The sequence below is a fragment of the Streptomyces sp. NPDC055243 genome (assembly GCF_044544025.1).
Classification (GTDB): domain Bacteria; phylum Actinomycetota; class Actinomycetes; order Streptomycetales; family Streptomycetaceae; genus Streptomyces.
Window position 1 is genome coordinate 309,792 of record NZ_JBITWR010000004.1, and the last position, 226,218, is coordinate 536,009.

The following is a 226,218-nucleotide window of genomic DNA, read 5'->3' on the forward strand; positions in this document are numbered from 1 at the left end:
AAACCCCCTGGATCCTCCCGTCGGGCAGCTCCCTGCACTACCAGGGGACCGTGCGCATGGGCGCCGTCGACGACGGCACCAGCGTCTGCGATCCCAGCAGCCGGGTGTGGGGGGTCGACAACCTCTACGTCGCGGGAAACGGCGTCATACCGACGCGGACGGCCTGCAACCCCACCCTCACCAGCGTCGCGCTCTCCGTCCTGGGGGCGCGCGACATCGCGCGCCGCATCCGGCTGCGGCCCGGCACGGCCGACGCGGCACAGGCACCAGAGGCACGAACCACACGGGCCCAGGCACCAGGGGCACAGGCGGCACGGACAACACGGGCATCGGAGACACGGATGCGGGACGAAGGGGACCACGCGTGATCCACACTCAGCTGGGCCGCACCGGTCTGCGCGTCAGCAGGCTGGCCCTCGGCACCGTCAACTTCGGCGGCCGGGTGGAGGAACCGGAGGCGCACCGCCTCATGGACCATGCCCTGGAGCGGGGCATCAACCTGATCGACACCGCCAACACCTACGGGTGGCGGGTCCACAAGGGCCACACGGAGGAGGTCATCGGCCGCTGGCTCGACAAGGGCCCGGCCCGCCGCGACCAGGTCGTCCTGGCCACCAAGGTGGGCGACCCGATGGGCGAGGGCCTGAACGACCGTGGCCTGTCGGCCCGCAACATCGTCGCGGCCTGCGAGGCGTCGCTCAAACGTCTGGGCACGGACTGGATCGATGTCTACCAGATGCACCACATCGACCGGTCCGTGGCCTGGGACGAGGTCTGGCAGGCGATGGACCTCCTGGTCACCCAGGGCAAGGTGCGCTATGTCGGCTCGTCCAACTTCGCGGGCTGGGACATCGCCTCCGCCCAGGCGGCCGCACAGCGCAGGAACACCCTGGGCCTGGTCTCGGAGCAGTGCGTCTACAACCTCGTCACCCGCTATCCGGAGCTCGAGGTCATGCCCGCGGCCCAGGCGCACGGACTGGGCCTGCTGGTCTGGTCACCGCTGCACGGCGGCCTGCTCGGCGGCGTGCTCCGCAAGAAGCGGGCCGGCTCCGCAGTCAAGTCGGCGCAGGGCCGTGCGGCGGCGGCCCTGGACGTGCACCACGCCACCATCGAGTCCTACGAGAACCTCTGCGCCGAGCACGGCCTCGACCCGGCGGTCGTCGGCATGGCCTGGACGCTGGCGCGCCCGGGTGTGACGGCCGCGGTGATCGGGCCGCGCACGGAGCAGCACATCGAGGGCGCACTCGAAGCGCTGGAGTGCGACCTGCCCGAGTCCCTGCTGACCCGGCTCGACGCGCTCTTCCCGCCGGTCGGCCGCGGCGGCCCCGCCCCCGACTGCTGGCTGACCTGAACTCGCCTGACCTGCCCCGTACTTGACCCGACCCGACCCGACCCGACCCGAACTTGAACTGACCCAACCTGAACTGACAGACCGGGCCAGACCTGAACTGACCTGACCAGACCTGAACTGGGCTGAAAGGAAACCACCCATGGCCGAGAACAGCTACACGGACCCGCGGATCGTCCCGCACGAGTCGGCGCAGGACCGCGAGGCGCGCGAGCGGCTGACCAAGCTGCTCGTCGAGTCCCCGATCCCGCCGGAGTACCTGATCGACAACCTGTCGGTCTACATGCGAAGGCACCAACTGGCCGACCTGCTGTCCATGGACGCGCTCTACCGCATGCTGCCCGAAGTCCCCGGCACCATCATGGAGTTCGGCGTGCTCCACGGCCGCCACCTGGCCACCATGACGGCGCTGCGCAGCATCTACGAGCCGTACAACTCGCTGCGTCGCATCGTCGGCTTCGACACCTTCACCGGCTTCCCCGACGACATCAAGGACGTCGACAAGGTCAGCACCAGTGCCGTCCCGGGACGTTTCGCGACGCCCGACGGCGAGGTCGACCACCTGCGCGAGGTCCTTGCCGCCCACGAGGCCACCGAGCCCTTCGGACACACCCAGCGCTCCTTCGTCGTCCAGGGCGACGTACGCGAGACCGTGCCGCGGTATCTGGAGGAGAACCCGGAGACGATCATCGCCATGGCCTACTTCGACCTGGACCTCTACCAGCCGACGAAGGAGCTCCTCCAGGCGATAAAGCCGCACCTCACCAAGGGCAGCATCCTCGCCTTCGACGAGCTGGCCCACCCCAAGTGGCCCGGCGAGACGACAGCCCTGCGGGAGGTCTTCGGCCTCGACCACGCCCCCCTGCGTCAGCTCCCCGGCCGCGAGCCGCCGGTCATCTACATGAAGTGGGGCGAGTGACGGGAGACGGGAAGCGGGCCGGCGCGACAGAGGGGTGTCCCCCTGTCGCGCCACCGGTCGCCGCGATCGGCGCATCCGCGATCGGCGCGTCCGCGGTCGGCGAATCCGGGACCGGCGCCGCTAGGCGGTTGTGGAGCGGGACCACTGCCGGAGCACCGAGTGCACCGCTGCGACGGTCTTGCGCCAGGACGCGTCGAGGTCGCGCGGATGCCCGAACCCGCCGACCGCCTCGATGTTGATGAAGCCGTGGAACGTGCTGCGCATGAAGCGCACCGCGTCGGTCAGATCGGGCTCCTTGAGGTCGTAGGCGCGCAGCACCGCGTACGTCAGCTCGATGTTGAGGAGGAAGCCCTTGGCGTCGGCGATCTGCTCCAGGTCCATCCGCATCTGTGTCGCCGCGTACCGGCCCGGACAGCGCAGGGCGAAGTCGCGGTAGGCGTCGGCGAAGGCCGCCAGCGCGTCCTCGGCCGAACGGCCGGCGATGGCGGCGGCGAGTTCGGCGCCCATCTCCTCGGCTGCCAGCAGTGCCACCCGCGTTCGTACGTCCTGGAGGTTCTTGACGTGCGAGTACAGGCTGGCGTCCTTGACGCCGAAGCTGCGGGCGAGCGCCGAGAGGGTGACCGCTTCGAAGCCGCGCTCGTCGGCCAGGGCGGCAGCGGCCTGGATGATTTTGTCGACGGTCAGGCCCGCGCGCGTCTTCATCCACTCTCCTATTGTGTGTAGCTTGCTCCCTTGGACAATAAGGCATGTGCCGCTAGGCGTTAGCCATCCGTCCAACTTTTGTGATGCCGGTCACCCACGCTGGTGAGGCCGGTTTTCCACAGACAGCGGGTTGTCCACAGGTGCTGATGCCGATCGGCACCCCGGCGGTACCTTCAATGCCAGGCGAGGCCCACAGGGGCCGCCTGGACGTTGGGGGTGGGTCATGGCGGAGTTCAAAGGTGCACGGCTGCCGCACGTGAAGGGGTTCGGGCAGTGGTCTTCGCAGGCCTCGCAGCCGTCCCGGACCTCGCCGAAGCAGGAGGGCAAGGCGCTGCGTCGACGCGTCTGCCGCGCTTCGCACGAGCGGTTCACCGTGGACGACGGCCGCCCCGACCCGGTCGAGGCCGTGGAGGAGTCCAACCGCACCAGGCTCCCCGAGCTCACGCCGATCCGGATGGGCAGGATGGCCGCGTCGCCCTTCGCCTTCCTGCGCGGAGCCGCGGGGCTGATGGCGTACGACCTCGCGCGGACCCCCGTGACGGGGATAGGCGCCCAGATATGCGGCGACGCACACGCGGCGAACTTCGGCCTGTACGCGGACGCGCGGGGCGGTCTGGTCATGGACCTGAACGACTTCGACGAGACTGCGCACGGACCCTGGGAGTGGGACGTAAAGCGCCTCGCGGCCTCCCTCGTGCTCGCCGGGCGTGAGGCGGGTGCGAGCGAGGACGTCTGCAGGGAAGCGGCGTTCGACGCGGTGGGCGCCTACCGCCGCACGATGCGGCTACTCGCGAAGCTCCCGGCACTCGACGCGTGGAACGCCATCGCGGACGAGGAGCTGGTCTCGCACACGGACGCCCGGGACCTGCTCGGCACCCTGGAAAGCGTCTCCGAGAAGGCCCGGCACAACACGAGCGCCCGGTTCGCCGCCAAGTCGACCGAGCGGGTCCGGGACGAGGCCGGCCACGAGGGGCGGCGCTTCGTCGACGCCCCACCGGTGCTGCGGCGAATACCGGACGCGGAGGCGGCCGAGGTCGCCTCCGCCCTCGGGGAGTACGTGGGCACGCTGTCCGAGGACCGGCTGCCGCTCGTCGCGCGGTACGCGATCCAGGACGTGGCGTTCCGCGTCGTGGGCACGGGCAGCGTCGGCCTGCGGTCCTATGTCGTGCTGCTGCTCGACCACCGGGGCGAGCCACTGGTGCTCCAGGTCAAGGAGGCGCGGCCCTCCGCACTGCTCCCGCATCTGCCCACGGCGGGCTTCGCGGTGCCGCGGGTCGCGCACGAGGGGCACCGGGTCGTGCTCGGGCAGAAGCGGATGCAGGTGGTCAGCGACTTCCTGCTGGGGTGGACGACGGTCGCCGGGAGGGCCTTCCAGGTACGGCAGTTCAGGAACCGCAAGGGCAGCGTGGACCCGGCGGCTCTGGCCGCCGACCAGATCGACGACTACGGCCGGATGACCGGCGCCCTGCTGGCCCGCGCGCACGCCCACAGCGCCGACCCGCGGCTCATCGCGGGGTACGTCGGCAAGAACGACGAGCTGGACACGGCGATGGCGGCCTTCGCGGTGGCGTACGCGAACCGAACCGAGGCGGACCACACGGAGCTGGTGCGTGCGGTGAAGGAGGGGCGGGTGGCGGCGGAGGCGGGGGTGTGAGGGGGCGGGGGGAGGAGGGGAGGGAGGGGGAGGGAGGGGGGAGGGGCCCCGGAGCTGTGCGGCGAGGGCGTGGCGGGGCCGGGCGGTCCGGGACGCCGCTCGGTCGGGGCGGTGGCGCGGTGGCCTAGGCTGGACGGGTGACGACCCCGGAAGCCGAGCCGACGCAGCCCCAGACGCCCGATCCCGATCCCGTGACCGCTGGTCACGAAGCTCCTGGCGGGGCGGCGGGGCAGGGCGGCGCCGCGCGGCCCGAGGACCGGCTGGAGAAGGCGGTCCGGGCGGCCGAGCAGGCGCTGATCGAGTACGAGATCGCCGTCGAGACGTTCCGGGTCGAGGTGGAGAACTTCTCCCGGCTGCACCATCAGAAGCTCGGCCCGATGTACGCCCGGCTCGACGAGCTGGACGCGGAGATCGCCGAGGCCCTGGCGGCCCGCAGCGGTGACCCGGAGGACCGGCGCAAGGCGGACGAGGCACGGGCGCGGGTCATGCCGATGCCGGGTGTCGAGGAGCTGTTCCACGGCTGGATGGACGGCGAGGGCCTCTATCCGGAGGCCGCCGCGATGCTGACCGATCAGTCGGTGCGGCCGCCGCAGCGGGTGCGGCCCAGCGACGAGGCCCGCAAGCTCTACCGCGAGCTCGTCCGCAAGTCCCACCCGGACCTGGCCCAGGAGGACGAGGAGCGCGGCCGCCGCGAGGAGTTCATCACGCGGGTGAACGCCGCGTACGCCCGTGGGGACGAGCCCCTGCTGCGTGAGCTGTCCGCGGAGTGGGCCGCCGGTCCCGTGGCCGAGCAGCGGTGGCCGAACAAGAGCGAGGAGCTCTACGCCCGCCTCGAGTGGCTCGCCCAGCGCAAGGAGCTGCTCACCGTGGTCGCCCGTGAGCTGGAGGAGGGTGCGATCGGCGCGATGCTGCGGATGGCGCCGGACGATCCGGACCAGCTGCTTGAGGAGATCGCCGAGCAGCTGCTCGCGCAGGTCACCGAGCGCGAGGCGGAGCTTGCGAGGCTGACGGCCTAGGCCGTCGGGTAGCGTCGGGGGCATGGCTTTCGGATCACAGGTGCCCACGGTCGGTATCGGCGAACTCGCACCCGACGACTTTCTCCTCGACGTGCGCGAGGACGAGGAATGGCAGGCGGGCCACGCCGCCGGCGCGCTGCACATCCCGATGAGCGAGTTCGTCTCGCGCTACGGCGAGTTGACGGAGGCCGCCCCGCAGGACGGCAAGGTCAATGTCATCTGCCGGGTCGGCGGACGTTCGGCGCAGGTGGCGATGTACCTCGTCCAGCAGGGCATCGACGCGGTGAACGTCGACGGCGGCATGCAGAGCTGGGAGGCCGCGGGCCGCCCCGTCGTCGACGACAAGGGCCAGCCGGGCACCGTGATCTAGTCCTCGGGTCTCCTCGGCCGCGGTTTCAGCCGAGCGGGTGGGCCGCGAGCAGGTCGCCCAGTGCTTCCTCGTGCGCCGCTGCCGGGCCGAGGGACAGCTCAAGCTGTTTGGCCCACGCGTGGTACCGGTGCAGGGGGTAGTCGGTGTCGGATCCGAAGCCGCCGTGCAGATGCTGGGCTGTCTGCACCACCCTGCGTACGCCGTCCGACGCCCAGATCTTGGCGACGGCCACGTCTCCCGCGGCGGGCAGGGCGCCGCTCGCGCCGGTGCTGATGCGCCAGGCGGCCTGCCAGAGGGTGACCTCCATCGCGCGCAGGTCGATGTAGCGGTCGGCTGCCTGTACGGCCACGGCCTGGAAGGTGGCGACGGGGAAGCCGAACTGCTCGCGCTTGCTGGTGTATTCGCTGGTCATGCTCAGTACGCCCTCGCCGAGGCCGAGCGCGAGGGCGCAGGTCCCGGTGGCGAGCAGATCGCGCAGCCAGTCCCAGGCCCCGTCGGCCTCGATGACGTCGGCGCCGTCGATCCGTACGGATTCCAGGTTCAGCTCGGCGAGGCGCTCGCCGCTCGTGGACACCTGATCGGCGAGCGTGAGGCCTTCGTGTACGCGGGGGATGAGGGCGAGGAGGGACCGGCCGGCTGATGTGTGGGCGGGCACCACGATGAAGTCGGCGTTCTGCGCCCAGGGCACGGCTGTCTGGGTGCCGTCGAGCAGCCAGCCGTCGCCGTCCTGCCGTGCGGTGACGGCGAGTTCGGCGGGGTCGTGGCCGCTGCGGCCGTTCGCCGCGACGGTCAGGACGAGCTCTCCGCGGGCGGCCTTCGGCAGGATCCGCTGCTTCAACTCCGCGCTGCCGTACGTCTGCACGGCGTAAGCGGCGGCGCTGCTTTCCAGGAGCGGGACCCGGGCGAGCCGTTTCGCCGACTCGCGCAGGACCAGGCACAGGGCGATGGCGTCCAGGCCCGCGCCGCCGTGCCCGGGGTCGAGGAGCAGGCTCAGGAGGTCGGCTTCGGCGAGCTTGGCCCACAGTGCGCGGTCGAAGTCCTCGGCGACGGCGCCCGGCACGAGGGCGGGGCTCGGTACTCCGTCGGGTGCGACGGAGGCGAAGAGTGCCTTCGCCGCCTCGACGGCCGCCTGCTGTTCCTCGGTGAAGGTGAAGTCCACTGCTTGTCCTCCCGTGCACCGGCCCGACGGCTCTGTCTCCACTGCGACGCCCGCCGTTTCTGACGGGTCGTCAAGATAGAACAGGTTCTACGGGAAGGGAACAGCGAAGGTCTCAGCGGTCGAAGTCCAACTCCACCGTGTCCGTGGCCGGATGCGACTGGCACGCGAGCACATACCCCGCCTCGGTCTCCTCCGGCTCCAGCGCGAAGTTGCGGTTCATCCGCACCTCGCCCGAGACCCGGAAGGCCCGGCAGGTCCCGCACACCCCGCCCTTGCAGGCGTACGGCGCGTCCGCGCGGTTGCGCAGCACGGTGTCGAGGAGGGACTCCCCGTCCTGGACCGGCCAGGTGCCCGAGCGCCCGTCGAGCGTCACCGTCACGGTGCTGTGCGCGGGGGCGGCTGTCGCGGCGGCGGGCGTGGCGGACGTGAGGCCGTCGTCCACGTGGAATATCTCCTCGTGGATGCGCTGACGCGTCACGCCGAGGCGTCGCAGTGTCTTCTCCGCGCCCTGCACCAGGCCGAACGGACCGCACAGGAACCACCCCGCGACCTCCTCGACGGGCAGCAGCGCCGGCAGCAGCCCGGCGAGCCGTTCCTCGTCGAGCCGCCCGGAGTCGAGCCCCGACTGCTGCTCCTCCCGGGAGAGCACCGTGACCAGCTGGAACCGGTCCGGCCAGCGGTCCTTGAGGTCGGCGACCTCCTCCAGGAACATCGTCGACGCGGCGGTGCGATCGCTTCGGATGAGACAGAACGTGGCGTGCGGTTCGCGCTCCAGGAGCGTCGTGACGATGGAGAGCACCGGCGTGATCCCGCTGCCGCCGACCACGGCCGCATAGCGCCCTGGTGCCGGTTCCAGCGTGAAGCGCCCGGCCGGGGTCATCACCTCCAGCTCGTCGCCGACGGCGACTTCCTTGAGGGCGTACGTCGAGAAGGCGCCGCCTTCGACGAAGCGCACCCCGACCCGCAAGGTCTGCGGCTCCGAGGGGCGTTCGGGGTGGGGCGCGGGGGCGCAGATCGAGTACGTCCGCCGGATCTCCGTGCCGTCGACGAAGCGGCGGATGGCGAGGTGCTGGCCCGGTGCGTACCGATACTCCTGCCGCAGGGCGGGCGGCACCTCGAAGGTCAGCGTCACGGAGTCGTCGGTGAGCTGCTCGACCGCCGCTATCCGGAGCTGGTGGAAGCGTGCCATCACAACTCCTTGAAGTGGTCGAAGGGTTCACGGCAGGCGACGCACCGGCGCAGGGCCTTGCAGGCCGTGGACGAGAAGCGGCTGAGCAGTTCGGTGTCGGTCGAGCCGCAGTGCGGGCAGCGGACCGAGAGGGTGAGGGGTATCGGCCCGCCGGCGCTGTGGGGGCGCGGGGGCGCGATGCCGAACTCCGCCAGTTTGCGGCGGCCCTCGGCGCTGATGTCGTCCGTCGACCAGGCGGGGGAGAGCACGGTGCGTACGGAGACCTCCGCCATGCCGCGCTCGTGCAGCACCTGCTCGATGTCGGCGGTCATGGCCTCTATGGCCGGACAGCCTGTGTACGTGGGGGTGAGCTCCACGTCGACCTTGCCGATGCCGCGGACGCGGACGCCGCGCAGTACCCCGAGCTCGGCCAGCGTGATGACCGGCAGCTCCGGGTCGGGCACGGAGCCCGCCAGGGCCATGAGCTCGTCCTCCAGGGCGGTGGTCACCATGACGCCCCCGGGTGGCTGCGGTGCAGATGCTGCATCTCGGCGAGCATCCGTCCGAAGGATTCGGTGTGCAGCCCCTGGCGGCCCGCGCCCGCCGCCCAGGCCCCTTCCTGGGGGCCCGAGGGCACGGTCAGGGTCGCCTTCTCGATGACGGCGGTGACCGAAGCCGTCCACCTCTCGCGCATCGCCTGCCGGTCGACGCCGTCGGAGCCGTCCGCTCCATGTGCGCCGTCGAGGCCCTCCACCGGTTGGAACATCTCGCCGGTGAACCGCCAGAGAGCGTCGAGTCCGCGCTGCATCCGCTCGTGGCTCTCCGCCGTCCCGTCGCCGAGCCGCAGCGTCCACTGCTCCGCGTGGTCCTGGTGGTAGGCGACTTCCTTGACCGCCTTGGCCGCCAGCGGGGCGAACGTGCTGTCGCCGCTCGCCAACTGGCCGTACAGCAGGGTCTGGTAGGTGGAGAAGTAGAGCTGGCGGGCGATGGTGTGGGCGAAGTCGCCGTTCGGCTGCTCGACCAGCTGGAGGTTGCGGAAGGCGCGCTCCTCGCGCAGATAGGCCAGTTCGTCCTCGTCCCCCGCCAGGGAGAGCAGGACGCGTGCCTGGCCGAGCAGGTCGAGGGCGATGTTCGCCAGGGCGACCTCTTCTTCGAGGACGGGTGCGTGCCCCGCCCACTCCCCCAGCCGGTGCGAGAGCACCAGTGCGTCGTCGCCCAGGGCGAGGGCTGAGGCGGTGGCCGTCGGGGTCAGGGGCGCGGTCACAGGTGCTTCACCCCCTCCGGGATGTCGTAGAACGTCGGGTGGCGGTAGGGCTTGTCGCCCGCCGGTTCGAAGAAGGAGTCCTTCTCGTCGGGCGAGGATGCGGTGATCTGGGTGGACGGCACGACCCAGATGGAGACGCCCTCGCTTCGGCGGGTGTACAGATCGCGGGCGTTGCGCAGGGCCATCTCCGCGTCCGGCGCGTGCAGGCTGCCGGCGTGGGTGTGCGAGAGCCCGCGGCGGGAGCGCACGAACACCTCCCACAGCGGCCAGTCGGTCGAGCTGCTCATGCCGTCGCCTCCCCGTGCTTGGCGGCGAACGCCGCTGCTGCCTCGCGCACCCACGCGCCTTCGTCGTGCGCGCTCTTGCGCTGGGTGATCCGCTGTTCGTTGCAGGGGCCGTTGCCCTTGAGGACCGCCCAGAACTCGGTCCAGTCGATCGGGCCGAAGTCGTGATGTCCCCGCTCTTCGTTCCACACCAGGTCCGGGTCGGGGAGGGTGAGTCCGAGGGACTCGGCCTGGGGGACGCAGATGTCCACGAAGCGCTGGCGCAGCTCGTCGTTCGAGTGACGCTTGATCTTCCAGACCATCGACTGCTCCGAGTGCGACGACTCGTCGTCCGGCGGGCCGAACATCATCAGGGACGGCCACCACCAGCGGTCCACCGCGTCCTGTGCCATCGCGTGCTGCGCCTCGGTGCCCCGGCTGAGGGCGAGCAGCGATTCGTACCCCTGGCGCTGGTGGAACGACTCCTCCTTGCAGACGCGGACCATCGCGCGGGCATAGGGGCCGTACGAACAGCGGCAGAGCGGGACCTGGTTCGTGATCGCGGCGCCGTCCACCAGCCAGCCGATCGCGCCGACGTCGGCCCAGGTCAGCGTCGGGTAGTTGAAGATCGACGAGTACTTCTGGCGGCCCGAGTGCAGCTTGTCGAGCAGTTCGTCACGGCTGGTGCCGAGGGTTTCGGCCGCGCTGTACAGATACAGGCCGTGGCCGGCCTCGTCCTGCACCTTGGCCATCAGGATCGCCTTGCGCCGCAGGGAGGGGGCGCGCGTGATCCAGTTCGCCTCCGGCTGCATGCCGATGATCTCGGAGTGGGCGTGCTGCGCTATCTGCCTGACCAGTGAGGCGCGGTAGGCGTCGGGCATCCAGTCCCGCGGCTCGATGCGCTCGTCGGCCGCGACCGCGGCGTCGAAGGCGGATTCGTGCGCCGCTGTGCGTGCGGCGTCGGCCGCTGCCTGGTCCGGCTCGGACCGGGCCGTCTGATGCTCGGCTGCTGTCGCCATCGCGGTCCCCCTCGACCTTTAGCTAGCTACCGACCGATCGTTCGGTTCGTGGAATTCAATGGTGCGGCTCAGCGCCATAAGGTGTCAACCCTGTGGATAACTTCACGGACGCTGTGCCTGGCGCGCAGGCATGAGTACCGTTCCGGTGCGAAGCGGGCGGTAGAGAGCGGTAGAGAGCCGTGTGACGGGCGGGGCCTATGGGCGCACCCCCGTGCGGGATCGGGAATCGGGGCGGAATGGACGCGAACGACAACAACGCGAACGAGTCGCCGTCCCCACCCCTCAACGCCGTCCCCGCGCCCCCACTCCACAACGCCGCCGCCGCGCCCCCACCCGCGGACGCCGACGCCGTTGCCTCCGCCGCGCCGCCCCGCGCCGCCCCGCCGTCTCCCACCGCCCTTCCGCCCCCCGCCGCCCCGCCGCCCCCCGGCACCGCGTCCGCGTCCCCGCCCCGCGCCGGCATCGCCGCCCTCTCGCCGCGCTGTCAGGTCGTGGCCGCGCTCGCGCTGGCGCTCATCGCCGTCACGGCCTGCGTCCACGTCGGGATGCTCTTCCTGCACGTCGCCCCCGCGAACACCATGACCAAGCAGCACGGTCAGGCCGTCGACGACTGGATCTATCCCGAGTTCGAGCAGAACTGGAAGCTCTTCGCGCCCAACCCGATGCAGCAGAACATCGCGGTGCAGGCACGCGCCGAGATCCGTGGGGACGACGGAACGACCCGGACCACCGGCTGGTACGACCTCTCCGCGCGCGACGGCGCCGCCATCGACGGCAATCTGCTGCCCAGCCACACGCAGCAGAACGAACTGCGCAGGGCCTGGGACTTCTACGTCTCCGCGCACGACGCGCAGAATCGTCCCCGCGGCCTGCGCGGACAGCTCTCGGAGCGCTACATCCGCCGCATCGTCGTGATGCGCGTCGAGCGCGAGGAAGCCATGGGCGCAGGCGCCACCATCGAGCGCGTCCAGGTCCGCTCCAGGACCACGAACGTGCCCGCCCCCGAGTGGAGCGACGAGAAGGTCAGCACCAAACCGGTGCTCCGCCAACTGCCCTGGTGGTCGGTGACGCCCGACGACCTGCCCCTGGGCAAGGCTCGGAAGTCCGAGGGGGACGCCCGATGAACCGCTTCGGCCCCGCGCTCGGGCGCGGCATCGAACGGATCACCGCATCCGCTCTCGGCCCCCATCAGACCGCCGTGGTCCGCATCGGGTTCGCCGCCACCTGGCTGCTCTTCCTGCTGCGCGAACTCCCCAACCGCCATGAGCTGTACGGGCCCGACAGCCCGTGGAACTGGGACATGGCCCAGCAGCTCATCGCGGAGAACGACGCCTTCACGGCCCTGATGTGGTCCGACGGGCGCATCTGGTTCGAGGCCTTCTACGCGCTCGCCGTCCTGAGCAGCGTGCTGCTGATGCTCGGCTGGCGCACCCGCACGATGTCCGTGCTCTTCATGATCGGCGTGCTCTCGCTGCAGAACCGGTCCATCTTCATGGGCGACGGCGGCGACAACGTCATCCACCTCATGGCCACCTACCTGGTGTTCACGCGCTGCGGCCAGGTCTGGTCGCTCGACGCCCGGCGTGCGGCACGCGCGCGTGCGGCGACGGTCGGCCCAGGGCAGATGGCTCAGCCCGCCGACCGGGTCGGGCCCGTGCTGTGGTGGGTCCTCGGTCTCGGCCTGTCCGTGGTGACGTTCATGGGGGAGCTCAGCGGCGGCTGGCTGCTGGTCTTCTGGGGGCTGTGGCTGACGCACGGCCTGTGGTGGGCCGTCGGACGGCGCGCGCCCGACGGTGAGGCGCTCAAGCTGCTCGACGTCGTCGTGAAACTCGCGCACAACGCCGCACTGCTGGTCATCATGGTCGAGGCGTGTCTGATCTACGCGACGGCGGGCTGGTACAAGATCCAGGGCAGCCGCTGGCAGGACGGCACGGCCGTCTACTACCCGCTCCAGCTCGACTACTTCTCCCCCTGGCCCGTGCTCTCCGACCTGCTCACCTCGCACGGCCTCATGGTGATGCTGGTGACGTACGGGACGGTCGCCGTGCAGGTGGCCTTCCCCTTCACGCTCTTCAACCGGCGGGTCAAGAACGTCCTGCTGGCCGCCATGATCTTCGAGCACGCCGTCATCGCGGTCGTCCTCGGCCTGCCGTTCTTCTCGCTCGCGATGATCGCGGCCGACGCGGTGTTCCTGCCGACGTCGTTCCTGCGGCGCGTCGGAGGCTGGGCGGCACGCGCGCGTGGAGCGCTGTACTCGCGGTTCTCGCGCGGCGGTGCGGTGCCGGGGCAGCGCGGAGCGGACCAGGAACCGGCCTCGGAATCCACCGAGCACGCGCGCGTAGGCTTCCCCTCATGAACGGGACGTACCAGGGATGAGCAGGACGTACGCGGGATGAACGGGACGCACCGCCGACGTGATCCGGACGATGCCCTGCGTGCCTGGCGCGAGGTCGCCGACACGTCCGTGCTGCTCGACGGCTTCCACGCCGTCAAGCACGCGCTGCGCTTCGGAGCGACGATTCCCTCGGCGCTGGCCGTCGACAGGGCCGCCGTGCTGGCCCTGGCCGACGAGCTCGCACCGGACGTGAAGGACGCCCTCGACGCGCTCCTCGTCCAGGTCCCGGACGGCATCCTGCGCGCCCTTGTGCCGCGTCTGCATCCCACGGGGGTGGCCGCTCTCGCGGTCCGTCCTTCTCGTGCGGCCAACCTCGACGCGCTGGCCCACAGGCCCAGGACCGCGCCGGTCGTCGTCCTCGACGACCCCCGCAATCTGGGCAACGCCGGGGCCGTGATCCGGCTCGCCGCGGGGTTCGGGGCGACCGGGGTCGTCACGACCGGCACGCTCGACCCCTGGCACCCCACGGTCGTACGCGGTGGCGCGGGTCTGCACTTCGCCACGGCCGTCGAGCGGATGGACGTCTCCGAGCTGCCGCCGGGGCCGGTGTTCGCGCTCGACGCGGAGGGCGAGGACATCCGCGGCCTCAAGCTGCCGGACGACGCCGTGCTCGCGTTCGGGTCCGAGCGCAGCGGTCTGTCCGCGCGGTTGCGCGAGCGCGCCGACCACTTGGTGTCCCTGCCGATGCGGCCCCAGGTCTCCAGCTACAACCTGGCCACCAGCGTCGGGATGACGCTCTTCCACTGGTCGGCGGGCAGGCCCCCGGGCTCGGAGGCCTGAACCCGCCGCCGGATGTCAGGCGTCCCTGCGCACCTCCACCACGCGGAAGCGGTTGGCCACGAAAGCGCCGTCGCACAGGGCGGCGTTCGCAGCGGGGTTGCCGCCCGAGCCGTGGAAGTCCGAGAACGCCGCCGTCTGGTTCACATAGACGCCGCCCGTGAGGTTCAAGGAGAGCTGGGCGCATTCCTCCAGGCAGGTCTCCTCCACGGCCGCGGACACCTCGTCCGACGTGGTGTACGCGCCGACCGTCATCGCGCCCTTGTCGCGCACCGTGCGGCGCAGCAGCTCCACGGCGTCCGCGGAGGAGTCGACCGCGACGGCGAAGGAGACGGGGCCGAAGCACTCGTTCAGATAGACCGCCTCGGCGTCCGGCTTCGCGCCGTCCAGCTTGACGATGACCGGGGTGCGGACCACGGCGCCGGGGAACTCCGGGTTGCTGATCTCCCGTGAGGGCAGGGCCACCTCGCCGAGTCCGGCAGCGGCCTCCAGGCGGGACTGCACGTCCGGGTTGACCAGCGCGCCCAGGATGCCGTTCGCCCGGGCGTCGTCGCCGAGCAGGCCGTTCACCGAGGCGGCCAGGTCGGACACCACGTCGTCGAACGACTTCGCTCCGGCGTCCGTCGCGATGCCGTCCCGGGGGATCAGGAGGTTCTGCGGGGTCGTGCACATCTGGCCGCTGTACAGCGACAGGGAGAAGGCCAGGTTGGACAGCATTCCCTTGTAGTTGTCCGTCGAGTCCACGACGACCGTGTTCACGCCGGCCTTCTCCGTGTAGACCTGCGCCTGGCGGGCGTTGGCCTCCAGCCAGTCACCGAAGGCCGTCGACCCCGTGTAGTCGATGATCTTGATTTCGGGGCGGACGGCGAGGGTCTTGGCGATGCCCTCGTCCGGTCGCTCGGCGGCCAGGCACACCAGGTTCGGGTCGAAGCCCGCGTCGGCGAGGACCTCGCGCGCGATGCGCACCGTCAGCGCGAGCGGCAGCACCGCGCGCGGGTGGGGCTTGACCAGGACCGGGTTGCCGGTGGCCAGGGAGGCGAACAGGCCCGGATAGCCGTTCCACGTCGGGAACGTGTTGCAGCCGATCAGGAGCGCGATGCCGCGGCCGACGGGCGTGAAGCGCTTGTCCAGGGCGATCGGGTCGCGCTTGCCCTGGGGCTTGGACCACTCGGCGGCGTCAGGGGTGCGCGCCTGCTCGACGTACGCATACGCCACCGCTTCGAGGCCGCGGTCCTGGGCGTGCGGTCCGCCCGCCTGGAAGGCCATCATGAAGGCCTGGCCGCTGGTGTGCATCACCGCGTGCGCCAGCTCGTGCGTGCGCGCGCTGATGCGCGACAGGATCTCCAGACAGACCATCGCGCGCGCTTCCGCGCCCGCCTCGCGCCAGGCGCGCATTCCGGCGCGCATGGCGGGCAGCAGCGTGTCGATGTCCGGGTGGGGGTACGTGATGCCCAACTCAGGCCCGTACGGAGAGACTTCCGCGCCGGTCCAGTCGTCCGTGCCCGGCTGGTCGAGGTCGAAGCGGCTGCCCAGGAGGGCGTCGAAGGCGGCTTTGCCCTCGGGCAGGCTCAGGCTGCCGTTCTCTCCGTAGGCCTTGGGGTGCTCGGGGTGCGGCGACCAGTACGCGCGCGTGCGGATCGTCTCCAGCGCCTGGTCGAGTGTGGGCCGGTGCGTTTCGATCAGCTGGTGCGCGGTGAGTTCGGCGGCCATATCGGACCAACTCCTCGTCGAGCCGGCTCTTCGTCGAGCCGGCGAGCTGGGCAGGGCGGTGGGCAGGAACAGACGGACAGAGCTAGAGTAACCGAACGATCGGTCGGGACAAGGGGGTCCGCCGAACCTGTGGACAACTTCTCGCCGGGCACCCCGCACCCTCCGGCGGACACCTCGTGCGGGAGGATCGCGAGCATGACAGCACTCGAGCTCAGCAGCCCCGTTGCCGTGGTCGGCACCGGCACCATGGGGCAGGGCATCGCCCAGGTCGCCCTGCTGGCGGGCCACCCCGTGCGGCTGTACGACGCCGTGGAGGGCCAGGCGAAGACCGCGGCAGCCGCGATCGGCGCGCGCCTGGACCGGCTCGTCGAGAAGGGCAGGCTCACGACCGACGACCGGTCCGCCGCGGGAGACCGGCTCGCACCGGTCGAGAGCCTTGCCGGGCTCGCCGGGTGCGGACTCGTCATCGAGGCGATCCTGGAGCAACTGCCCGTCAAGCAGCGCCTCTTCGAAGAGCTGGAAGAGATCGTCGCCGCGGACTGTCTCCTCGCCACCAACACGTCCTCCCTCTCCGTCACCGCCATCGCGGGCACGCTCAAGAAGCCCGGCCGCTTCGTCGGCCTGCACTTCTTCAACCCCGCGCCGCTCCTGCCCCTCGTCGAGGTCGTCAGCGGCTTCGCGACCGACGAAACGGCCGCCACGCGCGCGTACGAGACGGCGCACACCTGGGGCAAGACGCCGGTGCGCAGCGCGGACACCCCCGGCTTCATCGTCAACCGGATCGCCCGCCCCTTCTACGCCGAGGCGCTGCGCCTCCACGAGGAACGGGCCGCCGACCCGGCCACCATCGACGCCGTCCTGCGCGAATGCGGCGGCTTCAAGATGGGCCCCTTCGAGCTCACCGACCTCATCGGGCAGGACGTCAACGAAGCCGTCACCCGCTCCGTGTGGGAGTCCTTCTTCCAGGACCCCAAGTTCACGCCGTCGCTCGCCCAGCGCCGCCTCGTCGAATCGCGCCGCCTGGGCCGCAAGTCGGGCCAGGGCTGGTACGCCTATGGGGACGACGCCCCGCGCGCGGAGCCGCACACGGCGGCGCCCGCACCGGCTCCGGCGTCCGTCGCGGTGCACGGGGAGCTGTTCCAGGCGCAGGCCCTGGTCGAGCTGATCGGCGCCGCCGGGATCGACGTCGCCCACGAGGACCCTCTCGACCCCGACTTTCCCGGCTGGATCGAACTCCCCAGCGGGGTGCGGCTCTTCCTGGCCGACGGTTCCCCCGCGGACGACGCCGAGGCGCCAGTGATCCACTTCGATCTCGCGCTGGACTACGGGTCCGCGACCAGGATCGCCCTGGCGCCCGCCGCGCGGGTGGGCGAGGACCAGCTCCACGAGGCCGTGGGCCTCTTCCAGGCGCTGGGCAAGCAGGTCAGTGTCGTCGCCGACGTCCCGGGGATGATCGTGGCCCGTACGGTCGCCATGCTCGTCGACTTCGCCCAGGACGCCGTCGCGCGCGGTGTCGCCGACAAGGACGACATCGACACGGCGATGCGCCTGGGCGTCAACTACCCGCGCGGACCGCTCGCGTGGGGCCAGGAGCTCGGCGCGTGGTGGGTCCTCGACACCCTGGAGCGCCTGCACCTGGAGTACCCCACCGGCCGCTACGCGCCCTCCCAGGCGCTGCGCCGCGCGGCAGCGCGAGAGGACCACTCATGAACACCACCAGGCGCGACACGTACACCCCGGAGACCCTCCTGACGGTGGCGGTCCGGATCTTCAACGAGCGCGGGTACGACGGCACGTCCATGGAGCACCTCTCCAAGGCGGCCGGCATCTCCAAGTCCTCGATCTACCACCACGTCTCGGGCAAGGAGGAGCTGCTGCGCCGCGCGGTGAGCCGTGCGCTCGACGGGCTCTTCGGGATTCTCGCCGAGGAGCACGCGCGCGTGGGCACCGCCGTGCAGCGCCTGGAGCACGTCACGCGCCGCACCGTCGAGGTGCTGATCGCCGAACTGCCCTATGTGACGCTGCTGCTGCGGGTGCGCGGCAACACCGACACCGAGCGGTGGGCCATGGAGCGGCGCAGGGAGTTCGACCAGCAGGTCGCCGATCTGCTCAAGGAGGCCGTCGCCGACGGCGACCTGCGCTCGGACGTCGAGCTGCGCCTGGCGACCCGGCTGCTCTTCGGGATGATCAACTCCATCGCGGAGTGGTACCGCCCGGACGCCCGTGGCGCCTCCTCGGGGCAGCAGGTCGCCGACGCCGTCGTCCAGATGGCCTTCGCGGGGCTGCGCAGCACCGGCTGACGGGTCAGCTCTCCGGATCCAGGTCGTCCTCCTCGAAGACCAGCAACGTACGCGTGCTGAGCACTTCGGGGATGGACTGAAGGCGGGTGAGGACCAGCTCCCGCAGGGCGCGGTTGTCCGGCGTGTGCACCAGGAGCAGTACGTCGAAGTCGCCGCTGACCAGCGCGATGTGAGAGGCGCCAGGCAGCGTGCGCAGATGCTCGCGGACCGTGCGCCAGGTGTTCTGGACGATCTTCAGCGTGATGTACGCGGATGCGCCCTGACCTGCCCGTTCGTGGTTGATGCGGGCGCCGAAGCCGCGTATCACGCCGTCGTCGATGAGCCGGTTGATGCGTGCGTACGCGTTGGCCCGTGACACATGGACGCGCTCGGCCACGGAACGTATCGACGCGCGACCGTCCGTGTGCAGGATGTGCAGGATGTCGCGGTCGATCGGGTCCAGCGGGCGGGGCAGGCCCTCCTGGCGGTCGCCGGACCGGCTTTCCGGACGATCACCGTCACGCCCGTCGGCCATTCGTTCAGATGCCATGTCCCCCCGCCTCCCTACCATGGACGTACTGCATCCATCCCAGGCTGTGGAGAACCGTTTGTCCACAGCCTGGAGGTGCCTGTAGCCAAAATGTGCCGACGACCGAACAATCGGTAGGTGAGGCGCCTCACATTGCCGCGCCTCTTTTGCCGCTCCCACGAGGAGACCGCTTCCACATGGAGGTGCCGACATGACGGTCATGGAGCAGCGGGGCGTCTACCGGCCCACCCCGCCACCCGCATGGCAGCTCAGGACCGACCCCGCGCCGCTGCTGCCCGACGCGGAGCCGTACCGCGTCCTGGGCACGGAGGCCGCCGGCAAGGCCGACGAGGACCTCCTGGGCCGCCTGTACGCCCAGCTGGTGCGCGGACGGCGGTACAACACGCAGGCGACGGCCCTGACGAAGCAGGGCAGGCTCGCCGTCTACCCGTCGAGCACCGGCCAGGAGGCGTGCGAGGTGGCCGCCGCGCTGGTCCTGGAGGAGCGCGACTGGCTCTTCCCCAGCTACCGCGACACGCTCGCCGCGGTCGCCCGCGGCCTCGACCCTGTCCAGGCACTGACCCTGCTGCGCGGCGACTGGCACACCGGGTACGACCCGCGCGAGCACCGCATAGCGCCCCTGTGCACCCCCCTGGCGACCCAGCTCCCGCACGCCGTGGGCCTCGCGCACGCCGCCCGCCTGAAGGGCGACGACGTGGTCGCGCTCGCCATGGTCGGCGACGGCGGCACCAGCGAGGGCGACTTCCACGAGGCGCTGAACTTCGCGGCCGTCTGGCAGGCACCCGTCGTCTTCCTGGTGCAGAACAACGGCTTCGCGATCTCCGTGCCCCTCGACAAGCAGACGGCCGCCCCCTCCCTGGCCCACAAGGCCGTCGGGTACGGAATGCCGGGACGCCTGGTGGACGGGAACGACGCGGCGGCGATGCACGAGGTGCTCAGCGACGCGGTGTCCCGCGCACGCGCGGGCGGCGGCCCCACGCTCGTCGAAGCGGTGACGTACCGCATGGAAGCCCATACGAACGCCGATGACGCCACGCGCTACCGCGGGGACGCCGAGGTCGAGGCCTGGCGCGAGCACGACCCGATCCTGCTCCTGGAGCGGGAGTTGACCGAGCGCGGCCTCCTCGACGAGGACCGCAGGCAGTCGGCCCGGGACGACGCCGAGGCCATGGCGGCCGACCTGCGCGCACGCATGAACCAGGACCCCGAGCTGAACCCCATGGACCTGTTCAGCCATGTGTACGCCGAGCAGACCACCCAACTGCGCGAGCAGGCCGCACAGTTGCGGGCCGAGCTCGAGGCAGCGGAAGAAGACGGCACGGCCGGCCCGGTCGGCGCGGACGGCGAGGAGAACGCGCGATGAGTACGGTCGCGGCCGAACGGGCCACCACGAAGACAGCCAAACCGGCCACCATGGCGCAGGCGCTCGGGCGCGCGCTGCGCGACTCCCTGGCCGAGGACCCGTCCGTGCACGTCCTAGGAGAGGACGTCGGGGCGCTCGGCGGAGTCTTCCGCGTCACCGACGGACTCACCAAGGAGTTCGGCGAGGACCGCTGTACGGACACACCGCTCGCCGAGGCGGGCATCCTGGGGACGGCCGTCGGCATGGCGATGTACGGGCTGCGGCCGGTCGTCGAGATGCAGTTCGACGCCTTCGCCTACCCCGCCTTCGAGCAGCTGATCTCCCACGTGGCGCGGATGCGCAACCGCACGCGGGGCGCGATGCCGATGCCCATCACGGTACGCGTGCCCTACGGCGGCGGCATCGGCGGCGTCGAGCACCACAGCGACTCCTCCGAGGCCTACTACATGGCGACTCCGGGGCTCCATGTCGTCACACCCGCCACGGTCGCCGACGCCTACGGCCTGCTGCGGGCCTCCATCGCATCCGACGACCCGGTCGTCTTCCTGGAGCCCAAGCGCCTCTACTGGTCCAAGGCCGACTGGAACCCGGACGCGCCGCAGGCCGTTGAACCCATAGGCAAGGCGGTGGTGCGGCGCACCGGCCGCAGCGCCACGCTCCTCACGTACGGCCCGTCCCTGCCCGTCTGCATGGAGGCCGCTGAGGCGGCGGTCGCCGAGGGCTGGGACCTCGAAGTGGTCGATCTGCGCTCCCTGGTGCCCTTCGACGACGAGACGGTGGCCGCTTCCGTGCGGCGGACCGGGCGCGCGGTCGTCGTGCACGAGTCGGGCGGGTTCGGCGGCCCCGGTGGGGAGATCGCCGCTCGCGTCACCGAGCGGTGCTTCCATCACCTGGAGGCGCCGGTCCTGCGCGTCGCCGGATTCGACATTCCCTATCCGCCGCCGATGCTCGAGCGGCATCATCTGCCGGGAGTGGACCGGATCCTGGACGCGGTCGCGCGGTTGCAGTGGGAGGCGGACAGCTGATGGCGCAGGTGCTCGAGTTCAAGCTGCCCGATCTCGGCGAGGGGCTCACGGAGGCGGGGATCACCCGCTGGCTCGTGGAGGTCGGCGATGTCGTCGCCGTCGACCAGCTCGTCGTCGAGGTGGAGACGGCCAAGGCGCTGGTGGAGGTGCCCTGCCCGTACGGAGGCGTGGTGACGGCCCGCTTCGGTGAGGAGGGGTCGGAACTGCCGGTGGGCGCACCGCTGTTGACGGTCGCCGTCGGCGCCCCGGACGGGAACCCGGCTCCGGCCTCGGCCCCGGCTCCGGAAGAGCCGGCGGAGCGGGCCCTGCAGGCGGCAGCCGCCGAGGAGTCGTCCGGCAACGTGCTGGTCGGGTACGGCACGGCTGCGGCGCCCGCGCGGCGCAGGAGGGTGCGTTCGGCGGGGCCCGTCACGCAGCCCGCCCCGAAGCCTGCCGCACAGCCGGTGCCGGTGCCGCACGCCGTGCCTCAGCCTGCGGCACAGAAGCCCGCCGGGTCGTCCGGGGCCTCGGGTTCGGGCGGCGCATTGCCGCACACGGACGGTCCGATACCGGTGATCTCACCCCTCGTGCGCAAGCTGGCGCGGGAGAACGGCGTGGAGCTGCGGGCGCTGACGGGCACGGGTCCTGACGGGTTGATCACGCGGGCCGACGTGGAGAGCGCCATCGCGGCGCAGCGGCCGGCCGCGCACGAGCCCACACTCACGCCCACACTCACGCCTACGCCTACGCCCACGGCCACGCACGCGCCCACGCCGGTCGGAGCGGTCAGCGGGGAGCCGCGCGATGCGGGGGCGGAGGTCCGCTATCCGCTGACCGGCATCAGGGGCCTCGTCGCGGACAAGATGTCCCGCAGCAGGCGGGAGATACCGGAAGCCACCTGTTGGGTGGACGCCGACGCGACGGAACTGCTCGCGGCGCGCGCCGCGATGAACGCCGCAGTGAAGGAGGGCGAGGGGCAGAAGATCTCGCTGCTCGCGCTGTTCGCCCGCATCAGCGTGGCCGCACTGGCCCGCTACCCGATGCTCAACTCCACGGTGGACATGGAGGCGCGCGAGGTGGTCCGGCTCGCCGACGTCCACCTCGGGTTCGCCGCGCAGACCGAGCGCGGTCTGGTGGTCCCCGTGGTCCGGAACGCGAACACGCGGACCACCGACTCGGTCAACGGCGAGCTGATCCGGCTCACGGAGTCGGCGCGGGACGGAAAGCTGACGCCGGCGGAACTGACGGGCGGCACGTTCACGTTGAACAACTACGGGGTGTTCGGGGTCGACGGCTCCACGCCGATCATCAATCACCCCGAGGCGGCCATGCTCGGCGTCGGCCGGATCGTGCCCAAGCCGTGGGTGCACCAGGGGGAGTTGGCGGTGCGGCACGTCGTGCAGCTCTCGCTCACCTTCGACCACCGGGTGTGCGACGGAGGCACGGCGGGCGGGTTCCTGCGGTTCGTGGCGGACTGCGTGGAGCAGCCGGCGGTGTTGCTGCGGGCGGTGTGAGGAGGCTCCGGGCAGAGGGTCGAGCCATGGCGCGGTGATGTGAGTCCTCGTACAGAGGGGCGGGAGCTCCGTACAGAGGGGTGGCATTGATCCTTCGTACGCCCATACTCGGGGGATGACCGCGCAGAGGGCCCCGGACGGCGCCGTGTCCGCCGCCACGAACGCAGCCCCGACCGACTCCACGAACGCAGCCCCGACCGACTCCACGAACGCAGCCCCGACCGATGTCCCGCACGCCACGCCGCGGGACGCCCCGCACGCCACCCCGTCCGACGCCCCCTGCGCCACGTCGTACGACGCCGTGGTGCTCGCGGGCGGCGGCGCGAGGCGGCTCGGCGGCGCGGACAAACCAGGGGTGCGGGTGGGCGGCCGGGCGCTGCTCGACCGGGTGCTCGGCGCGTGTTCCGGCGCGGGTACGACCGTGGTGGTGGCCGCGCCCCGCCCGACCGCGCGCCCCGTGGTGTGGGCGCGCGAGGAACCCGCGGGGGCGGGGCCGCTCGCCGCGCTCGACGCGGGGCTGCGGTGCACGGGGGCGGAGCAGGTGGTGGTGCTCTCCGCCGATCTGCCGTTCCTGGAGGAGCGCACCGTCCGGGGCCTTCTCGCCGCGCTGCGGGAGAGCGGCGCGGACGGCGCCGTGCTGAAGGACTCCGACGGCCGGGACCAGCCGCTGGTCGCGGCCTACCGCAGCGCGTCGCTCAAGCGCGAGATCGCCCTGCTCACCGCCGAGCACGACGATCTGACGGGGCTTCCGCTGCGGTCGCTCACCGCGCGGCTCGCACTCACCCGGGTCGCGGATCCCGTAGCGTCCTTCGACTGCGACACCTGGGACGACATCGCGGCCGCTCGGGCCCGTATCAGGGAGCATGGGCACGTGTTGGATGAATGGATTTCCGCAGTCAAGGACGAACTGGGCATCGAGCTCGACGTCGACACCGGCTTGCTGCTCGACCTCGCCCGCGACGCCGCACATGGCGTGGCCAGGCCTGCGGCTCCGCTGACCACCTTCCTGGTGGGGTACGCGGCGGCGCGGGCCGCGGAGGGCGGTGGGCCCGAAGCGGTGGCCGAGGCGGCCCGCAAGGCGGCGGCGCTTGCCACGCGGTGGGCGGAGGAGGGCGTCTCCGAAACGGCACCCGGCGGAAAGCCGGGTGCGGTCCCTGACGCCTCTGCCGCCCCCGACCCGGGGCAGGGTGTGGTTCCCGACGCCTCTGCCGCCCCCGACCCGGGGCAGGCCGCGCGGGACGACATGCGGCCGGATGCCGGATGAGTGGGCAGCCCGCGCCGGACGCCGAGCTCGACGAGGCTCTCGCCCTGGTGAACGACGACCATGGCCGCAGGACCGGCAGGCGCGCCGACGGTGAGCCCGCGGGGGGCGACCCTCGGAGCGCGGCGGCCGCCTCGGGCGGCGGGGAGCACGAAGCCGTGCCCCAGCCGCCGTCCGCGCCCGCGGCACCCCCCGCCCCTGCGGCGGCACCGGCTCCCCGCAAGCAGGGCGCGACGCCGAGCGGTCACACCCCCGCGAGCGGGCACCCTGCCCCCGGCAGCAGCGGCGGCGGCCTCGGCAGCGGCGGCCCCAGCAGCCACGGCACCCCGACCGCCCCCGGCACCCCGACCGCCCCCGGCACCCCGACCGCCCCCGGAACCCCGACCGCTCCCGGCACCCCGACCGCTCCCGGCACTCGCACCCCAGCCGCCCCCGGCAACCCCACTCCCAACCCCACCCCCACCAAGCACCGCAACATCACCCCCTGGCCCGCCGCGCGCAACCTCGCCGCTCGCGCCCCCCGGCCGGTCCCCACCGCCTCCGCTCCCGCCGCCGTCCCCCTGGGGCAGGCGCTCGGTCTCGTTCTTGCCGCGCCCCTCGTCGCCCTCACCGACCTCCCCTCCTTCGACACCTCCGCGATGGACGGCTGGGTCGTCGCGGGCCCCGGGCCCTGGGACGTGCGGGCCGACGGGATTCTCGCCGGGCACGGGCAGCCGGAGCCGCTCGCCGACGGGGAAGCCGTGCGGATCGCGACCGGGGCGCGGATTCCGCGGGAGGCCACCGCCGTCATCCGCAGCGAGCACGGCCTCACCGACGACAAGGGACGACTGCACCCCCGGCGCGACGTCACGCAGGGGCAGGACATCCGGCCGCGCGGCCAGGAGTGCCGGTCCGGCGATCAACTCCTGCCGCCCGGCGCCCTGGTGACCGCGGCGGTCCTTGGCCTCGCGGCAGCAGCCGGTTACGACGAGCTGCAGGTGGTCCCACGGCCCAGGGCCGAAGTGCTGATCCTGGGCGATGAGTTGCTGACCGAGGGGCTCCCCCACGAGGGCCTCATCCGTGACGCGCTCGGGCCGATGCTGCCGCCCTGGCTGCGCTCACTCGGCGCGGAGGTCATCGCCGTACGCAGGCTCGGTGACGATGCCGAGGCGCTCCACCAGGCCATCACCACCTCCGCCGCCGACCTCGTCGTGACCACCGGCGGCACCGCGTCCGGACCGGTCGACCACGTCCACCCGATCCTGCGCCGCATCGGCGCCGAACTGCTCGTGGACGGCGTCGCGGTGCGCCCCGGGCACCCCATGCTGCTCGCGCGCATCCGCCCCGACCAGCACCTCGTCGGCCTGCCCGGCAATCCGCTCGCCGCCGTCTCCGGCCTGCTGACCCTGGCCGAGCCCCTGCTGCGTACGCTCTCTGGGCGCCCCGCGATGCCGCCGTACACCGCTGTGCTGCGCGAGGACGTGCACGGGCACCCGCACGACACCCGTCTCGTCCCCGTCACCCTCCGCGGCGACCAGGCGGTGCCGCTGCACTACAACGGCCCGGCGATGCTGCGGGGGATCGCGGTGGCCGACGGGCTCGCGGTCGTCCCGCCGGGTGGCGGGCGTCAGGGCCAGGAGCTGGAGGTCCTCGACCTCCCGTGGGCCCTCTCGGAAACCGGCATGGACACCGGCACGGCAACAGGCACGGCAACAGGCATGGAAACCGGCACGGGAGCAGGCACGGAAACAGACATGGCATCAGGCACTGGGGCGGGCACAGCCACAGCCACGGGCACAGGTACGGCCACAGCCACGGGCACAGGTACGGCCACCGCCACGGGCACAGGCACAGCCGGGGAGTGTTTCACGTGAAACTTCCCGGCCACGACGCCATCGCCCGCAACCCCGACGAACACCTCGTCACCCACCGGATCAAACTGCCGCGCCGGGTCGTCGAGCGCCCCCTGCTGCAGGTCGGCAAGCGGCTCCTGATGGCGCTCGCGGTGCTCGCCCTGACGACCTTCATCGTCTGGATCGACCGCGACGGCTACCACGACAACTCGGACAACGGCCTCGACTTCCTCGACGCCGCCTACTACTCCACCGTCACGCTCTCCACCACCGGCTACGGCGACATCGTCCCGTACAGCGACAGCGCGCGGCTCTGCAACATTCTCCTGATCACGCCGCTGCGCGTGCTCTTCCTGATCATTCTGGTCGGTACCACCCTTGAAGTACTCACGGAACGTACGCGCGAGGAATGGCGTCTGAACCGCTGGAGGTCCAACTTGCGTGAACACACCGTCGTCGTCGGCTTCGGCACGAAGGGCCGCTCCGCGATCCAGACCGTCTGTGCGACCGGTCTGAAGCCCGAGCAGATCGTGGTGGTCGACCCGAGCGCGAAGGTCGTCGACGCCGCCACGGCGGAGGGCTACGCGGGCGTCATCGGCGATGCCACGCGCAGCGACGTGCTGCTCCGCGCCGAGGTGCAGCGCGCCCGGCAGATCATCATCGCGACCCAGCGCGACGACACCGCCGTCCTGGTCACGCTGACCGCCCGGCAGATGAACCGCGGGGCGAAGATCGTGGCCGCGGTGCGCGAGGAGGAGAACGCGCCGCTGCTGCGCCAGTCCGGCGCCGACGCGGTGATCACCAGCGCCAGTGCGGCGGGACGGCTGCTCGGCCTCTCCGTGCTCAGCCCCAGCGCGGGCATGGTCATGGAGGATCTGATCCAGCAGGGCAGCGGGCTCGACCTCGTCGAGCGGCCGGTGATAAAGGCCGAGGTGGGCCTCGGCGTCCGCGAGACGGACGACCTCGTGGTCAGCGTCGTACGCGGGCACCGAGTGCTCGGGTACGACGATCCTGCCGTGGGGAAGCTGCAGTTGATGGACCGGCTGATCACCATCGTGCGGGCGACGACGACCTCGCCGATGGCGCCCGACACCCGGTCGACTCCGCCACGTGGCGGTCTGCGGACGTAGTCGAACCGCCTGGAATCCGCAGGGAGTAGCCTCGCCCGCATGCATGCGATCACGATCCCCGAAGCCGGTGGACCCGAAGCGCTCGTGTGGGCCGAGGTCCCCGATCCCGTACCCGGCGAGGGTGAGGTGCTGGTCGACGTCGTGGCCAGCGCCGTGAACCGCGCCGACCTGCTCCAGCGCCAGGGCTTCTACAACCCGCCGCCCGGCTCGTCCCCCTATCCGGGGCTCGAGTGCGCGGGCCGCGTCACCGACATCGGTCCGGGCGTCTCCGGATGGCAGATCGGCGACGAGGTGTGCGCGCTGCTCGCCGGCGGCGGCTACGCCGAGCAGGTCGTCGTCCCCGCCGGGCAGCTGCTGCCCGTGCCCGAGGGCGTCGACCTCGTCACGGCGGCAGCGCTGCCCGAGGTGACCTCGACGGTCTGGTCCAACGTCTTCATGATTTCCCACCTGCGGCCCGGCGAGACGTTCCTCGTGCACGGCGGCTCCAGCGGCATCGGCACCATGGCGATCCAGCTGGCGAAGGCCGTCGGCGCCAGGGTGGCGGTCACGGCGGGCACCAAGGAGAAGCTCGACTTCTGCGGGGAGCTCGGCGCGGACATCCTCATCAACTACCGCGAGCAGGACTTCGTCGAGGAGATCAAGAAGGCAACGGACGGCGCGGGCGCGGACGTCATCCTCGACAACATGGGCGCCAAGTACCTGGACCGGAACGTGCAGTCCCTGGCGACCAACGGCCGTCTCGCGATCATCGGCATGCAGGGCGGAGTCAAGGGCGAGCTGAACATCGCCACGCTCCTGAACAAGCGGGCCGCCGTCACCGCGACCTCGCTGCGCGGCCGTCCCGCCAAGGAGAAGGCGTCGATCGTCGCGGCGGTGCGCGAGCACGTGTGGCCGCTGATCGCCGCGGGCCAAGTGCGCCCGATCGTCGACCGGACGGTGCCGATGAACGACGCGGCGACCGCCCATCGCGTACTGGAGGAGAGCTCGCACATCGGGAAGGTGCTGCTCGTCCGCTAGGGCCCGGGAAGGACCCGCCCGCTCTGGGGAGGGGCCCGCCCGCTCTGGGGAGGGGCCCGCCCGCTCTGGGGAGGGGCCCACCCGCTCTGGGGAGGGGCCCATCCGCTCTCGGGCGGGGCCCATCCGCTCTCGGGCGGGGCCCACCGCCACCGGGTCACCAAGACGGTCGAGATGCCGGAGTTGTGTCACTGTGTGACGCTTGATGCAGCTTCAGTGATCTTTCCTGATCTTGGCGACCCGGTAGCGGGAGGGGGTCAGCGCGATGACTCCATGGCTTCGCCCTTTGTTGATTCTGACGGTGCTCCTGGCCGTCTCATCTGCCTCACCCGTCTCACCCCGTTCCCTCGTCCCGACCTCGTACGCCGTTGACCCCTCCCCCGGCGAGACCCGCGCCGGCAGCGTCCCCGGCGACGGCCGGGCCCGGCCGGGGCGCGCGGATTCACAGCCGCCACCGCCACAGCCGCCGCCACCACCGCCCGCGTCCCCCTCCGCGTCCGTACCGGCCCGTAGTACGCCGAAGCCGCCCCCCGTCGAGCTGGCCGACAGACAGCCCGCCACCAGGACCACGGCGTCCCACGCCACCCGGCGGACCGCCTCCGAGCCCGCCGTGCCGGGCCTGCGCGTCCTGCCGCTCGGCAGCGGCCTGGTCCTCATCGGCCTCGGTGTCGCGTTCTTCGCCGTACGACTGCGCCGCGGCTGACACGACCGCTGACACGACCGCTGACACGACCGCTGGCACGACCGCTGACGCGCATGCCGACACGACCGGCCCCCTCGTACACGGTGGATCAGCGGCAAATGGGGGCACCACCGATGTGTGACGTACGCGTGCGAGAGAATGGCGGCATGGAGATGCCGAGGAACGAACGGTCGCCGGAGAGCCCCCAGGTCCTGGTTGTCGGACAGGACGGAATGGCGCTCGGCGGAGGCGGAGACGACGACTCCCGCGAGGTCCCGGTGACGGAGATGGTCGAACAGCCGGCGAAGGTGATGCGCATCGGCAGCATGATCAAGCAGCTGCTCGAGGAGGTGCGCGCGGCTCCTCTCGACGAGGCGAGCCGGGTGCGGCTCAAGGAGATCCACGCAAGTTCGGTCAAGGAGCTCGAGGACGGTCTCGCCCCCGAGCTCGTCGAGGAACTGGAGCGCCTCTCCCTGCCCTTCACCGACGAGGGAGTGCCCAGCGACGCCGAACTGCGCATCGCGCAGGCCCAGCTCGTGGGCTGGCTGGAGGGACTCTTCCACGGGATCCAGACGACCCTCTTCGCGCAGCAGATGGCGGCGCGGGCACAGCTCGAATCGATGCGGCGCGCGTTGCCGCCCGGTGTGGGCGGTGGCGAGGAGGACGAGGACGGCGGTATCGCGGGACGGACCGGAGGGCCCTACCTCTAAGACCTCTGAGACCTCTGAGGCTTCTGAGACCTCTGACAGCTCTAAGACCTCTGAGATCTCTGAGCGGTCACCGAGAGAACGCGAAGGGCCCGGTCACCAAGTGACCGGGCCCTTCGCGTCAGGTGCTGACTCGGATGCCGCGACCGCTCAGGCCGGGTTGCCCGTGGAGATGGTGATCTCGATGTCCACGTCGTCCGGGTCGACGTCGGAACCCTCCTTGGGGGACTGCGACATGACGGTGTCCTCCCCGTAGGTGTTCTCGTCCGTCGTGCGCTTGTCGTACTGCCAGCCCGCCGCCTGAAGGCACTTCTGCACGGACTTCCAGTCCCTGAACGTGAAGTCGGGGACCTTGATCTTGTCCTCGTCGTTGTACGCCGTGTCGGGCTCGGTGCACTCTTCGGTCTCGATCGTCTTCGTCCGGTCCGGACCGCGATGTCCCGCCACCGGCGCCGCGCTCGATTCCTTCTCCTTGGGGTCCTTGTCCCCGTCGTCGCCGCTCAGCGACACCGCCGCGATCACGCCGCCGATGGCGAGCAGCGCGACGACGATCGAGCCGACGACCACCGGCATGTTCCGCTTGCCACCGCCCGAACCGCCCGAACCGGAGCCGCCGCCCTGCCCGTGCACCGACGTCTGCGCCTGCTGCGGCGAGAGCATGTACGGCGGCGGGGTCTGCGAGGCCTGCGGGGCGTACGCGTTCGTGGGCGCCGGGGTCGGGTAGCCACCCTGCTGCGGGTAGCCGTAGCCCGGGGTGACGGGGCCCGGGGTCGGCGTGGCCGGGCCGTAGGGACCCGGCTGGTACGGCGTCTGGACGCCGCCCTGCTGCGGGAGCGAGGAGTCGACCGGCGGGAAGACCGCCGCGCCGACGCCCGCGCCGCTCGCGGTCTGGGCGCCCGGCACGATGCTCGGGGCGGCCGCCTGGAAGGACTGGGCGACGCGCAGGCACTCGTCGCGCATCGCCTCGGCGGTCGGGAAACGCTCGTTCGGGTTCTTCTTCAGCGCGCGGGCGACGATCGCGTCGACCGCCGGCGGCAGGGAGCGGTTGATCGAGGACGGAGCGACCGGCTCCTCCTGGACGTGCGCGTACGCGATGGCCAGCGGCGAGTCCGCCTCGAAGGGCAGCCGCCCGGTGGTCAGCTGGAACAGCATGATGCCGACGGAGTACAGGTCGGACCGGGCGTCCACGCCGCGGCCAAGTGCCTGCTCCGGCGAGAGGTACTGGGGGGTGCCGACGACCATGCCGGTCTGCGTCATGGAGGTGACGCCGGACTGCATGGCGCGGGCGATGCCGAAGTCCATGACCTTGACGACGTTGCGCTTCGTCATCATCACGTTGCCGGGCTTGATGTCGCGGTGGACCAGGCCCATCTCGTGGCTGATCTCGAGAGCGGCGAGCACATCGGCGGTGATCTTCAGCGCCTGGTCGGACGGCATCGCGCCGAACTGGGCGACGGACGCGTCGAGGACGGAGCCGAGCGGCTTGCCCTCCACGTACTCCATGACGATGTACGGCATCGTCGCGCCGTCGAGCTCGTCCTCGCCGGTGTCGAAGACCGAGACGATGTTCGTGTGCGTGAGCTTGGCCACCGACTGGGCCTCGCGGCGGAAGCGCTCGCGGAAGGACTGCTCGCGTCCGAGTTCGGTGTGGAGCGTCTTGATAGCGACTTGACGGTCGAGCACGGAGTCGTACGCCAGGTGCACGGAGGCCATGCCGCCTTCACCGAGAAGATCGCGCAGCTGGTACCGGCCACCGGCCAGCGAGCGCCCCGCATACCGTCCCTGTGCGCCGTCCTGGCTGCTCATGTCGTGCGTCCCCCATCGGCGCGGTGTGCCGGACGGCTCCGCGATCGGTGATCGATTCCCGCTATTCCTGGCCAAGTCTGCCCGAGGGCAGTGACACGTCAAGCTCGATGCCCGTTCCGTGACCGTACGCGCAAGAAGCGTCTCGGAAGCGTTACAAGTTTGCGCGTGAGGGCGCCCGGCGGGTTTGATGTCCGGTCCACCTCGAACCGCCGCGCCGCGCGGAGGCTGTAGCGTGGCCCGGCGGGGATCCCCCAGTACCACCAAGCACCACGACCAGAAACGACGGCGAGGACTGATGGCACAGACGCAGCGCGCTCAGGGCCCGTCCGACCCCGAGGCGACTGGCGGCGGTATGTCAGACGCCCCGGAGTTGTGGGGTAATGGCGGGCTTGTAGGGGATGGCCGATATCGGCTGACCCACAGACTCGGCCGTGGCGGCATGGCCGAGGTGTTCGCGGCCGAGGACGTACGTCTCGGCCGTACGGTCGCCGTCAAGCTCCTGCGCTCCGATCTCGCGGAGGACCCGGTCTCCAAGGCCCGCTTCACACGCGAGGCCCAGTCGGTGGCGGGGCTCAACCACCACGCGGTGGTGGCGGTCTACGACTCCGGCGAGGACGTCGTCGGGCCGAGTGTCGTCCCGTACATCGTCATGGAGATCGTCGAGGGCCGGACGATCCGCGACCTGCTGCTCAACGCGGAGGCGCCGGGTCCCGAGCAGGCCCTGATCATCGTCTCCGGGGTGCTCGAGGCGCTCGCGTACTCGCACCAGCACGGCATCGTGCACCGCGACATCAAGCCCGCGAACGTGATCATCACCGACACCGGCGCGGTGAAGGTGATGGACTTCGGCATCGCCCGCGCCCTGCACGGCGCGCAGTCGACGATGACCCAGACCGGCATGGTCATGGGCACGCCCCAGTACCTTTCCCCGGAGCAGGCGCTCGGCAAGGCCGTCGACCACCGTTCCGACCTGTACGCGACCGGCTGTCTGCTCTACGAACTTCTCGCGCTGCGGCCCCCGTTCACCGGTGAGACGCCGCTCTCCGTGGTCTACCAGCACGTCCAGGACATCCCCGTGCCGCCGTCCGAGACCTCGGACGCGTCGCCGCCGGAGCTGGACGGCCTCGTCATGCGGTCGCTCGCCAAGGACCCGGACGACCGGTTCCAGACCGCCGAGGAGATGCGCGGTCTGGTCCAGTACGGGCTGCAGATGCTGCACGAGCAGGGCAGCCACACCGGGACCTGGAACACCGGACCCGTCGACGTCGCGGGCATGCACGCGGGCGGCAACACCCCGGCGATGGGCGTCGCGGGCACCTCCGCGATGCAGCACCCGGGCGACTCCGGCACCGCGCAGATCCCGGGCGCCATGCTGCGTCCGCCGGGCGGCGACGACGGCGGCTTCGAGGGCGGTCACCGCGACGGCAACGGCAAGGGCCGGGGCAAGATGTGGATTCTCGCGGTGCTCGCGGTCATCGCGATCGCCGTGGGTGTCGCGTTCGCGCTGTCGGCGAACGGCGACAAGCAGAAGGAGAAGGAAGGCCCGACGAAGGCGCCGACCAAGCAGTCCGAGACGAAGAAGCCGAGCAAGAGCTCGGACGAGGAGACCTCGGACGAGGACACCACGGTGCCCGGCGACGGCTCCGGCGGCCAGGGCGAGTACACGCCTTCGGCGCCGCCCACCACCGACTACGACCCGACGCCCACCGAGAGCCAGCCGACCGAGCCGACGAACGAGCCGACGGACGAGCCGACCGAGCCGACGGACGAGCCGACGACGCCCACCGACGACCCCAGCACTCCGACCAGCGAGGACCCGCCGGTGACGAACGGCGGCACCGGCGATGTCGCCGGCGGCGAGGGCGACGGCTGAGCAGGGGCGAGCACCCCGTAGAACAGCCTGTCAGCGAGACGCACGCGCGCGTGGAGCCCGAAAGGGCGCCACGCGCGCGTGCGTCTGCGTCTGTGTATGCGTCTGCGGTGTACGGGCTCTAGAAGGTGCGCTGGAGCTGGCGCTGCCGCCCGCCCTGGAGCGTGTGCACCGTGGCCAGCTGCGGCTCTATGCGCATGTAGACCGGGTCGTAGAGCTCGCCGTCCACGTAGTGCGGGCCGGGGCCGAAGAGCTGCAGCTCGTCGTTGGTCGGTTCGATCGCCTCGCAGAGGCCGACGAACTGGACGGTCCACTGCCCCGTCTGCGCGGTCTCGGCGCTGAGGTTGTCCGCCCCGTAGGCGACGACACTGCCGAGGCAGGCCTGGTGGTAGCCGTATCCCTTGTGCATCCGCAGCAGGATGCGCCCGTCCACGACGACGTGGCGGGCAGCGGCGAGGAAGGGCAGCGCGCGCATGCTGGTCGCGACCCGGCCGTAGTCGGTGCGGCCGAGCAGTTCGAAGGCGAGCCGTTCGTCCTGATCCTGAGCGTCGGAAGGCATGCGTCCACCCTCTGGCACCGGCGGGGGGCCGGGGAAGGGGATCTCGCCCCTGGGGGACGGGGACGTAAGTCCCGTTTCAGGACACGAACCGTGACGGAGCGTGGCCGACCACCAACGACCGACCACCAACCACCAACCGCCGACCACCAACCGCCGACCGTGACGGCTCAGTGCTGCTGTTCCGCCTGCATGCGTGCCACGTACGCGGCCGCCTGCGAGCGTCGCTCCATGCCGAGCTTGGAGAGCAGGCTGGAGACGTAATTCTTGATCGTCTTTTCGGCGAGGTGCAGCCGTTCGCCGATCACCCGGTTGGTCAGGCCCTCGCCGATCAGGTCGAGGATCTTCCGTTCCTGATCCGTGAGGTTCGACAGACGGTCGTCGCCCTTGGGGGTGTTTCCGTCGCGCAGCCGCTCCAGGACCCGGGCCGTGGCGACGGGGTCGAGCAGGGACTTTCCCGCTGCCACATCACGGACGGCGGAGAGCAGTTCATTGCCGCGAATGGCCTTCAGGACATAGCCGGAGGCGCCCGCCATGATCGCGTCGAAGAGGGCCTCGTCGTCCGCGAACGAGGTGAGCATCAGGCATTTGATGTCCTCGTTCTGCGAACGGATCTCGCGGCACACCTCGACGCCGCTGCCGTCCGGGAGCCGCACGTCGAGCACGGCCACGTCCGGCCGGGTCGCAGGGATCCTGACCAGGGCGTCTGCCGCCGTTCCCGCTTCGCCGACGACCTCGATATCGGACTCCACGGAGAGCAGCTCATGGACTCCACGGCGCACCACTTCATGGTCGTCGAGGAGAAATACCGTAATTTTTCCGTCTTCGCGCACGGAGCCAGTCTCACACACGATCTCTCGCAGTGCCTGAGCTGAACTCTTCCCGTGCGCGGGGTGGCCGGGATAACGTGCCGGTGTTCCGGCCCCCTGCCAGGCTGTGATCAGTGCTGTGACCAGGAACTGTTCCCGACTTTCTGGATTTACTCGGTAATCCAAGCAGTCAGATACTTGGAAATCCAAGCAAATTCGCAGGTCAGATGGGGTTTCACAGAATTGGGAAGCACTGGGTAACGTGCATTGTGCAGGGCGCTCGCCGGGGCACCTGTCACGCCTGTTCCCGGCCGAGTCGCACCCACCCCGTGCGCGGGCACGGATCAGGCGAGCCGCACTGGCTTACCCGGTAATCCCGGGGGCCGGACCGACGGAGGAGCACACGTGACCGTGGAGAGCACCGCCGCGCGCACACCGCGCCGCAGCAGTACCAGCGGCGGCAAGCGCGCAAGCGCCAAGAAGGCCGCGCCGAAGAAGAGCACGGAACCCCAGCTGATCCAGCTGCTGACCCCTGAGGGCAAGCGGGTCAAGAACGCCGAGTACGACGCGTACGTCGCGGACATCACCGCCGACGAGATGCGCGCCCTGTACCGCGACATGGTTCTCACCCGCCGCTTCGACGCCGAGGCCACCTCCCTGCAGCGCCAGGGCGAGCTGGGCCTGTGGGCCTCGCTCCTCGGCCAGGAGGCCGCCCAGATCGGCTCGGGCCGCGCCACCCGCGACGACGACTACGTCTTCCCGACCTACCGCGAGCACGGCGTCGCCTGGTGCCGCGGGGTCGACCCCACGAACCTGCTCGGCATGTTCCGCGGCGTGAACAACGGCGGCTGGGACCCGAACACCAACAACTTCCACCTGTACACGATCGTCATCGGCTCGCAGACGCTGCACGCGACCGGGTACGCGATGGGCGTGACCAAGGACGGCGCGGACTCGGCCGTGATCGCGTACTTCGGGGACGGTGCCTCCAGCCAGGGCGACGTCGCCGAGGCCTTCACCTTCTCCGCGGTCTACAACGCTCCCGTCGTGTTCTTCTGCCAGAACAACCAGTGGGCGATCTCCGAGCCCACCGAGAAGCAGACCCGCGTGCCGCTCTACCAGCGCGCGCAGGGCTTCGGCTTCCCGGGCGTGCGGGTCGACGGCAACGACGTGCTCGCCGTGCTCGCCGTCACCAAGTGGGCGCTGGAGCGGGCGCGTACGGGCGAGGGCCCGGCGCTCATCGAGGCGTTCACCTACCGCATGGGCGCGCACACCACCTCCGACGACCCGACGAAGTACCGCAACGACGACGAGCGCGAGGCCTGGGAGGCCAAGGACCCGATCCTGCGCCTGCGGACCTATCTCGAGGCCGAAGGTCACGCGGATGAGGGATTCTTCGCGGAACTCGAGGCGGAGAGCGAAGCGTTGGGAAAGCGAGTGCGAGAGGTGGTGCGGGCCATGCCGGATCCGGACCTGATGGCGATCTTCGAGAACGCGTATGCGGACGGGCATGCGCTGGTCGACGAGGAGCGCGCGCAGTTCGAGGCCTACCAGGCGTCGTTCGCGGTCGAGGGCGGTAAGTGACCATGGGCGTACAGAAACTTCCCCTTGCCAAAGCGATCAACGAATCGCTGCGCACGGCGCTGGACACCGACCCCAAGGTCCTCATCATGGGCGAGGACGTCGGCAAGCTCGGCGGCGTCTTCCGGGTGACGGACGGGCTCCAGAAGGACTTCGGCGAGGACCGTGTCATCGACACCCCGCTCGCCGAGTCCGGCATCGTCGGCACGGCCATCGGCCTGGCCCTTCGGGGCTACCGCCCGGTGGTGGAGATCCAGTTCGACGGCTTCGTCTTCCCGGCGTACGACCAGATCGTCACGCAGCTCGCGAAGATGCACGCCCGCGCGCTCGGCAAGATCAAGATGCCGGTCGTCATCCGCATTCCGTACGGCGGCGGCATCGGCGCGGTCGAGCACCACAGCGAGTCGCCCGAGGCGCTGTTCGCGCACGTGGCCGGTCTCAAGGTCGTCTCGCCGTCGAACTCCTCGGACGCCTACTGGATGATGCAGCAGGCCATCCAGAGCGACGACCCGGTGATCTTCTTCGAGCCGAAGCGGCGCTACTGGGACAAGAGCGAGGTCGACACGGACGCCATCCCGGCGCCCCTGCACAAGGCCCGGGTCGCCCGCGAGGGCACGGACCTGACCCTCGTCGCGTACGGCCCGATGGTGAAGGTCTGTCTGGAGGCCGCGGCGGCCGCCGCCGAAGAGGGCAAGTCCCTTGAGGTGGTGGACCTGCGCTCCATGTCGCCGATGGACTTCGACGCCGTGCAGGCCTCGGTCGAGAAGACGCGCCGGCTGGTCGTGGTCCACGAGGCCCCGGTCTTCCTCGGCACGGGCGCGGAGATCGCGGCCCGCATCACCGAGCGGTGCTTCTACCACCTCGAGGCTCCCGTGCTGCGGGTCGGCGGCTTCCACGCGCCGTATCCGCCGGCGCGGTTGGAAGAGGAGTACCTGCCGGGCCTCGACCGGGTGCTCGACACTGTCGACCGCTCGCTGGCGTACTGAGGGAGAGGGTCGTGACGACGATGACAGACGCTGCGCTGGCCGAGTTCAAGATGCCCGACGTGGGCGAAGGGCTCACCGAGGCAGAGATCCTCAAGTGGTTCGTGGCTCCCGGTGACACGGTCACCGACGGGCAGGTGGTGTGCGAGGTCGAGACGGCCAAGGCCGCCGTCGAACTGCCCATTCCGTTCAACGGTGTCGTACGGGAACTGCGCTTCCCCGAGGGCACCACGGTCGACGTCGGCCAGGTGATCATCGCGGTGGACGTGTCCGGCGGAAGCGCCCCCGCGGAGCCCGCCGCGCCTGCGGAGACCGAAGCGCCCGCGGAGACAGCCGTCGCCCCGGTGCGGGAGGCCGCTCCTGCGGCTGCCTCCGAAGCCGCCCCCGAGGAGGAGGCCGCTCCCACGGGCCGCCAGCCCGTGCTCGTGGGCTACGGGGTCGCCGAGTCCTCGACGAAGCGCCGCGCGCGCAAGTCCGCGCAGGATCAGGCCGAGGCCGCGGGCACGTACTACGCGGCTGCGGTCCAGGCCGAGTTGAACGGCTCGGGCGCGGCTGACGTCGCGGCCGAAGCCGCCGCCCCCGCGCCCGCCCGCGTCGGCGAGCGCCCGCTGGCGAAGCCGCCGGTGCGCAAGCTCGCCAAGGACCTGGGAGTCGACCTCACGGCCGTCGTCCCGTCCGGCCCTGACGGGATCATCACGCGCGAGGACGTGCACGCGGCGGTGGCCCAGGCCTCCGCCCAGGCCGCCCAGACCGCCCCCGCCCAGGCCCCCGTGTCCGCGCCGCAGCCGGTGGCCGCCGAGGCTGCCGCTCCTGCCGCCGCCCCGGCGGCCGGCACCGACGCCCGCGAGACCCGCATCCCGGTCAAGGGCGTCCGCAAGGCCATCGCACAGGCGATGGTCGGCTCGGCCTTCACGGCGCCGCACGTCACGGAGTTCGTGACGGTGGACGTGACGCGGACGATGAAGCTGGTCGAGGAGCTCAAGCAGGACAAGGCTTTTGCGGGCCTGCGGGTGAACCCGCTGCTGCTCATCTCCAAGGCGCTGCTCGTGGCGATCCGGCGCAACCCGGACGTGAACGCGGCCTGGGACGAGGCGAATCAGGAGATCGTCCAGAAGCACTACGTGAACCTGGGCATCGCCGCGGCCACCCCGCGCGGCCTGGTCGTCCCGAACATCAAGGACGCGCACGCCAAGACGCTGCCCGAACTGGCGGCGTCGCTGGGCGAGTTGGTCTCCACCGCCAAGGACGGCAAGACGACCCCGGCCGCGATGCAGGGCGGCACGGTCACCATCTCGAACGTCGGCGTCTTCGGCGTCGACACCGGCACGCCGATCCTGAACCCTGGCGAGTCCGCGATCCTCGCGGTCGGCGCGATCAAGCTCCAGCCCTGGGTCCACAAGGGCAAGGTCAAGCCGCGTCAGGTGACGACGCTCGCGCTCTCCTTCGACCACCGCCTGGTCGACGGCGAGCTCGGCTCCAAGGTGCTCGCCGATGTGGCGGCGATCCTGGAGCAGCCCAAGCGGCTCATCACCTGGGCGTAGGCAGTACGACGAGGGGGCCCGTCGCATCACGCGGCGGGCCCCCTCGTCGTATCCCCGCAGGGGCTACTTCTTGAAGCCGTAGTCCATCAGCTTCTTCGCGTCCTTCGTGCGGTTGTCGGCGGAGGTCGAGGTGAGGACCGTGCCGATGACCGTCTTGCCGTTACGGGTCGCGGCGAAGACCAGGCAGTACTTGGCCTGCGGGCCGGAGCCCGTCTTCACGCCGATGGCGCCGCTGTAGCTGCTGAGCAGGTTGTTCGTGTTCGACCACGACATGTAGCGGTAGCCACCGCTCTTCGTGGTGACCTTCTGCTTCGTCGACTTCGTCTTCACGACCGTACGGAACGTGGAGCTCTTCATCGCGCTGCTGGCGAGCTTCGTCAGGTCGCGGGGCGTGGAGTAGTTGCCCGCGCCGCCGATGCCGTCGAACGAGTCGAAGTGGGTGTTCGTCAGGCCGAGGCTCCTGGCCTGCGTGTTCATCTTGCCGATGAACGACTTCACGCGTGCCGAGCGGGTGGTGCCCTTGCCGAACTTGTCCGCGAGCGCGTACGCCGCGTCGCAGCCGGACGGCAGCATCAGGCCGTACAGGAGCTGGCGGACGGTGACCTTGTCGCCGACGATCAGCCGGGCGGACGAGGCCGTGTTCCTGACGATGTAGTCGCTGTAGGCCTTCTCGATCTTGACCTTGGAGTTGAGGTTGAGGTTCGGCTGCGAGAGCACCACCTTCGCCGTCATGATCTTGGTGGTGGATCCGGTGGACCGGCGGGTGTCCGCGGCCTTGGTGAACAGGGTCTTGCCCGTGCCGTTGTTCATCACGAAGCCGCCCTTGGCGGCGATCGACGGCTTGGGCAGCGCGGCCGCATGGGCCGGGGTCGTGAGGGCTCCGCCCGCGAATACCGCACCCGCAGTGACGATTACGGCCGATGCGCGTCGAATGCCCTTAATGGGGGTGTTCAAGTTCAATGCTCCAAATGCCCCTGGAATACGGCCACATGAGGGTGCCGCTTGATGGTGAGACGCACGAGAGGGGCGAATGGATGTGCTCTGAGAGGGGTGAAGTCCGGATCGTGGACTGGACGACCTCATGGGTACGTGTTGTATCTATGCTGTGCGCATGCCTGTCGCACCCGCCTCTCCCCTCACACCAGCCCTGAAGCAGCCGCCCGCGGCGGAGCGTGTGTACACGCACGTCAAGCAGGGCGTGCTCGACCGTCGGTACGAGGGCGGCACGCTGCTCACCGAGGGCGAGCTCGCCGAGGCCGTCGGGGTGTCCCGCACCCCGGTGCGCGAGGCCCTCCTGAAGCTGGAGGTGGAGGGCCTTCTCCGGCTCTACCCGAAGAAGGGGGCGCTGGTCCTGCCGGTGTCCGTGCAGGAGATCGCCGATGTCGTCGAGACGCGGCTCCTGGTGGAGACGCACTCGGTGCGCAAGGCGGTCCCCGCGCCGCCGGGTCTGGTCGCCCGCCTCGAAGAGCTCCTCGGCCGGCAGCGCGAACAGGCCGCCGCCGGTGACCTCGCCGCCGCGGCCGTGACCGACCGCTGCTTCCACGCCGAGATCGTGCGGAGCGGCGGGAACGAGATCCTGGCCCGCCTGTACGACCAGCTCCGCGACCGGCAGCTGCGGATGGGCGTCGCCGTGATGCACTCCCACCCCGACCGGATCGCCAAGACGCTGGCGGAGCACGAGGAGATCCTCGACGCGCTGCGCGCCGGGGACGCGGAGGGGGCGGTCGCCGTGGTCACCCGGCACGTCGGCTGGTTCCAGAACCTGGCCAGGGGCGAAGTCCGATGACCTCCGCCGCCGCACCCGTCTCGCTCCCCGGTGATCCCCCGGGCGGCAAGAAGGCCATGCTCGTCTGGGGCATCGGCGTCGCCGTCTACTTCGTCGCCGTCATCTTCCGGACCTCCCTCGGCGTCGCCGGGCTCGACGCCGCCGACCGCTTCCACGTGAACGCGTCCGCGCTCTCCACCTTCTCGATCCTTCAGCTGCTCGTGTACGCGGGCATGCAGATACCCGTCGGCCTGATGGTCGACCGGCTCGGCACCAAGCGCGTGCTGACCATCGGCGTCGTCCTCTTCACGCTCGGGCAGCTCGGCTTCGCCTTCTCGCCCTCGTACGGAATGGCGCTCGCGTCCCGCGCGCTGCTCGGCTGCGGTGACGCGCTGACCTTCATCAGCGTGCTGCGCCTTGGCACCCGCTGGTTCCCGGCCCGGCGCGGACCGCTGGTCGCCCAGCTCGCCGGTCTGGTGGGCATGGCGGGCAACCTCGTCTCCACCCTCGTCATCGCCCGGCTGCTGCACTCCGTCGGCTGGACCGCGGCCTTCGCCGGCAGCGCGCTCTGCGGTGTCGTCGTCCTCGTACTGATGACGCTGTTCCTCAAGGACCACCCCGAGGGCCACGAACCGGCGCCGGTGCGGCACACCGGCGGGGCCTTCGTGCGCAAGCAGATCGCCCTGAGCTGGCGCGAGCCCGGCACCCGGCTCGGGCTGTGGGTGCACTTCACCACGCAGTTCCCCGCGATGGTGTTCCTGCTCCTGTGGGGCCTGCCGTTCCTCGTCGAGGCGCAGGGGCTCACGCGCGCGAGCGCCGGGGCGCTGCTCACCCTCGTCGTGCTGTCCAACATGGTGGTGGGCCTGGTCTACGGCCAGATCGTCGCCCGGCACCACGCGGCGCGCACGCCGCTCGCCATCGGCACGGTGGCGGCGACCGCCGTGATGTGGGCGGTGACGATCCACTACCCCGGCGACCACGCCCCGATGGGCCTCCTCGTCGCGCTCTGCGTCGTGCTCGGCTCCTGCGGCCCCGCGTCCATGATCGGCTTCGACTTCGCGCGGCCCGCGAACCCGCCGGAGCGCCAGGGCACCGCCTCCGGCATCGTGAACATGGGCGGCTTCGTCGCCTCCATGACGACGCTGCTCGCCGTCGGCGTGCTCCTGGACGCGACCGGCGACAACTACCGGATCGCCTTCTCCGCCGTCTTCGTCCTCGAGGCGCTCGGCCTCAGCCAGATCCTGCGGCTGCGGACGCGCGCGGTGCGCAGGGAGAAGGAGCGGCTCGTCGCCAGCCGCGTCGAGGCCGTGCACGTGCCCGTGTGAGGGCGAGGCGGCCGCGGGGGAGCTACGGCGTGACCGCGAACTCCCGCAGGATGGCATCGGCAAGGCCGTGATCGCCCTCGATCTTGATCCGGTCGGCCACCGACGCGTACGAGACGCGGCCGCACGCGAGGCGGAAGTACGTCTCCCAGTCCAGGCCGAGCGTGGCGAGCGGGCCGAGCGAGGGGGAGCTGTCGACCGTGGCGTGGCCATCGGCGTCGACGCGGACCGTGCGCAGGAACTCGACGGGCCCGCTCACGTCGAAGACGACCGCCGAATTGACCGGCGCCGCCGCCTTCTTGGCGACGACCTTGGGCAGTCCCTGCAGCAGGAGGTCCCGCGCGACATACGCACCCGGGGAGTCCAGGTCGCCGGGCTTCTTCAGGGTCGTACGCAGATCCTGCTCATGCACCCAGACGTCGAACGCCCGCATCCGCATGGCCAGTTCGAGGGTCTGCTCGGTGCCGAGCGGACCGCGGATCTTGTGCGAAGGGTCGCGCGACTCGTTCCGCAGCTGCCGCGAGCGGCGGATGATCGTGTACTCCAGCTCGGAGGTCATCTCGGGCGCGGTGTGGTGGCGCCGGACGTCGACCTGCACCTCCATGTACCGCTGGCCCTCGGTCTGTACGTGGTACAGGTCGCGGGGCAGGGTGTGGATGGGGCGCGGGTCGCCCAGCATCTCGCAGTCCAGGCCTATGACGTGGGAGACGACATCGCGCACCGACCAGCCGGGGCAGGGCGTGGCCCAGCTCCACTCTCCCTCGGCGAGCGGTGACACCAGCTCGGATATGGCTGATACGGATTGGGTCCAGGCGTCGGCGTAGGTTTGCAGGCTGGGATGGAGACTCACGGGACCCCTCGACGGTCGTACGCGGGCGGTGGGTGTCTGAGACGCGTCTGTGGGGGTCCGGGGGGCTCCCCCGGAAAATCACAGTACGCTGCCCGCAGGCACCCCTGCAGTGCTTTCGTGTGACGATCGTAGGCCTGCATTGACGGCTCGAATGCCAGGACGGTGGTAGTGTGCGCGCCTCCCTCATCCAGATCGCCGTAGACGAGGGCGAATCGGTCAATTCCCGTCGCTCGCGGGTCTCTTCACTGGTCCGTGAGGTCGCCGGGCGGGAGCGGCCGGATCTCGTCGTTCTCCCCGAACTGTGGACCACGGGCGCCTTCGCGTACGAGTTGTTCGCGAGCGAGGCGGAGCCCCTGGCGGGGGCGACGTACGAAGCGATGGCCAAGGCCGCGAGTGACGCGGGGCTCTGGCTGCACGCGGGGTCCATTCCGGAGCGGGACGCCTCGGGGGACCTCTACAACACCTCGCTCGTCTTCTCGCCCGAGGGTGAACTCGCCGCCTCCTACCGGAAGATCCACCGGTTCGGCTTCGACAAGGGCGAGGCCGTGCTGATGGGTGCGGGCAGCGAGCTGGTGACGGTGCGGACGCCTGACACGGCGATCGGGCTCGCCACGTGCTACGACCTGCGCTTCCCCGAGCTCTTCCGGGGGCTCGTCGACGCGGGCGCCGAGATGTTCGTCGTCCCCGCGGGGTGGCCGGCGCGGCGGCGTGAGCACTGGACGCTGTTCGCCCGGGCGCGGGCGGTCGAGGACCAGGCGTACGTCCTTGCCTGTGGCACCGGCGGCACGCACGCCGGCGTCCCCCAGGCGGGGCACAGCGTCGTCGTCGACCCCTGGGGCGAGGTGCTCGCCGAGGCCGGGGACGGTGAGGAGGTCCTCACCGTCGACCTCGACCTCTCCAAGGTGGCTGCAACGCGGGAGCAGTTCCCGGCGCTGAAGGACCGGCTGCTGGGGATGGACGTCCCGCGGCGCTGAGTCCCCCGGCTGAGTCCCTCAGCCGAGTCCCGCGGGGGCTAGTCGTCGTCGCGTTCCTTTTCCGCCAGGCGGATCACGCAGACCGTGACGGCAAGGAGCAGGGCCGCGTCGGCGTCCTCGCGGGTGACGTGCAGGCCGTACGTCTCGCGGACGCGGAACCAGCGGCGGGAGATGTCGGCCAGGAGTTCGCCGTCGTACTCGATGGCGAACTCGCGGTCCAGGATCTTGCCGCTGACGTCGAGTTCGGTGCCGTCGACGAGGTCCACGCGGTAGTGGTTGCGCAGCAGCGAGAGGCGTTTGCGCTTGACCGTGGCCAGCGTGTCCCCGTCCCGTTCGATCACCATCGTGTCGCGCAGCGCCAGCATCTTGGCGCGGATGTCGATGAGGACGCGGCCCTGCATGTCCTTGAGCTCGAAGGTGTCGCGCAGGCGCATCGCCTTGCCGTCGACGAAGAAGACCTTCTGGCCCTGGTCGTCCTCGATCCAGTAGTCGTCGCCGATGCCCAGCAGCCGGTCGCGTACGAGAAGTTTCATGGGGCCATGACTACCCCGCGGCGGGCGCGGCACCGGGGAAGCCGGGGGAGTTCACCGTGACGTGGCGGTGCGCCGACGGGCCCGGCAGCCCTGGGGGTGGCTGCCGGGCCCGTCGGTGAGTGGTGGTCAGTGGTGTTCGTCGTCCGTCCTGATCACCGTGGCACCCGGCGGCACGACCGTCTTGCGGCGTGCGTTGGTGAACGCGGCGACACCGATCACGCCCACGGCCATCATGATGAGACCGGTGACGGTGAGGTTGATGCCTTCCATCTCCCAGTCGGTGGCGAACGCGAGGATGGCGCCCGCGGCGATCAGGATGATGCATCCGCCCAGGCCCATGAGGACCGCCTCCCTAAGTCGTGAAGTCGTGGCGTGCACCCGGGTACCCGGACCCGCCGCGATCACACGGAGAAGCGGAAATCGTCCTTCAGCCCTCGAGGAAGGCCACCAACGCGTTGGCCAGCAGGTGCGGATCGTCGGCACCGCACAGCTCGCGCACGCTGTGCATGGAGAGGATCGCCACGCCGATGTCGACGGTCTTGATGCCGTGCCGGGCGGCGGTGATCGGGCCGATCGTCGTGCCGCAGGGCATCGCGTTGTTCGAGACGAAGCTCTGGAAGGGCACGCCGGCCTTCTCGCACGCGGCGGCGAAGACGGCACGTCCGGAACCGTCCGTGGCGTACCGGTTGTTGACGTTGACCTTGAGGATCGGGCCGCCGTTGGCGCGCGGGTGGTGCGTCGGGTCGTGCCGCTCCGCGTAGTTGGGGTGCACGGCGTGGCCCGTGTCGGAGGAGAGGCAGACGGTGCCGGCGAAGGCGCGGGCCTTGTCCTCGTACGCGCCGCCTCGCGCGAACACGGACCGCTCCAGGATGCTTCCGAGGAGCGGTCCGTCGGCGCCGGTGTCGGACTGCGAGCCGTTCTCCTCGTGGTCGAAGGCCGCGAGCACGGGGATGTACGGGAGGGAGTCGGCGTCGTCCGCCGTGGCGACGGCGGCGAGCGCGGCCGTACAGGCGTGCACGGACAGCAGGTTGTCCATGCGGGGGCCCGCGATGAGGTCGCGGTCGCGGCCGAGGTAGGAGGGGGCCTCGATGGGGTGCGTCATCAGGTCCCAGCCGGTGACGTCGCCGGGGGCGAGTCCCGACTCCTCCTCCAGGAAGCTGATGAGGTCGCCCTCGTGCACGTCGTCGCCGAGCCCCCAGATGGGCTGCATGTGCTTCTGCTTGTCGAGCTTGAGGCCGTCGGCGACCACGCCGCGGTCCATGTGGATCGCCAGCTGCGGGACGCGCAGCAGGGCCCGGTCGATGTTCACCAGGCGGGTGGAGCCGTCCCGCAGCGAGAGCCGGCCCGCGAGGCCGAGGTCGCGGTCGAGCCAGGAGTTGAGCAGCGGGCCGCCGTAGATCTCGACCGCGACCTGCCGCCAGCCGTGCGCGCCCGCGTCCGGCTTCGGCTTGACGCGGAGGTTGGGGGAGTCGGTGTGGGCGCCGACGATGCGGTACGGGGTGTGCGCCAAGGCACCTTCGGGGACGAACCAGGCGACGATCGCGCCGCCGCGCTGCACATACTTGCCGCCGGTCGACCCGTCCCAGGCGTCGGTCTCCTCGACCTGCCGGAAACCGGCCTTCTCTAGCCGCTCCGCGGCGCTCGCCACTGCGTGGTACGGGGAGGGGCTTGCCGCAAGGAAGGTCATGAGGTCGTCGGAGTGGCCGCGGTCGAAGCGGGCAAGTGTGCTCATGGCTTCCAGCCTAGCTAGCGGTTCCTCTGGGCGAGGGGGGCCATTTCTGGGAGGTTCTGTACCGGATCTGCCCGTATCCCGGGGGCCTGTACCGCCGCTCGCGCGGAATCTTTCCCGCCCACCCACCCGATCACCCCGCAGACGACAGTGGCCCGCCCCCTGAACGGGAGCGGGCCACCACCTGAAGTGTCGCGAAGGCTAGAACGCGGCCTCGTCCAGCTCCATCAGGTCCAGGTCCACGCCCTCGGCGAGCTTGCGCTCGTTGGCCACGCCCGGCAGGACGTTCGCGGCGAAGAACTTGGCCGCGGCGATCTTGCCCTCGTAGAAGGACTTGTCCTTGGCCGAGGCGGAGCCCGACTCCAGCTTCTCGGCGGCGACGGCCGCGCCCCGCAGCAGGAGGTAGCCGACGACGACGTCGCCCGAGACCATCAGGAGGCGGGTCGTGTTGAGGCCCACCTTGTAGATGGACTTGACGTCCGACTCCGTGGCCGCGAGGTCCGTCAGCATGACGCCGACGATGGCCTCCAGCTCGACCGCGGCCTTGGCCAGCTCCTCGCGGGCCCCGGCCAGGCTCTCGCCGCCGGTGCCGACCGCGAGGAACTTCTTGATCTCCTCGGCGAGGCCGTTCAGCGCGGCGCCCTGGTTGCGGACGATCTTCCGGAAGAAGTAGTCCTGGCCCTGGATGGCCGTCGTGCCCTCGTAGAGGGTGTCGATCTTGGCGTCACGGATGTACTGCTCGATCGGGTACTCCTGGAGGTACCCCGAGCCGCCGAACGTCTGGAGCGACTGCGCCAGCTGCTCGTACGACTTCTCCGAGCCGTAGCCCTTGACGATCGGCAGGAGGAGGTCGTTCAGGGCGATCAGCGCCGACGCGTCCTCGCCCGCCGCCTCCTTGATCTGGATGTCGTCCTGGACGGCCGCGGTGTGCAGGACCAGGGCGCGCATGCCCTCCGCGTACGCCTTCTGCGTCATCAGCGAGCGGCGGACGTCCGGGTGGTGGGTGATCGTCACCTTGGGCGCCGTCTTGTCCATGAACTGGGCCAGGTCCGGGCCCTGGACGCGCTCCTTGGCGTACTCCAGGGCGTTCAGGTAACCCGTCGAGAGCGTCGCGATGGCCTTCGTGCCGACCATCATGCGGGCGAACTCGATGATCATGAACATCTGGCGGATGCCGTCGTGCTTGTCGCCGATCAGCCAGCCCTTGGCGGGGTGCTGGTCGCCGAACGTCATCTCGCACGTGTTGGACGCCTTGAGGCCCATCTTGTGCTCGACGTTCGTCGCGTACACGCCGTTGCGCGCGCCCAGCTCGCCGGTCTCCCAGTCGAACTCGTACTTCGGGACGAGAAAGAGCGAGAGGCCCTTCGTGCCGGGGCCGTGGCCCTCGGGGCGGGCGAGGACGTAGTGGAGGATGTTCTCCGACATGTCGTGCTCACCGGACGTGATGAAGCGCTTCACGCCCTCGATGTGCCAGGAGCCGTCCTCCTGCTTCACCGCCTTCGTGCGGCCCGCGCCCACGTCCGAACCGGCGTCCGGCTCGGTCAGGACCATCGTCGAGCCCCACTGCTTCTCGACGGCGATCGCGGCGACCTTCTTCTGCGCTTCGTTGCCCTCGTCGTGCAGGATGCCCGCGAACGCCGGACCGGAGGAGTACATCCACACGGCCGGGTTGGCGCCGAGAAGCAGCTCCGCGTAACCCCAGATCAGGGAGCGGGGAGCGGTCGTGCCGCCGATGCCCTCGGGCAGGCCGAGGCGCCAGTACTCGGAGTCCATGAAGGCCTGGTAGCTCTTCTTGAAGGACGCCGGGACCGGCGCGGTGTTGGTCTCGGGGTCGAACACCGGCGGGTTGCGGTCGGCGTCCTCGAAGGACTCGGCCAGCTCGTTCTCGGCGAGGCGGCGCAGCTCGTCGAGGATGGTCTTGGCGGTGTCGACGTCCATCTCCGCGAACGGGCCGGTGCCGTACAGCTTGTCGCGGCCGAGTACCTCGAAGAGGTTGAACTCGATGTCGCGGAGATTCGACTTGTAGTGCCCCATGGCGACGGCTCCGTAAGCAGAAAAGGGATCAACAGGATCAGTACCAGCTAGTAGCTACGATGATGCTACCCGCCAGTAATAAGAAGCAACCCCTAATAGGTCATCTGTGACTCAGTACTCGTGCGCGGTGCGGGTGCGGGCTCAGTACTCTTGCGGACATGTACGGCTACGACCAGAGCCCAGGCGCCCAGCAGCAGTACGCCCCGCCCGGGGCGCAGCCGCCGCCGCAGCAGATGCCGGGCGGCGCGGGCGGATACGCCCAGCAGCCCCCGCTCTACCCCGAGCCGTCTCCCCCGTCCCTCGCGGACGCGGTGCGCGCCTTCACCACGGGTTCGATGTCCGCGGAGGACTTCCAGCAGACCTTCGCCACCTCGAAGGTCTACTGCCCGCGCGGCGACAACCCCGGCTTCCTCGCCCTGCACAACACCCAGCAGCCCGTGATTCCGATGTTCACCTCGCTCAAGGAGCTGCGCCGGTACGCGGGCAAGGAGTCCAAGTACTTCGTGATCACGGGCGCGGAGGTCATCGACCTCCTTCCCACCGGGTATGGCTTCGTGCTCGACATGGAGGGCGAGCACCGCATGGTCTTCGACGCCAAGGCCGTCGAGCAGATGGTCGACTTCGCCATGCGCCGGATGTACGGCTAGGCGCCGCCGCGCGGCCACAGGCGGCCGTTTCCGGCCAGACAGGACGCCCGGAGGGAATTCCCTCCGGGCGTCCCGCGTTCCCGGTGGCAAGAAGTTCTACGTTCAACTAAAGTGGACGTACGAAGAAGGAGGCACCGACATGCCCGCTGTGACCGTCGAGAACCCGCTGACCCTGCCCCGTGTGGCCGCGTCCGGCGACGCCGTGGCCCGCCCCGTGCTCGCCGTGACGACCGCGCCGAGCGGTTTCGAGGGCGAGGGCTTCCCGGTGCGCCGGGCCTTCGCGGGGATCAACTACAAGCACCTCGACCCGTTCATCATGATGGACCAGATGGGCGAGGTGGAGTACGGAGCCGGGGAGCCCAAGGGCACGCCCTGGCACCCGCACCGCGGCTTCGAGACCGTGACGTACCTGATCGACGGCACGTTCGTGCACCAGGACTCGAACGGCGGCGGCGGCACCATCCAGAACGGCGACACCCAGTGGATGACCGCCGGGTCGGGCCTCCTGCACATCGAGGCCCCGCCGGAGTCCCTCGTCCAGTCCGGCGGCCTCTTCCACGGCCTCCAGCTGTGGGTGAACCTGCCCGCGCGGGACAAGATGATGGATCCCCGCTACCAGGACATCCGCGGCGGCCAGGTGCAGCTCCTGACCACCCCCGACGGCGGCGCGCTCCTGCGGGTCATCGCCGGTGAGCTCGACGGCCACGACGGCCCCGGCATCACGCACACGCCGATCACGATGATCCACGCGACCGTGCGCCCCGGCGCCGAGGTCACGCTGCCCTGGCGCGAGGACTTCAACGGCCTCGCGTACGTCCTCGCCGGGCGCGGCACGGTCGGTGCCGAGCGCCGTCCGGTGCACATGGGCCAGACCGCGGTCTTCGGCTCCGGCTCCTCGCTGACCGTCCGCGCGGACGAGAAGCAGGACGGGAACACCCCCGACCTGGAGGTCGTGCTGCTCGGCGGGCAGCCGATCCGTGAGCCGATGGCGCACTACGGACCGTTCGTGATGAACAGTCAGGCCGAGCTCCAGCAGGCGTTCGAGGACTTCCAGAAGGGTCTGCTCGGCACGGTTCCGGCCGTGCACGGCATGTAGCCGTACATAAGGTGCGGGGCCGCACGGCCCGTGCTCGGGTAGGAGGGTGAGCACCCTCCTGCCCGAGCCCGCACGTCGTACCGCCGCCTGGTGCGTGGTCCTCCTGCTCGTCGCCGGCGTGGCCGCCGTGGCGATCTGGCTGTTCGTCATCCTCAAGACGGCCGTCACGCCGGTGCTGCTCGCCCTCCTCGGCACGGCACTCCTGGGGCCCGTCTACCGCTGGCTCCTGAAGATGAAGGTGCAGCGCTCGCTGGCCGCGGGGCTCACCTGCGCGGCCGTCGTCGCGGTCGTCGGCGGCGCGATGTACATCGTGGTCAAGGCCCTGGTCGACACCGGCGACCAGATCATCGCCTCCGTGAAGCAGGCCGCCGCCGACCTGTCCGAGCACTTCGGTGCCGCGGGCACCTCCCTGGACGACATGGCGTCCAACGCCAAGGAACTCCTGGGCAAGTTCGGCGGCTCCGCCGCGTCCGGGGTGATCAGCGGGCTCAGCGTCGTCGGCGAGATGATCGCCATGGCCGTCCTCGCGCTGCTGCTCGTCTTCTTCTTCCTGCGCGACTCCGACCGGGCCATGGGCTCCATGCGCTCGCTCGCCCCGCGCGGCACCGCCGACACCGTCGAGGCGATGGGCCGCCGGGCCTTCGAGGCCGTCGAGGGCTTCATGCGCGGCACCACGTTCATCGCGCTCATCGACGCCATCTGCATCACGATCGGGCTCCTGGTGCTGCGGGTGCCGGGGGCGTGGGGGCTCGGCGCGCTCGTGTTCATCGGCGCCTACATCCCCTACCTGGGCGCGTTCATCTCCGGAGCCGTCGCCGTCCTGGTCGCGCTCGCCGACCGGGGCTTCGTCATCGCGCTGTGGGCGCTGGGCGTCGTGCTCGCCGTGCAGGTCCTGGAGGGGCACGTGCTCCAGCCGGTGATCCAGTCGCGGACCGTGCAGATGCATCCGGCGGTCGTGATGCTGGCGATCACCGCCGGGGCGTCGGTGGCCGGAATCCTCGGGATGCTGCTCGCCGTGCCGGTGACGGCGGCGGCCTTCGGGGTGATCTCGGAGCTGCGGGAGCGTTACCCGGCGGGCTCCGCCGGGCCCTCCTCGGCCTCGGACAGCCCCGTGGAAGGCCCCGCGTCCCCCTCGTAGAGCTCGAACCAGATGCTCTTGCCCTCGCCCCTGGGGTCCACCCCCCACTCGTCGGCGAGCAGCTCCATCAGGACCAACCCCCGCCCGGACGAGGCCAGTTCACCGGGGTGGCGCTTGTGCGGCAGGTCGTCGCTGCCGTCCGACACCTCGGCCCGCAGCCGGCGCGAGCCCGGCTCCCCGATGACCTCGGCGACCAGGAGGGCGTCGCCGTCCGTGTGCACCAGTACGTTCGTGATCATCTCGGAGACCATCAGGACCGCCGAGTCGACCTGATCGGCGACCGCCCAGTCGTGCAGCAGCTCCCGCACATGGCGCCGCGCTCCCGCGATCCGCTCCGGCTCGGCCTGCGCGACCGTCAGGACGGTGCGCCGTGCGGGCGTGCGGTGGGCGGGGTGACCGGCTCTGCGCAGCAGCAGGACCGCTATGTCGTCCTCGCGGCGGTCCACGAGCGGCCCGGTGGTGTGGTGCGAGGAGGGCCCGTGCACGGCCTGCACGAGGGTGTCGGCCAGCTCTTCGAGGCCGTCGTCGCCGTCGTCGCCCCCGTCCTCCTCCAGGATCTTGCGAATCCGCTTCCAGCCGCTGTCCAGGTCGTGGCCGCCGGTCTCGATGAGGCCGTCCGTGCAGACCAGCATCGTCTCGCCGGCCTCCAGGACGAGGCGGGTCGTGGGGTAGTCCGCGTCCGGGTCGATGCCGAGCGGCAGACCGCCGGCCGTGGGGCGCAGCAGGACCGTTCCGTCACTCATGCGTATCGCGGGCTCCGGGTGGCCCGCGCGGGCGATCTCCAGGACACCGGTGGCCGGATCGGCCTCCACGTAGAGACAGGTCGCGAAGCGCGGGTCGGCGGGGTCCCCGCCGGGGTCGCCGTCCGAGCCGATCGTGATGCCGTCCGTGATCCCCGAGAGGAAGCGCGTCGCCCGGGAGAGCACGGCGTCCGGGCGGTGGCCCTCGGACGCGTACGCCCGCAGGGCGATCCGCAGCTGTCCCATCAGGCCCGCCGCCCGCACGTCATGGCCCTGGACGTCGCCGATGACGAAGGCGATGCGGCCGTTGGGCAGCGGGATCATGTCGTACCAGTCGCCGCCCACCTGGAGCCCGCCGCCGGTCGGCACGTACCGCGCGGCCACGCTCATCCCCGGGATGCGCGGCCCGAGCAGCGGCAGCATCGAGCGCTGAAGACCCTCCGTCAGCTCCCGCTCCGACTCGGCGACCCCGGCCCGGGAGAGGGCCTGGGCCAGCATCCGGGCCACCGTCGTCAGGACGGAGCGCTCGTCCGGCGTGAACGAGACGGGGTAGGCGAAGGCGGCCAGCCAGGCGCCCATCGTGCGGCCCGCGACGGTCAGCGGCAAGAACGCCCACGACTGCCGCTCGAAGGGCCGGGCCAGCGGCCAGGTGGCGGGGTAGCGGCGGTGGTACTCCTCGGGCGAGGAGAGATACACCGCGCGGCCCGTGCGGACCACCTCGGCGGCCGGATAGTCCGTGTCCAGGGGCATCGCCGAGAAGGGCAGGTCGTCCCCCGGCTGGTGGCCGTGATGCCCGATGACCTTGAGCCGGTCGCCTTCAAGGCCGAAGACACCGAGCCCGTCCGGCGAGAACCCCGGCATGGAGAGCCCGCCGGCGACCCGGAGCACCTCCTCGGTCGACCGCGCCTCGGCGAGCGCGCGCCCCGCGTCGAGCAGGAAGGCCTCGCGGGAGCGCCGCCAGTCGCCGGTGACGGGGGAGCGGGCGGCGGCGCCCGGCGGGGGCTCGCTGACCTCCTGGAGGGTGCCGATGAGCTCGTACGAGTGCGTGGTCTCGTCCACGATCGGCTTGGAGCGGCTGCGGACGATGCGCAGGACCCGGCGCCCCTGCTCGTCCATGATCCGCAGGCGGGCCTCGGCGAGGGTGCCCTCGGCGACGGCGAGCTGGACGATGCCGTCGATCTCGTTCCAGTCGACGGGGTGGAAGCGGGAGCGCACACCCGCCTCGGTGAGGCTCTGGGCACGCGCGGGGAGCCCGAGGAGCCGGGACGCCTCGGCGTCGAGCGTGACGGTGCCGGTCGCGTTGTTCCAGCGCCACAGGCCGGTCGCGATGGCGGCAAGGACGTCCCGCACGGGAGGCAGGGGTTCGTCCCCCGCCTGCTGCAAGGGATCGTCGGTGCGCATTGACCCACTTTAGGAAGATCCACGGACAAGGCGCCACCGCCGGGGGTGGCGAAGAGCCCTCCGGGGGTGATCGGGAAGTAATCCGGAAAGCGATCTCCGCCCGGACGGTAGCCTTGGGGCCTGTCTGCTCTCTCCCCTATTCGCGAAGACTGGATGAACGAAGATGCATCGGTACAGGTCCCACACCTGCGGCGAGCTCCGCGCCTCTGACGTCGGCTCCGACGTCCGGCTGAGCGGCTGGCTGCACAATCGCCGAGACCTGGGTGGCATCCTCTTCATCGATCTGCGCGACCACTACGGAATCACGCAGCTGGTGGCCCGCCCCGGCACCCCCGCCGCCGAGACGCTCGACAAGCTCTCCAAGGAGACGGTCGTCCGTATCGACGGCAAGGTCGTCTCGCGCGGCGCGGAGAACGTGAACCCCGAGCTGCCCACGGGCGAGATCGAGATCGAGGCCGCCGACGTCGAGGTGCTCGGCACCGCGGCCCCGCTGCCCTTCACGGTCAACGCGGACGACGGCGTGAACGAGGAGCGCCGCCTGGAGTACCGCTTCCTGGACCTGCGCCGCGAGCGCATGCACCGCAACATCATGCTGCGCTCGTCCGTCATCGCCTCGATCCGCTCGAAGATGGTGGCCCTCGGCTTCAACGAGATGGCGACGCCGATCCTCGCCGCGACGTCCCCCGAGGGCGCCCGCGACTTCGTGGTGCCCTCCCGCCTGAACCCGGGCAAGTTCTACGCCCTGCCGCAGGCCCCGCAGCAGTTCAAGCAGCTGCTGATGATCTCGGGCTTCGACCGCTACTTCCAGATCGCGCCGTGCTTCCGCGACGAGGACGCGCGCGCCGACCGCTCGCCGGGCGAGTTCTACCAGCTCGACGTCGAGATGAGCTTCGTGGAGCAGGAAGACGTCTTCCAGCCCATCGAGAAGCTCATGACGGAGATCTTCACGGAGTACGGGGGCGGCCGCGAGGTCACATCCCCCTTCCCGCGCATCCCGTTCCGCGAGTCGATGCTGAAGTACGGCAACGACAAGCCGGACCTGCGCGCGAAGCTCGAACTGAGCGACATCACGGACATCTTCGCCGACTCCGAGTTCAAGGCGTTCGCGGGCAAGCACGTGCGCGCCCTGCCGGTGCCGGACACGGCGTCGCAGTCCCGCAAGTTCTTCGACGGCCTCGGTGACTACGCGGTCGAGCAGGGCGCGAAGGGCCTGGCCTGGGTGCGCGTCGCCGAGGACGGTTCGCTGACGGGCCCGATCGCGAAGTTCCTGACGGAGGGAGACGTCGAGGAGCTGACGAAGCGTCTCGGCCTGGAGGCCGGTCACGCCGTCTTCTTCGGCGCGGGCGAGGTCGACGAGGTCTCCAAGATCATGTCGGCCGTCCGCGTCGAGGCCGCCAAGCGTGCGGGCCACTTCGAAGAGGGCGTCTTCCGCTTCTGCTGGATCGTCGACTTCCCGATGTACGAGAAGGACGAGGACACCGGGAAGATCGACTTCTCCCACAACCCCTTCTCGATGCCCCAGGGCGGCATGAAGGACCTGGAGGAGAAGGACCCCCTCGACATCCTCGCCTGGCAGTACGACATCGTCTGCAACGGCATCGAGCTGTCCTCCGGCGCCATCCGCAACCACGAGCCCGAGGTCATGCTCAAGGCCTTCGAGATCGCGGGCTACGCGCGCGAGACGGTGGAGCAGGAGTTCGCGGGCATGCTCCGCGCCTTCCGCCTCGGCGCCCCGCCGCACGGCGGCATCGCCCCCGGCGTCGACCGCATCGTCATGCTCCTCGCGGACGAGCCGAACATCCGCGAGACGATCTCGTTCCCGCTGAACGGCAACGCGCAGGACCTGATGATGGGCGCGCCCTCCGAGCTGGAGGAGAGCCGCCTGCGTGAGCTGAACATCGCGCTGCGCAAGCCGGTGGCCTCCGCCAAGGGCGAGGACAAGTAGCCAAGCAGCCTCGAGAAGCAGGCGAGTTGAGGGCCCGGAACCGATCATCTGGTTCCGGGCCCTTTCCTGTGCGTACGCACAGTCGGTGCACACGCCGGTGACAGGTGGGGTCCATAGCGTCCGGTTCATGACAGAGAACAGGAACCACCAGCCGGAGAAACCCCAGGGCCCGGCCCACAAAAGGGACGTGACGCGCCGTAAGGTCCTGATCACGGGCGGGGCCGCGGTGGCGGCGGTCGGCGTGGGCGGCGCGGTGGCGGCGAGCGCGTCCGCGGAGGGGACGGGCACCTCGGCATCCGGCGCCTCGACTGCGGAATCGGCCTCCGAGACGTGTTACCGCCTGACCGGCGAGACGACCGAGGGCCCGTACTACATAGACGCCGACAAGATCCGCGAGGACATCACGGAGGACAGGGAGGGCATCCCCTTCACCCTCCGCCTCAAGGTGATCGACGCGGACACCTGCAAGCCGCTGAAGAAGGCGGCGGTGGACATCTGGCACTGCGACGCGCTGGGGATCTACTCGGGGTACGAGTCGATGAGCGGCGGGGGCGGAGGCGGCGGCACCCCGCCGACGGGAGCACCGACCGGAAGCCCAACCGGCACCCCCACCGGCACCCCCACCGGCACCCCGCCCTCCGGCGGCCCTGGCGGGGGCGGCGGAGGCCACCAGGAGCCGACTGACGACGAGCGCTACCTGCGGGGCACGCAACTCACCGACAAGCACGGCTACGTGGAGTTCAAGACCGTCTTCCCCGGCTGGTACCAGGGCCGCGCCGTGCACATCCACACCAAGGTCCACGTGGGCGGCACGATGACGGACACCGGCTACGAGGGCGGCCACACCTGCCACACGGGCCAGTTCTTCTTCGCGGAGACGGCGGTGCTCGCCTCCGCGGAGGTGTCCCCGTACTCCACGAGCACGACCGAGCGCACGACGCTGGACGAGGACACGATCTACGGCGGGGGCGGCACCCAGGACGGCCTCCTGAAGCTGACGTACCGCAAGGGCCGCATCAACAAGGGTGTCGTCGGATCGATCACGATGGGCGTCGACCCGGACGAGACGCAGGACGGGACGTCGTAGCCCGGCAGGCGCCGCAGGTCAGCTGCTCGGGACCAGCCACGGCTTGTCCGGGAGCGGGGAGCCCGTCTCCAGGAGGGACTTGAGGTTGGAGAGGACCGCGGGCCAGCCCGAGCCCACGTCGTTGCGCTCCTTCTCGTCCGCGAGGTTCTCGTGGGTCACCGTCAGGCGCACGATCCCGCCGTACGGCTCGATGTCGAACGTGACCTGGGAGGGGTCGGCGGAGTCGGCTGCCGCGTTCGGGTACCCCCAGGTCGTCACCAGGCGGGTGGGCGGGGTGCTCTCGACGACCTCGCCCACCACGTCCGCGATGCCCGAGCCGTCGGTGCGCCGGTGCTCCCAGGGTGAGCCCTGCCGCCAGTCGGAGACGTTGGCGTGGCCCCAGTACGCGGCCGTCAGCTCCGCGTCGGTGAGGGCGTGCCAGACCTTCTCCGGGGTGCTCTCGATGTAGGTGACGTAGACGTACGTCGGCTTCGCCGGGTTGGTCGGGTTCGTGGTCATGGTGGCCTCCGCCTGTTGTTTCAGTGCGCTGAGGGCTCGCAGCCGCGGGTGTTCGAACTTGTCGATCCATCGTTCCTGGATCTCGTGCAGCGGCACGGGATTCAGGTAGTGGAGCTTTTCGCGCCCTCGCCGGACGGTGCTGACCAGGTTCGCGGCCTCCAGGAGGGCCAGGTGCTGGGTGGCCGACTGGCGCGTCATCGCGACGCGCTCGGCGAGCTCACCCAGCGTCTGGCCGTTCTCGGCGTGCAGCTGGTCCAGGAGATAGCGCCGCGTGGGGTCGGCCAGGGCCTTGAAGACCTTGTCCACCGACTTGTCCAGCGCGCTGCCTGCCCCGGGGCTAGGACTCTTGCTCGTACTCACCCCTCCATCATGCAGGTATTTACCTGCATGTCAAAGTCCGGAGCCTCGGGTCCGGCTCGTGCCCGTCCGGCTCGCGTGCTGTCTATGCTGGCCGTACGGATGTGATGCGGCGGAGGCCCTCATGGCGAAGAGCGACGCGCTGATCGACATGTGGCACGAACTAGAGGTGCCCGACGGCCTGCGTGTTGAGCTGCTCGACGGCGAACTCGTCATGCAGGTGAATCCTGGCCACATCCACGACCTGCCCGGCCGCAGCCTCGTGCGGCACACCCCCGAGCCGTTCGAGGCGTGGTCGGAACGCGGTCTGCTGGTGGCGGACGACTACCGCCCCCGTGCGGACGCCGTCATCATCCGTGGCGACGACCGCCCCGCGGAGGACAAGCGCGAGCGCTATGCCGGATCGGCATCCCCGTCTACTTGATCGTCTACCCGAACGACGCCACGTGGCACCTCCTGCGGCTCGACGGCCGGTGCTACGTCGAGACGGACAAGGGCATCTTCGGTCAGCCCATCGCCCTGCCCGACCCGCTGGGGTTCACGGTGGAGACGCGATCGTGGCACCCGTACCCGGCGGACACGGCCCGCTAGCCCGCCGGTGGAGCCGGCTTGATCAGCGGTTCCCCAGCAGCCCCACGATGCTGGAGAAGCTGTCCGCCGCGTGGCCCGCGTCCATGCCGCGGCGGAACAGGTCCGCCACCGCCGACGGCAGCGCGGCGTCCACGCCCGAGTCCCTGTGGGTGTCCACGACGTGCTGCATGCTGGCCAGGCCCATGGCCAGGCGGTCCACGTCGCCCTCGTGGTTGCCCGCGTCGATGCGCGCCGCGTAGAAGGACAGGAACTCCGGCATCCCGGTCATGTTCTCCGAGGCGTACGGCAGGATGTCCGTCGCCGTCAGGCCGTTGGCCTTCGCGAGGGCGACCGCGTACCAGTAGCTGGAGACGCTCGTCCAGAAGATGACCATGTTGAGCTGGTACATCAGCGCCGCGAGGCCCGCGTCCTCGCCCCGGTAGTCCGTCTGCCCGGTCAGGACCTCAAGGGTCGCGCGGTGCTTGTCGTACGCCGCGCGCGGGCCGCTGTAGAACGTCGAGAACTCCGGCTTCCCGATGCCGTGCGGCGGCGCGAGCACCCCGCCGGTGAGGTGCGCGGCGCCGTGCCCGGCGGCCCAGGCCGCCGCCTCGCGGGCCTTCTTGGGGGTGTCCGAGCTGAGGTTGACGAGCACGCGGCCGGGGAGCGCGGACGCGGCCGGTTCGAGCACGGCGTACATCGCGTCGTAGTCCGTGAGGCTCAGGATCACCAACTCGTTGGCGGCGACGGCCTCCTCGGGGGTGGCGGCCAGGATCGCGCCGCGCTCCACCAGCGCGTCCGCCCGGGACGCGGTGCGGTTCCAGAGGGTGACCTGGTGGCCCTTGTCGAGCAGGGCGGTGGCCATCGCGTGGCCCATGGGGCCGAGGCCGATGAGGGTGACAGGGGTGGCGTTCATGTGGCTTCTCCCGGACTAGAACGATCGCTCTATCTAGAGCACGGGGAGAACGTAGCACGACTCTGGAACGAACGCTCTAATTAGTGACGGAGGTAGAGTGGCGCCATGGCCCAGACCCCCGCCCCGACCTCCACCGCCGACTCCGCCGCCCCCGTCGGCACCCGCGACCGCATCGTCGCCGCCGCCGCACGCCTGCTGCAGCGCCAGGGATACGTCGGCACCGGCATCAAGCAGATCGCGAAGGACGCGCAGGCCACGCTCGGCTCCGTCTACCACTTCTTCCCCGGCGGCAAAGAGGCCGTTGCCGTGGCCGCGATCACGCACAGCGGCGAGGAGTTCGCCGTGCTGCTGCGCCAGGCGCTGACCACGGTCGACGACCCCGGCGCCGCGATCGAGGCCTGCACGGCGGAACTGGCCGTGGGGCTGCGGGAGTCGGGCTGGATCGACGGCTGCCCCGTCACCGCCGCGGCCCTGGAGACGCTGGGCACGGACTCGGAGATCCAGCGGGTGTGCGCGGTCGCGCTGGCGAGCTGGGAGCGGCTCGTCGAGGAGAAGCTGCTCGGCTCCGGCTTCGCCGCGCGGGACGCGCGGGAGCTGGCGACCACGGTGATCAGCGCCATCGAGGGGGCCGAGGTGACCGCCCAGGTCAACCGCAGCGAGGAGCCGCTACGGGCGGTGGGACGTCAGCTGGCGCGGCTCGTGGGGTCGTACGGGGCGGAATCGTCGTACGAGGCGGAATCGACCGCCGCCGGGCGATAGCTCAGGCGGCCGGCGTGTGCGTCGCCGACACGGCCGTCGCCTCGGCCCATTCCGCGACGAGGCGTTCGTACTCCTTGTGTTGCTCGGGTCGGAGATACCCGCCTGTCCGCAGCCAGAGCGCACGTATCTCCTCGTTCACCTCGGCCGCTGAGCGCGGCCGGTCGGGGGTGTCGGGAGTCGTGGTCATACAGTGAAGCGTACGTACGAAGTTGTGAAGACGGCGTGAGTTCTGGTCGAATGTGATCGGTATCGCTATTTCAACCGCATGAATCAGCCAAGTTGGGCAAGAAGAAAGGGCCCGCGAGTTCAATCGCGAGCCCTTTCAGGTCAGTTCGGGACGGTCGGACCGACCGGTTACGCCTGCTTCGTCTCCTCCAGGCGCGGGAACAGCACCGCGCCCTTCGTCACCGTCGCACCCACCGGCAGCTGACCCCACGTACCCGCGTCCTGGACCTTCTGGTCGGCGAGCGCGCCCAGTGAGGCCTCGGCGCCGAGCGAGTCCCACAGCTTCTGCGAGGTCTCCGGCATGATCGAGTTCAGCAGGACGGCCACCGCGCGCAGCGAGTCCGCCGCCGTGTAGAGGATCGTCGCCAGGCGGGCCTGGCCCTCCGGGGACTCGTCCTTGGCCACCTTCCACGGCTCCTGCTCCGTGATGTAGCCGTTGACCTGCTTGACGAAGGCGAAGATCGCCAGGATGCCGGCCTGGAAGTCGACCTCCTCGCCGATCTTCAGGTCGGCCGTCGCGACCGCCTTGGCCAGGCCCTCCCGCACGGCCTGCTCCGCCGGGCCGGACGCGGTCGCCTCGGGCAGCGCGCCGCCGAAGTACTTGCCGACCATGGCGGCCAGGCGCGACGCGAGGTTTCCGTAGTCGTTCGCCAGCTCGCTCGTGTAGCGGGCGGTGAAGTCCTCCCACGAGAACGAGCCGTCCTGGCCGAACGCGATGGCGCGAAGGAAGTACCAGCGGTACGCGTCCACGCCGAAGTGCGAGGTGAGGTCCTGCGGCTTGATGCCCGTCAGGTTCGACTTCGACATCTTCTCGCCGCCGACCATCAGCCAGCCGTTCGCCGCGATGCGGCCCGGCAGCGGCAGGCCCTGCGCCATCAGCATCGCGGGCCAGATGACCGCGTGGAAGCGCAGGATGTCCTTGCCGACGAGGTGCACGTCGGCGGGGAAGGTTGTCCTGAACTTTTCCTCGTCCGCGCCGTACCCGACGGCCGTCGCGTAGTTGAGGAGGGCGTCGATCCAGACGTAGATGACGTGCTTGTCGTCCCACGGGACCTTGACGCCCCAGTCGAACGTCGAGCGCGAGATCGACAGGTCCTGAAGGCCCTGCTTGACGAAGTTCACGACTTCGTTGCGCGCCGACTCGGGCTGGATGAAGCCCGGGTTCGCCGCGTAGTGCTCAAGGAGCTTGGGGCCGTACTCGCTCAGCTTGAAGAAGTAGTTCTCCTCCTTGAGGAGCTCCACCGGCTTCTTGTGGATGGGGCAGAGCTTCTGCCCCTCGAACTCGCCGCCGGCCTCGCCGTCGATCAGGTCGCCGGGGAGCTTGTACTCCTCGCAGCCCACGCAGTACGGGCCTTCGTAGCCGCCCTTGTAGATCTCGCCCTTGTCGAAGAGATCCTGGACGAACTCCTGCACGCGGTCCGTGTGACGCTTCTCCGTCGTGCGGATGAAGTCGTCGTTCGCGATGTTCAGGTGCTCCCAGAGAGGCCGCCAGGCCTCGTCCACGAGCTTGTCGCACCACTCCTGTGGCGTGACGTCGTTCGCCTCGGCAGTGCGCATGATCTTCTGACCGTGCTCGTCCGTGCCGGTGAGGTACCACACCTTCTCGCCGCGCTGACGGTGCCAGCGCGTGAGCACGTCCCCTGCAACGGTCGTGTAGGCGTGGCCCAGGTGAGGAGCGTCGTTGACGTAGTAAATGGGGGTCGATACGTAGAACGCCTTTGCGCCTTCGCTCGTCCCCTGCTTCTCGGATCCAGTGGCCGCCATGGTCGAAATCCTAACGGCCCCGGAGCGGGCGATTCACCTCGATTCCAGGGGGTGGACCCGGGGTGGACCCCGAAGGGCCCACCCCTTGGGGTTACGGGCGCCAGGCCGCCAGCAGGCCGTCGTACAGCTCCGCGTCCGTGAGCTCGCGGGGGGTGGGGCCCGCGTGGAAGAAGGCGGCGTTGTCGGCCTTCAGCTTGCGGAGGTAGTCGAAGCCCTTCGCCTCGTGCTCGCCGAACGCGACGAACTGGAAGAAGAGGGGGTGCTTGGCCGCGTCCGCGAGGGCCTGGTTGGCGGGGCCCTTCGCGTCCGGGGGGCCGTCCGTCTGGAAGACGACGAGGGCGGGGCCGCCCTTGTGCTCCGACTTCTCGTAGTGGCTCACGACCTCTTCGATCGCGCGGTGGTAGCTGGTGCGGCCCATGCGGCCCGCTGCCGCGTGCAGCTCGTCGATACGGCCCTCGTGCCGGGGGAGCGTGAGGGTGCCGGTGCCGTCGATGTCGGTGGAGAAGAAGACGACGTGAACGGTGGCTTCGGGGTCCGTGTGGGCGGCCAGGGCGAGGACCTGCTCGCCCAGGCTCTGGGCGGAGCCGTCCTTGTAGTACGAGCGCATGGACCCGGACCGGTCGAGTACGAGGTACACGGGGGCGCGGACCCCGGCGAGGTCCCTCTTGCGCAGGGCCTCGGCGGCTGCCTTGTGCGCGGTGGCGAGGCCGGGGGGCAGCTCCCCTGCGGCTTCGGGCTCCGCCGGGCCGCCCGGCTCCACCGAAGCTTCGGGCTCCGCGGCGGCTGTGACGTCCGCCTCCACCTCGGCAACGGCGGCTTCGGGCTCCGCCGGGGGCGTGGTGGTCTGCGCCTCTTCCTCGGCAACGGCGGCTTCGGGCTCCGCCGGGGGCGTGGTGGTCTGCGCCTCTTCCTCGGCAACGGCGGCTTCGGGCTCCGCCGGGGTCACGTGTACTTGCGCCGCTTCATCGGCCCCCGGCGTCGAGGTCTGTGCCCGCCCTTCCCCAAGCTCTCGGCTCCGCTCGAGCAGGGGAGACCCCAATCGCCCAGCGGGACGATTGCCCACAGCAGCAGCGTCAACAGCGGGCTCTTCCACCGGCTCCGCTTCGGGGGCGGCAGCGGCGGGCTCCTCCGCCGGTTCTGCCTCAGGGGTGGGGATGGTCGCGGTGGGTTCCACTGCGGTGGGGGCGACGGCTACCGGGGTGTCGTCCGGGGCTTCCTGCTGCGGCTCGGCCTCTGCTGCCGGGGTGGGCTCTGCGGGGGCCTCCTGTTGTGGGCATTCGTCCCGCTGGGCGGGACGGGTGGGCACAACTGACGGTTCCGATGCAGCAGCGTCAGCCACAGCCTCCGGCTCCGGGGCGTCAGCCACAGCCTCCGGCTCCGGGGCGACAGCCTCCGGTTCCGGCTCCGGCTCCGGGGCAACAGTCTCCGCCTCCGGAACCGCCGGCTTCGGCTCATCGGCCACAGCCTCCGGCTCAGGAACCGCAGGCTCCGCTTCAAGCGCCGCAGGCGTCGGCTCCGGGGACGGAGAAGGCACCGTCACCCGGTCGCGGTCGAACGCCGCGGCGACGAGATCGTCCACCGCCGAAGGCGAAGGCTCGCTGCTGGGCGACGGCACCGTTGCCTTCGGTTCCGCCGCCGCAGGCGACCGCTCGGAGGATGGCGCCGGCACCGACGCGGAGGAGGGGGCGGCAGCCGCAGGGGCCTCCGGGGCCTCCGAAGCCTCCGAGGTCACTGCCTCAGGCTCCGGAGCCCGCTCCTGGTTCCCCTTACGTGACGACAGTCCGAACGCGTTCCGCAGGACACTCAGAATGCCCATGGGTGCACCCCTTCGCGTGAGTTGATTCCCGATAACCCCTGGCCAGGGCGGACACGTAAGGTTAGCCGCCGCAATACGCGATCTTCGTGAGGGTCGTCCCACCGCCCCTCCACCGTCACCCTTACCGCGCACACGCACGACAACCGCACCTCAACTGCCCTATGTGCGCCCCCGGTTCACCTCCCGTTCACCCTCAGGCCGTCGCCCTGCCGACCTCCGCGCCTAGCGTCACGGCGGTATCAAGCCACGCCAGGACAGACGCCCGGACACACGCCAGGCGCACGCCGGGCACACGTGGCACACGCCCACACACCGGAGGAACCGTGCGCAAGCTGCTGCCGATCATCACCTCGCACCAGGGGAGCGGCGGCCGTTCCGCCATGACCTGCCGGTTCCGTTGTGGTGATGCCTGCTTCCACGAGGTGCCCAACACCAGCGACAACGAATACGTCGGTGACGTCATAGCCGGAGCGCTCAGCCGCCGCTCCATGATGCGCGCCGCCGCGGTCGTGACCGTGGCGACCGCCGCGGGCGGCGCCGTCGTCGCGGGTCCCGCCGCCCCGGAGGCACAAGCCGCCGCCGCGGCCGGGAAACCCTCGTCGCACAAGAGCAAAAAGGGGGCGCGCGGTCTCCGCTTCACGCCCGTCGCGCCCAACACCACCGACGCCGTCACGATCCCGGACGGCTACGCCCAGAACGTCGTCATCCGCTGGGGCGAGCCCATCCTCCGCGGCGCCCCCGCCTTCGACCCGGACAAGCAGACCGCGAAGGCGCAGGCGGGCCAGTTCGGCTACAACAACGACTTCCTGAGCCTCCTGCCGCTGCACCGCGAGCGCGGGCGCCAGGTCCTCGTGGCCAATCACGAGTACACCGACGAGATCCTGATGTTCAAGGGATACGACGCCGCCAACCCCACCCGCGAGCAGGTCGAGATCGCCTGGGCCGCCCACGGCCTCTCCGTCGTGGTCGTCGAGGACGAGCGCAGGAGCGGCAAGCTGACCGCCGTCAGCCGCCACCAGCTCAACCGCCGCCTCACCGCCACCAGCGAGTTCCGGCTCACCGGCCCCGCCGCGGGCAGCGCGTACGTCCGTACGAAGGCCGACCCGCGCGGCACCACCGTCCTCGGCACCCTCAACAACTGCGCCGGCGGCACCACCCCGTGGGGCACGACCCTGCACGGCGAGGAGAACTTCAACCAGTACTTCGCCAACGCGGAGAAGGTCACCGAGCCCACCGCCGCCGCGCGCCTCAAGCGCTACGGCGTCATCGGCGCCGCGTCCGAGCGCAAGTGGGAGCGGTTCGACGACCGCTTCGACCTCGCCAAGGAGCCCAACGAGGCCAACCGCTTCGGCTGGGTCGTCGAACTCGACCCGTACGACCCCGAATCCACCCCGCGTAAGCGCACCGCGCTCGGCCGCTTCAAGCACGAGGCCGCGCAGCCGCGCCTCACGCACGACGGCCGCCCGGTGGTCTACATGGGCGACGACGAGAAGTTCGACTACTTCTACAAGTTCGTCAGCAGCAAGCGCGTCGCCAAGGGCAGCTCCCGCGCCGCGCACCAGCACAACCTCACGCTGCTCGACGAGGGCACCCTCTACGTCGCCAAGCTGACGGGCGACTCCCCGGCCGCCGAGATCGACGGCACCGGCAAGCTCCCCGCCGACGGCGAGTTCGACGGCAGCGGCGTCTGGATTCCCCTCGCCACCGCGGGCCCCAAGGGCCACGCCGTCTCGCACGTCGACGGCATGAGTGCCGAAGAGGTGTACGTCTTCACGCGCCAGGCCGGTGACAAGGTCGGCGCCACGAAGATGGACCGCCCCGAGGACATCGAGCCGTCCCCGCACACCGGCAAGGTCTACGTCGCGCTGACGAACAACTCCGACCGCGGCAAGGCGGGCAAGGCCGGTGCCGACGAGGCCAACCCGCGCAACCTCAACAAGCACGGGCAGATCCTGGAGCTGACCGAGCGCCGCAACCGCCCGGAGTCGACGACCTTCGCCTGGTCGCTCTTCCTCGTCGCGGGCGACCCCGAGGACCCGGCCACGTACTTCGCGGGCTTCCCGAAGGACAAGGTCAGCCCGATCTCCTGCCCGGACAACGTCGCCTTCGACCCGCACGGCAACCTGTGGATCTCGACGGACGGCAACCAACTGGGCTCGCACGACGGCCTGTTCGGCGTCGCGACCAAGGGCGACCGGCGCGGTGAGCTCAAGCAGTTCCTGACCATGCCGAAGGGCGCGGAGACCTGCGGCCCGCTGGTCCAGGACCGCCGCGTGATCGTCTCCGTGCAGCACCCGGGCGAGATCGACGGCGCGTCCGTCGAGAAGCCCGCGAGCGTGTGGCCCGACGGCCCCGGCAAGATCGTCCGTCCGTCGGTCGTGTCCGTGTGGCGCAAGGACGGCTGCGACATCGGCGTCTGAGCGGTAGAGCGGTAGAGCGGTAGATACGTAAGCGGTACGACGCGTGGGGCACCCCCGGGGGAGGGGGCGCCCCACGCGTCGTTACTTCCGCCTCCGTGAGGTCAGTTGTTCTGCTTGCGGCGGTAGAGCGCGAAGCCGAGACCCGCCGCGCCGAGCGCCGCCATGCCGCCGCCGGCCGCGATCAGCGGGGTGCTCTCGCCCGCGGGGGACATGCCGTCGGCGCCCGCCTTGACGCCGCCCTTCGGCACGGCCTGGGAAGTGCCGTTCTTCGGCTGCGTGTGCGTCTGGGTGTGCGTCTGCGGGTCCGGCTTCGGCTGGGGCCGCGTCTTCTTGCCCTCGGTCCAGCCCTTCATGGTGCCGTCCGGGTCGAGCACGAAATGCGCGCCGTTGTGCCGGCCGTACGCGGGCTTGCTGCCGGACTGCTTGATCGTGTCCCAGACGACCTTCTTGCCGGTGTCGGGAGCCTTGGCGATCATGTCCGCCTCGTACCCGGCCTTGGTCCTGTAGACCTTCGCGTCGAAGCCGGTGCCGCCGAGGTCCGCGTACTGGTGGACCAGGGTGCGCTTGTGGTCGGGCGTCGGCTTGGGCTCCGGCTTCGGCGGGGCCGGCTTGGCGCCCGTCCTGGTGATGGTGCCGTCGGCGGAGAGCGTGAAGGTGCTGCCGTCGATCTTGGTGCTCGCCGGCTTGACGTACGCCTCCAGGGAGCCCTTGGCGGCGCCGTCGTGCGAGATGGCGGCCTTGGCGGTGCGGGCGGAGGCGTTCACGTCGACCTTCGCGGACCAGCCCTTGCCGAGGTCGGTGGTGCCCTTGGAGACCCAGCCGCCGGGGACGGGCTTGTCCTTGTCTTTCTCCTTGTCCTTGTCCTTGTCCACGAGCTTGGCGGTGACCGTGCCGTCGGGCGTCAGGGTGAAGGTGCTGCCGTCGATGGTGGTGCTCGCGGACTTCTCGTACGCGGTGAGCGAGCCCTTGGCGGCGCCGTCGAGGGAGATGGTGGCCCTGGCGGTGCGGGCGGAGGCGTTCACGTCAACCTTCGCGGACCAGCCCTTGCCGAGGTCCGTGGTGCCCTTCGACTCCCAGCTGCCGGGCTTCGGCGTCTCCGTGTCGTCCGTCCCCTTGTCCGTGTCCTTGGACTTGTCCTGACCCGTCTGATCCTGGCCGGTCTGGTCCTGGCCCGTCTGGTCCTGGCCCTGATCCGAGGTGCCGGGCTGGTCGTCGGGGGCGGTGACCTGGCCCTGCGGGTTCGACGGGGCTTCGGCGGCGAAGGCCGCCGTCGTCGGGACGGCGAGAGCGGCGATCGCTCCGGTGGCGATGGCGGCGGTGCGGAAGGTACGGCGGGTGGCGCGCATAGCGGATCCCTCGTGGCTGGTCGGTCGAACTGTCCGTCTTTGTGCCTCTTTGCGGCGGCGACAGACATGAAGCTACGGGCGCCGTGTGTGCGTCATCCGTAGAGAACGTAACAACCGGCCGCATACGCTGACGCGGAACCGTAAAGCGGGCAAAAGTGCAGGTCAGGGGTGGTGAGGCCAAAGGTCACCGGTTGGTGGGGACCTAGGTCACGCGGCCCTGGGTCACGCCGCCGTCGCCCGCCCCGCGAGCCACTCCCCGTAAGCGGGCGCCTGCCGCGCCGCCTCCCAGTACGCGGCCTCCAGCTCCCCGTACACCGCGTCGAGCTCCCCCTCCGTACGCGCCGCCACGAGCAGCCGCACGCCGAGCGGGTCGCCGTGCAGCGGCCGGACCGCCATGTCGGGTCTCGCGCGCGAGGTCGGCTGGCAGACGGTGACGACCTCGCCGGTGGCGACGAGGGAGGACGCGGTGAGGTAGTCGCCGTGCAGGACACGGGGGTTGAGCCCGGCCGCGCGCAGCACTCGAAGCAGTCCGTCCCACTCGCCGTCCACCGTCGGGTCCACCATCCACCGGTCGGCGGCCAGATCGGTGAGGTGGACGACGGGCTGCGCGGCGGCCGGGTGGTCGGCCGACAGGAAGACGAACTGCGGCTCGCGCTCGACCAGTACGCGCCGCCGAAGACCCTCCGGCATCCGCAGCGGGCTCCCCTCCACCTCGTGCACGAAGGCCACGTCGAGCTGCCCGCCCGCGACCATGCGCAGCAGCGCGTTGGCGGAGACGTCCATCTGGAGCGAGGTCTCGGTGCCGGGCAGGCGCAGCCGCAGCCTCCGCAGCCAGCCCGGTATGGCACGGCTCGCCGTGGAGCCGATGCGCAGCTGCGGCACATCGGAGGTGCGGGCGGCCGCCGCCTTGGTCTCGTTGATCAGCGCCCGCATCTCGCTGACGAGGGGGCGGGCGCGGCTGAGGGCGACGCGGCCGAGCGGCGTCGGGCGGCAGCCGGTGCGTTCGCGGTGGAAGAGCTGGCCGCCGATCTCCAGCTCGATGCGGCGTAGCTGCGTCGTCAACGAGGGCTGGCTCATGCCGAGTTGGCGCGCGGCCTTGTGCAGGCTGCCGGTGTCGGCGATGGCGCACAGCGCGCGGAGGTGCCTCACCTCGAGCTCCATGGCTGTGAGCGTAGAGCGGCGGGCGTCGCCGCACCAGACTCACAAACCCCACGGGAACCGGCCGAGTTGGGCACCGGGCGGAGATGGCCGAAGGGTCACCGAACGGCCGACGGAAGATCGGCGGAAGCTCGGGGGACGGCAGGCGATAGCCCGGCACTATCGCCACTTGCCATCATCCCCGGACGCCCCCGGCTCCCTGAGACTCCCGGTACCGAACCGTTCACCTTTCACAGAACGAGTAGGGAGCCCCCCACATGAACAAGCGTTACCTGTCGGTCGCGGCCGTCATCGGCCTTGCTGCCGCTGGTCTCGGCACCTCATCCGCGACGGCCGCGACCCCCACCGCGCCGTCCGCCGGCTCCGCGTACGCCAACTACGCGGGTTCCGGCGAGGAAGCCGCCGCCAACAAGGCGTTCTTCGAGGCCGTCCTGAAGTCGGTCGCCGAGAAGCGCGCGGCCAACCCGGGCGCGAAGCAGGTCACGGTGGTGTACGACGCCTCCGGTGCCCCGACCTTCGCGCAGCAGATAGCCAGCAGTACCTCCATCTGGAACAGCGCGGTGTCCAATGTGAAGCTCCAGGAGGGGAGTGGCGGTGCGAGCTTCGAGTACCGCGAGGGGAACGACCCGCGTGGCTCGTACGCCAGCACGGACGGCCACGGCAGCGGGTACATCTTCCTGGACTACGCGCAGAACCAGCAGTACGACTCGACGCGTGTGACGGCGCACGAGACGGGTCACGTCCTGGGCCTTCCCGACCACTACGAAGGCCCGTGCAGCGAGCTGATGTCGGGCGGCGGACCGGGCACTTCGTGCACCAACGCGCAGCCGGACGCGAACGAGCGAGCCCAGGTGAACCAGCTGTGGGCCAACGGTCTCGCGAAGGCGCTGGACAAGCTGGACAGAATGGAGAAGGTCGGCTGAGTCCCGGCCGGACCTCACCGCTGTGCCCGTCGGCGCGCTCGACGCCGACGGGCACAGCGGCGTTCAGGAGCCGGAGACCTGCTCGACCTGCTCGGCCTGCTCGGCCTACGCGTCCTTCTCGCTCGTGTAGTAGCGGTAGAACATCACCGCGAACACCCCGGCCGTGACGGCGAGGGCCATGCCCGTGGACCGCAGGACCGTCGCGTCGGTCAGGCTGTACAGATAGCCGAACGCGATGCCCGCGAAGCCCGCCCACGCCGCCGCGCGCAGTTCGCGCGGCAGTCCGGGCGCCGCCCTGCGCAGCCCCATGAAGACCGCGGCGATGACGACCCCGGCCACGACGCCCAGCAGGACGTTGCCGGTGGTGATGGGCCCCGCGTCGCGCGCGATGCCCGCCACCCAGATGCCGTAGACGATGCCGAGCAGTACGGCTGCCGTCGCGATCCTGCTGACGGCGGAGCCGCCGAGCACGCGGGGTGCCGTTGAGGTGGGTGCCGCATGAGCCATGACGGTTCCTCCAAACCCGTTCGCCCCCGGGCCGGCGCCGCGCGCCGCCCCACATCCAGGGCACACCCGCCCGCGCCGCCCGGCAACTCGGCGGCATCAGTGGTAGCGGTTGTAGCCGCCATCGCACGTGTCCCAGCACGGCTTGTACTCCTGGCACGGGTCCGCGGATGCGCAGCTCGGCACGTGCTGTCCGCCGACGTCGACGTACTCGGCGCTCGCCCAGCCCTGCACCCCGCCCAGCCAGTACCAGGACGTGTTGCCGTAGACGCTCGAACCGTGCGTCACGCACTCGACGCGGTCCTGGCTCTCCGCGGGCAGCTTCGCGACGATCGAGGCGCCGGTGGACGGCATGTCGCGGATCTTCAGGTCGACGGGGGCCACGATCGTCCCCCAGACAATATTGCGGTTGTGCGCGGGTGGCGCCGCGGCGGATGCTGGTGCAGCACCTCCGAGGGACAGCGCGCCCGCGGTCAGGAACGCGGTGGCGAGAGTTGCCAGAGCGGCCGGAGTGGTTCTCAGGGCCGGAGTGGTCCGCATGATCGACCTCCTCTTACCCCCCGGTTTCCCCATCCCGCCCCTCTTCTCCCACCTCCAGCAAACACCCGTTCGGACCAAGGCTCCACCGGACGATGAGTTTGCGCCTCCGCGACGGTCTGCCCTCGTAACGGACGACCACTGAAGTGGAGAGGGCGTACGACATGAACAGCGTGGCCATCGAGACCGCGGGCCTGGTGAAGACCTTCGGCGACAACCGTGCCGTCGACGGCGTGGACCTCACCATCCCGTCCGGCACGGTCTACGGCCTGCTCGGCCCGAACGGCGCCGGCAAGACCACCACCGTGAAGATGCTCGCCACCCTGCTGCGCCCGGACGGCGGCGACGCCCACGTCTTCGGCCACGACGTCGTGCGCGAGGCCGACGCCGTACGCAGCAGGGTCAGCCTCACCGGGCAGTACGCGTCGGTCGACGAGGACCTGACGGGCACCGAGAACCTGGTGCTCCTGGCCCGCCTCACCGGTCACGGCAAGAAGGCGGCGTACAGCAGGGCGGGACAGCTCCTGGAGGCCTTCGGCCTGAGCGACGCGGCCGGCCGCCAGGTCAAGAACTACTCCGGAGGCATGCGCCGCCGCATCGACATCGCGGCGTCCATCCTCAACACCCCCGACCTGCTCTTCCTCGACGAGCCGACCACGGGGCTCGACCCGCGCAGCCGCAACCAGGTCTGGGACATCGTCCGCGCGGTCGTCGCGCACGGCACGACGGTCCTGCTGACCACGCAGTATCTGGACGAGGCCGACCACCTCGCGTCCCGCATCGCCGTCATCGACGACGGCAGGGTCATCGCCGAGGGCACCAAGGGCGAGCTGAAGGCGTCGGTCGGCGCGGGCTCCGTGCACGTACGGCTGCGGGACGCGGACCAGCGGGCCCAGGCCGCCGACGTGCTGCGGATCGCGGTCGGCGCGGAGGTCCAGCTGGAGCCCGACCCGGTCGCGCTCACCGCCTGCGTCGGCAACGGCGAGGCGAACGGCACGGGCGCCGCCGAGAAGGCCTCGCGCGCCCTGGCCGAACTGGCCCGCGCCGGGATCACCGTGGACAACTTCTCCCTCGGCCAGCCCAGCCTGGACGAGGTGTTCCTGGCCCTGACGGGCACCCCCCATCACGCGACGGACATGGCGGAGAAAGAGGCAGAGGCATGAGCACCGCGACCACCACATCCGAGGCCCAGGACCTGGCGCCCGTAAGCACCGAGTCCCTGGCCGAACTGCTCATCGCCGGTGAACGGCCGCAGCGCCCCAGCGCGATCTCCGCGTCGCTCACCTTCGGCTGGCGGGCCATGCTCAAGATCAAGCACGTCCCGGAGCAGCTCTTCGACGTGACGGCGTTCCCGATCATGATGGTGCTGATGTACACGTACCTCTTCGGGGGCGCGCTCGCCGGATCGCCGAGCGAGTACATCCAGTACCTGCTGCCGGGCATCCTCGTGATGTCCGTCGTCATGATCACGATGTACACGGGAGTCTCGGTCAACGTCGACATCGAGAAGGGCGTCTTCGACCGCTTCCGTACGCTGCCGATCTGGCGCCCCGCGGTGATGGTCGGCTACCTCCTGGGCGACGCCCTGCGCTACCTCATCGCCTCCGTCGTCATGCTGGCCGTCGGCATGATCATCGGCTTCCGCCCGGACGGCGGCGCCCTCGGCGTCCTCGCCGGAGTGCTCCTGCTCCTGGTCTTCTCGTTCGCCTTCTCGTGGGTGTGGACGATGTTCGGTCTGCTGCTGCGCACCGAGAAGTCGGTGATGGGCGTCAGCATGATGGTGCTCTTCCCGCTGACGTTCCTCAGCGACATCTTCGTGAAGCCCGAGACGATGCCGGGCTGGCTCCAGGCCTTCGTGAACAACAACCCGGTCACCCATGTCGCCTCCGCGGTCCGCGACCTGATGGCGGGCACGTCGCCGGGCTCGTCGCTGATGTGGTCGCTGGGCTGGGCGGTGCTGCTCGTGGCGGTCTTCGGCCCGGTGACGATGCGGCTCTACAACCGCAAGTAGGAGGACTCCCCCGCCCCATATGCAGCCATATGCAGTCGCCCCGGTCGCGCCCCGCGTGACCGGGGCTTTGCGTGGGGGACGTGCTCAGACGCCCGCTGTCCGCCGCCCTGCTGGTCATCGCCGTCCTCCTCGTGCCGCTCGGCGCGCTCTCCACCTGGGCGAAGTACGAGATCGAGGACGCCGACCAGTACGTCGCCACGATGGCACCGCTCGCCTCCGACCCCGACGTGCGGGACGCGGTGTCCGGTGCGGTCACCGACTCGGTGATGAAGGAGATCGACGTGGGCCCGCTCCAGGGCACCGTCGAATCGTTCGTACGGGACGCGGTGAAGTCCTTCACCGAGACGAAGGCGTTCAAGGCGGCCTGGAACGCGGCGAACCGTGCCGCGCACGACGCGGTGCAGGACGCGCTGAGCGACCGGTCGGACGGCGGCGCCGTCACCATCGACCTCGCGCCGATCACCGAGCAGGTCAAGAGGCAACTGACGGACGACGGCGTGCCGTTCGCGGACAACATCCCCGTCAGGCACACCGAGGTGACGCTCATGGAGTCGTCGGACCTCGGCCCCTTCGGGAAGGGATTCCACATGCTCCAGGTGGCGGGCCTCTGGCTCCCGTGCGCGGCGGTCGTGCTGGCCGTGGCAGGCATCCTCCTGGCGGTGCACCGCCGCCGAGCGGTCGTCCGCACGGCTCTGGGCGCGGCCCTCGCGGGGGCGGTCCTCGCGGCGGCGGTCGTCGTGGGCCGGGGCCTGACCCTGGACGACCTCCCGAAGGACGTGTCGAGGGCGGCGGCAGGCGCGGTCTACGACGCGCTGACGTCGTCGCTGAGCGTGGCGGCGTGGGTGATTCTGGGCGTGGGTCTCGCGGTCGCGCTCGCCGCGTGGCTGCTGCGGCGCCGCGGATCACCGGCTCCGCCGGGCAGTGGCGGGTCCGGGGCCGGGTCCGGACCCGGCGAAATGCAACCCTCCTCCGCCCCTCGCCGTCTCTAGGGGAGGATTCGCGCAGGACCCCAGACGGAGAGGCCGGCCTTGGACAGCGCAACGGCAGCGAGGACGGCACCCCAGGAGGACTGGCCCGAGCCGCAGGCGAAGAGGCGCCCCCGGCAACGCCCCTCCGCCTGGCTGGCGGCCCTCCTCCTGGCCGGGGTGAGCACCCTCCTGGGCTTCCGCGTCGCCGACTCCGACGGCGTCACCCCCGTACCGCAGCTCCTCGCGTTCCTCCCGCTCCTCCTCGCCCCGACCATCGCCGGACTCCTGCTCGCGGCACTCGCCCGCTGGCGCGTCGGCCTCGTCTGGGGCGTCCTCGCGCTCGGCGGCGTGGCCTGGTTCCTGGAGCCGTACGGCAAGGCCGACGACCCGAAGGGACCGGCGGTCGCCGACGTCCGCGTCATGGCGTCGAACGTGGAGTTCGGCCAGGGAACCCAGGGCCTGGTCAAGGCGGTCCGCAAGGAGAAACCCGACCTCCTCTTCGTCCCGGAGTGCGACTACATCTGCTCGGACACCCTGCGCGACGAACTCCCCCGCGCCGACTACCCCTACCGCTCCGCGAGCGAGGCGGGCGGCGCCGAAGGCTCGGTGATCGTCAGCAAGCTGCCGCTGAAGAGGGCGAGCGGCCTCGCGGGCACGCTGGGCATGCCCGGCGCCGTCGCCGAGCTGAAGGACGGCCACCAGGTCCGCGTCCAGCTGGCCCACCCCATGCCCCCGCTGCCCAAGCAGCTCGGCACCTGGCGCACCGAACTCGCCGAACTCCGCGACTACGCCGCCGAGGGCAGGCACGGCAACCGCTCCACCATCATCGCGGGCGACTTCAACGCCACCCAGGACCACGCGGCCTTCCGCGACATCCTCGACACCGGCGGCGTACGCGACGCGGCCCGCCTGGCCGGCTCCGCACGCACCCCCAGCTGGCCCGCCGGCCTGATCTCGCCGCTGGGCACGCAGATCGACCACGTCCTCGCCACCCCGGACTTCTCGGCCCGTGACGCCCGCTTCCTGGAGATCGGCGACACGGACCACCGGGCCCTGGTGGTGGACCTGACGCTGCACAGGCCGAGCCGCTAGAACGCAGGTCAGGGCGGGCACAACGACACCAGGAGTGGCAATGGGGACGGACATAATGGCCGCATGCGCCGCCGTGAGTCACCTGCACCACCGGGCCCTCTGAGCGCCCTCGCCCCACCTCCCTGGCTGGTCAGGACGCTCAAGCCGCAGTCGGCGCCGATCCCTTGGGCCGCCGTGGCGCGCGCGTCCATCGGCATGACGCTGCCGCTCCTCATCGGCCTCGCGGCGGGGCAGCCCGCGTACGGCGCGCTCGCCTCGATGGGCGCCCTCTCCGGAGTCATCGGCGACACGGCCGACGCGTACCGCATGCGGATCTTCAACATCGCGATCCCGCAGCTCTTCGGGGCGATCGGCGTCACCGTCGGCTCGCTCGTCTTCGGGCACGGCTGGGTCGCGGTCGGCGTGGTCACGCTGGTCGCGCTCGTCTCCGGGATGATGTCGACGATCGGCGCGGTGGCGTCCGTGTCGGGCCTGCTCCTGCTGCTCAACTCGGTGGTGGGCGCGGGCCTTCCGATGCCGGGGGAATGGTGGCTGGCTCCCGTCCTGATGACGGGCGGCGGCCTCCTGGTCCTCACCCTCGGTCTTCTCGCCTGGCCCCTGCGGTCGGGCATCCCGGAACGGGCCGCCGTCGCGGCGACCTACCGCAGCGTGGCGGCGCTGCTCGAAGCGGCGGGCACCGAGCGGTACGACGAGGCGCGCACGGCCGTCACCGCGTCCCTGAACCAGTCGTACGACCTCGTCCTCGCCCGCCGCACCCGCGCGCACGGCCGCAACCCCGATCTGGTGCGCCTGATCGCCCAGTTGAACGCGATCACGCCGGTCGTCGAGGCCGCGCCCGCCGCGCACCAGTGCGGGGTCCCGATGCCGCCGGAGTTCCCGGCGGAGGTGCGGCGCCTGGCGGAAACGGTGGCGGGCCGCGCCCCGGCCCCGATCCGCGACCCCCTCCTCCCGCCTCCCCCGGACCCTTCGGCGGACGCGGTGGCCCACGCGCTACGGCACGTGACGGAACTCCTCAACGACCCCGACCCGCACGGCATCGTGAACGTGGACGACCGCCTGGGCCGCCCGGCGGCGCTGCGGGTCCGGGCCCGCAGAGCGGCCCGCAACGTGATCCTGTCGAGCGCGTCCTGGCGCTACGGCCTGCGCCTGGCGCTCTGCATCGGCATCGCGCAGTCCCTGGTGTCGCTGATCGAGGTGCCGCGCTCGTACTGGGTGGCGCTGACGGTCACGTTCGTCCTGAAGCCGGACTTCGGCTCGGTGTTCTCACGGGCGGTGCTGCGGGCTCTGGGGACGGCGGCGGGCCTGGTGGTGGCGGCAGCGGTCCTCTCGCAGGTGCCGAGGGGCTGGTGGGACGTACCGGTGATGCTGGCGCTGGCATCCTTGATCCCGGCCCTCACCCCGAGGGGCTACGGCTACCAGACGGCCGCGATCACCCCGGTCATCCTGCTCCTGTCGGACGTCCTGAACCACCAGGGCTTCGGTCTCGTGGTGCCCCGCCTGGTGGACAGCCTGATCGGCTGCGCGATCGCGCTGGTGGCGGGCTACTTGCTGTGGCCGGAGAGCTGGCACACGCGGATCGGCGACCGGCTGGCGGACGCGGTGGGGGACACGGCGTCGTACGTCGAGAGTGCGTTCGGCACGGCGGTGGGCGCGGCGGAGAGGGCGCGGATGCGGCGGGGCCTGTACCGCGACCTCTCCGTCATCCGCACGGAGTTCCAGCGCGCCCTGACGGAACCGCCCCCGATGGGGGCGAGGGCGGCGGCCTGGTGGCCCCTGGTGATCGCGGTGGAACGCATCGTGGACGCGACGACGGCGGCGCGGGTGCGGATACGCCACGGCGCGGGCGAACCGAGCCTGACGGAGGTGGGCGAGGTGGCCCGCCAACTCCGCGAGCTGGCAGAGGGCTTGAGGGACTCGGAAACCCTGGAGGAGGTCCCGGCGACGTTCACGGGCCCTCAGGAGAGCGTTCTGGAACCCTTGCGCCAGGAGGTGGTGGCGGCGAGAGCAATCGCCTCGCCACGAAGCTGAGCTGGGGGCTCCGCCCCCAGACCCCGAAAAGATGGCCGGGCTGGAGTATCCAGCCCGGCCGGAATCTTCCAGCCCGTCCGGCGTTTGAGGACGAACTCGGCGGAGCCGGTGATTGCGGCGCCCAAGGCCCCCGCGCCGAGCGGGTTTGTGGGAAGGGGCGGGGTCGGGGACTAAAGATCCGCCAGGTCCACCGCCCGAGCCATCGCCCGATACCCCGCATCGTTCGGGTGCAGATGATCCCCACTGTCGTACTCAGGGGCGATCCGCTCCCCGTCCTCGGGGTCCGCCAGGGCCCGGTCGAAGTCCACGTACGCGTCGTACTCCCCCGACGTCCGCACCCACTCGTTGAACTCGTCACTGACCTTCGCCGCCCGCTCCCCGTAGTGATCGGAACCCCCCAGCGGCAGCAACGTGGCCCCCACCACCCGCACCCCCTTCTCGCGCGCGGCCCGGATCAACTTCCGGTGCCCCGCGATCAGTTCCTCCGCGCTCACCTTCGGCGCGGGCTTGTAGGTAGGCGTATCGCTCTCGCTGAAACCGATGTCGTTCAGGCCCTCCAGGACCACCACCGTCCCCACCCCCGGCAGGTCCAACGCGTCCCGCCCGAACCGGGCCGTGCTCCGCTCCCCGTACCAGGCCGAGTCGTTGAGGACGAGATTGCCGCCGATACCGGCGTTCAGCACCGGCCGCGGCTTCCCCGCCTTGGCGAGCCGCTCCGCGAGGGCGTCGGACCAGCGGCGGTTGAGGTCCGTGGAGGAGGCGAAGCCGTCGGTGATGGAGTCGCCGAAGAGGACGATGCCGCTGTCACGGCGGGCGGCACGCTCACCGCCACCACCCTCACGGCCGCCTCTGACATCCACCCCCGACAGGAGGTACCAGGACTCCGTCGACTCGTCGAAGGCCGCCGCCCCCGCATCCCCGAGCCGATCCCCCTCCGCCCGGTAGCTCGTCGCGAACGACTGCGCGTGGAACGTCACGGGCCCCGTCGTCCGCGCGAGATGCAGGGTCACCGTCACCGACTCGAACCGCTTCAGGTTCAGGCCCGCCTCATCACTCGACAACTGCCCGTGCGCCGGGATCTCCACCGACCCCCTCCCCCCGAACGTGAGCCGCCGCACCGATCCCTCCTCGACCGCCGCCCCCTTCTTCGTACGCGCGATGGTCGCCCCGGCGATGTGCAGCGGCGACGTCCCGTACGCGTTGGAGAGCCGGATACGGGCCCTGTCACCGCCCTCGGTGACACGCACGACCTGGCGCAGGGTCTGGCCGGAGAAACCGTCCTCCGACCAGTTGGGCTTGAACCCCGCGCTGGCCCGCTGCGGCGACGCCGCCCAGGCGGCGGTCCAGGCGGGACCGGAGGACTTAGAGCCTGACGACTTCGAGCCGGCCGCCTGAGCCCCCGTCACGGCGAGACCGGCCGTCACCGTCAGAGCGAGCGCGGCAGCGACAGCGACGGCAGAGGAACGAGTACGCGAAAGCATGGGAATCTCCGAGGAGTTGGGGTGGTGGGAGGAGGACCGGAGGCCTCCGTGAACCTGACTCCTCCAAGATCCGCCCTCACTCACCCCCGATCAACGGCGATCCGTGAAACGATTGGCACGCTCAGGCTTATAGATGCAGGTCAGAGACCGACGGGGTGGCGGACGACCATGGAACGGCAAGAGCTGGAGACCTTTCTGACCCTCGCCGAAGAACTCCACTTCGGCCGCACCGCCGAACGGCTCCTCCTCTCCCAGGCCCGCGTCAGCCAGACCGTGAAGAAGCTGGAGCGCAAGATCGGCGGCCCGCTCTTCGAGCGCACCAGCCGCAGGGTGGAGATGTCCCCGCTGGGGCGTCAGCTGTACGACGACCTGGCGCCGCTGCACCTGCGGATGGAAGCCGCCGTCGCCCGCGCCAAGGACACGGCCCGCGGCGTCGACGGCGAACTCACGGTCGCCTTCCTCGGGTCGGGGGCCGGGTCCCTCACCTCCGCCATCCTGGAGACGTTCCGCGGTCGCTGCCCCCGCTGCGACATCCGGATGCGCGAGACCCAGGTCGGCGATCCGCTCGGCGCCCTCCGCAGCGGGGACGCCGACGCGCTGTTCACCTGCCTGCCCGTCGAGGAGCCCGACCTGACCGTCGGGCCCGTCGTCATCAACGAAGCCCGCATGCTCGCCGTGCCTCTTGGCCACCGCCTGGCCGGGCGCGACAGCGTGTCCCTCGAAGAGCTCGCGGGCGAGACCTTCTTCGGGGCCGTGAACGGTGCGCCCGCCTACTGGTGGGACTTCCACATCCCGCCCCGCACCCCCAGCGGCCTTCCCATCCGCCGCGGCCAGTCCGTCGCCGGGTTCCAGGAGCTGATGACGCTGGTCGCCACCGGGCAGGGGGTGTCGCCGGTCGTCGCGTCCGTGGAGAAGTACTACTCGCGGCCCGACATCACCTTCGTGCCCCTCACCGACGTGCCGTCCGCCGATGTCGCCCTCATCTGGCGTACGGCCGCCGCGGGGACGCCCCGTCTGGAGGCCTTCGTCCGCGCGGTGCGCGACACGGTGACGGCGAACGGCGGACCCGCCGCGTTCTAGGGCGCGGCGCGGCAGGATGCCGTGCGTGACCGCTGCCCTGACCTACTCCGCCGCCTTCATCACCTTCTTCTCCGTCGTCGGCCCGCCCAAGGTGCTGCTCGCCTTCGGCGGCCTCGCGCAGAACCATCCCGTCCGCGAGCTGCGGATGATCGCCCTCGTCTCGTCCGGGGCCGCCGTCGTGGTGGGCCTGCTCGCGGGGTTCACCGCACCATGGCTGCTTGAGCTCTTCCACATCTCCACGCCCGCGCTCCAGCTCGCGGGCGGCGTCATCTTCTTCATCTACGCCGTGGGGCTCGTCCTCGGCGTCCACCTCGGCTCGGACCGCGCGAACCTGGACGCTCCCGATCTCGTCAGCGGCGTACGCGAACTGCTCATGCCGTACATCGTCAGTCCGCTCGCCATGACCGCCGTGCTGATCGAGGCGGCGGCCCGCGACACCTGGTCCTGGCGCTCCACGGTCGTCGGCGCGTACGTCACCGTGATCGCCCTGGACCTGATCTGCGTGGTCCTGCTCGCGCGCGTCCTGCGCGGCACCCATCACGCCACGGTCGAGCTCTTCAGCCGGCTCCTGGGGCTGCTCCTCGCGGCGGTCGGCGTCGACCTCGTCCTGGACGGCCTCGCGGCCCTTGGCGTGCCGGGCCTGGACCGCACCTGAGCCTCTAGCGCGCCGTCTGCGGCTGGTCCGCCCCCGGCTCGCCCGCCCGCGGCTCCTCCGCCTCCTTGATCAGCATCTCTGGGCGGCCCGTCACCAACAGCCAGGCGGGCAGCGCCGCCACGCACAGGACGGGGATCAGGGACAGGTCCATCACCACGACCGCCGCCGTGAACAGGCTCAGCCAGCCCTGCCGCGTCGTCGCGAGCAGGATGCCGAGGATGGCGCAGGTGATCGCAAGCGCGGGCGGCACCGCGTCCACCAGCGCGTGCGCGAGCATGCCGAGCGCCACGCCGACGAAGACCGCGGGGAAGATCCGCCCGCCCCGGAACCCGCAGGTGGCTGCCACACAGAGCGCGAGCAGCTTGACCAGGGCGAGCAGCAGGAGGTTGCCCGCGTCGTGGTCGGAGGCGTGCGTGGTCAGCTCCTTCATCTCCTCCAGGCCCTTGAAGAGGGTGAGCTGACCGCCGAGCGCGCCCAGGGCGCCGAGCACCAGACCGCCCACCGTCAGCATCAGTACGGGGTGTCCGAGCTGGCGGAAGACGCGGTGGAGGTAGGGGAAGGCGTACACCGCGCACAGGCCGATCGCCGCTGCCGCCGTGCTGATGACCATCGCGGAGAGGATGTCGCCCCAGTGCGGGCCCGTGTACGCCTCGACGTCGATCTGGAACGTCGGGTGCGCGATGAGCACCGTCGTCAGCGCCCCCGCGCCCGCCGCGACCAGCGGCGCGAACAGCCGGTCCCACAGCGGACGCCGGTCGGCGCCCTCGGGGCCGGGATCGGCGAGGGTCTCGGAGAGGATGAGCGCCGCCGCGACCGGCGTACCGAAGAGGGCGCCGATGGTGCCCGCCGCCGCGAGGGCGACCCAGTCGAAGACGGGTGTGCGGGGCATGGCCTTCATGCCGAGTGCGTAGGCGAGGGCGATGTTGATCGCCGTGATCGGGTTCTCGGGGCCGAGGCTGACGCCGCCCGCCAGGCCCACGACGACCGCGAGCGCGATGCCGGGGAGCACCCGGACGGGCAGCGGCGGGTCGACCAGGCCGAGCGTCGCGGGGTCGGGCCCGGCGTGCCCGGGGACCTTCCACACGATCAGGCCGACGACGAGCCCCGCCACGGTCAGTACGGCGATGATCCACCCCGCCGACGTCCCGGACACGTCGAGCGCGTCCGGCAACGTGTCCCACAGCAGGTCCTGCAACCGCTCGGCGACAGCGCTGAGCAGCAGCAGGACCAGGCTGGACCCGACGCCGACGAGCAGCGCGGGCAGGACGAGCGGGAGCAGGGCGCGGGCCTGCGGTGTCATGGACCCTCCGGTCGGCCTCGGCAGCCTCTGCCCTTGCCTCTGCCCTTGCCTCTCCGGTCAGGGAGCGGCGGGCGGTGTGCGGTCGGGGCCGCCGGGGGCGCCAGGGGTCCCGGGCGCTCCGGGGGTACCGTGGGTTCCGGGCGCTCCGGGAGCCGAGGCTCCGGAGCCCTCGGCGAACGGGCCGGGACCGCTGGAGGTGCTGCGTGCGCCCCATCCGCCACCCGCCGCCGCGTCACCGCTGTGCGATGCGCCGTGGCCGTGGCCGGAGTGACGGTCCGGGTGGTCCGTGCAGAGCGCCCAGATGATGAAGATGCCGATCGCGATCGAGATCAGCGCCCAGATCGGCTGGTACGGCAGCCACAGGAACTGCAGGATCACGGCGAGCGACGCCAGCGCGATACCGCTCGCGCGGCCCCAGGCAGCGCCCTTGAGGATTCCGTAGCCGGTGATCGCGACCAGGATGCCGAGGATCAGGTGCAGCCAGCCCCACGTGGTGAGGTTCAGCTTGTAGACGTAGTCGCCGATGCGTGCGTAGACGTCGTCCTTGGCGATGCCCGCGATGCCTTCGAGGATGCCGAGGACGCCGTAGACCAGCATCAGGACACCCGCGAACATCGTGCCGCCTGACGCCCAGAGGCTCTCGCCCCGAGGGTTGCTCGTGCCGCTGCTCATGGGCACCTCTTCTCTGTCGACAGGAATTCACAGCGTGTGACAGCGGTACGGGGCGCGCGAGCGGGCTTGGGCCGTATGGGTGAGCCCCGCCGCAGGCAGGTGGGGAGGGGGAGATACGTGATTCATGGCACCGGAGTGGAGTCGGATGGTTACTCTGGGCTACAGAGCGAGAGCAACGTGAACAGAGCGTTTGAGCCTGGGGGTGACCGTCCCATGGTCCGCATCAACGAACTCGATCCCAGCGCGTCCCCGCTGGACTACTACGGCTCGGAACTGCGGCGCCTGAGGGAGGCGGCGGGCCTCAACCAGGGCCAGTTGGGCGGCTGCATCTTCTGTACGGGTTCGCTGGTGGGCCAGATCGAGACAGCGAAGAAGGTGCCGACGAGGGACTTCTCCGAGCGGGTGGACGCGGCGCTCGGGACTGACGGGGTGTTTTCGCGGTTGGTGGGGCTGGTGTTGAAGAGCCAGTTGCCACATTGGTTCCAGCCGTTTGCGGCGATGGAGGCGCGGGCGTCGTACATCTCCACGTATCAGGCGCAGGTCGTGTACGGCCTGCTGCAGACAGAGCAGTACGCAAAGGCCGTGCTGAATGCTGATCGCCCAGCCAATCTCGAAGAGTTGCTGGCGGCGCGGATGGAGCGGCAGCGGATCCTGAGGAGAGAGTTTCCGCCAGCTCTGTGGGTGGTTCTCGACGAGGCGGTGCTGTACCGAGAGGTGGGCAGTCGCAGCGTCATGCGCAGCCAGCTGGCCCACTTGCTGACCTTCCGAGACCAGCGGTGGGCGCAGGTCCAAGTTCTCCCCTTTGCCGTTGGCGAACACAGCGCCACGCGCGGTTCATTCACCCTCCTGCGCTTCGAGGACGACCCCGACATCTTCTACGCGGAGAGCTACGACATCGGCCACCTGACCGCCAACTCATCAGTGATCAGGGAGCGTTCTGTCAGTTACGCTCGCTTGCAGGCCGCCTCGCTCTCCGTGGAGAGGTCGGCGGAACTGATTGCCCGCGTAATGGAGGAGCGCTATGGAGATCACCCAGAAGCTGGCGGGGGCCCAGTGGCGTAAGTCGTCTTACAGCGGCTCCGGCGGCGGCGAGTGCGTTGAATGCGCCCCGTTCAACGGCACAACGTGGCGGAAGTCGACGCACAGCAGCGACACCGGCGGCGATTGCATCGAATTCGCCCCCCGCCAAGGGACCATCGCGGTCCGCGACAGCAAGAACCCCGAAGGCCCCGCCTTCACCACCACCCCCCGCGCCTTCGCCACCTTCGTCGAAGCCGCGGCCAACGGCACGCTGAGGTAAGCAGCCCCGCGGGCCCCGCGGCGATGACCCCTAGGACGCGTCGGCGACGGCGCGGGTGATCTCGGCGGCGATGCGCCGGATGCCGGGTGAACGGACCGGGCAGGGCTGGGACTTGGGCGTGGTCGGCGCCAGGCAGAAATGCAGGGGGTCGTCGCTGCGGTGCAGGGCGGTGCGGCCGCTGCCCGGCTCGGTGCAGTACGCGGGGTGGTTCCGTTCGTACGAGGTGCACGGCAGCTTCTCGACCCAGGTGTGCCGGTCCGCCGCCGGGGCGACCGCGCGGCCCGCTTCGGCGACGATCCCGCCCGAGGCCCGCGCCTGCGCCTCGTAGATGGCGTTGACGCGGCGCACGCGGTCGGGCGTCATCGGGTCGGGGCCCTGCAGCACCCACACGATGCGTGGCCGGTCCGCCCCGCCGGCGGCGTGGATCTGCGAGGCCAGCGCCTTCGCGTCGGCGGCGTACCGGTCGAAGTACTTCTGCCGCGCCTTGTCGTACGTGATGCCGTTCATGCACGGCGTGTAGCCCCACGCGTTGCCCCAGAACTGGAGCACCACGTAGTCGGGCCGCTGCTCGCGGACGAGCGTGGCGGCCTTGTCCTTGTCGGGGACGAGGGAGTCCTTGCCGGTGCCGTCGAGGTAGTCGCACAGGGTGGTGCCGGAGTAGGGCGCGCTGCGGTAGCGGGCGCCGAGCCCGGAGCGGAGGTGGTCGCCGAGGACGGTCTGGTTCTCCATGGCGAGGGAGTCGCCGAGGTAGAGGACCTTGGGGGCCGTCTTGGCCCGGGGTTTCTTCGCGGCGCGCTGGCGGGTGGTCGAGGAGGGCGGCGACGCGGAGGGCTCGTCGCGCGCGGCAGGGGCGTCGGCGGATCGCGGGGCGGTGGGGGTTTCCGGGGCGGGGGCGGGCGAACCCTCGGACCCGGAACCGGGGTCACCGCAGCCCCCCAGGAGCAGAACAGCGGCCAGCACCGCACCGATCCACGGCTTGCGCGGCTTTCGCATGTGCCAACTCCCACCCCAGCGACCGAAAGAGCCCCCTAGGCAAGCACAGCCGCACGCCCATGAGAAGGCACCAACCGGCCCAAGTCCTTTACCGCCGACTCGCATTACCCCGGGCGTAATCGCCCATTGGTCCGCGCTCAGGCAGGCTGAAGTCATCGCCCAGCCGGACGATCACCCTTCAGGAGGCTGATTCACCGTGTCCGCACACGAGACATCCACGTACGAGACCGCCGTCGCCCGCTACTTCGAGGCCTGGAACGCCCAGGACGCCGAGGACCTCGCCAAGGCCGTGGCCGCAGCCTGGAGCGAGGACGGCAGCTACACGGACCCGATGGCCGACGTCTCCGGTTACGAGTCCATCGCCGCCATGATCGCGGGGGCCCACGAGCAGTTCCCCGGCTTCGAGTTCAGGCTGCTCGGCTCGGTCGACGGTCACCACGACATCGCGCGCTTCGGGTGGGAGCTGGTGTCGGTCGCGGACGGTTCCGCGCCCTTCGCCGGTTCCGACGTCATCGCGCTCGCCGACGACGGCCGCATCCGCCTCGTGCACGGCTTCCTGGACCGCGTGCCGCAGGCCTGAAGCCGCCGACGAGCTGCCCAGGGGCTTCGGCGCACAGGAGAGAGGGGCGCCGACGTCGGCGGCTGCGGGCTGCTGCTCTTAGCGGGCCACGTACTGCGTGAGGATCGCCTGCACCTCGTAGATGTCGACGCCCTTGGTGAAGGTCTTCTGGATGGGCTCGTGGGTGCCGGAGATCCAGATCTTGAGCTCGGCGTCGAGGTCGAAGTGACCGGCGGTCTCCACCGAGAAGTGGGTGATGCTGCGGTACGGAACCGAGTGGTACTCGACCTTCTTGCCCGTTATCCCCTGCTTGTCGACGAGGACGAGGCGGCGGTCGGTGAAGATCATCGTGTCGCGGATCAGCAGGAACGCGGCCTGCACCTGCTCGCCGTGGCCCAACAGCCGTGCGTAGTCCTGCTGTGCGGCCATCGGATCGATCGTGTGCGCGTTTCCGAACAGTGCCATGAGAGACCCCCCATTACTCGAACTCAACCGGACCAACCGGATCTTCAGACTAACGCTCGGCCCCTGGCTCCTGGTTCCTGTCACATCTGGGCGGGCTCATCCGTCAGACAAGTGAAGGCAACGAAAACGGCAGCAACCGCGGCCTCGGCTTCGGCTTCGGCATAGGCATAGGAGAACACCATGGAAGCTCGTCTGAACCTCTTCGGCAGCCCGCTGGCGGGCAAGGTCCTCAAGCACCTCAACGCGGCGGGCAAGGCCGTGTCGGACTCCACGCTTCCCGCCGCGACGCAGGAGCTGGTGAAGATCCGCGCCAGCCAGATCAACGGCTGCGGTTTCTGCACCGACATGCACACCAAGGACGCCACGCACGCCGGTGAGACCTCCGTGCGCCTCAACCTGGTCGCCGCCTGGCGCGAGGCGAAGGTCTTCACCGACGCCGAGCGCGCCGCCCTGGAGCTGACCGAGCAGGGCACCCGTATCGCCGACGCGGCCTGCGGTGTCACCGACGACGTCTGGGCGAACGCCGCCAAGCACTACGACGAGGACCAGCTCGCCGCCCTGGTGTCGCTCATCGCCCTCATCAACACGTACAACCGCGTGAACGTCATCGTCCAGCAGCCGGCCGGCGACTACCAGCCGGGCCAGTTCGGCTAAGGGCGGCCGGCCGCACTCCCCAGACCCGCGCCCGGTCCCGATGGGCCCGATAGCATCGCGACTGGGGAGTGCTCCCCGCTTGTTCCCTCGGCGGGAAGGCTGAGAACGACGATGACCGGCGACGCAGACCGCTCGCACCGTCCGGCGCCCCCACGGCGCCGCGACGCGCGGCGGAACTGGGATCTCCTGGTGGGGGCGGCCCGCGAGGTGTTCGCGGAGCAGGGGCTTGAGGCGCCGCTGGACGTGATCGCCCGCCGGGCGGGCGTGGGCAACGCGACGCTCTACCGGAACTTCCCCACCCGCGCCGCCCTGATCGACGCCGTCTTCCACGACCTGCTGACGGGCACGATGACGGCAGGCGAGGAGGCCCGCACGGCCCCGGACGCCTGGACGGCGCTGAACGCTTACCTGCAGGCGGTCTTCGTGACCCTGGCCGCGGACCGCGGCACGAACGACCTCATGACCACGCACCTGCAGGGCATCGAAGCGCTCCAGACCGTCCACGCGCACAACCGCGAGACGATGGAGATCCTGCTGAGCCGGGGCCGCGAGCAGGGCACGGTCCGCCCCGACGCCACCACGGAAGACGTCCTGTTCGCCCTGGCGGCCCTGGGCCGAGCCATCCCGGCCCTGACGACGGCAACGACCCCGGAGTCCTGGCGCCGCCCCCTGACCCTGCTCCTGGACGGCCTCCGCGCATCCCGGACGACATCACCGCTCCCGCCCCCCGCCCTGACGCCCACCCAACTGGCCGACGTACTAACAGAACTGGGCCCCCACCGAGCCCACCCGCCCCTATGACGTCCGCTGAACTACAGCGCAGACTCAGGGAGCGCCGCGAGACACAGAAACTCAACCGAGTACGGCTCGCCGCCGCCGAGATCATCACGACCCGCACACTGACGCACGCGGAGGTGCCCGCCGCAGCCCTGGAGACCGTACGCGGATTCTGGAACACGACCACAGAACCAACCGCGACACGAGGGATCTCTCAGGAAGGCTTGGACCCCTGGGCGGAGGAACTCCTGACCCACCAAGGCTTCAACACCAAGGCCTACCTGCTCACGGACCTGGACCTCGCCCCCTGGATCGAGTTCCGAATACCCCCCACCCCCTGGTTCGCCACGATCCGCCGGGCCCAGGACGCCTCATGGGTGTTCCTCAGACACGACTTCGGCGCGGTGGCAGCGGTGAGCGAGCAGGAACACAACTTCGAATTCTTCGCGGCACAGTTGCCGTAATCGCGGGCACCAGGGCAGGCCTCAGGCCCTGACGACACAGATATGCCCCACACCAGGTACATGGACTACCCTTGGTACATGTCTATGAAGCGGACCAACGTCTACGCCGACCCCGAGGACCTGGCGATCATCAAGGAGGCCGCCAAGCGCAGGGGGATAAGCGAGGCCGAGATCATTCGCCAGGGCATCCACCTCGCGGCCATGGCGAACCGGGTCTGGGACGAGCCGCTGTTCTCGCGAACCTTCGAGGGGCGGGGCCGTACGCCGTCCAAGGCCGAGGTCCGTGACACGGTCGCCGACGCGGTGGTCCGTGAGACGGACTCCGGAACCGCCGCGTGATCATCGTCGTCGCCGACACCTCCGGCCTGCTGGCCGCGCTCGACTCCACTCACCCGGAGCACGGCGCGGCGAACGAGGCGATCCTGGCCGCCGGCCTCCTCATCATGTCCCCGCTCCTGCTCGCCGAACTCGACCACGTCGCGACGCGCGAACTGGGCCGGGAGGCGGCGTTCAGCGCGGTCGACGACATCCGGCACTGGATGCGCCGGGGCCGCGTCGTCGCGCCGGAGATCACGGAAGACCACCTGGACGCCGCCCAGTCCGTCCGCACGCGCTACAAGTCGCTGGACCTGGACCTCGCGGACGCGGTGAACGTGGCACTGGCCGCCGACTACGACACGGACGCGATCCTCACACTCGACCGCCGCGATTTCCGAGCCGTACGCCCCCTCGGCCGCCACAAGGCCTTCCGAGTCCTGCCGGACGATCTCCCGCTCTGACGCAGACGAGAATCGAACTCGCAAGAGCGTGAGCGATCGTGCTCGTAGGCGGGCACGTTGTCAGTGCTGATGGTTAGAGTCTCGGACGCGCGGTCGACTTCCGAGGTGTCCAGCTCCATAGAGCAGCTGCATCCCCGACTCTGTATGGGGGCGGCCCGGGTACAGCCCGGGACCTAACCAGCGGTCGGGCTTCGTCGATGGCCAAGGAGAGACCTGTCAGCGTCGGCCGCGCACCGAGTCCCGTCTGAACGGCCGTGAACGGCACCGAATGAGACGGAGGCTGAGACGGAAGCGTGCCCCCGCCTTCAGGGCCTGAGCTGGTTCTGCTGAGGGTCGAAGCAGACCAGCCCCATGGAGTCCGCGAGGGTCGCCGCGTAACTGGAGGCCTCCTCAGCCATGCTCCAGCGCATCGGGAAGTAGACGAGCGGGCCGCGTGCCTCTCCGATCAATGGCCCCGTCGACCAGGGAGAGGTGTCCTCTTCATCCTCGGTCACGTCACACCACTGTTCCAGGAGGGCAGCAACGTAAGCCGCTATGCGTTCGGTCGGTGGATGCTCCGCATCTGTATCGATGTAGCGCTCATAGAGGGTGGTGAACGCTCGCGCGGCCGCCTTGCCGTTCGCAGGGCGCTCGCCCTCCCACACAGCCAAGTCGTAGCTCATGCCCGGAGGCTTTCATGCTGCAGCAAAGAGCCCCCGGGTCCATGACCTGGGGGCTTTCCATGGAGCGGGTGACGAGAATCGAACTCGCACTCTCAGCTTGGGAAGCTGATGTTCTACCACTAAACTACACCCGCGAAAGACACCGTCTGTGGCGGTGTCGTAACGTCGCACACTCTACCTCATCCCAGGCCCCGGGCGCTTTTGCCGTGGGGTCTGTGTGCTGTCCGGGGCTTGGATGGCGCTTCGGGACGCGGGAGTTGGGGCGTACGGTGAGAGACCGGAGTGCCGCCTGGAGGGGCGCCCCTTTCGTCCCGTAATGTGGCCTTTCGTCGTCAGCTCGCGTACGAGCAGAGTGCGGGACGCTACGAGTTCAACTACGGCTTTGGGGAAGGGACTCGAGGACTTGATGGAGCGCACCGTCGTCCGATGTGCCGAAGGGCACGTGTTCAGCACTGCTTCGTTCCCGATGCAGAAGGCCGACCGGCTCGGACCCGGCCGGCTCATCCGCTGTCCGCGATGCGCCCGATTGCGGCATGCCGTGCCGGTCGCGTCGCAGAAGCGGTAGCGGTAGCGGGACAGCAGGGCAGCAGGCCAGCAGGACAGCAGGACAGAAAGTGGAGAACCGGAGCGCGCGGGGACGTCCGATTGGGGCGGGCCCGCGCGCTCTGCGTATCCTCGGTGCGTGCTTCTCTCAGACAAGGACATCCGGGCCGAGATCGACACCGGACGAGTACGGATCGATCCGTACGACGAATCCATGGTGCAGCCCTCCAGCATCGATGTGCGGCTCGACCGCTACTTCCGGGTGTTCGAGAACCACCGCTACCCACACATCGACCCCTCCGTCGAGCAGGCCGACCTGACGCGGCTCGTGGAGCCCGAGGGCGACGAGCCGTTCATCCTGCACCCGGGCGAGTTCGTGCTCGCCTCGACGTACGAGATCATCAGCCTCCCCGACGACCTCGCCAGCAGGCTTGAGGGCAAGTCCAGCCTCGGGCGGCTCGGGCTCGTGACGCACTCCACCGCCGGCTTCATCGACCCCGGCTTCTCCGGGCACGTGACGCTGGAGCTCTCCAACCTGGCGACGCTGCCCATCAAGCTGTGGCCCGGCATGAAGATCGGGCAGCTGTGTCTGTTCCGGCTGACCTCGCCCGCCGAGGAGCCCTACGGCTCGGAGCGCTACGGGTCGCGTTACCAAGGGCAGCGCGGGCCGACCGCCTCCCGTTCCTTCCTCAATTTCCATCGGACCCAGGTGTGACATCCAGCATGAGTGACGTGCGCGAGAACCTTACGTACGAGAAGTTCGGCGGTGCGGTGCGCGAGCTCGCGCAGACGATCGCCGACGACGGGTACCAGCCCGACGTGATCATCTCCATCGCCCGAGGTGGCGTCTTCGTCGCGGGCGGGCTCGCGTACGCACTCGACTGCAAGAACATCCACCTGGTGAACGTGGAGTTCTACACGGGGGTGGGGACGACGCTGGAGATGCCGGTCATGCTCGCGCCCGTGCCCAACGTCATCGACTTCACCGACAAGAAGGTGTTGATCGCCGACGACGTCGCCGACACCGGCAAGACGCTGAAGCTGGTGCACGACTTCTGCCTCGACCACGTCGCCGAGGTGCGGTCCGCCGTCATCTACGAGAAGTCGCAGTCGCTCGTGAAGTGCGAGTACGTCTGGAAGCGCACCGACGACTGGATCAACTTCCCGTGGAGCGTCGAAGCGCCCGTCGTGCGGCGCGCCGGGCAGGTTCTCGACGCCTGAGGCAGGACGAGGGGTATGACGAGGAAGGGCCTCGGCGGAAGTGATTCCGCCGAGGCCCTTCCTCCGTCTCAAGTACTAGAGCTACTAGAACGTACCCAGCTTGATGATCGCCAGCAGCGCGAGCAGCTGGATCGACGCCGCTCCCAGCGCCTTCGGCCACGGCAGGTCGTGCGACTTGCTCACCATCGTCGTGAGCAGCGCGCCCGCCGCGATCCAGGTCACCCAGCCGAGCAGCTGGACGAAGGGCTGGCCGCCGCCGAGGAACATCGCGACGACCACGCGGGGCGCGTCCGTGATCGACATGATCAGCATGGAGAGGCCGACCGTCGGCTGCCAGGCGCCGTCGCCGCCGAGCTGGCGGGCGAGGGTGTGCGTGACCACGCCCAGGATGAAGGCACTGATCGTGATCGCTACGCCGGTCGTCAGGACGTACGGGACGGCCGTCGAGAGCGTGGCGTTGATGGCGTCCTCGCGGGCGCCGTCGAAGCCGAAGATCGCGAGCAGGCCGTAGAGGAACGTCACGACGACGGCCGGGGCCCACATCGCGTAGTCCCGCATCTGGAGGAAGGTCGGACCCGGGCGCAGCACGATGCCGCGCAGGAGGTCCTTCCAGTGCAGGCGGGGTCCCACCGGGGCGGGGGCCTGGCCTGCGCGGTAGGTGTCGCCCTGGTTGTAGGGGTCCTCACCTACGGAGAAGGCCTGGGTGTGACCGGGGTTGTTGGCGGCGTACGGATCGAAGCCGCCCTGGCCGCCCTGGCCTCCGTGTCCCGGGCCTTGCGGCCCGCCGAAGTACTCCGGCTCGCCGTGGTTGCCGTGGTTGCCGCCCGCCTGCGGCCACTGCTGCCCGCCGTATCCGCCCTGGCCTCTCTGCCCGCCCTGGCCCTGGCCGTACGGCGGCTGACCGCCGCCGTACTGCTGGGAGGGCGGCTGAGGGTAGCCGTACGGCGGCTGCTGGCCCTGGGGGGCCTGCTGCCCGTACGGCTCCTGCCGCGGTCGTTGTTGGGGTCGCGCTTGCGGGGTGCGGTTGTCCCGGCCGCGTCCGATCCTGAATCCAGCCACGAATCGAACGTACCTGGTCTCAAGGGCCCGGGTCGTCCCTCCTCGGGAGGAGAGAGGCTTTGCCGCTGACCTGTGACAACCCTTAGGGGGACCCTGAGGGGTTTTCCCCAGGGTCCCGGTGAGCGGCTGCGTCAGGTGTGACCGGCTACTTCCCGAGCACCGCTCCGTACGCCCACGGGTCCAAAGAGGCAGGCAGGCCAAGGGAGTTGGGGGTGACGACCGAGCCGCCCGCCTTGGCGCCGGGCAGGTTCCAGACGCCGCCCGAGGAGGCGTTCTCGCCGGGCGCGGCGACGGAGAGGTCCGGGACGCCGTCCCCGTTGTGATCGGCGAAGGCGAGGGCTCCGCCGAAGAGGTCGCCCGCCTGGGCGACGCCCAGGATGTCGGGGGAGTTCTGCTGGTAGGCGGCCACCCCCGGGTTCGCGGCGCCCGCCGGGTCGAGCAGGCCCATCTCGCCGCCCTTCAGGACGGTGATGCTGCCCGCCTTGGCCGCGCTGCCGATGGCCTCGCCGGGGGCGCCCGCGATCAGGTCGTCGTGGCCGTCGGCGTCGATGTCCGCCGCCGTGAGGGCGTCGCCGAAGCCGTCACCGGTCTCGGCGACTCCGGGCACGCCCGCGGTGTCCTGGTTGAAGGTCTGCTGCTCCCAGCCGAAGCTGCCGTTCGGGCCGCCGAAGCGGATGTGGATGCCGCCGCCCTTGGTGAGTTCCTCCGGGCCGCACGGGTCGTCGATGTTCTCGTCGGCGATCTCGCGGCAGTTGCCGACGGCGAGGTCGTCGTAGTTGTCGCCGTTGAAGTCGCCGGAGACGAGGGCGTTCGCGGCGCCGTTGGAGTTGTTCCAGAAGTTGGCCATGGAGCCCTCGTCCTTGTTCCAGCCGTAGAGGCGGAGGTGGGACTGGGTGTAGGGCTGGTTCTTCGTGTAGTAGGCGAGGGCCAGGTCGGGCAGCCCGTCGGTGTCGAAGTCACCGGTCGTCATGACGGGGGCGCGGCCGCCCATGCGGTCGGCCATGAGGGGCTGGGTGTCGGCGGCGAGCGGATTGAAGTTGGCGACGACCTTGTCCTTGCCGCCGATCGCGAGGTCGACGTCCGTGTCACCGGTGAAGTCGGCGGCGACCAGGGAGTTCCCGTACACGTCCCCGGCCTTCGCGCCTCGGGCGGCGGTGTTGGCGAGGGCGAAGCCGTCGCCGGTGCCGTACAGGACGGTGACGGACCCGGCGTCGGCCTTGTCGTCGATGTCCTCGCCCGGAGCGCCGATGACGAGGTCGGCGTACTTGTCGTCGTCCACGTGCGCGGCCGTGACGGACCCCCCGAAGCGGTCCCCGCTCTCCGGGGTGCCGGGCACCTCGACGGTGGCCTGGGTGATGCGCCGCACACTGTGCGGGCCGGGCCCGTTCTCCCCACCGAACACGACACTCACGTATCCGGCCTTGGCCTTGCCTCCGACACTGCCGTTGGGCACGCCGACGAAGAGGTCGTCGTACCCGTCGCCGTCGAAGTCGCTGGTGAGGGGCGCGGGGGAGGGAGCGGCGGTCGCGGCGCCGGCGAGGGGAAGGGCGAGACCGGTCGCGGCGAGGGCGGTCGCGGTGGCGGCGACGGCGAGGGTACGGGTGCGTGCGCGCAGGGGCACTGGAAGCTCCAACTGGGAAGTGAACACAGGGATCTGACGGGATCTGACCGCTGGGACTGCCCAGCTTCACTGCTACAAACGCGTTCGATTGACCCAGTCGCTTCGACCGGTTCACCTGTGTGACACCTGGGATTGGCCAAGGGTTGCCCTCCGGGCCGCAGGCCTGGTGTCCCGGTGCATGGGCCGGGCCCGCACGGAGGGGTGCGGGCCCGGGGTCGGTGAGGGTTGTGCCGGGAGAACCGCGCGGCTAGTCCGCGAAGTTGGTGCCCAGGCGGGGGGTGCCTGTGGACGAGATGCCCACCGTTGACGTGTAGGTGCCGGACGTGCCCGCGAGGGTGCCGTCCGGGAGGGCGTCCAGGAGGTAGAAGGCGCCGTTGGAGCCGTTCTCGCCCTGGGCGCCGACGGCCACGTCGCCGCGGCCGTCCGCGTTCAGGTCGTCGATGTGGACGTCCGAGCCGAAGTAGTCGTTCTTCTCGTTGGCGTTGGGGATGCCCGGGGTGTCCTGGCTGTAGAGGACCGCGCCCTGCGTGGAGAGGCCCGAGCCGTCCGCCGCGCCGTAGATCAGCGTGACCGAGCCCGCGTCGGCGACCCCGTCCAGGTCCTCGCCCGGGGAGCTCACGACCAGGTCGAGGTGGCCGTCACCGTTGACGTCGCCGAGGTCGAGCTCCGAGCCGAAGGAGTCGCCGCTCTCGCCGCCGCCCGGGATGCCCGCCGAGTCCTGGGTGATCGCCTGGCTGTCGCCGTACGGGCCGTTCGCGTTGCCCTTGACCACGTACACCGTGCCGCCCTTGTGGGCGCCGTCGATGCCCTCGTCCCAGGTCAGGCCGATGATGACGTCGCCGTAGCCGTCGCCGTCCGTGTCGCCCACGTCGGTGATGTAGCCGGCGGGCAGGCGCTGGACGCCGGTCGTGGTGACGCCGTTCGCGCTGCCGGGCAGCCAGAGGTTGGCGTTGTAGTCGTCGGCGGTGGAGTAGCCGTCGACGATCAGGTCGTCCTTGCCGTCGCCGTTGACGTCACCGGAGTGCAGGTTGAAGGGGCCCGCGCCCTCGCCGCTGTGGATGGGCGGGAGCACGGTGTAGCGGCCGCCGGTCGCCCCGGTGCGCTTGATGCCGCCGTCGAAGATGTCGATGGTCGCGGCGCCCGACGCGGCGCCGACCGCGAGGTCGTCCTTGCCGTCGCCGTCGAAGTCGCCCGCCTGGAGGGGGCCGCCGAACCGGTCGTGCTTGGTGGGGCGCGGGTCCTTGACCGTGGAGCCGCCGGACAGTCCGTTCGGGGAGCCCCACAGGACCTGGACGGTGCCGCCGTCGACGTCCGTGCCGACGTCCTCACCGATGGCTCCCACGGCGAGGTCGTCGTAGCCGTCGCTGTCGAAGTCTCCGTACGCGGTGTCGGCGCCGAAGACGTCGCCGGTCTCGGCGGTGCCGGGCACGCCCGCGCTGTTCTGGCTGTAGGTGACGTGGCGCTGCTCGGCACCGCCGTACGTGACGACGACCTGGCCCGCCTTGTCCTTGCCGCCCACGTTGGCGTGCGGGGCGGAGGTGGCGAGGTCGGCCGCGCCGTCGCCGTTGAAGTCGGCGTCGTCCGGCTGCGTGGCCGCGGGGGCCGCGGTCGCGGAGGTCGCCGTGAGGGTGAGGAGTCCGCCTGTGAGGGCCGCGGCGGCAGCGGTCGCCACGGCCAGGCGGCCGGGTCTGTGAGAGGTGGTGCGCTTGTGCTTGGGCACGGAGGCTCCTGGGTCGTTGTCTGATCAGGAGGTCTGATCAGGGGTCTGCTCAGGGGGGTGGTCGAACCCCGGGACAGGTGGAGAACCTCCCGCCCGTCCCGGGAAACTCAGCTGGCTGAGCCTGCTACCGGCTCAGCCCACTACCGGCTCAGCACCGCCCCGTACCCACTGGCGCCCGAGAGCCCCAGCTTTCCGGGGGTCACCGACGTCACCGTCGAGGAGGGGCCGTACGTGGGGGTGCGGGCGTACCAGACGCCGCCCGACTTCGCGTCCTCGCCGGCGGGCTTCCGCAGGTGCTGCGGGACTGGAAGCACTGGCTTTCTCCAACTCTCGTACACGTGAAGGCGGGTGAGGGTGAGGCGGCGGACGGTCAGCGCAATGTCGTGCCGAAGCTCACGCCGCCGAGCCCGAAGTCGGTCCCGTTGAAGGAGGCGGCGTACGACGAGGTCAGGCCCGTCGACGTGCCGCGCAGGACCCAGACGGCGCCGACGTCCACCTTCGTGCCGATGTCCTCGCCGGACGCGCCCACGGCCAGGTCCGCCCTGCCGTTCTTGTTGATGTCCTTCAGGCGCACGGACGTACCGAAGCTGTCGCCCGCCTCGGCGACGCCGGGCACGCCCGCGGTCTCCTGGTGCCAGGCCTTGCCCGAGGTGAACCTGCCCGCGGTGGACTTGAGGAGCGTCACGCTGCCGGCCCCGTCCACCGTGTCGACCTCCTCGCCGGGCGTGCCCACCGCGAGGTCCGCGAGGCCGTCGCCGGTGACGTCGCCCGCGGCCACGGACGCGCCGAAGCCGTCGTCCGCCTCGTCGGCGCCGGGGATGCCCGTGCTGGCCTGGTCGTACGTCACCGGGGCGGCGAACTTCCGGTCGCCGCCGAGCCGCACGGTGACCGAACCGCCCCTCGTGGCACCCGAGTTGCCGGTGATCAGATCGTCGTAGCCGTCGCCGTCGACATCACCGGCGGTGGCCGCGTCGCGCGTGGCCGTCGGATCGCCGCCCTCGGCGAGGACCTCGGCCTGGTAGCCGTAGTCGCCGACGCCGCCGCTCATGAACGCGGTGTAGGCGCCGCCGTCCGCGCGCTCGCCGTACAGGACGAAGCCGTACACGTCCTTGTACTTGAAGTGGCCCGCGACCATGCCGTCCAGGTGGGCGCCCTCGGGGATGAAGTCGACCTCCAGGCCGTACGCCCGGCCTTGTGCGCCGGTGTAGTACCACCAGTTGTCGCCGCTGATCACGGCCAGCTGGGGCGAACCGTCGGTGTCCAGGTCGTTCCAGGTGGTGGCCTCGCCGAAGCGGCCCGCGGTGTCCTCGGGGGCGTTCAGGACGTGGGCGCCGGAGGTGAAGCCGTTCTTGCCGCCCTTGATGACGGTGACGGAACCGGAGGGCTTGCCCTCGACCTGCTCGCCGGGGGCGCCGACGATCAGGTCGGCGTAGCCGTCGCCGTTCGTGTCGCCGCTGGTGATGTTCTCGCCGAACTCGTCCTCGGCCTCGGTGACCCCGGGTATCCCGGCCGTGTTCTGGGTGAGGGTGACGGAGCGGCGCTCGGAGACCCCGGAGGCCGAACCGAACGTCACCGTGACGGAGTTGGACCGGGGGGTGCCGATCGCCAGGTCGCGGTATCCGTCTCCGTTGTAGTCGTCCTTGAGCGTCGAAGCGGCACTCGCCGTGCCCGCCAGCGGCAACGTCAGCCCCGCCGCGGCAAGGGCCGCGACACTCGCGGCGATGGCCAGATTACGTACGCGCACGTGGGACTCCCGGGAGTGGGGAAATGCTTCCGGGGGTGTGACATGTGGGGCGTACGAATGGTTGTGCGACGGAGGAGGGGAGGTGAAGCCCGGGTGAACGGTAGCTCTCCGGCGGACCTCCTACGCCCCGTCCCCCAGGGCGAGGAACTCCCCCGTGGAGAACGTCAGTTGCGGCTTGCGTGTGACCAGGTCGAGCTTCACCCCCGGATACACCCCCACCGTGTCCTTGCCCTCTCCCTCGTACGTCCGCAGGACCAGATCGGCCCGCTTGTCGCCGTCGAAGTCCGCGATGGCGAGGACCTGGGTGGTGCCCTTGGCGGAGGGGATCACGTTCGCCGACGCGTTCATGTCCAGCTTGCCGGTACGTCCCCTGAAGACCCGCACCTCACCGGTGCCGCCCCCGTTCCCGCTGCTTCCGCCGCTCATGATCAGCTCGCTCAGGCCGTCGCCGTCGAGGTCGCCGGTGTCCACGGCCACGTTCTTGGACTCCATGGTCCCGCGCTGGGTGCCGGGCACGTCGTAGCGCAGGGCGACCCCGTTCGGTCCCGCGACGGCGGCGTCCGTGCCCTTGCCCCCGCCGAAGCGGCCGAAGGCGGTCTCCGTGCCCGCGGGGAAGAGCACCCCGGTCTCTGCGGGGCCCTTCGGGCCGCCCAGGACGAGGGCGCCGGCCGCGGTGCCGGACGCGTTCGCGGCCTTGCGGACCAGGAGGTCGTCGTAGCCGTCGCGGTCGACGTCCGTGGCCCTGCCGGTGACGAGGTCGTTGCCGGGCGCGGCCAGCGGCTTGCCCGCGGCGCGCGGGGCGCCGGACCGCTTGAACGGGCCGCGCAGGAAGGTGAGCCGGGCGCCGCTCGCGTGCAGGACGAGGTCGCTCGCGCCGTCCCCGTCGAAGTCCCCGCACACCGGCTGGTCGGACCAGTCGTTGCCGATGCGGGACTGCGCGGGCACCTTCACCTTCACGGCCTTGCCGGTCAGGCCCTTGGGCGAGCCGAAGAGGATCTGCAGCGGCACGGGCGGCTGGCCCAGGCCGTCGTACGGCGGATCGGTGGAGACCAGCAGATCGGTGAAGCCGTCCTTGTCGAGGTCGCAGGCCGCCTCCGACTCGAAGGACGCGGGCAACTCGCCCTTGGTGCGGGCCCCGTTGGCCCGCGCGCTCAGCAACTGCCGCGCGCCGGGCCGCAGTCCGCTGCCGGAGCCGTAGACGACGCCGATGCCCGCGTCGTCGCCGTGGCCGCTGTGCACCAGGTCGTCGAGTACGAGGTCGGGGGCGCCGTCACCGTTGAAGTCGTCCTCGACCTTGCTGCCCTTGCCCTGGGGGACGGGCTGCTGGGGTGCGCCCTTGCCCGCCATGCTGACGGGCCGGTGGCGTGCGTCGGGCTTGCCCGCGGCGTCGTCGCTGCCGCCGCCGCATCCGGCGAGCAGCAGCGCGCAGCCGACCACGGCTGCCGTGCCCATGACACCCCCGCGCCTCGCGACACCGCCGTGTCTGACGTTACGAACGCCACGTATCCCGGCACTCCGCATGCCCATCACCCGCCCCGACCGCCCCACCCGACAACAACCAGCACATGATGCCCCCCTTCCGCGGGACACGAAAGGCCGGTCCCGCCCTGAGGGCGGAACCGGCCTTCGAGTCGCGCTACGGGTGTTACTTCACCGGCTCGGGCTCCGGCTCGTCCGCGGTCTCGGACTCACCGGCGGGGTCCACCGGGGTCTTCACGGAGTCGAGCAGCAGCTGGGCGACGTCCACGACCGTGAGCGATTCCTTCGCGGCGCCGTCGTTCTTCTTTCCGTTGACGGAGTCGGTCAGCATCACCAGGCAGAACGGGCAGGCGGTCGACACGATGTCGGGGTTGAGGCTGAGCGCCTCGTCGACCCGCTCCGTGTTGATGCGCTTGCCGATCCGCTCCTCCATCCACATCCGCGCGCCACCCGCGCCGCAGCAGAAGCCGCGTTCCTTGTGGCGGTGCATCTCCTGCTGGCGCAGGCCGGGGACGGCGGACATGATCTCGCGCGGCGGCGTGTAGATCTTGTTGTGCCGGCCCAGGTAGCACGGGTCGTGGTAGGTGATGAGGCCCTCGACGGGCGTCACGGGGATGAGCTTGCCCTCGTCGATGAGGTGCTGGAGCAGCTGCGTGTGGTGGATGACCTCGTAGTCGCCGCCGAGCTGCGGGTACTCGTTGCCGAGCGTGTTGAGGCAGTGCGGGCAGGTCGCGACGATCTTCTTGGCCGTCTTCGGCTTCTTGGTCGACTCGTCCTCGTCATCCTCGCCGAACGCCATGTTCAGCATCGCCACGTTCTCCTGGCCGAGCTGCTGGAACAGCGGCTCGTTGCCCAGGCGGCGGGCGGAGTCACCGGTGCACTTCTCGTCGCCGCCCATGATCGCGAACTTGACGCCCGCCATGTTGAGCAGCTCCGCGAAGGCCTTGGTGGTCTTCTTCGCCCGGTCCTCCAGGGAGCCCGCGCAGCCGACCCAGTAGAGGTACTCGACCTCGGTGAGGTCCTCGATGTCCTTGCCGACGACCGGCACCTCGAAGTCGAGCTCCTTGAGCCACTCCAGGCGCTGCTTCTTCGCCAGGCCCCAGGGGTTGCCCTTCTTCTCCAGGTTCTTGAGCATCGTCCCGGCCTCGGACGGGAACGCGCTCTCGATCATCACCTGGTAGCGGCGCATGTCGACGATGTGGTCGATGTGCTCGATGTCCACCGGGCACTGCTCGACGCAGGCGCCGCAGCTGGTGCAGGACCACAGGACGTCGGGGTCGATGACGCCGTTCTCCTCGGCGGTGCCCACGAGGGGGCGCTCGGCCTCGGCGATGGCGGCGGCCGGAACGTCCTTGAGCTGCTCCTCGGTCGCCTTCTCGTTGCCCTCCATGTCCTTGCCGCCACCGGCGAGCAGGTACGGGGCCTTCGCGTGCGCGTGGTCGCGCAGCGACATGATCAGGAGCTTCGGGGAGAGCGGCTTGCCGGTGTTCCAGGCGGGGCACTGCGACTGGCAGCGGCCGCACTCGGTGCACGTACTGAAGTCGAGGAGCCCCTTCCAGGAGAACTGCTCGACCTGGCTGACGCCGAAGACGTCGTCCTCGCCCGGGTCCTCCCAGTCGATCGGCTTGCCGCCGGACGTCATGGGCTGGAGCTCGCCGAGCGTCGTGGTGCCGGCCGCGTCGCGCTTGAACCAGATGTTCGGGAAGGCGAGGAAGCGGTGCCAGGCGACGCCCATGTTGGTGTTGAGCGCGACGGTGATCATCCAGATGAAGGACGTCGCGATCTTGACCATGGCGAAGAAGTACGTGAGGTTCTGCAGCGTGGACAGGTCCATGCCGCCGAACCACGAGACGAACGGGTACGAGATGAAGAACGACGCCTCGTAGCTGTCCACGTGGTGCTGGGCACCCTCAAGGGCGTGCAGCGTGAAGATGCAGACGCCGACGATGAGGATGACGGCCTCGACGAAGTACGCCTGGCCCTTCTTCGAGCCCGCGAAGCGGGACTTGCGGCCCGGCTTGTCGGGGTTGCTCAGCTGCCGGATGACGATCAGCGTCAGGATGCCGACGACGGTCATCGTGCCGATGAACTCGACGAACATGTTGTACGGCGCCCACTCGCCGATGATCGGCAGCATCCAGTCGGCCTTGAAGAGCTGGCCGATGGCGTTGACGATGGTCAGGAGCAGCGAGAAGAAGCCCACCGCCACGAACCAGTGCGCGACGCCGACGACGCCCCAGCGGTTCATGCGGGTGTGGCCGAGGAACTCCTTGGCCACGGTGACGGTGCGCTGCACGGGCTGATCGGTGCGGGTGCCTGCCGGGACGGACTGGCCGAGCCGCATGAACTGGTAGATCTGCACGATGGCACGGCCGAACAGCGCGACGCCGACCGCGATTAGGACCAGCGACACGATGATCGCGGCGAGTTGCATTTGGGGGCTCCTCGGGCCTGCGAGGCGAACTATTACTAAGCGGTAACTTATGCAGTCCGTCTGAGACTACCCACTTACTCAGCCGCACTGTAGCCAGCACGGCGGTGATCTGCGTCGCTCAGGCAACCCTTGCCGCGTCGGCGCCGTCACTTCGCCCGGGGGAGCGCCCCGCAGGGGCGCGGGGCTGGCGACATGGAGGCTCCGCCGCGTGGGCGCGACCAGCCGCGACGGACCGGCAGCCGAGCGCCGCGCCCCCGTTTGGGGGCCTCCAGGTTGCGCGTAAGCCCGGGATAAGAGTTGAGTGCCCCCGACTCAGCTCTGTTGACTCCAGCGAAGCGCTCATGCATCCTTGAGCCAGATCCACTCAAGAAGTACATCTGGAGGAATCGAAATGGCACGTGCGGTCGGCATCGACCTGGGCACGACTAACTCTGTCGTCAGCGTTCTTGAAGGCGGCGAGCCCACCGTCATCACCAACGCCGAGGGCGCCAGGACCACGCCGTCCGTCGTCGCCTTCGCGAAGAACGGCGAGGTGCTGGTAGGCGAGGTAGCCAAGCGCCAGGCGGTCACGAACGTCGACAGGACCATCCGTTCGGTCAAGCGCCACATGGGCACTGACTGGAAGGTGGACATCGACGACAAGGGGTTCAACCCCCAGCAGATCTCGGCGTTCATCCTGCAGAAGCTGAAGCGCGACGCGGAGTCCTACCTGGGCGAGAAGGTGGCCGACGCGGTCATCACCGTCCCGGCGTACTTCAACGACTCGGAGCGCCAGGCGACGAAGGAGGCCGGCGAGATCGCGGGCCTGAACGTCCTGCGCATCGTCAACGAGCCGACGGCCGCCGCTCTCGCGTACGGCCTCGACAAGGACGACCAGACGATCCTCGTCTTCGACCTCGGTGGCGGCACCTTCGACGTGTCCCTCCTGGAGATCGGCGACGGCGTCGTCGAGGTGAAGGCCACGAACGGCGACAACCACCTCGGTGGTGACGACTGGGACCAGCGCGTCGTCGACTACCTGGTCAAGCAGTTCAACAACGGCCACGGCGTGGACCTCTCCAAGGACAAGATGGCGCTCCAGCGCCTGCGCGAGGCGGCCGAGAAGGCCAAGATCGAGCTGTCCTCCTCCACGGAGACCTCGATCAACCTGCCCTACATCACGGCGTCCGCCGAGGGCCCGCTGCACCTGGACGAGAAGCTCACCCGCGCCCAGTTCCAGCAGCTCACGTCCGACCTTCTCGAGCGGTGCAAGAACCCGTTCAACAACGTCATCAAGGACGCGGGCATCCAGCTCTCCGAGATCGACCACGTCGTTCTCGTCGGTGGCTCGACCCGTATGCCCGCCGTCGCGGAGCTCGTCAAGGAGCTGACCGGCGGCCAGGACGCCAACAAGGGCGTGAACCCGGACGAGGTCGTCGCCATCGGCGCCGCCCTCCAGGCCGGTGTCCTCAAGGGCGAGGTCAAGGACGTCCTGCTCCTCGACGTCACCCCGCTGTCCCTCGGCATCGAGACCAAGGGAGGGATCATGACCAAGCTCATCGAGCGCAACACCACGATCCCGACCAAGCGCTCGGAGATCTTCACGACGGCCGAGGACAACCAGCCGTCCGTCCAGATCCAGGTCTACCAGGGCGAGCGCGAGATCGCGGCGTACAACAAGAAGCTCGGAATGTTCGAGCTCACGGGCCTGCCGCCGGCCCCGCGCGGTGTCCCGCAGATCGAGGTCGCCTTCGACATCGACGCCAACGGCATCATGCACGTGACGGCCAAGGACCTCGGCACCGGCAAGGAGCAGAAGATGACCGTCACCGGCGGCTCCTCGCTGCCGAAGGACGAGGTCGACCGCATGCGCCAGGAGGCCGAGCAGTACGCGGACGAGGACCACAAGCGCCGCGAGGCCGCCGAGTCCCGCAACCAGGGCGAGCAGCTCGTCTACCAGACGGAGAAGTTCCTCGCGGACAACGCGGAGAAGGTCCCCGGTGACGTGAAGACCGAGGTCGAGTCCGCCGTCGAAGAGCTGAAGGAGAAGCTCAAGGGCGAGGACACGGCGGAGATCCGCACGGCCACCGAGAAGGTCGCGGCCGTCTCGCAGAAGCTGGGCCAGGCCATGTACGCGGACGCGCAGGCCGCCGGTGCCGAGGGCGCTGCCCCCGGTCCCGAGGGCGAGGCCCCGAACATGTCCAAGGACGACGACGTGGTCGACGCCGAGATCGTCGACGACGAGAAGCCGAACGACGCGAAGGGCGGCGCCGCATGACCGAGGAGACTCCGGGCTTCGGCGAGAACGCCGAGAAGCCCGACGTCCCCTCCGGCGCCACCCCTGATGACGCGGCGCCGCAGGCCGCCGAGCCCTCCACCGAGGAGGGCCCGGCGGCCCCGGCCGGGGACGCAAGCAAGACATCCGCCCAGTCGGCTCAGTCCGCCCCGTCCGCTCAGGACGTGGGTCTGGTCGCTCAGCTGGACCAGGTGCGCACCGCGCTCGGCGAGCGCACGGCGGACCTCCAGCGGCTCCAGGCGGAGTATCAGAACTACCGCCGCCGTGTGGAGCGGGACAAGGTCACGGTCAAGGAGATCGCCGCGGCGAACCTCCTGTCCGAGCTCCTCCCGACCCTGGACGACGTCGGCCGCGCCCGTGAACACGGCGAGCTGGTGGGCGGGTTCAAGTCGGTCGCGGAGGCCCTGGAGACGGTCGTCGCCAAGATGGGCCTCCAGCAGTTCGGCAAGGAGGGCGAGCCCTTCGACCCGACGATCCACGAGGCCCTGATGCACTCGTACGCGCCGGACGTCACGGAGACGACCTGCGTCGCGATCCTGCAGCCGGGGTACCGCATCGGTGAGCGCACCATCCGCCCCGCGCGGGTGGCCGTGGCCGAGCCGCAGCCGGGCGCGCAGACGGTCAAGGGCGACGCGGAAGCCTCTGGGACCGCTGCTTCCACGGACTCCGCCGAACCGGCGGAGGACAAGGAGACCGGTGGCCCGGACGAGGGCTGACGTAACGGAGCTGTTGTGAAGCGAGAGGAGGGACGTCGGGGATGAGCACCAAGGACTTCATCGAGAAGGACTACTACAAGGTCCTCGGCGTCCCCAAGGACGCCACCGAAGCCGAGATCAAGAAGGCGTACCGGAAACTCGCCCGCGAGAACCACCCGGACGCCAACAAGGGCAACGCGAAGGCGGAGGAGCGCTTCAAGGAGATCTCCGAGGCGAACGACGTCCTCGGGGACCCCAAGAAGCGCAAGGAGTACGACGAAGCTCGTGCTCTCTTCGGCAACGGCGGCTTCAGGGCCGGCCCCGGAGCGGGCGGCGCCGGCGGTTCGTTCAACTTCGACCTGGGCGACCTCTTCGGAGGCGGCGCCCCGGGCGGTGGAGCGGGCGGCGCGGGCGGTGCCGGTGGCTTCGGGGGCGGTCTGGGTGACGTCTTCGGGGGCCTGTTCAACCGAGGCGGCACGGGCGCGGGCGGCGCGGGCACGCGTACGCAGCCCCGGCGCGGCCAGGACATCGAGTCCGAGGTCACGCTGAGTTTCACGGAGGCGGTGGACGGGGCCACGGTCCCGCTCCGGATGTCATCGCAGGCGCCCTGCAAGGCCTGTTCCGGCACCGGCGACAAGAACGGCACACCGCGCGTGTGCCCGACCTGCGTCGGCACGGGCCAGGTCACGCGGGGAGGCGGCGGCGGTTTCTCCCTCACGGACCCCTGCGTGGACTGCAAGGGCCGCGGGCTCATCGCCCAGGACCCCTGCGAGGTCTGCAAGGGCTCGGGCCGGGCGAAGTCGTCGCGCACGATGCAGGTCCGCGTTCCCGCGGGAGTGTCGGACGGCCAGCGCATCCGCCTGCGCGGCAAGGGCGGCCCCGGTGAACGGGGCGGTCCGGCGGGCGACCTGTACGTGGTCGTGCACGTCGACACCCACCCGGTCTTCGGCCGCAAGGGCGACAACCTGACGGTGACGGTGCCGGTGACGTTCACCGAGGCGGCACTGGGCGGCGAGGTGAAGGTCCCCACGCTGGGCGGCCCCGCCGTGACGCTGAAGCTGCCGCCGGGCACTCCCAACGGTCGTACGATGCGGGCGCGGGGCAAGGGCGCGGTGCGCAAGGACGGCTCGCGGGGCGACCTGCTCGTGACGGTGGAGGTAGCGGTTCCGGCCGAGCTCTCCGACACGGCGAAGGAAGCCCTGGAGGCGTACCGCAAGGCGACTGCGGACGACGATCCGCGGGCAGAACTGTTCCAGGCCGCGAAGGGAGCATGAGATGGACGGCCGTCGTCGACAGTCCAATTTTGGGCGGGCGTACCAACTGACAGACGAGACGCCGGTCTACGTCATCTCGGTGGCCGCCCAGCTGAGCGGGCTCCACCCGCAGACCCTGCGCCAGTACGACCGCCTGGGCCTCGTCTCCCCCGACCGCACGCCGGGCCGGGGGCGGCGTTACTCCGCCCGCGACATCGAACTGCTGCGCACGGTGCAGCAGTTGTCGCAGGAAGAGGGCATCAACCTCGCGGGCATCAAGCGGATCATCGAGCTCGAGCATCAGGTCGCCGCGCTCCAGTCGAGGGTGGCGGAGCTGTCCTCGGCGGTGGAGGGCGCGGCGGCGGCGATGCAGCAGCGCGAGGCCGCGGTGCACGCGTCGTACCGCCGCGACCTGGTCCCGTACCAGGACGTGCAGCAGGCGAGCGCGCTGGTGGTGTGGCGCCCCAAGCGGGCGACGGAGCAGTAGCGCGGTAGCTCTTAGGGGCTTAGTAGTCTGAGCAGGGGCCGGGAGGTGGCAACCTCCCGGCCCCTGCGCGTAGTCGGACGGTTTCTCCGGGGGAGTTGAGCGACGATGGCCATGGTGGGCCTGTTCTGGATCGCCGAGGGCGATGTGTACGTGGGCGCGAAGCCGTCCGGCCTGGCGGCGGGGGTGCGGCTGACGCCGGAGGGCATCGTGGCCCTCGGCGACAAGCAGTCGGGGTTCTACCCCTGGGACGAGGTGAGCGCCCTGACGGTGGAGGACGTGCCGGTGAAGTCCCTGAAGGGCCAGGGCGCCGTGCTGCTCAAGTCCGTGAAGCGGCAGGTGGTCACGCTGGTGGACCTGGCCCTCACCGTGGGCCTCGGCGGCGCGGACGAGGCACCGCTGATGACGGTACGTCTCGCATCACCGTCCGGCGAGACCGAGCTGGCGGCCTACATCGCCGCCACAGCCGCCGGCTACTCCCAGACGGAGTACGACCTGTCCCAGACGCTCCTGACCCGCATGACGCAGGGCGAGGCCACTCTGCGTACGACGCTGGCGACGATGGCGCAGTGGGGGCGGGCACGGGAGGGGGGCTCGCCGCGGGCGGCGGATCGCGAGAGGCTGCTGCGGGAGTGGACCGACGGGGGCGCCGCCTAGCCCTCTTCGGAGAGGGCGTTCAGCAGCGCGGCGAGGGTGCCGGGGCCGGTGGTCAGGATCGTCTCCGGGGTGTCGCTCTCGCGCAGACGGATGGTTCCGTCGGGGGCGGTGGCTATGTAGAGGCAGTTCGCCTGGTCCTCGCTGAATGTGGACTTCTGCCAGTCGAGTTGGGGCATGTCAGATCTCCTGGAGGCTGTAGAGCAGGTGCTGGATCAGACTCAGGGTGTCGCGTGAGTCGTGGGCGGACGCGGGTACCTTCGCGTCCAGGGGCGGCAGGGCTGTGGAGGAGAGGCGAGCGAATCGCGTCGTGTACTTGTCCACCGCCTCGCGCTCGTGCACGTAGAGAGAGGACGCCGGGGTCTCGACGAGAACGGTGTCCAGAGCAGCCCCGTGCGAGCCGATCAGCAGGAACGGGGTGCTGAAGGCGGAGAGCCCCTCTGCCGTGAACGGCAGCACCTGGATGGTGACATGGGGCATTTCGGCCATGCGGATCAGGTGCAGCAGCTGTTTGCGCATCACTGCTGTGCCGCCGAATCGCACGTGCAGCGCGGCCTCGTGAATCACCGCATGCAGGGTCGGGGGCCGCTCTTGGGTGAGGATCTTCTGCCGCTCCATCCGGAACTGGACCGCACGTTCGAGTTCGCTCGTGGAGCGTTCGCTCTGGCTGGACATGAAGATCGAGCGTGTGTACTCGGCGATCTGGAGAACGCCGGGGATGAACAGTGACTCGTACGAATGCAGAGCATCGGCAGCTGCCTCCAGCTCTGCGAGGTCCAGCACGGGTTGAGGGAGGACCTGGCGGTAGGCGGTCCACCAGCCCTTGCCGCTTTCCTCGCTCATGGTGACCAGAGCTTCGACGAGGGGTTCCCGTGTGCACCTGTACGAGCGGCAAAGGGTCCGCAGCTTGTCCGAGGGAATGGCCGTGCGCCCAGCCTCGACATGACCGAGGTGGGCACGCCCCATGCCGATGAACTCGCCTCCCTCCGTTACGGAGTAGCAGGCCTGCTCACGCATCTTCCGCAACTCCGCGCCCAGGCGGCGCTGTCGCTCAGTGGTGCTCGTGCGGAGTGCCAACGTAAGTCCTCTTTCCGCGGGTTGCCGTCAGTGTGCCCCGTCTGAGCTGCGGGGTCCATTGAATGTGACGAATAGGTTGCACACGGTAACCCTCACTCCCTACTGTAAGTGTCGCGCCAGTCACCCACTGGAGCCCCTGAAGCCCCCTGCCCACAAGCCGAAAGGCACCCACCGCACCCCCCAGGCACGCGTGGGCAACGCCATCGTCGCCCGGCAGGGCCCCTCACCCCCTCCCGACGGGAGCAACCGTCATGCCACCAGACCGCCCCCACGCCACCGCCTACCGCCCCGCCCAACTCGCTTACGACTACAGCCTGTTCACCCCGGGCGACGCGACATCACCCAAGGTCTGCCGGGACTTCGTACGCACGGTGCTCCACACCCTGGACCGAGAAGCGCTGGCCATGCCGGCGACCCTCTGCACCTCGGAACTCATCACGAACGTGCACCTGCACACCAAGGGCTCCGCGATGCTCCGCATCCTCCTGACCCTCACCCGCCTGCGGGTAACCGTCTTCGACGAGAGCCCGGACCCCCCGATCGTGGTGGCGCACCCCGCAGCCGGGGCGGCCGCCTGCTGGGGGCGGGGGCTCGCCCTGGTCGCGGACCTGTCCGACACGTGGGGCGTCGCGGACGACAGGGCGGGGCGGTACGCGAAGGGGGTCTGGTTCGAGCTGGGGGAAGCCGGGGCCGGGGAACCGTTCCGCCCTCACCGCATCGGGTGACCGGGGGAGATTCCCCTGGTCGGCCCCACCCACGTACCTACTGTGATCGCGTTGCTTGTGCCGCGAGGATGCCGAGCCCGCACTGGAAAGGTGGTGCGCCATCATGACCGCTCTTGCAGCTGAGAGGCCCAAGACCATGCCTGACACCGAGACCGAGCCGGCCCCGTCCGCCGTCGAGCTGGACGAGGTGCTGTGGCAGGCATGGAAGGCGATGGAACTCCCCGAGGGCTACCGCGCTGAAATCATCGAGGGAGCCATCGAGGTGTCGCCCACCGGTCGCATCGCCCATGCCCAGATCGTCAACCGGCTGCGAGATGCCTTGGCGTTGACCTTGGCCGAGTCAGTACGCGTCTTACAACGACACGAATGTGGTCCACGGGCGCAAGACGTGGATCCCGGACTGCCTCGTCGCTCCCAGGGAGTTGGAGCCCCATGTCGACGCCGAAGGCATCGGCGTCGAGGTCGCCGGGGTGAGTCTCGTCGTCGAGGTCGTCTCGCCGGGCCGCGAGCGCCGCAGGCGTGACCGGGCGCGGAAGCGCCGCGAGTACGCCCGCGCCGGGATCCCCGTATACGTGATCATCGACGACTACGACGGCGACGGCACCGTCACCATCCTGACCGAGCCGCAGCCGGAGAAGGCGGATTGGATCGGCGTCCACCGAGTCCCGTACGGGACGGAGGTCGCGATCCCCGAGGGGCCTGCCAAGGGGTTCACGATCAGCGAGGCGATCACGGGGGCGCGGCGGGGGTAAGGGGACGGGGCTATGGCCGAGTCGGCCATCGAGCCGGTGCCACCCCGAGTGTTCCTCGATACGGCATCGTGAGGGGCGACTGCGCGACCCTCACCGTCCGCGATGGCGCAATCGTGAGGGGATAGTTCGGGCGGGGGCAAAATGGTGCAGATGTGGGCGCACGGGTGGGCTGGTTGTTCGCGTCTGCGGCGACTCAGGCTTCCGGGTCGAGGATCGCGGACTGGCTTATGAGATAGCCGAGTTGAGCCCGGCTGCGGCTTCCGAGGGTGGTGGCGAGTTTGGCGATGTGGACGCGGGCCGTGCGGATGTTCATGCCGAGTCGGGCGGCGACTTCGGCGTCGGTGAGGCCCTCTACGAGGAGGGTGGCGATGGCGCGTTGGCGGGGCGTGATGCCGTTCTCGGAGGGCTGGGGAGCGGCCTGGGGCCACATGGGGGTGGCCAGGCGCCACAGGCGGTCGAAGGTGGTGGCGAAGTACTCGACGAGGCCTGGATGGCGTAGTTCGAGGGCCATGCTGCGGTCCCCGCTGGCCGGGATGAAGGCCACCGTTCGGTCGAAGACGAAGAGCCGCTCGGTGACTTCGTCGAGGGTGCGGGCCTCGGCATCTCCGTCGAGCTGCTCGAAGTGTGCGAGCACGGGCAGGGCATGACGCGTCGTGTGCTGGTAGAGCGTGCGCATGCGGCAGCCGCGGCTGAGGATCGCCTGGTCTCGAGGAAACGCTTCGGCCAAGGCCTCCGGAGGGCGGGTGCCGCCGGGCTGGACGGCGAGGAACTCCTCGGTGACGTCACGCATGGCCCGCTCGATGGCCGCGTTGATGCGCTCGAGCCCGTCGAGGACGGTGATGGCGGGAGCCTCTTCGACGGATTCTGGCTCCGCGTCCAGAGCGATGAAGGGCTCGAGCGCCGAGGTGAGCCGTGCCTCGAGCTGTCGCTGGTCTTCGATGTGGTCCTCGAAGGTGCGAAGCAGGCGGGGCAGGGCGACGGCGGGAGCAGTGGGGTGCAGCCACCGAATGTCGTCCAGGCTCGGGTGAAGGAGGCTGAAATCGACGAGGCAGGGGGTTTCCTCGGCGTCCTCGCTCCGGATGCGGCCCGCACGCAAGGCGCGGGTGTAGACGTCCAAGCCGGTCCCACAGAGCTGCTCGACGGTGTGCGGTACGTGCTGCACGGCCATGCGCGCTCCCTCCTGTCCTGGTTGAAGCGACGCGATTCTATGCAGGGGCCAAGCGCTTTTCGGAGGCGGCGGCACGGTTGAAGTGTGTTTTTCTCCGGGCTTCCGTTCTCGTGGCTAGCGGTCGAGAATCCCGGACTGGCCTATGAGATAGCCGAGTTGGGCGCGACTCTCACTGCCGAGCGTGGTGGCGAGTTTGGCGATGTGGACGCGCGCTGTGCGGACGTTCATGCCGAGGCGGGTGGCTATCTCGGTGTCGGTCAGGCCCTCGATGAGGAGAGTGGCTATGGCGCGCTGGCGGGCGGTGATGCCATTCTTCGTGGGCTGCGGTTCCGTGTTCGGGAACATGGGCGTCGCAAGACGCCACAGGCTGTGGAACGTCGTGACGAGGAAGTCGATGACGGCGGGATGACGCAGTTCCAGGGCGATGGAGCGGTCCGTAGTGGCGGGAATGAACGCAACGGTGCGGTCGAAGACGAGCAGCCGATCTGTCACCTCGTCCAGAGTGCGCACTTCGACGTCGCCATCGAGCTGCTCGAAGTGGGCCAGGGTCGCCAGGGAATGGCGCGTCGTGTGCTGGTAGAGGGTCCGCATCCGGGCCCCTCGGGTGAGCATCGACTGCTCGGGTGGGACGGCGTTCGGCAGCAGGTCTGCCGGCCGGGCACCACCGGGCTGGATCGTGAGGACTTCCTCCGAAGTCGCCTCCACGGCCCGGTCGATGGCTTCGTTGATCTCGGCGAAACTCCTCAACACGGTGATGGCGGAGTCGTGCGCAGCCGGGACGGTGCCTGTCCTGATCGTCATGAGCGGCTCGAACGCCGCGGCCAGCCGGGCCTCGCGGCGGCGGTGGTCCGCGACGCGTTCGGCGGCCGTCGCCAGGAGCTGTGGCAGGGCGACGGCGGGGGCCCTGGGTTTCAGCCACTGCGGGTCCGACTCGTCCGGGTACAGAAGGCCGAAGTCGACCAGGCATGGGGCCGGTTCCGCGTCCTGGCTCGCGACGCGATTCTCCCGTAGAGCCCGGATGTACAGCTCTGACCCCACGTCGCACAACTCACCGGGGGCGTGGGAGTGGGGTTCCGCCGTCATCTGGGACGGTCCTGGTCCAGGATGCCGGACTGGGCGATCAGAAAGCCGAGTTGGGCGCGGCTGCCGCTGCCCAGGGCGGCGGCGATCTTGGCTATGTGGGCGCGGCAGGTACGGACGTTCATGCCCAGGCGGCGGGCGATGGCCTCATCCACGTGACCTTCGATGAGGAGCTTGGCGATGGTGCGCTGCACGCCGGTGATGCCGTCGGTGGAGGGAGCGTACGGAACCTCGTCGAGGAGCGGGGTAGCCGACTGCCACTGCTGCTCGAAGACCTTGGCGAGGTACTCGACCAGGGCGGGATGGCGGAGTTCGAGGGCGACGTCGCGATCGGCGCGGGCGGGGATGAGCGCGATGGCGCGATCGAAGATCATCATCCGGTCGATCACCTCCTCCAGGGTCCGTATCTCTACTTTCTCCTGGGCCATGCGCGCCGCGTAGGCAAGGGTGCCCTGGCTGTGCCGCATGGTGTGTTGGTAGATGGTGCGCATGGAGACGCCGCGGTCCAGGACGCTCTGCCCGCGCTTCAGCGCGATGTTGAGGGTCTGCTCGCTGCGGCCGCCGCCCGGCTGGACGGTGAGCACCTCCGTACGGCACTCCTCCGTCGCGCGTTCGATGGCCGCGTTGATGCGGGCCTCGCCCTCCAGGACGGTTATCGCGTGGGTAGCCGGTTCCTCACGTGCTGTGATGGCCATGAATGGCTCGAAAATATCGGCCAGTTGAACGGCCAGGTTTCGGCGGTCCTTGATTTCTTGCTCGATGGGGTGGAGTCGCTGTGCGAGTGCCGCGGACGGCGAAACGGGCCGCAGCCAGTTCGCGTCGTCCGGATCCGGGTGGAGAAGAGCGGATTCCAGTAGGCAGGGAGCGTTCTCGGCCTCCTCGCGCGGCAGACGGCCATTGCTGAGAGCACTCGCGTACAACCTCGACCCCTCTCCACAAAGGGGGACGGCAGGGTGAGGATGTGTCGGTTTCGCACCTGTTGTAAGCAAATCTCCACCCCCCAGGGTCCTGTACGTGCAGGAACATGATGCATCCACCCTGTGGCTTTGACGTGCTCGATTGAGACATCGTCTTGTTGTGCCGGGGGAGAGGAACCTACCAAGTGAGGACGAAGCCGACCATGTTTAAGCGCATGCTTCGCTCGGTGCTTGTCACCACCTTCTCCGCAGGGCTGACGTTGGGTGTGCTGAGCACTCTCGATCTCGGGTGGCACAGCGAGCCGTCGAGTACGAATTCCGTTTCAGCTCCGCCGACGGATCTGGGTTGGCACGTCGCCCCGGCGGGAGCAGGCGCATGAGTACTCCCCCCGACGACCGCACCTTCCGTCGAGAAATGGCCACCGCCTACCGCTCCGGTTGGCACTTCATCGATCTCGCCACCGCGATACCCCACGCAGGCGACTCGTTGATGGTCACGCTCCTCGGTGAGCCGGTGGTCGTCACCCGTGACGACGAGGAGGAGATCCGGGCCTACCGGTGCCTCCGCAAGCCGCGGGGCGCCCCACAGCCCGTGCGGTGCGCCATTCGGTACGGGATGGTCTTCGTCAATCTCGACCGGCGTGACCACCAGGTGGTCGGTGAGCCCGGCCGGCCCGGCGAGCAGCAGGATCAGCAGAGTTCCAGCACCACCAGCACCACCACCAGCACTACAAGAGCCATCACAGCCACCCCCCGCAGCGCCTGACGCGATCCCCCGTCGTTGTACATCGCGCAGGTGCTTCCCCCAGCAGCGGCGCCACCGTGGACCTGAACACGGTGGCGCCGCTGTGGTGTGTGCCGAGAAACTGTGTGCCGAGGAACTGTGTGCCGAGGAAACCTCGGGGCGCTATGCCTCGGCGCCGGCCTCGATGCCCAGCGCCGCCCTGCTGCCCATCGCCCGCGTCAGCCTGATCTCGATCACCACGCGGTTCGGATTCACCCGGGGAGCCCTCTCGTACCGCTCCTTGTAGCGCCGCTCCCCCTCCGCGATCTCCGCGGCCTCCGTACGCACGCTCGCGTACCCCTCCAGCGTCGCCCAGCGCCGCCCGTCGACCTGGCAGACCGCCACCCGTGCCCCCTCCGGGGCCCCGGCCGTCGCCCGGAGGACGTGGGCGACCTTCGCGCTCGTCCTGCTCGCCAGGACGCGGGCCACGCCCGCCTCCGGGTCGTACGTCACGCCGACCGGCACGACGTGCGGTGTGCCGTCGGGGCGCAGCGTCGTCAGCGTGCACAGGTGCCGTTCGCGCCAGAAGCTGAGGTAGGTGGGGGTCGGGTGGTGCGGGTCCATGGCCATGGAGCGAACCTAACCGCCGGCCCGCGGCGGCCGCCTCCGCCTCCCTTGAGTGGAATAGACTCAACTTTATGTACGCTGTTTAAGTCAGGTGGGCGAGGGCTACCCGATTCGTCGGGGCCACCCGAGCCGCCGGGCCACCCCAGCCGCCAGGCCGTACGAACCGCTAGGAGGAGACGACTCACGTGGACGCCGAGCTGACCAACAGGAGCCGGGACGCGATCAACGCGGCCAGCAACCTCGCCGTGAAGGACGGGCATCCCGACCTGACCCCCGCGCATCTGCTGCTCGCGCTGCTCGAGGGGCAGGACAACGAGAACATCACCGATCTGCTCGCCGCGGTCGAGGCCGACCAGGCCGCCGTCCGCGCCGACGCCGAGCGAGGACTCGCCGGACTGCCCAGCGTCACGGGCTCCACCGTCGCGCCCCCGCAGCCCAACCGCGACCTGCTCGCGGTCATCGCCGACGCCTCGCAGCGGGCGAAGGAACTGGGCGATGATTACCTCTCCACCGAGCATCTGCTGATCGGCATCGCCGCCAAGGGCGGTCCCGCCGGTGAGGTCCTGGGCCAGCACGGGGCCACCGCCAAGAAACTGCTCGACGCGTTCGAAAAGGCAAGGGGAGGACGCCGGGTGACCACACCGGACCCGGAGGGTCAGTACAAGGCCCTGGAGAAGTTCGGCACCGACTTCACCGCAGCCGCCAGGGAGGGCAAGCTCGACCCCGTCATCGGGCGGGATCAGGAGATCCGGCGCGTGGTGCAGGTCCTGTCCCGGCGCACGAAGAACAACCCCGTCCTGATCGGCGAACCCGGCGTCGGCAAGACCGCCGTCGTCGAAGGGCTCGCGCAGCGCATCGTGAAGGGCGACGTACCCGAGTCGCTGAAGAACAAGCGGCTCGTCTCGCTCGACCTGGGGGCCATGGTCGCGGGCGCCAAGTACCGCGGCGAGTTCGAGGAGCGGCTCAAGACCGTCCTCTCCGAGATCAAGGAGAGCGACGGGCAGATCATCACCTTCATCGACGAGCTGCACACCGTCGTGGGGGCGGGGGCGGGCGGTGACTCCGCCATGGACGCCGGGAACATGCTCAAGCCCATGCTCGCCCGCGGCGAGCTGCGGATGGTCGGCGCCACCACCCTCGACGAGTACCGCGAGCGGATCGAGAAGGACCCCGCCCTCGAGCGGCGCTTCCAGCAGGTCCTCGTCGACGAGCCGAGCGTCGAGGACTCCATCGCCATCCTCCGCGGGCTCAAGGGGCGCTACGAGGCCCACCACAAGGTCCAGATCGCCGACAGCGCGCTCGTGGCCGCCGCCGCGCTCTCCGACCGGTACATCACCTCGCGCTTCCTGCCCGACAAGGCCATCGACCTCGTCGACGAGGCCGCGTCCCGGCTGCGCATGGAGATCGACTCCTCCCCCCTGGAGATCGACGAGCTCCAGCGCGCCGTCGACCGGCTGAAGATGGAGGAGCTGGCCCTCAGCAAGGAGACCGACCCCGCGAGCAAGGAGCGCCTCGAACGGCTGCGGCGCGACCTCGCCGACAAGGAGGAGGAGCTGCGCGGGCTCAACGCACGCTGGGAGAAGGAGAAGCAGTCCCTCAACCGTGTCGGTGAGCTGAAGGAGAAGCTCGACGAGCTGCGCGGCCAGGCCGAACGCGCGCAGCGCGACGGCGACTTCGACACCGCGAGCAAGCTCCTCTACGGCGAGATCCCCGCCCTCGAACACGACCTGGAGGTCGCGTCCGAGGCCGAGGAAGAGGTCTCCAAGGACACGATGGTCAAGGAGGAGGTGGGTCCCGACGACATCGCCGACGTGGTCGGCGCCTGGACCGGCATCCCCGCGGGCCGCCTCCTGGAGGGCGAGACGCAGAAGCTCCTGCGCATGGAGGAGGAGCTCGGCAAGCGGCTCATCGGCCAGACCGAGGCCGTGCAGGCGGTGTCGGACGCCGTGCGCCGCACGCGCGCCGGGATCGCCGACCCCGACCGCCCCACCGGCTCCTTCCTCTTCCTGGGCCCGACCGGCGTCGGCAAGACGGAGCTGGCGAAGGCCCTCGCGGACTTCCTCTTCGACGACGAGCGCGCCATGGTCCGCATCGACATGAGCGAGTACGGCGAGAAGCACAGCGTGGCCAGGCTGGTCGGCGCCCCGCCCGGGTACGTCGGCTACGAGGAGGGCGGCCAGCTCACCGAGGCCGTACGCAGGCGCCCGTACAGCGTCGTCCTGCTCGACGAGGTCGAGAAGGCGCACCCGGAAGTCTTCGACGTGCTGCTCCAGGTCCTCGACGACGGGCGGCTCACCGACGGACAGGGGCGGACGGTGGACTTCCGCAACACCATCCTCGTCCTGACCTCCAACCTGGGCAGCCAGTACCTCGTGGAGCCGACGACGTCACCGGAGGAGAAGAAGCAGCAGGTCCTGGACGTCGTGCGGGCCTCTTTCAAGCCGGAGTTCCTCAACCGGCTCGACGACCTCGTCGTCTTCTCCGCGCTCAGCAAGGACGAGCTCGCGCACATCGCCGAGCTGCAGATCGACCGCCTCGCCAAGCGCCTCGCCGAGCGCCGGCTGACCCTCGAGGTCTCCCCGGACGCGCTGGCCTGGCTGGCGGACGAGGGCAACGACCCGGCGTACGGCGCAAGGCCGCTGCGGCGCCTCATCCAGACGTCCATCGGCGACCGCCTCGCCAAGGAGATCCTCTCGGGCGAGGTGAAGGACGGGGACACGGTGCGCGTGGACACCTTCGGCGATGGCCTGATCGTCGGCCCGGCGACAGGAGGGTCAGCCGGACAGACAGCCGGAAATACAGCGGGAAAGTCGCTGTGAGGCGCTCCAGGAGGGCATAACCCGGTCACATCGGGGGCGGGGGTTGCGGGCCCCCGCCCGACATGGGGCAGGATGGCGGAATCCGTACGAAGGGACTAAGCACGTGAGCATCGACCCGTCCTCGATTCCGAATTTCGGGGGACAGCCCGAACCGCAGCAGGGCGATGGACCGGCGGGCCCCGTTGTCCCCGACCAGGACCTGGTCAAGCAGCTCCTGGACCAGATGGAGCTCAAGCACGTCGTCGACGAAGAGGGAGACCTCGCGGCGCCGTGGGAGGAGTTCCGCACGTACTTCATGTTCCGTGGCGAGGGTGACCAGCAGGTCTTCTCGGTGCGGACGTTCTACGACCGCGCGCACGGTATCGAGGAGAAGGCCCAGATCCTCGAGGCGATCGACGACTGGAACCGCCGCACCCTGTGGCCGAAGGTCTACACGCACACCCACGACGACGGCACCGTCCGCCTCATCGGCGAGGCGCAGATGCTGATCGGCACGGGCGTCGCGCTGGAGCACTTCGTGTCGTCGACGGTCAGCTGGGTGCGGGCCGCGATCGAGTTCGACAAGTGGCTCGTCGAGCAGCTCGGCCTCGAGGCCGAGGTCGACGGCACCGAGGGTGAAGAGAAGCCCGAGGACCAGGCCTAGTCCACGCGACTGGTCACGTCACGACGAGAGCCCGGCCGGGACACCCCGGCCGGGCTCTCGCACGTGCACCGATGACTAGACCGACTCGCCCATACGACGGCTACAGCGACTTCAGCCGGGAGACCGCCTCCGCCAGGACCTCGTCCTTCTTGCAGAACGCGAAGCGCACGAACGGCGCACCGGCCTCCCGGTGGTCGTAGAAGACCGCGTTCGGTACGGCGACCACGCCGACGCGCTCGGGCAGGGCCCGGCAGAAGGCGAAGCCGTCGGACTCGCCGAGGCGGCGGATGTCGGTGGTGATGAAGTAGGTGCCCGCCGGGCGGTAGACGTCGAAGCCCGCCGCCGTCAGGCCCTCGCTCAGCAGGTCCCGCTTGGCCCGCATGCCCGCGCGGAACGACGCGAAGTAGGAGTCGGGCAGGGCGAGCGCCTCGGCGATCGCGTACTGGAACGGGCCCGACGACACGTACGTGAGGAACTGCTTCGCCGAGCGGACCGCCGTCACCAGCTCGGGCGTGGACGTGATCCAGCCGACCTTCCAGCCGGTGAACGAGAACGTCTTGCCCGCGGACCCGATCGCCACCGTGCGCTCGCGCATGCCGGGGAAGGAGGCGAGCGGGATGTGCGCCGTGTCCTCGCCGTCGTCGAAGACCAGGTGTTCGTAGACCTCGTCCGTGACCACCAGGAGGTCGCGCTCGACGGCGAGCTTCGCGATCTCGGTGAGTTCCGCGCGGGTCAGGACCGTGCCGGTCGGGTTGTGCGGGGTGTTCAGGAGCAGCAGTCGGGTGTGCGGCGTGATCGCGTCGCGCAGTTCGTCCAGGTCGAGCCGGAAGCGCCCCTCGGCGGCGTCCGGGCGCAGCGTCACGGGGACGCGCTTGCCGCCGGCCAGGGCGATCGAGGCCGCGTACGAGTCGTAGTACGGCTCCAGGGCGATCACCTCGTCGCCGGGCTCGACCAGGGCCAGCAGGGACGCCGCGATGGCCTCCGTGGCGCCCGCGGTGACCAGGACCTCGCGGTCGGGGTCGTACGTGAGGCCGTAGTGGTGGCGCTGGTGCTCGGCGACGGCCGTGCGGAGCTCGGGGATGCCGGGGCCCGGCGGGTACTGGTTGCCGCGGCCGTCGCGCAGGGCGCGGACCGCGGCCTCGCGGATCTCCTCGGGGCCGTCCGTGTCCGGGAAGCCCTGGCCGAGGTTGATGGCGCCCGTTTTCACCGCAAGGGCGGACATCTCGGCGAAAATCGTCGTACCGAACTCGGCGAGGCGGCGGTTGAGCAGCGGGCGCCCGCTCCCGGATGTGGAGGTCATGGCCGCCATCCTGCGCCGAACCTCCGGACTTCCTCAACTCATGCACGGCGAGTGGGAGAAGCACGGGGCTCTCCGGGGAGAACCCTCTGAACTTCCTCAACTCTGCTTTGGGCCGGCATACGCGAGGGCATTCCCCTTTCACACACGCACAACATGCAAAAAGAACGCGGACCCACGGGGGGCCTGCTTCGGGGGAACGGAAAGGGGCGTGAAGGTCATGATCCTGGTCTTCGTGTTTGTCGCAGTGGTTCTGATCGTCGGACTCGCGGTCTACGCCGGAAGGCGCGGCAGCGGTGGCCGGTCGTACTCGGGGGCATCCGGTGCGGCGGGTTCCGGCGGTGGCTGGTGGGCCGGCGGCGGCGACAGCGGCGGCGGCAGCTCCTGTGGCGGCGGGTCTTCGTGCGGCAGCAGCTCTTCGTGCGGCGGGGGTGGCGGAGGCGGTTGCGGCGGTGGCGGAGGCAGCTGACACGGGGCAGCTGGTCCGTCCATCTGTTGAAGTGCCCGGCGGGAGGCAACTCCTGCCGGGCACTTTCTCGTTGAGCCATTGAACAGTTGAACTGTGCAGCCCCCGAGGGGATGGAAACCCTCCGAAGTTGGGTAAAAACGCTGTGGCAGTGCAGCAGTCCATGATTCCCTCTTAACCGTCAGCACCGCCCTCGTGCGGACGTCTTGGACATACAGGTCGTTCGCTCTCGTGGGCACGAGCCGGCATTCCGACCTCCCGGTGTTCCGATCGGGTGCGCCGGCACCACCTCCATTGCGTGTTAGCGGAGCCGACCCATGCTCACGACCCTGAAGACTGTCTATACCGACACGTGCGCCGCGGACCTCGCCTGGACCCTGGGGCGCGAGCCGCTGCCCGCGCTCGCCACGCTCGAACTCGAACTCGCCGGTGCGAGAATGGAGTTGCGGCTCCTGGGGGCATCGCACCAGGTCATCCTCGAAGAGGAGCAGGGCACCTGCTCCGAGACCGTCGCCTGCATCCCCGGCAGCAGTACGCCCCTTCCGCTCGGCGTCTCCAAGCGGCTGGGCGAGTGGGAGTACGAATTCGCGGCGCGCGTCGAGACCCTCTCGCGCGGCCAGTTCGCGGGCCGCGCACAGGAACTGCTCGCCCTGGTGGCCGAGCATCCGCACGGCCTCGCCGGGGTCTTCCCCGGCAGCCCGCACGCGTTCACGGCGATGCTGGCGCAGCGGCACGAGGGCTCGGTGCAGTGGCGCACCTGGCACGCCTACCCCCAGGACGGGCAACTCGTGGCGACCCGCACCCGAGTGGGCGTTCGGATGCCGGCGGTGCTCTGACCGCGGGCCGACCGAGGCGCGACCAAGTGCCCCTTGCCGCGCCCCTTTTACACCTCTGACGTCGAGGTGCACCCTTGTGGGTGACTGGACGTGAGAGTTCGGTGACGTAGCGTTCCCAAGGTGATCGAGCCGTCAACGCAGTTACCCGTGACGCCCAGGACGGGGCGGTTCCTCGTCCTGGCGGGCGTCTTCATCTGCGCGGCCTGCGGTCTGGTGTACGAACTCGAACTGGTCGCCCTCGCCTCGTACTTGATCGGTGACTCGGTCACCCAGGCGTCGGTGGTCCTCTCGGTGATGGTCTTCGCCATGGGCATCGGCTCCCTGCTCGCCAAGCGCCTGCGATGCCGGGCCGCGGTCGGCTTCGGCCTGGTCGAGGCCGCGCTCGCGCTGGTCGGCGGGCTGAGCGCGATGGCGTTGTACGCGGCGTTCGCCTGGACCGGCGACCGGGGCGAGGTCTGGGCGGGCGGCTCGCGCTATCTGCTCGTCGCGTTCTCGCTCGCCATCGGCCTGCTCATCGGCGCCGAAGTGCCGCTCCTGATGGTGCTCATCCAGCGGATCAGACGGCAGGACCCCAGCGGAGCCGTGTCGGACCTGTTCGCCGCCGACTACGTGGGCGCGCTGGTGGGCGGCCTCGCCTTTCCCTTCCTCCTGCTCCCCCTGCTCGGCCAGCTGACCGGGGCGCTGATGACCGGCTCGGTCAACGCGATCGCGGGCGGCGCGCTCGTCTTCGGCCTGTTCCGGCACGACCTGAGCGTGCGCGGCCGCTGGGCGCTGCTCGTCGCGAACGTCACCGTCCTCGGCGTGCTCGCCGCCGCCGCCGTGCTCGTCGGCGACTTCGAGGCGGCGGCGCGCCGGGCGGTCTACGGCAAGGACGTGCGGGTCGCCGTGCAGACCGACGTCCAGGAAGTGGTCCTCACCGGCGGCAGGCACGATTCGCTCGACCTCTACCTCGACGGGCGGCTGCGCGTCAGCGGCCGCGACGAGCACCGCTACCACCGGGCGCTCGTCGGCCCCGCGATGAACGGCCCCCGCGCGCGCGTGCTGATCCTCGGCGGCGGCGACGGCCTCGCGGCGCGCGAGGTCCTTCGGCACCCGGGGGTGCGGCGGGTGGACGTCGTCGAACTCGATCCGGGGGTCGTGCGGCTGGCGCGCCGCGATCCGGCGCTGAGCGAGCTGAACGAGCAGGTGTACCGCGACCCCCGGGTGCGGGTGGTGCACGCCGACGCGTTCCGCTGGCTGCGCTCGCCCCCGCGTACGTACGACGTGGTGATCTCCGATCTGCCCGACCCCGGCATCACCGCGAGCACCAAGCTCTACTCCCAGGAGTTCTACGGCCTGGCGTGCCGGGCCCTGGCCGCGGGCGGACGCCTCGCCGTGCACGCGGGCCCGGTCGCGGCCAGGCCCCGCGTCTTCTGGACGGTGGAGGCGACGCTGCGGGCGGCGGGGCTGCGGACCGAGCCCTACCGCGTGGGCGGCCGGATCTCCGGGTTCGCGGCGGGCCCCGACCGGACGGCGGACGGTGCGTCGGCGCCGCGCGACTGGGGCTTCGTCCTCGCGGCGAGATCCGGCCCGGTCCTCGCACCGCACCGGACGGCCGCGCTGCTGCGGGTGGGCGTGGCGTCCGCCGAACGGACCAGGGTGCGGGGGCTGGCCCCCTCCACCCTGGTGCACCCGCGGTACGCGAACTGACGAACTGACGTACATGGTCTCGGCCACGTGGGTAGGCTCGACTGCCATGGAGCATGAGGTGTTCGTTCCGGTTCCCGCCGACCGCCTGCAGCAGGTGCTGAGCGACCCCGAGCAGGTCGCCGGGGCGGTGCCCGGCCTGCAGCGCGACGCGGACGAGTCCGCGTCGCCGCTCTCCGGCCGCCTCAAGGTGCGGGTCGGCGGCCACACGATCACGTACCGCGGCGCCGCGCGCGTGGCCGCGCGGGGCGACGGGTCCTTCGCGATCGAGGGCGAGGGTGTCGAGGTGCGGGGCGGCGGCTCGGTGAAGCTCTCGCTGTCGGTGCGGCTTGCTTCCCTCGATTCCGCCGAGGACGGTTCCGGGACCCAGGTGGTCTTCTCCGGTACGGGTGCGGGGGAGGGCCGCGTCGCCGAAAGTTCTCCACAGGCTGTGGAGGGCGCGGTGCGGCGGCTGCTCGACCGTTTCGGGGAGGGCCTGGGGCGGATGGCTTCGCCGGAGACCGAGCCGGAGCCGGAGCCGGAGCTGGAACCGGAGTCCGTGACGCTGGAGACCGAGATCGTCGAGGCGTCCTCCGTCTTCGAGACGGATGTGCCGCCGTCGTCGTTCGACGCGGAGTCCGACGAGGGCCTCGGGGACGTCGAGGAGATCCTGGTGCCGCCCGCGGAGGCCGCGCATGCCCGGCGGACGATGATCGGCCGGAGCGCGGAGGAGGTCGACCACGCGCCGCCCCGGGGGCGGTACGCGCCCGCGCCCGCCGCCGAGTCGATGTCCACGAGGGCCACGCTGCGCTGGGCCGCGCCCGCGGCCGCGGTGGCGGTGGCCTCGGCGATCGTGGTGGGCCGAGCACTTCGCCGCAGGCGCTGATTCTGGCGCGGGGACCTTGGCCGCCGTCAATCACCGGCTCCGCCGAGTTCGTCCTCAAACGCCGGACGGGCTGATAGTGGTGGGCCCCCGCGCCGAGCGGGTTTGTGGGAAGGGGTGGGGTTGGGGAAGAAGAAAAGCCCCTGCCCGTAGGGTCGACCCCGTGAGTAGCGAAGACGTGACACTGACCGCGGGTGACGCGGAAGTCACCGTGCAGCCGGGGAACGGCTGCCGGGTGGGAAGCCTCAGGATCGGCGGCGTGGAACTGCTGCGGCAGGGCGAGCGCTACGGCTGCTTCCCCATGGCCCCCTGGGCCGGCCGCATCCGCGAGGGAAAGTTCCGCAACGGCGGCACCCTCCACCAGATGCCCCTCAACTCCCCGCCCCACGCCATCCACGGTTTCGCCAGGGACGCGCCCTGGCGCACCGCCCGCGCGGGGAAGACAGAGGCCGCGTTCACGTACGACCTCACCGACCCCTGGCCCTACGAAGGCCGCGTCACCCAGCTCGTCGAGCTCACCGAGGACTCCCTCACCCTCACCCTCGGCATCGAGACGTACGGCGACTCCTTCCCCGCCCAGGCCGGCTGGCACCCGTGGTTCAACCGGAACCTCGAGCAGCAGGACGTACGCATCGGCTTCGACCCCTCCTGGCAGGAGGAGCGCGGCGACGACCACCTGCCCACCGGCCACCGCGTCGCCCCCACCCCCGGCCCCTGGGACGACTGCTTCGGCATGCCCGACGGCGTCGACGTCACGCTCACCTGGCCCGAGCGGATCGAGCTCAACGTCAAGAGCCGCGAGCAGTGGGTCGTCGTCTACGACGAGCAGGAAGCCGCCGTCTGCGTCGAGCCGCAGACCGGCCCGCCGGACGGGCTCAACACCCTGCCCCGCCTGGTCACCCCCATCGACCCCCTGGAGACGTCGACGACCTGGACCTGGACGCGGCTGAAGCAGCTTTAAGCTGGCAGGCATGACTGACGACGTACGTGGCGCCCTGCTTCAGCAGATCAAGGACAAGGCCGTGGTGCACGGCAAGGTGACCCTCTCCTCGGGTCTCGAAGCCGATTACTACATCGACCTGCGCCGCATCACCCTCGACGGCGAGGCCGCCCCCCTGGTCGGCCAGGTCCTGCTCGACCTCACCGCCGACCTCGACTTCGACGCCGTGGGCGGCCTCACCATGGGCGCCGACCCCGTCGCCGGCGCGATGCTGCACGCCTCCGCCGCCCGCGGCAAGCGGCTTGACGCCTTCGTCGTGCGCAAGGCCGCCAAGGCGCACGGCATGCAGCGCCGCGTCGAGGGCCCGGACATCAAGGGGCGCCGCGTTCTCGTCGTCGAGGACACCTCCACCACCGGCGGCTCCCCGCTGACCGCCGTCGAGGCCGTGCGCGAGGCCGGTGCCGAGGTGGTCGGTGTCGCGACCATCGTGGACCGCGCCACCGGGGCCGGCGAGAAGATCACCGACGGCGCCGGGGTGCCGTACCTCTTCGCGTACTCCAAGGACGACCTCGGCCTCAGCGACTGAGGACCCGCGTCCGGGCGGAGCCGCCCGGCACATCTGGAAAGATGGGGGCGACGATGACGTCGCCCCCTTAGGTCAGGGCCAAGCACACACCCGCACATCACAAGGAGCGGACACATGCCCATCGCAACCCCCGAGGTCTACGCCGAGATGCTGGACCGGGCGAAGGCAGGCAAGTTCGCCTACCCGGCCATCAACGTGACCTCCTCGCAGACCCTGCACGCCGCGCTGCGCGGTTTCGCTGAGGCCGAGAGCGACGGCATCATCCAGATCTCCACCGGTGGTGCGGAGTTCCTGGGCGGCCAGCACAACAAGGACATGGTGACGGGCGCCGTGGCCCTCGCCGAGTTCGCGCACATCGTCGCCGCGAAGTACGACATCACCGTCGCGCTGCACACCGACCACTGCCCCAAGGACAAGCTGGACACCTACGTCCGTCCGCTGATCGACGTCTCCGCCGAGCGCGTCAAGGCCGGCCGCAACCCGCTCTTCCAGTCGCACATGTGGGACGGCTCCGCCGAGACCCTCGCCGACAACCTGGCCATCGGCCAGGAGCTGCTCGCGAAGGCCGCCGCCGCGAAGATCATCCTCGAGGTCGAGATCACCCCGACCGGTGGCGAGGAGGACGGCGTCACGCACGAGATCAACGACGAGCTCTACACGACCGTCGACGACGCGCTGCGTACGGCCGAGGCGCTCGGCCTGGGCGAGAAGGGCCGCTACCTGCTCGCCGCCTCCTTCGGCAACGTGCACGGCGTCTACAAGCCGGGCAACGTCGTCCTGCGTCCCGAGCTCCTCAAGGACCTCCAGGAGGGCGTCGGCGCCAAGTACGGCAAGTCGGCGGGCGCGCAGCCCTTCGACTTCGTCTTCCACGGCGGCTCCGGCTCGACCGCGCAGGAGATCGCGACCGCCCTGGAGAACGGCGTCGTGAAGATGAACCTCGACACGGACACGCAGTACGCCTTCACGCGTCCCGTCGCCGACCACATGTTCAAGAACTACGACGGCGTCCTGAAGGTCGACGGCGAGGTCGGCTCGAAGAAGACGTACGACCCCCGCACCTGGGGCAAGGCCGCCGAGGCGGGCATGGCCCAGCGCGTCACCGAGGCGTGCGCGAACCTGCGCTCCACGGGCACGAAGCTGAAGTAGGCACCACCGCGTCCGCGTACGGGCCCGGCATCCTTCCCTGGGTGCCGGGCCCGTCCGCGTATGGAGCAGACTGGAACCCATGGCCATTCACAAGGATCTGCTCGGGGGACCGCCCCCGACCCACCTGCCCGACGACCCGGAGCCGCGCGAGCTCCTCGCGAACGGCGCGGCGCCCGCCGACGTCGCCGCGAAGTACCCGACCTCCTCGCTCGCCTGGGCGCAGCTCGCCGACGAGGCGTTCGAGCGCGGCAGCGTCATCGAGTCGTACGCGTACGCCCGCACCGGCTACCACCGCGGCCTCGACTCGCTGCGCCGTGCCGGCTGGAAGGGCCACGGCCCGGTGCCGTGGGAGCACGAGCCGAACCGCGGCTTCCTGCGCGCCCTGCACGGCCTCGCGCGCGCCGCGCAGTCGATCGGTGAGCAGGAGGAGTACGAGCGCTGCTCGGGCTTCCTGCGGGACTCCTCCCAGACGGCGGCCGAGACCCTGGGCTGACCGCCGGAGAAGCGCTCGACCTGCCTGGACGCCACTGTGACCAGGCAGGTCTTGCCGTTTCGTGGGATGTTGCGGAGGATGCCGGTGGGGACCGGGGCCCCCGTGTCGGTAACGGCAGGGGCGGACCGCTACCCGGAGTACGTATCAAGGAGATCGCGATGTCCCAAGAGGCGGACACCCCGAACCTCGACTTCGCAGGAACCACCCCTTACGAGGACTACGTCCAGGCGGACGTCCTCACGCACCTCCAGCACCTGCGCTCGGACGACCCCGGCGAGATGGTCTTCCTGGTCACCACCCAGGTGATGGAGCTGTGGTTCACGGTCATCGTGCACGAGTGGGAGACCGCGTCGCACGCCCTGCGCCGCGACGACATCCCCACCGCCGTGGCCGCGCTCAAGAGAAGCCTCCGCGAGCTGGAGGCGCTGAACGCCTCGTGGCGCCCGCTCGCCCAGCTGACCCCCGGGCAGTTCAACTCCTACCGTTCCGCGCTCGGCGAGGGCTCCGGCTTCCAGTCCGCGATGTACCGCCGCATGGAGTTCCTGCTCGGCGACAAGTCCGCGTCCATGCTGGTTCCGCACCGGGGCGCGCCGCGCGTCCACGCGGAGCTGGAGAAGGCGCTCCAGGAGCCGAGCCTGTACGACGAGGTGCTCGCCCTGCTCGCCCGCCGCGGCCACGCCGTCCCCGCCGCCGTGCTCCAGCGCGACCTGACGCAGAGGTACGAGCCGTCGCCCGAGGTCGAGAAGGTGTGGACGGACCTCTACGCAGGGGACGAGCACGACGAACTCGCCCGCCTGGGCGAGACGTTGACGGACGTCGCCGAGCTGGTGTGGCGCTGGCGCAACGACCACCTGGTGGCGACGCGCCGCGCGATGGGCTCCAAGACGGGCACGGGCGGCTCGGCGGGCGTGGCCTGGCTGGAGAAGCGCGCGACGAAGAACGTGTTCCCCGAGCTGTGGACTGCGAGGAGCCATGTCTGAGACCGGCCTCAGGGCGCGGGCGGCACAGCGGGACGCCGAGGACGAACTCCGCGCGAAGCGCAAGGAGTTCGTCCTGGACGACACCGTCTACCTGGACGGGAACTCGCTGGGCGCGCTGCCCGCCGTCGTCCAGGAGCGGGTCGCGGACGTCGTCTCCCGCCAGTGGGGCCGGCTGCGCATCCGGTCCTGGGACGAGAGCGGCTGGTGGACCGCCCCCGAGCGCATCGGCGACCGCATAGCCCCCCTGGTGGGGGCCGCCCCCGGCCAGATCGTCGTCGGCGACTCGACGAGCGTGAACGTCTTCAAGGCGCTCGTCGCGGCCGTGCGCATGGTCCGTGACTCGGACGAGGGGCGCGACGAGATCGTCGTTGACGCGACGACCTTCCCCACGGACGGGTACATCGCCCAGTCCGCCGCGCGGATGACCGGCTGCCGTCTGGTGCCGGTAGCGCCGGGCGAGGTGCGCGGTGTTCTCGGCCCGCGCACGGCGGCCGTGCTGCTCAATCACGCCGACTACCGCACCGGACGCCTGCACGATCTGCCCGGCCTGACGTCGGCCGTGCACGACGCGGGCGCGCTCGTGGTGTGGGACCTGTGCCACACCGCGGGAGCGCTGCCCGTCGGGCTCGACGCGCACGGCGTGGACCTCGCGGTCGGGTGCACCTACAAGTACCTGAACGGGGGGCCGGGCTCACCCGCGTACATCTACGTACGGGCGGATCTCCAGCCCCGCTTCGACTCCCCGCTGCCCGGCTGGAACTCGCACGCCGAGCCCTTCGGGATGCGGCCGGAGTTCGAGGCGGCCGACGGCGCGGTGCGCGGGCGGGTCGGCACGCCCGACATCCTCTCGATGCTGGCCCTCGACGCGGCGCTCGACGTCTGGGACGGGGTGTCCATCGAGTCCGTACGGGCCAAGTCCCTCGCCCTGACGGACTTCTTCGTCGAGTGCGTGCGGGCCTATGTCCCCGAGGGCCGGGTCGAGGTGCTCACCCCGGCCGCCCACGCGGAGCGCGGCAGCCAGGTCGCCCTGCGGTGCGAGGACGCGGGCGACGTGATGCGGCGCCTGGTCGAGCAGGGCGTGGTCGGCGACTTCCGGGCGCCGGACGTGCTGCGGTTCGGCTTCACTCCGTTGTACGTCGGCTTCGCCGATGTGGAGCGGGCGGCCGGTGTGCTGGCGCGGACGTTGGGCGAGGCGAAGGGCCTGTAGCCCGGCACGGATTCCGTCCCGGATTCCGCCCTGGGTTCCGCCCCTTTCCGGGCGGGATCCGGGGTGGCTCCCCGGTATCGGGAAGGGGCGGGGTAGGGGAAGATCAAAAGATCAGGACCCCCCAGCACATCCACTGCCCCCGCCCCCACCCGCAGAGAGGTTGTCGCATGCCGGACGACGCCGCCGCAGCCCGCGTTGCCGCCGTCGAGGCCGATGCCGCCGAGGCCGACGCCGCCTTCTCGCACCCCGCGGTGCCGCCCGACGCCACCGCCGCGTACGGCGAACATCCCGACCAGGTGGTCGACTTCTACGGACCCCGGATCGCCACGGAGGCCCCCGCCCCCCTCGTCGTCGCCCTGCACGGCGGCGCCTGGCGCGCCCCGTACGACCGGCAGCACCTCACGCCCTTCGTGGACTTCCTGGCCAGACGAGGCTTCGCCGTGGCCAACGTCGAGTACCGGCGGGGCAGTTCGATCCCCGCCCAGGGCGGCGGCCCCGCCGCGGGCCGCTGGCCGGAGACCTTCGACGACGTCGCCGCGGCCTTCGACGCGCTGCCCGCGCTCGTGGCCGAGTTCCTGCCGTCGGCCGACATCCGCCGCACCGTCGTCACCGGCCACTCCGCGGGCGGCCACCTCGCCCTCTGGGCCGCGTCGCGGCACGTGCTGCCCACCGGCTCCCCGTGGCGCATCGACCGGCCGGCCCCCTTCCGGGGCGTCGTGGCCCTCGCGCCGATCGCGGACCTCCGTGCCGCGCGGGAGCTGGACGTCTGCTCGGACGCCCCCGTCCAACTCCTCGGAGGCGAGGGGAAGTTCGAGGAGCGGCTCGCGCACGCCGACCCGGCGGCCCTGCTGCCGACGGGCATCGCCACGGCCATCGTCCAGGGGCGTACCGACATCGTCGTGCCGCAGGCCGTCTCCGAGGCGTACGCCGACGCCGCGGCGAAGGCGGGCGAGGTCGTCGGGGTCACGCTCCTCGAAGACGTCGGGCACTTCCCGCTGATCGACCCGGCGGCCGACGCGTGCGCGGTGGTCGCGGAGGAGATCGCACAGCTGGCGTTCTGAGGCCGGGCTACGGGACTCAGACCTCTACCAGGAGCTCCCGTAGCCCCCGGATCACGAAGTTCGGCCTGCGCTCCGGCTCCGCGGCGAGCTTCAGGTCCGGCGCCCGGCGGATCAGCGCGCCCAGCGACGCCGCGAGCTCGATGCGGGCCAGGGGTGCGCCGATGCAGTAGTGGATGCCCGCGCTGAAGGAGATGTGCGGGTTCTCGGCGCGGGCCAGGTCCAGTTCGGCGGGGGCGGTGAACACCGCCGGGTCGTGGTTGGCCGAGCCGAAGAGGAGGGCGACCTCGCTGCCGCGCGGGATCACGGTGCCGTCGATCTCGATGTCGTCCAGGACCCACCGCTCGAAGAGCTGCAGCGGGGTGTCGTAGCGCATCAGCTCCTCCACGGCGGTGGGGATCAGCGCTCCGGGGTCCGCGCGCAGGGCGGCCAGCTGGGCCGGATGACGGAAGAGCGCGTGCCAGCCGTTGACGGTGGCGTTCACCGTCGCCTCGTGCCCCGCGTTGAGCAGCAGCACGCAGGTGGAGATCATCTCCTGCTCGCTGAGCGACTCCCCGCCCTCGTACGCGGCGATGAGCCCCGAGATCAGGTCGTCGCCGGGCTTCTCGCGCCGCACGGCGATGAGTTCGCGCAGGTACGCGGAGAATTCGAGCGAGGCGGTGACCGCGCGGGCGGCGGTCTCCTCGGAGGGGTTCAGCTCGTACATCCCGCAGATGTCGCCCGACCAGGGCCGCAGCTGGTCCCGGTCGGACTCCGGGATGCCCAGCATCTGCGCGATGACGGCCACCGGCAGCGGCTCGGCGACGCGCGCCGCCAGGTCCCCGCCCCCGTCGGCCACCAGATCCCGTACCAGCCGGTCGGCCAACTCCTCGACGTACGGCTTGAGTTGCTCCACGGTGCGCGGCGTGAAGGCCTTCGACACCAGGCGCCGGATGCGGGTGTGGGTCGGCGCCTCCAGGTCGAGCATGCCGTTGTCGTTCAGGACGTGGAACGGCTCGTGCTCGGGCGGCGGCGCCTGCCGCCCGAATTCCTCGTGCGTGAACCGGTGCAGATAGGTCCGCCCGAGCCGCCGGTCCCGCAGCAGGGCCGACACGTCCGCGTGGTGCGGGACGAGCCACTGGTCGGTGGGCTCGAAGTGGTGCACCCGCCCGGCGGCCCGCAGCCGCGCGTAGGCCGGGTAGGGGTCGGCGATGAACTCCGGCGACCAGGGGGCGAAGGCGGCGATGGAGGCGACGGGAGCGGAGTGGGCGTCCATGAGGGGACGGTAGTCGGGGTCAGCCGGGGGTGACCAGCCTTGCCTCGTACGCGAAGACCGCCGCCTGGGTGCGGTCCCGCAGGCCCAGTTTCACCAGGATGCGGCTCACGTGGGTCTTGATCGTGGACTCGGCGACCACGAGGCGCGATGCGATCTCCCCGTTGGACAGGCCCTGCGCGATGAGGACGAGGACCTCCGTCTCGCGCTCGGTGAGCTCGCCGTACTGCTGGGCCTGGACCGTGGCCGACAGGCGTGGCGTCTCGCCGAGCTTGGAGAACTCGGTGATGAGGCGGCGCGTGACGGAGGGGGCGAGCAGGGCTTCCCCGGCGGCCACCACCTTCACCCCGTCGGCGAGCTGGCGTGCCGAGGCGTCCTTGAGGAGGAAGCCGGAGGCGCCCGCGCGCAGCGCCTGGTAGACGTACTCGTCGAGGTCGAAGGTGGTGAGGACGAGGACCTTCGACGTGACGTCCGCCGCGACGATCTCGCGGGTCGCCTCGATGCCGTTCAGGACGGGCATGCGGATGTCCATCAGGACGACGTCCGGGGAGAGTTCGCGGACCCGGTCGACCGCCTCGCGGCCGTTGACGGCCTCTCCGACGACCTCGATGTCCGGCATCGCGTTGAGCAGGACGGAGAAGCCCTCGCGGACCATCATCTGGTCGTCGGCGATCAGTACGCGGATCGTCATTCCTGGCCTCCGGTGGGCTCCGACGCGGACGCGACGGGCAGGAACACGGTGACTTCGTAGCCGCCGTCGGCGGTCTCGTCGGTCGTCATCTCGCCGTCCAGCATCGTGACGCGCTCGCGCATGCCGGTGATGCCGTGGCCGGCCCCGGGTGAGGGCTTGACCATGCCGGTCGCGGGCCCGTTGACGATGCGCAGACCGAGGCCTCCCAGCACGTATCCGACCTCGACGCGGGCCGTGGCGCCGGGGGCGTGGCGCAGGGTGTTGCTCAGCGCCTCCTGGACGATGCGGTACGCGGAGAGCTCGACGCCCTGCGGGAGTTCGCGGACCGCGCCGGTGACGACCTTCTCGACGTCAAGGCCGGTCTCGCGGACGTTCGCGATGAGCCGGTCGAGGTCGCCGAGGGTGGGCTGCGGGGCGTCCGGCGCCTCGTAGTCCTCCGCGCGTACGACACCGAGGACGCGGCGCAGCTCCGTCAGCGCGGCCACGGCGTTCTCGCGGATCGTGACGAAGGCCTGTTCCAGCTCGGGGGGCGGGTTCTCGACGCGGTAGGGCGCGGCCTCCGCCTGGATGGCGACCACCGACATGTGGTGGGCGACGACGTCGTGCAGTTCGCGGGCGATCGTCGTGCGCTCCTCCAGGAGCGTGCGCTTGTCGCGCTCGATCGCGGTGACCGTCCGCTGCACGGTGACCTCGCGGTGGGCCTCGCGGCGGATGTGCACGAGGGAGGCGGCGAGGAGGAGGAGGGCGGAGAAGAAGAGCATCTCCGGGAGGTTCGTGGTGTAGCCCGGGCTGAGGAAGACCTCGGCGGCGACGCCGTAGAGGGCGGTGCCCACCCACATCCACGCGGCGGTGCGGGGGCGGGTCCGCAGGGTGATCACGGTCATCACGGCGAGGTGCGCGAGGAAGAGGCTGGCGGTCCACGGATAGCCGTCCCAGCCGCCGCTGAGGGCGCCGGCGAAGGGCGAGACCGCGATCAGGGCCCACCAGGCACCGACGGGCCTGAGGAGGGTCATGCCGACGGCGGCGGCCGGGACGAGGCCGGTGACGATGTAGTCGAGGCCGCCGGATTCCTCGGAGTAGGCGATGGCGAAGGTGAGGAAGGCGGCGGCCATGACCGCGGCGTGCGGGGCCCAGCCCGCGTACTGGCGTATGCGGGCGGGAAGACGCCGGATCACGGGTCCGTCCGTACGCATCATGGGCAGCGGTCGGTAGGCGAAGGCGCCCCGGAAGAGATCCTGCCGAAGCCCTCCGAGCGCACCCACGGCCAGCTGGACCTCTGGGCTGCGGGTACTGCTGGGGGCGGTCTTGGTCGCATCAGTCACGCTTACGAAGGTACGGGGGCGGGCAGGGGCGGTCGTCCCCTCAGGGACGGGTTCTCCGGGGTCCGTCGCAGGTACTACGCGGGGACGCGGGCGCGGGGCAATCGGGCGGGCGGGCGGGAAAGGCCTGTTCGTCCAGGGGCGGATGCGGGGCAATCGGGCGGGTGGGCGGGAAGGGCCTGTTCGTCCAGGGATGGATGCGGGGTGATCGGGCGGGTGGGCGGGAAGGCCTGTTAGGGCAGGAGACTGCGGGGCTACGTCGTCAGGTCACGGCGGCGCAGGCCGGCCAGACCGAGGGAGGCCAGCGCCGCCGCAAGGGCGAGGAGCGCCCCCACTGGGCCCCAGGTCACCGCGGAGCCCGGCAGCTTCGGCAGGTGGCCGAAGGGCGACAGGTCCAGCACCAGCTCCGGAAGGTCCAGCGCGGGGCCGAGCCAGCCGATGGCCAGGCAGACCCCCGCCACCCCCCAGGCAGCCACCGCAGCCCGCGGGAACGCCCCCACCAGGAGCACGGCGAGCCCGCCGAGCGCCCAGATCGCCGCCACCTGCACCAGGCACGCCCCCATGATCGGCCCGAGGTCATCCCCGTACCCGAGAGCCAGTCCCGCCCCGCCCACCAGCATCAGCAGCAGCGCGCCGCCGAAGGCGATCAGCAGATGGCCCGCGGCCCACCGCAGCCGGCCCACCGAGCCCGCGAGGACCGGCTCCGCCCGCTGCGACGTCTCCTCGCCGTGCAGCCGCAGCACGGAGGCGACGACGTACAGCGAGGCGACCATCCCCAGCATGCCGACCATCGTGGCGAGGAAGGCGTCCGTGAGGCCGGACTGGCCGCCCATGCGCTCGATGACGTCGCGGGTGTTCTGGTTGTCGCCCACGATGTCCGCCGCGCCCTCGGTCATCCCGCCGAACACCACCCCGGCGATCAGGAAACCGAGCCCCCAGCCGAGCACGCTGCCCCGCTGCAGCCGCCACGCGAGCCCGCCCGCGGTGGCGATCGAGCCCTGCGCGGGACCGGGCCGGGTCGGCAGGAAGCTCATGCCGACGTCGCGCCGCCCCGCAAGCGCGTACGCGACCGCGCCCTGCGCCACGATCGCGGCGGCGGTCAGGAGCAGCACCCACCACCGCTCCCCGGCGAAGGCCCGGACGTTCTGCGCCCACCCCAGCGGGGAGAGCCAGGTCAGCACGGATTCGCCGCCCCGCGTTCCCGCGTCACCGGCCGCCTTGAGCACGTACGCGGCGCCCAGCAGTCCCGCGGTCAGCCCCTTGGCGAGCCGCGCGCTCTCCGTGAACTGGGCGACGATCGCCGCCATGGTGGCGAAGAGCATGCCGGTGCCCGCGACGCCGAGCCCGAGAGCGAGCGCCCCGGCCGAGCCCTGCCCGGCCAGGCCCCCGGCGATGAGCAGCCCGACGGCAGCGTTCGCCACGAACGCGGCGAGCAGCGCCGCGGTCAGCGGCGCGCGCCGCCCCACCATCGCGGCGGAGACCATCTCCTGGCGCCCCGTCTCCTCCTCCTCGCGGGTGTGCCGTACGACGACGATCAGGCTCATCGCGGCGGCGAGGATCGCGGCGTACACGCCGATGCGCCAGGCGGAGAGCGCGCCGGTGGAGTCCCCGAACACCGGCGAGTAGAGCGCCCGCATCGAGGAGTTGGCGTTCATCGACCGCATGGCGTCGGCCCGCTCGGCGGCCGTGCCGTACGTCTGCTCCAGGGCGCCCGGCATCGAGAGGACCACCCCGGCGACGACGAGGACCCAGACGGGCAGCATGACGCGGTCGCGGCGCAGGGCGAGCCGCAGCAGGGCGCCGGTACCGGCGAGGTGACGCGCCCCGCCGGGGCGCGGGGTGAACGCGGAGGCCGCGGCGGTGGCGGTCATCGCGCACCCGCCGCTTCGGTGACACCGCCGGCCCGCACGTCGTCCTGGTAGTGCCGCAGGAAGAGTTCCTCAAGGGTGGGCGGCGTGGAGATCAGCGACCGGACCCCGGCCTCGGTCAGCGCCCGCAGCACCGCGTCCAGCTTGTCGGTGTCGACATGGAGCTTGACGCGGTTCCCGGACACGTCGACGTCGTGCACGCCGGGCAGCCGCCCGAGCCCGTTGGGCGGCCCCGCGAGCTCGGCGGTGACGCTGGTCCGCGTCAGATGGCGCAGGTCGGCCAGCGAACCGGTCTCGACGGTCTGCCCGTTCCTGATGATGCTGACGCGGTCGCAGAGGCTCTCCACCTCGCTGAGGATGTGCGAGGACAGGAGGATCGTGCGTCCCCGGTCGCGCTCCTCCTCGACGCACGCCTGGAAGACCTCCTCCATGAGCGGGTCGAGCCCTGAGGTGGGTTCGTCGAGGATCAGCAGGTCGACGTCGGACGCGAAGGCGGCGACGAGGGCGACCTTCTGCCGGTTGCCCTTGGAGTACGTACGCCCCTTCTTGGTGGGGTCGAGTTCGTACCGCTCGACGAGGTCGGCCCTGCGCCCCTGGTCGAGGCCGCCGCGCAGCTTCCCGTACAGATCGATGACCTCGCCGCCGGAGAGGTTGCGCCACAGGGTGACGTCACCGGGCACGTACGCCACCCGCCGGTGCAGTTCCACCGCGTCGTTCCACGGGTCCTTGCCGAGCAGCTGGGCGGCGCCGGAGTCGGCGCGGAGCAGGCCGAGGAGGACCCGGATGGTCGTGGACTTCCCCGCGCCGTTGGGGCCGAGGAAGCCGTGGACCTCGCCGGTCTCGACGTCGAGGTCCAGGCCGTCAAGCGCGTGCGTCCGGCCGAACGACTTGTGCAGTCCGGAGACGGTGATTGCCTTCGTCATGTTTCGGAACGTACGCTACTTTCACAAACTTGTGAAGTTAAGGAAGCGTATAAACTTGACCACGTCCGGCGAGCAGGGGAGATGATCGGCAGATGCCCAAAAGGTCCGACGAAGAGGCGGTACGTGACGACGAGGTCGTCTCACGTTTCGTGGAGCAGTTCGCCGCGCAGCTGGTCGAGGCGGGCATGCCGAGGATGCCCGCGCGGATCTTCGCGGCGCTCCTCGCGTCGGACTCGGGCGCACTGACCTCGGCGGAGCTGGGCGAACGGCTTCAGGTGAGCCCGGCGGCGGTGTCGGGCGCCGTCCGCTACCTCACGCAGCAGCACATGGTGGCCAGGGAGCGCGACCCCGGCTCCCGGCGGGACCTCTTCCGGGTGCACAGCAACCAGTGGTACGAGGCGCTCGCCAACCGTGACGGGGTGCTCAAGCGCTGGGAGTCGGCCCTGCGCGAGGGCGTCACGAGCCTCGGCCCCGACACTCCGGCGGGCCGGCGCATGGCGGAGACGCTCGCCTTCTTCGAGTTCGTCGAGCACGAGATCGCGGGAATGCTGGTGCGGTGGCGGGAGCACCGGGAGACCTTGTTCGGCAAGTAGGCCGCGCTGCCCCGCCCCTTCGCGGCTGCGGGACCCCCGGCGGTCACCGAGGCAGCATCAAGCCCCAGGCATCGGTCCGCACCGCCCAGGTCCGGGTCCGCACAGGGCCCCCGACCATCGCGTCCGCCCGGTAGCGGAAATCGGGCCCGGACACCGTTATCGTCCGCGCCCGCACCCGCAGGGCCTCCGCCGCCGCGCCCACCGAGGTGGGCCGGACCTCGACCTCCGCGAGGCCGTCGGCCCCCGGACGCACCGAGACCCCCTCCACCGGCTGGTCCAGGTCCACCACGACCACCCCGTCCGCCTCCACCCGCAGCCGCGCGGGCGCGGGACCGGGGGCGGACGCGACGCGCGAGGGGCGCGCGAGGGTGCGGACGAAGGACTGGCACGTACGCAGCCAGGGGTGGCCGTCCACCGCCGTGCTCCCGGACGCCGACGCGGTGACGGGCGGGATGCGCAGGGTCCCCAGGACCACGCCGTCGCTGTCGTCCACGAGCAGATCAAGCCGCCGCTCGACCCCTTCGAGCACCGCACGGGCCGCCGCGACGGCCCCCGCGGGCACTCCGAGGGACCGGGAAAGCAGCTGGGAAGCCCCCACCGGAACGACCGAAACCGCACACGAATCGAGCTCCCGCTCGCGGTGCAGGACCGTGACGGCGCGCAGCAGCGCCCGGTCGTCGCCGATCACCACGGGACGCCGCGTACCCCTTCTGGCCAGGGCTTTCGCGAAATCCTCCGGCCCTTCCGGCAGGCAGATCCGGACGGCCGCACCCGCGCCGAGCACGTCCTTCGCGATCCGTACCGACTCACCGTCCGTGCGCCGGGCGACCGGGTCGATGACGACTAGCAGCTGGTCGCGAGCCGACAACGTGCGCCCCTTTTCTGAGTCCTCGGGTAGCATCTTTGTGCAAGAGCCCCTTGCGCTATTGCGCCAGGGGCTTCGTCTATTCCGGGGCAGCATCCAAGGCACACCCATATGGCGGCTACGGCCCCTGACCTTGGACATGCCCCGCCCGGAAGGGGTGTACGCCTGTGCCCGCACTTGTGCTGCTCGGTGCTCAGTGGGGTGACGAAGGCAAGGGAAAGGCCACCGACCTGCTCGGTGGCTCCGTGGACTATGTAGTGCGATACCAGGGCGGCAACAACGCCGGCCACACGGTCGTCGTAGGCGACCAGAAGTACGCGCTGCATCTCCTCCCTTCCGGGATTCTCTCCCCGGACTGCGTGCCTGTCATCGGCAACGGAGTCGTCGTCGACCCGTCGGTCCTGCTCTCCGAGCTGAGCGGTCTGAACGAGCGCGGCGTCGACACGTCGAAGCTGCTGATCAGCGGTAACGCGCACATCATCACGCCGTACAACGTGACCGTCGACAAGGTGACGGAGCGCTTCCTCGGCAAGCGCAAGATCGGCACGACCGGCCGCGGCATCGGCCCGACGTACGCCGACAAGATCAACCGCACCGGCATCCGCGTCCAGGACCTCTACGACCAGTCGATCCTGGAGCAGAAGGTCGAGGCGGCCCTCGAGGTCAAGAACCAGCTCCTCACCAAGCTCTACAACCGCCGCGCCATCGAGGTCGGCCAGATCGTCGAGCAGCTCCTGGAGCACGGCGAGAACATCAAGCGGTACGTCGCCGACACCACCCTGATCCTCAACAACGCGCTCGACGAGGACAAGGTCGTCCTCTTCGAGGGCGGCCAGGGCACGCTCCTGGACGTGGACCACGGCACGTACCCCTTCGTCACCTCCTCGAACCCGACCGCGGGCGGCGCCTGCACGGGTACGGGCGTCGGCCCGACGAAGATCAGCCGCGTCATCGGCATCCTGAAGGCGTACACCACGCGCGTCGGCGCGGGCCCGTTCCCGACGGAGCTCTTCGACCAGGACGGCGAGGACCTGCGCCGCATCGGCGGCGAGCGCGGTGTCACCACCGGCCGCGACCGGCGCTGCGGCTGGTTCGACGCGCCGATCGCGCGCTACGCGACCCGCGTGAACGGCCTGACGGACTTCTTCCTGACGAAGCTGGACGTCCTGACGGGCTGGGAGCAGATCCCGGTCTGCGTCGCGTACGAGATCGACGGCAAGCGCGTCGAGGAACTCCCGTACAACCAGACCGACTTCCACCACGCGAAGCCGGTCTACGAGATGCTGCCCGGCTGGTCCGAGGACATCACCAAGGCGCAGACCTTCTCCGACCTGCCGAAGAACGCGCAGGGTTACGTGAAGGCGCTCGAGGAGATGTCGGGCGCGCCGATCTCCGCGATCGGCGTCGGTCCGGGCCGCACGGAGACGATCGAGATCAACTCGTTCATCTAGCGGCTCAGTTCTCCCCGCACATCCGCAGTCCCACGGGCGTCTGGCACGGCAGGTGCCCGTGGGTGCGGACCACGTCCTGCCCGCTCCCGCGGATCGCGTACGCGAGGAAGCTCGACGCCAGCGAGTCGGCGGGCGGGCTGCCGTAGGTGTAGGCGTACTCGATCTCGCGGTACGGGTAGCCGCTGGACTGGATGTGGTCGATGGACGGGGTGTGGCCGTCCAGGTTCAGGCGGTGCACGCCCTTGAGGGCGGCCGTGTTGCGCAGCTCGCTGTAGCCGACCGCGCCCGGTGTCGCGGCGACCGTGTCCAGGACCTGCTCCGTGGAGTCGAGTTCGCAGCGGATCACCGGCGCCCGGGGGCCGATGTCCTTCGTCAGGCAGTCGCTGGAGGACTCCTGGATCTCCGGGGCGCCCTTGAGGACCCGCTGCTGGAGGGTGACCCGCGTGCCCGAGCTCGACCCCCGGCTGACCAGGACCACCGGCAGGTCGGGGCCGCCCCGCAGCTCCTTCCAGTTGCGGATCTCGCCGGTGAACAGGCGGCGTACGTCCTTCGTGGAGAGGTTCTTGACCGGCACCCTGTCGTTCAGGACGAGGGCGAACAGGGAGACCGCCACCCGCGTCTCGCTCAGCTGCGTGTAGCTGCCGGGGCGCGGCCCGTCGGAGAAGGCGATCACCGGCGGTGCGCCCTCGCCGGGCCCGGCGTCCGCCGCGGCCATCTCCCGCACGCCGCCCCGGCTTCCGTGCGCGCTCACCTCGATGTGCGAGCCCTCGCAGTCCTTCATGTACTTGTCCGCGAGCTCGGTGGCCACCGGCTCGAACGCGGTCGACCCGGTCAGGGTGAGGCCGCCCGTCTGGCAGTACGAGGGCGGCGGCTCGGAGTCGGGGCGCAGGATGAGGCCCGCGAGGCCGAGGATCACCAGGCTCAGCGCGATGGCCACCCGCTGCGAGAGCCTGCTGAACACCGGCGGCTTCTCGTCGGGGGCCGCGCTGTGGTTCTCGTGCGTCTCGCCGCCCTGGATGCCGCCGATGATCGTGTAGCCGCTGTCCACGGGGCCGCCGGTCAGCAGCACGAGGAGCTTGTAGTACTCGCCCCGGTTGAGCGGCACGCGCGGGATGTGCAGCCTGCCGGACTCGTAGCCGAGGCCCGTGCCGGGCGCGAAGTGCTCCATCAGGTGGTCGGCCTCGGGCGGCAGCGTGACCGCCACGGCGCGGATGATGCGGTTCTCGAACACCGCCGTCAGGCCGTGCGGCGAGCGGCCCGTGTAGTCGGCCACGTCGATGGGCAGCGAACCGTCGTTCTCGACGCGCAGCAGCACCAGTGTCGCGTCCGACATCTCCGGGGCCTCGTCGAAGAGACCGAGGCGCGCGTTCGCGTCGCCCGTACGGACGTTGTCGCCTATCGCCGTGTCCATCTGCTTGCGGTGGCCGATGCGCTTGCGGCGCGGTACGCGGCGTTCGAGCAGCACGGGGACGAAGGCGCCGGCGATGCCGACCAGGATGGCGAGCACGGCGATGGCGTTTTCGGTGCCCAACCAGTTCATGGGCGGGACGGTAGACGCCGGATGCGGCCATCGGGCGGTGCTTGTCCGGGCGGACGGCAGCTGTTCGCCCGGCGTTCAACTACCAACGTAAAGCGCCTGGTCGGGCCGTGGATTCGGCGTAGAGGAATAGGGGGCTCACCCCTCCTTGTCGTAGGTCAGCCCCTTGTCCGTGCCCGTGTTCTCGCGGTGCAGCCTGCCGTTCGAGAGCAGCGTGACCGTGCTCGCCTGGCCGGGCCTGCAGGAGGTCGCGGGCTGTCCGACGATCACGTCCGTCGGTCCGATGCGCAGGGTGTTGCCGCTCGCGGACTCCAACTTGCCCTGGAACACGCAGTGGTACGTGCCCCCGGTGTCCGTCGGGCCGTCCGCCGTGATCGAGACGACGGTGTCGCCGACCTCACCCTGCTGGAGGACGAGCTGACGGGAGTTGTGGCCCAGGTTGTTCTGGATGGAGCCGCTCCAGGTGCCGAGGAACTTGTCCGGGACCGCGCCCTCCTTGCCCTTGTCGTCGTCCTTGGACGCGGGGGAGGTCGGCGGGGTCTCGGGGTCCGACTTCTCCTCGTCGGACGGCGTGCCCGGGGTCGAAGGGGCGCTGCTGGAGGGGGAATCGGAGTTCGTGCCGCCCGCCTTCGTGCTGCCCTCGCCCTTCATCACCGCGTACACCGTGCCGCCCGCTCCTATGGCCACTATGACGGCCACCGCGATGAGCGCGGCGGTGGACCGCCCGCTGCGGCGCGGGGGCTCGCCCTGGGGGTGCACGAGAGGGCCGTACGGAGGAGTGGGCCCGTACGGAGGTGTGGGCCCGTACGGGCCCTGCTGGGGGTAGCCGTAGCCGGGCTGGGGGTGCTGCTGGGGGTAGCCGTACGCCGAGCCCGGTGGGGGAGTCGGCGGTGGGGCCTGGCCCGTGATCATCGTGGGGAGGTGGTTGAGCGGGGCGGCCTGGCCCGGTCTGCCGGGCGGCGGCGGTGTGTCGCCGTCGGCGGGGCCCGGCTCGGGTCCGGCTGCTGCGGCAGCGGCGGCCCCGGCGCCCGCGGCGGCCCCGGCCCCGGCAGCCTTGGGCGCGTCGCCCGCGCCCCCGGCGGCCAGCTCCTTCGGCGGTGCGAGCGACACCGGCGGGACCGGTCCCTTGGCGGAGGACGTCTGGGACCCGCCGCTCTCGTCCGGGTTCTCCGTGTCCAGCAACTGCACCGCGTGCCGCCCCAGTTGGGCGACAAGGGCCCCCGGCAGCCAGGGATCGCGGGTCCGGCCGCCGTCGCCGAGCGTGTCCTCCGCGCCCGTCCGCTCCAGGAGCTGCTCCAGCGAGGGCCGGTCCGCGGGGTTCTTGCGCAGGCAGTCGCCGACCAGCTCGGCCAGCTCCTCCGGCAGCCCCTCCAGGTCCGGCTCCTCCTGTGCGATGCGGAACATCAGCGCGTGCACGCCGCTGTTGGCCGTGCCGAACGGCAGCGCGCCCGAAGCCGCGTACGCGAGGACCGACCCCAGGCAGAACACGTCGCACGCCGGGGTGATCCGGTCGCCCCGCACCTGCTCGGGCGCCATGAAGCCGGGCGAGCCGACGAGCGCGCCGGTGCGGGTCAGACCGCCGTCGGTGACCGTCTCAAGAGCGCGGGCGATGCCGAAGTCGATGACGCGCGGGCCGTCGATCGTGACGAGCACGTTCGACGGCTTGAGGTCGCGGTGGATGAGGCCCGCCGCGTGAATGTCTTTGAGGGCGTTGGCGAGCCCCGCCGCGAGTATCTTCACGGACCGCTCGGGCAACGGCCCGTGGTCGTGCGAGACGACGCTCTGCAGAGAGGGTCCCGCGACATATCCCGTGGCCAGCCAGGGGATCGCCGCCTCGGTGTCCGCGTCGAGCACCGGCGCTGTCCACGCGCCGCCGACCCGCCGTGCCGCCTGCACTTCCTGCCGGAAGCGGTTCCTGAACTCCTCCTGCTCGGCGAGCTCTTCACGCACCAGCTTCACCGCGACCGTACGTCCCCGGTCGGAGCGCGCCAGATAGACGTGTCCCATGCCGCCCGCTCCGAGCCGCGCGAGCAGCCGGTAAGCGCCTATTCGCTGTGGATCCCCGGGTCCGAGCTTTTCCATCGCCGCGCCGACCTCCCCCGTTGGTGTGCAACAGATCGAGGATAGTGGGGCGGTAGGACATCGGGGCACGGACTGCCTGCTACGGCTCCGTAACGGGTTGTTCCGTATCCATGTCGGACAGCACGCGGGAAAGCCGCTCCAACACCCGCACGGTCTGGGCGAATTCCTCGTCGCCCAGCGCGGCGGCGAGCCGTGCGGCCACCTCCGCATGGCCGGGACCGATCTTCTCGACGGCGGCCAGGCCCTCGTCCGTGGGGCGCAGGAGCTTGGCACGCCGGTGGGCGGGGTTGGGCACGTACTCGGCGAGGCCGCGTCGCACGAGGAGGTCGGCGATGCGCTGCACGCTCTGCCGGGTGATGCCCATCGCCCGTGCGATCCCGGCGACGGGCAGGGGCTCGCGCAGGACCGCGCCGAGCACCTGCCACCAGGCGGCGGTGAGACCGCCGGGCTTGGCCAACTCGTCCGCGATGGACAGGAGTTGGCCGTTGAGCCGGAAGGTGCCGAGGGCGGTGCGGGAGAACAGGTCCTGCTGCTCCCGCACCCGGTCCTGCTGCTCCCGCACCCGGTCGTGCTCGGTGCTCATGATTCGAGCACCTCGTACGCGGACGCGTCCGAGTCGTGGAACAGCCGGTACCAGGCATCCAGCTTCTCGCCCTCGAAGGCGCCGAGCCGCCCGAGGATCTCGCGGGCGAAGGCCACGGGCTCGGTCGGCCCCGCCGTGGTGAGGCCGCCGTCCGTGACGGCGTCGGCCTCCACGTACCGCTCGCCGCCCTTGTATCCGGTGGCCGCGAGGTAGAACGACACCGCGCTGGTGTGCGCGCGGTCGTCGAGCAGCCCCTCGCGGGCGACCCCGGCGGTGGCCCCGCAGATCGCGGCGACGGGCACGTCCGCGTCGAGGAAGGCGCGGGCGGTGCGGCCGAAGGGAGCCAGGTCGTCGCCCGAGTCCCACAGGTCGGCGCCCGGCAGGATCAGCAGCGCGCTGTCCTCGGGCCGCAGGTCGGCGAGGGTCAGGTCGGGCTGGATGCGGACGCCGCCCGCCGTGGTGACGGGGTCGAGCGAGCCGGCGGCGACCGTGCGGATCTCGTACCCGTCGCGGGCGAGGAACGCGGTGGCGTATCCGGTCTCCCAGTCGGCGAGCGTGTCGTAGACGGCGAGGTGCACGGGCAGGGGCTTGCGGGTCATGACTGCCTCCACTGGGTGGGGTGCCGCTGAGCTCTTATGTGAGCATGCTGTCAAATCGACAGCATGCTGTCAAGAGGATGATGCTCCTGGGTGGGCCGGCGCCCGGCTCGTTAACTCCCGCTGGGGGCGGCCTTAACCCGCCGTTCCCTAGCGTCCTGGTCATGGACAGCGCAGAGAACCTCGGACAGATGGCCGCCCACCTCGGACTCGACCTGGTGGCCGTGACCCTCCTGACCTTCGGGGTCTTCTATCCCCGGCACCGCAGGAGGGAGCTGGTCCCCGCCTATCTCGCCCTGAACGTCGCGCTCTTCGCCGTCGTCTCCGCCCTCGCGAGCGCCGGCGGCAACGGTGGCCTCGCGCTCGGGTTCGGACTCTTCGGAGTGCTCTCGATCGTGCGGCTCCGCTCGGACGCGCTGGCGCACCAGGAAGTGGCGTACTACTTCATCACCCTCGTCCTCGGCCTCCTCTGCGGACTTCCGGGCCTCGACCTGCCGGTGGCCGCCGGGCTCGCGGCCGTGCTGCTCCTGGTGATGTACGGCGCCGACCACCCCCGCCTCTTCGCCGGTGACCGGCGCGCGGTCATCACCCTGGACGCGGTGTACCGCGAGGAGGCCGCGCTCCGGGCCGAGTTGGCGCGGCGCCTTGGCGAGCCGCTCGGCTGGACCGTCCAGGAGGTGGACTACGTCCGTGACCTGATGGTTCTGGAAGTCCGCTTCCGGCAGCCGGAACCTTCCGAGCGGGCCGGGGAGTTCACACGGACAGCACCACGACGCCGCACGACCCGGTCCCGCACGCCTGCCGTCCCCCACCAGAAGGAGACCGTGTGAACCCCGCCGTACGCGCCATCGGACGGGCCGCGCTCGCCGCGCACCCCATCTCGCTCGACGAGGTCAACGCGCGGGCCGAGCTGCTCGCCCGCTACGACAACAGCTATCTCGTGCCGGTCGAGATCTTCGACGACCTGGCGGCGCTGCTCACGGACCCGCGCCGCGCGTCGGGCCCCTTCCGGGCCCTGAGCATCGGCGGAAAGCGCTGGTTCAGCTACCACTCGACGTACTACGACACCCCCGAGCTGCTCACCTACCACCATCACCGGCAGGGCAGGCGGCTGCGCTACCGCATCCGGGAGCGGGTCTACCAGGACAGCGGAGAGCGGCAGTTCGAGATCAAGCTGAAGAGCGGCCGGGGCGAGACGGTCAAGCACCGGCAGCGGCTGGAGGGCGACGACTGCGTCCTGGACGCCGAGCGGCAGGGATTCCTCGCGGGCGTGCTGAGCGGTTCGTACGGGATCGAGGCGCCGGGCGGTCTGACGACGGCGCTGGTCACGGAGTACCAGCGGGCGACCTTCGTCGCCGACGGGCAGCGGATCACGTGCGATGCCGGGCTCGTGGTGCGGGACGTGGCCACGGGGCGTTCGGTGGCGGCGGACTCCGGGCTCGTCCTGGTGGAGACGAAGACGCAGGGGCATCTGACGGCGGCGGACCGGGTGCTGCACCGGTACGGGGTGCGGGCCGCGGAGTTCACGAAGTACTGCGGCGGGTTCGCCGCGCTGCGGCCGGAGTTGGGGGTCAACCGGTGGGCTCGGGCGGTGCGGGTCGCGTTTCCGCGGGCGGCGGGGGCGGCGTCTGCGGGAACGTGAGGGTGACCCGGGTGCCGCGGGTCGCGTCCGACGCTATGGCGAAGGTGCCGCCCGCGTCCTCCGCGGTGCGGCGGGCGATGTCCAGGCCGAGGCCGGTGGAGCCGCCGCCGCTGGTGCCGCGTTCCGCCGCGTACGTCGGGGGGAGGCCGGGGCCTTCGTCGGCGACGGTGAGTTCGGCGTGGCCGGTCGGGGTGGTGCCGACCGTTCGGACCGCGATGCGGAACGGGGTGCCCTGGGGGGTGTGGTCCAGGACGTTGCCGATCAGGGCGTCGATGGCTGCGGTGAGGTCGTCCTGAGGGACGGGGACGGGGGTTGGCTCGTGGGGGGTTGATGTCTGTGTTGTGCGGCCCTGGTCCTCTGCCAGCGGCTGCCAGAATTCGGCGCGTTCGCGGGCCACTGCCGCCAGGTCGGCGTGCGGGGCGTCGCGGAGCGGGCGGCGGGCCTTGCGGATCACGTCGTCGACGCTGCGTTCCAGGGCGGCGACGTCCGCGGCGATGCGGTGCGCCTCCTCCGTGTCGCGGAGGGTCTCGGCGTCCAGGCGGAGGGCGGCCACGGGGGTGCGGAGACGGTGGGCGAGGTCGGCGGCGTTCTCGCGTTCGGCGGTGAGGAGCTCGTCGATGCGGGTGGCGAGGTGGTTCAGCTGGCCCGCGACCAGGCGGAGTTCGGGCGGGCCCTCGGGGGTGGCGCGTGCGGTGAGGTCGCCGGCGGCGAGGCGGTCCGCGGTGCGGGCGAGGCGGCGGGTGGCGCCGACCAGGCGGGCGCCGAGGCGGTCGGCGAGGAGCAGACCGATGAGGACGAGGCCGACCCCGATCCCGGCGAGCACGAGCCAGGAGGTCATGGTGCCCGCGTACAACTGGCGCTCGGTGAGGGTGACTTGGACGACGGCGGTGCCGTCGGCTGCGCCCTGGACGGGGACGAGGACCTGGCGGCCGCCGGTGGAGGGTTCGTAGGTGAAGGCGCGGCCGGTGCGGGCCAGGCGGATGGCGTCGGTGATGTGGGATTTTCCGTGGTGCTGGGGGCTCGGGCCGATGACGGTGTCGTCGGCCAGGACGAGTGAAGTGGCGGGTATCGCCTGGGTGTTGACGCTCTCCACGGTCTGCTCGGCGGTCTCGCGCTCGTCCGGGGTGGCGAGGGCGGGGCCGATGGCGTGCGCGACCCACTGGGCTCGGGCGGTGGCCTCGGCGGTGGTGCGGTCGGCGGCGTGGGTGCGGGTGAGGAGGGTGAGGGGGACGAGGAGGGCGGTCAGGACGAGGGCGGTGGTGGCGGCGGTGAGGAGGAGGAGGCTGCGGCGCATCAGCTGGCCCCTGGGCCTTGGGTGGAGTCCTGCTCGCCGCCGCCGCCGGTGCCGGTGCCGTTGTTGCTGCCGTCGCCGTCGCTGCTGTCGCCGCTGTTGCTGGTGTGGGGCGCCTCGCTGATGTGGGGCGGGGCCGCGCCGGTATGTCCGTCCTCGCTATCGTCCGGTGGCCGCCTTGCTGCTTCGGCTCCGGAGTGCCGCGAGCCGTGCTCCGGGCGGACATACCGGCACGTCCCCTCAGGTGCGTCGCGCGGCTGCGGGAGCGTGGGGGCCGGGCGTTCTTCGGGGGGTGTCAGCTTTACGCCCACCGTGCGGACGGTGTGGAGGTAGCGGGGGGCCTGGGCCGTCTCGCCCAGTTTTCTGCGGAGCCAGGAGAGGTGGACGTCGACCGTCTTGTCGGCGCCGCCCAGGGGTTGCTGCCATACCTCGGCGAGGAGTTCGCGGCGGGAGACGACCTGGCCGGGGCGGTGGGCGAGGTAGGCGAGGAGGTCGAACTCGCGCGGGGTGAGGTCGAGGGGGTGGCCGTCGAGGGAGACTTCGCGGGAGGCGGTGTCGAGGGTCAGACCTCCTACGTGGAGGGGCTCTTCGGCTGTCTCGGTGGCGCCGAGGCGGCGGAGGACGGCCTTGATGCGGGCGTCCAGTTGGGCGGCGCCGAAGGGCTTGACGATGTAGTCGTCGGCCCCGTCCTCGAGGATCGCCACCATCTCGGGTTCGTCGTCGCGGGCGGTCGCGACGATGACGGGTACGTCGCTGACGGAACGGAGCATGCGCAGGATCTGGGAGCCGTCCACGTCCGGGAGCCCCAGGTCGAGCACGACGAGGTCGGGACGGTTGGTGACCGCCGCGTCCAGGCCTGCCATGCCGCTGGGCGCGGTGGCGACGGCGTGCCCTTTGTCGCGCAGGGCCCGCACGAGGGCGCCGCGCAGCTGGGGATCGTCCTCCACGACGAGAAGATGGGCCATACATCCACCGTAGTCAGGTGCTTTGGGCAGCCCTTAACCGGGCGTTAGGAAACTGTGCGGCACAGTGGCCGGATGAGGAAGTGGCGGAGCGCGGTGGTGACCGCGGCATGGGTGGGCGTGGGCACGGCCGCGGGAGCGCTGGGCGCTTGGCAGTTGGCCACGGCGGACAGCGCGGGCGGCGCGGCACACAGCCGTCCCCTGGACGAGGGAGCGGTGGAGAGGGCGCTGGCGGCGACATCGGCGACGCCAAGGGCATCGCCATCCCCATCCCCCTCGCCATCCGGCTCATCGAGCACGCCGAGCACACCGAGTACGCCGTCGGAGAAGCCGTCCGACCGGTCGACCCTGAGGTTCACGGGCGGGACGGCGACGGTCGAGTGCAGGGGAGACGGGACGGTGTACCTGGTCTCGTGGAGCCCGGCGGACGGTTTCCACATCGACGAGGACGTGGAACGGGGCCCGGGCGCGGTGGCCCGCCTGGAGGCGGAACCGAGCGATGACGACGACGAGCGGGACGATCTGCCGTACGAGATCAGGTGCGGGGAGGAGGGCCCGGGGGCGAGGGTGGTGGCGGACGCGGACGACTAGCCGGTGGGATTCTCAGCCTGTCCGGCGTTTGAGGACGAACCTGGCGGAGCCGGTGATGGCGGGGTGCGGGGCTCTGGGTCAGCTGGTTTTCGGGGTTCTCAGCCTGTCCGGCGTTTGAGGACGAACTCGGCGGAGCCGGTGATGGACGGCGGCCAAGGCTCCCGCGCCAGAGCGGGTTTTCGGGAAGGGGCGGGGTTGGGGACAAATCCCTCACCCTGTGCCCGGCCCCGGAGGGGCAGACACACTGTCCAGTACCCCCCACCCCCGCGAAACAGACCGCCCATGTCCAGTCCACACCGTGGACACTTACCCTCGCCCACATGACCCCTCAGCCGAACCCGAACCCCCAGGTCGGCGCCGCCGTAAAGGCGGCGGACCGCGCGCACGTGTTCCACTCCTGGTCCGCACAGGAGCTGATCGACCCCCTCGCCGTAGCCGGCGCCGAGGGCTCGTACTTCTGGGACTACGACGGCAACCGCTACCTCGACTTCACCAGCGGCCTCGTCTTCACGAACATCGGATACCAGCACCCGAAGGTCGTCGCCGCGATCCAGGAGCAGGCGGCGACGATGACGACCTTCGCGCCCGCCTTCGCCGTGGAAGCCCGCTCCGAGGCCGCACGCCTCATCGCCGAGCGGACCCCCGGCGACCTCGACAAGATCTTCTTCACCAACGGCGGCGCGGAAGCCGTGGAGAACGCGACCCGCATGGCGCGTCTCCACACCGGCCGCCCCAAGGTTCTCTCCGCCTTCCGCTCGTACCACGGCGCCACCTCCACCGCGATCAACCTCACCGGCGACCCCCGCCGCTGGGCCTCCGACAACGGCTCGGCGGGCGTCGTCCGCTTCTGGGCGCCGTTCCTCTACCGCAGCGCCTTCTACGCCGAGAACGAGCAGCAGGAGTGCGAGCGCGCCCTCCAGCACCTCGAGGACACCATCGCGTTCGAGGGCCCGCAGACGATCGCGGCGATCATCCTGGAGTCCGTTCCGGGCACGGCGGGCATCATGATCCCGCCGCCGGGCTACCTCAAGGGCGTACGCGAGATCTGCGACCGGTACGGCATCGTCTTCATCCTCGACGAGGTGATGGCGGGCTTCGGCCGTACGGGCAAGTGGTTCGCCGCGGACAACTTCGACGGCGGCATCGTGCCCGACCTCCTGACCTTCGCGAAGGGCGTGAACTCGGGTTACGTCCCGCTGGGCGGGGTGGCGATCTCCTCGGCCATCGCCGAGACGTTCGCCCGCAGGCCCTACCCGGGCGGTCTCACGTACTCCGGCCACCCGCTGGCCTGCGCGGCGGCCGTGGCGACGATCAACGTCATGGAGGACGAGGGAGTCGTCGAGAACGCGGCCCGCGTGGGCTCGGAGATCATCGCCCCGGCCCTGGCGGAGCTGGCCGAGCGGCACCCGAGCGTCGGCGAGGTCCGCGGCCTGGGCATGTTCTGGGCCCTGGAGCTGGTCAAGAACAAGGAGACCCGCGAGCCCCTGGTCCCGTACAACGCCACGGGTGAGGCGAACGCCCCGATGGCGGCGTTCGGCGCGGCGGCGAAGAAGCAGGGCCTGTGGCCCTTCATCAACATGAACCGCACCCACGTGGTCCCCCCGTGCAACATCACGGAGACGGAGGCGAAGGAGGGCCTCGCAGCGCTGGACGCAGCGCTGACAGCAGCGGACGAACACATCTCCTGACCCCGGCTTCGGGTCTCGGGCCCGAGGCCCCAGCCTCCGGCCCGAGACCCCAGCGGCGAATCACCCCGGCCCCCCGGAACCCCGACCGCGTAGTCTGACGTGCTCGTACGTAAGAACGAACAAGAACGAAGACGTCGACCCAGACTCCGCGGGGGAACCCAGATGCCCGGCACCGACGGCTCCGCCGTCATCCGCAGCACTCTGCGCCAGCAGATCGCCGACGCGCTGCGCGACGAGATCCTCGGCGGCCGTCTGGAGCCCGGCCAGGAGTTCACGGTCAAGGAGATCGCCGAGCAGTACGGCGTCTCCGCGACCCCGGTCCGCGAAGCCCTGGTGAACCTCGCCGCGCAAGGCCTCCTCGACGCCGACCAGCACCGCGGGTACCGCGTCCACGAGCACACCCTCGCCGACTACCGCGGCATGCTGGAGGCCCGCGGCCTCGTCGCCGACGGGATCTTCCGCGACCTGATCACGAAGGGCACCCCGCTGGGGCCCGGGGGCCAGAAGGAAGCCGCCGCCGCCCTCATCTCCGTACGCCGCCGCGGCGAGGAAGCCGCGCGCGCCGCCTGCGCGGGCGACCTGAACGTCCTCATCGGCTACGACCTGCGCTTCTGGCGCGAGCTCAGCGCCCTCTTCGGCAACCCCTACCTCTCGGACTTCCTGCACCGCATCCGCGTCCAGTCCTGGGTCTGCGCCGTCACCTACCTCCGCCGCGCCGTCGAACGCGGCGACGGCGACCTGCGCGGCACCCTGTGGGCCCGGCACACCGAGCTCGTCGACGCCCTCGCGCACCGCGACCCCAAGGCCGCGCACGCGATCGTCGCCGAGTACAACGCCCACTCACTCGAACTCATCGAGCGGCTGGCCGCTGCATGAGTGTGGATCTGACCGTCGTCGTCCCCGCCTACAACGAGGAGCGGCGCCTGGCCCCCACGCTCGACGCGATACGGGCATACCTGGACGAGGGAAGCGACGAGGGAAGCGACAGGGCAAACGAGGGCAACGGCGGCGAGCGGCCCCGGTGGGAGCTGATCGTCGTGGACGACGGCTCCAGCGACGGAACGCTCGACATCGCCGCCGACGCCGAGGCCGCCGACCCCCGCGTCCGCCTCGTCCACTCCGACCGCAACCTCGGCAAGGGCCACGCCCTGCGCCTGGGCGTCCTCGCCTCGCGCGGCGACCGCGTCCTGATCACGGACGCCGATCTGGCCACCCCCATCGAGGAGCTGGAGTGCCTCGACAAGGCGCTCGCCGACGGCCACGCGGCGGCGATCGGCTCCCGCGCCCGCCCCGGCGCGACGATCGAGAGCCACCAGCACCGCCTGCGCGAGCTCCTCGGCCGTACCGGCAATTTCCTGATACGCACGGTCGCCGTCCCCGGAGTCCGCGACACTCAGTGCGGCTTCAAGCTCTTCGACGGCGACCGTGCCCGCGAGGCCTTCGCCGCGTCACGCCTGCGCGGCTGGGGCATAGACGTCGAGATACTGCAGTACTTCCGCCGCTCCGGCTGGCCGGTCGCCGAGGTGCCGGTGCGCTGGGCGCACCAGGAGGGCTCGAAGGTCCGCCCGTTCGACTACGTGAAGGTCCTGGCCGAACTGACCTCGCTCAAGGCCCGCACCGTCCGCCCGAGGGACCTGCTCGTCGCGGCGCTCTTCCTGGCCATGGCGGTCACCCTCTACTCGGGCCGCCTGATCGCACCGGGCGAGCGCTATCTCCCGGACTCCCTCCAGGACCAGAACCAGTGGGAGTGGTTCTTCGCGGTGACGGCGGACAACGTCCGCCACCTCCAGAACCCCCTCTTCACCACCCTCCAGAACGCCCCCGACGGCGTGAACCTCATGGCCAACACGGTCATGCTCGGCCTCTCCGTCCCCTTCGCCCCCGTGACCTGGCTCTTCGGCCCCGCCGTCGCCCTGAACGCGGCGATGACGCTGGGCCTGGCCGCGACCGGGGTCGCCTGGTACTGGCTGATCCGCAGGCGTCTCGTACGGCACCGGGGCGCGGCGGCCGTCGGCGCGGCGCTCGCGGCCTTCGCGCCACCGATGATCAGCCATGCGCACGCGCACCCGAACTTCATGGTCCTGTTCATGATCCCGCTGATCATCGACAGGGCGCTGCGGCTCTGCGAGGGGGAGAGCACGAAGGTCGTACGCGACGGGGTCGTGCTCGGGCTCTTCACGACGTACCAGATCTTCCTCGGCGAGGAGCCGCTGCTGCTCGCGGCCGTGGGCATGCTGCTGTTCGCGGCGGCGTACGGGGTGGTGCGCAGGGATGTGGCCAGGGCGGCGTTCCGGCCCCTGGCGCGCGGTCTGGGAGTGGCCGTGGCGGTCACGCTCCCGCTGGTCGCCTTCCCGCTCTACTGGCAGTTCTTCGGGCCGCAGAGCTACACGAGCGTGCTGCACGGCGACAACGCGGGCAACAGCCCGCTCGCGCTCATCTCCTTCGCCGAACGCTCGCTCGCGGGCAGCGAGAAGACCGCCGATGCGCTCTCCCAGAACCCCACCGAGCAGAACGCGTTCTACGGCTGGCCCCTGGTCGCCCTCGCCTTCGCGATCGTCGTACGTCTCTGGGAGCGGGCCCTGGTGAAGGCGCTGGCCTTCACGGTGCTCGCGGCTGCCTTCCTCTCCCTGGGCCCGAAGTTCCGCATTCCGCTGACGGACGTCGTGCTGCCCGGCCCGTGGGCGCCCTTGGCGCACGCACCCCTCTTCGAGTCGGTCATCGAGTCGCGGGTGGCGATGGTGTGCGCCCCGGCGCTCGGCATGCTGGTGGCGCTCGCGCTGGCCGGGCTCCTTGCTTCCGGGCGCCGTTCCGCGCACGGGATGACGGCCGCGCGGTACGCGGGGGTGGCCGCGGTCGCGCTCGCGCTGCTGCCGATCGTGCCGGCGCCGCTGCGGGCCGTGGAGCGGGCGCAGGCCCCCGAGTTCATCGCGCAGGGGACCTGGAAGAAGTACGTGGGGGAGGGCGAGTCCCTGGTGCCGGTACCGCTGCCGGACCCGGCCGACGCGGAGGCGCTGCACTGGCAGACCACCGCCGGCCTGGGCTTCCGCCTTCCCGGCGGCTACTTCAACGGGCCCTGGGGCCCGGACCGCATCGGCATCTACGGCGCCCAGCCCCGCAACACCTCGAACCTCCTGCGGGACATACGTTCGTCGGGCCGCGCCCCGCAGATCACGGACGCGTGGCGCCGGGCGGCCCGCGAGGACCTGGCGTACTGGAACGCGGGCGTCCTGGTCCTCGCGCCGCAGGAGCACGACGCCGAACTGCGGGCGACGGTGGAGGAACTCCTTGACCGGCCCGGAAAGTGGGTAGACGGGGTGTGGATCTGGGATCTGCACAGGGGCAGCTAGAGGGCATCCGCCCGGACTACGCTGCCTGAACGCAAGGAACGTCCGACGTCCGACATGCCGTCCGATATGCCGTCCGCCATGCCGTCCGAGCATGAGTCTGAACCGACCTGACCTGAGGAGCACCCTTGGCCTGTGACCTGTGGCTGGTCCCGCTCGTCGACGTGCTGTGCCACAGCCCCGACAATCCCTTCGCGGAGGAGATCGCGGCGTACGACAAGGCGCTGCACGAGGCGGGTCTGCCCTCCGTCCCCGTCTTCGCCTACATGCCGGGCCTGTCCGGGGACGTGGCCCCGGTGGCGGGCTTCGACTACGACGCGCTGCATTTCCTGCGCCGGGCGTATCTGCTCCAGGTCTGCGGCCTGGAGGTCACGCCGGTGGACGAACTGGGCGGGGACTACGAGCAGTTGCTGGAGATGTTCGACACGACGGCTCAGCAGTCGCACCTGGTCTGGCACTACGACCACGCGGGGGCGTACGTCCCCGTCGACTTCCCGGCGCCTCTCTCCAACGACGAACTTCTGTCCGGGGGCGGGCCGTTGGGCTCGGCGCAGGCGTTGCTGAGGGAACTGGAGTTCGTCGCTCCGTCCATCGGCATAGACGCGGCGAACCCTCCGCGTCCGCCGACGCCCCCCGAGGCGCCCACGTCCCTGGAGGAACCGGCCGCCCCGGCTCCGCCGGACGACAGCCCCTTCGCGAGGGAGCGGCACGTGTGGCTGGGCCTGCACGCGGCCACCACCCGAAGCCTGGCGCAAGGCTCAATGATCATCTACAGCTGACCGCCGCCGCGCCCCTGACCCCGCCGCCGGGGGCTTTTCCGGCGCGTCCGGCCGAGCGGGTCGTCGGGAAGGGGCGGGATCGGGGGAACCCCCGCAGGGACCCCGCCCCTCACCGCGGCTCCGGTGGCCGTTGGCGCGGCATGTTGGGGCGGGCCCCCGGCGGCAGCGCGGCCCGGGCGGGGGCGGTGCCTGCCTCTCCTCGGGAGGCCGGGACCACCGCCTGCATGGCCAGCGGCGCAGGACCCGACCGGAACTCAATCATCCAGTCCGCGGTCTCGGCCCGCACAAGCTCCGTCACGTCCTCCGAGAATCGCCGCAGCACCCCGAGGCACCGCTCGGCGGCCTCACTCGCCGTCCCCTCGGTGGGCCCGAGAACCTCCCGCACGCTCTCCGACGCCCAGTCGAACTGGAGCACCTGAAGCCGCCGCTGCACCGCCTGCGCCGTCGCCACGTCCCGCATCCACCCGGACGTGAGCCCGAAGAACCGGTCGCACCCCACGCACGCGGCCCCCGCGAGCAGCGAGACGAACCCCCACGTGGCGACACCCCCCACCGCCCCCGCCAGATCGAGCAGCGGAAACACCCCCGCGCCCACGGCCCCCGTCGCCGCCCCCACCCGCGCGAGCCGCGCCCCGCGCCGCTTCCAGGACCGGTCGGACAGGTACCACTCCGCGGTGTTGAGCGCGCCCCGCTCCACCCACCGGTACAACTCGTCGAGCCGCTGAGCGGGCTCACCCCAGTCCCCGAGAGGGAACGCCCGCCCCGTCAGATCCCCGAGCCGGAAGCCGTCCCCACCAGGAACACCACGCTGGGCACCCGAACCAGAACCAGCACCGGAGCCGGACCCGGCACCCGCCCCCGCACCCGCCCCGGCACCCTGCCCCTCATGGGGCACCCCCTCGGGCTGCATATCCGGCTGGCTCACCCGGCACTCCCTCTACCTCTACGAGATCCCTGACGTGTTCCCTGCGGCGGTTCCGTACGGTGCGCGCCCTGTGACAGCTGGTACTGAAGCGACAGATGTCATCTGCTCATGCGCAGCCCCAGTCCTACCGCCCAATGGGTGGCCGTGAGCCCGGTTTCGCGGTATTTCCGCCCGGAAGAGGTGCTTGATCAGGTATAGGAGGACGGCCGATCTCACTCGAAAGAGTGCTGGGGCGAGGGCACCCCCGACCACGTAGGCTCATTCCAGGTGGAAAATCCGCCGTAAATACCTCCACGGACCGTCCCAGAACGTCCCAGAATCATCCGAGACAGGAGCTGATCGTGATCCCCGGTGGTGGCCAGCCCAACATGCAGCAGCTGCTCCAGCAGGCCCAGAAGATGCAGCAGGACCTCGCGACCGCGCAGGAGGAGCTCGCGCGCACCGAGGTCGAAGGCCAGGCGGGCGGCGGTCTCGTCAAGGCGACGGTCACCGGCTCCGGTGAGCTGCGCGGCCTCGTGATCGACCCCAAGGCGGTCGACCCGGAGGACACCGAGACCCTCGCGGACCTGGTCGTCGCGGCGGTCCAGGCGGCGAACGAGAACGCGCAGGCGCTCCAGCAGCAGAAGCTGGGCCCGCTCGCGCAGGGCCTGGGCGGCGGAGGCATCCCGGGCCTTCCCTTCTAAGAGGGCCGCAGGCCAACTACCGTACGTACCAAAGTGTGATACTCGGCAAAAGCAGGAAAGGCACCCCGTGTACGAAGGCGTGGTTCAGGACCTCATCGACGAGTTGGGCAGGCTGCCCGGCGTCGGTCCCAAGAGCGCGCAGCGGATCGCCTTCCACATCCTGCAGACGGAGCCGACGGACGTACGCCGCCTCGCGCACGCCCTCCTTGAGGTCAAGGACAAGGTCCGCTTCTGCGCGACCTGTGGCAACGTCGCGCAGGAAGAGCTCTGCAACATCTGTCGCGACCCCCGCCGCGACCTCAGCGTCATCTGCGTGGTCGAGGAGCCCAAGGACGTCGTGGCGATCGAGCGTACGCGCGAGTTCCGGGGGAAGTACCACGTTCTGGGCGGAGCGATCAGCCCGATCGAAGGGGTCGGCCCGGACGACCTGCGGATACGAGAGCTGCTCGCGCGGCTCGCGGACGGCACGGTCACCGAACTGATCCTCGCCACGGACCCGAACCTGGAGGGCGAAGCCACGGCGACGTACCTCGCGCGCATGATCAAGCCCATGGGCCTGAAGGTCACCCGCCTGGCCAGCGGGCTCCCTGTCGGGGGAGATCTGGAATACGCGGACGAGGTCACCCTGGGCCGCGCCTTCGAGGGGAGACGACTCCTAGATGTCTGAGAACCAGCCCGAGCAGTCCACGCAGCCGGAAGCGACGCTCGCCCCCGAGCCGATCGCCGTCCCGGAACCGATCGTTGTCCCCGAGTCGCTCGTCACGGCCGATTCGACGGTCCTCCTGCACGCGTCCGCCCAGGACCCGGACTCCTTCGCCGTGCAGATCTCCGACCAGATCGAGAGCTTCATCGTCGCGGTGACGGAGGTGGCGAAGGGCGACGAGCCGGACTCGGCGGTCCCCTTCCTCCTCCTGGAGGTCTCCCAACTCCTCCTGGCCGGCGGCCGCCTGGGCGCGCACGAGGACATCGTCCCCGAGGACCGCTACGAGCCGGATCTCGGCCCGGAGCGGGACGTGGACGACCTGCGTCAGCGCCTGGCCGCCATGCTGGAGCCGATCGACGTCTACTCCGAGGTCTTCGATCCGTACGAGCCGCGCAAGGCCCCGGTGGCCTGCCGCATCTCGGACGACCTGGCAGACGTCGTCGCCGACCTCTCCCACGGCCTGGCGCACTACCGCGCGGGCCGCACGGTGGAGGCCCTCTGGTGGTGGCAGTTCTCCTACTTCTCGAACTGGGGCTCCACCGCATCGGGCGCCTTGCGGGCCCTCCAGTCCCTGGTCGCCCACGTCCGCCTGAACCAGCCCCTCGAAGACCTCAACGGCCTGGACACGGACGAGGACCTCGCCGAGGACGCGCTGGCCGAGGCGGCGGGCAAGGTCATGGCGGAGGAGATCGCCGGTCCCCTGGGGCTGCGCTCGGTGCAGTGACCGCCGGGCGCGGACCCCTCCCGGTCGCCGTCCGTCACCCCTCGGTGACACGCCCCGCTCTGTGAGCCGCCCCACTTTCCGGAGTGCTCCACTCCCCAGCGGGCATGTGCCAAGCCGAGCGGTCGAAACGTACGCCCCGAGCAGCGGGAGCGTATGCCGGTGGATGATCACCTAGTGGGCGGGACATCTCACGATGTGATATCTGCGAGGCGAATTTCGGCCGCTCGTTAGACTGAGCCGACCGCAGCAGTGCGGTAAGAGACGGACTGAGCGAGGAGCGCACGTGAGCCTTGTCGTGCAGAAGTACGGAGGCTCCTCCGTAGCCGATGCCGAAGGCATCAAGCGGGTCGCCAAGAGGATTGTCGACGCCAAGAAGAACGGCCATCAGGTCGTTGTCGTGGTGTCCGCCATGGGTGACACGACGGATGAGTTGATCGATCTTGCCGGGCAGGTATCCCCGATCCCTGCCGGGCGTGAATTCGACATGCTGCTGACCGCCGGGGAGCGGATCTCCATGGCCCTCCTGGCCATGGCGATCAAGAACCTGGGTCACGCGGCCCAGTCGTTCACGGGCAGCCAGGCCGGTGTCATCACCGACTCCGTCCACAACAAAGCGCGGATCATCGATGTCACGCCGGGCCGCATCCGGGCCTCGATCGACGAGGGCAACATCGCCATCGTCGCCGGGTTCCAGGGCGTCAGCCAGGAGGGCAAGAACATCACCACGCTCGGTCGTGGTGGATCCGACACGACCGCTGTCGCCCTCGCGGCCGCGCTCGACGCGGAGGTCTGCGAGATCTACACGGACGTGGACGGCGTTTTCACCGCCGACCCCCGTGTGGTGAAGAAGGCCCAGAAGATCGACTGGATCTCTTTCGAGGACATGCTGGAGCTCGCGAGCTCCGGGTCCAAGGTGCTGCTCCACCGCTGTGTGGAGTACGCCCGCCGATACAACATCCCGATCCACGTCCGCTCGTCCTTCTCGGGACTGCAGGGCACGTGGGTCAGCAACGAACCGCAAGGGGACCGCAAGGTGGAGCAGGCCATCATCTCCGGTGTCGCGCACGACACCTCGGAGGCCAAGATCACGGTCGTCGGCGTGCCGGACAAGCCGGGTGAGGCCGCCTCGATCTTCCGCGCGATCGCGGACTCCGGGGTCAACATCGACATGATCGTCCAGAACGTGTCGGCGGCCTCGACCGGTCTCACGGACATCTCGTTCACGCTGCCCAAGTCCGAGGGCCGCAAGGCGATCGACGCGCTGGAGAAGACCCGCGCGAACATCGGCTTCGACTCCCTGCGCTACGACGACCAGATCGCCAAGATCTCCCTGGTCGGCGCGGGCATGAAGACGAACCCCGGCGTCACCGCCGCCTTCTTCGAGGCGCTCAGCGACGCGGGCGTGAACATCGAGCTGATCTCGACCTCCGAGATCCGCATCTCGGTCGTGACCCGCGCCGACGACGCGAACGAGTCCGTGCGTGCCGTGCACACCGCCTTCGGCCTCGACTCCGACACGGACGAGGCCGTGGTCTATGGAGGCACCGGGCGATGACCGGAAAGCCGACGCTCGCGGTCGTCGGAGCGACCGGGGCCGTCGGCGCGGTCATGCTCCAGATCCTGTCGCAGCACGCCGACATCTGGGGCGAGATCCGACTCGTGGCCTCACCGCGCTCGGCCGGCAGGAAGCTGGCCGTGCGCGGTGAGGAGGTCGAGGTCCTCGCGCTGAGCGAAGAGGCCTTCGACGGCGTCGACGTGGCGATGTTCGACGTGCCCGACGAGGTCAGCGCGCAGTGGGCGCCCGTCGCCGCGTCCAAGGGCGTCGTCGTCGTGGACAACTCCGCCGCCTTCCGGATGGACCCGGACGTGCCGCTGGTCGTCCCCGAGGTCAATCCGCACGCCGCGCGCGTACGCCCGCGCGGCATCGTCGCCAACCCGAACTGCACGACCCTCTCGATGATCGTGGCCATCGGCGCGCTGCACGCCGAGTTCGGGCTGCGCGAGCTGATCGTCTCCTCGTACCAGGCGGTGAGCGGTGCCGGACGCGACGGCGTCGAGACGCTGCGCCGCCAGATGAAGCTGGTGGCGGGCTCGGAGCTCGGCACCAGCCCCGGTGACGTACGACGTGCTGTCGGCGACGACACCGGGCCCTTCCCGGAGCCCGTGGCGCTGAACGTGGTGCCGTGGGCCGGGACGCTGCGGGACGACGGCTGGTCCTCCGAGGAGATGAAGGTGCGGGACGAGTCCCGCAAGATCCTCGGTCTGCCCGACCTGAAGGTCGCGGCCACGTGCGTACGCGTGCCGGTGGTGACCACGCACTCCCTGACCGTCCACGCGCGCTTCGAGGACGAGGTCACGGTGGACCGCGCGCGCGAGATCCTGGCCACCGCGCCGGGCGTCGTGCTCTTCGACAATCCGGCCGCCGGGGAGTTCCCGACCCCCGCCGACGTGGTCGGCACCGACCCCACGTGGGTCGGCCGGGTGCGGCGCGCCCTCGACGATCCGACGGCCCTCGAACTCTTCGTGTGCGGGGACAACCTGCGCAAGGGGGCCGCGCTGAACACGGCCCAGATCGCGGAGCTGGTGGCGGGGGAGTTCACCGGCCGTCACTCCTGAAGGGCTTGGCCTCGTCAGTCCTGACTGGCTGCATGCGTCAGTCCTGACGGCGCATACGGGCCCAGACGGGGGCAGAAGGGTGCAGGCGGAGGAGCAGGTCCGGACCTGAGGGATCCCCGCCGTGAAAGCCGTTGTGGGATCTGTGTAAGTTCTGTGTCCGACTTGGTGGCCAGGATCGCTTGAACTGGACCATTGCCGCGTTCGAAGATTCGCAATATTCGTCCCCGTCCACTGCAACCGGCAGTAGGGCGGGGCGCGTCTTTGCGATCGCCCTCCAGGGGGCATGACCTGAGCGCTGCGAAAATTGGGCATAGGGGAAGAGCTGGTACGCATGGGGGCATTTGATGCATCGTCACCGACGGCGACGATGCCTGCCGCAAACGCGCTGCGCGATGCGTACAACCCTCAAGGGGGTAAGCGTGTCCAACAGGCGTGGCAGAGGTACTCGATTTCACAGCGGTTCAGGCGAGGGGCGCGGCCCTGCGTCCGCCTCGCCGTCCCCGTGCGCCCGCCGGCATGCCGGTGATCGCCCCCATGCCCACCACGAGATCGGCCCGCATCCCGACGCAGCGCGAGGGCGCTGAGGAGACGATGAGCGCGGGCACCACAGTCGACCACCTGACCGAGACCTACCGCGCCCACTACAGGTCGCTCCTCGGCCTCGCGGCGCTGCTTCTCGACGACACGGCCTCCTGCGAGGACGTCGTGCAGGAGGCGTTCATCCGGGTGCACTCGGCGCGCAAACGCGTGCGGGACCCGGAGAAGACGCTCGCCTATCTGCGGCAGACGGTCGTGAACCTCTCGCGGTCCGCGCTGCGGCGCCGGATTCTCGGCCTGAAGCTTCTCTCGAAGCCGATGCCGGACATGGCGAGCGCCGAGGAGGGTGCGTACGACCTCCTTGAGCGGGACGAGCTGATCAAGGCGATGCGCGGCCTCCAGCGCCGTCAGCGCGAGGTCCTGGTCCTGCGGTATTTCGCGGACATGACCGAGGCGCAGGTCGCCGAGACCCTGGGCATATCGCTGGGGTCCGTGAAGGCCTACGGCTCGCGCGGGATCGCGGCTCTGCGGGTCGCCATGGAGGCACCGGCATGAGCAAGCATGAGTACGGGCGCGAGCACGAAGAGCGCGCCGAGTTTGAGCGGCATGCTGGGGACGAAACTGTGAAACACGGCCAGGGCGAGGAGCCCACCGCGTCAGAGGACGGGTCCGGGGCCGAGATCGAGTCCTCCGGGGCGGAGGTCGGCGCAGGGTCCGGCCCCGAGCCGGATGCCGAGGCGGGCGCGGAGACCGGCGCCGAGACCGGCGCTGCTTCACCCCTGGGGGCGGGTGCCCTCTTCGGCGGCGAGGAAGGCTCCGACGAGCTGGCGCTGCGCAGGCTGATGCGTTCGGCCGTCCAGGAGATCGAGCCAGGGGATCAGGCCCTGGAGCGGCTGCGGCACGCGGTGCCCGCCCGGCGGGCGCGCAAGCGCCAGGCCGTGGTCGGCATGGCCGCCGCCGCGCTCTTCATCGGCACCGCCATCCCCGCTCTCGTGCACGTGACGAACTCCGGCGGCGGCTCGGACGACCGGCCGTCGATCGCCGGCAACAGCGAGCAGACGCAGGGCGGTTCGAGCCAGGGCAAGGGCCCTGACGGCGGGGAGAAGGGCGCGGGCAAGGACTCCGGCCCCTCCAAGTCCAAGGACAAGAAAGACAAGAAGGACAAGAAGGACGGCAAGGGGAAGGGCGAGGCCAGCGGCGGCGCGACCGGCGGCCCCAACCCGGAGGGCACCGCATCCGCCGACTCGCCCGCCTGCACGGTGGACCAGCTCGGCAACGCCAGCGGCAGCGCGGGCACGGCGGAGGCCGACGGCAAGGTGTACGGCAGCTTCCGCGTCGCCAACATCTCCACGAGCAGCTGCACGGTCAGCGCCGCGGGCAGCGTGAGCACGTCGACGACGGGGGCGGCCGACCCCGCGAAGATCGGCGTCACCGACCATGTGGCGGGCGACGCGGCCACCGGCCTGCCGGACCCGGCCCAGGCGGTCAGCTCACTGGTCCTCCAGCCGGGTGCCGCGTACGAGGTGAAGTTCGCCTGGGTGCCGTCCGAGGCGTGTCCCACCGACAGCGGCGAGCCCTCGCCCGACCCGACGCCCACGGAGGGCGGCGGCACGGACGGCGGCGTACCGGGCGGCACGGAGCCGCAGATGGTGCGCGAGGACGGCGGCGTCCTGGACGGCAGCGTGACGGTGTCCCTGACGGCGCCCCTGGGCTCACCCGCGGCGGGCGCGACGATCAGCAACGCGTGCGCGGGGACGGTCTACCGGACCGGGATGCTGTCGGCGTCGTAAGCGACGCCGGCGCCCGCAGTCGAAAGCCGGTCGGGCTCCAGCCCGACCGGCTTTTTCGAGGCGTGGGGGGGAGAGTCCTACTCCTCCGGCAGGAGCCCCAGCTCGGCGTCCCGAGCGAACTCCCGCTCCCGCCGGAACAGCCGGAACCACATGAAGACGACGAACCCCGCGAAGACGAACCACTCACCGGTGTAGCCGAGGTTCTGGAAGGCCTTGAGGTCGAGCCCGGAGTTCTCCGGAGTGGCCGCGGGCACCGCCTTCATGCCGGAGTCGCCCTTCTCCAGGGTGACCCAGGCGTCGTACACATCGCTGCGGACCACGTTCACCAGCGAGGCCGCGCTGATGGCGCCCAGCTGCCCGTCCGGCAGCCCTCCGGCCGCGCTGACCCCGTTCGACCCCGGGCTCTCGGAGGCCTGTAGCGCGCCCGTCACGGTGACCTCGCCGGACGGCGCCGCGGGAGCCTTCGCCGCACTCGCGTCACCGGGGAGCCAGCCCCGTACGACGGGCAGGTCCTTGCCGCTTTCGGTGCGCAGGAGCGTCAGGACGTAGTACCCGGACTTGTCGTCCAACTCCCGGTCCGGGACGAGCAGTTGCTTGCCGTACCGCCCCGTCGCGGACGCCCGTTCCCCGGACGTCTTCTGGTCCACGGGGAGCAGCGAATCCAGCGGCTTGGCCTTGGCCTCCGAGCGGGACGGCGACGCCTGCCGGTCGGCCTGCTCCTGCGCGGCGTCATGCGCCTCGACGCGGTCCTCGAACCGCCCCAGCTGCCATGACCCCATGAAGACGCAGACGGGGATGGCCAGCAGTACGAAGACGTTGATCCCCCACCAGCGGGGCGTCAGCAGGAACCGGTACACACCCCCACGGTACGGGGACGCCCCGGGGAGACGGGCCGCGGGGTTGGCGAAGCCACCGCCTCCCCCGCGGGCGCACCTCGGAGCCCTGCCCCGCGGCCGGGCCCCCGGCTAGCGGAGGTGGCGCTCGGCGAAGTCCAGTTCCAACCGCACCTGCTTGATCCGCTCGTCCACGACGAGCGAGCCGTGCCCCGCGTCGTAGCGATACACCTCGTGCACCGCGTCCCGCGCCTTGAGCCGGTCCACGTAGTTGTCGACCTGGCGGATCGGGCAGCGCGGGTCGTTCACACCCGCCGAGATGTAGACCGGAGCCTTCACCGCGTCCACGTACGTCAGCGGGGACGAGGCCTCGAAGCGCTCCGGGACCTCCTCGGGCGTACCGCCGAGGAGCGTGCGGTCCATGGCCTTCAGGGCCTCCATCTCGTCGTGGTACGCCGTCACGTAGTCCGCGACGGGCACCGCGGCCAGGCCCACTGCCCACGCGTCGGGCTGGGTGCCGACGCCGAGCAGGGTGAGATACCCGCCCCAGGAGCCGCCCGCGAGGACGATGCGGGCCGGGTCCGCCAGGCCCGACGTCACCGCCCACTCCCGGACCGCCGCGATGTCCTCCAGCTCGATCAGGCCGACGCGGTGCTTGAGGGCGTCCGTCCACTGCCTGCCGTACCCCGTCGAGCCGCGGTAGTTGACCCGCACGACCGCGTACCCGTGGTCCACCCAGGCCGCCGGGCCCGCCGCGAACGCGTCGCTGTCGTGCCACGTCGGGCCGCCGTGGATCTCGAAGACCGTGGGGAGCGGTCCTGTCGCGCCGGCCGGCTTCTGCACCAGGGCGTGCACCCGGCCGCCGGGGCCCTCCACCCACACGTCCTCCACCGGCACGGAGGCGGGGGCCTTCATGCCCGGCGGGTCGAGCACGACGCCGCCCGTCGTGGAGCGCACCACCGGCGGCTCGGCGGCCGACGACCACAGGTACTCCACGCTGCCGTCAGGCCGCGCCGTCGCCCCCGAGACCGACCCGGCGGGCGTCTCGACCCTGACGAGCTCGCCCGCGGCGAATCCATACCGGAACAGCTCGCTGCGGGCCTCGAAGCTGTGCGCGATGAGCAGGGCGGAGCCGTCCGGATACCACTCGGCGCTCACGTCACCCGGCAGGTCGAGCGCCAGGTCCGTCTCCTCGCCCGACGCGACGTCCCACACCATCGGCTCCCAGCGGCCCCGCCGCTGATGCCCGACGAGCAGCCGCGTGTCCCCGTCGACCGGCGCGAAGCCGAGGACCTCCAGGCCCAGCTCGACCGTGCCGCCCTCGGTGTCGTCGAGCTCGGCGACCGTGGAGCCGTCCGGCCTGATCACCCGGAGGGTGGAGTGCATCGCGTCGCCGTGCTCCGTGTGCTCGACGGCGATCAGCGAGCCGTCGTAACTGAGGTCGCCGACGCCCGCGGACTCGCGGTGGCGGTAGATCTCGACGGGGTCGGCGCCCGGGGAACGGACGACATGGATCGTCGAGCCCTCGTCGTCCGTCGAGCGGCCGACGACGGACATCCGCCCGTCCCGGGAGAGGGCGAGGCCCGCCGGATACGACGCGTCGAGCCCCGCCACCGCGGGCTCGTCGGGGCCGCCCGCGAAGGGCTGGCGCAGCCATACGCCGAATTCGTCGCCGTCCGTGTCGTTGAACCACCAGATCCACTCGCCGTCCGGCGAGAGGAGTCCGTCCGTCGTGCCGTTCGGCCGGTCCGTCACCTGGCGCTGCTCGCCGGTGGCGCGGTCCCATGCGTACAGCTCGTACGTCCCCGTCGCGTTCGACACGAACAGGGAACGGTCGGGGGCGTCCTCCGCCCAGTCGGGCAGCGACACCCGCGGCGCACGGAACCGCTTCTCCCACTCCGGCATCTCCGCTCCCGCACCCGCACCCGACGTGTCCACTGCACCCGCACCCAAGTCGCTCATGGACCCCATAGTGCACGCACGCGCCGACAATCCGCTGGCGAGGGTCCCCAGCCTGTGGATAACTTTCTGGACATGTACTCACCGACCCCCTCCGACTGGCGCGAGGCCAACCGAAAACGCTGGGACGAGCGCGTCCCCCTCCACCTCGCCAGCGACTACTACGACCTCGAGGCCTTCCGCTCCGGCCAGGACCCCCTGCGCGGCTTCGAGCTCGCCGAGGTCGGTGACGTCACCGGGCGCTCGCTGCTCCACCTCCAGTGCCACATCGGCCTGGACACCCTCTCCTGGGCGCGGCACGGCGCATCGCGCGTGGTCGGGCTCGACTTCTCCGAGCCCGCCGTCGACGCGGCCCGCGACCTGGCCGCCGAGCTCGGCCTCACCGCCGACCGGGCGTCCTTCGTCGCAGCCGACGTGTACGACGCCGCGGACGCGGTGCCCGACTCCTCGTACGACATCGTCTACACCGGCGTAGGAGCCCTCTGCTGGCTCCCCGACATCCAGCGGTGGGCCGAGACGGCTGCCGCGCTCGTCGCGCCCGGCGGCTTCCTCTACCTCGCGGAGTTCCACCCGCTCTCGGACATCCTGGACGACGCGACGGGCTCACGGATCGAGTACGACTACTTCGCCCACGACGCCTGGATCGAGGAGACGCCGGGCGGCTACGCGGACATGACCACCCCCACGGTCCACAACCGCAAGGTGGAGTGGCAGCACCCGGTGGGCGAGGTCATCACGGCGCTCGCGTCGGCGGGCCTGCGCATCGACTTCCTCCACGAGCACGACACCACGCTCTTCGAGCGCTTCGGCACCCTCGAACTCCGTGACGGCGCCTACCGGTTCCCCGCGGACCGCCCGCGCATCCCCCTCATGTACTCCCTCAAGGCGAGCAAGGCCTGACGACCAGCACAGGACACACCCGGCTCACGGCATCGGCCGCATCCACCCCTCCCACACGAGCCCGTCCGGCAGCGGCCCCTCGGTCTCCCCCCGGCGGGGCGGTGCCGTCGATCCCGGGCCGCCCGGATCGAACTCCCCGAGCTTCGTCCAGCCCCATGACCGCAGCACTTCCCGCCCCAGGTCGTCGTCCCGCTTGATGACCGCGACGACCAGGTCCGTGGCGTGCCGGATGAGCAGCAGCGTGCGCAGCCGCTCCGAGATGCCCCGGCGCCGGTAGGCGGGCACCACCATCAGCTCGGTGAGGATGAAGACCCGGCCCGATGCCGTGCGTTCCTCGACCTCCGGGGGAAGGACGCCCCGGAACCCCTCCCACCACTCGCCGGTACGCGCGGCGCGGTAGCCGTACAGACAGCCGACCAGTCCCGCCGCGTCGGCGACGACCATGTCGAAGTCGGGCCGCTGCACGGTGTTCTCGAAAAGGCGCAGAAACCCCTGCCGGTCCCGGTACTCGGCGCCGGCGTCTCCTTCGTAGGCCTCGACATAGACGTCGGCGACCGCTTCCCGCTGCTGCTCCGCCTGCCAACGGGTCAGCCGTCGCAAGAACACCTCTGCCATTTGTTCCTCCACCCGCCCCTGTCGAGGGAACCCTCGGCACCCCTCGACACCCCTGGACTCCGCATGGTGGCACCACGAAACCGTGAGCGGAACGGCTTCCCCCGAAGTCAGGGGCGCTTGAACACTCCGGTCAGCCCCGCGATCAGCATGGCGGCGAGTGCCCACCCGGCCAGTGTGTAACTGGCGGCCCAGACGGCGGTGCCCTCCGTGGCCAGAAATCGCGAGCGCTCACCCAGATTGGCACCCGGGATCAGGAGGTCGGCGGTGTATATCGCCCCGCTGAACTCCACGTCCGGATCGAGAGTTCTGGCCCGGACGATGTCGTCGTGTTCGTAGGCACGGGAGAACCAATAGCAGCCGAAGGAGTAGAGCACCGCGATCGGCAGGAGAATGAGCCACGGCTGGTATCCGAATCCGATGGTGCCCCGCAGGATGCCTTTCCAGGCCGTCCGGAAGGGCAGCATCTTTCTGTCGGCCCGGGTCTTCGGATGGTTGCGCCTGCGCCATTGCGCGGTGATCTGCACCTTGCGTGCGTCGCGTTCACTGCCCTCACGCTGATAGACGTCGGCCAACTGCCGGTAGGGCTGCGGCACGAACCCCTCGGCGTCACGGCTGATCCAGTCGAGCCGCTTGGCCGTCACCATGTGCTCGTCGTCCGCCGCGGAGCCGATGCTGTTGTACGTGAATCCACTGAGCCGGATCGCGTGCCCGCCGCGCCAGGCCTTGGCCGAGTCGTCCCAGCGCCCGACTTTCGCGGACCGCAGATCGACCACCCCGTACAGGTGCTCGGGCCGGAACAGAACACCCCGGGTGACCTCCGCACTCAGCAGCGTGATCGCGCATTTCCCCGCGGCGGTCGCCGTGAAGCTGCCGCCTTTGCAGTCCAGTTCACCGATGTGCGCGCTGGTGAAGTCGACTTCGCCGACGGCCGAGAAACCGGCGGAACACTTCGCGGTGCCCAAGACGGTGAGCCGTTTGGCGTCGATGGCCTTCTCGTCCTCGGCCGAGTTGGTGAAGCTGCCTTCGCGCAGATCGAGGTCCCCGCCGATCCGCGCGCCCGCGAGGTCGACCTCGCCGTCGGCGCGAAAGCCCTTCGAGCACTTCATCGTGCTCTCGACGGTGAGGCGTTCGGCGCTGAGGGCCTTTCCGCCTTTGGCCTCATTGGTGAACGTACTGTCAAGAAACTCCAGTTCGGCGCCGATGCGAGCGCCGATCATCCGCACCTCGCCGACCGCCGTGAAGCGCTCCTTGCACAGCATCGCCCCGATGACGGAGGTGCCGTACAGATTGAGCGCCGGCGTACTCCCGTCGACCTGCGTGAAACTGCCGTGCGAGCAGTCCAGATCGCCGCCGATCCGCGACCGCCCCAACCGGACCTCCCCCAGGGCGGTGAATCCTCCGCACAGGAACATCGACCCTTTGACGTCCAGCCCGTAGGCATCGAGGGCGAGATTCCTGCCCCCCTCCGAAGCGCTGTTGTCGAAGGAGGACTTGGCGCAGTTCACCTGCCCGCCGATCTGCGCGCTGATGAGCCGAACCCCGCCGGTCAGCCTCGCCTTCACGAACCACAGGCTGCCGTCCACGGAGATCCTGCTCGCGTCCAGGGCCTTGCCCCCGGGATTGGTGAACGTGCCGTCGTCGCAGTCCAGCGTTCCGTGGATGTGCGCGCCCTGGAGCTGGACCTCGCCGGTCGCGGTGAACCCGTCGCCTAGGCAGAGATCGCCCTGGGTGTGCATCGCGCGCCCCTGGAACCCGCGGGCGTGGCATCCCGGCAGCTGGATGCGGACCGCGCGTGCGTCGTTGAACAGGAGCGGTGTCTCGGCCGCGAAGTAGCAGTCCTCCAGATACAGCGGCCGGGTCAGGACCGCCGCCGTCAGATCGAGGGTGCCCACGATGCGCGCCCCGGCGAGCCACAGGGTGCGGTGCGTGCCCGTGGGCGCGCTGCCGCCCTGCCCGATCAACAGCTTCGCGAGCATGGAGGCGTCCACTTCGCGCGCGGCTCCCCAGTGCTCCCCGCCCGCGGCGTCGACGCGCGCGGATGTCGCCGCGCCGCCGCCCGCTCCCGCCGCCCTGGGCCGCAGGTCCACCTCCTCACCGGCGCCCAGCTTCTCCTCATGCGTACGCGGCACGTGCGGCTCTTCGGTCATGGCGGCCTCCCCCTGGCCTTTTCCGCTCCAGGATGGCAGCGGCCCGCGCGGGAGGAGGAGCTGGTGAGGGCGAGAAGGGGATCGGTTGTGGAGGGCTCAACTGGCGGATTGCGTAGGTCAGTTGCTGCCGGTGCGAAAACCTGGCGACGACGTACGACGTAGGGGACTGACCAGCGGCGGACCACCCCAGGCGCAGAGGGCGGAACGCCGAACGCCAGAAGGTCAGAAGGCCAGAAGGTCAGAAGTGCAGCATCGACATGACCTCGGGGCTCCGTACGCCCGTCGATACGGCGGGGACGTCCACGCCGGGTCGGATCCAGCCGGCACGCTCCGCCGCCGTGACGGCGGCCTTCTCCGCCGTGTCCGCCTGGGAGTTCAGGTCTTCGTCCGTGCCGAGGTGCTTGGCCCCCGCCGCTGCCGATGCGGCCAGGGATGCCTGCAGCGCGGCCTGGCACGCGTCGCGGGCCCGCCCCGCGTCGCCGTCGACTAGTCGCGCCATCTGGGCGGCCTGCGCGGCGGAGGCAGCGGCATTCCTTGCGCAGCGCGAGTCCGCGGCCGGGTCGGGCGGGCTCTCGGCGAGCACGGCGAGAGCCTGCGCCGCCACGCGCGCGGCGTGAGCGGCCTTCCAGACGGCGTTCTCGTCGGCCGGTGAGCCGTCCGGCCGCTGATCTGCCGCGCCGTGCTCGATGTAGTGGCTCAGGGCGGCTGCCCGAGCCGCCGCGCTCTCGGCCCGCGCGGCGTGGCCCTGCCTGAGGGCCGCTGCCTCCGGCCCGTGCATCTCCCGGTCGCGTTCGCTCATCGGCCTCTCCTCGTCTGCCAGAACGCAGTGCAGTCAAACGCAGTGCAGTCAAACGACGGTGCAGTCAAACGACGGTGCGGTCACACGACGGTGCGCGCGTGCTCATGCCGCCTGCCCCGGCGTCGTACACGGCCCGTGGAGGCGGATGTGCCGGGCAGGGTGGCATGTCGCGGCGCAACAGACCAGACAAGCGCACGAGGCCCGGCGCCCGCGGCTACGTCGTGGACCGTGCGTTCCGCTGCGACGGAGGCAGCAACAGGTCGCGCTCCGGGTGCTGTTCGCCCGTGACGCTGCCGCTCACGCCGAGGTCCTGGCGTGCGGCGTCGTGGAAGGCGGTGATGGCGCGGAAGACCGCTCGGTTGCGCTCCCGCCACTCGTCGAGCGTCCCCGAGACCTTGCCCGTCGCCTGCCAATCGATCTTGAGCGCAACGGCGTTGAGGCTGTGCGCGGCCTCGACGACCTCGTCGCCCGCGAGCAGCAGGATGCGTTCGAAGGCGCGTCCTCGGAGGTGGCTGGCCTCCAGCACCTCGGCGCGTACGTCCCTTTCGCTCTGCTGGCTCTCGCGGAGGCCCTCCCTGATCTCGTAGAGGTGGACGGCGAGGAAGACGGAGGCACGGACGGTGTCGATGTACCCCTCGTACGCGTCCAGCTTCCTCTCGTCCCAGCGGACCAGGAGCTCGTGCTTCTGACGGCCGCGATTCATCAGGTAGTTGGTCAGGTGCGTCGTCAGCGCGCCCAGCAACACCGCCGCCACCGTTACGAGCTGCTCGCCCGTTCCCACCTGTTCCCCCAGCTCAGCCGCACTCCCCAGAATGACTGGACGATCTTACGAGTGCGGTCGGCGACGGGGGAGGCGATTGCGGAAACAGGGGCGCGCCCGCGCCTACGTGAACAGCCCGAAGGCGTTGTCGAGCGACCACACCTGCCAGCCCATCCCGAAGAACGCGACCACGGAGATCAGCGCCATCATCAGGTTCTGCCCCTGCTCGCCCCAGTCGTGGATCATCAGCACCAGGTAGATCAGGTTCAGCGCGAGACCGCAGACGAGGGCGATCGGCGTGAGGAATCCGACGATGAGGCCGAGGCCGAGGGCCAGCTCCGCATAGGCGACGACGTACGCCATCGTGCGCGGCCGGGGCTTGACCACGACGTCGAAGCCCGAGCGCACGAAGGCCCAGCGGTGCTTGTCCGCGATGCCGGCGGCCCAGCCGATCCCGCCGCCGTCGAACCACGTCTTCTTGTCCTTGTGGCGCCAGCTCTCCAGCCACCACAGGCCCAGTCCGATCCGGAGTACGGCCAGCCATTCGGCTCCGCTGAGCCACATCGTCTCCATCGAGCGCCCTCCTTCGACCTGACCTGACGGGTCGTCAGTTCAGCGGATGCGGAGCGATCGCGCAAGGGGTCGAGTTTGAGGCGGGCTGTTGCCGTTGCCGAAGCGAGCCCATAACCTCAATCTGATGGACCGTCAGATGCGTGTTAGGGAAACCGGCAGGTAGTAGGGGGCATAGCAGTGGACAACACCGAGGTCGGGGCCAAGGAGCTCCCCCGCGTCATCAGCGTGGACGACCACGTGATCGAACCCGCGCACCTCTTCGAGAAGTGGCTCCCGAGCAAGTACCGCGACCGGGGCCCGAAGCCCTTCACCGCAGGTATCGGCGAGCTCGAGTACATCGGCGGCAAGTACAAGTTCACGACGGACCCCGAAGGGCAGATCACCGACTGGTGGGAGTACGAGGGAGAGATCTTCCCGTACAAGCGCATCATCGCCGCCGTCGGCTTCTCCCGGGACGAGATGACGCTCGACGGCATCACGCGCGAGCAGATGCGCCGCGGCTGCTGGGACCCGACGGCACGCCTGGCGGACATGGACATCAACCATGTCGAGGCCTCGCTCTGCTTCCCGACGTTCCCGCGCTTCTGCGGGCAGACGTTCTCCGAGGCCAAGGACAAGGAGGTCGGGCTCGCCTGCGTGCGGGCGTACAACGACTGGATGGTGGAGGAGTGGTGCGGTGACAGTCGCGGGAGACTGATCCCGCTGTGCCTCATCCCGCTCTGGGACGTGGATCTCGCCGTCGCCGAGATCAAGCGCAACGCCGCGCGCGGCGTGCGGGCGGTGACCTTCAGCGAGATCCCCACCCACCTCGGTCTTCCGTCGATCCACTCCGGCTACTGGGACCCGTTCTTCGCGGCGTGCGAGGAGACCGGCACGGTGGTGAACATGCACATCGGTTCGTCGTCGCAGATGCCCGCGGCGTCACCCGACGCGCCTCCGGCCGTCCAGGCCGCCCTGAGCTTCAACAACGCGATGGCCTCGATGATGGACTTCCTCTTCTCCGGGGTCCTGGTGAAGTTCCCGCGCCTCAAACTCGCCTACAGCGAGGGGCAGATGGGCTGGATTCCGTACGCCCTGGAGCGCGCCGACGATGTCTGGGAGGAGCACCGGGCCTGGGGCGGGGTCAAGGACCTGATCCCGGAGCCTCCGTCGTCGTACTACTACCGGCAGATCTACTGCTGCTTCTTCCGGGACAAGCACGGTGTCGCCTCGATCGAGACCGTGGGCGTCGACAACGCCACCTTCGAGACCGACTATCCGCACGTCGACTCGACCTGGCCGCACACGAAGGCGGTGGCCGAGGACCACGTGGGTCATCTCCCCGAGGACGTGGCGTACAAGCTGCTGCGCGGGAATGCCATTCGCATGCTGGACCTGCCGTTCGACCGGGACCTGTAGGCGGGGCCCGTAGGGGTGGGGCCCGGGGCGGGGCCGGTCGCCTCCGTTGCCTGGCGGGGGCGTCAGGCAGCGGGGCTGGGGCCGGTGGAGGGCTGAACCCGGACGCGGACCCGGACGCGGACCCGGACGCGGACCCGGACCCGGTTCAGCGCAGGGTCTCGGCGTCGACCCGTGAGAAGACCAGCTCGCACTCGCCGACGACGGGTCCGCGCCAGCGCACCGGGGGCTCCGGACGGCGCAGGGAACGGGGGTAGTTCTCGGGCCGGTAGTCGGTGGGCAGACGGTAGGTGCGAAAGCCGTGCCGGGCCATGGTCTCCATCAACTCGTCGATGGAGTCGCCGAGTTGCGCCATGCGCTCCGGGGTGACCTCCACGGCGATCTCCACGTCCGGGCGGAGCCGCCCCAGGGCGGGGGCCAGCCCTCTGATGACACCGCCCTCCGCGCCCTCGACGTCGATCTTGATCACGCGGGCCCGGGTGAGTTCCTCCTCGTCCAGGAGCTCGGGCAAGGGCTTCGCCGCCATATCGAAGCTCGACTCGGCGGGACCGTCGTACGGGACGATCGAGTTCGCGCCCATGTTGTTCGAGCTGGCCAGCACGAAGGTCAGCGTCCGGTGGCTGTCGGAGACCGCCGCGTTGACCGTGCGGACGTTGTCGCAGCCGTTCATCCTGACGTGCTGGAGCACGCGTTCGTGGAACGCGGGCGACGCCTCGATGGCCACCACCTGCCCCGCACGGCCGACCAGACGCGAGCCGAGCACCGCGAAGTAGCCGATGTTGGCGCCCACGTCGACGAACGTGTCCCCGGCGCCCAGCCTGCTCTGCAGCCACCGCGTCATGTGCGGCTCCCACGCCCCGTAGAGGCTGATGAACCGCTGGATGAGGTCGCGGGAGTCACAGGCGAAGCGGGCGTCGAACTCCGCATCGACCACGCGCCGCCGCGGATGGTCGCGCAGGTACGGATTGAGGAACCGGGCCACGAGCGGCCCCTTGAGCAACGAGCCGGGCGCATTGCGCACGTATCCGCGGCCGAGGGTGGCCATCAGCTCCGACGCGCCGCGGAGGGAAGGGGGAGGCATAGCCGTGACCGTACGGAGTCCGCCACGGCCACGGCAAGATCGGATGGCGGCGGCGGTCCGTGCGGAACCGGCCACCGCCTCCCTGCCCACCAGGAGTGCACTACGACGTGCGCTACGAGGGCTCTACGACGTGCGCTACGAGGGCTCTACGACGTGCACGACGAGGGCTCTACGAGGACGATGGCCGACCGGAGTCCGTGTCGACGGGATGGCGCCACTGGAAGTGGTCCAGCGCTCGTGCCCTCGCCTCGACCACGGCCATGCGGGCGTCGCGTTCCGCCGTGTCGACGTGCGAGGCCTGGCCGGTCATCTGGCCTTCCCACTTGCGGTAGAGCAGGCCGACCTCGGACGAGAACCAGCCCCTGGAGGTCGAGTTCAGGGCGAGAAGGAGGCCCGTGTCCTCGGAGGCCGGCAGCGCCATCCATCCGCCCAGGGCCACGAGCAGGTCGCGGCGGACGAAGAGCGTCGCCGGGTGGACCTGCGCGCGATAGTCGTGGGAGGCCCAGTAGTCGAGCACTTCCCGGCGCTCGACCGGCCCCGGCTCGGGGTCGCCGGGGAATCCGGCGGTGGACCCGTCCGGGAGCAGATCGAGCACGCGTGACGTCGCCCAGCCGATGCTGCGGTCGGCTTCGAGCGCCGCGAGGTCGCGGGCCAGCGCACCGGGCGCGAGCTGGTCGTCGGCGTCCAGGACCTTGACGTACTCGCCGTCCGCGTGGGCCAGGGCGATGGTCCGGGCGACCCCGGGGCCGCCCGAGCGGCCCTGCTTGAACGTGATCCGGTCGTCGTCGGGGACGTGGGGCGCGACCTGGTCGGTCGCCCCGTCCTCCTGGATCAGCCAGTGCCACTCCCAGCCGGCGGGCAACTCCTGCGCGCAAAGGGACTTGTACGCGTCGGCCAGGAAGTGGGCGGACGGCGCGTGGACGGCCGTGATGACGATGATGCGCCGGCTCACGGCTCACCACCTTTCCAAGTGAGTCGTGAAGAGCATTTCCGTGCGGTCGCCGGGCAGCGTGACGACGGACATCTCCACGATGCGGTCGTCCGTGTCGTACGAGGTCTTGCGCAGGACGAGGACGGACGTGCCGGGCGGCAGGCCCAGCTCCTCCGCCTCCTCCACGGTCGGGGGCCGGGCCGTCACCCGCTCCTCGACGCGGTCGATCTCGATGCCCACCGTGTGCAGCTGGTTCCATGTCCCGCCGGGCCAGGGCTCCTTCGTCTCGTCGAGGAGGTCGGGGTTCGCCTTGACGAGGTCGCGGATCAGATGCGACGTGACGAGGCTGAACGGATTGCGCTCGGCGCTGTACCGCGTCCGGTAGGTCCGCTCGACGAGCGCGGTTCCTGGCTCGACGCCCAGCGCCGCGGCGATCTCCTGGGACGCCTCGACCTCGCGGTATGTCGCGTGGAAGACGAGGTCGCCCACCCCGAGGCCGGTGTCGTGCTCGGTCGCACCGGTCTCCAGGCGCTGCCGCTCGGGTGCGCGGGCCCGGTCCTTCTCCCACTGGTGCCGGGTGTTGGCGCGCTGCACCAACGCGCGTGGGCGGCGGACGAAGGTCCCGCGGCCGTGCTGCTTCTCGATCAGCCCTTCGGCCTGGAGCACCCGCAGGGCCTGCTGGACGGTCGGCCCGCTGCGTCCGGAGCTCCTGATGAGGTCCGCCTCGGACGGCAGCCGGTCACCGGGCTTCAGCCGGCCGCCGCGGATCTGCGCGCGAAGCTCGTCCGCGATCTTCTCGTAGGCCTTCGCCATCCGGCTCACCGTCCCGTCGTGCGACCCGAGTCAGCATACGACTCCTAAAGAGGTCTTGACGACTGTGAATGCGTTGCGGTTTCAACGAGAAATCAAGCCGGGTTTGCTTGTTAGCGATCCGTGCGTGACCTGCGATATGCAAGGCCCGCCGCCGCGAAGCATGGCCTCACCACCGAGTTGGTCCGCGGATAGCCGGCCGACCGTGCCGCAATTTGGACCTCGGGGGTCCGCCGGGCCGAAAAGCATCGGGCGTCGGACGCGGTGAGATCACGAAAGCGCCCGATCGCTGGCGACGGGGGATGCACCAGCGATCGGGCTGTCCCCAACCGTAACAAGGCTGCTCGCGTAGGGGGAGGCAACTACTGGGTGGAAATGCGGAGTTGTGATACGGATCACGTAGCGTCATCCCTAGGGCAGAGGCTGTGGGCCGTTACTCCTCGCAGGGCGGCGCGTACGAGAGGCGGGGCAGATATTCGTGCCATTTCTCCTGCGTAAGAACGTCCCGAGTGGTCGAGCAAATGCGGCGAATCGCCTCGTCGGTGTCCAAGTTCCAGAGCCGGACGGTATCGGTGCCGCTGGAAACTCCGAGCATCTGGCCGTGCGGGCTGAACGACAAGAAACTGCCCGTCTTGGCGTTGGGGCTCATGGATTGACCGATGGGAGAGGCGATGGCGGGCTCGGTCACGTCCCAGAGCCGGACCGTGTTGTCGTTGCCGCCACTGGCGAGGGTCCGGCCGTCCCGGCTGAACGTCAGTGACACCACGGCATCGGTGTGGCCGGTGAGGGAGGAACCCACCTGGGTCGCGTCGCGGGGATCGGCGACGTGCCACAGGCGGACCGTGCCGTCGTCGCTCCCACTGGCCAACGTACGGCCGTCCGGACTGTAGGCGAGTTCGTTGATGGGACCCAGATGCCCCGTGAGGGGCTTGCCGAGCCGGGTGGCACGGCGCCGATCGGACACGTTCCAGAGGCGGATCGTGCCGTCCGCGGCGGCGCTGGCGAGCGTCTTGCCGTCCGTGCTGAACACGAGGGCATTGACGTACCCCTTGTGGCCGGTGAGCGGCCCGCCGAGCCTACGGAGACGGGACGGGTCGCTCACGTCCCACAGCTGAGCCGTGCGGTCGGTGTCGGCCGTTGCCAGCGTGCGCCCGTCCGGGCTGAAGGCCAGCGCGGCCGCGAATCGCGTCCGCAGCGCGACGGGCGGCCCGTGGGGGACAGGGTGAGAGGGGTCGGCGACGTTCCACAGCTGCACCGCGTGGTCTCCCGTCAGGACCGCGAGGGTGCGGCCGTCGGGGGAGAACACCGGCGAACGCACCTCCCCGTCCCAGGGCTTGAACGGCTTGCCCAGCGGCACGGGCCGGTTGGGGCGCTGCACGTTCCACAGCCGAAGCTGCTCGTCGCGCGCGGCCGTGGCGAGCACCTTCCCGTCCGGGCGGAACGCTCCGATCCTGCCGATCATGTCCGACGTCGGTATCGACCACAGGCGGACCTTGTTGTCGCCGCTCCCCGTGGCGAGCGTCCGCCCGTCGGGGCTGAAGCCGAGGGCGTACATCTCCCCGCTGCTGCCCGCCAGAGGCTCGCCGACCTGCGACGGGTGCGCCGGATCACGGACGTTCCACAGGCTCGCCGTGCTGTCCGCGCTGGCCGCCGCGAGCATGGTCCCGGCGGGGTTGAAGGACACGGACCACACGGCGCCGGTGTGGCCGGTGAGGGGCACGCCGAGCGCCTTCGTGTGCCGTGGGTCGGTCACGTTCCAGAGCCGGATGGTGTTGTCCCTGCTGCCGCTGGCGAGGGTCCGTCCGTCGGGGCTGAAGGCCACGGAGTGCACCGTGCCCGTATGGCCGGTCAGCACCTTGTCGATCGGCTTCGGGCGACGCGGGTCGGCGACGCTCCACAGCCGGACCGTGCCGTTGTCGCCACCGGCTGCCAGCGTGCGGCCACCGGGGCTGAAGGCCACGGAGCGCACGGCGGCGGTGTGCCCGGTCAGAGCGGCGAGCGCTTGTGGCCGACGGGGGTCGTCCACGTCCCACAGCCGAACGGTGTGGTCGTCATGGGCAGCCGCCAGCGTGCGCCCGTCCGGGCTGAAGGCGACGAGGTAGATCGCGCCGCCATGCCCCTTCACGGGCGAACCCAGCGAACGCGGCCGGTCCGGATTTTGTACGTCCCACAGCCGGACCGTCCCGTCGTCCGAAGCGGTGGCGAGGGTCTTGCCGTCCGGGCCGAAGACCGCGCTGCTCACCCAACTCGTGTGGCCGGTGAGGGGTTGGCCCATCGGCTTGGGGCGGGAGGGGTCCGACACGTCCCACAGCCGTACGGTCCGGTCGTAGCTGGCGGTGGCCAGGAGCCGTCCGTCCGGGCTGAACGAGGTGAGGTAGACGGCGCCCTTGTGGCCGAGAAGGGGGGTGGCCAGCGGGGCGTTCACGATCGAGAGCAACCGGTTCTTCGTGCCCTCGTCGTCCGGCCGCAGGTTGTGCGCCACCAGGTCGAGTTGAGCGGACAGCGACGGGTCCGTGTGCTGGGCGCGATCGGCCTCGGCGACCACCTGCTCGAACACCGCGTCGTCCCGCTGCTGCCACGCGACCACCGCCGAGACGACGGCCACCATCGACAGAACGACCAGCGCCGCCACCGCGCCGCGGGTGATCAGGACCGTGCGCCTGCGGAGCTTCGCCGAAGCGGCGAGGAACTCCACGGCGCCTCTGGTCAGGAAGGTGCCACCGGCGGTCTTCCGCCAGGCACGGGCCTGTTCGAGACGGGAGCCCCGGTAGAGCAGTGACGTGTCGCGGTCGGAGTCCTCCCACGTCCTGCCGTCCTCCTCCAGGCGCTGGCGCAGCAGGTTGTCGTTCCTGTCCTCGTCGATCCAGTCGCGAAGTCGGGGCCAGGCGTGGAGCAGCGCTTCATGCGTGATCTCCACGGTCTCGGCGTCGAGCGTCACCAGCCGGGCGCGTACGAGTGCTTCGAGCGACTCCTCGGTCTTGCCGGGGTCCGTCGACTCCTCGGCCAGCTGGCGCCGCGTCCCGCGCCTTCGGGTGGCCTGGGTGTCCTCGCCGAGCCGCACCAGCCTGAGCAGGAGCAGCCTCGCGGCCGTGCGGGCCGCCGGGTCGAGGTCGGACCAGGCCCGCTCGGCGCTCGCCGCCACCGCTCCCTGGATGCCGCCCGCCGCGCGGTAGCCGGACAGCGTCAGCCGGCCCGTCTTCCGCCGCTGCCACGTGGCGAGCAGGGCGTGGGAGAGGAGCGGCAGCACTCCCGCGTCGTGCGTCCCGCGGGGCCCGTCCGTGCTCACCTCCCGGACGATCAGTTCCGCGAGCCCCGGTTCGAGTTCGAGCCCGACGGCCTTGGCCGGCCCGGTCACCGCGTCGCGCAACTCCGTATGGGTCAGCGGCCCCAGGACCATGTGCCGGTGCTGCAGCGCGTCGGCCAGCTCGGGATACCCGAGGCACTGCTCGTAGAAGTCGGCGCGTACGCCGAGTACCACGACGGCTGGCGCCGGGTCACCGGCGTCGTCGGGGTCGCCCGGGTCGTCGGGGTCACCGGCGGAGCACGCGGCCTGGAGAAGCTGGATGAAGGTGCGCCTGCTCGCCTCGTCGGAGGAGAGGGTGAACGTCTCCTCGAACTGGTCCACGATGACGACGGGACGGGCGGCGGACGACGTCTCGCGCTGCCCCCACGCCGTGACGGCCCCGCGCACGGCGTTCGCGAACCGCGCGGTACCAGGCCGCGCCGCCCCCGGCCCCTCGGCGGCGGAGACGACGGGCGCGAGCTCGGGTATCTGGCGGGTCAGCTCGGCGAGAGGATCGCTTCCCGGTACGAGCTGGAGGACCGGGCCCGCCCGGCTCTCCCCGTCGCTCAGTGCGCCGTCCCGCAGGGTGGGCACCAGCCCGGCGTTGAGAAGGGAGGACTTCCCCGCCCCTGACGCGCCCACGAGCATCACCAGGCCGCCCGTCTTCTCCGCCGCGCGGAGCTGAGCGACCAGAGCCTCCGTACTGCGCTCCCGCCCGAAGAACCACCGGGCGTCCTGCTGCCGGTACGAAGCGAGCCCGCGATAGGGACACACGCCGGAGACGGCGGCAGGGGCCTCGACCTGAAGTCGTTCCTCGTCGTCCACGGATGCCGGGGCGGCGCGACCGCTGACGGGGTCGGCCACCGCGCGCTCCCACAGGAGCTGCCACTGGGCCATGTCGTACAGACCCGTGGACACCGGCGCGGGCCGCTCGCGCCGCGCTTCGGGTATCAGGACGTGCAGCACCGCTGCGAGGGCGACGAACTGGGCGGGCACGTTCTTGGCCCGCCGCCAGTCGCTGATCCGCTGGGCGGACACCCGCACGGTCCGCCCTCGGTCGTCGACCCGCTGATGCCGGACGACCGCCTCGGACACGCGCTGGAGGGGAGGGTTACCGGCTTCCTTGTACAGCAGCGCGAGACGCTCCGCGAATGCCGTGCGTGCCCCTGAGTCGGAACTCAAGGCCTCCACCCCTCACTTCCCCCCGCCTGGACGTCCGGACCGGAAAACTCACCTTATACGGCTGACCTGCGGCTACGAGGTCCGGACGACAGCGGAACCTCCCCGTCCGGGGCCTCGACTGGCAGGATCACAAAGCGATAGCGGCCAACTGCGCAGCGTCAGGGCGTCAGGACGGCAGGGCATCAGGGCGTCAGGACGGCAGGACGGCAAACGTCAGGACGGCAGGGCGGGCCACCAGGTCCTGGTGCCAAGCAGAGCTGTCACGCCGAGCTGACAGATCGAGCTGACACACCGAGGTGCCACACCAAGGTGACAGACCGAGCTGGCAGACCGAGCTGACAGACGACGCCGCATGGCCGCGGCTGGATACCGCCGATCACCTCCGAACCTCCGGACCGTTGTCACATGGACTGCGGATCCGTCTCTCCTCGATCCGCGCCGTTACGCCGACATGGCGCGAATCGATGCAGCCCGTCGTTCGGTACCGGTCCCCACAGGGGAGGGACCGGTACCGAAACGACGCGGCGGGGCGGGGCGCGGCGCGCGAGAAGGGGTGCACGGCCGGTCGTCCGGTGCGATCCGTTGTCCGGATGATGTGCCCGGTGTGGCTCCGAACGAGTGGACTCCTTGCCCCGGGGACGGGCGGTCGGGCCTGTGTCGCGGGCAGAGGTGGTGATGTTCGTGACGTCCGCCCCCTGTTCAGGAAGAGGCGTCCCCGAATGAGACGTTCCACCTCCCGCCGTACCCTCTGTGCAGCGCTGCTCGTAGCGTCTTTGTGGGCGCCGACGGCGACCCAGCCCGCAGCGGCTGATCCCGTAGCCACCGATCGGGCCGCGACCGATCAGGCCGCCACCGATCAGGCCGCCACCGATCAGGCCGCCACCGATCAGGCCGCGACCGATCAGCGACAGATCACCGCCCACCCCGACAAGGGCGACTGCCCGAACAGCCTGGGGCGGGGGCTCACGGCCCGCCTCGACAAGGCGATGAACGACGTCGGAAAGAAGGCGGACATCCCCGGTGCCGTCGTCGGCCTGTGGATGCCGGGCAGGGGCTGCTACGTACGGTCCATGGGCGTAGCCGACACCAGGACCGGCCGCCCGATGGCCGCCGACTCCTTCGTCCGGATCGGCAGCGAGACCAAGACGTTCACCGTCACCGCGCTGCTCGAGCTCGTGGACGAGGGCCGGGTGAAGCTGGACGATCCGATCTCCACCTACGTCAAGGGCGTGCCCAAGGGCCACCGCATCACGCTGCGCCAGCTCGCGGGGATGCGCAGCGGCCTCTTCCCCTACACCGAGGACGCCGGCTTCGTCCGCGACCTGCTGAGCGACCCGCAGCGCACCTTCACCCCGCGCCAGTCCCTCGCGTACGGCTTCAAGCACCGCAACACCTTCGCCCCGGGCAAGAAGTTCCAGTACTCCAACACCAACCTGGTCCTGCTGGGCATGGTGATCGAAAAGGTCACAGGACACCGGCTCGCCGACGTCGTCCACCACCGCGTACTGCACCCGGCGAACCTGCGCCACACCCTGTTCCCGCAGGGCAACGAGTTCCCTCATCCGCACCCGCGCGGCTACACCGACCAGACGCTGAGCGGTGAGGTCGCGGACGCGACGAACTGGAACCCCAGCTGGGCCTGGGCGGCGGGAGCGATGATCTCGAACCTGCACGATCTGCGCCTCTGGGCCAAGTCCGTGGCCACCGGCCAACTGCTGAGCCCCGAAACCCAGAAGCAGCGCCTCAAGACACTGCCCACCGGCTTCCCCGGCACCACCTACGGCCTAGGCATCCTCAAGACGAACGGCTGGATCGGCCACAACGGCTCCATCCCGGGCTACGAGACCGTGACGGTCTACCTGCCCGCACAGAAGGCCACCCTGGTCATCATGATGAACACCGACATCACAACCGGGGGCCAGGAACCATCCACGCTGCTGGCCCGCGCCATCACAACGGCAGCCACCCCCAAAAACATCTACGACGGCACAGCCACAGCGCCGTAGCCGCCAAGCGGGCTCCACAGCGCAGGTCACGCAAACCAGGTGAGGCACCTACGGAAATCCGTAGGTGCCTCACCTGCTGTTTCAGCCACCGGGGTGGCGGTGCCTGAAACCACGACCTCTTCGTCCCGAAGCACCTTGGGACGGTTGTCGTCCTTGGGCTGCGGTGCCTGTCACCTGCGCGGATGGTCCGCTGACGTCCACGGTTGCTCGCGGTTGTGCGCCCTGGTTGTCACGCAGTTAGACACTCAGGTCGGAGAGTGACCTCACTCCTCTTAGGGCGGTACGAGCCGATCAGTTCTCTCGGCGTTGTTCATGTTGCGTCCGCATCTCTCCGGAGCTCCAGTGCCGCAGCCCGAAGCACGGCTTCGCGGGTGCCTTGGCTGAACCCGACGCCAAAGTGTGTTCCTGCTTGCTGTAGGAGTTTCTGAAGAAGTTCCATCACACGGTCGTTCGCTCCCGGGACGGTAGCTATTGACGCAACGGCTTCCTTGAACTCCGGGGATTTCTCGGCGGCAGCTAGCCAGGACACGAACGTCTCGACTTCCTTGCTGGGGCGGTCATCCCTGGCCGCGATCCAACGAGCCATTTGCTCTGGGTCGGACCAATCGGGCGATTCTTCATGGCATGGCCGACAGAGGAGCAAGAGGTTAGAGGCGTCATCTGAGCCGCCGAGACTCCTCGGCACGATGTGGGCCCGTTCAAGCGTGGCACGTCGCCAACTGGCCTGCGGAGTCGCCTTCTTCCAGTATTCGGAGAACCAGCCACAGGCGAAACAGCATGGCTCGTCAAGTTGTAAGTATGGAGCAAACTGGTCGATTTTTTGGCTTTCTGCCCAAAAGTTGGCAATGATCCACTTGCTTGGCACGGACATTGGACCCCCCTCTGTCTGGTGAAGGCACCTTGCCACTTGTCACTGACATTCGGCGCTGGTCTTTCAGCATGGGCCGTAGTGATCGTGCTGATCGCCAGAGGCCGGTGAAGCCCGTTCAGACTGGGTATGACCGTGCGGCGTCGCGGCAGCCCTGGTTCGTGATCTTGGAAGCTGTCGCCGCGCGAGTCGCCGCGGCTATGTCGCGGCCCGAGAGGGTGGAGCCGTTCATCGGTGACCGAGGAGGTATATCGGAAGCAGATCCGGCCTGTGATCCAGACCGGCGCCGTGGTCATGGACGGCATCTTCAAGCGGGCCCCGGAGCGCTAGTCACGCAGATAGACACGCACACAGAAACAGGTGAGGCACCTACCGAAGTCGGTAGGTGCCTCACCTGGTGTTTCAGCTGTCGGGGTGGCGGGATTTGAACCCACGACCTCTTCGTCCCGAACGAAGCGCGCTGCCAAGCTGCGCTACACCCCGATGTCGTTGCTCCACTGGCCCGCTGCGCAGGTCGTGGCGACATCGATTACTTTAGCGGACCGGCGCCCGGAGACGAAATCCGGTTTTCGCCGCCCCTGAGGGGGCCCTGCCGGAAGTGCCTGCCGGGCCCCGCGCCCAGCCCCCTCAGCCCCGCGCCGTCAGCGTCAGCAGCGTCGCCTCGGGGGGGCACGCGAAGCGCATCGGGGTGTAGCGGTTCGCGCCGCAGCCAGCCGAGACGTGGAGGTAGGAAGTGTTGCCCTCCGCCTTGTGCGACGACAGGCCCTTCACGCGCTTCCTGTCCAGGTCACAGTTGGTGACCAGCGCCCCGTAGAAGGGGATGCAGAGCTGGCCGCCGTGGGTGTGGCCGGCCAGGATCAGGGGGTAGCCGTCGGCCGTGAAGGAGTCCAGGGAGCGCAGGTACGGGGCGTGCACGATGCCCATCGAGAAGTCGGCGCCCGCCTCGGGACCGCCCGCCACCTCCGCGTACCGGTCCCGCTTGATGTGCGGGTCGTCGATCCCCGTGAGGCCGATCTCGTAGCCCTCGATCTTCAGCGCGCCCCGCGTGTTCGTCAGGTTCACCCAGCCCGCGGCGTCGAAGCCGTCGCGCAGGTCCTCCCACGGGTTGTGGATCACGCCGACCGCGGGCGGGTTGCCGTTCAGGCCGTGCTTGCCCTGCGACCTCTCGACGAGGTAGCGGGCGGGGTTGCGCGGCTTGGGGCCGTAGTAGTCGTTCGAGCCGAAGACGTACGCCCCGGGGAACCGCATCAGCGGGCCGAGCGCGTCCAGCGTCTCGGGCACGCCCTCCGGGTCGGAGAGGTTGTCCCCGGTGTTGACCACGAAGTCCGGGCGGAGCCCCGCGAGCGAGCGCAGCCAGCGCTGCTTCTTGCGTTGCCCGGACACCATGTGGATGTCCGAAACCTGGAGGACCCGCAGCGGCCGCATCCCGGGCGGAAGGACCGGAACCGTGATCCGTCGGAGTCTGAAGGAGCGGGGTTCGATGCCCACGGAGTAGGCCAGACCGGCGGCGGCCGTCGCCGTAATTCCCAGGGGTACTGCGTATCGCGCGCGCATCCACCCATCGTGTCAGACCCGAAGGCCCCTTAAATCAGCGGGCGTCGGGCGGCAGGCACCTGCGACAATCACCGCATGACCACGCTCAAGTCGAAGCTTCAGGAAGACCTCACCGCCGCGATCAGGGGGCGTGACGAGCTGCGCTCCTCGACGCTCCGGCTGACCCTCACCGCCATCACGAAGGAGGAGGTCTCGGGCAAGACGGCCCGCGAGCTCTCCGACGACGAGGTGCAGAAGGTGATCGCCCGCGAGGCGAAGAAGCGCCGCGAGGCCGCGGAGGCCTTCGCCAACGGCGGCCGTGCCGAGCAGGCCGAGAAGGAGAAGGCGGAGGGGGAGATCCTCGCCGAGTACCTGCCGAAGCAGCTCTCCGAGGACGAGCTCCAGGCGATCGTCGCCCAGGCCGTCGAGGAGGCCAGGGCCGCCGGCGCCGAGGGGCCGCGCGCCATGGGCCAGGTCATGAAGATCGTGAACCCGAAGGTCGCGGGCCTGGCGGAGGGTGGCCGCGTCGCCGCCGTCGTCAAGAAGCTGCTCGCGGGCTGAGGCGGGCCGCCCCCCCGGGTAGGGCGCCTCCCGTAGGCGCACTCCCGTAGGGCGTACGCAGCTGAGGGTGGCCGCGTCGTCGCCGCCGTCGCCATGAAGCTGCTCGCGGGCTGAGGCGAGCCCCCCCGGGTAGGGCACCCCCCCCGGGTAGGGCCACTCCCGTAGGGCACCTCCCGTAGGGCGCCTCCCGTAGGGCCACCCCCGTAGCGCGTACCTCCAGCACTGCCCACGCACACGAGGGCGCCCCCTGATCCAGGGGGCGCCCTCAGCCATGCACTACAGGAACCGGCGGAGCCGACTACTGGCCCCAACCGCCGATCCCGCCCCCATTGCCGTTCCCGCCGTTCCCGCCATTCCCACCGTTCCCGCCACCGCCGATGACATCCGGCGGCAGGGTGATGTCCGGCCAGGGATCGCCGCCCCCGCCGCCACCGCCGTTGTTGCTGCCGCCACCGCCACCACCGTCGTGACCGCCGCCGCCCGGCTTGTTGTCGTCGTGCGGCTTGTCCTTGTCCTTGTCCTTGTCCTTGCCGTCCGGGATGTGAACGGTGTTGAAGCCCGGCGCGGTCTTGCCCGCCAGCGCCCCGCTCATCGCGTCCCGCCAGATCGGACCCGGGACCTCACCACCGAAGACCTTGTCGTACGGGACTCCGCCGATGGTGATGTCGACCATCTGCCGCTTGTGCTGCGGGTCGCCGACCCAGACCGCGCCCGACATGTTCGGGGTGTAGCCCACGAACCAGGCGGCGTAGCGGAAGTCGGTCGTACCCGTCTTGCCCGCGCTCGGGCGGGAGCCGAGGCCGGCCTGCTGGCCCGTTCCGTCCTCGACCACGCCCTTCAGGAGGGTGTTGATCGTGTCGGCCGTCTTCGCCGACATCGCGCGCGAGCACGTCGACTTCGGCACCGGCAGCGACGTGCCGCCCGGACCGGCGATCGACTCGATCGCGACGGGCGAGCAGTACTTGCCGCGCGCGGCGAACGTCGCGTACGCGCCCGCCATCGTCAGCGGCGACATCTCCTGGGTGCCGAGCGCGATCGACGGCGCCTGGTCCATCTTCCTGCCGTCGGCCCGCTCGACGCCCATCCGCTCGGCCATCTTCGTCACCGGGCAGATGCCGATGTCGCCGATCAGCTCCACGTAGTAGGTGTTGACCGACTTCGCGGTCGCTTCCTTCATGCCGTAGGGGCCGACCTCGGACTCGTTCTCGTTCGTGAGCTTCGCGTTGCCCGAGTTCAGCCACTTCTTGCCGTCGCACGCCGCGACGCTCTTCGGGTACGGCATCTCGTACGGAGAGCCGTAGCTCTTCGTGGGCGGCATTCCGCCCTCGAGGGCGGCCGCGGCCACGATCGGCTTGAAGGTCGACCCCGGCTGGTACCCCGCGCCACCGCCCATGGAGTTGTCCACGGACAGGTTCATCGAGGTCTCGTTGTCCTTGAGGTTGATGCCGTAGGGCCGCGACTGGCCCATGCCCAGGATCTTGCCGCTGCCCGGCTCGACGATGGTGGCCGCCGTGGCCACGTCGTCGGACTGGTTGACGTGATCCTTTATCGAGGCCTGCACGGACTGCTGTGCCTGGGGGTCGAGCGTGGTCTTGATCCGCAGACCGCCCTGGTTCCAGACCTTGGCTCGCTCCTCCTTGGTCTTGCCGAAGACCGGGTCGGAGAGGAAGACCTCGCGTACGTAGTCACAGAAGAACCCGGCGCCGCTGACCGCCGTGATGCAGCCGTTCTTGGGCCTGCTCACCTTCAGGCCGAGCGGGGTCTCCTTCGCCGCGGCGGCCTCCGCCTGCGTGATGTCGTGCGTCTCCGCCATCCGCTGGAGCACCGTGTTGCGCCGCTTGGTGGCTTCCTCCGTGTCGTTCACGGGGTCGTACCGGCTGGGGGACTGCACGATGCCGGCGAGCAGCGCGGCCTCCTGGACCTGGAGGCTCTTGGCGGGCTTGGAGAAGTAGCGCTGGGCCGCGGCCTCGACTCCGTACGCCTGCTGTCCGAAGTAGGTGATGTTCAGGTAGTTGCTGAGGATGCGCTTCTTGCCCAGCTTGTCCTCGACCTGGATCGCGTACTTCAGCTCGCGGATCTTGCGCCCGAGGGTCTGCTGGGTGGCTTCGGCGACCTTGGTCGGGTCGTCGCCCGCCTCCTCGACGAAGACGTTCTTCACGTACTGCTGGGTGAGCGTGGACGCGCCCTGGGAGACGCCGCCGCTCTGCGCGTTCTGGTTCAGCGCGCGCAGGATGCCCTTGGCGTCGACCGCGCCGTGTTCGTAGAAGCGCGAGTCCTCGATCGCGACGATCGCCTTCTGCATGTAAGGAGAGATCTCCTCGAGCGGCACCACGGTGCGGTCACGTGAGTAGACCGTGGCGATGGAGCCGCCCTTGTTGTCCAGGATCGTGGTGCGCTGACTCAGCGGCGGCTGCTTCAAGTTGGAGGGGATCTCGTCGAATCCCTCGACCGATCCCTTCGCCGCGAGGCCGAGCGCGCCGGCCGCGGGCAGGGCGATACCTGCCAGCACGGCTCCCGCGAGCACGCTGACACCTAGGAACTTCGCGGCCTGCTGAGTTGGTGACAGACCACCGCCCGAGCGCTTCTTTCCCATGGGGGCAGCCTGATACGAAAATTCATGGAAGGCAAATACCGCGAGGCTGGTCAGGCGGCTTCGACGGGTTGCAAAGTGACCTGGTAGCCGAGCTGGTTGAGCTGGCTGACCAGCCGCCGGGTGGCGCGGGTCTTGCCGGTGCGTTCCAGGAAGTAGTCACCGCCGAGGTCGGCGTGGGGGACGTCGTCGGTGAGCATGTACCAGACGGCGATGAGGATGGAGTGCTCCAGGGCGACCACCGCACGGCGTTTGCCTCGGCGGGCGACCAGGCGTCGGTAGCGGGCCGCGAGGTAGGTGTTCTTGGTGCGGGCAGCAGCCATGGCGCCTTGCCCGAGGGCGGCCTTGAGCCAGGGATCGCCGTGCCGGGTCCGTCCGGTGGGCTGGCGGCCGGCGGACTCATGGTTGCCCGGACAGACTCCGGCCCAGGAGACGAGGTGATCTACCGAAGGGAAGCGGGACATGTCTGGGCCGATCTCGGCCAGGACGACCTCGGCGAGACGGGTGCTGACACCGGGAATGGTGACCAACAGCTCGACGCTGCGGCGCATCGGTTTGACGGCGGCTCCGATACGGGCGCTCAGCCGGATCTCCATGGCGGTGGCGGCGTCGATCCGGTCCAGCATCGCGCGGGCGAGGAAGGCGTGATGGTCACCGAAGCGGCCGGTCAGGGCCTCGACGAGTGCCGGGATCTTCAACCGCAGGCGGCGTTTGGCCAGTTCGGCGAGCGCTTGTGGATCGCGTTCCCCACCGATCAACGCCTCCAGCATGTCCCGCCCGGAGACGCCGAGGATGTCGGTGACCACGCTGGACAGCTTGATACCGGCGTCTTCGAGGAGCTTCTCCAGCCGCTGGGCCTCGCGGGTGCGCTCGCGGATCACCTCGGTGCGGTAGCGGGTCAGGTCACGGAGCTGACGGATCGGCTCCGGCGGTACGAAGGAGGGGCGGACCAGCCCGTGCTCGACGAGTTTGGCGATCCACTCGGAGTCCTTCACGTCGGTCTTGCGGCCGGGGACGGCCTTCATGTGGCGGGCGTTGAGCAGCCAGCACTCCATGTCGTTCTCAAGCAGGTAGAAGACGGGCTTCCAGTAGATGCCGGTCGCCTCCATCCCCACCAGGGTGACGCCCTCGGTGAGCAGCCAGTCCCGCATGGCCAGCAGGCCGGAGGTCATCGAGGTGAAGGTGCGCACCTCGGTGCGGCGCCGCTTGCCGGAACCGGGCACGCGGATACAGACCTTGACGTCGACCTTGCTGATGTCGATCCCCGCGCACCGCTCGTAGACCACATCCACTCTTCCGGCACCTCCTCCGGCCGTTCGCCCCGAGCACGGCCGCCCGGGGAGATCCGGAAGGCGAAAGATCCTGATACTCGTGCTCGAAGCAACACTTCCGGGTGCCTGTCGAGTGATCTCCAGCGTCTTGCTAATCCACGGGCTCGGACGCGCCAAGGCTGAACGACGTCAACCAGACGGCCGCAGGCCCATTTTCGCGCCCTCAGGGCGGCGCGCGCAGGGCGCTCGGATTGCTAATCCGTAGTTAAGGGCCTTCCGAGGCAGCGGGTGTTCCTCGGGATGTTCGAGTACCGGATCGTGACGTCTAGGGCAGCCGGGCGGGTAACGCCTCAACGTAGATCGATGCACGGTCCGATGCCTGGGTGGTGGCGGTCTCGCGGGCGCCGAACGGACGTCTATGACACAGCTGGCGGTCGATGCCTCTGAGAAGACCGGCGACGTTCGGCGTCCTCGTGGGCGCCACCACCCTCCTTCATGATCCCTCGTTGGTGTTCGTAGTACGAGCCCACTGCGTGGTGACCTCTCGTAACGCGCGAGCCGCCTGAGCTCTCGTGTAAGACCGGGGCCCGCGTGGTGCGCTGGCGCCATGAACGGCTAGTGAGGTGGCGGCACATTCACGAGGTGATTGATGCCTGGGATTAGCTCGCTCGCGTGGCCCACATGCGCTCGTGACCAGCGCAAACATCAGTACAGCGGGAGGGGAAGACCTTGATCTACTGTGGCATCGACTGGGCGGAACGGACCCACGACGTCGCCCTGGTCGACGACAGCGGCCGATTACTGGCCAAGCGGCACATCACCGACGACGCGACCGGATACAAGCTGCTCCTGGAGTTACTCGCCGAGCACGGCGACACCGAGGAGAACCCGATCCCAGTCGCGATCGAGACCTCCCGCGGCCTGCTCGTCGCCGTGCTGCGAACCGGCAAGCGGACGGTCTATGCGATCAACCCGATGGCCGCCGCTCGTTACCGCGACCGGCACGCGGTCTCGCGCAAGAAGTCCGACCCCGGCGACGCCCTGGTCCTGGCGAACATCCTGCGCACGGACATGCACGCTCACCGGCCACTGCCCGAGGATTCTGAACTCGGCCGCGCCATCGCCGTCCTCGCCCGCGCCCAGCAGGACTCGCTATGGAACCGGCAGCAGCTCGCCAACCGGCTGCGTTCCCTGCTGCGCGAGTACTACCCCGCCGCCCTGGAGGCCTTCATGGCGTGGGCAGGCGGCCTGTGTCGGCCCGAGGCCCGTGAGCTCCTGAAGACCGCACCGACCCCCACCCGGGCCGCACGGCGGACCCGCACCCAGATCCAGGCTGCCCTCAAGCGCGCCGGCCGCAAGCGCGGCATCGAGGCGGAGGCTGACCGCCTCCGCGATGTGTTCCGAGCTGAGTGGGCCCATCAGCTGCCGCTCGTCGAGGATGCCCTCGGCAAGCAGATGCTCGCCCTCCTCCTCCAGCTTGACGCGGCCTGCACCGCGGCCGACAACCTCGCGGAAGCGGTGGACGAGGAGTTCCCTCAGCACCCGGACGCCGAGATCCTGCTGAGTTTCCCCGGCCTCGGCATCCAGCTCGCCGCCCGGGTCCTCGCTGAGATCGGGGACGACCACACCCGCTTCGCCGACGCCCGCGGCCTCAAGGCCTACGCAGGCGCCTCGCCCGTCACCAGAGCTTCCGGCAAGAAGTCGAACATCAGCCGACGCCGCGTGAAGAACGACCGACTCAACCACGCTGGATACCTCTGGGCCTTCGCCTCCCTGCGTGGCTCACCCGGCGCGAATGCCCACTACCGGCGCCGTCGCGAGGTCGGCGACTGGCACGCAGCTGCACAACGCAATCTCTTCAACCGCTTCCTCGGCCAGCTCTACCACTGTCTCCAGCACCGCAGCCTGTTCGACGAGAGCACCGCCTTCCCCACCCAACTCGCGGCCGCCGCTTGACGCGTTGGCATCGTGAGGTGTCTACGTTCTGATTCGCCGGACAGGCCTCAATGCCTTGGCCTAAGCTGCTCTCAACTGTCACAGCAGTGCGGTTCGGCAACAACCCCTCCGTCGGTCCCGAATCCCGAATGGGGTCCCCCCTAGCCCTTCCGGGGCTCGGATCGAGCGTGGAACGAGCTCGGAATATGCCCGGGGAAGTGCCCGAATTCGCCTCATGCGGCATTCGATGCCCGTTGTGACTCAGCTGAAGTGCCCGCATTTGCCGGGTTAATCACGCATGTCGCCAGCTCACTCCGTCGGGTGATCTGCCGCTTACGCATAGTCCGTTCGGGCCATTCAAGATTGGGCCCGAAGGGGGTGTTGCGCTGTGCCCACCTTCCGTAACGTCCTCAACTGGCGGCGGTGAATATGCCGCTGCCGCCGTGGGGGAGCCTCGATTCGGGAGAGGACGGCGCCGGTATGGGCTGGGTAACCGACTGGAGTGCGCAGGCGGCCTGCCGCACTACCGATCCAGATGAACTGTTCGTTCAAGGAGCAGCGCAGAACAGGGCCAAGGCGGTGTGCACCGGCTGCCCGGTGCGCACGGAGTGCCTGGCCGACGCGCTGGACAACCGCGTCGAATTCGGCGTGTGGGGTGGCATGACTGAGCGGGAGCGCCGCGCACTGTTGCGCAGGCGTCCTACGGTCACCTCGTGGCGCCGTCTGCTGGAGACGGCGCGCTCCGAGTACGAGCGTGGCGCGGGCCTGCTGCCCGTGGACTTGGAGGACGACGAGACGTACGAGAGCTACGCGGCAGTGGGTTAGCGCCCGTCCGCCGCGTGGCGGTGGGGGAGACCCCACCGGACGCGTGGCAGTGGGGCATTCCTGCTGCTCAGGAAGCTCCGGCCGGATCACCATCACTACCGGCCGCGAGCCGGTCCCCGATGGCCCGAAGGCCTGCCAGGTCGTGCACGTCGCCCGGCAGCGCCGTCACTTCGGCAACAGCCACCTCGGGGTGGAGCGCGGTGAACCGATCACGCGTGCGCTGTTCGCGCGCGAGCAGCTGCATTCGTTCCGCGTGCAGCCGCAGCAGACCGGCGGTCAGCTGTGCCACGGGCGGATGCGCGTCATGGAGCGACGCGTCACGGAGCGACACGTCATGGAGCGACGCGTCGTGAAGTTCGGAAGGTGCTGCGGCGGGTTCTGAGGATTCTGAGGGTTCTTCAGAAGATGCGGGGGTCTCGGAACTACCGGGGGTCTCGGGGGAGTCGCCGGGAGCCTCGTGGGAGGTACGCACTCCAACCTTCCCGTCCTCCTGATCCACAATGCGGCTCTCATCAAGATTTTCCGCGGCGGCAAGCGCCCGTTCGGCCGACAGCTGGGCGGCGCCGCTGCGGTGCACGCGGTTCAGGACGAGACCGGCCAGCGGCATGTGGTCGGCCGCCAGGCGCTCCACGAAGTACGCCGCCTCGCGCAGCGCGTCCCGCTCCGGCGACGCCACCACGAGGAACGACGTGCCCGGCGCCTGGAGCAGCCGGTACGTGGCGTCCGCGCGGGTGCGGAAGCCGCCGAACATGGTGTCCATGGCGGCCACGAACGTCTGGACGTCACGCAGCAGTTGCCCGCCGAGCAGCTTGCCGAGCGCCCCCGTCATCATCGACATCCCGGCGTTCAGGAACCTCATCCCGGCCCGGCCGCCCACCTTCGCCGGGGCCATGAGCACCCGGATCAGCTTCCCGTCCAGGAAGGAGCCGAGGCGCTTGGGCGCGTCGAGGAAGTCCAGGGCCGAGCGTGACGGCGGCGTGTCGACGACGATCAGGTCCCACTCGTCGCGGGAGCGCAGCTGCCCCAGCTTCTCCATCGCCATGTACTCCTGCGTGCCCGCGAAGCCCGCCGAAAGCGACTGGTAGAAGGGGTTGCCGAGGATCGCGCTCGCCCGCTCCTTGTCCGCGTGCGCCTCGACGATCTCGTCGAAGGTGCGCTTCATGTCGAGCATCATGGCGTGCAGCTCGCCGTCGCCGTCGACCGCCTTCACCCGGCGCGGGACGTTGTCGAGCGAGTCGATCCCCATGGACTGGGCGAGCCGGCGCGCCGGGTCGATGGTCAGCACGACGACCTTGCGGCCCCGTTCGGCGGCGCGCAGGCCGAGCGCGGCCGCCGTGGTCGTCTTGCCGACGCCTCCGGAGCCGCAGCACACCACGATGCGGGTCTTCGGGTCGTCCAGGAGGGCGTCCACGTCGAGCGTGCGGGCCGGGTCCAGGGGGCGTGTCGTGTCCGGGTCTCGTGCCGCGTCGGAGGTCATGCGATCCCTTGCTTCCGCAGTTCCGTGGCGAGTTCGTAGAGCCCCGCCAGGTCCATTCCCCCGGCCAGCAGGGGGAGTTCGTGCAGAGGGAGGTCCAGCTCGCCCAGGACGGCCCGCTGGGAGCGCTCTAGGGCGTACCGCTCGGCGTACTCGGCGGCCTGCTCCAGGAGCGGGTCGACGAGCCGCTCGGCGACACCGCCGCGGCGGGCCCCGCCGAGTCCGGCGCCGGACAGGGACTTGGCGATGGCCGCCCGCGGGGTCCGGTCGAGCCCGAGCTCCAGGGCGGCCTCGTCGAGCAGCGCGGGCCGCACCATGTTCACGATGACGCGCCCCACGGGGAGCTTGGCGGCGCGCAGCTCGGTGATCCCGTCGGCGGTCTCCTGGACGGGCATCTCTTCGAGGAGCGTCACCAAGTGGACGGCTGTCTCCGGTGACTTCAGGACGCGCATCACGGCCTGCGCCTGATTGTGTATGGGCCCGATCTTGGCGAGCCCCGCGACCTCGTCGTTCACGTTCAGGAAGCGCGTGATGCGGCCGGTGGGCGGCGCGTCCATCACCACGCAGTCGTACGCGTACCGACCGTTCTTGTCCTTGCGGCGTACGGCTTCGCAGGCCTTGCCGGTCAGCAGGACGTCCCGCAGACCGGGCGCGACGGTGGTGGCGAAGTCGATGGCGCCGAGTTTCTTGAGCGCGCGACCCGCGCCCCCCAGCTTGTAGAACATCTGGAGGTAGTCGAGCAACGCCAGTTCTGGATCGATGGCGAGGGCGTACACCTCCCCGCCCCCGGGAGCGACGGCGATCTTCCGCTCCTCATACGGCAGCGCTTCGGTCTCGAAGAGCTGCGCGATGCCTTGTCTGCCCTCGACCTCCACGAGGAGGGTGCGCTTGCCCTCCGTCGCGAGGGCGAGCGCGAGTGCGGCGGCCACCGTGGTCTTGCCGGTACCGCCCTTGCCGCTGACGACCTGGAGCCTGCTCACACTTCCGAGCCTAACCAGTCGCGGTCCGGGCTAAGCAGGAGGCCACCGTGAGCAGCGCCTCACAACGGCTACAGTCGGCCATATGACCAAGTGGGAATACGCAACCGTGCCGCTGCTCGTCCACGCGACGAAGCAGATTCTGGACACCTGGGGCGAGGACGGCTGGGAGCTCGTCCAGGTCGTGCCCGGGCCGAACAACCCTGAGCAGCTCGTGGCCTACCTGAAGCGGGAGAAGCAGGCATGAGCGGGGCCGTCGAGGCCAAACTGGCCGAGCTCGGCATGACCCTGCCGGAGGTCGTGCCGCCGATCGCCGCCTACCAGCCGGCGGTCCAGTCCGGTGTCTACGTCTACACCTCGGGCCAGCTCCCGATGGTGGAGGGCAAGCTTCCGGTGACCGGCAAGGTCGGCGCCGAGGTGACCCCCGAAGAGGCCAAGGAACTGGCCCGCACGTGCGCGCTGAACGCGCTGGCCGCGGTGAAGTCCATCGCCGGTGACCTGGACCGCATCGCGCGCGTCGTGAAGGTCGTCGGCTTCGTGGCGTCGGCCCCGGACTTCACGGGCCAGCCCGCCGTGATCAACGGCACGAGCGAGCTGCTCGGCGAGGTGCTCGGCGACAAGGGCGTGCACGCCCGCAGCGCCGTGGGCGTCGCAGTCCTGCCGCTGGACGCGCCGGTCGAGGTCGAGGTCCAGGTGGAACTGACCGAGGCGTAGTCGCTGTCCGGGGGGTCCTGCTCGCGACGCAACCGCTGTCAGGACAGTGCTGCTCGCGGCGTGATCGCTGCCTTCTGGCACCCGATAGTTGCCTCTCGAACATCAGCCCACTAGGGGATAGCCTCCGCCCATGGCTAATGGGCAGTGGTACCCCCCGGAGTGGCCCGACCGTATCCGTGCGCTGAGCAGCGGCGAACTGACTCCCGCGACTCCGCGCCGGGCGGCCACGGTCATGCTCCTCCGGGACTCCGTGACGGGCCCCGCCGTACACATGCTGCGCAGACGCGCCTCCATGGCCTTCGCCGGAGGCGCGTACGCGTATCCGGGCGGTGGCGTGGACCCGCGCGACGACGACCACCTCGTGCGCTGGGCGGGCCCGTCCCGCGCGACGTGGGCGGAGCGCCTCGGAGTGGACGAGCCGGGCGCCCAGGCGATCGTGTGCGCCGCCGTCCGCGAGACGTACGAGGAAGCGGGCGTACTGCTCGCGGGGCCGACCCCGTCGAGCGTCGTCGGCGACACCACGGGCGACGACTGGGAGGCCGACCGCGAGGCCCTGGTGGCCCGCGACTTCTCCTTCGCGGAGTTCCTCGACCGCCGGGGCCTGGTCCTCCGTAGTGACCTCCTTGCCGCCTGGGCGCGCTGGATCACTCCGGAGTTCGAACCGAAGCGCTACGACACGTTCTTCTTCGTGGCGGCCCTCCCGGAGGGGCAGCGCACCCGCAACGCCTCCACGGAGGCCGACCGCACGGTGTGGATCGCCCCGGGGGAGGCCACGGCGGGGTACGACAAGGGCGACCTCCTGATGATGCCGCCGACCATCGCGACCCTGCGCCAACTGAGCGCCTACGGGTCGGCGGCCGACGCCCTGGCCGCGGCCCCGGAGTGCGATCTGACCCCGGTCCTGGCCCAAGCGCGCTTCGAAGCGGGCGAGTTGGTGCTGTCCTGGCCGGGCCACGACGAGTTCACCAAGCACATCCCCACGGGGGATTCCGCATGACCCCGGCCACGCCTGCCACGCCTGCCACCCCTGCCACGCCTGCCGCCAAGGCCACGCCTGCCACGAACCGGACGGGAGTCACCCCCGCATGACCGAAGCCGCCGCCCTCCCCGGACAGCCCCGGGGCGGGGTCCTCAGCGGTCCCGCCACCGCACGCGCGGTCAACGTACTGGCCCCCAACGCGTCCGCGATGACGCTGGACGGGACCAACACGTGGATCGTGTCCGAGCCGGACTCCGGGCTCGCGGTCGTCATCGACCCGGGGCCCCTGGACGACGCACACCTCCAGCACGTCATCGCCACCGCCGAGAAGGCCGGGCAACGGGTCGCGCTGACCCTCCTCACCCACGGCCACCCGGACCACGCGGAGGGCGCGGCCCGCTTCGCCGAGCTGACCGGCACCAAGGTGCGGGCCCTGGATCCGGCGCTGCGGCTCGGCGACGAGGGCCTGGGCGCGGGTGATGTGATCACGACGGGCGGCCTGGAGCTGCGCGTGGTCCCGACACCGGGCCACACCGCGGACTCCCTCTGCTTCCACCTCCCGGCCGATCAGGCGGTCCTGACGGGGGATACGGTCCTGGGCCGCGGTACGACGGTCGTGGCGCACCCTGACGGCCGCCTGGGGGACTATCTGGACTCCCTGCGGCGCCTGCGGTCCCTGACGGTCGACGACGGCGTACACACGGTCCTGCCGGGCCACGGCCCCGTCCTGGACGACGCCCAGGGCGCGGTCGAGTTCTACCTCGCCCACCGCGCGAACCGCCTGGCCCAGGTCGAGACGGCCGTCGAGAACGGGCACGGGGCGCCTTCGGAGGTGGTCGCCCACGTCTACGCGGACGTGGACCGCTCCTTGTGGCCGGCAGCGGAACTGTCGGTAAGGGCGCAACTGGACTACTTGCGAGAACACGGCTTGATCTAGCCGCAACCAACCACCCACGGCGCGAACCCCTGACGCGCGGGCACGACGCACCACCGGTCGGCAATCCCCTGTACGCCCGGGCACGCATCCACCCGAGCCGAACCCGCCCACCGCAGTTCGCTCCACCCACCCAGGGCCCCACCCACCCAGGGGCCCACCCACCCAGGGGCCCCCACCCAGGGGCCCCCACCCAGGGGCCCCCACCCAGGGCGGCCCCCCCCACCCAGGGGACCCACCCAGGGGACCCACCCAGAGGCCCCACCCACCCAGGGCGGCCCCCCACCCCACACCGCGGGGCAATCGGGTGGGTGGGTGGGAAAGGCTCGTGCGGAAGCACGGATGGGCCCCACCCCAAAACGAGGCGGGACCCATCCGCGTACGAAACAGCGTCAGCGAAACCGCGTCAGCGAAACCGCGTCAGCGCGACCGCTTGGCCAGCCGCTCCACGTCCAGCAGAATCACCGCGCGAGCCTCCAGCCGGAGCCACCCGCGCCCGGCGAAGTCCGCCAGTGCCTTGTTGACCGTCTCGCGGGAGGCGCCGACCAGCTGGGCCAGCTCTTCCTGCGTGAGGTCGTGCACGACGTGGATGCCCTCTTCGGACTGCACGCCGAAGCGGCGCGACAGGTCGAGAAGGGCGCGGGCCACACGCCCGGGCACGTCGGAGAAGACCAGATCGGACATCTGGTCGTTGGTCTTGCGCAGGCGCCGGGCTACGGCACGCAGCAGCGCCGCGGCCACCTCGGGCCGTGCGTTGAGCCACGGCTGAAGGTCGCCGTGGCCGAGGCCGAGCAGCTTGACCTCGGTGAGCGCGGAGGCGGTTGCCGTACGCGGGCCCGGGTCGAACAGCGAGAGCTCACCGATGAGCTCGCCGGGGCCGAGCACCGCGAGCATGTTCTCGCGGCCGTCGGGTGAGGTGCGGTGAAGCTTCACCTTGCCCTCGGTGACCACATAAAGGCGGTCTCCGGGGTCGCCCTCATGGAAAAGCGCATCCCCGCGCGCGAGCGTCACCTCACTCATGGAGGCGCGGAGCTCCGCGGCCTGCTCGTCATCGAGCGCCGCGAAGAGCGGGGCGCGCCGCAGAACGTCGTCCACGAGTTCTCTCCTTGTCGACCTGCATCAGGGGACCGTGCTCCCCATTTTGCCGGACGGTCCAAACAGTGTGATCAGTCACAAGTCTGCCGCACTGGCGTCCCATGCTGTGCGGGAGGGGGCCAATTGGGGGCCGATCCAAGGGGTCAAGGGCGGATGTCAGTGTCGGGCTCTAGGCTGGCCGGGTGTCCAAAAAGCCGGTGGGAGCACAGGCCATGGGGACTGGGAAGGTTACAGGTCGCCCGGATTCCGCTGTGGGCGAACAGGCTTCCACTGATCCAGAGAATGCGACAAAAGGGACAAGGGTGCCACCGGTGAGCAAGCGTTCGGAGCAGAATCAGGCCACCGCCGGCGCGGCGAAACCCACCCCGGCCAAGAGGGCCTCCGCGGCCAAGAAGGCCACCCCGGCCAAGAAGACCGCGGCAGCAAAAAAGACCGCCCCGGCCACCAAGGCCACCAAAGCCGCCAAGGTCACCAAGGCGACCAAGGCGACCAAGGCGACCCAAGCCCCCAAAGCCAAGCCCGAGTCCCACACCGCCCTCGTCCGGCGGGCCCGCCGCATCAACCGCGAGCTCGCGGAGGTGTACTCGTACGCCCACCCCGAGTTGGACTTCGAGAACCCCTTCGAGCTGCTCGTCGCCACGGTCCTCTCCGCGCAGACCACCGACCTGCGGGTGAATCAGACGACCCCGCGCCTCTTCGCCGCGTACCCGACCCCGGAGGACCTCGCCGCCGCCAACCCCGAAGAGGTCGAGGAGTTGATCCGGCCGACCGGGTTCTTCCGGGCGAAGACGAAGTCGATCATGGGGCTCGCCACCGCCCTGCGGGACAACCACGGCGGCGAGGTCCCCGGCCGCATAGAAGACCTGGTCAAACTGCCCGGCGTAGGCCGCAAGACGGCGTTCGTCGTGCTCGGGAACGCCTTCGGTGTCCCGGGAATCACCGTGGACACCCACTTCGGGCGGCTCGTCCGCCGCTGGAAGTGGACCGAGGAGACCGACCCGGTGAAGGTCGAGGCCGCCATCGCCGAGCTCTTCCCGAAGAGCGAGTGGACGATGCTCTCGCACCGTGTGATCTTCCACGGCCGCCGCATCTGCCACTCCCGCAAGCCCGCCTGCGGCGCCTGCCCGATCGCCGACCTCTGCCCGTCGTACGGAGAGGGCGAGACCGACCCGGAGAAGGCGAAGAAGCTCCTGAAGTACGAGATGGGCGGCCTGCCGGGCCAGCGCCTGAAGCCCCCGCCGGACTACCCGGGAAAGCCCGCGCCCCCGCTGGGCGCGGCATGAGCGAGGAACCAACCGAGGGTCCGCAGGCGTTGTCCACAGTTGGACGGGGGTGCCGATGACGCACGCGAGCGACACGAGCGAGACAACCGACACGAGCGATACGCACATGAGCGATGGCAACGGCTTCCAGGAGCGCGGCCGTGGGAGCGGCGCCCAGGAGCCAGGCGGCACTGGCAGCCTCAGCGGCACTGGCGGCCTTGGCGGCCAAGACAGCCCCAACGGCCGCGTGCGACATGTGCCCCTCAGCACCGAGGGCCTCCCCGCCTGGCTGGACCCCGTCGCCCGCGCCGCGCTCACCATCCGGCCGACCCAGCTCAGCCGCTTCCTGCCCCCGGAGAGCGGCGCCGGACGCCAGTCCGCCGTACTGATCCTCTTCGGAGAGGGCGCCCGCGGCCCCGAGCTGCTCCTGATGGAGCGCTCCGGGAACCTCCGCTCGCACGCCGGACAGCCCTCCTTCCCCGGCGGCTCCCTCGACCCCGAGGACGGCGATCCGCTTGCCGAAGGCCCCCTGCGCGCCGCCCTGCGCGAGGCCGAGGAGGAGACCGGGCTCGACCCCCGGGGAGTCCAGCTCTTCGGCGTGCTGCCCAAGCTCTTCATCCCGGTGAGCGACTTCGTGGTGACCCCGGTGCTCGGCTGGTGGCGCACGCCCACCCCCGTCGGCGTCGTCGATCCGGCCGAGACGGCCCGGGTCTTCACCGTCCCCGTGTCGGATCTCACGGATCCGGGCAACCGCGCGACGACGATCCACCCGAGCGGCCACCAAGGCCCGGCCTTCCTCGTCGAATCCGCTCTGGTCTGGGGTTTTACGGCTGGAGTGATCGACAGAATCCTGCACTTCGCAGGCTGGGAGCGCCCCTGGGACCGCACCAAGCAGGTGCCGCTCGACTGGCGCGCATGACAAGGTTGCGTGGACGTGGCGACCGCGATGCGAGGCGAGGATTGAATCGGTGAACGTGCTGGACATCCTTCTGGTGGTCGCCGCCGTATGGTTCGCGGTCGTCGGTTACCGCCAGGGATTCGTCGTCGGCATCCTGTCGGTGATCGGTTTCCTGGGCGGCGGACTCGTCGCGGTGTACCTCCTGCCCGTCATCTGGGGCGCCCTGACGGACGACGAGGGAGCGGTGAGCACGACGGCCGCCGTCGTCGCCGTGGTCATCGTGATCGTCTGTGCCTCCATCGGCCAGGCCTTCACCACCCACCTGGGCAACAAGCTCCGGCGGTACATCACTTGGCAGCCCGCCCGCGCCCTGGACGCCACGGGCGGCGCGCTGGTGAACGTGGTGGCGATGCTCCTCGTCGCCTGGCTGATCGGCTCGGCCCTCGCGGGTACGACGCTGCCGACGGTCGGCAAGGAAGTACGCAACTCCAAGATCCTGCTCGGCGTCTCGCGCACGCTGCCCAACCAGGCCGACACGTGGTTCGCCGACTTCTCGTCGGTCCTCGCGCGCAACGGCTTCCCGCAGGTCTTCAGCCCGTTCTCGAACGAGCCCATCACCGAGGTCCAGGCCCCCGACCCCAAGCTCGCCAAGAGCGCGGTCGCCACGAAGGCCAGGCGCTCCATCGTGAAGGTGCAGGGCGAGGCCCGCGGCTGCGGCAAGGTCCTCGAAGGCACCGGCTTCGTCTTCTCCGAGCGCCGCGTGATGACCAACGCGCACGTGGTCGGCGGCGTGGACGAGCCGACGGTGCAGATAGGCGGAGACGGCCGGACGTACGACGCGAAGGTCGTGCTCTACGACTGGGAGCGCGACATCGCCGTACTGGACGTGCCGACCCTGGACGCGCCCGCGCTGCAGTTCACGTCGAAGGACGCGGTCAGCGGTGACAACGCGATCGTCGCCGGCTTCCCGGAGAACGGTCCGTACGACGTCCGCCCCGCGCGCGTGCGCGGTCGCATCACGGCCAACGGCCCGGACATCTACCACCGGGGCACCGTGCGCCGCGATGTGTACTCGCTCTACGCGACCGTCCGTCAGGGCAACTCCGGCGGCCCGCTGCTGACGCCCGATGGCAAGGTCTACGGCGTGGTCTTCGCGAAGTCCCTGGACGACCCGGACACCGGCTACGCACTCACCGCCGACGAGGTCCGCAAGGACATCGAGGCAGGCCGCACCGCCAACCAAGAGGTCGACAGCGAGGGCTGCGCGCTGTAGCCGGTGCGCAGTCGGGGAGCAGGCGGATCAGTCGCGCGTGTGCCTCAGCCGCGCCGAGACCCAGCGGGCCCTGCGGCGCAGGATGTGGGGAATGCCGATGTCTTGAGCAGGGCCGTCATGGCCCGGATCGTGCGGAGCGCCCCTCTCACGGCTGTTCAGCGCTGTGGCCGAGCGGCGGTTGCGTGCTGCGTCACTGTAGTCGTGCGTCCAGCCCATACCCCGACGTGTGCCCGTGCCCCAAGGTCGGTAATCGCGCCCACGGGCCCCAATTGGCCTATGCGGGAGGCAATTGGCCGTTCGAAGGACAGGTGTTCGCCTGACCCCTGGGGCGGGTGTTCCCCTGACTCCAGGGGCGGGTGGTACGCCGACCCGGATCAGGGAATCGGGGCCTCGCGCGGCCTACCGGTCGGGCTCGGGATCCTTCAGCCAGTTCACCAGCTCGGTCGAGAAGGCGACGGGGTCCTCCTCGTGCGGGAAGTGCCCGAGACCGTCGAACAGCCGCCAGCGGTACGGCGCTTCGACGTACTCACCGGAGCCGGCCGCGCTGCGCGTACGCATCACCGGGTCCAGGGAGCCGTGCAGATGCAGCGTGGGGACCCGCACGGGGCGCTTCATGCGCCGGTTGAACTGGATGCCGTCCGGACGGGCCATCGACCGCACCATCCAGCGGTACGGCTCGATCGCGCAGTGCGCCGTCGACGGGATCGTCATGGCACGGCGGTAGGCCTCCACCGACTCGTCGTCCGGAAGCCGCGGCCCCGACCAGTCCCGCACCAGACGCCCCACCAGAGCGGCCTCGTCCGCGACGAGTTGACGCTCCGGCAGCCACGGCCGCTGGAAACCCCACACGTACGAGCTCGCGGCGGTCTGCTTGCGGTCCGACAGCATCGCCGAGCGCCAGCGCCGCGGATGCGGCATCGAGGAGACCGCGAGGCGGCGCACCAGCTTGGGCCGCATCACGGCCGCCGTCCACGCGAGGTACCCGCCCAGGTCGTGCCCGACGAGCGCGGCGTCCGGCTCGCCCAGCGACCGCACGACGCCCGTGATGTCCAGCGCGAGGTTCGCCGGGTCGTAACCGCGGGGCGTACGGTCGCTGCCGCCCACGCCCCGCAGATCCATCGCGACCGCACGGAACCCCGCGTCGGCGAGCGCCACCATCTGATGCCGCCACGTCCACCAGAACTGCGGAAAACCGTGCAGGAGCAGCACGAGCGGCCCGTCGCCCATCTCGGCGATGTGGAAGCGGGCGCCGTTGGCGGCGACGTCCCGGTGGGTCCACGGTCCTTCGATGCGTACGAGTGACGTCGGTTGGGCCGGATGGGGGGCGGGCGTGGCAGGGTCCGTCATGAAGACGAGCGTGCCACAGGCGCAGCCTTCTCACTTACACGGTCGAGGGTGGCCCCGGTGGCGGGCGCGGGGCTCACCGAACGGGGGTGCGGCTTGACGTTCTGGAGTACGGCAGCCGTCTGCTTGGCCGAAGCGGCGGCCTTCTGCGGCCCCTTGCCCTTCTTGGCCTTCTTCGCGAAGACGACGCCGATCAGCGCGAGCACCCCGGCGACCAGCACGTTCGCCGCGAAGGAGAGCACGAAGCAGATGGCCATGTTCCAGCCGCTCCAGGTGCGGATGCCGTAGGCCAGGGCGAAGCTCAGCATCGGCAGCGAGAAGATCAGCACCGCCCCCGCCGCGGCGAACGCGCCACCGCCGACCGCACCCCGCTTGACGTCCTGCCGCAGCTGGGCCTTGGCCAGCGCGATCTCGTCGTGCACCAGCGCGGACATCTCGCTGGTCGCCGTGGAGACCAGCTGGCCGAGGCTGCGTTCGGTGCCGACGGGCCCGTCGGGTGTGCTCATCGCTTCTCCCCTTCTCCGTAATTCTGCGTAAGCGTGCTCACATACGTCTGTTCAGATACGACCGCCCAGTTCAGTCTGCGCAGTCAAGTCTGCTCAGATCATGCCGGACCGTCGTCATCGGCGCGTGCCCCGGCCGACACTTCGGCAAGCCTGCGGTGCTCGGCCGCCTTCCTTTCGTAGATCTCCGCCATCCGCAGGTGGTACTCCGGCTTGTCCTGTTCGTACACGTCGGGGATGCCGTCGAGGTCGTCGTCGCGCTCCTCGGCGTCGTACAGCGCGCGGTAGCGGGCATTGCGCACCTTGAGCAGGATCCCGGAGAGTACCGCCGCGATGAGAGAGCCCATCAGGACGGCTGCCTTGATCTCGTCGGTCAGCAGCGGGTTCTCGGTGAAGGCGAGTTCGCCGATCAGGAGCGAGACGGTGAAGCCGATGCCGGCGAGCGAGGCGACCGCGAACACGTCGGGCCAGGCGAGCTCGTCGTTGAGCTCGGCCCTGGTGAACCGTGCCGCAAGCCAGGTGCCGCCGAAGATGCCGACCGCCTTGCCGACCACGAGACCGAGCACCACACCGAGCGTCTCCGGCTGGCTGAACACGTCCCCGAGCGCGCCGCCCGACACCGCGACACCGGCGCTGAACAGGGCGAACAGCGGAACCGCGAGGCCCGCGGAGAGCGGCCGCACCAGGTGCTCGATGTGCTCCCCCGGCGAGTGCTCCTCGTCCTCGCGGCGGCTGCAGCGCAGCATCAGGCCCATCGCGACACCGGCGATCGTGGCGTGGATTCCGCTGTTGTACATCAGGCCCCAGATGACCAGGGCCAGCGGAACGTAGATGTACCAGCCGCGTACACCCTTGCGGAGCAGCAGCCAGAAGACCGCGAGGCCGAGGACCGCGCCGCCGAGCGCCGCGAAGTTCAGGTCGCTGGTGAAGAAGACCGCGATGATCAGGATCGCGAAGAGGTCGTCGACGACGGCCAGGGTGAGCAGGAAGGCGCGCAGCGCGGACGGCAGCGAGGTGCCGATGACCGCGAGGACGGCGAGCGCGAAGGCGATGTCGGTGGCGGTCGGCACCGCCCAGCCGTCCAGGGAACCGCCGCCGACGGTGTTGACCACGACGTACACGAGAGCGGGTACGGCCATGCCGCAGAGCGCGGCGACGACGGGCAGCGCGGCGGCCTTGGGGTCGCGCAGATCGCCCGCGACGAGCTCACGCTTGAGTTCGATGCCGGCGACGAAGAAGAAGACCGCGAGCAGTCCGTCGGCCGCCCAGTGCTGGATGGAGAGGTCGAGGCCCAGCGAGCTCGGTCCCAGGTGGAAGCCGCTCACGGATTCGTACGACCCGCCGGCGGTGTTCGCCCAGATCAGTGCGGTGACGGCGGCGACGAGGAGGAGGACACCGCCGACGGTCTCGGTGCGCAGCGCGTTCGCGACGAAATTCCGCTCGGGCAGCGAGAGCCGTCCGAGAACCTTGCGGTTGTTGTTGCTGGGTGCGGGCGCGGCCACGGGGGTCGACCTCCGGTCGGTAGGCAGGACAAATCACTTGCCGACCAGACTTCCCGGCGCACCTAGGTTCTTCTTGTCGCGATGTTGACGCGATCCTTAGCGTACCTAACGTGCGAACGGACCTATCCGGTGATCGTCACTTTATGCGCAAGAGGGGCACCCGGCACGGTGCCGGATGCCCCTCTATGGCTCGCGTCCGACTAGTCCTCGCTGGGCGCGGCCGGCAGCTTCGTCTGGATGAGATCCATGACCGAGGAGTCCGTCAGCGTGGTGACGTCACCCAGCTCGCGGTTCTCGGCGACGTCACGCAGCAGTCGCCGCATGATCTTCCCGGAGCGGGTCTTCGGCAGCTCGGCCACCGGAAGGATGCGCTTGGGCTTGGCGATCGGTCCCAGCGTCGTGCCCACGTGATTGCGCAGGTCCGCCACGAGACCCTCGTCGTCGGCGTTCGCCGTGCCCCGCAGGATCACGAACGCGACGATGGCCTGCCCGGTGGTCTCGTCCGCCGCGCCCACGACCGCCGCCTCGGCGACCGACGGGTGCGAGACGAGCGCCGACTCGACCTCGGTGGTGGAGATGTTGTGCCCGGACACGAGCATCACGTCGTCCACCCGGCCGAGCAGCCAGATGTCGCCGTCCTCGTCCTTCTTGGCGCCGTCACCGGCGAAGTACTTGCCTTCGAAGCGCGACCAGTAGGTGTCGAGGAAACGCTGGTCGTCGCCCCAGATGGTGCGCAGCATCGAGGGCCACGGCTCGGTCAGGACGAGGTAGCCGCCCCCGCCGTCCGGCACTTCGCGCGCCTCGTCGTCGACGACGGTCGCGGAGATGCCCGGCAGTGCGCGCTGGGCGCTGCCCGGCTTGGTCTCGGTCACGCCCGGCAGCGGCGAGATCATCATCGCGCCGGTCTCGGTCTGCCACCAGGTGTCCACGATGGGGCACTTGTCGGCGCCGATGTTCTTGCGGTACCACATCCAGGCCTCGGGGTTGATCGGCTCACCGACCGAACCGAGGACCCGCAGGCTGCTGAGGTCGAACTTCGCGGGGATGTCGTCGCCCCACTTCATGAACGTACGAATGGCGGTCGGCGCCGTGTAGAGGATGGTCACGCCGTACTTCTGGACGATCTCCCAGAAGCGCCCCTGGTGCGGGGTGTCGGGCGTGCCCTCGTACATGACCTGCGTCGCGCCGTTCGCCAGCGGGCCGTACGTGATGTACGAGTGCCCGGTGACCCAGCCGATGTCGGCCGTACACCAGTAGACGTCGGTCTCCGGCTTGAGGTCGAAGACGGCGTGGTGGGTGTAGGCGGCCTGCGTGAGGTAGCCGCCGGAGGTGTGCAGGATGCCCTTCGGCTTACCCGTCGTGCCCGACGTGTAGAGGATGAAGAGCGGGTTCTCCGCGTCGAAGGCCTCCGGCGTGTGCTCGGCGGACTGGCGCTCGGTGAGCTCGTGCCACCACACGTCGCGGCCCTCGGTCCACGCCACGTCCTGGCCCGTGCGGCGCACGACGAGGACATGCTCGACGGAGCTTCCCTCGCGCGAGACGGCGTCGTCGACCGCGGGCTTCAGGGCGGCGGGCTTGCCCCTGCGGTAGCCGCCGTCGGAGGTGATGACGACCTTGGCGTCGGCGTCCTTCACGCGGGTGGCGATGGCGTCGGCGGAGAAGCCGCCGAAGACCACGGAGTGCGCGGCGCCGATGCGGGCACAGGCCAGCATCGACACGACGGCCTCGGGGATCATCGGCAGGTAGACGGCGACGCGGTCGCCCTGGCGAACTCCCAGCTCGGTCAGCGCGTTGGCCGCCCGGCTGACCTCGTCCTTGAGCTCGGCATAGGTGATGGCCCGGCTGTCGCCGGGCTCACCCTCGAAGTGGATCGCCACGCGGTCGCCGTTCCCGGCCTCCACGTGGCGGTCCACGCAGTTGTAGGCGACGTTGAGCTTGCCGTCGGCGAACCACTTCGCGAACGGCGGGTTCGACCAGTCGAGCGTCTCGGTCGGTTCGGTGGACCAGGTCAGCCGGCGGGCCTGCTCGGCCCAGAAGCCGAGCCGGTCAGCCTTGGCCTGTTCATACGCCTCCGCGGTGACGTTGGCGTTGGCCGCCAGGTCGGCCGGCGGCGCGAACCTTCGCTCTTCTTTAAGAAGGTTGGCCAGGCTTTCGTTGCTCACGACATCTCCCATTCCCAGGGTGTCCGTTGTGTCCAAAGCCACAGCTCATCAGACGTATACCCCTGGTGACAAGAGCCTGCCGAAAATTGGTTTAGACCTTTACTCGACTGGGTGGCTCCTCGCGCGGTGATCCTTCGTGCGGTGACGGTGTGACCTGGTCGAACACGTCGTCCGGACTCTCGGTCAGCAGATACGCCTGCGCCTCGCCGACATGGAAGTACATGCCGTGCAGTTCCAGCGCGCCCTCGGCCATCCGCCGCGCCACGGCCTCGTGGCCGCGCAGGTGCTCCAACTGCTGGACCACATTGGTCAGGCAGAGCTGCTCGACCGCGTCGGCGGGCGCCCGCCCGGCGAGCCGCGCCCACCCCTCCTTCTGGTGCGCCGCCATCCGCTCGAGGCTCGGCATCCCGTGCCGCAGCCAGCGCTTCAGGGGCGTCTGGGCGCCTCCGGGCGGCGTGGTGAGCAGCGCCTGCATCGCCCCGCACCCGGAATGCCCGCAGACGGTGATGGACCGCACCTTCAGTACGTCCACCGCGTACTCGATCGCGGCGGCCACCGAGTCGTCCCCGCTCTCGGCGCCCGGCAGCGGCACCAGATTGCCGACATTGCGTACGACGAAGAGGTCGCCGGGGCCGCTCGACGTGATCATCGAGGTGACGAGCCGGGAGTCGGCGCAGGTCAGGAAGAGCTGCGAGGGCTGCTGCCCCTCACGCGCGAGGCGGGCCAGCTCGCCCCGCACGTGCGGCGCGGTGTTGCGCTGGAACGCGCTGATGCCGCTGGCCAGTTGATGCCCGCTGGGCCGGCTCTCGCCCTGCGGGGCCTCCTGGGGGCGGTCGCAGTGGTGGTTGCGCCAGGCCGTCCAGGGACGGCAGCAGGAATGTGACGCGCTCGCGGGCTCGGCGATCCGTGTCCCCGCGCGCCCGGTCACCTCTACGGTGCCGCCCTGCGCGGTGTGCGCGTCCTGCCAGCACTGCAGCGCTTCGTACGCCGCGTGGTCCATGAACGACCCGTCCAACTCGACGATGATGGGGGCCCCTTGGGGGGCGAGGTGCAGTGCCCGGCTCAGGCGCGGCACGGCGAGGAAGGTCAACTGGCCACGCACGCGCACGTGGTGGACCCCGTCCTCCTCGATGTGGGTGATGCGGGTGCGGGCGAGGCGGTGCAGCGCGACGGCCACGGCGACGGCGACGCCGAGGGCCACACCTTCGAGCACACCGAGGAAGACGACGCCGAGCGTCGTGGTCGTGTACACGAGGATCTCGCGGTGGCGGGTGATGGTGCGGATGTGGTTCAGGCTCACCATCTGGATGCCGACCGCCATCACCAGGGCGGCGAGCGCGGCGAGCGGGATCAGCTCGAGCAGGGGGACCATCAGTAGGGCGGCTACTACTACCCAAACGCCGTGCAGCATCGTGGAGTTCCGGCTGACGGCACCGGCCCGCACATTGGCCACGCTGCGCACCGCGACCCCCGCGACGGGGAGCCCGCCGAGCGCCCCGGAGACGGCGTTGGCCGCGCCCTGGCCCAGCAGCTCGCGGTTCAGGTCGGAGCGGCCGCCGCCGGTGAGCGGATCGCGCCGCCCGGAGGCGAGCTTGTCCACGGCGACGGCGCCGAGCAGCGACTGGACGCTGCAGACGAGCGTGACCGTCAGGACGGCGGCGACGAGCCCGAGCACGGGTCCTTCGGGCAGGCCCACCAGCGCGTGACTGCGCCACGACGGCAGGTCGACCTTGGCCACGCTCATCCCGGCGAGCGCGGCGACGGCCGTGGCCACGGCCACGGAGACGAGGGGGGCGGGCACGACGCGGGCGGCCTTCCCGGCGCGGCCGGGAATCCGCGGCCAGAGCAGCAGCAGCGCCAGGGTCAGCACGCTGATCGCCAGCGCGGCGGGATGGACGTCGGCCAACTGGGCGGGCAGCGCCCGGAGGTTGTCGAGCACGGCGCTCTGCGGGGTGCCGCCGAGCACGATGTGCAGCTGGGCCACGGCGATGGCGACGCCGATGCCGGCCAGCATGCCGTGCACGACGGCCGGGCTGACGGCGAGCGCGGAGCGGGCCACGCGCAGGCAGCCGAGGCCGAGTTGGGAGATCCCGGCGAGGACGGTGATGGCGCAGGTGGTCCGCCAGCCGTACTGGTGGATGAGGTCGGCGGTGACGACCGTGAGCCCCGCGGCGGGGCCGCTGACCTGTAGCGGCGAGCCCCCGAGCCATCCGGCGACCAGACCGCCGACGGCGGCGGCGACGAGGCCCGCCTGGAGCGGTGCCCCGGTGGCGAGCGCGATGCCGAGGGACAGCGGCAGGGCGATCAGGAAGACGGCGATCGACGCGGATACGTCGGCGCCGGCGATGCGGAATCTACGGAACTTGCGGAACTTGCCGGGCGGCGGCCCGTGGGGCTCGTGCGCGCGTGAGGCGTGGTCCGAGTCGGTGGCATGGGTGGGGACGCAGGCAGACATGGTTTCCCGTCTCCTCCGGGGCAGCGCGGTCGCGGGACAAGGGGTCCTCCGGTGGTCTCCGGAGGGCGGGTCGCGGCCGTGGGTCACGGCGTTGCAGCGGCGGGATATCTCAACTCTCGGTAAACGAATCGTAATGGAGAGTAAAGGCATTGGATAGACAAGCGGGGCAAATGGGGCACTAGATCACCCTCAAGGGTGAATAAGGCTATTCATCGGCTTGTCGGAACCTCTGATTCATGCCCCCGTGCGACGTTGGCGGCGCTGTCGGGCATTCCGGGCAATTGCCCCGTAGTGCCATCCCGAAGCCGACTCGAAGCCGACTTGAAGGAAGAAGGTGGGCGGAAGATGGCCGCCACCCAGAGGATCCAGCGGATCGCCGCGGGCATCACCGCCCTCGTGGCATGCGTCGCGGTACTGGCCGGTTGCGCGAGTGGGGACACCGGCGCCAAGGAGGGCGCGCACGGCGCCAAGAAGGCGTCCCCCGCCCCGGCCCCCAAGAGCGCGGTCCGCATGATCGGTGACGGCTCCACCGCCTTCACCGGCAGGCAACCGCACCTGCCCGAGCCCGCACGACTGAGACCCGGCCAGAAGCCACCCCAGTTCGTGGTCTTCTCCTGGGACGGCGCGGGCGAGGACAGCCAGCGGCTCTTCTCGCACTTCCGCAAGGTCGCCAAGCGCAACAACGCCACGATGACGTACTTCCTCAGCGGCGTGTACATGCTCCCCGAGGCGAAGCGGAAGCTCTACGAACCGCCGCAGCACCTGGCCGGCAGCTCGGACATCGGCTTCAACGACCGCAAGGGAATCAAGGACACCGTGGAGCAGCTCCGCGGCGCCTGGCTGGAGGGCAACGAGGTCGGCACCCACTTCAACGGCCACTTCTGCGGCCCCGGCCGCGGCGTGGGCGAGTGGACGGTCGCCGACTGGAAGAGCGAGATCAACCAGGCCAAGTCCTTCGTGAAGGCCTGGAAGACGAACACGGGCATGAAGAAGGCGCAGCCGCTGCCCTTCGACTACGACAAGGAACTCATCGGCGCCCGCACGCCCTGCCTCGAAGGCCAGAAGAACTTCATGCGGGCGGCACGCGAACTGGGCTTCCGCTACGACACCAGCGGCGTCAACAACCAGATCTGGCCCAAGAAGAAGGAAGGCCTCTGGGACCTGTCGATGCAGCTGGTCCCGGTCCCGGGCCGCAAGTTCGAGACGCTCACCATGGACTACAACTTCATGGTGAACCAGTCGGGCACGACGTCCCAGGGCGACCCGAGCAAGCACGAGTACTGGGGCGACCAGATGCGTGACGGCCTGCTCCAGGGCTTCGACCGTGCCTACAAGGGCAACCGCGCCCCGCTGATCATCGGCAACCACTTCGAGTCCTGGAACGGCGGCACCTACATGCGCGCCATCGAGGAGACGATCGAGTCGGTCTGCACCAAGCGCGACGTGCGGTGCGTCTCCTTCCGGCAACTCGCCGACTGGCTCGATGCCCAGGACCCGCAGACCGTGGAGCGCCTGACCAAACTCCCGGTCGGCAAGGCGCCGAAGGAGGGCTGGGCGTCGTTCCTCTCCGCCCAGCCCGCACCGGCCCCGAAGGGCGTCCCGGGCGCCCCGGCGGTCAAGCCGTAGCGACGGCTCGCTCACTGAGGACGAAGTCGGGGTCGACCTGGGCAGCCAGGTCGGCACCCGTCCGTTCGTTGCCCCAGCTCTGCGCGTTCTTCAGGTGGAAGTGGACCATCTGGCGGGTGTAGCGGTCCCAGTCCCTGCGCTCGTACGAGGTGTCGACGGCGCTCTGAAGTGCTTGCAGGGAGCGGCGGTTGTCGTCCTCGAGGAACTCGAACCGGGGCGGGCGGCCCTTCTCCATGGCACGCACCCAGTCCGAGTGCCCGACCGTCACCAGGAGGTCGTCGCCCACCTGCTCGCGCAGGAAGTCGATGTCGTCCTGGCCCTGCACCTTGTTGCCGACGACCTTGAGGTCGATGCCGAAGTCCCGTGCGTATTCCTTGTACTGGCGATAGACGGAGACCCCCTTCCTGGTCGGCTCGGCCACCAGGAACGTCATGTCGAAGCGGGTGAACATGCCGGACGCGAAGGAGTCCGAACCGGCGGTCATGTCGACGACCGCGTACTCGTCGCGACCGTCGACCAGGTGGTTCAGGAGCAGCTCCACCGCCCCCGTCTTGGAGTGGTAGCAGGCGACACCGAGGTCGGCTTCGGTGAACGGCCCTGTGACCATCAAACGCACCGCTGCGTCGTCGAGTTCCACCGGCCGCGCGCAGGCGTCGTACACGGGGTTGTCCTCGCGCACCCGCAGGATTCGCGAACCCTCGCCGGGCGGCGTCGTCTTGATCATTGTGTCGGCGGAGGCGATCCGCGGATTGGAGCCCCGCAGATAGTCCTTGATGAGGGGCAGGCGCGCGCCCATGGCGGGCAGCTCGGCGGCGTCCGCCTCGTCGAGCCCGAGGGCGGGGCCCAGGTGCTGGTTGATGTCGGCGTCCACCGCGAGGACCGGTGCTCCGGTGGCGGCGAGGTGTCGGATGAAGAGCGAGGACAGCGTGGTCTTGCCGCTGCCGCCCTTCCCTACGAAAGCGATCTTCATGTTCACCAAGGGTAGCCGGACGATTACCTGCCGTATCGATGCGGCGTGAAGAAGACCACTCCTTCGTGGGGGGAGCGCCAGGGGTGCGTAGGGTCGTACTCATGAGTACGACAGCCGATCCGCTCGCGGCCCTGGGTGCACTGCCCGGCGTGGCCGACTCCGTGGACTCCGTGCGCAAGGCCGTGGACCGGGTCTACGGCCACCGGATCATGCGGCGCCGCAGCAACGAGATCACCTCCGAGGCGGCGCTGCGCGGCGCGCGGGGCTCGGCGGCGCTCTCCGGTGCCGACTGGGCACTCGAAGAGGTGCGCCGACGCAGTGACTTCAGTGTCGAGGGTGATGCCCGAACGGTCGGCGCGGCTCTGCGGCTGACCGCGGAGGCCGGCCAACTCCTGTCCATCTGGCGGCAGTCGCCGCTCCGGGTCCTCGCGCGCCTCCACCTGGTCGCCGCGGCGGAGAACGACGAGGCGGCGGGGCGTCCGCGGCTGGCGGGCGAGCCGGTCGACGAGCCGCTGGTCGAACTGGACGTGCCGGACTCCGACGAGGTGGCGGGCCGCCTGGAGGGACTCTCGCAGCTGATCATCGCGGGCGGCTCCGCGCCGGCCCTGGTGACGGCGGCCGTGGTGCACGGCGAGCTGCTCAGCCTGCGCCCCTTCGGCTCGCACAACGGCCTGGTCGCGCGGGCGGCCGAGCGCATCGTCCTGGTGGGCAGCGGCCTCGACCCGAAGTCGGTGTGCCCGGCCGAGGCGGGGCACGCGGAGCAAGGGCGGGCGGCCTACGTGGCGGCGCTCGACGGCTACGCGTCCGGGACGCCGGAAGGAATGGCGGCCTGGATCGCCCACTGCGGGCGCGCGGTCGAACTGGGGGCCAGGGAGTCGACGGCGGTCTGCGAGGCGATGCAGCGCGGCGCGGCCTGAGGGCCTTGCGGGCGCTTACGGGTGCCTGCGGACGCTTACGGAAAGGGCCCTGAACAGGGTTGCGGCGGTACGAGAACTCGTACCGCCGCTGGCATGTTCACCGTGTTACCAAGCGTCCTCGAAAGTTTGCCCATCAGGTCGGGAACTTTGCCCGTCACCTGGTGCGGCTGGCCCGTAATCGACGGGTCGACGTCGCGTGGGTGCTCGGTGTTCATGCTCGGTCCGTGGGGCCTTGGTTGCGTTTAAAGGTAATCCTCTCGGATGTCCTTGGTCTCGCGGGCCGTTGACTCCTTTGTACTCCTGTCCTGGGGTAAGCGGAAGTCCTGGCACTACTTCTTTACTTTTAGGTTCAAACAAGGGTGAATCGGGCGCTTGAGGTCCGGCGCCGACTCACGAACCACACGAGCCCCGCCGTGGCCGCCGCGGCGCTCACGGCCGCCACCGCGACGACCGCGGGCCGGGACGGCTTCTGGCGCCGCTCCTTGAGCCGGACGGGTCGGTGGAAGTCGAGAATCGGCCACCCGCGCGCGAGAGCCTCGCGGCGCAGTGCGCGATCGGGGTTGACCGCGTGCGGATGCCCCACGGACTCGAGCATCGGGAGATCGGTCGCCGAGTCGCTGTAGGCGTGACAGCGATCGAGGTCGTACCCCTCGGACTCCGCGAGTTCTATGATCGCCGCCGCCTTGGTGGGGCCGTAGGCGTAGTACTCCACCTCGCCGGTGAAGCAGCCGTCGTCGCCGACCACCATCCGGGTCGCCACCACGCGGTCGGCCCCCAGGAGTTCGCCGATCGGCTCGACCACCTCGGCGCCCGAGGTGGAGACGATGACGACGTCCCGCCCCGCGGTGTGGTGCTCCTCGATGAGGGACGCGGCCTCGTCGTAGATGATCGGGTCGATCAGGTCGTGCAGCGTCTCGGCGACGATTTCCTTGACCTGCTGCACGTTCCATCCGCGGCAGAGCGCGGACAGGTACTCGCGCATCCGCTCCATCTGGTCGTGGTCGGCTCCGCCTGCGAGGAAGACGAACTGTGCATATGCAGTTCGCAGTACCGCCCTGCGGTTGATCAGGCCGCCTTGGTAGAACGACTTGCTGAAGGTGAGAGTGCTCGACTTCGCAATGACCGTCTTGTCCAGGTCAAAGAAGGCGGCTGTCCGGGGCAAGGAGTGGTTTTCCACGAGCCCGAGCATAGGCGCCCACCATTCGGCGTAAGGTGAGGCGCGTGGGTTTGCCTGAGAAGGCTCTCGGGTACACCATGGAAGTCACGGATCGTTCGCGACCGTGCTAACCCGGTCTGGCTCCTCCCCCCCCGAGTCGGACCGTGGGGACGACCCCCGCTCTCCCCCCCGGCGGGGGTCGTCGCATGTCCGGATGGGTTTTCCGGGCCTCTTCCGACCCTTATCTGATCGCCTGGCGGCTGCTGGCAGCCGTTGTGGCGATCTTTTTGCATGCCCAAGATTCGTCACTGTGTGTAGTCGTCAGGCTGCTCTGTGGAAGTCTTCGAGATGTCACCGGTATGGGTGATGGGGATATTCACAGCCCCCGCCTTGTCCACAGTTATTGACCAAGATCCACACGTTATCCGCGATCGCTGCACGCTGATTCCGCTCGTTCTGCACGCGAAGTTCATGGCCGGATTGCTTTGGCCGGCTCATCGCCCATGTGGAGCGCGGCATTCAACGGGCTTGCAGTGAGAGGGGGCTGGGGATCGTGGCTGGAGTGATTACGCGTGACGGGCCGCCGTCGTCCGATGGACGGCAGGGCGGACCGCTGATCGTCACGGAAGATGTGGACCTGCTGGACGACCTGCTGCGGCTGTGCGCCGCCGCGGGAGCGCGGCCCGAGGTGCGGCACGGCGTGCCGGAGCGCAGGGGCGGCTGGGACACGGCGCCGCTCGTCCTTGTCGGGGACGACGCGGTGGACCGCGTGCGGGGAGCCGGGCGCAGGCGCGGGGTCGTGCTGGTCGGACGGGATCAGGACGACTCCGGGGTCTGGCAGCGCGCGGTGGAGATCGGCGCCGACCATGTGCTGGTCCTGCCCGACGGCGAACGATGGCTGGTGGACCGCATCGCCGATGTCGCCGAGGGCGTGGGGCGGCCCGCGCTCACGGTGGGAGTGATCGGCGGCAGCGGCGGAGCCGGTGCGTCCACCCTGGCGTGCGCCCTGGCCGTCACGGCGGCCCGCGCTGGGCGGCGCACGATGCTCGTGGACGCCGACCCGCTCGGCGGCGGGCTGGATGTGCTCCTTGGCGGCGAGACGGCCGACGGTCTTCGCTGGCCCGCGTTCGCGCAGTCCAGGGGCCGGGTGGGCGGAGGCGCGCTCGAGGAGTCGCTGCCCGAGCTGCATGCCCTGCGGGTCCTGAGCTGGGACCGGGGCGACGCGGTGGTCATCCCGCCCGAGGCCATGCGGGCGGTGATCGCCGCCGCTCGCAGGCGGGGCGGGGTGGTCGTCGTGGATCTGCCGCGCCGCGTGGACGAAGGGGTGGCCGAGGCGCTGGCCCAGGTGGATCTGGGGCTCATGGTGGTGCCCGCGGAGCTGCGTGCGGTGGCGGGCTCCCGGCGGGTCGCGTCGGCGGTGGGGATGGTGCTGCGGGATCTGCGGGTGGTCGTCGGCAGGGGCGGCACCGGTCGCACCGGGGGCGGCGGACTCGACGGCCTCGGTGGCTTCGACGCGGAAGAGGTGGCGCGGCTGCTCGGCCTCCCGCTCGTCGGTGAGCTGCCACGGGAAGCGGGACTGCTGGCCGCGCAGGCCGGCGGAATGCCGCCCGGAGGTGTCGCACGGGGGCCGCTGGCGCGGTTCTGCGCGGCCTTCTGGGATCGGGTTCCGGTCGATGCCACCGGAGGCGGATCATGAGCGCCGCCGTCGGGGCCGTCGTGGGGGCCAGGATGCTGGACGGAGTGCGCCAGTGGCTCGCGGAGAACGGGACCGAGCCGACACCGGCCCGCGTCGCCGAGGCGCTGCGGGCCCAGGGCAGGGTCCTCGGCGACGCGGAAGTCCTGGGGGCGGCGGCGCAGCTGCGCTCGGAGCTGGTGGGCGCGGGGCCCCTGGAGACACTGCTCGCGGACGACTCGGTGACCGATGTGCTGGTGTCCGCACCCGACCGGGTCTGGGTGGACCGCGGCGGGGGCCTGGAACTGACCGGGGTGTCCTTCGGGGACGCGGCGGCGGTCCGGCGGCTCGCCCAGCGGCTCGCGGCCGTGGCCGGACGCCGGCTCGACGACGCCAGGCCCTGGGTGGACGCGCGGCTCCCGGACGGAACCCGCCTGCACGCGGTGCTGCCTCCGGTCGCCGTCGGGTCGACGTGCCTCTCCTTGCGTGTCGTACGGCCCCGGGCCTTCACCCTCGCGGAACTGACAGCGGCGGGGACGGTGCCGCCGGGCGGGGACCGGGTGCTGCGCGCCCTGCTCGACGCCAGGCTCTCGTACCTGATCAGTGGCGGTACGGGTTCGGGCAAGACGACGCTCCTGAGCGCGCTCCTGGGCCTTGTCGGGCCGGGGGAGCGGATCGTGCTCGCCGAGGACTCGGCGGAGCTGCGCCCGGAACACCCGCACGTGGTGCGTCTCGAGGCCAGGCCCGCGAATCAGGAGGGCGCCGGTCAGGTCGGCCTGGACGACTTGGTGCGCCAGGCGCTGCGGATGCGTCCCGACCGGCTGGTCGTGGGCGAGGTGCGGGGCGCGGAGGTGGTCCATCTCCTTGCCGCTCTGAACACGGGTCATGAGGGCGGCTGCGGCACGGTCCACGCCAACGCCGCCAGCGATGTGCCCGCCCGCCTGGAGGCACTGGGCACGGCGGCCGGGCTCGACCGGGCGGCGCTGCACAGCCAGTTGGCGGCCGCGCTGTCGGTGGTGCTCCATCTCGTACGGGACCGGGCGGGACGGCGGCGGATCGCCGAGGTGCACGTCCTGGAGCGCGATCCGTCCGGCCTCGTGGTGACGGTGCCCGCGCTGCGGTGGGGCGAGAAGGAGTTTGTCCGGGAGCGGGGCTGGGAGCGGCTGGACTCGCTTCTGGCGGGCGGTGGTTGGAGTGGTGGGGGATGAGTGCGGCGGGGGTGGCGGCGGCGGTGTGCGCGGGAAGCGCGGCCTGGCTGACGATCGGGCGGGACCACGGGCTGCGGCGGGCGCGGGCGGTGCTCGCGGACGGCGGCCAGCCCGCACCGGGGGACGCGGCGTGGCGGCGGGCGGTGGCCTTCGCCGGCGGACGGATGCGGCACGAGTGGTGGGCCCTGGCGGGCGGGGCGGTGGTCGCGCTGCTCGGGGAATCCGTGGTCCCGCTGGTCCTGGGGGCGGCAGGGGTTCCGCTGCTACGGCGCGTACGGCGGGCCAGAGATGCGCGCCTCGAAGGGGAGCGGCGGGCCACCGCGGTGATCGCGTTGTGCGGGGCGCTGGCGGGAGAGGTGCGGGCGGGGCGGCAGCCGGGCGAGGCGCTGAGGACCGCGGCTGGTGGAGGCCTCGGGCTTGGTGATGCCGGAGCCTGGGCCGGGCTCGGTGAGGCGCGGGCCGGGGTTCTTGCGGCGGCGCGGTTCGGCGGGGATGTGCCGAGGGCGCTTGAGGAGGCGGCGCGGGAGCCGGGCGGGCAGGGGCTGCTGGGGCTCGCGGCGTGCTGGCGGGTGGCGGTGGACCGGGGCGCCGGGCTCGCGGCGGGGCTCGAACGGCTGGAGGGCGCGCTGCGGGCCGAGCGCGATCAACGTGCGGATTTGCGAGCCCAGTTGGCGGGGGCGCGGTCGACAGCGGTGATGCTCGCGGGGCTTCCGGTCCTGGGGCTGCTCATGGGAAGCGCGCTCGGGGCGGCACCGCTGCGGGTGTTGCTGCACACCGGGGCGGGGCTCGGATGTCTGGCGGTCGGCGGGGTGTTGGAGGGCGTCGGCGTGTGGTGGGCGCTGCGGATCGTGCGGGGAGCGGAGGAGCGATGAGTCTCGATGTCCAGAAGCTGGGGGTGGCCGTGTGGGGCGTTGCGGCCGTGCTGTGGCTGATGTCGGCGGTCCTTGCGGCGCGGCGCGAGCGGGCGGTGCGGGGGCGTGCGGGAGTCGTCCTGGGGGTGGCGGAGGGGCCGCCGGGAGTCTCGTCCGGGCGGTGGTTCCGGTGGCGGGGCGCGGTGCGAGGGTGGCCGGCGGTGGTCGGAGCGGTGTGCGCCGGGTGGGTGCTGGTGGGCGGTGTTCCGGGATGCCTCGTGGGGTTGGGCGCCGGGTACGGCGTGTGGCGTTGGCGGGGGCGGGGGGTGCGCGACGCGGAGTTCGACGCCGGTGAGGCGGCTCGGCAACTGCCCTTGGCGGCGGACCTGTTGACGGCCTGTGTCGCTGCGGGCGCGGGGCCCGTCGTGGCTGCTCAGGCTGTCGGCGATGCGCTCAATGGGCCGGTCGGGGAGCGGCTCGCGCAGGGGGCCGCAGAGGTGCGGCTCGGCGCTGAACCAAGCGACGCCTGGCGGAAGTTGGGCGCGATACCGGGCGCGGGGGCGCTGGCCCGCCTGCTGGAGCGGGCGGGGGAGTCAGGGGCGCCTGCGGCGGAATCGGTGGCGCGCCTCGCCGCGGACTGCCGCGCGGAACGGGGCCGTACGGCGACGGCGGCGGCGCGCAGGGCCGGCGTCCTGATGACCGCGCCGGTGGGGCTGTTCTTCTTGCCCGCGTTCATCGCGGTGGGGGTGCTGCCTGTGCTGATCGGCCTGGCGGGTGGCTTGTTGAGCGGCATCTGAAGCGGAGTTTGGACCGCCTTCTGGGCGGCCTCTGAGCGGCTCGACGGCCGAGCTGTTGAACGGCCGAGTTGTTGGACGGCGGTCTCGTGAGGTGGGGCTGCCGTGACGTGAACGGACCGAAAAATCATGGGGGTTGCGATGTGGGGACAGCTGTGTGCGCGGGCGGGGGCGCTGCGGTGCAGGGCACGTGCGGTGCGGAAGGACGCGGGGATGGTCACTTCGGAGTACGCGATGGGGCTGATCGCGGCGGTGGGGTTCGCCGGACTGCTCTACAAGGTGGTGACGAGCGGGCAGGTCAGGGCGGCGCTGCAGGCGGTCGTGGAGAAGGCGCTCGATGTCCAGTTCTGAGGTGCCCCGTTCTGAGGTTCCCAGGTCTGAGATGCCCCGTTCTGAGCGGGTGCGGGGCGGCCGGGGCGGCCGGGCCCGCCGGTGCCGTCACGGAAACGGGGACGACGGGTTCGTGACGGCCGAGGCCGCCGTGGTGCTGCCCACGCTCGTGCTGTTCACGATGGCCCTGGTCTGGGCGTTGCTGGCCGCGTCCGCGCAGATCCAGTGCGTGGACGCGGCACGGGCCGGGGCTCGCGCGATGGCTCGGCAGGACCCCGAGAGCGCGGCCGTGGCGGCGGCTCGGCAGGCGGCGCCGCGTGGTGCGTCGGTGGCCGTGCGGCGGGATGGCGACCTGGTGCGGGTGGAGGTCGTGGCGGAATCGCCGGGGCCCCGGGCGCTTGGGCTCGGGCTGCGGTTGCGGTCGGAGGCGGTGGCGTTGGCCGAGGAGACGTTGGGGGTGGGCGCGTGAGGGGGCGGGGCTGGTTCCGGACCGGCGGGGCCGCGTCGGACCGGGGAGCCCGGCGGGGCGGCTTTCGAACCGCCGGGGTCGCGTCGGACCGGGGAGCCGCCACGGTGTGGGTCGTCGTCGTGATGGCCGTGCTGTGCGTGGTCTGCGGGGCGGTCCTCGCGATGGGGCAGGTGATCGTCGCCCGCCATCGAGCGGGCGGCGCGGCCGACTTGGCGGCGCTCGCGGCGGCGGACCACTGGATGGAGGGGCGTTCCGGGGCGTGTGCCAAGGCCGGGCGGGTGGCCGAGGCACAGGGGACGCGCATCGTGCGGTGCGCGGTGCACGGCGAGATCTCGGACGTCACCGCGGCGGCGGGCTTCGGCCCGTTCGCGGCGGAGGTCAGATCCAGGGCGGGCCCGGCGGGCCCGGTTGCTCCGGCGGCGGCAGCGGGGGCTGTGGCGGGTGCGGGGTGGCGGGCGGACGTGCGGTTGCCGCTGGCCGCCGGAGGGCTGTCAGACGGCGATGTGGCGCCTGCTGGGCGGAAGCCAGAGGTGAGGGCAGGGCGCTCGGCGCCGGGGCGGGCAGACGAAGGCCGGGCGCCGGGCGGCAGCCGCTCCTCAGGAGGAGGCGAGTGCGTCCTTAGCCGTTCCTCAGGAGGTGGGTGCGTCCTTAGCCGTTCCTCAGGAGGCGGGTGCGTCCTTGAGCGGGGCGGGCGCGTCCTTGAGCAGGGTGGTGAGGAGGCGGACGGCGCCGCGTTTGTGCAGGGGGTCGTTGCCGTTGCCGCACTTCGGGGACTGGATGCAGGAGGGGCAGCCCGCCTCGCACTCGCAGGAGGCGATGGCCTCGCGGGTGGCGGTCAGCCACTCGCGGGCCGTGTGGAAGGCCCGCTCGGCGAAGCCCGCGCCGCCCGGGTGGCCGTCGTACACGAACACGGTCGGCAGGAGCGTGTCCGGATGCAGCGGCACGGAGACGCCGCCGATGTCCCAGCGGTCGCAGGTCGCGAAGAGCGGCAGCATGCCGATGGAGGCGTGCTCGGCGGCGTGCAGGGCGCCGCCGAGGATCTCCGGATTGACGCGGGCGGCGTCCAGCTGGTCCTCGGTGACCGTCCACCAGACCGCGCGGGTGCGCAGGGTGCGGGGCGGCAGGTCCAGCTTCGTCTCGCCGAGGACCTCACCGGTGATGAGCCTGCGGCGCAGGAAGGAGACGACCTGGTTGGTGACCTCGACGGAGCCGTAGCAGAGGCGGCCGGAGCCCCAGGGGATCTCGGTGTCCGTCTCCAGGATGGAGATGGCCGTGGTGTCGCGGGCGGTCGTGGAGTAGGGCGGCCCGGCCTCCTCGACCAGGGCGACCGAGTCCTCCAGGTCCAGGCGGCGCACGAGATAGGTCCGGCCCTGGTGGAGGTGGACCGCGCCCTCGTGGACGGCGGTGTGCGCGGCGGACGCGTCGACGGTGCCGAGCAGCCTGCCCGTGCCCTCCTCGACGATCTGGATGGGCTTGCCGCCCTCGCCGCGGATGTCGGTGAGGTCGGCGGCCCGCTCCCGGCGGGTCCAGTGCCAGGCCTTCGTGCGGCGGCGCAGCAGCTTCGCGGCCTCCAGCTGCGGGAGCAGGTCCTCGGTGGCCGGGCCGAAGAGGATCAAGTCGTCGTCCGTGAGCGGGAGTTCCGCGGCGGCCGCGCAGAGGTGGGGCGCGAGGACGTACGGGTTGTCGGGGTCAAGGACCGTCGACTCCACCGGCTGCTGGAACAGCGCTTCGGGGTGGTGGACGAGATACGTGTCCAGCGGGTCGTCACGGGCGACGAGGACGGCCAGCGCGCCCTGCCCGGAGCGCCCGGCGCGGCCCGCCTGCTGCCAGAGCGAGGCGCGGGTCCCCGGATAGCCGGCGATGATCACGGCGTCCAACCCGGAGACGTCCACGCCGAGTTCGAGGGCGGTGGTGGCCGCGAGGCCGAGCAGTTCGCCCGAGTGCAGGGCGCGCTCCAGGGCGCGGCGTTCCTCGGGGAGATATCCGCCCCGGTAGGCGGCCACGCGGCGGGCCAGGGAGCGGTCGACCTCGGCGAGGCGTTCCTGGGCGATCACCGCGATCAGCTCGGCGCCGCGCCGGGAGCGTACGAAGGCGACCGAGCGGACTCCCTGGACGGTCAGGTCGGTCAGCAGGTCGGCCGTCTCGGCGGTGGCGGTGCGGCGGACGGGGGCGCCCTTCTCGCCATGCAGTTCGGTGAGCGGGGGCTCCCACAGGGCGAAGACGAGGTCGCCGCGGGGTGAGGCGTCGTCGGCGACCTCCTGCACGGGAAGCCCGATGAGGCGTTCCGCGGAGCTCGCCGGCTCGGCGGAGGTGGCGGAGGCGAGGAGGAAGACGGGGTCGGAGCCGTAGCGGGCGCAGAGGCGGCGCAGGCGGCGCAGGACCTGGGCGACGTGCGAGCCGAAGACGCCGCGGTAGGTGTGGCACTCGTCGATGACGACATAGCGCAGGGAGCGCAGGAAGGAGGACCAGCGGGGGTGGGACGGGAGTATCCCGCGGTGCAGCATGTCGGGGTTGGTCAGGACGTAGTTGGCGTACTGACGTACCCATTCGCGTTCTTCGACGGGGGTGTCGCCGTCGTACACGGCGGGGCGGATCGCGTTGCCCAGGGGCGCCGCCAGTTCGCGCACCGCGCGGCGCTGGTCGGCGGCCAGGGCCTTGGTCGGGGCCAGGTACAGCGCGGTCGTGCCGCGGCCGTTGGGGGCCTCCGAGCCGTCCAGGAGGGCCGAGAGGACGGGGGTGAGGTAGGCGAGCGACTTTCCCGATGCGGTTCCGGTGGCGACGATGACCGATTCGCCGTCCAGGGCGTGCTCGGCGGCGAGCGCCTGGTGGGCCCAGGGATGCTCGATCCCTGCCGACTGGACCGCGGAGACGACCTCGGAACGGATGCGATCAGGCCAGACTGCATATCGGGCCTCGCGCGGGGGCAAGTGCTCCGTATGAGTGACGCGCGAAGCACGGCTCGGCCCCGCGGTGAGGCGGTCCAGGACCGCCCGCGGAGACGTGCGTACCGGGGCGCCCGAGGTGGGTCCGCCCGGTTGAGAAAAGTTGGCCATCGGCACCGAGTGTGTCACCGGCGGGATGGACAATGGTCCCAAGGCGTCGTGCACGCCTGCCGGTAAGTGATTGAATGCCATCGCGGCTGGCGATCCGTCCTGGGGGCTCTGCCGAGGTGTCCCGAGGGATGACCGCTCGATAGCAAGGTGCTGGAGGATCCGTGGACCTGTCCCTGTCGACCCGTACCGTCGGCGATCGTACGGTCGTCGAGGTCGGTGGCGAAATCGATGTTTATACCGCGCCCAAGTTGCGCGAACAGTTGGTCGAGTTGGTGAACGACGGCAGTTTCCACCTGGTCGTCGACATGGAGGGCGTGGACTTCCTCGACTCCACCGGGCTCGGCGTGCTGGTCGGCGGCCTGAAGCGGGTGCGTGCCCATGAGGGCTCGCTGCGCCTGGTCTGCAACCAGGAGCGCATTTTGAAGATCTTCCGCATCACCGGCCTGACCAAGGTGTTCCCCATTCACACCTCGGTCGAGGAAGCGGTCGCGGCCACCGACTGAGAGCCGGACGTCCCGGGTCGGCTGCTTGCGCGGCCCGGGAGTGGCAGAACAGCAGGGGACCGGGCCCTCGGCCCGGCCCCCTGACAGCACGCGCGTATGTCCGAGGGGGATGCATGGCCACCGTTGAACTCCGCTTCAGCGCGCTGCCCGAGCACGTCAGGACCGCCCGGCTCGTGGCGGCCGCGGTCGCGCGCAGGGCCGGAGTGGACGAGGCCGTCCTCGACGAGGTCAGACTCGCTGTCGGAGAGGCCTGCACGCGCGCCGTGGGGCTGCACCAGAGCAACGGCGTCTCGGCGCCGGTGCGGGTCGCCCTGATCGAGGACGAGAAGCAGTTCTCCATCGAGGTCGGCGACGAGGCCCCGCACGCGATTCCCGGCGACCGGGAACCCGGCTCCGGGCCCGGTGCGGGCGTCGATCCGGACGCCGAGGGTGAGGACGAGATGGGTCTCGCCGTCATCAGCGGGCTCGTGGACGACGTGGAGGTCACCGCGGGCGAGGGCGGTGGTCTCATCCGGATGACGTGGCCGACCACCCCGGCGCCGCTTCTCTGACCCGGACCCGGCGGGTCCACCCACCCCCTCCTTCTCGTCGTATCAAGGTCTTGCTCCCGACTCGGGAGCAGGGCCTTTTTCTTTTGTGGATCATTGCCTCAGTCAATTGCCTCGGGACTGCCGACTGCCGTCAACGCTTTTGGGGCATTACCGCTTTCGGGTCCATTCTGCGGTCGCGATCATTTGCTGGGAAGCAATCTCGAGCCAATTCCGTTTGCGGCGCTCTGTTTTGATCAGGTTCCGCTCCCTACAATCCGTCCACATCTTGAGCTCAGCCCCAGCGTCAAGGAGGACGAATGGCGGGGCTTTCTTCCCCTCATCAGTTTGATCACCCCTCAACCTTCGCAGCCGCAGTACTGACCGACGACAACCGCCTCATCGTGATGGTCATCGCGGCCGTCGCGGTCGCGGCGCTCGCGGTCGCCTGGGTACTTGTACGCCAGGTACTCGCGGCCGACGAGGGCACCGACAGCATGAAGAAGATCGCGAAGGCGATCCAGGAGGGCGCCAATGCCTACCTCGGCAGGCAGTTGCGCACTCTCGGTGTTTTCGCCGTCGTGGTGTTCTTCCTGCTCATGCTGCTGCCCGCAGACGACTGGAATCAGCGTGCCGGCCGATCGATCTTCTTCTTGATCGGTGCGGTGTTCTCGGCGACCACCGGCTATATCGGCATGTGGCTCGCCGTACGCAGCAATGTTCGTGTGGCGGCAGCCGCACGAGAGGCCACTCCGGCGGAAGGTGAACCCGAAAAGGATCTCACCGCTGTTTCGCACAAGGCCATGAAGATCGCTTTCCGCACGGGCGGCGTTGTCGGCATGTTCACGGTCGGGCTCGGTCTTCTGGGCGCCTCCACTGTGGTGCTGGTCTACGCGGCCGACGCGCCGAAGGTCCTCGAGGGCTTCGGCCTCGGGGCGGCGCTGATCGCGATGTTCATGCGTGTGGGCGGCGGCATCTTCACCAAGGCCGCCGACGTCGGCGCCGACCTGGTCGGCAAGGTCGAGCAGGGCATTCCGGAGGACGACCCGAGGAATGCCGCGACCATCGCCGACAACGTGGGCGACAACGTCGGCGACTGTGCGGGAATGGCCGCCGACCTCTTCGAGTCCTATGCGGTGACCCTGGTCGCCGCACTGATCCTCGGCAAGGTCGCGTTCGGCGACGCCGGGCTCGCCTTCCCGCTGATCGTTCCGGCGATCGGCGTCGTGACGGCGATGATCGGCATCTTCGCGGTGGCGCCCCGGCGCTCCGACCGCAGCGGGATGACCGCCATCAACCGCGGGTTCTTCATCTCGGCGATCATCTCGCTGGTGCTCGTGGCCGTGGCGGTCTTCGTCTACCTGCCGTCGTCGTACGCCGACCTGGACGGCGTCACGGACGCGACGATCGCGGGTCACGCCGGCGATCCGCGCGTTCTCGCGGTGGTCGCCGTCGCGATCGGCATCGTGATGGCCGCGCTGATCCAGCAGCTCACCGGGTACTTCACGGAGACCACCCGGCGGCCCGTGAAGGACATCGGCAAGACGTCGCTCACCGGCCCGGCCACCGTCGTTCTGGCGGGCATCTCGATCGGGCTCGAATCGGCCGTCTACACCGCGCTCCTGATCGGGCTCGGCGTGTACGGGGCGTTCCTGCTCGGCGGTACGTCGATCATGCTCGCCCTGTTCGCGGTGGCGCTCGCCGGAACCGGCCTGCTCACCACGGTCGGCGTGATCGTCGCCATGGACACCTTCGGTCCGGTCTCCGACAACGCGCAGGGCATCGCGGAGATGTCCGGCGACGTCGAGGGCGCGGGCGCGCAGGTGCTCACCGACCTGGACGCCGTCGGCAACACCACCAAGGCCATCACCAAGGGCATCGCCATCGCCACGGCCGTTCTCGCGGCCGCCGCGCTCTTCGGCTCGTATCGCGACGCCATCGCGACCGCGGCCAAGGACGTCGGCGAGAAGATGGGCGACGGCGCCCCGATGAACCTCGTGATGGACATCTCACAGCCCAACAACCTGGTCGGCCTGATCTTGGGCGCCGCGGTCGTCTTCCTCTTCTCGGGGCTCGCGATCAACGCGGTGTCGAGGTCGGCGGGAGCGGTGGTCTACGAGGTGCGGCGGCAGTTCCGCGAGCACCCCGGGATCATGGACTACTCCGAGGAACCGGAGTACGGGCGCGTCGTCGACATCTGCACCAAGGACGCGCTGCGCGAGCTGGCCACCCCGGGTCTGCTCGCCGTGCTGACACCGATCGCGGTCGGCTTCTCGCTCGGCGTCGGCGCGCTCGGCTCGTTCCTGGCGGGCGCGATCGGCACGGGCACGCTGATGGCGGTCTTCCTCGCCAACTCCGGCGGCGCCTGGGACAACGCGAAGAAGCTCGTCGAGGACGGCCACCACGGCGGCAAGGGCAGTGAGGCCCATGCCGCGGTGGTGATCGGTGACACCGTCGGTGACCCGTTCAAGGACACCGCGGGCCCGGCGATCAACCCGCTCCTGAAGGTGATGAACCTGGTGGCGCTGCTCATCGCGCCCGCGGTCGTCCAGTTCAGCTACGGGGACGACGCGAGCGCCGGGGTGCGGGCCGTGATCGCGGTGCTCTCGATCCTGGTCATCATCGGCGCGGTGTACGTCTCCAAGAGGCGAGGCATCGCCGTGGGCGACCAGGAGGAAGGTGGTGCGGAGCGAGTAGGCAACTCGGCTGACCCGGCCGTGGTTTCGTAACACCGGGTCAGACTCTGCCCAACACACGGGCGGGCGGCGCGTTTTGACGCGGCGTCCGCCCTTCGTGTGCCTGGCCGTGCGCCCGGTGAAACTCTCGTGAGCCTTCTCTCGCGCTCTCTGCTTGGTGCAAATGGCTTCAATAGGGGTGGTACCGGGCCCCCGGCATGCGGTTGTAGCCCAGTTGGCGTGTAAGTTCCGGGGCCGAGAGCCATGGAAGGGACCAATCCGGTGAACAAGAAGCTTGCAGCCGCACTGTCCGGCGGTGCGGTACTGGTACTGGCGCTGTCGGGCTGCAGCGACGACGGCAACGAGAAGCTGGACTCCTGGGCCAAGGACGTCTGTGACTCGGTCCAGCCGCAGTCGAAGAAGATCGCCGCGGCCAACGCCGCGATCCAGAAGGAGACCTCGGACAACAGCTCGCCGGAGGACGTCCAGAAGACCGACTCCAAGGCGTTCCAGGACATGTCCGACGCCTACAAGGCGATGGGCACCGCCGTGAAGGACGCGGGTGCCCCGCCGGTCGACGGCGGCCAGAAGAAGACCGACGACGCGGTCAAGGAACTGAACGCCATCTCCAAGTCGTACGGCGACCTGAAGAAGAAGGTCGACGGCCTGGACACCAAGAACCAGGCGGACTTCGCGGACGGTCTCAAGAGCGTCGCGGGAGAGCTGGACAAGCTGAGCAAGAGCGGCAACGAGGCCCTTGAGAAGTTGCAGGAGGGCGAGGTGGGCAAGGCGATGAGCAAGCAGGACAGCTGCAAGTCCGCCAGCGCCACGCCTTCCGCCGCCTAGGGGTTGTCCCCTCCTTGACGTGCTGCCCCGGAGCCTGGGGGACTACCCCGTCGGCTCCGGGGCAGCGTTGCGTCGAGCTGCGCCAGGGTGGGACCCGCCCTGCGGACGCCTGCCCGCAGCGGGGACGGCTAGGAACGGAGTATCGGGTCACAATGAAGGGGTGAGTATCGCTAGCGCCCCCCTGCCCTCGTCCGATCGTGCCGACGTCTCCGCCCAGTTGCGGGAAGCCCTGCTGGCGGCCGACTTCACCGCTGATGGGCTGCTCGAGCTTCTCGGGGCGCCTGCCTACACGGCGCTCGCCCGCAGCGAGACGGTGCCCGCGCTGCGGGCCACCCGCGGCGAAGGGCCGCTGGAGACGCTCGTACGGCTCTTCCTGCTCCAGCGTTCCGTGCCGCACGCGCGCGTGGCGGCCGTTCTGCCCGTCGGCCCTCTACTGGAGGGCGGTTGGCTGTCCGCGGCGGACGGTGAGGGCGCGCTGAAGGCGACGGTGGACGTGCGGCCCTACGGCGGGCCCAGCGGCGAGGACTGGTTCATCGTCTCGGACCTGGGGTGCGCCGTCGGCGGTGCCGGTGGCATCGGCAGCCATGACGAAGGGGTCGTCCTCGGTGTCGGCGGGGCCTCGACGACGCTCGCCGGACTCACGGTGCGTGCACCGGTGGCCAGCGCTCTCGACCTCGGCACCGGCTCCGGGATCCAGGCGTTGCACGCCGCGCAACACGCCACCCGGGTGACCGCGACCGACCTCAACCCCCGGGCCCTGCACATCACACGGCTCACCCTCGCGCTCTCCGGGGCGCCGGAGGCGGACCTGCGCGAGGGCTCCCTCTTCGAACCCGTGGGCGAGGAGACGTACGACCTGATCGTGTCCAATCCGCCCTTCGTGATCTCTCCCGGGGCGCGGCTCACCTACCGCGACGGCGGGATGGGCGGGGACGATCTGTGCCGGTCGCTCGTTCAGCAGGCGGGGGAGCGGTTGAACGAAGGGGGGTACGCGCACTTCCTCGCCAACTGGCAGCACGTGGACGGCGAGGAGTGGACCGAGCGGCTCCGTTCCTGGGTGCCGCGCGGGTGCGACGCGTGGATCGTGCAGCGCGAGGTGCAGGACATCACGCAGTACGCCGAGCTGTGGCTGCGGGACGCCGGGGACCACCGCACGGACCCAGAGGAGTACGCGGCGCGGTACGACGCGTGGCTGGACGAGTTCGAGGCCCGCAAGACGCGCGCGGTCGGGTTCGGGTGGATCACGCTGCGCAAGACCGGTGCCGGAACGGGCGCAGGTGCCGCCGAGCCGTCCGTGACCGTGGAGGAGTGGCCGCACCCCGTCGAGCAGCCGCTGGGCGAGACGGTGCGGGAGCACTTCGCGCGCCAGGACTTCCTGCGGGCACACGACGACGCCGCGCTGCTCGCGGGGCACTTCAAGCTCGCGGACGAGGTCGTGCAGGAGCAGGTCGGGCTCCCCGGCGCCGAGGACCCCGAGCACGTCGTGCTGCGCCAGCACCGCGGGATGCGGCGGGCCACCAAGGTGGACACGGTGGGCGCGGGCTTCGCCGGTGTGTGCGACGGGACGCTGAGCGCGGGGCGGATCCTCGACGCGATCGCCCAACTGGTGGGGGAGGACCCCGTATTGCTGCGGGACCGCACGCCCGCGCAGATCAGGCTCCTCGTCGAGCAGGGCTTCCTGGAGCCTGCCGGGTCGTAGCGGCGCCGTGCGGGCCGTGAGGCGGGCCGCCGGTCCGTTGGCGGTACGCGTACGGCGTGTCTCGTACGTTTCGGGGACATCGCTCCCCCGTTCTGGGTGGGATGGATGGGCGTCGGCGACCGCTGGACGTACATCGAGAAGGTGGACTGTGCGAACCGCCGAGAGGTGACCGGTTCCGGTCGGGTCGGACCCGGCGCCGGCCGGTGATTCAGGCCGGGCGCCCTCCGTTCACCCGGGGTTCGCGCCCCGGCTTCCCGGGCGTGCCAGTTTCCCAATCCGGGAACTCAGTACGGGGAGGCAATGCCATGGAGAGCGGACCAGCGATCTTCGCGGGCACGGTATTCGCGCTGTTCGGAGCTGGGCTGCTGCTGTGGACCGGGGCACGCGTGGCGCACCGCTCGCCGGTCGCCCAGGGTGTGAACCCTGTCGCATCGGCGACACTCGCGGCGCTTGCCGGGTCGGGCGCGCTGATGCTCGGAGTGTGGTGTTTCACTCGGCTGTGACCGGAAGTGGTCGGTGGCCTCGGGACACGTACGGGCCGTAGGCCCGGCGCAGGTGCCGGGCCGGTGCGGTGCCGGTCGTGAAGCCGGTGGTGAAAGGGCAGGTCGCCACTCCGGGCGGCAGGAATGGCGGTAGTCGGGTTACCGTTCGAGTGGCCGTTGCGGGCTTTTCCCGTTTGACACGGGGGCGGGATGTACCGTCACACTCCGCAGCGTCAGCGCAACGCAAGCGCACCGAGCGAGGCCACGCAGCACGGCCACCGAGTACCGACCGGAGAGAAGAGCGAAGTTGTCCCCGACCAGCGAGACCGCAAAGGGCGGCCGCCGACTCGTCATCGTCGAGTCGCCTGCCAAGGCGAAGACGATCAAGGGTTACCTCGGCCCCGGCTACGTAGTCGAGGCGAGCGTCGGGCACATCCGCGACCTCCCCAACGGCGCCGCGGAGGTACCCGACAAGTACACCGGCGAGGTGCGCCGTCTCGGCGTGGACGTCGAGAACGACTTCGAGCCCATCTATGTCGTCAACTCCGACAAGAAGGCGCAGGTCAAGAAGCTCAAGGACCTGCTGAAGGACTCCGACGAACTCTTCCTCGCCACCGATGAGGACCGCGAGGGCGAAGCCATCGCGTGGCACCTCCTCGAGGTCCTGAAGCCCAAGGTCCCGGTCAAGCGGATGGTCTTCCACGAGATCACCAAGGCCGCGATCCAGGGCGCCGTCGCCAACCCGCGCGAGCTCAACAAGCGCATGGTCGACGCCCAGGAGACCCGCCGCATCCTCGACCGTCTCTACGGCTACGAGGTCTCGCCGGTCCTGTGGAAGAAGGTCATGCCGCGCCTGTCGGCGGGCCGTGTCCAGTCCGTGGCGACCCGCCTCGTCGTCGAGCGTGAGCGCGAGCGCATCGCCTTCCGCTCCGCCGAGTACTGGGACCTGACGGGCACCTTCGGCACCGGCCGCACCGGTGACGCGTCCGACCCCTCGCAGCTGGTCGCCCGCCTCACCACGGTCGACGGCAAGCGCATCGCGCAGGGCCGTGACTTCAACTCGGTCGGACAGCTCAAGTCCGACACGCTGCACCTGGACGAGGCGAACGCCCGTTCGCTCGCCGCGGCCCTGGAGAACACCCGGTTCGCGGTCCGCTCCGTCGAGTCCAAGCCCTACCGCCGCTCGCCGTACGCGCCGTTCCGTACGACGACGCTGCAGCAGGAGGCCAGCCGCAAGCTGGGCTTCGGCGCGAAGGCCACGATGCAGGTGGCCCAGAAGCTGTACGAGAACGGCTTCATCACCTACATGCGTACGGACTCCACGACGCTGTCCGACACGGCGATCACCGCCGCCCGCGCCCAGGTCACGCAGCTCTACGGCAGCGACTACCTGCCGGACAAGCCCCGCACGTACGCCGGGAAGGTCAAGAACGCGCAGGAGGCGCACGAGGCGATCCGTCCTTCGGGT

Annotated in this window: 204 protein-coding genes, 2 tRNA genes and 5 pseudogenes (2 of these 211 running past the window's edge); 120 read left to right on the top strand and 91 right to left on the bottom strand. The window is 70.4% G+C overall.

Annotation, left to right across the window (positions count from 1 at the left end):
- The 3 genes from ACIGXX_RS14255 to ACIGXX_RS14265 all read left to right on the top strand — a co-directional run.
- Positions 1–368: the 3' portion of a GMC oxidoreductase gene (locus tag ACIGXX_RS14255; protein ID WP_399975600.1), read on the top strand. Its footprint begins 1,396 nt before the window's first position; only the last 368 of its 1,764 coding nucleotides appear in the window; its start codon lies off the left edge, out of view; its stop codon occupies positions 366–368.
- Positions 365–1,351 (top strand): aldo/keto reductase, encoded by a 987-nt coding sequence (locus tag ACIGXX_RS14260; RefSeq protein WP_351168980.1) that lies wholly within the window; start codon positions 365–367, stop codon positions 1,349–1,351. Before ACIGXX_RS14255 ends, ACIGXX_RS14260 begins: the two co-directional genes overlap by 4 nt.
- A 139-nt stretch (positions 1,352–1,490) precedes the next feature.
- Complete coding sequence (locus tag ACIGXX_RS14265; protein ID WP_351168977.1) at positions 1,491–2,267, top strand: class I SAM-dependent methyltransferase; 777 nt, start codon at positions 1,491–1,493, stop codon at positions 2,265–2,267.
- A 120-nt stretch (positions 2,268–2,387) separates the two neighbouring features.
- On the opposite strand, the gene ACIGXX_RS14270 is transcribed toward ACIGXX_RS14265, so the two are convergent.
- Positions 2,388–2,969: a TetR/AcrR family transcriptional regulator gene (locus tag ACIGXX_RS14270; RefSeq protein ID WP_399975605.1), complete on the bottom strand. Its 582-nt coding sequence runs from the start codon at positions 2,967–2,969 to the stop codon at positions 2,388–2,390.
- 223 nt (positions 2,970–3,192) lie between these two features.
- On the opposite strand from ACIGXX_RS14270, the gene ACIGXX_RS14275 reads away from it, so the two are divergent.
- From ACIGXX_RS14275 to ACIGXX_RS14285, 3 genes are all read left to right on the top strand, one after another.
- The gene (locus tag ACIGXX_RS14275) at positions 3,193–4,623 is read left to right on the top strand and encodes a DUF2252 domain-containing protein (protein ID WP_351168971.1); all 1,431 of its coding nucleotides are present in this window, start codon (positions 3,193–3,195) and stop codon (positions 4,621–4,623) included.
- Positions 4,624–4,760: 137 nt separating this feature from the next.
- Complete coding sequence (locus ACIGXX_RS14280) at positions 4,761–5,639, top strand: hypothetical protein (protein WP_383815695.1); 879 nt, start codon at positions 4,761–4,763, stop codon at positions 5,637–5,639.
- 22 nt (positions 5,640–5,661) lie between these two features.
- Complete coding sequence (locus ACIGXX_RS14285) at positions 5,662–6,009, top strand: rhodanese-like domain-containing protein (protein ID WP_351168968.1); 348 nt, start codon at positions 5,662–5,664, stop codon at positions 6,007–6,009.
- Between the two features lie 25 nt (positions 6,010–6,034).
- On the opposite strand, the gene ACIGXX_RS14290 is transcribed toward ACIGXX_RS14285, so the two are convergent.
- The 6 genes from ACIGXX_RS14290 to paaA form a co-directional block, all read right to left on the bottom strand.
- Positions 6,035–7,168 (bottom strand): acyl-CoA dehydrogenase family protein, encoded by a 1,134-nt coding sequence (locus ACIGXX_RS14290; protein WP_399975609.1) that lies wholly within the window; start codon positions 7,166–7,168, stop codon positions 6,035–6,037.
- Between the two features lie 112 nt (positions 7,169–7,280).
- Complete coding sequence (gene paaE, locus ACIGXX_RS14295) at positions 7,281–8,357, bottom strand: 1,2-phenylacetyl-CoA epoxidase subunit PaaE (protein WP_351168962.1); 1,077 nt, start codon at positions 8,355–8,357, stop codon at positions 7,281–7,283.
- Positions 8,357–8,848, bottom strand: a complete 492-nt coding sequence (gene paaD / locus ACIGXX_RS14300; RefSeq protein ID WP_351168959.1) for a 1,2-phenylacetyl-CoA epoxidase subunit PaaD — start codon at positions 8,846–8,848, stop codon at positions 8,357–8,359. The genes paaE and paaD overlap by 1 nt, the downstream gene beginning before the upstream one ends.
- Positions 8,842–9,600 (bottom strand): 1,2-phenylacetyl-CoA epoxidase subunit PaaC, encoded by a 759-nt coding sequence (gene paaC, locus ACIGXX_RS14305; protein WP_351168956.1) that lies wholly within the window; start codon positions 9,598–9,600, stop codon positions 8,842–8,844. The genes paaD and paaC overlap by 7 nt, the downstream gene beginning before the upstream one ends.
- The gene (gene paaB, locus ACIGXX_RS14310) at positions 9,597–9,887 is read right to left on the bottom strand and encodes a 1,2-phenylacetyl-CoA epoxidase subunit PaaB (protein ID WP_344530569.1); all 291 of its coding nucleotides are present in this window, start codon (positions 9,885–9,887) and stop codon (positions 9,597–9,599) included. Before paaB ends, paaC begins: the two co-directional genes overlap by 4 nt.
- On the bottom strand, positions 9,884–10,882 hold the full coding sequence (gene paaA, locus ACIGXX_RS14315) for a 1,2-phenylacetyl-CoA epoxidase subunit PaaA (protein WP_351168952.1): 999 nt from the start codon (positions 10,880–10,882) through the stop codon (positions 9,884–9,886). Before paaA ends, paaB begins: the two co-directional genes overlap by 4 nt.
- A 236-nt stretch (positions 10,883–11,118) precedes the next feature.
- Between paaA and ACIGXX_RS14320 the strand changes: the two genes are divergently transcribed.
- Genes ACIGXX_RS14320 through ACIGXX_RS14330 form a run of 3 tightly spaced genes read left to right on the top strand, consistent with a single transcriptional unit; the run spans position 11,119 to position 14,057 of the window.
- Complete coding sequence (locus ACIGXX_RS14320; RefSeq protein ID WP_399975615.1) at positions 11,119–12,006, top strand: DUF5819 family protein; 888 nt, start codon at positions 11,119–11,121, stop codon at positions 12,004–12,006.
- Positions 12,003–13,238 (top strand): HTTM domain-containing protein, encoded by a 1,236-nt coding sequence (locus tag ACIGXX_RS14325; RefSeq protein ID WP_399975618.1) that lies wholly within the window; start codon positions 12,003–12,005, stop codon positions 13,236–13,238. Before ACIGXX_RS14320 ends, ACIGXX_RS14325 begins: the two co-directional genes overlap by 4 nt.
- Before the next feature lie 36 nt (positions 13,239–13,274).
- Positions 13,275–14,057, top strand: a complete 783-nt coding sequence (locus ACIGXX_RS14330) for an RNA methyltransferase (protein ID WP_361466544.1) — start codon at positions 13,275–13,277, stop codon at positions 14,055–14,057.
- Between the two features lie 15 nt (positions 14,058–14,072).
- On the opposite strand, the gene paaN is transcribed toward ACIGXX_RS14330, so the two are convergent.
- The gene (gene paaN / locus ACIGXX_RS14335; protein WP_399975621.1) at positions 14,073–15,764 is read right to left on the bottom strand and encodes a phenylacetic acid degradation protein PaaN; all 1,692 of its coding nucleotides are present in this window, start codon (positions 15,762–15,764) and stop codon (positions 14,073–14,075) included.
- A 195-nt stretch (positions 15,765–15,959) separates the two neighbouring features.
- On the opposite strand from paaN, the gene ACIGXX_RS14340 reads away from it, so the two are divergent.
- Positions 15,960–17,474: a 3-hydroxyacyl-CoA dehydrogenase gene (locus ACIGXX_RS14340; protein ID WP_399975624.1), complete on the top strand. Its 1,515-nt coding sequence runs from the start codon at positions 15,960–15,962 to the stop codon at positions 17,472–17,474.
- Positions 17,471–18,064 (top strand): TetR/AcrR family transcriptional regulator, encoded by a 594-nt coding sequence (locus tag ACIGXX_RS14345; RefSeq protein WP_351168939.1) that lies wholly within the window; start codon positions 17,471–17,473, stop codon positions 18,062–18,064. The genes ACIGXX_RS14340 and ACIGXX_RS14345 overlap by 4 nt, the downstream gene beginning before the upstream one ends.
- Before the next feature lie 4 nt (positions 18,065–18,068).
- Here ACIGXX_RS14345 and ACIGXX_RS14350 read toward each other — a convergent pair whose 3' ends face one another.
- On the bottom strand, positions 18,069–18,578 hold the full coding sequence (locus ACIGXX_RS14350; RefSeq protein WP_351169241.1) for an Lrp/AsnC family transcriptional regulator: 510 nt from the start codon (positions 18,576–18,578) through the stop codon (positions 18,069–18,071).
- A 205-nt stretch (positions 18,579–18,783) separates the two neighbouring features.
- On the opposite strand from ACIGXX_RS14350, the gene pdhA (ACIGXX_RS14355) reads away from it, so the two are divergent.
- From pdhA (ACIGXX_RS14355) to ACIGXX_RS14395, 9 genes are all read left to right on the top strand, one after another.
- A complete protein-coding gene (pdhA, locus tag ACIGXX_RS14355; protein WP_399975628.1) occupies positions 18,784–19,956 on the top strand; it encodes a pyruvate dehydrogenase (acetyl-transferring) E1 component subunit alpha in 1,173 nt (390 codons plus the stop codon).
- A complete protein-coding gene (locus ACIGXX_RS14360) occupies positions 19,953–20,981 on the top strand; it encodes an alpha-ketoacid dehydrogenase subunit beta (protein WP_351168935.1) in 1,029 nt (342 codons plus the stop codon). Before pdhA (ACIGXX_RS14355) ends, ACIGXX_RS14360 begins: the two co-directional genes overlap by 4 nt.
- Positions 20,981–22,474 (top strand): dihydrolipoamide acetyltransferase family protein, encoded by a 1,494-nt coding sequence (locus ACIGXX_RS14365; protein WP_399975631.1) that lies wholly within the window; start codon positions 20,981–20,983, stop codon positions 22,472–22,474. Before ACIGXX_RS14360 ends, ACIGXX_RS14365 begins: the two co-directional genes overlap by 1 nt.
- Positions 22,475–22,778: 304 nt before the next feature.
- On the top strand, positions 22,779–23,738 hold the full coding sequence (locus tag ACIGXX_RS14370; protein ID WP_399976000.1) for an NTP transferase domain-containing protein: 960 nt from the start codon (positions 22,779–22,781) through the stop codon (positions 23,736–23,738).
- The gene (locus ACIGXX_RS14375; protein WP_399975634.1) at positions 23,735–25,588 is read left to right on the top strand and encodes a molybdopterin-binding protein; all 1,854 of its coding nucleotides are present in this window, start codon (positions 23,735–23,737) and stop codon (positions 25,586–25,588) included. Before ACIGXX_RS14370 ends, ACIGXX_RS14375 begins: the two co-directional genes overlap by 4 nt.
- Complete coding sequence (locus ACIGXX_RS14380; RefSeq protein ID WP_351168929.1) at positions 25,576–26,697, top strand: potassium channel family protein; 1,122 nt, start codon at positions 25,576–25,578, stop codon at positions 26,695–26,697. Before ACIGXX_RS14375 ends, ACIGXX_RS14380 begins: the two co-directional genes overlap by 13 nt.
- 39 nt (positions 26,698–26,736) lie before the next feature.
- Positions 26,737–27,714: an NAD(P)H-quinone oxidoreductase gene (locus tag ACIGXX_RS14385; RefSeq protein ID WP_366461931.1), complete on the top strand. Its 978-nt coding sequence runs from the start codon at positions 26,737–26,739 to the stop codon at positions 27,712–27,714.
- 283 nt (positions 27,715–27,997) lie between these two features.
- Positions 27,998–28,414 (top strand): hypothetical protein, encoded by a 417-nt coding sequence (locus ACIGXX_RS14390; RefSeq protein WP_351167212.1) that lies wholly within the window; start codon positions 27,998–28,000, stop codon positions 28,412–28,414.
- A 146-nt stretch (positions 28,415–28,560) separates the two neighbouring features.
- Positions 28,561–29,103: a bacterial proteasome activator family protein gene (locus tag ACIGXX_RS14395; protein ID WP_351167210.1), complete on the top strand. Its 543-nt coding sequence runs from the start codon at positions 28,561–28,563 to the stop codon at positions 29,101–29,103.
- A 147-nt stretch (positions 29,104–29,250) separates the two neighbouring features.
- On the opposite strand, the gene ACIGXX_RS14400 is transcribed toward ACIGXX_RS14395, so the two are convergent.
- Entirely contained in the window at positions 29,251–30,906 is a 1,656-nt protein-coding gene (locus tag ACIGXX_RS14400) for a protein kinase (RefSeq protein ID WP_351167208.1), read from the bottom strand.
- Between the two features lie 295 nt (positions 30,907–31,201).
- Here ACIGXX_RS14400 and ACIGXX_RS14405 point away from each other — a divergent pair, with 295 nt between their 5' ends.
- Positions 31,202–32,779: a protein kinase gene (locus ACIGXX_RS14405; protein WP_351167206.1), complete on the top strand. Its 1,578-nt coding sequence runs from the start codon at positions 31,202–31,204 to the stop codon at positions 32,777–32,779.
- 118 nt (positions 32,780–32,897) lie between these two features.
- Here ACIGXX_RS14405 and ACIGXX_RS14410 read toward each other — a convergent pair whose 3' ends face one another.
- Positions 32,898–33,335, bottom strand: coding sequence for a pyridoxamine 5'-phosphate oxidase family protein (locus ACIGXX_RS14410; protein WP_351167204.1), 438 nt, complete (start codon positions 33,333–33,335; stop codon positions 32,898–32,900).
- A 167-nt stretch (positions 33,336–33,502) separates the two neighbouring features.
- Positions 33,503–34,165, bottom strand: a complete 663-nt coding sequence (locus tag ACIGXX_RS14415) for a response regulator transcription factor (RefSeq protein WP_160506163.1) — start codon at positions 34,163–34,165, stop codon at positions 33,503–33,505.
- A gap of 381 nt (positions 34,166–34,546) precedes the next feature.
- On the opposite strand from ACIGXX_RS14415, the gene pdhA (ACIGXX_RS14420) reads away from it, so the two are divergent.
- Genes pdhA (ACIGXX_RS14420) through ACIGXX_RS14430 form a run of 3 tightly spaced genes read left to right on the top strand, consistent with a single transcriptional unit; the run spans position 34,547 to position 38,246 of the window.
- Positions 34,547–35,725, top strand: a complete 1,179-nt coding sequence (gene pdhA / locus ACIGXX_RS14420; RefSeq protein WP_351167201.1) for a pyruvate dehydrogenase (acetyl-transferring) E1 component subunit alpha — start codon at positions 34,547–34,549, stop codon at positions 35,723–35,725.
- 2 nt (positions 35,726–35,727) lie between these two features.
- Complete coding sequence (locus ACIGXX_RS14425) at positions 35,728–36,708, top strand: alpha-ketoacid dehydrogenase subunit beta (RefSeq protein ID WP_351167199.1); 981 nt, start codon at positions 35,728–35,730, stop codon at positions 36,706–36,708.
- 11 nt (positions 36,709–36,719) lie between these two features.
- On the top strand, positions 36,720–38,246 hold the full coding sequence (locus ACIGXX_RS14430; RefSeq protein WP_399975645.1) for a dihydrolipoamide acetyltransferase family protein: 1,527 nt from the start codon (positions 36,720–36,722) through the stop codon (positions 38,244–38,246).
- Positions 38,247–38,309: 63 nt separating this feature from the next.
- Here ACIGXX_RS14430 and ACIGXX_RS14435 read toward each other — a convergent pair whose 3' ends face one another.
- Positions 38,310–39,200: a D-alanyl-D-alanine carboxypeptidase gene (locus ACIGXX_RS14435; RefSeq protein ID WP_351167195.1), complete on the bottom strand. Its 891-nt coding sequence runs from the start codon at positions 39,198–39,200 to the stop codon at positions 38,310–38,312.
- A gap of 157 nt (positions 39,201–39,357) precedes the next feature.
- Here ACIGXX_RS14435 and ACIGXX_RS14440 point away from each other — a divergent pair, with 157 nt between their 5' ends.
- A complete protein-coding gene (locus tag ACIGXX_RS14440) occupies positions 39,358–40,032 on the top strand; it encodes a GntR family transcriptional regulator (protein ID WP_351167193.1) in 675 nt (224 codons plus the stop codon).
- A complete protein-coding gene (locus tag ACIGXX_RS14445; RefSeq protein WP_351167191.1) occupies positions 40,029–41,336 on the top strand; it encodes an MFS transporter in 1,308 nt (435 codons plus the stop codon). The genes ACIGXX_RS14440 and ACIGXX_RS14445 overlap by 4 nt, the downstream gene beginning before the upstream one ends.
- Positions 41,337–41,358: 22 nt before the next feature.
- Here the strand turns inward: ACIGXX_RS14445 and ACIGXX_RS14450 are convergent, their stop codons facing one another.
- Positions 41,359–42,183 (bottom strand): maleylpyruvate isomerase family mycothiol-dependent enzyme, encoded by an 825-nt coding sequence (locus ACIGXX_RS14450; RefSeq protein WP_361466512.1) that lies wholly within the window; start codon positions 42,181–42,183, stop codon positions 41,359–41,361.
- 170 nt (positions 42,184–42,353) lie between these two features.
- Between ACIGXX_RS14450 and ACIGXX_RS14455 the strand changes: the two genes are divergently transcribed.
- Positions 42,354–43,157 carry a carbon-nitrogen family hydrolase gene (locus ACIGXX_RS14455; protein WP_366461597.1) on the top strand — a complete coding sequence of 268 codons (804 nt, stop codon included), beginning with the start codon at positions 42,354–42,356 and terminating at the stop codon, positions 43,155–43,157.
- Positions 43,158–43,195: 38 nt separating this feature from the next.
- Here ACIGXX_RS14455 and ACIGXX_RS14460 read toward each other — a convergent pair whose 3' ends face one another.
- The 4 genes from ACIGXX_RS14460 to ACIGXX_RS14475 form a co-directional block, all read right to left on the bottom strand.
- Entirely contained in the window at positions 43,196–43,690 is a 495-nt protein-coding gene (locus ACIGXX_RS14460; protein WP_351167185.1) for an LURP-one-related family protein, read from the bottom strand.
- A gap of 126 nt (positions 43,691–43,816) precedes the next feature.
- Complete coding sequence (locus ACIGXX_RS14465) at positions 43,817–44,029, bottom strand: DUF6458 family protein (protein WP_361466506.1); 213 nt, start codon at positions 44,027–44,029, stop codon at positions 43,817–43,819.
- An 88-nt stretch (positions 44,030–44,117) separates the two neighbouring features.
- A complete protein-coding gene (locus ACIGXX_RS14470) occupies positions 44,118–45,422 on the bottom strand; it encodes a M18 family aminopeptidase (protein ID WP_351167181.1) in 1,305 nt (434 codons plus the stop codon).
- A gap of 198 nt (positions 45,423–45,620) precedes the next feature.
- Complete coding sequence (locus tag ACIGXX_RS14475) at positions 45,621–47,453, bottom strand: acyl-CoA dehydrogenase (protein WP_366461595.1); 1,833 nt, start codon at positions 47,451–47,453, stop codon at positions 45,621–45,623.
- 158 nt (positions 47,454–47,611) lie between these two features.
- On the opposite strand from ACIGXX_RS14475, the gene ACIGXX_RS14480 reads away from it, so the two are divergent.
- From ACIGXX_RS14480 to ACIGXX_RS14490, 3 genes are all read left to right on the top strand, one after another.
- Positions 47,612–48,100: an SseB family protein gene (locus ACIGXX_RS14480; RefSeq protein WP_351167177.1), complete on the top strand. Its 489-nt coding sequence runs from the start codon at positions 47,612–47,614 to the stop codon at positions 48,098–48,100.
- 139 nt (positions 48,101–48,239) lie between these two features.
- Entirely contained in the window at positions 48,240–49,196 is a 957-nt protein-coding gene (locus tag ACIGXX_RS14485; protein WP_351167175.1) for a pirin family protein, read from the top strand.
- Between the two features lie 46 nt (positions 49,197–49,242).
- Positions 49,243–50,334: an AI-2E family transporter gene (locus tag ACIGXX_RS14490; protein WP_399975655.1), complete on the top strand. Its 1,092-nt coding sequence runs from the start codon at positions 49,243–49,245 to the stop codon at positions 50,332–50,334.
- Here ACIGXX_RS14490 and ACIGXX_RS14495 read toward each other — a convergent pair.
- Complete coding sequence (locus ACIGXX_RS14495) at positions 50,262–52,475, bottom strand: SpoIIE family protein phosphatase (protein ID WP_399975658.1); 2,214 nt, start codon at positions 52,473–52,475, stop codon at positions 50,262–50,264. The genes ACIGXX_RS14490 and ACIGXX_RS14495 overlap by 73 nt on opposite strands.
- Positions 52,476–52,638: 163 nt before the next feature.
- Between ACIGXX_RS14495 and aspS the strand changes: the two genes are divergently transcribed.
- Both aspS and ACIGXX_RS14505 read left to right on the top strand, forming a co-directional pair.
- On the top strand, positions 52,639–54,420 hold the full coding sequence (gene aspS, locus ACIGXX_RS14500; protein ID WP_361466500.1) for an aspartate--tRNA ligase: 1,782 nt from the start codon (positions 52,639–52,641) through the stop codon (positions 54,418–54,420).
- A 127-nt stretch (positions 54,421–54,547) separates the two neighbouring features.
- Positions 54,548–55,507 carry an intradiol ring-cleavage dioxygenase gene (locus ACIGXX_RS14505; RefSeq protein WP_399975662.1) on the top strand — a complete coding sequence of 320 codons (960 nt, stop codon included), beginning with the start codon at positions 54,548–54,550 and terminating at the stop codon, positions 55,505–55,507.
- Between the two features lie 18 nt (positions 55,508–55,525).
- Here the strand turns inward: ACIGXX_RS14505 and ACIGXX_RS14510 are convergent, their stop codons facing one another.
- The gene (locus tag ACIGXX_RS14510; protein WP_351167228.1) at positions 55,526–56,311 is read right to left on the bottom strand and encodes a metalloregulator ArsR/SmtB family transcription factor; all 786 of its coding nucleotides are present in this window, start codon (positions 56,309–56,311) and stop codon (positions 55,526–55,528) included.
- Between the two features lie 175 nt (positions 56,312–56,486).
- Between ACIGXX_RS14510 and ACIGXX_RS14515 the strand changes: the two genes are divergently transcribed.
- Complete coding sequence (locus ACIGXX_RS14515; protein WP_399975665.1) at positions 56,487–56,786, top strand: hypothetical protein; 300 nt, start codon at positions 56,487–56,489, stop codon at positions 56,784–56,786.
- Positions 56,783–56,953, top strand: coding sequence for a hypothetical protein (locus tag ACIGXX_RS14520; RefSeq protein WP_399975668.1), 171 nt, complete (start codon positions 56,783–56,785; stop codon positions 56,951–56,953). Before ACIGXX_RS14515 ends, ACIGXX_RS14520 begins: the two co-directional genes overlap by 4 nt.
- A 22-nt stretch (positions 56,954–56,975) precedes the next feature.
- On the opposite strand, the gene ACIGXX_RS14525 is transcribed toward ACIGXX_RS14520, so the two are convergent.
- Entirely contained in the window at positions 56,976–57,845 is an 870-nt protein-coding gene (locus ACIGXX_RS14525; RefSeq protein ID WP_399975671.1) for an NAD(P)-dependent oxidoreductase, read from the bottom strand.
- Positions 57,846–57,950: 105 nt separating this feature from the next.
- On the opposite strand from ACIGXX_RS14525, the gene ACIGXX_RS14530 reads away from it, so the two are divergent.
- Positions 57,951–58,604: a TetR/AcrR family transcriptional regulator gene (locus ACIGXX_RS14530; protein ID WP_399975674.1), complete on the top strand. Its 654-nt coding sequence runs from the start codon at positions 57,951–57,953 to the stop codon at positions 58,602–58,604.
- Between the two features lies 1 nt (position 58,605).
- On the opposite strand, the gene ACIGXX_RS14535 is transcribed toward ACIGXX_RS14530, so the two are convergent.
- The 3 genes from ACIGXX_RS14535 to ACIGXX_RS14545 form a co-directional block, all read right to left on the bottom strand.
- On the bottom strand, positions 58,606–58,791 hold the full coding sequence (locus ACIGXX_RS14535) for a hypothetical protein (protein ID WP_351167157.1): 186 nt from the start codon (positions 58,789–58,791) through the stop codon (positions 58,606–58,608).
- A 167-nt stretch (positions 58,792–58,958) separates the two neighbouring features.
- On the bottom strand, positions 58,959–60,593 hold the full coding sequence (gene metG / locus ACIGXX_RS14540) for a methionine--tRNA ligase (RefSeq protein ID WP_351167155.1): 1,635 nt from the start codon (positions 60,591–60,593) through the stop codon (positions 58,959–58,961).
- 91 nt (positions 60,594–60,684) lie between these two features.
- Positions 60,685–61,539 (bottom strand): VWA domain-containing protein, encoded by an 855-nt coding sequence (locus ACIGXX_RS14545; RefSeq protein ID WP_399975678.1) that lies wholly within the window; start codon positions 61,537–61,539, stop codon positions 60,685–60,687.
- 1,193 nt (positions 61,540–62,732) lie between these two features.
- Between ACIGXX_RS14545 and ACIGXX_RS14550 the strand changes: the two genes are divergently transcribed.
- Entirely contained in the window at positions 62,733–64,829 is a 2,097-nt protein-coding gene (locus tag ACIGXX_RS14550) for a PhoX family protein (RefSeq protein ID WP_351167151.1), read from the top strand.
- A gap of 101 nt (positions 64,830–64,930) precedes the next feature.
- Here ACIGXX_RS14550 and ACIGXX_RS14555 read toward each other — a convergent pair whose 3' ends face one another.
- Both ACIGXX_RS14555 and ACIGXX_RS14560 read right to left on the bottom strand, forming a co-directional pair.
- Positions 64,931–66,175 carry a hypothetical protein gene (locus ACIGXX_RS14555; protein WP_399975682.1) on the bottom strand — a complete coding sequence of 415 codons (1,245 nt, stop codon included), beginning with the start codon at positions 66,173–66,175 and terminating at the stop codon, positions 64,931–64,933.
- 222 nt (positions 66,176–66,397) lie between these two features.
- Positions 66,398–67,336 (bottom strand): LysR family transcriptional regulator, encoded by a 939-nt coding sequence (locus tag ACIGXX_RS14560; protein ID WP_351167147.1) that lies wholly within the window; start codon positions 67,334–67,336, stop codon positions 66,398–66,400.
- Between the two features lie 254 nt (positions 67,337–67,590).
- Here ACIGXX_RS14560 and snpA point away from each other — a divergent pair, with 254 nt between their 5' ends.
- Positions 67,591–68,256 carry a snapalysin gene (gene snpA / locus ACIGXX_RS14565; protein WP_351167145.1) on the top strand — a complete coding sequence of 222 codons (666 nt, stop codon included), beginning with the start codon at positions 67,591–67,593 and terminating at the stop codon, positions 68,254–68,256.
- A gap of 105 nt (positions 68,257–68,361) precedes the next feature.
- Here snpA and ACIGXX_RS14570 read toward each other — a convergent pair whose 3' ends face one another.
- Both ACIGXX_RS14570 and ACIGXX_RS14575 read right to left on the bottom strand, forming a co-directional pair.
- Positions 68,362–68,763 (bottom strand): hypothetical protein, encoded by a 402-nt coding sequence (locus tag ACIGXX_RS14570; protein WP_351167143.1) that lies wholly within the window; start codon positions 68,761–68,763, stop codon positions 68,362–68,364.
- Between the two features lie 96 nt (positions 68,764–68,859).
- Positions 68,860–69,300, bottom strand: coding sequence for an SH3 domain-containing protein (locus ACIGXX_RS14575; protein ID WP_361466478.1), 441 nt, complete (start codon positions 69,298–69,300; stop codon positions 68,860–68,862).
- Between the two features lie 161 nt (positions 69,301–69,461).
- Here ACIGXX_RS14575 and ACIGXX_RS14580 point away from each other — a divergent pair, with 161 nt between their 5' ends.
- The 5 genes from ACIGXX_RS14580 to ACIGXX_RS14600 all read left to right on the top strand — a co-directional run bounded on the left by ACIGXX_RS14580 (position 69,462) and on the right by ACIGXX_RS14600 (position 75,396).
- Positions 69,462–70,460, top strand: a complete 999-nt coding sequence (locus tag ACIGXX_RS14580) for an ATP-binding cassette domain-containing protein (protein WP_351167139.1) — start codon at positions 69,462–69,464, stop codon at positions 70,458–70,460.
- A complete protein-coding gene (locus ACIGXX_RS14585; protein ID WP_351167137.1) occupies positions 70,457–71,308 on the top strand; it encodes an ABC transporter permease in 852 nt (283 codons plus the stop codon). Before ACIGXX_RS14580 ends, ACIGXX_RS14585 begins: the two co-directional genes overlap by 4 nt.
- A gap of 80 nt (positions 71,309–71,388) precedes the next feature.
- Positions 71,389–72,297, top strand: coding sequence for a hypothetical protein (locus tag ACIGXX_RS14590; protein ID WP_351167135.1), 909 nt, complete (start codon positions 71,389–71,391; stop codon positions 72,295–72,297).
- Positions 72,298–72,336: 39 nt separating this feature from the next.
- Positions 72,337–73,368, top strand: coding sequence for an endonuclease/exonuclease/phosphatase family protein (locus ACIGXX_RS14595; RefSeq protein ID WP_366461585.1), 1,032 nt, complete (start codon positions 72,337–72,339; stop codon positions 73,366–73,368).
- 63 nt (positions 73,369–73,431) lie between these two features.
- The gene (locus ACIGXX_RS14600) at positions 73,432–75,396 is read left to right on the top strand and encodes an FUSC family protein (RefSeq protein ID WP_351167131.1); all 1,965 of its coding nucleotides are present in this window, start codon (positions 73,432–73,434) and stop codon (positions 75,394–75,396) included.
- 170 nt (positions 75,397–75,566) lie between these two features.
- On the opposite strand, the gene ACIGXX_RS14605 is transcribed toward ACIGXX_RS14600, so the two are convergent.
- Complete coding sequence (locus ACIGXX_RS14605) at positions 75,567–76,877, bottom strand: SGNH/GDSL hydrolase family protein (protein ID WP_399975692.1); 1,311 nt, start codon at positions 76,875–76,877, stop codon at positions 75,567–75,569.
- A 168-nt stretch (positions 76,878–77,045) separates the two neighbouring features.
- Between ACIGXX_RS14605 and ACIGXX_RS14610 the strand changes: the two genes are divergently transcribed.
- Complete coding sequence (locus ACIGXX_RS14610; protein WP_351167127.1) at positions 77,046–77,957, top strand: LysR family transcriptional regulator; 912 nt, start codon at positions 77,046–77,048, stop codon at positions 77,955–77,957.
- 25 nt (positions 77,958–77,982) lie between these two features.
- The gene (locus tag ACIGXX_RS14615) at positions 77,983–78,612 is read left to right on the top strand and encodes a MarC family protein (protein WP_351167125.1); all 630 of its coding nucleotides are present in this window, start codon (positions 77,983–77,985) and stop codon (positions 78,610–78,612) included.
- Between the two features lie 4 nt (positions 78,613–78,616).
- Here ACIGXX_RS14615 and ACIGXX_RS14620 read toward each other — a convergent pair whose 3' ends face one another.
- Together ACIGXX_RS14620 and ACIGXX_RS14625 are read right to left on the bottom strand one after the other, a co-directional pair.
- Positions 78,617–79,912, bottom strand: coding sequence for an ion channel protein (locus ACIGXX_RS14620; RefSeq protein ID WP_399975695.1), 1,296 nt, complete (start codon positions 79,910–79,912; stop codon positions 78,617–78,619).
- A 282-nt stretch (positions 79,913–80,194) separates the two neighbouring features.
- A pseudogene (locus ACIGXX_RS14625) lies at positions 80,195–80,584 on the bottom strand (hypothetical protein); the annotation flags it as partial.
- Between the two features lie 213 nt (positions 80,585–80,797).
- Here ACIGXX_RS14625 and ACIGXX_RS14630 point away from each other — a divergent pair.
- Entirely contained in the window at positions 80,798–81,646 is an 849-nt protein-coding gene (locus ACIGXX_RS14630; protein ID WP_399975698.1) for a Scr1 family TA system antitoxin-like transcriptional regulator, read from the top strand.
- The gene (locus tag ACIGXX_RS14635; protein WP_351167119.1) at positions 81,606–81,884 is read left to right on the top strand and encodes a DUF397 domain-containing protein; all 279 of its coding nucleotides are present in this window, start codon (positions 81,606–81,608) and stop codon (positions 81,882–81,884) included. Before ACIGXX_RS14630 ends, ACIGXX_RS14635 begins: the two co-directional genes overlap by 41 nt.
- A gap of 30 nt (positions 81,885–81,914) precedes the next feature.
- Here ACIGXX_RS14635 and ACIGXX_RS14640 read toward each other — a convergent pair whose 3' ends face one another.
- On the bottom strand, positions 81,915–82,877 hold the full coding sequence (locus tag ACIGXX_RS14640) for an SGNH/GDSL hydrolase family protein (RefSeq protein ID WP_399975702.1): 963 nt from the start codon (positions 82,875–82,877) through the stop codon (positions 81,915–81,917).
- 196 nt (positions 82,878–83,073) lie between these two features.
- Here ACIGXX_RS14640 and ACIGXX_RS14645 point away from each other — a divergent pair, with 196 nt between their 5' ends.
- Positions 83,074–83,457 (top strand): nuclear transport factor 2 family protein, encoded by a 384-nt coding sequence (locus ACIGXX_RS14645; protein ID WP_351167115.1) that lies wholly within the window; start codon positions 83,074–83,076, stop codon positions 83,455–83,457.
- Positions 83,458–83,535: 78 nt separating this feature from the next.
- Here ACIGXX_RS14645 and ACIGXX_RS14650 read toward each other — a convergent pair whose 3' ends face one another.
- Positions 83,536–83,901 (bottom strand): PH domain-containing protein, encoded by a 366-nt coding sequence (locus ACIGXX_RS14650; RefSeq protein ID WP_351167113.1) that lies wholly within the window; start codon positions 83,899–83,901, stop codon positions 83,536–83,538.
- 180 nt (positions 83,902–84,081) lie between these two features.
- Between ACIGXX_RS14650 and ACIGXX_RS14655 the strand changes: the two genes are divergently transcribed.
- The 5 genes from ACIGXX_RS14655 (at position 84,082) to ACIGXX_RS14675 (ending at position 86,575) form a co-directional block, all read left to right on the top strand.
- The gene (locus ACIGXX_RS14655) at positions 84,082–84,555 is read left to right on the top strand and encodes a carboxymuconolactone decarboxylase family protein (protein ID WP_399975706.1); all 474 of its coding nucleotides are present in this window, start codon (positions 84,082–84,084) and stop codon (positions 84,553–84,555) included.
- A gap of 111 nt (positions 84,556–84,666) precedes the next feature.
- Positions 84,667–85,356: a helix-turn-helix domain-containing protein gene (locus ACIGXX_RS14660; RefSeq protein WP_351167109.1), complete on the top strand. Its 690-nt coding sequence runs from the start codon at positions 84,667–84,669 to the stop codon at positions 85,354–85,356.
- Entirely contained in the window at positions 85,353–85,796 is a 444-nt protein-coding gene (locus tag ACIGXX_RS14665; protein WP_361466450.1) for a hypothetical protein, read from the top strand. The genes ACIGXX_RS14660 and ACIGXX_RS14665 overlap by 4 nt, the downstream gene beginning before the upstream one ends.
- A 78-nt stretch (positions 85,797–85,874) precedes the next feature.
- Complete coding sequence (locus ACIGXX_RS14670; RefSeq protein ID WP_351167105.1) at positions 85,875–86,135, top strand: CopG family transcriptional regulator; 261 nt, start codon at positions 85,875–85,877, stop codon at positions 86,133–86,135.
- Positions 86,132–86,575 (top strand): PIN domain-containing protein, encoded by a 444-nt coding sequence (locus tag ACIGXX_RS14675; RefSeq protein WP_361466444.1) that lies wholly within the window; start codon positions 86,132–86,134, stop codon positions 86,573–86,575. Before ACIGXX_RS14670 ends, ACIGXX_RS14675 begins: the two co-directional genes overlap by 4 nt.
- A gap of 305 nt (positions 86,576–86,880) precedes the next feature.
- Here the strand turns inward: ACIGXX_RS14675 and ACIGXX_RS14680 are convergent, their stop codons facing one another.
- Both ACIGXX_RS14680 and ACIGXX_RS14685 read right to left on the bottom strand, forming a co-directional pair.
- Positions 86,881–87,237, bottom strand: a complete 357-nt coding sequence (locus ACIGXX_RS14680) for a hypothetical protein (RefSeq protein ID WP_361466441.1) — start codon at positions 87,235–87,237, stop codon at positions 86,881–86,883.
- 60 nt (positions 87,238–87,297) lie between these two features.
- Positions 87,298–87,371: transfer RNA gene (locus ACIGXX_RS14685), tRNA-Gly, on the bottom strand.
- A gap of 548 nt (positions 87,372–87,919) precedes the next feature.
- Here ACIGXX_RS14685 and dcd point away from each other — a divergent pair.
- Together dcd and ACIGXX_RS14695 are read left to right on the top strand one after the other, a co-directional pair.
- A complete protein-coding gene (gene dcd / locus ACIGXX_RS14690) occupies positions 87,920–88,495 on the top strand; it encodes a dCTP deaminase (RefSeq protein ID WP_351167099.1) in 576 nt (191 codons plus the stop codon).
- 8 nt (positions 88,496–88,503) lie between these two features.
- On the top strand, positions 88,504–89,001 hold the full coding sequence (locus ACIGXX_RS14695; RefSeq protein ID WP_249588778.1) for a phosphoribosyltransferase: 498 nt from the start codon (positions 88,504–88,506) through the stop codon (positions 88,999–89,001).
- Between the two features lie 84 nt (positions 89,002–89,085).
- On the opposite strand, the gene ACIGXX_RS14700 is transcribed toward ACIGXX_RS14695, so the two are convergent.
- From ACIGXX_RS14700 to ACIGXX_RS14730, 7 genes are all read right to left on the bottom strand, one after another.
- Positions 89,086–90,060, bottom strand: a complete 975-nt coding sequence (locus tag ACIGXX_RS14700) for a Yip1 family protein (RefSeq protein WP_399975714.1) — start codon at positions 90,058–90,060, stop codon at positions 89,086–89,088.
- 145 nt (positions 90,061–90,205) lie between these two features.
- The gene (locus tag ACIGXX_RS14705) at positions 90,206–91,681 is read right to left on the bottom strand and encodes an FG-GAP-like repeat-containing protein (protein ID WP_351167095.1); all 1,476 of its coding nucleotides are present in this window, start codon (positions 91,679–91,681) and stop codon (positions 90,206–90,208) included.
- Positions 91,682–91,928: 247 nt separating this feature from the next.
- Entirely contained in the window at positions 91,929–93,401 is a 1,473-nt protein-coding gene (locus ACIGXX_RS14710) for an FG-GAP repeat protein (protein WP_351167093.1), read from the bottom strand.
- Between the two features lie 140 nt (positions 93,402–93,541).
- Positions 93,542–93,715 carry a hypothetical protein gene (locus ACIGXX_RS14715; protein ID WP_361466431.1) on the bottom strand — a complete coding sequence of 58 codons (174 nt, stop codon included), beginning with the start codon at positions 93,713–93,715 and terminating at the stop codon, positions 93,542–93,544.
- Positions 93,716–93,771: 56 nt separating this feature from the next.
- A complete protein-coding gene (locus ACIGXX_RS14720) occupies positions 93,772–95,145 on the bottom strand; it encodes an FG-GAP-like repeat-containing protein (RefSeq protein WP_351167089.1) in 1,374 nt (457 codons plus the stop codon).
- Positions 95,146–95,265: 120 nt separating this feature from the next.
- Entirely contained in the window at positions 95,266–96,597 is a 1,332-nt protein-coding gene (locus ACIGXX_RS14725) for an FG-GAP repeat domain-containing protein (protein WP_399975719.1), read from the bottom strand.
- A 193-nt stretch (positions 96,598–96,790) separates the two neighbouring features.
- Entirely contained in the window at positions 96,791–99,058 is a 2,268-nt protein-coding gene (locus ACIGXX_RS14730; RefSeq protein ID WP_351167085.1) for a (Fe-S)-binding protein, read from the bottom strand.
- 391 nt (positions 99,059–99,449) lie between these two features.
- Here ACIGXX_RS14730 and dnaK point away from each other — a divergent pair, with 391 nt between their 5' ends.
- The 5 genes from dnaK (at position 99,450) to ACIGXX_RS14755 (ending at position 104,422) form a co-directional block, all read left to right on the top strand.
- Positions 99,450–101,315: a molecular chaperone DnaK gene (gene dnaK / locus ACIGXX_RS14735; protein ID WP_351167083.1), complete on the top strand. Its 1,866-nt coding sequence runs from the start codon at positions 99,450–99,452 to the stop codon at positions 101,313–101,315.
- On the top strand, positions 101,312–102,049 hold the full coding sequence (grpE, locus tag ACIGXX_RS14740) for a nucleotide exchange factor GrpE (RefSeq protein ID WP_351167081.1): 738 nt from the start codon (positions 101,312–101,314) through the stop codon (positions 102,047–102,049). The genes dnaK and grpE overlap by 4 nt, the downstream gene beginning before the upstream one ends.
- Before the next feature lie 41 nt (positions 102,050–102,090).
- The gene (dnaJ, locus tag ACIGXX_RS14745) at positions 102,091–103,302 is read left to right on the top strand and encodes a molecular chaperone DnaJ (protein WP_351167079.1); all 1,212 of its coding nucleotides are present in this window, start codon (positions 102,091–102,093) and stop codon (positions 103,300–103,302) included.
- 1 nt (position 103,303) lies between these two features.
- Positions 103,304–103,768 carry a heat shock protein transcriptional repressor HspR gene (locus ACIGXX_RS14750; protein WP_351167077.1) on the top strand — a complete coding sequence of 155 codons (465 nt, stop codon included), beginning with the start codon at positions 103,304–103,306 and terminating at the stop codon, positions 103,766–103,768.
- A 105-nt stretch (positions 103,769–103,873) separates the two neighbouring features.
- The gene (locus ACIGXX_RS14755) at positions 103,874–104,422 is read left to right on the top strand and encodes a hypothetical protein (protein WP_351167075.1); all 549 of its coding nucleotides are present in this window, start codon (positions 103,874–103,876) and stop codon (positions 104,420–104,422) included.
- Here ACIGXX_RS14755 and ACIGXX_RS14760 read toward each other — a convergent pair.
- From ACIGXX_RS14760 to ACIGXX_RS14770, 3 genes and pseudogenes are all read right to left on the bottom strand, one after another.
- Positions 104,419–104,598 (bottom strand): DUF397 domain-containing protein, encoded by a 180-nt coding sequence (locus ACIGXX_RS14760; protein WP_361466417.1) that lies wholly within the window; start codon positions 104,596–104,598, stop codon positions 104,419–104,421. The two genes, ACIGXX_RS14755 and ACIGXX_RS14760, sit on opposite strands and share 4 nt — an antisense overlap.
- 1 nt (position 104,599) lies before the next feature.
- A complete protein-coding gene (locus tag ACIGXX_RS14765) occupies positions 104,600–105,262 on the bottom strand; it encodes a DUF5753 domain-containing protein (protein ID WP_366461602.1) in 663 nt (220 codons plus the stop codon).
- Positions 105,263–105,340: 78 nt separating this feature from the next.
- Positions 105,341–105,436 (bottom strand): annotated as a pseudogene (locus ACIGXX_RS14770) (XRE family transcriptional regulator); the annotation flags it as partial.
- Positions 105,437–105,747: 311 nt separating this feature from the next.
- On the opposite strand from ACIGXX_RS14770, the gene ACIGXX_RS14775 reads away from it, so the two are divergent.
- Together ACIGXX_RS14775 and ACIGXX_RS14780 are read left to right on the top strand one after the other, a co-directional pair.
- Positions 105,748–106,221, top strand: coding sequence for an ATP-binding protein (locus tag ACIGXX_RS14775; protein WP_361466415.1), 474 nt, complete (start codon positions 105,748–105,750; stop codon positions 106,219–106,221).
- A 368-nt stretch (positions 106,222–106,589) separates the two neighbouring features.
- Positions 106,590–106,973 carry a Uma2 family endonuclease gene (locus ACIGXX_RS14780; RefSeq protein ID WP_399975728.1) on the top strand — a complete coding sequence of 128 codons (384 nt, stop codon included), beginning with the start codon at positions 106,590–106,592 and terminating at the stop codon, positions 106,971–106,973.
- 193 nt (positions 106,974–107,166) lie between these two features.
- Here ACIGXX_RS14780 and ACIGXX_RS14785 read toward each other — a convergent pair whose 3' ends face one another.
- The 3 genes from ACIGXX_RS14785 to ACIGXX_RS14795 form a co-directional block, all read right to left on the bottom strand.
- Entirely contained in the window at positions 107,167–108,141 is a 975-nt protein-coding gene (locus tag ACIGXX_RS14785; RefSeq protein ID WP_399975731.1) for a LuxR C-terminal-related transcriptional regulator, read from the bottom strand.
- Between the two features lie 114 nt (positions 108,142–108,255).
- Positions 108,256–109,224 carry a helix-turn-helix transcriptional regulator gene (locus ACIGXX_RS14790; protein ID WP_351167065.1) on the bottom strand — a complete coding sequence of 323 codons (969 nt, stop codon included), beginning with the start codon at positions 109,222–109,224 and terminating at the stop codon, positions 108,256–108,258.
- The gene (locus ACIGXX_RS14795; RefSeq protein ID WP_351167063.1) at positions 109,221–110,210 is read right to left on the bottom strand and encodes a helix-turn-helix transcriptional regulator; all 990 of its coding nucleotides are present in this window, start codon (positions 110,208–110,210) and stop codon (positions 109,221–109,223) included. The genes ACIGXX_RS14790 and ACIGXX_RS14795 overlap by 4 nt, the downstream gene beginning before the upstream one ends.
- A gap of 304 nt (positions 110,211–110,514) precedes the next feature.
- Here ACIGXX_RS14795 and ACIGXX_RS14800 point away from each other — a divergent pair, with 304 nt between their 5' ends.
- Positions 110,515–110,904, top strand: a complete 390-nt coding sequence (locus ACIGXX_RS14800) for a hypothetical protein (RefSeq protein WP_351167061.1) — start codon at positions 110,515–110,517, stop codon at positions 110,902–110,904.
- Positions 110,905–111,045: 141 nt separating this feature from the next.
- Here the strand turns inward: ACIGXX_RS14800 and ACIGXX_RS14805 are convergent, their stop codons facing one another.
- Positions 111,046–111,492: a TIGR03618 family F420-dependent PPOX class oxidoreductase gene (locus tag ACIGXX_RS14805; protein WP_361466405.1), complete on the bottom strand. Its 447-nt coding sequence runs from the start codon at positions 111,490–111,492 to the stop codon at positions 111,046–111,048.
- Between the two features lie 182 nt (positions 111,493–111,674).
- Here ACIGXX_RS14805 and clpB point away from each other — a divergent pair, with 182 nt between their 5' ends.
- The gene (clpB, locus tag ACIGXX_RS14810; protein WP_383815813.1) at positions 111,675–114,308 is read left to right on the top strand and encodes an ATP-dependent chaperone ClpB; all 2,634 of its coding nucleotides are present in this window, start codon (positions 111,675–111,677) and stop codon (positions 114,306–114,308) included.
- 103 nt (positions 114,309–114,411) lie between these two features.
- The gene (locus ACIGXX_RS14815) at positions 114,412–114,951 is read left to right on the top strand and encodes a YbjN domain-containing protein (RefSeq protein ID WP_351167055.1); all 540 of its coding nucleotides are present in this window, start codon (positions 114,412–114,414) and stop codon (positions 114,949–114,951) included.
- Between the two features lie 100 nt (positions 114,952–115,051).
- On the opposite strand, the gene ACIGXX_RS14820 is transcribed toward ACIGXX_RS14815, so the two are convergent.
- On the bottom strand, positions 115,052–116,260 hold the full coding sequence (locus tag ACIGXX_RS14820) for a pyridoxal phosphate-dependent aminotransferase (RefSeq protein ID WP_399975738.1): 1,209 nt from the start codon (positions 116,258–116,260) through the stop codon (positions 115,052–115,054).
- A 771-nt stretch (positions 116,261–117,031) separates the two neighbouring features.
- Here ACIGXX_RS14820 and ACIGXX_RS14825 point away from each other — a divergent pair.
- From ACIGXX_RS14825 to ACIGXX_RS14870, 10 genes are all read left to right on the top strand, one after another.
- Entirely contained in the window at positions 117,032–117,550 is a 519-nt protein-coding gene (locus ACIGXX_RS14825; RefSeq protein WP_351167052.1) for a DUF2617 family protein, read from the top strand.
- Between the two features lie 120 nt (positions 117,551–117,670).
- Entirely contained in the window at positions 117,671–119,239 is a 1,569-nt protein-coding gene (locus ACIGXX_RS14830) for a polyamine aminopropyltransferase (protein ID WP_351167050.1), read from the top strand.
- A gap of 46 nt (positions 119,240–119,285) precedes the next feature.
- Positions 119,286–120,101, top strand: a complete 816-nt coding sequence (locus ACIGXX_RS14835) for an SRPBCC domain-containing protein (protein WP_399975741.1) — start codon at positions 119,286–119,288, stop codon at positions 120,099–120,101.
- A 160-nt stretch (positions 120,102–120,261) separates the two neighbouring features.
- Positions 120,262–121,059, top strand: a complete 798-nt coding sequence (locus tag ACIGXX_RS14840; RefSeq protein WP_351167046.1) for an aldose 1-epimerase — start codon at positions 120,262–120,264, stop codon at positions 121,057–121,059.
- Positions 121,060–121,069: 10 nt separating this feature from the next.
- Positions 121,070–121,624: an orotate phosphoribosyltransferase gene (gene pyrE, locus ACIGXX_RS14845; RefSeq protein WP_361466389.1), complete on the top strand. Its 555-nt coding sequence runs from the start codon at positions 121,070–121,072 to the stop codon at positions 121,622–121,624.
- A gap of 114 nt (positions 121,625–121,738) precedes the next feature.
- On the top strand, positions 121,739–122,770 hold the full coding sequence (fbaA, locus tag ACIGXX_RS14850) for a class II fructose-bisphosphate aldolase (protein WP_351167042.1): 1,032 nt from the start codon (positions 121,739–121,741) through the stop codon (positions 122,768–122,770).
- Positions 122,771–122,849: 79 nt separating this feature from the next.
- Complete coding sequence (locus tag ACIGXX_RS14855) at positions 122,850–123,263, top strand: DUF3151 domain-containing protein (RefSeq protein ID WP_351167040.1); 414 nt, start codon at positions 122,850–122,852, stop codon at positions 123,261–123,263.
- A gap of 158 nt (positions 123,264–123,421) precedes the next feature.
- Positions 123,422–124,243: a tryptophan 2,3-dioxygenase family protein gene (locus tag ACIGXX_RS14860; protein ID WP_351167038.1), complete on the top strand. Its 822-nt coding sequence runs from the start codon at positions 123,422–123,424 to the stop codon at positions 124,241–124,243.
- Complete coding sequence (gene kynU / locus ACIGXX_RS14865; RefSeq protein ID WP_351167036.1) at positions 124,236–125,450, top strand: kynureninase; 1,215 nt, start codon at positions 124,236–124,238, stop codon at positions 125,448–125,450. Before ACIGXX_RS14860 ends, kynU begins: the two co-directional genes overlap by 8 nt.
- 167 nt (positions 125,451–125,617) lie before the next feature.
- Positions 125,618–126,511 carry an alpha/beta hydrolase family protein gene (locus tag ACIGXX_RS14870; protein ID WP_399975747.1) on the top strand — a complete coding sequence of 298 codons (894 nt, stop codon included), beginning with the start codon at positions 125,618–125,620 and terminating at the stop codon, positions 126,509–126,511.
- A 16-nt stretch (positions 126,512–126,527) separates the two neighbouring features.
- On the opposite strand, the gene ACIGXX_RS14875 is transcribed toward ACIGXX_RS14870, so the two are convergent.
- The 5 genes from ACIGXX_RS14875 to ACIGXX_RS14895 all read right to left on the bottom strand — a co-directional run bounded on the left by ACIGXX_RS14875 (position 126,528) and on the right by ACIGXX_RS14895 (position 132,561).
- The gene (locus tag ACIGXX_RS14875) at positions 126,528–127,763 is read right to left on the bottom strand and encodes a cytochrome P450 (protein WP_361466384.1); all 1,236 of its coding nucleotides are present in this window, start codon (positions 127,761–127,763) and stop codon (positions 126,528–126,530) included.
- A 19-nt stretch (positions 127,764–127,782) separates the two neighbouring features.
- On the bottom strand, positions 127,783–128,451 hold the full coding sequence (locus ACIGXX_RS14880; RefSeq protein WP_351167030.1) for a response regulator transcription factor: 669 nt from the start codon (positions 128,449–128,451) through the stop codon (positions 127,783–127,785).
- Entirely contained in the window at positions 128,448–129,773 is a 1,326-nt protein-coding gene (locus ACIGXX_RS14885; RefSeq protein WP_399975752.1) for a sensor histidine kinase, read from the bottom strand. The genes ACIGXX_RS14880 and ACIGXX_RS14885 overlap by 4 nt, the downstream gene beginning before the upstream one ends.
- A 251-nt stretch (positions 129,774–130,024) precedes the next feature.
- A complete protein-coding gene (locus ACIGXX_RS14890) occupies positions 130,025–131,641 on the bottom strand; it encodes an ABC transporter permease (protein ID WP_399975755.1) in 1,617 nt (538 codons plus the stop codon).
- Entirely contained in the window at positions 131,638–132,561 is a 924-nt protein-coding gene (locus ACIGXX_RS14895; protein ID WP_399975758.1) for an ATP-binding cassette domain-containing protein, read from the bottom strand. The genes ACIGXX_RS14890 and ACIGXX_RS14895 overlap by 4 nt, the downstream gene beginning before the upstream one ends.
- Before the next feature lie 92 nt (positions 132,562–132,653).
- Between ACIGXX_RS14895 and ACIGXX_RS14900 the strand changes: the two genes are divergently transcribed.
- Positions 132,654–133,154: a MarR family transcriptional regulator gene (locus ACIGXX_RS14900; protein ID WP_351167022.1), complete on the top strand. Its 501-nt coding sequence runs from the start codon at positions 132,654–132,656 to the stop codon at positions 133,152–133,154.
- Between the two features lie 43 nt (positions 133,155–133,197).
- On the opposite strand, the gene ACIGXX_RS14905 is transcribed toward ACIGXX_RS14900, so the two are convergent.
- Positions 133,198–134,055 (bottom strand): diacylglycerol kinase family protein, encoded by an 858-nt coding sequence (locus ACIGXX_RS14905; protein ID WP_383815838.1) that lies wholly within the window; start codon positions 134,053–134,055, stop codon positions 133,198–133,200.
- 131 nt (positions 134,056–134,186) lie between these two features.
- On the opposite strand from ACIGXX_RS14905, the gene ACIGXX_RS14910 reads away from it, so the two are divergent.
- A complete protein-coding gene (locus ACIGXX_RS14910; RefSeq protein WP_351167018.1) occupies positions 134,187–135,470 on the top strand; it encodes an adenylosuccinate synthase in 1,284 nt (427 codons plus the stop codon).
- Between the two features lie 4 nt (positions 135,471–135,474).
- Here the strand turns inward: ACIGXX_RS14910 and ACIGXX_RS14915 are convergent, their stop codons facing one another.
- The 4 genes from ACIGXX_RS14915 to ACIGXX_RS14930 all read right to left on the bottom strand — a co-directional run bounded on the left by ACIGXX_RS14915 (position 135,475) and on the right by ACIGXX_RS14930 (position 140,271).
- Positions 135,475–137,010 carry a substrate-binding domain-containing protein gene (locus ACIGXX_RS14915; RefSeq protein ID WP_399975763.1) on the bottom strand — a complete coding sequence of 512 codons (1,536 nt, stop codon included), beginning with the start codon at positions 137,008–137,010 and terminating at the stop codon, positions 135,475–135,477.
- Between the two features lie 135 nt (positions 137,011–137,145).
- Positions 137,146–139,089: a serine/threonine-protein kinase gene (locus tag ACIGXX_RS14920; RefSeq protein WP_366461563.1), complete on the bottom strand. Its 1,944-nt coding sequence runs from the start codon at positions 139,087–139,089 to the stop codon at positions 137,146–137,148.
- Between the two features lie 79 nt (positions 139,090–139,168).
- Positions 139,169–139,672, bottom strand: coding sequence for a helix-turn-helix domain-containing protein (locus ACIGXX_RS14925; RefSeq protein WP_351167012.1), 504 nt, complete (start codon positions 139,670–139,672; stop codon positions 139,169–139,171).
- Positions 139,669–140,271, bottom strand: coding sequence for a DJ-1/PfpI family protein (locus ACIGXX_RS14930; RefSeq protein ID WP_399975766.1), 603 nt, complete (start codon positions 140,269–140,271; stop codon positions 139,669–139,671). Before ACIGXX_RS14930 ends, ACIGXX_RS14925 begins: the two co-directional genes overlap by 4 nt.
- A 161-nt stretch (positions 140,272–140,432) precedes the next feature.
- Here ACIGXX_RS14930 and ACIGXX_RS14935 point away from each other — a divergent pair, with 161 nt between their 5' ends.
- Positions 140,433–141,098, top strand: coding sequence for a DUF4956 domain-containing protein (locus ACIGXX_RS14935; protein WP_351167008.1), 666 nt, complete (start codon positions 140,433–140,435; stop codon positions 141,096–141,098).
- Entirely contained in the window at positions 141,095–141,910 is an 816-nt protein-coding gene (locus ACIGXX_RS14940; RefSeq protein ID WP_399975770.1) for a VTC domain-containing protein, read from the top strand. The genes ACIGXX_RS14935 and ACIGXX_RS14940 overlap by 4 nt, the downstream gene beginning before the upstream one ends.
- On the opposite strand, the gene ACIGXX_RS14945 is transcribed toward ACIGXX_RS14940, so the two are convergent.
- Positions 141,840–143,204 carry a HAMP domain-containing sensor histidine kinase gene (locus tag ACIGXX_RS14945; RefSeq protein ID WP_351167004.1) on the bottom strand — a complete coding sequence of 455 codons (1,365 nt, stop codon included), beginning with the start codon at positions 143,202–143,204 and terminating at the stop codon, positions 141,840–141,842. The genes ACIGXX_RS14940 and ACIGXX_RS14945 overlap by 71 nt on opposite strands.
- Before the next feature lie 269 nt (positions 143,205–143,473).
- A pseudogene (locus ACIGXX_RS14950) lies at positions 143,474–144,166 on the bottom strand (response regulator transcription factor); the annotation flags it as partial.
- Between the two features lie 72 nt (positions 144,167–144,238).
- Here ACIGXX_RS14950 and ACIGXX_RS14955 point away from each other — a divergent pair.
- The 5 genes from ACIGXX_RS14955 (at position 144,239) to ACIGXX_RS14975 (ending at position 150,565) form a co-directional block, all read left to right on the top strand.
- Positions 144,239–144,754 (top strand): hypothetical protein, encoded by a 516-nt coding sequence (locus ACIGXX_RS14955; protein ID WP_399975774.1) that lies wholly within the window; start codon positions 144,239–144,241, stop codon positions 144,752–144,754.
- A gap of 320 nt (positions 144,755–145,074) precedes the next feature.
- On the top strand, positions 145,075–146,442 hold the full coding sequence (locus ACIGXX_RS14960) for an aspartate aminotransferase family protein (protein ID WP_351166998.1): 1,368 nt from the start codon (positions 145,075–145,077) through the stop codon (positions 146,440–146,442).
- Positions 146,443–146,604: 162 nt separating this feature from the next.
- Entirely contained in the window at positions 146,605–147,318 is a 714-nt protein-coding gene (locus ACIGXX_RS14965; RefSeq protein ID WP_351166996.1) for a GntR family transcriptional regulator, read from the top strand.
- The gene (locus ACIGXX_RS14970) at positions 147,315–149,789 is read left to right on the top strand and encodes a glycosyltransferase (RefSeq protein WP_399975779.1); all 2,475 of its coding nucleotides are present in this window, start codon (positions 147,315–147,317) and stop codon (positions 149,787–149,789) included. Before ACIGXX_RS14965 ends, ACIGXX_RS14970 begins: the two co-directional genes overlap by 4 nt.
- A gap of 125 nt (positions 149,790–149,914) precedes the next feature.
- On the top strand, positions 149,915–150,565 hold the full coding sequence (locus tag ACIGXX_RS14975; RefSeq protein ID WP_351166992.1) for a hypothetical protein: 651 nt from the start codon (positions 149,915–149,917) through the stop codon (positions 150,563–150,565).
- A gap of 109 nt (positions 150,566–150,674) precedes the next feature.
- Here the strand turns inward: ACIGXX_RS14975 and ACIGXX_RS14980 are convergent, their stop codons facing one another.
- A complete protein-coding gene (locus tag ACIGXX_RS14980) occupies positions 150,675–151,490 on the bottom strand; it encodes an SLATT domain-containing protein (protein WP_351166990.1) in 816 nt (271 codons plus the stop codon).
- 341 nt (positions 151,491–151,831) lie between these two features.
- On the opposite strand from ACIGXX_RS14980, the gene ACIGXX_RS14985 reads away from it, so the two are divergent.
- The 7 genes from ACIGXX_RS14985 to ACIGXX_RS15015 all read left to right on the top strand — a co-directional run bounded on the left by ACIGXX_RS14985 (position 151,832) and on the right by ACIGXX_RS15015 (position 158,543).
- The gene (locus ACIGXX_RS14985; RefSeq protein ID WP_160506267.1) at positions 151,832–152,173 is read left to right on the top strand and encodes a YbaB/EbfC family nucleoid-associated protein; all 342 of its coding nucleotides are present in this window, start codon (positions 151,832–151,834) and stop codon (positions 152,171–152,173) included.
- A gap of 67 nt (positions 152,174–152,240) precedes the next feature.
- Positions 152,241–152,840, top strand: coding sequence for a recombination mediator RecR (gene recR, locus ACIGXX_RS14990; protein WP_125514107.1), 600 nt, complete (start codon positions 152,241–152,243; stop codon positions 152,838–152,840).
- Entirely contained in the window at positions 152,833–153,600 is a 768-nt protein-coding gene (locus ACIGXX_RS14995; RefSeq protein WP_399975784.1) for a DUF5063 domain-containing protein, read from the top strand. Before recR ends, ACIGXX_RS14995 begins: the two co-directional genes overlap by 8 nt.
- 283 nt (positions 153,601–153,883) lie before the next feature.
- Entirely contained in the window at positions 153,884–155,155 is a 1,272-nt protein-coding gene (locus ACIGXX_RS15000; RefSeq protein WP_351166984.1) for an aspartate kinase, read from the top strand.
- On the top strand, positions 155,152–156,216 hold the full coding sequence (locus ACIGXX_RS15005) for an aspartate-semialdehyde dehydrogenase (RefSeq protein WP_351166982.1): 1,065 nt from the start codon (positions 155,152–155,154) through the stop codon (positions 156,214–156,216). Before ACIGXX_RS15000 ends, ACIGXX_RS15005 begins: the two co-directional genes overlap by 4 nt.
- 432 nt (positions 156,217–156,648) lie before the next feature.
- On the top strand, positions 156,649–157,308 hold the full coding sequence (locus ACIGXX_RS15010; RefSeq protein WP_344530452.1) for a SigE family RNA polymerase sigma factor: 660 nt from the start codon (positions 156,649–156,651) through the stop codon (positions 157,306–157,308).
- Complete coding sequence (locus tag ACIGXX_RS15015) at positions 157,305–158,543, top strand: hypothetical protein (protein ID WP_361467825.1); 1,239 nt, start codon at positions 157,305–157,307, stop codon at positions 158,541–158,543. The genes ACIGXX_RS15010 and ACIGXX_RS15015 overlap by 4 nt, the downstream gene beginning before the upstream one ends.
- A 77-nt stretch (positions 158,544–158,620) precedes the next feature.
- Here ACIGXX_RS15015 and ACIGXX_RS15020 read toward each other — a convergent pair whose 3' ends face one another.
- On the bottom strand, positions 158,621–159,400 hold the full coding sequence (locus ACIGXX_RS15020; protein WP_351166977.1) for an SURF1 family protein: 780 nt from the start codon (positions 159,398–159,400) through the stop codon (positions 158,621–158,623).
- A 108-nt stretch (positions 159,401–159,508) separates the two neighbouring features.
- Entirely contained in the window at positions 159,509–161,338 is a 1,830-nt protein-coding gene (locus tag ACIGXX_RS15025) for a prolyl oligopeptidase family serine peptidase (protein ID WP_351166975.1), read from the bottom strand.
- A 72-nt stretch (positions 161,339–161,410) separates the two neighbouring features.
- Here ACIGXX_RS15025 and ACIGXX_RS15030 point away from each other — a divergent pair, with 72 nt between their 5' ends.
- Entirely contained in the window at positions 161,411–162,235 is an 825-nt protein-coding gene (locus tag ACIGXX_RS15030) for a class I SAM-dependent methyltransferase (RefSeq protein WP_351166973.1), read from the top strand.
- Positions 162,236–162,259: 24 nt separating this feature from the next.
- Here the strand turns inward: ACIGXX_RS15030 and ACIGXX_RS15035 are convergent, their stop codons facing one another.
- The 5 genes from ACIGXX_RS15035 to ACIGXX_RS15055 form a co-directional block, all read right to left on the bottom strand.
- Positions 162,260–162,850 carry a hypothetical protein gene (locus ACIGXX_RS15035; RefSeq protein ID WP_351166971.1) on the bottom strand — a complete coding sequence of 197 codons (591 nt, stop codon included), beginning with the start codon at positions 162,848–162,850 and terminating at the stop codon, positions 162,260–162,262.
- A gap of 107 nt (positions 162,851–162,957) precedes the next feature.
- The gene (locus tag ACIGXX_RS15040; protein ID WP_399975790.1) at positions 162,958–164,997 is read right to left on the bottom strand and encodes a hypothetical protein; all 2,040 of its coding nucleotides are present in this window, start codon (positions 164,995–164,997) and stop codon (positions 162,958–162,960) included.
- A gap of 238 nt (positions 164,998–165,235) precedes the next feature.
- Positions 165,236–165,796 (bottom strand): hypothetical protein, encoded by a 561-nt coding sequence (locus tag ACIGXX_RS15045; RefSeq protein ID WP_383815881.1) that lies wholly within the window; start codon positions 165,794–165,796, stop codon positions 165,236–165,238.
- A gap of 214 nt (positions 165,797–166,010) precedes the next feature.
- A complete protein-coding gene (locus ACIGXX_RS15050) occupies positions 166,011–166,577 on the bottom strand; it encodes a hypothetical protein (RefSeq protein ID WP_351166965.1) in 567 nt (188 codons plus the stop codon).
- 102 nt (positions 166,578–166,679) lie between these two features.
- A complete protein-coding gene (locus ACIGXX_RS15055; protein WP_351166963.1) occupies positions 166,680–167,129 on the bottom strand; it encodes a DoxX family protein in 450 nt (149 codons plus the stop codon).
- 177 nt (positions 167,130–167,306) lie between these two features.
- Between ACIGXX_RS15055 and ACIGXX_RS15060 the strand changes: the two genes are divergently transcribed.
- A complete protein-coding gene (locus ACIGXX_RS15060; RefSeq protein ID WP_351166961.1) occupies positions 167,307–168,527 on the top strand; it encodes an amidohydrolase family protein in 1,221 nt (406 codons plus the stop codon).
- 145 nt (positions 168,528–168,672) lie between these two features.
- On the opposite strand, the gene ACIGXX_RS15065 is transcribed toward ACIGXX_RS15060, so the two are convergent.
- The 4 genes from ACIGXX_RS15065 to ACIGXX_RS15080 form a co-directional block, all read right to left on the bottom strand.
- Positions 168,673–169,605 (bottom strand): FkbM family methyltransferase, encoded by a 933-nt coding sequence (locus ACIGXX_RS15065; RefSeq protein ID WP_366461556.1) that lies wholly within the window; start codon positions 169,603–169,605, stop codon positions 168,673–168,675.
- 169 nt (positions 169,606–169,774) lie between these two features.
- Positions 169,775–170,557 (bottom strand): glycosyltransferase family 2 protein, encoded by a 783-nt coding sequence (locus ACIGXX_RS15070; RefSeq protein ID WP_366461555.1) that lies wholly within the window; start codon positions 170,555–170,557, stop codon positions 169,775–169,777.
- Positions 170,558–170,560: 3 nt separating this feature from the next.
- Complete coding sequence (locus tag ACIGXX_RS15075; protein ID WP_361467807.1) at positions 170,561–171,349, bottom strand: GntR family transcriptional regulator; 789 nt, start codon at positions 171,347–171,349, stop codon at positions 170,561–170,563.
- Positions 171,350–171,779: 430 nt separating this feature from the next.
- Complete coding sequence (locus tag ACIGXX_RS15080) at positions 171,780–175,820, bottom strand: AAA family ATPase (protein ID WP_399975797.1); 4,041 nt, start codon at positions 175,818–175,820, stop codon at positions 171,780–171,782.
- Positions 175,821–176,530: 710 nt separating this feature from the next.
- On the opposite strand from ACIGXX_RS15080, the gene ACIGXX_RS15085 reads away from it, so the two are divergent.
- A complete protein-coding gene (locus ACIGXX_RS15085; protein ID WP_399975800.1) occupies positions 176,531–177,817 on the top strand; it encodes a serine hydrolase domain-containing protein in 1,287 nt (428 codons plus the stop codon).
- 310 nt (positions 177,818–178,127) lie between these two features.
- On the opposite strand, the gene ACIGXX_RS15090 is transcribed toward ACIGXX_RS15085, so the two are convergent.
- Complete coding sequence (locus ACIGXX_RS15090; protein ID WP_366461552.1) at positions 178,128–178,688, bottom strand: HNH endonuclease; 561 nt, start codon at positions 178,686–178,688, stop codon at positions 178,128–178,130.
- A gap of 213 nt (positions 178,689–178,901) precedes the next feature.
- Here ACIGXX_RS15090 and ACIGXX_RS15095 point away from each other — a divergent pair.
- Positions 178,902–179,015, top strand: a pseudogene (locus ACIGXX_RS15095) (site-specific integrase); the annotation flags it as partial.
- Positions 179,016–179,094: 79 nt separating this feature from the next.
- Here ACIGXX_RS15095 and ACIGXX_RS15100 read toward each other — a convergent pair.
- Both ACIGXX_RS15100 and ACIGXX_RS15105 read right to left on the bottom strand, forming a co-directional pair.
- Positions 179,095–179,168 (bottom strand) — tRNA-Pro (locus ACIGXX_RS15100).
- A gap of 144 nt (positions 179,169–179,312) precedes the next feature.
- The gene (locus ACIGXX_RS15105) at positions 179,313–180,239 is read right to left on the bottom strand and encodes a metallophosphoesterase (RefSeq protein WP_351166939.1); all 927 of its coding nucleotides are present in this window, start codon (positions 180,237–180,239) and stop codon (positions 179,313–179,315) included.
- 75 nt (positions 180,240–180,314) lie between these two features.
- Between ACIGXX_RS15105 and ACIGXX_RS15110 the strand changes: the two genes are divergently transcribed.
- Positions 180,315–180,779, top strand: coding sequence for a GatB/YqeY domain-containing protein (locus ACIGXX_RS15110; protein ID WP_351166937.1), 465 nt, complete (start codon positions 180,315–180,317; stop codon positions 180,777–180,779).
- 298 nt (positions 180,780–181,077) lie between these two features.
- On the opposite strand, the gene ACIGXX_RS15115 is transcribed toward ACIGXX_RS15110, so the two are convergent.
- Both ACIGXX_RS15115 and ACIGXX_RS15120 read right to left on the bottom strand, forming a co-directional pair.
- On the bottom strand, positions 181,078–183,372 hold the full coding sequence (locus ACIGXX_RS15115) for a transglycosylase domain-containing protein (protein WP_399975804.1): 2,295 nt from the start codon (positions 183,370–183,372) through the stop codon (positions 181,078–181,080).
- A 50-nt stretch (positions 183,373–183,422) separates the two neighbouring features.
- Positions 183,423–184,661, bottom strand: coding sequence for an IS110 family transposase (locus tag ACIGXX_RS15120; RefSeq protein ID WP_399975807.1), 1,239 nt, complete (start codon positions 184,659–184,661; stop codon positions 183,423–183,425).
- Positions 184,662–185,369: 708 nt separating this feature from the next.
- Here ACIGXX_RS15120 and ACIGXX_RS15125 point away from each other — a divergent pair.
- Positions 185,370–186,596 carry an IS110 family transposase gene (locus ACIGXX_RS15125; protein WP_399975810.1) on the top strand — a complete coding sequence of 409 codons (1,227 nt, stop codon included), beginning with the start codon at positions 185,370–185,372 and terminating at the stop codon, positions 186,594–186,596.
- 459 nt (positions 186,597–187,055) lie between these two features.
- Positions 187,056–187,400, top strand: coding sequence for a WhiB family transcriptional regulator (locus ACIGXX_RS15130; RefSeq protein ID WP_167828965.1), 345 nt, complete (start codon positions 187,056–187,058; stop codon positions 187,398–187,400).
- A gap of 67 nt (positions 187,401–187,467) precedes the next feature.
- On the opposite strand, the gene ACIGXX_RS15135 is transcribed toward ACIGXX_RS15130, so the two are convergent.
- Together ACIGXX_RS15135 and ACIGXX_RS15140 are read right to left on the bottom strand one after the other, a co-directional pair.
- On the bottom strand, positions 187,468–188,877 hold the full coding sequence (locus tag ACIGXX_RS15135; protein ID WP_351166933.1) for an ArsA family ATPase: 1,410 nt from the start codon (positions 188,875–188,877) through the stop codon (positions 187,468–187,470).
- Entirely contained in the window at positions 188,874–189,854 is a 981-nt protein-coding gene (locus tag ACIGXX_RS15140) for an ArsA-related P-loop ATPase (RefSeq protein WP_351166931.1), read from the bottom strand. The genes ACIGXX_RS15135 and ACIGXX_RS15140 overlap by 4 nt, the downstream gene beginning before the upstream one ends.
- A gap of 82 nt (positions 189,855–189,936) precedes the next feature.
- On the opposite strand from ACIGXX_RS15140, the gene ACIGXX_RS15145 reads away from it, so the two are divergent.
- The 4 genes from ACIGXX_RS15145 (at position 189,937) to ACIGXX_RS15160 (ending at position 192,481) form a co-directional block, all read left to right on the top strand.
- Positions 189,937–190,098 (top strand): DUF4177 domain-containing protein, encoded by a 162-nt coding sequence (locus ACIGXX_RS15145; RefSeq protein ID WP_003975360.1) that lies wholly within the window; start codon positions 189,937–189,939, stop codon positions 190,096–190,098.
- The gene (locus ACIGXX_RS15150; RefSeq protein WP_351166929.1) at positions 190,095–190,565 is read left to right on the top strand and encodes a RidA family protein; all 471 of its coding nucleotides are present in this window, start codon (positions 190,095–190,097) and stop codon (positions 190,563–190,565) included. Before ACIGXX_RS15145 ends, ACIGXX_RS15150 begins: the two co-directional genes overlap by 4 nt.
- Before the next feature lie 130 nt (positions 190,566–190,695).
- On the top strand, positions 190,696–191,562 hold the full coding sequence (locus ACIGXX_RS15155; protein WP_361467740.1) for an NUDIX hydrolase: 867 nt from the start codon (positions 190,696–190,698) through the stop codon (positions 191,560–191,562).
- Positions 191,563–191,650: 88 nt separating this feature from the next.
- Entirely contained in the window at positions 191,651–192,481 is an 831-nt protein-coding gene (locus tag ACIGXX_RS15160; RefSeq protein WP_351166925.1) for an MBL fold metallo-hydrolase, read from the top strand.
- Between the two features lie 417 nt (positions 192,482–192,898).
- Here the strand turns inward: ACIGXX_RS15160 and ACIGXX_RS15165 are convergent, their stop codons facing one another.
- Positions 192,899–193,573 (bottom strand): Crp/Fnr family transcriptional regulator, encoded by a 675-nt coding sequence (locus ACIGXX_RS15165; RefSeq protein ID WP_016642758.1) that lies wholly within the window; start codon positions 193,571–193,573, stop codon positions 192,899–192,901.
- Positions 193,574–193,785: 212 nt separating this feature from the next.
- Here ACIGXX_RS15165 and nth point away from each other — a divergent pair, with 212 nt between their 5' ends.
- The 3 genes from nth to ACIGXX_RS15180 all read left to right on the top strand — a co-directional run bounded on the left by nth (position 193,786) and on the right by ACIGXX_RS15180 (position 197,006).
- A complete protein-coding gene (gene nth, locus ACIGXX_RS15170; RefSeq protein WP_399975817.1) occupies positions 193,786–194,856 on the top strand; it encodes an endonuclease III in 1,071 nt (356 codons plus the stop codon).
- A gap of 106 nt (positions 194,857–194,962) precedes the next feature.
- Complete coding sequence (locus ACIGXX_RS15175) at positions 194,963–195,754, top strand: CoA pyrophosphatase (RefSeq protein WP_361467734.1); 792 nt, start codon at positions 194,963–194,965, stop codon at positions 195,752–195,754.
- 49 nt (positions 195,755–195,803) lie between these two features.
- A complete protein-coding gene (locus ACIGXX_RS15180) occupies positions 195,804–197,006 on the top strand; it encodes a MarP family serine protease (protein WP_351166919.1) in 1,203 nt (400 codons plus the stop codon).
- Between the two features lie 27 nt (positions 197,007–197,033).
- On the opposite strand, the gene ACIGXX_RS15185 is transcribed toward ACIGXX_RS15180, so the two are convergent.
- The 6 genes from ACIGXX_RS15185 to ACIGXX_RS15210 all read right to left on the bottom strand — a co-directional run bounded on the left by ACIGXX_RS15185 (position 197,034) and on the right by ACIGXX_RS15210 (position 204,972).
- Positions 197,034–197,222, bottom strand: coding sequence for a hypothetical protein (locus tag ACIGXX_RS15185; protein WP_351166917.1), 189 nt, complete (start codon positions 197,220–197,222; stop codon positions 197,034–197,036).
- A gap of 183 nt (positions 197,223–197,405) precedes the next feature.
- Positions 197,406–198,353 (bottom strand): alpha/beta fold hydrolase, encoded by a 948-nt coding sequence (locus tag ACIGXX_RS15190; RefSeq protein ID WP_399975822.1) that lies wholly within the window; start codon positions 198,351–198,353, stop codon positions 197,406–197,408.
- Positions 198,350–198,856 carry a phage holin family protein gene (locus tag ACIGXX_RS15195; protein WP_351166913.1) on the bottom strand — a complete coding sequence of 169 codons (507 nt, stop codon included), beginning with the start codon at positions 198,854–198,856 and terminating at the stop codon, positions 198,350–198,352. Before ACIGXX_RS15195 ends, ACIGXX_RS15190 begins: the two co-directional genes overlap by 4 nt.
- Positions 198,857–198,954: 98 nt before the next feature.
- Positions 198,955–200,355, bottom strand: a complete 1,401-nt coding sequence (nhaA, locus tag ACIGXX_RS15200; RefSeq protein WP_399975827.1) for a Na+/H+ antiporter NhaA — start codon at positions 200,353–200,355, stop codon at positions 198,955–198,957.
- Positions 200,356–200,555: 200 nt separating this feature from the next.
- Complete coding sequence (acs, locus tag ACIGXX_RS15205) at positions 200,556–202,559, bottom strand: acetate--CoA ligase (protein WP_351166909.1); 2,004 nt, start codon at positions 202,557–202,559, stop codon at positions 200,556–200,558.
- A 49-nt stretch (positions 202,560–202,608) separates the two neighbouring features.
- Complete coding sequence (locus tag ACIGXX_RS15210) at positions 202,609–204,972, bottom strand: bifunctional SulP family inorganic anion transporter/carbonic anhydrase (protein ID WP_399975832.1); 2,364 nt, start codon at positions 204,970–204,972, stop codon at positions 202,609–202,611.
- 345 nt (positions 204,973–205,317) lie between these two features.
- On the opposite strand from ACIGXX_RS15210, the gene ACIGXX_RS15215 reads away from it, so the two are divergent.
- The gene (locus tag ACIGXX_RS15215) at positions 205,318–206,598 is read left to right on the top strand and encodes a hypothetical protein (protein ID WP_361467725.1); all 1,281 of its coding nucleotides are present in this window, start codon (positions 205,318–205,320) and stop codon (positions 206,596–206,598) included.
- On the opposite strand, the gene ACIGXX_RS15220 is transcribed toward ACIGXX_RS15215, so the two are convergent.
- Positions 206,588–207,568, bottom strand: a complete 981-nt coding sequence (locus tag ACIGXX_RS15220; RefSeq protein ID WP_351166904.1) for an ATP-binding protein — start codon at positions 207,566–207,568, stop codon at positions 206,588–206,590. The genes ACIGXX_RS15215 and ACIGXX_RS15220 overlap by 11 nt on opposite strands.
- 101 nt (positions 207,569–207,669) lie before the next feature.
- Here ACIGXX_RS15220 and ACIGXX_RS15225 point away from each other — a divergent pair, with 101 nt between their 5' ends.
- On the top strand, positions 207,670–208,485 hold the full coding sequence (locus ACIGXX_RS15225; protein ID WP_399975836.1) for an oxidoreductase: 816 nt from the start codon (positions 207,670–207,672) through the stop codon (positions 208,483–208,485).
- Positions 208,486–208,834: 349 nt separating this feature from the next.
- On the opposite strand, the gene ACIGXX_RS15230 is transcribed toward ACIGXX_RS15225, so the two are convergent.
- Positions 208,835–209,674 carry an HAD family hydrolase gene (locus ACIGXX_RS15230; protein ID WP_399975839.1) on the bottom strand — a complete coding sequence of 280 codons (840 nt, stop codon included), beginning with the start codon at positions 209,672–209,674 and terminating at the stop codon, positions 208,835–208,837.
- Between the two features lie 520 nt (positions 209,675–210,194).
- Between ACIGXX_RS15230 and ssd the strand changes: the two genes are divergently transcribed.
- From ssd to ACIGXX_RS15265, 7 genes and pseudogenes are all read left to right on the top strand, one after another.
- On the top strand, positions 210,195–211,337 hold the full coding sequence (gene ssd / locus ACIGXX_RS15235; RefSeq protein WP_351166898.1) for a septum site-determining protein Ssd: 1,143 nt from the start codon (positions 210,195–210,197) through the stop codon (positions 211,335–211,337).
- A complete protein-coding gene (locus tag ACIGXX_RS15240) occupies positions 211,334–212,521 on the top strand; it encodes a TadA family conjugal transfer-associated ATPase (RefSeq protein ID WP_351166896.1) in 1,188 nt (395 codons plus the stop codon). Before ssd ends, ACIGXX_RS15240 begins: the two co-directional genes overlap by 4 nt.
- Positions 212,518–213,393 (top strand): type II secretion system F family protein, encoded by an 876-nt coding sequence (locus ACIGXX_RS15245; protein WP_361467711.1) that lies wholly within the window; start codon positions 212,518–212,520, stop codon positions 213,391–213,393. Before ACIGXX_RS15240 ends, ACIGXX_RS15245 begins: the two co-directional genes overlap by 4 nt.
- Positions 213,390–214,169, top strand: a complete 780-nt coding sequence (locus ACIGXX_RS15250; RefSeq protein ID WP_399975844.1) for a type II secretion system F family protein — start codon at positions 213,390–213,392, stop codon at positions 214,167–214,169. The genes ACIGXX_RS15245 and ACIGXX_RS15250 overlap by 4 nt, the downstream gene beginning before the upstream one ends.
- A 138-nt stretch (positions 214,170–214,307) precedes the next feature.
- Positions 214,308–214,517 carry a DUF4244 domain-containing protein gene (locus ACIGXX_RS15255; RefSeq protein ID WP_399976004.1) on the top strand — a complete coding sequence of 70 codons (210 nt, stop codon included), beginning with the start codon at positions 214,308–214,310 and terminating at the stop codon, positions 214,515–214,517.
- A gap of 31 nt (positions 214,518–214,548) precedes the next feature.
- Positions 214,549–214,965 carry a TadE family type IV pilus minor pilin gene (locus tag ACIGXX_RS15260; RefSeq protein ID WP_399975847.1) on the top strand — a complete coding sequence of 139 codons (417 nt, stop codon included), beginning with the start codon at positions 214,549–214,551 and terminating at the stop codon, positions 214,963–214,965.
- Positions 214,962–215,351: pseudogene (locus ACIGXX_RS15265) on the top strand (Rv3654c family TadE-like protein); the annotation flags it as partial. The gene ACIGXX_RS15260 and the pseudogene ACIGXX_RS15265, both read left to right, overlap by 4 nt.
- A gap of 273 nt (positions 215,352–215,624) precedes the next feature.
- Here ACIGXX_RS15265 and ACIGXX_RS15270 read toward each other — a convergent pair.
- Entirely contained in the window at positions 215,625–218,099 is a 2,475-nt protein-coding gene (locus tag ACIGXX_RS15270) for a DEAD/DEAH box helicase (protein ID WP_351166889.1), read from the bottom strand.
- 80 nt (positions 218,100–218,179) lie between these two features.
- Between ACIGXX_RS15270 and bldG the strand changes: the two genes are divergently transcribed.
- The 7 genes from bldG to topA all read left to right on the top strand — a co-directional run.
- A complete protein-coding gene (gene bldG, locus ACIGXX_RS15275; protein ID WP_003975386.1) occupies positions 218,180–218,521 on the top strand; it encodes an anti-sigma factor antagonist BldG in 342 nt (113 codons plus the stop codon).
- Positions 218,522–218,634: 113 nt separating this feature from the next.
- Positions 218,635–219,072 carry an ATP-binding protein gene (locus ACIGXX_RS15280; protein ID WP_351166887.1) on the top strand — a complete coding sequence of 146 codons (438 nt, stop codon included), beginning with the start codon at positions 218,635–218,637 and terminating at the stop codon, positions 219,070–219,072.
- 296 nt (positions 219,073–219,368) lie between these two features.
- A complete protein-coding gene (locus ACIGXX_RS15285; protein WP_361467702.1) occupies positions 219,369–221,777 on the top strand; it encodes a sodium-translocating pyrophosphatase in 2,409 nt (802 codons plus the stop codon).
- Positions 221,778–221,987: 210 nt separating this feature from the next.
- Positions 221,988–222,569, top strand: a complete 582-nt coding sequence (locus ACIGXX_RS15290) for a small secreted protein (RefSeq protein ID WP_351166883.1) — start codon at positions 221,988–221,990, stop codon at positions 222,567–222,569.
- A gap of 160 nt (positions 222,570–222,729) precedes the next feature.
- Positions 222,730–224,268: a class I SAM-dependent methyltransferase gene (locus tag ACIGXX_RS15295; RefSeq protein ID WP_351166881.1), complete on the top strand. Its 1,539-nt coding sequence runs from the start codon at positions 222,730–222,732 to the stop codon at positions 224,266–224,268.
- Positions 224,269–224,573: 305 nt separating this feature from the next.
- Complete coding sequence (locus ACIGXX_RS15300; protein ID WP_351166879.1) at positions 224,574–224,771, top strand: hypothetical protein; 198 nt, start codon at positions 224,574–224,576, stop codon at positions 224,769–224,771.
- Between the two features lie 286 nt (positions 224,772–225,057).
- Positions 225,058–226,218 carry the start of a type I DNA topoisomerase gene (topA, locus tag ACIGXX_RS15305; RefSeq protein ID WP_383816104.1) on the top strand. Its footprint extends 1,656 nt past the window's final position, so 1,161 of the gene's 2,817 nt are visible here — the first part of the coding sequence; it begins with the start codon at positions 225,058–225,060; its stop codon lies beyond the right edge, outside the window.

Coding starts and splice junctions, on each gene's coding strand:
- ACIGXX_RS14265 (WP_351168977.1), top strand. CDS start 1,491: ATGGCCGAGAACAGCTACACGGACCCGCGGATCGTCCCGCACGAGTCG.
- ACIGXX_RS14270 (WP_399975605.1), bottom strand. CDS start 2,969: ATGAAGACGCGCGCGGGCCTGACCGTCGACAAAATCATCCAGGCCGCT.
- ACIGXX_RS14275 (WP_351168971.1), top strand. CDS start 3,193: ATGGCGGAGTTCAAAGGTGCACGGCTGCCGCACGTGAAGGGGTTCGGG.
- ACIGXX_RS14285 (WP_351168968.1), top strand. CDS start 5,662: ATGGCTTTCGGATCACAGGTGCCCACGGTCGGTATCGGCGAACTCGCA.
- paaE (WP_351168962.1), bottom strand. CDS start 8,357: ATGGCACGCTTCCACCAGCTCCGGATAGCGGCGGTCGAGCAGCTCACC.
- paaD (WP_351168959.1), bottom strand. CDS start 8,848: ATGGTGACCACCGCCCTGGAGGACGAGCTCATGGCCCTGGCGGGCTCC.
- paaB (WP_344530569.1), bottom strand. CDS start 9,887: ATGAGCAGCTCGACCGACTGGCCGCTGTGGGAGGTGTTCGTGCGCTCC.
- paaA (WP_351168952.1), bottom strand. CDS start 10,882: ATGGCGACAGCAGCCGAGCATCAGACGGCCCGGTCCGAGCCGGACCAG.
- ACIGXX_RS14320 (WP_399975615.1), top strand. CDS start 11,119: ATGGACGCGAACGACAACAACGCGAACGAGTCGCCGTCCCCACCCCTC.
- ACIGXX_RS14325 (WP_399975618.1), top strand. CDS start 12,003: ATGAACCGCTTCGGCCCCGCGCTCGGGCGCGGCATCGAACGGATCACC.
- ACIGXX_RS14330 (WP_361466544.1), top strand. CDS start 13,275: ATGAACGGGACGCACCGCCGACGTGATCCGGACGATGCCCTGCGTGCC.
- paaN (WP_399975621.1), bottom strand. CDS start 15,764: ATGGCCGCCGAACTCACCGCGCACCAGCTGATCGAAACGCACCGGCCC.
- ACIGXX_RS14340 (WP_399975624.1), top strand. CDS start 15,960: ATGACAGCACTCGAGCTCAGCAGCCCCGTTGCCGTGGTCGGCACCGGC.
- ACIGXX_RS14345 (WP_351168939.1), top strand. CDS start 17,471: ATGAACACCACCAGGCGCGACACGTACACCCCGGAGACCCTCCTGACG.
- ACIGXX_RS14350 (WP_351169241.1), bottom strand. CDS start 18,578: ATGGCCGACGGGCGTGACGGTGATCGTCCGGAAAGCCGGTCCGGCGAC.
- pdhA (WP_399975628.1), top strand. CDS start 18,784: ATGACGGTCATGGAGCAGCGGGGCGTCTACCGGCCCACCCCGCCACCC.
- ACIGXX_RS14360 (WP_351168935.1), top strand. CDS start 19,953: ATGAGTACGGTCGCGGCCGAACGGGCCACCACGAAGACAGCCAAACCG.
- ACIGXX_RS14365 (WP_399975631.1), top strand. CDS start 20,981: ATGGCGCAGGTGCTCGAGTTCAAGCTGCCCGATCTCGGCGAGGGGCTC.
- ACIGXX_RS14375 (WP_399975634.1), top strand. CDS start 23,735: ATGAGTGGGCAGCCCGCGCCGGACGCCGAGCTCGACGAGGCTCTCGCC.
- ACIGXX_RS14385 (WP_366461931.1), top strand. CDS start 26,737: ATGCATGCGATCACGATCCCCGAAGCCGGTGGACCCGAAGCGCTCGTG.
- ACIGXX_RS14395 (WP_351167210.1), top strand. CDS start 28,561: ATGGAGATGCCGAGGAACGAACGGTCGCCGGAGAGCCCCCAGGTCCTG.
- ACIGXX_RS14400 (WP_351167208.1), bottom strand. CDS start 30,906: ATGAGCAGCCAGGACGGCGCACAGGGACGGTATGCGGGGCGCTCGCTG.
- ACIGXX_RS14405 (WP_351167206.1), top strand. CDS start 31,202: ATGGCACAGACGCAGCGCGCTCAGGGCCCGTCCGACCCCGAGGCGACT.
- ACIGXX_RS14410 (WP_351167204.1), bottom strand. CDS start 33,335: ATGCCTTCCGACGCTCAGGATCAGGACGAACGGCTCGCCTTCGAACTG.
- ACIGXX_RS14425 (WP_351167199.1), top strand. CDS start 35,728: ATGGGCGTACAGAAACTTCCCCTTGCCAAAGCGATCAACGAATCGCTG.
- ACIGXX_RS14440 (WP_351167193.1), top strand. CDS start 39,358: ATGCCTGTCGCACCCGCCTCTCCCCTCACACCAGCCCTGAAGCAGCCG.
- ACIGXX_RS14445 (WP_351167191.1), top strand. CDS start 40,029: ATGACCTCCGCCGCCGCACCCGTCTCGCTCCCCGGTGATCCCCCGGGC.
- ACIGXX_RS14460 (WP_351167185.1), bottom strand. CDS start 43,690: ATGAAACTTCTCGTACGCGACCGGCTGCTGGGCATCGGCGACGACTAC.
- ACIGXX_RS14465 (WP_361466506.1), bottom strand. CDS start 44,029: ATGGGCCTGGGCGGATGCATCATCCTGATCGCCGCGGGCGCCATCCTC.
- ACIGXX_RS14470 (WP_351167181.1), bottom strand. CDS start 45,422: ATGAGCACACTTGCCCGCTTCGACCGCGGCCACTCCGACGACCTCATG.
- ACIGXX_RS14475 (WP_366461595.1), bottom strand. CDS start 47,453: ATGGGGCACTACAAGTCGAATCTCCGCGACATCGAGTTCAACCTCTTC.
- ACIGXX_RS14480 (WP_351167177.1), top strand. CDS start 47,612: ATGTACGGCTACGACCAGAGCCCAGGCGCCCAGCAGCAGTACGCCCCG.
- ACIGXX_RS14485 (WP_351167175.1), top strand. CDS start 48,240: ATGCCCGCTGTGACCGTCGAGAACCCGCTGACCCTGCCCCGTGTGGCC.
- ACIGXX_RS14495 (WP_399975658.1), bottom strand. CDS start 52,475: ATGCGCACCGACGATCCCTTGCAGCAGGCGGGGGACGAACCCCTGCCT.
- aspS (WP_361466500.1), top strand. CDS start 52,639: ATGCATCGGTACAGGTCCCACACCTGCGGCGAGCTCCGCGCCTCTGAC.
- ACIGXX_RS14505 (WP_399975662.1), top strand. CDS start 54,548: ATGACAGAGAACAGGAACCACCAGCCGGAGAAACCCCAGGGCCCGGCC.
- ACIGXX_RS14515 (WP_399975665.1), top strand. CDS start 56,487: ATGGCGAAGAGCGACGCGCTGATCGACATGTGGCACGAACTAGAGGTG.
- ACIGXX_RS14525 (WP_399975671.1), bottom strand. CDS start 57,845: ATGAACGCCACCCCTGTCACCCTCATCGGCCTCGGCCCCATGGGCCAC.
- ACIGXX_RS14530 (WP_399975674.1), top strand. CDS start 57,951: ATGGCCCAGACCCCCGCCCCGACCTCCACCGCCGACTCCGCCGCCCCC.
- ACIGXX_RS14535 (WP_351167157.1), bottom strand. CDS start 58,791: ATGACCACGACTCCCGACACCCCCGACCGGCCGCGCTCAGCGGCCGAG.
- metG (WP_351167155.1), bottom strand. CDS start 60,593: ATGGCGGCCACTGGATCCGAGAAGCAGGGGACGAGCGAAGGCGCAAAG.
- ACIGXX_RS14555 (WP_399975682.1), bottom strand. CDS start 66,175: ATGCGCGCCACCCGCCGTACCTTCCGCACCGCCGCCATCGCCACCGGA.
- ACIGXX_RS14560 (WP_351167147.1), bottom strand. CDS start 67,336: ATGGAGCTCGAGGTGAGGCACCTCCGCGCGCTGTGCGCCATCGCCGAC.
- snpA (WP_351167145.1), top strand. CDS start 67,591: ATGAACAAGCGTTACCTGTCGGTCGCGGCCGTCATCGGCCTTGCTGCC.
- ACIGXX_RS14570 (WP_351167143.1), bottom strand. CDS start 68,763: ATGGCTCATGCGGCACCCACCTCAACGGCACCCCGCGTGCTCGGCGGC.
- ACIGXX_RS14575 (WP_361466478.1), bottom strand. CDS start 69,300: ATGCGGACCACTCCGGCCCTGAGAACCACTCCGGCCGCTCTGGCAACT.
- ACIGXX_RS14580 (WP_351167139.1), top strand. CDS start 69,462: ATGAACAGCGTGGCCATCGAGACCGCGGGCCTGGTGAAGACCTTCGGC.
- ACIGXX_RS14585 (WP_351167137.1), top strand. CDS start 70,457: ATGAGCACCGCGACCACCACATCCGAGGCCCAGGACCTGGCGCCCGTA.
- ACIGXX_RS14600 (WP_351167131.1), top strand. CDS start 73,432: ATGCGCCGCCGTGAGTCACCTGCACCACCGGGCCCTCTGAGCGCCCTC.
- ACIGXX_RS14605 (WP_399975692.1), bottom strand. CDS start 76,877: ATGCTTTCGCGTACTCGTTCCTCTGCCGTCGCTGTCGCTGCCGCGCTC.
- ACIGXX_RS14610 (WP_351167127.1), top strand. CDS start 77,046: ATGGAACGGCAAGAGCTGGAGACCTTTCTGACCCTCGCCGAAGAACTC.
- ACIGXX_RS14620 (WP_399975695.1), bottom strand. CDS start 79,912: ATGACACCGCAGGCCCGCGCCCTGCTCCCGCTCGTCCTGCCCGCGCTG.
- ACIGXX_RS14630 (WP_399975698.1), top strand. CDS start 80,798: ATGGTCCGCATCAACGAACTCGATCCCAGCGCGTCCCCGCTGGACTAC.
- ACIGXX_RS14635 (WP_351167119.1), top strand. CDS start 81,606: ATGGAGATCACCCAGAAGCTGGCGGGGGCCCAGTGGCGTAAGTCGTCT.
- ACIGXX_RS14640 (WP_399975702.1), bottom strand. CDS start 82,877: ATGCGAAAGCCGCGCAAGCCGTGGATCGGTGCGGTGCTGGCCGCTGTT.
- ACIGXX_RS14650 (WP_351167113.1), bottom strand. CDS start 83,901: ATGGCACTGTTCGGAAACGCGCACACGATCGATCCGATGGCCGCACAG.
- ACIGXX_RS14655 (WP_399975706.1), top strand. CDS start 84,082: ATGGAAGCTCGTCTGAACCTCTTCGGCAGCCCGCTGGCGGGCAAGGTC.
- ACIGXX_RS14660 (WP_351167109.1), top strand. CDS start 84,667: ATGACCGGCGACGCAGACCGCTCGCACCGTCCGGCGCCCCCACGGCGC.
- ACIGXX_RS14665 (WP_361466450.1), top strand. CDS start 85,353: ATGACGTCCGCTGAACTACAGCGCAGACTCAGGGAGCGCCGCGAGACA.
- ACIGXX_RS14670 (WP_351167105.1), top strand. CDS start 85,875: ATGTCTATGAAGCGGACCAACGTCTACGCCGACCCCGAGGACCTGGCG.
- ACIGXX_RS14680 (WP_361466441.1), bottom strand. CDS start 87,237: ATGAGCTACGACTTGGCTGTGTGGGAGGGCGAGCGCCCTGCGAACGGC.
- ACIGXX_RS14695 (WP_249588778.1), top strand. CDS start 88,504: ATGAGTGACGTGCGCGAGAACCTTACGTACGAGAAGTTCGGCGGTGCG.
- ACIGXX_RS14725 (WP_399975719.1), bottom strand. CDS start 96,597: ATGGGCACGGCAGCCGTGGTCGGCTGCGCGCTGCTGCTCGCCGGATGC.
- ACIGXX_RS14730 (WP_351167085.1), bottom strand. CDS start 99,058: ATGCAACTCGCCGCGATCATCGTGTCGCTGGTCCTAATCGCGGTCGGC.
- dnaK (WP_351167083.1), top strand. CDS start 99,450: ATGGCACGTGCGGTCGGCATCGACCTGGGCACGACTAACTCTGTCGTC.
- grpE (WP_351167081.1), top strand. CDS start 101,312: ATGACCGAGGAGACTCCGGGCTTCGGCGAGAACGCCGAGAAGCCCGAC.
- dnaJ (WP_351167079.1), top strand. CDS start 102,091: ATGAGCACCAAGGACTTCATCGAGAAGGACTACTACAAGGTCCTCGGC.
- ACIGXX_RS14750 (WP_351167077.1), top strand. CDS start 103,304: ATGGACGGCCGTCGTCGACAGTCCAATTTTGGGCGGGCGTACCAACTG.
- ACIGXX_RS14755 (WP_351167075.1), top strand. CDS start 103,874: ATGGCCATGGTGGGCCTGTTCTGGATCGCCGAGGGCGATGTGTACGTG.
- ACIGXX_RS14760 (WP_361466417.1), bottom strand. CDS start 104,598: ATGCCCCAACTCGACTGGCAGAAGTCCACATTCAGCGAGGACCAGGCG.
- ACIGXX_RS14765 (WP_366461602.1), bottom strand. CDS start 105,262: ATGAGCGAGGAAAGCGGCAAGGGCTGGTGGACCGCCTACCGCCAGGTC.
- ACIGXX_RS14775 (WP_361466415.1), top strand. CDS start 105,748: ATGCCACCAGACCGCCCCCACGCCACCGCCTACCGCCCCGCCCAACTC.
- ACIGXX_RS14785 (WP_399975731.1), bottom strand. CDS start 108,141: ATGGCCGTGCAGCACGTACCGCACACCGTCGAGCAGCTCTGTGGGACC.
- ACIGXX_RS14790 (WP_351167065.1), bottom strand. CDS start 109,224: ATGACGGCGGAACCCCACTCCCACGCCCCCGGTGAGTTGTGCGACGTG.
- ACIGXX_RS14800 (WP_351167061.1), top strand. CDS start 110,515: ATGAGTACTCCCCCCGACGACCGCACCTTCCGTCGAGAAATGGCCACC.
- ACIGXX_RS14805 (WP_361466405.1), bottom strand. CDS start 111,492: ATGGCCATGGACCCGCACCACCCGACCCCCACCTACCTCAGCTTCTGG.
- ACIGXX_RS14820 (WP_399975738.1), bottom strand. CDS start 116,260: ATGGCGGCCATGACCTCCACATCCGGGAGCGGGCGCCCGCTGCTCAAC.
- ACIGXX_RS14825 (WP_351167052.1), top strand. CDS start 117,032: ATGCTCACGACCCTGAAGACTGTCTATACCGACACGTGCGCCGCGGAC.
- ACIGXX_RS14835 (WP_399975741.1), top strand. CDS start 119,286: ATGGAGCATGAGGTGTTCGTTCCGGTTCCCGCCGACCGCCTGCAGCAG.
- pyrE (WP_361466389.1), top strand. CDS start 121,070: ATGACTGACGACGTACGTGGCGCCCTGCTTCAGCAGATCAAGGACAAG.
- fbaA (WP_351167042.1), top strand. CDS start 121,739: ATGCCCATCGCAACCCCCGAGGTCTACGCCGAGATGCTGGACCGGGCG.
- ACIGXX_RS14855 (WP_351167040.1), top strand. CDS start 122,850: ATGGCCATTCACAAGGATCTGCTCGGGGGACCGCCCCCGACCCACCTG.
- ACIGXX_RS14860 (WP_351167038.1), top strand. CDS start 123,422: ATGTCCCAAGAGGCGGACACCCCGAACCTCGACTTCGCAGGAACCACC.
- kynU (WP_351167036.1), top strand. CDS start 124,236: ATGTCTGAGACCGGCCTCAGGGCGCGGGCGGCACAGCGGGACGCCGAG.
- ACIGXX_RS14870 (WP_399975747.1), top strand. CDS start 125,618: ATGCCGGACGACGCCGCCGCAGCCCGCGTTGCCGCCGTCGAGGCCGAT.
- ACIGXX_RS14875 (WP_361466384.1), bottom strand. CDS start 127,763: ATGGACGCCCACTCCGCTCCCGTCGCCTCCATCGCCGCCTTCGCCCCC.
- ACIGXX_RS14880 (WP_351167030.1), bottom strand. CDS start 128,451: ATGACGATCCGCGTACTGATCGCCGACGACCAGATGATGGTCCGCGAG.
- ACIGXX_RS14890 (WP_399975755.1), bottom strand. CDS start 131,641: ATGACCGCCACCGCCGCGGCCTCCGCGTTCACCCCGCGCCCCGGCGGG.
- ACIGXX_RS14895 (WP_399975758.1), bottom strand. CDS start 132,561: ATGACGAAGGCAATCACCGTCTCCGGACTGCACAAGTCGTTCGGCCGG.
- ACIGXX_RS14900 (WP_351167022.1), top strand. CDS start 132,654: ATGCCCAAAAGGTCCGACGAAGAGGCGGTACGTGACGACGAGGTCGTC.
- ACIGXX_RS14905 (WP_383815838.1), bottom strand. CDS start 134,055: ATGCTACCCGAGGACTCAGAAAAGGGGCGCACGTTGTCGGCTCGCGAC.
- ACIGXX_RS14915 (WP_399975763.1), bottom strand. CDS start 137,010: ATGAACTGGTTGGGCACCGAAAACGCCATCGCCGTGCTCGCCATCCTG.
- ACIGXX_RS14920 (WP_366461563.1), bottom strand. CDS start 139,089: ATGGAAAAGCTCGGACCCGGGGATCCACAGCGAATAGGCGCTTACCGG.
- ACIGXX_RS14925 (WP_351167012.1), bottom strand. CDS start 139,672: ATGAGCACCGAGCACGACCGGGTGCGGGAGCAGCAGGACCGGGTGCGG.
- ACIGXX_RS14930 (WP_399975766.1), bottom strand. CDS start 140,271: ATGACCCGCAAGCCCCTGCCCGTGCACCTCGCCGTCTACGACACGCTC.
- ACIGXX_RS14935 (WP_351167008.1), top strand. CDS start 140,433: ATGGACAGCGCAGAGAACCTCGGACAGATGGCCGCCCACCTCGGACTC.
- ACIGXX_RS14945 (WP_351167004.1), bottom strand. CDS start 143,204: ATGCGCCGCAGCCTCCTCCTCCTCACCGCCGCCACCACCGCCCTCGTC.
- ACIGXX_RS14955 (WP_399975774.1), top strand. CDS start 144,239: ATGAGGAAGTGGCGGAGCGCGGTGGTGACCGCGGCATGGGTGGGCGTG.
- ACIGXX_RS14960 (WP_351166998.1), top strand. CDS start 145,075: ATGACCCCTCAGCCGAACCCGAACCCCCAGGTCGGCGCCGCCGTAAAG.
- ACIGXX_RS14965 (WP_351166996.1), top strand. CDS start 146,605: ATGCCCGGCACCGACGGCTCCGCCGTCATCCGCAGCACTCTGCGCCAG.
- ACIGXX_RS14970 (WP_399975779.1), top strand. CDS start 147,315: ATGAGTGTGGATCTGACCGTCGTCGTCCCCGCCTACAACGAGGAGCGG.
- ACIGXX_RS14995 (WP_399975784.1), top strand. CDS start 152,833: ATGTCTGAGAACCAGCCCGAGCAGTCCACGCAGCCGGAAGCGACGCTC.
- ACIGXX_RS15005 (WP_351166982.1), top strand. CDS start 155,152: ATGACCGGAAAGCCGACGCTCGCGGTCGTCGGAGCGACCGGGGCCGTC.
- ACIGXX_RS15015 (WP_361467825.1), top strand. CDS start 157,305: ATGAGCAAGCATGAGTACGGGCGCGAGCACGAAGAGCGCGCCGAGTTT.
- ACIGXX_RS15025 (WP_351166975.1), bottom strand. CDS start 161,338: ATGAGCGACTTGGGTGCGGGTGCAGTGGACACGTCGGGTGCGGGTGCG.
- ACIGXX_RS15030 (WP_351166973.1), top strand. CDS start 161,411: ATGTACTCACCGACCCCCTCCGACTGGCGCGAGGCCAACCGAAAACGC.
- ACIGXX_RS15035 (WP_351166971.1), bottom strand. CDS start 162,850: ATGGCAGAGGTGTTCTTGCGACGGCTGACCCGTTGGCAGGCGGAGCAG.
- ACIGXX_RS15040 (WP_399975790.1), bottom strand. CDS start 164,997: ATGACCGAAGAGCCGCACGTGCCGCGTACGCATGAGGAGAAGCTGGGC.
- ACIGXX_RS15045 (WP_383815881.1), bottom strand. CDS start 165,796: ATGAGCGAACGCGACCGGGAGATGCACGGGCCGGAGGCAGCGGCCCTC.
- ACIGXX_RS15055 (WP_351166963.1), bottom strand. CDS start 167,129: ATGGAGACGATGTGGCTCAGCGGAGCCGAATGGCTGGCCGTACTCCGG.
- ACIGXX_RS15065 (WP_366461556.1), bottom strand. CDS start 169,605: ATGCCTCCCCCTTCCCTCCGCGGCGCGTCGGAGCTGATGGCCACCCTC.
- ACIGXX_RS15075 (WP_361467807.1), bottom strand. CDS start 171,349: ATGGCGAAGGCCTACGAGAAGATCGCGGACGAGCTTCGCGCGCAGATC.
- ACIGXX_RS15085 (WP_399975800.1), top strand. CDS start 176,531: ATGAGACGTTCCACCTCCCGCCGTACCCTCTGTGCAGCGCTGCTCGTA.
- ACIGXX_RS15090 (WP_366461552.1), bottom strand. CDS start 178,688: ATGTCCGTGCCAAGCAAGTGGATCATTGCCAACTTTTGGGCAGAAAGC.
- ACIGXX_RS15105 (WP_351166939.1), bottom strand. CDS start 180,239: ATGCGCGCGCGATACGCAGTACCCCTGGGAATTACGGCGACGGCCGCC.
- ACIGXX_RS15110 (WP_351166937.1), top strand. CDS start 180,315: ATGACCACGCTCAAGTCGAAGCTTCAGGAAGACCTCACCGCCGCGATC.
- ACIGXX_RS15115 (WP_399975804.1), bottom strand. CDS start 183,372: ATGGGAAAGAAGCGCTCGGGCGGTGGTCTGTCACCAACTCAGCAGGCC.
- ACIGXX_RS15130 (WP_167828965.1), top strand. CDS start 187,056: ATGGGCTGGGTAACCGACTGGAGTGCGCAGGCGGCCTGCCGCACTACC.
- ACIGXX_RS15135 (WP_351166933.1), bottom strand. CDS start 188,877: ATGACCTCCGACGCGGCACGAGACCCGGACACGACACGCCCCCTGGAC.
- ACIGXX_RS15145 (WP_003975360.1), top strand. CDS start 189,937: ATGACCAAGTGGGAATACGCAACCGTGCCGCTGCTCGTCCACGCGACG.
- ACIGXX_RS15150 (WP_351166929.1), top strand. CDS start 190,095: ATGAGCGGGGCCGTCGAGGCCAAACTGGCCGAGCTCGGCATGACCCTG.
- ACIGXX_RS15155 (WP_361467740.1), top strand. CDS start 190,696: ATGGCTAATGGGCAGTGGTACCCCCCGGAGTGGCCCGACCGTATCCGT.
- ACIGXX_RS15160 (WP_351166925.1), top strand. CDS start 191,651: ATGACCGAAGCCGCCGCCCTCCCCGGACAGCCCCGGGGCGGGGTCCTC.
- nth (WP_399975817.1), top strand. CDS start 193,786: ATGGGGACTGGGAAGGTTACAGGTCGCCCGGATTCCGCTGTGGGCGAA.
- ACIGXX_RS15175 (WP_361467734.1), top strand. CDS start 194,963: ATGAGCGATGGCAACGGCTTCCAGGAGCGCGGCCGTGGGAGCGGCGCC.
- ACIGXX_RS15185 (WP_351166917.1), bottom strand. CDS start 197,222: ATGGGCTGGACGCACGACTACAGTGACGCAGCACGCAACCGCCGCTCG.
- ACIGXX_RS15190 (WP_399975822.1), bottom strand. CDS start 198,353: ATGACGGACCCTGCCACGCCCGCCCCCCATCCGGCCCAACCGACGTCA.
- ACIGXX_RS15195 (WP_351166913.1), bottom strand. CDS start 198,856: ATGAGCACACCCGACGGGCCCGTCGGCACCGAACGCAGCCTCGGCCAG.
- ACIGXX_RS15210 (WP_399975832.1), bottom strand. CDS start 204,972: ATGTCTGCCTGCGTCCCCACCCATGCCACCGACTCGGACCACGCCTCA.
- ACIGXX_RS15215 (WP_361467725.1), top strand. CDS start 205,318: ATGGCCGCCACCCAGAGGATCCAGCGGATCGCCGCGGGCATCACCGCC.
- ACIGXX_RS15220 (WP_351166904.1), bottom strand. CDS start 207,568: ATGAAGATCGCTTTCGTAGGGAAGGGCGGCAGCGGCAAGACCACGCTG.
- ACIGXX_RS15225 (WP_399975836.1), top strand. CDS start 207,670: ATGAGTACGACAGCCGATCCGCTCGCGGCCCTGGGTGCACTGCCCGGC.
- ACIGXX_RS15230 (WP_399975839.1), bottom strand. CDS start 209,674: ATGCTCGGGCTCGTGGAAAACCACTCCTTGCCCCGGACAGCCGCCTTC.
- ACIGXX_RS15240 (WP_351166896.1), top strand. CDS start 211,334: ATGAGCGCCGCCGTCGGGGCCGTCGTGGGGGCCAGGATGCTGGACGGA.
- ACIGXX_RS15245 (WP_361467711.1), top strand. CDS start 212,518: ATGAGTGCGGCGGGGGTGGCGGCGGCGGTGTGCGCGGGAAGCGCGGCC.
- ACIGXX_RS15250 (WP_399975844.1), top strand. CDS start 213,390: ATGAGTCTCGATGTCCAGAAGCTGGGGGTGGCCGTGTGGGGCGTTGCG.
- ACIGXX_RS15255 (WP_399976004.1), top strand. CDS start 214,308: ATGTGGGGACAGCTGTGTGCGCGGGCGGGGGCGCTGCGGTGCAGGGCA.
- ACIGXX_RS15260 (WP_399975847.1), top strand. CDS start 214,549: ATGCCCCGTTCTGAGCGGGTGCGGGGCGGCCGGGGCGGCCGGGCCCGC.
- ACIGXX_RS15270 (WP_351166889.1), bottom strand. CDS start 218,099: ATGGCATTCAATCACTTACCGGCAGGCGTGCACGACGCCTTGGGACCA.
- ACIGXX_RS15280 (WP_351166887.1), top strand. CDS start 218,635: ATGGCCACCGTTGAACTCCGCTTCAGCGCGCTGCCCGAGCACGTCAGG.
- ACIGXX_RS15285 (WP_361467702.1), top strand. CDS start 219,369: ATGGCGGGGCTTTCTTCCCCTCATCAGTTTGATCACCCCTCAACCTTC.
- ACIGXX_RS15290 (WP_351166883.1), top strand. CDS start 221,988: ATGGAAGGGACCAATCCGGTGAACAAGAAGCTTGCAGCCGCACTGTCC.
- ACIGXX_RS15300 (WP_351166879.1), top strand. CDS start 224,574: ATGGAGAGCGGACCAGCGATCTTCGCGGGCACGGTATTCGCGCTGTTC.